We start from the raw sequence: 229,408 nt of genomic DNA on the forward strand, positions 1-229,408 counted from the left end.
ACACCGCGCCAGCGGCTGACCGTGTTGGCAACGGGGCTGGGCATCTTCATGGTGTTCGTGGACGTCAACATCGTCAATGTCGCATTGCCCAGCATCCAAAAGGTGTTTCACACGGGCGAACAAGGTCTGCAGTGGGCGGTCGCCGGGTACAGCCTGGGCATGGCGGCCGTGCTGATGAGTTGCGCCCTGCTGGGCGATCGCTACGGTCGCAGGCGCAGTTTTGTGTTCGGGGTCACGCTCTTCGTCGTGAGCTCTATTGTCTGTGTGCTACCGGTCAGCCTGGCAGTTTTCACGGTCGCACGAGTGATCCAAGGTTTAGGAGCGGCGTTCATCTCAGTGCTCTCGCTGGCCTTGCTAAGCCACTCCTTTCCCAATCCCCGAATGAAAGCACGGGCGATATCCAACTGGATGGCCATAGGCATGGTCGGTGCGGCATCTGCCCCCGCGCTGGGCGGGCTCATGGTCGACGGCCTCGGTTGGCGCAGCGTGTTCCTGGTGAACGTTCCGCTCGGTGCCATCGTGTGGCTGCTGACGCTAGTCGGTGTCGACGAGTCACAGGATCCCGAGCCCACTCAACTCGACTGGGTGGGACAGCTGACGCTTATCCCGGCCGTCGCCCTGATCGCATACACCATCATCGAGGCTCCCCGGTTCGACCGGCAGTCCGCCGGGTTCGTGGCGGCGTTGCTGTTAGCGGCTGGGGTACTGCTGTGGCTGTTTGTTCGACACGAACACCGCGCCGCTTTCCCGTTGGTCGATCTCAAACTGTTCGCCGAGCCGTTGTACCGATCGGTGCTGATCGTCTACTTCGTGGTGATGTCCTGCTTTTTCGGGACTCTGATGGTGATCACCCAGCACTTCCAAAATGTGCGCGACCTATCGCCGCTGCACGCGGGTTTGATGATGTTGCCGGTCCCCGCGGGATTCGGGGTGGCGAGTCTGCTGGCGGGTAGGGCGGTCAACAAATGGGGTCCTCAGCTCCCGGTGCTGACGTGCCTGGCGGCCATGTTCATCGGGTTGGCGATTTTCGCGATCTCGATGGACCACGCGCATCCAGTGGCCCTTGTTGGCCTGACGATCTTTGGCGCGGGAGCCGGCGGCTGCGCCACACCGCTGTTGCATCTTGGAATGACCAAGGTCGATGATGGCCGTGCCGGCATGGCCGCCGGGATGCTCAATCTGCAGCGGTCGCTGGGCGGCATTTTCGGCGTCGCCTTCCTGGGCACCATTGTCGCGGCCTGGTTGGGTGCCGCGCTGCCGAACACCATGGCCGACGAAATTCCCGATCCCATCGCTCGCGCGATCGTTGTCGACGTCATCGTGGACAGCGCGAATCCGCATGCCCACGCGGCATTTATCGGGCCAGGACACCGGATAACTGCGGCGCAGGAGGATGAGATCGTACTGGCCGCCGACGCGGTCTTCGTGAGCGGAATCAAGCTCGCGTTGGGCGGCGCCGCCGTATTGCTGACCGGCGCGTTCGTCCTTGGTTGGACGCGCTTCCCCCGGACCCCCGCCAGCTAAGTGGTCTCGCTCGGTGCGCCCCCACAGTCCCTGCGCCGAGATCGACGTTAGCATCACGCCTTATGGTGATTTTCCGCTCTGGCGTGGATCTCGGCGCATGTCGGGTGGCGACCACCAAGCCACGCCACGGCCGCACCACCCGCCCATGGCTCAGGCGGTTTGCGCGGAGAGCTTCCGGTACTCGAGCACCGTGTCGATGATGCCGTAGTCCTTAGCCTCTTCCGCGGTCAAGATCTTGTCCCGGTCAGTGTCTTTGCGGATCACTCCGGCGTCCTTGCCGGTGTGGCGGGCCAGCGTGGTTTCCATCAGGGTGCGCATCCGCTCGATCTCGGCGGCCTGGATCTCCAGATCGGAGAACTGTCCCTGGATCACGCCCGACAACGACGGCTGATGGATCAACACCCGCGCATTCGGCAGCGCCATGCGCTTGCCCGGTGTTCCGGCGGCCAGCAGCACCGCAGCCGCCGAGGCGGCCTGGCCCAGACACACCGTCTGGATATCGGCCCGCACGTATTGCATGGTGTCGTAGATCGCCATCAGCGAGGTGAACCCACCGCCCGGCGAGTTGATGTACATGGTGATATCGCGGTCGGGATCCAACGACTCCAACACCAGCAACTGTGCCATGATGTCGTTCGCCGACGCGTCGTCGACCTGGACGCCGAGGAAGATGATGCGTTCCTCGAACAGCTTGTTGTATGGATTGGACTCCTTGACCCCGAAGCTGGAGTGCTCGATGAACGACGGCAGGATGTAGCGCGCCTGGGGCTGGCTCTGAGAATTTTGGGAATTCACTGTGCTTCTCCATTGACGTGGGCGCGGGTGATGATGTGATCGACGAAACCGTATTCCAGGGCTTCGGCGGCGGTGAACCAGCGGTCGCGATCGGAATCCGCCTCAATGCGCTCGATCGGCTGGCCGGTGAATTCGGCGTTGAGCCGGAACATTTCTTTCTTGATCACGGCGAACTGCTCGGCCTGGATGGCGATATCGGCCGCGCTGCCGGTCACCCCGCCCAACGGCTGGTGCATCAGGATGCGAGCATGCGGCAGCGCGTAGCGCTTGCCCTTGGTACCTGCCGCCAGCAGGAACTCGCCCATCGAGGCGGCCATGCCCATCGCGTAGGTGGCGATGTCACAGGGCGCCAGCACCATGGTGTCGTAGATCGCCATGCCGGCGCTGATCGATCCACCCGGCGAATTGATGTAGAGGCTGATGTCCTTGCTGGCGTCTTCGGCGGCCAGCAGCAGAATCTGAGCGCATAACCGGTTGGCGATCTCGTCGTTCACCTCCGAGCCCAGGAAGATGATGCGCTCGGAGAGCAAGCGCTCGTAGACCGAATCCGTGAGGCTAAGACCCTGCGAGTTCGAACGCATGTCAGTCACTTGGCTCACAGTGGGGCACCTGCTTTCCTCGAGTTCTTCTATGCTCCGACACTAACCAACCAGGCTGGCTGTTTCGCGGTCACGCACCCCCTGAAACCGGCGCGTTCGCTTACAGCGTCATACGGTCACGTTGTCGCTTCGTCGGACGCCGCCCGCGCGGCACCCTCGTCTGCCGGTTCGGCCTCCTCAGCCTCACCGGCCGACACACGCTTGCCGAAGAACTCACTGGTATCGATCGTGTTTCCGTCACTGTCGGTGACCGTCGCCGCCTCCACTGCGGCCCTGATCGCCAGCTCGCGCCGCACGTCAGCGAACATGGTCGGCAGCTGGTTGCGCTCTTGGAGGTAGCCGAACAGCTGCTGCGGCTCGATGCCGTATTGCCGAGACGTCGTCACCAGTCGTTCGGTCAGATCATCCTGGCCAACTTGGACCTGCAGCTCATCGGCCAGGGCGTCTAGCAACAGCTGCCTCTTGACGTCCTTTTCTGAGGCGGTGCGCGCCTCGGCATCGAACGCCGCGCGTGACGAGCCTTGCTCGACGAGCAACTCATTGAACCGGGCTTCGTCGTGATTAAGACCGCTGAGCGCGCTGTGCAGCACGCTGTCGAATTGGGCCTGCACATACGACTCCGGCAACGGCACGTCGACCTGTTCGAGTAGCGCATCGATGGTGGCGTTTCGAATCTGCTCGGCCTGCTGGGCGCGCTTGGCCTGGCGCACCTGGTCGCTGAGGCTGGCCCGCAATTCGTCGATGCTGTCGAACTCGCTGGCTAACTGCGCGAATTCGTCGTCGGGCTCTGGTAGTTCGCGCTCCTTAACCGACCTGACCGTGACGGTAACCTGAGCTTCCTGCCCGGCGTGCTCGCCGGCTGCCAGCTTGGCGGTGAAGACCCGGGACTCGTCGGCGGACAGACCAACAACCGCGTCGTCGAGACCTGCGATGAGCCGGCCGGAGCCGACCTCGTGGGAGAGTCCCTCAGCGGCTGCGTTCGGTATGTCCTCTCCGTCGACCGTGGCAGACAAGTCGATCGAGACGACGTCGCCGACGGCCACCGGCCGGTCCACCGCGGTCAGGGTGCCGAACCGGGTACGTAACGACTGCAGTTCGGCGTCGACGTCGTCCTCACCGATTTCGATCGGATCCACCGAGACCGTCAGCGCGCTCAGGTCCGGGAGACTGATCTTCGGGCGGATGTCGACCTCGGCGGTGAATTGCAGGTCCTGGCCGTACTCCTTCTTGGTCACCTCGATGTTGGGCCGGCCGAGCGGTTGGACATCCGACTCGGCCACCGCCTGTCCGTACCGGCTGGGCAGCGCATCGTTGACGATTTGATCCAGCATGGCCTCCCGGCCGATGCGGGCTTCGAGTAGTTTGGCCGGCGCCTTCCCGGGCCGGAAGCCGGGCAGCCGCACCTGTTTGGCCAGCTCTTTGTAGGCCCGCTGGAAATCCGGCTCAAGCTCGGCGAATGGCACCTCCACGTTGATACGAACCCGGGTGGGGCTCAACTGCTCGACGGTGCTCTTCACGGGTGTGCTCCTTGGTAGTCGATAACGGCGGTCGGCTGGTCGGGGTGACAGGATTTGAACCTGCGGCCTTCCGCTCCCAAAGCGGATGCGCTACCAAGCTGCGCTACACCCCGCGCTGACCTCGCGATCCTACGGCCCGGCGACACCGGCACCGCAATGACCTCTTGAGACCTCACGGGAAGGTCTCAAAACGACTCCGATTAGATTTGACGTCATTCGCCACGTACAGTCGCGCTCGACTAAATACATGCGGGCGTAGCTCAATGGTAGAGCCCTAGTCTTCCAAACTAGCGACGCGGGTTCGATTCCCGTCGCCCGCTCAGGTCGTGCGTTTGTTCGACAGAAAGGCGCCATGAGCGACCCATGAATCAGCCTGATATCCAGGGCTCATGCGCGTCGGAGTTCGTCAAGGTACGCGACGCGTTCGAGCGCAACTTTGTGCTGCGCAACGAGGTTGGCGCGGCGGTCGCGGTGTGGGTCGACGGGAATCTTGTCGTCAACCTCTGGGGCGGCTCCGCCGACGCCGCGGGAACCCGGCCCTGGTGTCAAGACACGCTGTCCACGGTGCTGTCCGGTACCAAGGCGTTAACGGCGACATGCGTACATCAGCTCGCCGACCGTGGTGAGCTTGACCTTTACGCGCCGGTGGCCCGCTACTGGCCGGAATTCGGACAGGCGGGCAAAGAAGCCATCACCCTGGCGATGGTGATGAGCCACCGCTCCGGCGCGATCGGGCCGCGCGAACGGCTGGCATGGGAGCAGGTCGCCGACTGGGACTTCGTCTGCGAGCAACTGGCCGCCGCCGAACCGTGGTGGGAACCGGGCACCGCGCAGGGCTACCACATGACGACCTTCGGTTTCATCCTCGGCGAGGTGTTCCGCCGCGTCACCGGGCGCACGGTCGGCCAGTATCTGCGCACCGAGATCGCTGAGCCGCTGGGTGCGGACGTCCACATCGGCTTACATCCGGCCGAACAGCACCGTTGCGCCGACCGCGTCGACAAGCCGCACATCCGCCAATTACTGTCCGACGTCCAAGCGCCGGGCTACCCCACCAGCCTGAACGAACATCCCAAGGCGGCGTTGTCGGTGTCGATGGGATTTGCCCCCGACGACGAACTCGGCTCCAACGACCTGCAGCTCTGGCGCCAGCTCGAGTTCCCCGGCACCAACGGACAGGTGTCCGCGCTGGGGCTGGCGACGTTCTACAACGCGCTTGCCCAGGAAAAGCTGCTCAGCCGCGAGCACATGGAGCTGGTCCGGGTCTCCCAGGGCGGCTTCGACACCGACCTGGTGCTCGGCCCGAGGGTCGCCGACCATGGCTGGGGTCTGGGCTACATGCTCAACCAGCGTGGCGTCAACGGACCCAACCCGCGGATTTTCGGCCACGGTGGCCTCGGCGGCTCGTTCGGGTTCGTCGACCTCGAGCACCGGATCGGCTACGCCTACGTGATGAACCGCTTCGACGCCACCAAGGCCAATGCCGACCCGCGCAGCGTCGTCCTGTCCAACGAGGTCTACGCCGCGCTCGGGGTAAACCCCGCTTAGGCGGCTGGCCGCCGACCGGTCACGTCTGACAGGCCGGGCACCAGAAGACATTGCGGCCCTCGAGCAGTGCCGTGCGAATCACTTCCCCACACACCCGACACGGTTGCCCGGCTCGGCGGTACACGTAGGTGCGGGGCCGGTCGGGCAGATATGACGGCAGACCATGGTCATGTTCGGGGCGCACCACGATGATCTTGCCGCGGCGCAGGCCCACCTTCATCAGCGACACCAGGTCGTACCATGCCGCGTCGAATTCCGGCTCGCCGATCCCGCGGCCGTGCCGGTATGGGTCGATCCGGTGCCGAAAAAGCAACTCACTACGGTAGACGTTGCCAACACCGGCGATCACCGTTTGGTCTATCAAGAGCGCGCCAATGGGCCTGCGAGACTTGGTGATCCGAGACCACGCCAACGACGGGTTGGCGTCGCTGCGCAACGGGTCGGGTCCCAGCCTGGCAACCACGTCCGCAACCTCGCCGTCGTCGATCGACTCACACACCGTCGGGCCGCGCAAGTCGGTGCCGAATTCTGCGCCGACCATCCGCATCCGCACCTGCCCCGCGGGTTCGGGCAGCAACCCATCTGGGGGGCGTGCCCATTCGGTGAAGGTGCCGTAGAGCCCGAGATGCACGTGCACCACGGGGCCGCCGACGTAGTGATGGAACAGGTGTTTGCCCCAGGCACTGGCCCGCCGCAACACCCGACCGTTGAGTGCGGAAGCCGAATCGGCGAAGCGGCCCTGGGGGCTGGACACCGAGACCGGCGCACCGGCGAACCGGCGCTGGTGCAGCCGAGCCAGCCGATGCAGCGTATGCCCCTCAGGCACGGGAGTCAGGCCGGAGCGCCGGGCACCGGCGGCGCTTCGTGGGTCCGTTCGTACTCGGAGAGAATGTCGATACGCCGTTGGTGGCGTTGCGCTTTCGACCACGGCGTGGTGACGAAGGCGTCGACTATCGCCAGTGCCTCGGCCACCGTGTGCATGCGTCCGCCGATGCCGATCAATTGGGCGTTGTTGTGCTCGCGAGCCAGCGCTGCGGTCTGCACACTCCAGGCCAGCGCGCAGCGAGCGCCGGGCACCTTGTTGGCGGCGATCTGCTCCCCGTTACCCGATCCGCCCAGCACGATGCCCAGGCTGCCCGGATCGGCGACAGTGCGCGTCGCAGCGGCAATGCAGAATGCCGGGTAGTCGTCGTCGGCGTCGTAGCGCAACGCGCCGCAGTCGATCGGCTCGTGGCCGGTTTGCTTCAGGTGCTCGATGATCCGCTGCTTGAGCTCATATCCGGCGTGGTCAGACCCCAGGTAGATGCGCATGCCGGACATCATGCCGCAGACGGTGCCCGGCGCCGTCGCGGGCGCCCGCCGAGAGTGAATTCGGCGACCGGAAACCGGCGTGTCCTGTAGCGGAATTCACAGTCGGCTCAGTCGAACTGAGGAGGCTCGGTGCGGGTCCGCTTGAGCTCAAAAAAGTGCGGGTAGGACGCGAAGGTAACCGAGGCATCCCAGAGCTTGCCGGCTTCCTCGCCGCGCGGAATCTTCGAGAGCACCGGCCCGAAGAACGCCACACCATTGACATGGATCGTCGGCGTACCGACGTCCTCGCCCACCGCGTCCATCCCGGCGTGGTGGCTTTTGCGCAGGGCGTTGTCGTAAGCGTCGCTGGTAGCGGCCTTGGCCAACTCCGCGGGCAGACCGGCGTCCGCCAGCGACTGGGTGATGACCTCGTCGAGTTCGTGGTTGCCCTGGTTGTGAATCCGGTTGCCCATCGCGGTGTACAGCGGGTCCAGGACTTTCGCCCCATGGGCCTGCTCGGCGGCGATCGCCACCCGTACCGGTCCCCATGCCCTCGCCATGCCTTCGCGGTATTGCTCGGGCAGGTCGTCACGGTTTTCGTTGAGTATTGCCAGGCTCATGACGTGGAAGTTCACCTCGATGTCGCGGACCTTTGCCACCTCGAGGATCCAGCGCGACGTGATCCAGCACCACGGGCACAGCGGATCGAACCAGAAATCGGCGACAGACTTCTGGGGGGCCTTCTCGAGCATGGCGCGGTCCTCTCGTTGGAGTCAGCAGCGGTGAGTACACCGCCCAGCACAACCACGGCCGCCCCGCACCTGTTCCCGCCGACCCGGTTAAGTTGGACGCCGTGGCCCTTCCAAACCTCACGCGGGACCAAGCCGTCGAACGCGCCGCCCTGATAACCGTGGACAGCTACCAGATCATTCTCGATGTGACCGACGGTAACGGCGCTCCCGGCGAACGCACCTTCCGGTCGACCACCACCGTGGTGTTCGACGCACTCCCCGGCGCCGACACGGTCATCGACATCTCCGCCCACACCGTGCGCCGCGCCAGCCTCAACGACCAAGACCTGGACGTCTCGGGATATGACGAGGCGGCCGGGATCCCGTTGCGCGGACTGGCCCAGCGCAACGTCGTCGTCGTCGACGCCGACTGCCACTACTCCAATACCGGCGAGGGCCTGCATCGGTTTGTCGATCCGGTGGACGGCGAGACCTACCTGTACTCGCAATTCGAAACCGCCGACGCCAAGCGCATGTTCGCCTGCTTCGACCAACCCGACCTCAAGGCCACGTTTGACGTGCGGGTGACCGCGCCCGCGCACTGGAAGGTGATCTCCAACGGCGCGCCGCTGGCCGCGGCAAACGGCGTACACACCTTCGCCACTACCCCGCGGATGAGCACCTATCTGGTGGCCTTGATCGCCGGACCATACGCGGCCTGGACGGACACTTACATCGACGACCACGGGGAAATCCCACTCGGCATCTATTGCCGGGCCTCGCTTGCCGAATACATGGACGCCGAGCGGCTGTTCACCCAAACCAAGCAGGGATTCGGCTTCTACCACAAGCACTTTGGCCTGCCATACGCGTTCGGCAAGTACGACCAGCTCTTCGTCCCCGAATTCAACGCCGGCGCAATGGAAAACGCCGGCGCGGTGACCTTCTTGGAGGACTACGTCTTCCGCAGCAAGGTCACCCGGGCATCCTATGAGCGGCGCGCGGAGACCGTGCTGCACGAGATGGCCCACATGTGGTTCGGCGACCTGGTCACCATGACCTGGTGGGACGATCTGTGGCTGAACGAGTCCTTCGCCACCTTCGCCTCGGTGCTGTGCCAAAGCGAGGCCACCGAATTCACCGAGGCTTGGACGACGTTTGCGACCGTGGAGAAGTCTTGGGCGTATCGCCAAGACCAGCTGCCGTCGACGCACCCGATCGCCGCCGACATCCCCGACCTGGCCGCTGTCGAGGTGAACTTCGACGGGATCACCTACGCCAAGGGCGCCTCGGTGCTCAAACAGCTCGTTGCCTACGTCGGGCTGGAGCGCTTTCTGGCCGGCCTGCGTGACTACTTCCGCACGCACGCTTTTGGCAATGCCAGCTTTGACGATCTGCTGGCCGCGTTGGAAAAGGCCTCGGGCCGCGACCTGTCGAATTGGGGCGAGCAGTGGCTGAAGACGACCGGGCTCAACACCCTGCGACCAGATTTCGAGGTTGATGCCGAGGGCAGGTTCACCCGGTTCGCGGTGACACAGAGCGGTGCGGCACCCGGCGCAGGTGAGACCAGGGTGCATCGGTTGGCGGTGGGCATCTACGACGATGATGGTTCCAAGAGTTCCGGCAAGCTGGTCCGGGTGCACCGCGAGGAACTCGATGTCTCCGGTCCGATCACGAACGTCCCTGCGCTGGTTGGCGTTTCGCGCGGGAAACTGATTCTGGTCAACGACGACGACCTGACCTACTGTTCGCTGCGGCTGGACGAGCGGTCGCTACAGACCGCGCTAGACCGCATCGCCGACATCGCCGAGCCGCTGCCGCGCACGCTGGTGTGGTCGGCCGCCTGGGAAATGACCCGTGAAGCCGAACTGCGTGCCCGCGACTTCGTGTCACTGGTGTCCGGCGGCGTGCACGCAGAAACGGAGGTCGGGGTCGCGCAGCGGCTGCTGCTACAGGCGCAGACAGCGTTGGGTTGCTATGCCGAGCCCGGCTGGGCCCGGGAGCGGGGATGGCCGCAGTTCGCCGACCGGCTGCTGGAGTTGGCGCGCGAAGCCGAGCCTGGGTCGGATCATCAGCTGGCCTATATCAACTCGCTGTGTTCGTCGGTGTTGTCCCCCCGGCATGTGCAGACCCTAGGGGCGTTGCTCGAGGGTGAGCCCGCCGCATGTGGATTGGCAGGCTTAGCCGTCGACACCGACCTGCGCTGGCGGATCGTAACCGCGCTGGCCACCGCGGGCGCCATCGACGCCGACGGGCCGGAGACACCGAGAATCGACGCCGAGGTGCAGCGCGACCCGACTGCCGCCGGAAAGCGGCATGCCGCCCAGGCCCGCGCGGCGCGGCCACAGTTCGTCGTCAAGGACGAGGCATTCACCACGGTGGTCGAGGACGACACCCTGGCCAACGCCACTGGCCGCGCGATGATCGCCGGCATTGCCGCACCCGGACAAGGCGAGCTGCTCAAGCCGTTCGCGCGACGCTACTTTCAGGCGATCCCCGGAGTATGGGCACGGCGATCCAGCGAAGTCGCGCAATCGGTGGTGATTGGCCTGTATCCGCACTGGGACATCAGCGAGCAGGGCATCACCGCCGCCGAGGAGTTCCTCAGCGACCCCGAGGTTCCGCCCGCATTGCGCCGGCTGGTGCTCGAGGGCCAGGCCGCGGTGCAGCGATCGTTGCGGGCCCGCAACTTCGACGCTGACGGCTAGCCCTCACCGCGAGGGCGCGTGTCTGTACAACGACACGCCGCATCGGGCGTACATTCGGGCGTGCTCGCCGGGTCAGCCCGGCGCGATCCCCGCGCTGAGCACGCGGATCGCGCTGATCAGCCCATCTACCAGCTCACCCTGCTCGAACGCTGAGGAAGCGGCGGCAACCCCGAGCGGAGCTGCCGACTCGGCACCGCGGCCGCGGACTTGCGAGCCATAGACCACTTCGATGGCGCACTGGTTGGGCGAGACCGCGAGCAGCACAGCATTGTCCGGCGTGGGCACCTTGCCCAAGATCTCGCGGGCCCGCGCGGCGGTGTCACGACCCAAGTCGCCGAGGTAGATGGCGAACCTCACCTGACACGCCCGCGAGCTGTAGGTCAGCGCGTCGTCCAGGGCGACGAGATCTGCGATGGGGAACGGGTAGTGCACGGACAGTTCCCCGGGCTCGGTGACCCCCGAGATCCGTCCGCTGGTGGTCAGCACCCAACCCGGCGGCAGCTCGGCGTGCTCAATCGTCGCAACGTCACCACGTGCCACTGGCCCCACCTCCAACCGTGAACTCCGATGCGTCATGCCCGTGTCCGCCGTGCGCGCTGCCAACGACCTCGTCGGTGGCGGCCCACAGGATGGGCGGGTGTGTCCAAGGCTCCGACAGTTTGTAGGTTGCCGGGTGAGGTCCCTTGCGCGACCAGATCAGCACAGACAGCACAACCACCAGCAACAACGGGATACCGACAAAGAAGAGGTGGATCTCCATAGCACTCACGACGCAAACCGTATCCCACCGGGTTTTCAGGCCGCACCCTCACCGAGGTATCGCGCCCAGGACGGGTCCAGCTCCTTGACCGCCGACAGCAGTCGCCAGTGCGGTCCCGTGGGCGGCAGCGGCGCCCGGCGGAGTGCCCAGCCAAGCTCGGTCAACAGCCTGTCACCCTTGCGGTGGTTACACGGCGAGCAGCACGCAACGCAGTTCTCCCAGGAGTGGGCACCGCCCCGGCTGCGGGGTACCACGTGGTCGACGGTGTCGGCCTTGCCGCCGCAGTAGGCACAACAGAACCGGTCCCGATGCATGAGCGCGGCCCGGGTCATCGGAACCCGGGCACGGTAGGGAACCCGGACATAGGAGCGCAACTGGATCACCGACGGGACCAGGATCGATCTGGTCGCCGAGTGGATGACCGGCCCGGACGGGTCTTCGTGCACCACGTCGGCCTTGCCACAGATCACCATGACAATCGCCCGCCGCATCGACAACGCGGTAAGCGGCTCGTAGGTGGAGTTCAGGAGCAGCACCCGCCGGCGGTTCCAGATCGATGCGCTCTCGTGACGGTTCGGTGGATGGGTCTCGACGCCTGACGCGAGTCGGTGGGAGTGGACACTGTGCAGGCATGAAGCGGGCCCGGTTACGCCTGCCGCGACACCGGAACTGCGGTGGCCGCGGCGCTTCTTGCCGTGCGCCATAGGTCCTCCGCCGAACAGTCCACCATGATTCGCGGCTAATCGCACGCCAAATGCCACGTCCACACCGTGTCGCTCCGGTGAACAAACCGGGGGCTGGCTGGTCGGCCACGACAAATAGACCACAATGGAGGGGATGGATCAGATGCCGAAGTCTTTCTACGACGCGGTCGGCGGCGCCAAAACCTTCGACGCGATCGTGTCGCGTTTCTATGCGCAGGTCGCCGAGGACGAAGTACTGCGGCGGGTGTACCCCGAAGACGACTTAGCCGGCGCCGAGGAACGATTGCGGATGTTCCTCGAGCAGTACTGGGGCGGCCCACGAACCTACTCGGAGCAGCGCGGCCACCCCCGATTGCGGATGCGGCATGCCCCGTTTCGGATCTCGCTCATCGAACGCGACGCCTGGCTGCGGTGCATGCATACGGCTGTGGCCTCCATCGACTCAGAAACGCTCGATGACGAGCACCGTCGAGAGTTGCTGGATTATCTGGAGATGGCCGCTCACTCGCTGGTCAACTCCCCGTTTTGATGGACCAACACCAGCGACCGGATCCAATGGGCCCCGGCTCTCCTCGCGCCAGCGCTCGTCGACCGGAGCCAGATCCGATGGGCGAGCCGTGGTGGTCGCGAGCCGTGTTCTACCAGGTCTATCCCCGATCGTTCGCCGACAGCAACGGCGACGGGGTGGGCGACCTGGACGGGTTGGCGAGCCGGCTTGACCACCTGCAACAGCTCGGTGTCGACGCGATCTGGATCAACCCGGTCACCGTCTCGCCGATGGCAGACCACGGATACGACGTCGCCGATCCCCGCGACATCGACCCACTCTTCGGCGGGATGCCGGCGTTCGAACGGTTGGTCGCTGCGGCACACCGGCAGGGCATCAAAGTCACCATGGACGTGGTGCCCAACCACACCAGTTCGGCGCACCCATGGTTTCAGGCCGCGCTGGCTGACCTCCCGGGTAGCCCGGCGCGGGATCGCTATTTCTTTCGCGACGGGCGGGGCCCCGACGGGTCGCTGCCGTCGAACAACTGGGAGTCGGTGTTCGGCGGGCCGGCCTGGACCCGAGTGCGCGAACCGGACGGCAACCCGGGCCAGTGGTACCTGCACCTTTTCGACACCGAACAGCCGGACCTGAACTGGGACAACCCGGAAATCCTTGACGACTTCGAGAAAACACTGCGCTTCTGGCTGGACCGCGGCGTGGATGGCTTCCGCATCGACGTGGCGCACGGCATGGCCAAGCCCCCGGGCCTGCCGGACTCACCGGACCTGGGCATCGAGGTGCTGCACCACCGCGATGACGACCCGCGCTTCAACCACCCGAATGTGCACGCGATTCACCGCGACATCCGCACGGTGATCGACGAGTACCCCGGAGCGGTAACCGTCGGCGAGGTGTGGGTACACGACAACGCCCGCTGGGCGGAGTATCTGCGGCCCGACGAACTGCATCTCGGCTTCAATTTCCGGCTGGCGCGAACCGAGTTCGACGCCGCCGAGATCCGCGACGCGGTGGCGAACTCCCTGGCCGCCGCGGCGCTGCAGAACGCGACCCCGACCTGGACGCTGGCCAATCACGATGTGGGACGGGAGGTTAGCCGCTACGGCGGCGGCGAGATCGGGCTGCGCCGGGCCAAGGCGATGGCGGTGGTGATGCTCGCCCTGCCGGGCGTGGTCTTCCTCTACAACGGCCAGGAGCTGGGTTTGCCCGACGTGGACCTGCCCGACGAGGTGCTGCAGGATCCGACGTGGGAACGCTCGGGACGCACCGAACGCGGTCGCGATGGCTGCCGGGTGCCGATTCCCTGGTCGGGCAACATTCCCCCGTTCGGGTTCTCGACGTGTCCAGACACCTGGTTGCCGATGCCGCCGGAATGGGCGGCGCTGACCGCCGAAAAACAACGCGCTGATGCCGGCTCGACCTTGTCGTTTTTTCGACTTGCACTCAGATTACGTAGGGAACGAAATGAATTCGACGGCGACGTCGACTGGCTGGCCGCACCCGACGATGCGCTGATATTCCGGCGTCACGGCGGGGGTTTGGTGTGCGCGCTCAACGCCGCTGAGCGTCCGCTGGCGCTGCCGGCAGGTGAACCCATCCTGGCCAGCGCACCGTTGACCGACGCCACGTTGCCACCCAATGCCGCGGCCTGGCTGGTGTAGCGGCATTCCGAGCTATGCCTGCCCGACATATAAGCGCATACGCATCCTAGGCGGGCACCGTCTAGGTATGATGATGCGGATCGCCGTGCGGCTACCCGGGGAAGTCATCACCTTCGTCGATAGCGAGGTCAGCCAAATCCGCATACCCAGCCGGCGCGCCGCAGTGGTGTTGCGTGCCTCGAACGCGAGCGACGCCGCGATTCTTACCGCCACCGAACCCAATCACCACCTCGACGCACTCGCCGGACAGGCCGCAAAGCTAGCACCAACATCGATTGATGCGGCTCATCCAGCTCGCCCAGCTAGACGAGACCCGTGCCTTTACCCGCGAACTGGCCAGGCCTTACCTCGCACCGGGTAACCGTGGCACCCACCTCGAGCAGCGTAGCCAGCGAACTGCTCATGCCCTGGCCGAGCGCTGCCGCTAGCGGTGTGGTCGGCTGGCGCACCACCGCGACCGCCAGTCAGCGATACCATCGGCCGATGTCGGATACTCCGTTCGCCGAGCCCTATCCCGAGCAGCGGCCCCCCTGGGGTGTCCCGCCACCAGGTTGGGACGGATCGTCGCGGCCAGCGCCCTCGACGACTCCTCGATCGCCCGGGCGGTGGTCTCTAGTGGCGGCCCTAGCCCTTGCGGTCGTCTCATTAGGCGTGGGCATCGTCGGATGGTTTCATCGGCAACCGCACGACAAGCCATCACCGGCCCCATCCGCGCCGACGTTCACCAGCCAACAGATTTCCGACGCGAAAGAAAACGTCTGCGCCGCACACCGGATCGTGCGCCAGGCGGCCGTGCTGAATACCAATCAGGCCAACCCGGTACCCGGAGACCCGACCGGCGATTTGGCGGTGGCAGCCAACGCCCGCCTGGCGCTGTATAGCGGCGGCGACTACCTGCTGAGGCGTCTCACCGCCGAGCCAGCGACTCCTGCCGAGTTGCGCGATGCCGTCCGCTCGCTCGCCAACGCTCTACAAGAGCTTGCAGTGAACTATCTCGCTGGAGCTCCCGATTCCGTGGTAACTCCCCTGCGGCTGGCGCTGGAAAGGGACACCAGAGCCGTGGATCCGCTTTGCGTGTGACGGCGATCCGGAAATGAACCATCCTCGCCCATCAGCGCAGCACCAGCGCCGCGTGGCCGCGATGCCGATAAACCGAGCCGAAGCGGGCGTCCAGACGCAACCACGCCGGCGATATCCGGACCCGGATCAGCTCGTCGGCGCTGATCGTTTCTGCGGACTGGGGAAGGAAACCCATTGCGGTCAAAGCGAACACACAGCGCATGGGTAGCCCAACGACGACATCGGCCGAGCTGACCTGGATGACCTCCTGATCGAGCAGCGATACCGGCGGACCAGCCGAACTCCCGTGCTCCTTGGCCAGCCGCGCGCCACGGTGCGCCAGGTCCAACATCACCCGGGCCGGTACGTCGTCGAGATAGGTGAAGCCGGACTCCGGCGGCAACCCACCCCGCCACGCGGAGTCCATCGAGTAACCGGGATCGACATAGCCCGAGGCATCCGTTGTGGCCAGACCGTGCGCGAGTGACCGTGCGGCCACCGACAGATCGTCGGGTCGCACCTTGCCGGCCACCACCCGACTGGCCAGCACGTCGAAGCCCGTTGCTACCCAAGCCGATAGCAATCCGGTAGACCGCGCGCGAATACGGATAACGGCGGCATCGTCGAGCCGAAGCGCGTGATCCACGAACGTGGCCAGATCCGCGCGGTGAGCCGGGTCAGGGAGCCACAACCCACGCTCAACCACCCCGCCTATCCCCGAAACCACCGTTGCAGGTACTCGCGATGGTGTGGCGATAGTCGAACCAACCGCTGTTCCTCGATATGGAACGCGGCCAGCTGCGACTCGGCGATGACCGCAGGCCTCGAGTCTGGCTCCGCGTTGACCGACCGCACCTCGTACCCGAGCGTGAAGTCGACCGCCCGCAGCCGCTTGGTCCAGATCGTCACCTGTAGCGGCGAGTCGGACAACCGCAGTTGACCCTTGTAGGTCACCCGGACATCGGCGATCAGCAGCCCGGTGGACGTGATGTCGGCTCCGAAAGCATCCTTAAGAAACGGGACCCGTGCCTCTTCGAGAATCGTGACCATGGTGGCGTGGTTGACGTGCTGATACATGTCGATGTCAGACCAGCGCACCCCCACCGGCGTGACGAACCCGACGCTCACCCCGAGATTCCTCGCCCGCTTGTCCGTGTCATGCGGCGGATCTGCCGCGCGGCGACCGACAACGTCGCCAGATCCTTCTGGCCGCTGGCACGGATGTCGTCGAGTGTCCGACGTGCCCGCGCCACCCGGGAGGCGCTGAGGTGTTCCCACTCGGCGATCTTTTGCTCGCTACTCTCGCCGGGTTCCCCCACGGCCAGCACGTCGAAACACAACGACCGTAGCGCACCGTAAATATCGTCGCGAATCGCCAAGCGCGCCAACGAATGCCAGCGGTCGTGTCGGGGCAGCTGGGATACCGCGGTCAGCAGGCCATCGGTGCCCAGCCGGTCCATCAGGGCGAAATAGGTGTCAGCGACCTCGGCGGCGTCGATGTCGGCGATGTCGGCGATGTCGATGATGTCGAGCAGGCTGTACCGGTACAGGCCGGTCGAGACACGGTAGGCCAAGTCTTCAGGCACACCCTGCGATGCGAATTCCGCAGCTGTCTTTTCGACGATGGCCTTGTCATCACCACGCAACCACTCCGACATGCGCGGTGTCAGTGCCTTGACCATGGCCGCGAATCGGTTGATCTCGGCGCCGACGGCCAAGGGCTGCGGACGGTAGTTGAGCAGCCAGCGTCCGGCACGGTCGATCAGCCGACGGGTGTCCAGCGTCAACCTGTCTGACAGCGCGATTGGCAGGTTCGCCGCACGGATCCGGCGCCAAATGTGACCGACACCGAAGATGGCATCGGTGGCGACATAGGTGCGCACGGCATCGATCGGCGTGACACCAACGTCTTCGGCGATCCGGAACGCATAGGTGATGCCGGCGGTGTCCACCAGATCGTTGATCAGCATGGTGGTGACGATCTCGCGGCGCAGCTGGTGGGAACGGATCTCCGGGGTGAACCGTTCGCGCAGCGCCGTCGGGAAATAACGAGGCAACCTGGAAGCGAAGACATCCTGATCCGGTAGTTCGGTGGCTAGCACCTCCTCTTTGAGCCCCAGCTTGACGTGCGCCATCAGCGTGGCGAGTTCGGGCGAGGTGAGCCCGATGCCGGCCTCGGAGCGCCGGGCAATCTCCTTCTCCGACGGCAGCGCTTCCAATTCGCGGTTGACCCCGCGCTCAGCCACCAAATACTTGATCTGCATTGCGTGCACCGGCAGCAGGCTGGCCGCGTTGGCGCGACTGGTGCCCATCAAGTCGTTCTGATCTTCGTTGTCGGCGAGCACCAGTTGCGCTACCTCGTCGGTCATTGACTCGAGCAGCTGTGTGCGTTCGTCGGCTTTGACCGTGCCGGCGCTCACCAGCGAGTCGATCAGGATCTTGATGTTGACCTCGTGGTCCGAGCAGTCCACGCCGGCGGAGTTGTCCAGCGCGTCGGTGTTGATCCGGCCGCCGGACAGATCGAATTCGACACGGCCCAACGCCGTCACTCCGAGATTGCCACCTTCGCCAATGACCTTGGCGCGCACTTGATTCGCGTTGACTCGCACCGGATCGTTGGCGCGATCGCCGACATCAGCATCCGACTCTGACTCGGCCTTGATGTAAGTGCCGATGCCGCCGTTGAACAGCAGGTCCACCGGCGCCCGCAGAATCGCCCGAATAAGGTTGGGCGGGGCCATCTCGGCGGCCCCCCCGTCAACTGAGCCGTCGATGCCGAGGACGGCGCGGACCTGCGCGCTGAGCGGGATGGCTTTCTGTTCGCGGCTGTACACCCCGCCGCCCTCGCTGATCAGAGACCTGTCATAGTCGCCCCAGCTGGACCGGGGCAACTCGAACATCCGCCGGCGTTCGGCCCACGACACCGCGGCATCGGGGTTGGGGTCGAGGAAGATGTGGCGGTGGTCGAAGGCGGCGATCAGCCGGATGTGCTTGCTCAGCAACATGCCGTTGCCGAATACGTCGCCGCTCATGTCGCCGATTCCCACGACGGTGAAATCCTGGGTCTGGGTGTCGATCCCGATCTCTCGGAAATGCCGTTTTACGGCCTCCCAGGCCCCCCGGGCGGTGATGCCCATGGCCTTGTGGTCGTAGCCCACCGATCCGCCCGAGGCGAACGCGTCGCCCAGCCAGAACCCATAGGACTTGGCGACATCGTTGGCGATATCGGAAAAGGTGGCAGTACCTTTGTCGGCGGCCACTACCAAGTAGGCGTCGTCGCCGTCACGTCGCACCACCTCGGGCGGGGGGTTGACGCTTGCGGTCGCATGATCGACGTTGTCGGTGACATCGAGCAACCCGGAGATGAACAGCTGATAGCAGGCGACCCCTTCGGCGCGGGTGGCGTCGCGGTCGGCGGCGGGGTCGCCGGTGGGCAGCGGGGGACGCTTGACCACGAACCCGCCCTTGGCCCCGACCGGCACGATGACGGCGTTCTTCACCGCTTGCGCCTTGACCAATCCGAGAATCTCGGTTCGGAAATCGTCACGGCGGTCCGACCAGCGCAACCCGCCACGCGCAACTGGGCCGAACCTCAGATGCACGCCTTCGACGCGGGGCGAATACACAAAAATCTCGTACCGGGGACGCGGCAGCGGAAGTTCGTCGATCAACTGGGCATTGAGTTTCAGCGCCAACACATCACGGCAGCGGGCCGAACCCTGGCGTGTCACAAAGTAATTGGTGCGCAACGTGGCCTGAACCAACGACGCGAAGGCGCGCAGGATCCGGTCTGTGTCCAGGCTCACCAGCGCGTCGATGTCCGCGGCGACAGCGGCAGCGGCCGCTTGGGCATCGCGATTGCTCGCCGACCCCGACGGCACCGGAACGAAAAGCGCTTCGAACAGATCGACCAAAGACCGAACGGTAGCAGGGTGCTCGTTGAGCACCGATTCAATGTAGGACTGGCTGTACGGGAAGCCCGCCTGGCGCAGGTACTTCGCGTAGGCACGGAGCAGCACGACCTGCTGCCAAGTCAGCCCGGCACGCATCACCAGCTCGTTGAATCGGTCGATTTCGACCCGGCCGTGCCAGATCGCGGTCACCGCCTCGGCGAATCGGTGCGCGGTCGCGGCCCGCTCGGCAACCGTCGGGGCCAACGGGATCGTGGGATGCGGCGAGATCTTGAACTGATAGATCCAGACCGGCAGACCGTCCGGCCGGGTGACGGAGAACGGTCGCTCTTCGAGCACCACGACTCCCATGCTTTGCAGCATCGGCAGCAGCTGGCTCAGCGAAGCGGTGCGCCCACCGAGGAACCAGGTCAACTGGGCGACACCCTGCTCGTCGCGTTCGGAAAACACCAGCTTGACCGAATCGTCGGTCAGCTCCGTGATGACCGCAATGTCGCCAATGGCATCGGCCGGGGTGACGGCCTGTTTGTAGGCCTCGGAGAAGGCGGCAGCGTAATGCATAGCGTCGGCCTGTCCGACGGAGCCAGTCGCCGCCGCCGCGCCGATCAAACGGTCGGCCCAGGTTCGCGCGGCTTCGGTCAGCAGACCCTGGATCCGGATCCGGTTCGCTTCGGAAACGTCCACCGGCGGGGCGGCCGCCCCTTCTCCTGCCACACCCACTTCGGGTAGCCGCACCATGAAATGCATGAGTGCCCAAGGTGATTCACTGACCCGAGCGGTGAACTCCAGTCGTGTTCCCCCGAACTCGCGGACAAGGATGTCCTCGAATTGCATGCGCACGGCGGTGGTGTAGCGATCTCGGGGCATGTAGACCAGGCACGACACAAAGTACTGCAACCGATCCGCGCGCAGGAACAACAACGCCTGCCGTTGCGATCCCAGGTCCACCACGGCCCTGGCCATGGTCAGCAGGCGCTGCGCGCTCAGCGTGAACAGCTCCGGTCGCGGGACGGTCTGGATGACGTCGAGCAGCAATTGGCCTGGGTGGCTGGGATCGCTTTCGGCCATCGCCAGCGCCTCGCGAACCCGGCGCGAGATCGTCGGGATCTCCAGCACGTCCGCATTCATGGCCGCGACGCTGAAGAGCCCGACGAAGCGGTGCTCGACCACGCTGCCGTCGACGTATTCGCGGACCGCGATGGCATAGGGATAGGCGCCGTAACGCAGGTAGCTGCCGACCCGCGCTTGGGCCAACACCAGCAGTTTGTCGTCGTCGGTCAGCCGGGGACGCGAACCGGTGCGGCCCCGCAGGACGCCCATACCGCTTGACCCCTCGCCGTAGACCATCCCGTCAGCCACCCGGCACCGTTGGTAGCCCAGCAGCAGGAAGTTCCCGTCACCCAGCCAACGCAACAGTTCCCCGACGTCTTGTCGGTCGGGCGCGGAAAATCGGCCGCCGGCATTGGATTCGACTTCTCCCGCCAGCTCGCTCAGGGTGGCGATCAGCGCTGTGGCGTCGGTGGCCACCCGCTGGACGTCGGCCAGCACCTTGGGCAGCAACCGCTCCACCTCGGCGAGGCCTTTGTGATCGACGGCGGGCGAGAGCGCTACGTGCATCCAGGCCTCACCCAGGTGCGGCGACGTGCCCTCGGCCTTCGGTTCGATGCGCAGCAGCTCTCCCGTGGGGCTGCGGTGCACGTCGAACACCGGGGTCAGAATCGCCGCGTAGGCGATTCCAAGCCGGTGCAGCAGCACCGTAACGGAATCCATCAGCATGCCGCCGTGCTCGGCGACCACCTGCAGCGCCGGACCGAACCCCGCGGGATCGTCCGCCCGATAGACGGCGACACAGCTTTCACCGGCCGCGCGGTGCCGGCCAAGCCGATAATGTGCGCCCAGCATGGCGGGCGTCAGCAGGGAGGCTGGAAGCCAACTGGCCTCGGCGGCCTTGGTGGCTTCCGACGAGTCGTCGCGCGGTCCTCGATAGCTGTCGATGTAGGCCTTCGAGATCCAGTCAGGAATGTCCGCACTCGCGGTGAACGTGGTCCACGCCTCAACATCCTGCTTAGCCCCGGGATCGATCGTCATGCCGATTGCTCCCAACTCACGACGGGTACCGCTCGATTCAATTTTCCCGCTCCTGGGTGCGGCGTTCCGGACGCATCATCACGGGGCGTGGGCGAAGCTAACATTAGCCGCGCGTCAGCTTGCGGTGGGTGACCCTATGCGGTCGAGCGGCGTCGACACCGAGCCGTTCCACCTTGTTCTCCTCGTAGGCGCCGAAGTTGCCCTCGAACCAGAACCACTTCGCCTCGTTGTCGTCGTCACCCTCCCACGCCAGGATGTGCGTGCACGTGCGGTCAAGAAACCAGCGATCGTGCGAAATCACCACGGCGCAGCCGGGGAAGTTCAGCAGAGCATTCTCCAGCGAACCCAGAGTCTCGACATCCAGGTCGTTCGTCGGTTCGTCGAGCAGAATCAGGTTGCCGCCCTGTTTGAGCGTCAACGCAAGGTTGAGCCTGTTGCGCTCCCCGCCGGATAGCACACCGGCCGGTTTTTGCTGGTCCGGTCCCTTAAACCCGAATGCCGACACGTAGGCCCGTGACGGCACTTCGGTTTGACCGACCTGGATATAGTCCAGACCGTCCGAGACAACCTCCCAGACGGTCTTCCGCGGATCGATGCCAGCACGGGCCTGGTCCACGTAACTCAGCTTGACGGTCTCGCCGACCTTGACGCTGCCGCTGTCCGGTGTCTCGAGCCCGACGATGGTTTTGAACAGTGTGGTCTTGCCTACCCCGTTGGGCCCAATGACGCCGACGATGCCATTGCGGGGCAAGCTGAACGACAGGTCCTTGATCAGGGCGCGCCCGTCGTAGCCCTTATCGAGGTGGTCGACCTCAACCACCACGTTGCCTAGGCGGGGCCCGACCGGGATCTGAATCTCCTCGAAGTCGAGCTTGCGGGTCTTCTCCGCCTCGGCTGCCATCTCCTCGTAGCGCTGCAGGCGCGCCTTGCTTTTGGCCTGGCGCGCCTTGGCCCCGGACCGGACCCAAGCCAACTCCTCGGTCAACCGCTTTTGCAGCTTCGCGTCCTTGCGGCCTTGCACCGCGAGCCGCTCGGCTTTTTTCTCCAGATAGGTCGAGTAGTTGCCCTCATAGGGGTAGGCGCGGCCACGATCGAGCTCCAGGATCCATTCCGCGACGTTGTCCAGGAAGTAACGGTCGTGGGTGACCGCCAGGATCGCACCAGGGTAGCTGGCCAGATGCTGTTCGAGCCACTGCACACTTTCCGCGTCTAGGTGGTTGGTCGGCTCGTCGAGCAACAACAGGTCGGGTTTGGACAACAGCAGTTTGCACAGCGCCACCCGGCGACGCTCGCCACCGGATAGGTTGGTTACCGGCTCGTCGGCCGGCGGACAGCGCAGCGCATCCATGGCCTGCTCGAGCTGCGCGTCGAGGTCCCACGCGTCGGCGTGGTCCAGTTCCTCTTGCAGCCGACCCATCTCTTCCATCAGCTCGTCGGTGTAGTCGGTGGCCATCAATTCGGCGACCTCGTTGAAGCGGTCGAGCTTGATCTTGATGTCCCCCATGCCCTCTTCCACATTGCCGCGAACGGTCTTGTCCTCGTTCAGCGGCGGTTCCTGTTGCAGGATGCCCACGGTGGCGCCGGTGGCCAGGAAGGCATCGCCGTTGTTCGGCTTGTCCAAACCGGCCATGATCCGCAAGACGCTCGACTTACCGGCCCCGTTGGGGCCGACGACACCGATCTTGGCGCCCGGATAGAAACTCAACGTCACGTCGTCGAGGATCACCTTATCGCCGTGCGCCTTGCGGACCTTCTTCATCGTGTAGATGAACTCAGCCATGCCGCGGTGTTGCCTTTCTGGTCCTTCGGGTTACCTCGCGAACCATCCTAGGCACCGCCGGGGCAGCATCGAGGCGACCCCTAAGCCGATATGGGCAGGGGGTTGTGGCCAGTGATGGCGTCGTCGACCACGACATCGGAAACCGAGTCGGCTGCCGACGCTGGGGCGTCGGCGGCACCGGCCGCCCCGGTCCCCGTGGCGGCCGGGAGATCACCGGCGCTTGGACCGGTGTAGGCCGGCTTTTCGATGCGCACGATCACGCGCGACAAATCCGGCCCTACCGACATCGCCCGCATCTCCAGCGACGAGCGACGAATGCCGTCCCGGTCCTCATATTCACTGGTGTACACGTGTCCCACCACAATCACCGGTGCGCCCTTGCCCAATGCCGCGCCCACCCCGGTGACCAGCCTTCCCCAGCAATTGACGGTGATAAACAGCGAGTTGCCGGGCTCCCAACCGCCGTCGCTGGTGCGCCGGCGCGAATTGCTGGCCACCCGGAACTTGACGACCTCTTGATCACCGACTTTGCGGCGCTGCAAATCGTTGACGATGTGACCGACCACGGTCAGTGGCGTTTCGAACATTTGCTCATTCCTTTCCTAGTTGCGTTGGCACAGTTGCGTTGGCACCGGGTGATTCCGCGAACTGCCCACGCATATGCCGAGTGCTATTCACCTCGGCCACACCGACATTTGCCGGGATGCGACCGTCGCCGCGCGCAATCCTGTGAATGAAGCGGTAACTGTGGATTAACCAATTAATTGGCTACTTGGCCTGCAAACCTGGGAACCAGACCGAAACCTCGCTCAGTATTCACAAAACGGTCCAATGGGGCAGGGTGACGGCGATAACATCCCAATGACCGTGATTCTTCGAACCATGGCGACGTACGGGCCACGACAACCTGCCATTGAAGGGGCGACGACAATGAAGACAAGGAACCCACGGACGCTGCTAACCTGGCTGCTCGGCGCGATAGTTACTGGGTTGTACGTGGTTTTCGCTACGGGCTGCCAATTGCAAGCGCCCGCGCCTCCCACTCCGGAAATAGGTTGGTCGGGCCCGCAGGCTCTACTGCCGGCGCCGGATGCGGCGCCAACGCACCTCGGCGTCTAGCCGATCGCGGCGGACAAGTCGCCCGGCACCCAGGGCGAGCAGGGCTTCACGACAGCTAGTGAGCTATAGACGACTTCGTGTTAGCGCCGCTGGCGGGGACGTTGGCGCTGAGGGGATCGAGTTCCTCAGCTGCCCGTGGACAAGAACCGCACCCCGCAGCGAGTCGGCATGGACACTCGCGACGCCGCCACGAGTCTGGCGGTGTACGCCCATTGCGCGCGTCACGCGCCCACTGACCCAGTTCACTGGGGTGCCGTTCGCCGTGCTCGCGGCGGCGCTCACGGCGCTGCATCTGACGGCATGGCGCACCGCATTCGGTTTTTCTGAGCGCTGGGAAAATGGCCAGCCGTCTGGCTCATGGCGTCTACGCAACGCCACGCCCCCAACACGTTCTTAGATTCGGTCGCGTCCTTGACGCGCTTTGAACTCGCGGGCGACGAACTGGTTGCGCGCGATCTGCTCGACATAGTCGAAATCCCGCAGAATGTTTCGTAACTCCCGCCGGAAGGCGACCCTACGTTCGGCGAGGTCGGCCGCCGGCGCTATCAGCTCCTGATCGACGGCGACCTGGCGTGCAGTGGCGAACAGCAGCGTCGATACCGGTTCGCTGCTGCGGACCCGGCCCTGTGCCACAAACTGACGGCCGAGGCCGAGCGCCAGCTCCGTCAACTCCTCAGGACCGATGTCAGGCGGAGCATCGCGCAACACGTCGGCAACGATCTCATAGGCTTCGAAGAAGACCCGCAACATCGCGTCCGACATCAGCGGCCGTTTGGCATACAGCATCGCGTCGATCTCATTGCCCCCGACGCCAAGATGATCCTCCCAGTCTTGGTGCCAGGCCATCTCTTGGGCGATGTTGGCCCGAAACGCCGTGGAATCCGCGAAATAGAAGTCGAACTTCAGCAGATCCCGCAACCGCATCGCCTGGGCCCAGAACGCGGCGACGCGGTCACCTTCGGCGTGCTTGGCATGGGCCAGCGCGAGCTCGACGATCGAGGTCTCCAAAAACGCATGGATCACCGAGTTCCGGTAGAACGCCGCGGCGTGCTCGTCGTCAGGCGCTATGTACCATACCGGCTCCCGGCCACTGTCGACCCGAGTGACCGGGTGGCCGTTGGACAACGCGTCCGCCGCCGCACGGACGCCTTCGCGAGAGCGCAGTCGCAATGCGCTTGTCGAAACCGGCGATTGTTTGCGTTCCAGATAGTCCAGTGAGTCCTGCAACGTGTGGTGCAGCTGGTCGAGCGTCAACGCGGTGCCGCGGGTGGTGAGCAGCAGTGCGGACACCAAACCCGTCGCGGTCACCGGCGTCGCCTGCAAAATCCTCCAGGCCACCTCGAACGACATCTTCTGCAACGCAAGCCGTTTCGCGGCCGGATCCTGGGTCAGCTCGCCGTGCGGTGCGCCGAGGTACTGGCGCATCGAGACCGCTTCGGGGAAGCGAACGTAGATCTTGCCGAAGTTGCGTTCCCCCTGCGCCTTGATGAAGTTGTAGAGCCAGCGCAAACCTTCGGGCGTCTTCTCCGCGCCACGCGCGTAGGCGGCGTATTCGGTGATCTCGTGCAGCTGATCGAAGCAAATCGAAACCCCCTGCAGCAGGATGTCGTCACTGCGGCCGTCCAGGTAAGCATCGGCCACGTAGCTCATCAAACCGAGCTTGGGCGGCAACATCTTTCCGGTGCGCGACCGGGTGCCTTCGATGGACCAGCTCAGGTTGAACCGCTTCTCGACCACGTAGCCCACGTACTCCTTGAGCACGTACTTATACAGTGGGTCGTTGCCGATATTGCGCCGGATGAAGATCATCCCCGAGCGCCGCATGAGGGGTCCCATGAGACCGAACGACAGGTTGATGCCGCCGAACATGTGCACCGGCGGTAACCGGTTGTCCTGCATGGCCACCGGTACCACCACGCCGTCGATGTAGGACCGGTGCGAGAACAGCAGGACCGCCGGATGAGCCTCCAGTGCGGCGCGCATCGCCGCGACCTGATACTCGTCGTAGTCGAATTCCGGATCGAAGCCGCGGCTAGCCAGCCTGCCGAGGACGGAAACCAGGTCTACCGACACCTGGCTCCATCCGGTGGAGAGTTCGTCGAGCATCTTCCCGGCATCTTCGACCGTGGCGCCCGGAATCCGGTCCAGGCCGGCACGAAATCGTGCGGACGCCAACATCTCCGGCTTCACCAGCCGGGGAGATTTGTATTGCGGTCCAAGGATCCGATATTCGGCGCGCGCCAGCGCCAACAGCGCTCGGCGGCTGACGAACTGGGCGAAATCGCGCTTGTTCTCTGCCACCGTGGTATCGCGCCACTGCTGGCGCAGTTCGGACACCTTGGCCGACTCGCCGGCCAACACCCGCGCGCGCCTGGGATCGGTACGCAGGATGCGACGCTGCTGACGCTGGCTGGGATGGTAGGGATCCCGACCCGGGAGCAGTGCGGCCACCTTGCCCGCCCGGCTGCGATCGGCGGGAGGCAGCCAGATCACCCGAACCGGCACGATAGAACGGTCCTCGCCAGATTGTGGGCTGGATGCGAAGCCGGGCTCGAGCTGCTCGACCAGTGCCGTCAGCGCCGCCGGCGGAGCGTTGCGCGGTGGCAGCTTCAATATGTCGAACTTCGAGTCCGGATGGCGTGCACGCTGCTGGCCCAGCCAGCCCATGATCAGCTCCATCTCGACCGGCGTCGCCGTGGAAGCCAGCACCAGTGTGTCCTCGGCAGTAAGCACCGCGCTGGCATCGGCCGCCGGTTTGGTCACGACCGTCCTTTGGCGCTAGAGCTTGGCGATGCGGAGGCCTCACCATCCTTGCCAGCGATCTTAGATTCGCTGGGTTTGGCCTTCGGCGATGCCTTCTTTGTAGCCGCCTTCGTCGCGGCCGCGCCTTTATTGGCGGCGCTTTTGGCGGGAGCCTTCTTAGCCGGCACCCTTTTCGCGGTGGCCTTGGCGACCTGAGCCCTGGCTTTTCTGGCGGCCTTCTGCTCGGCGTACAGATCGACCGCGGGCAACCCATCGACCGGCCAGTCCGCCAGCGTGTCCAGATACAGCTGGCGCACCTCGGCGATACGATCCGGCAGGGCGTCCAGGGTCCAGTCATCGACCGGAATCGGCGGAAACACCGCGACGTCGACCGTGCCCGGATTGATCGTGGTGGAGTTGCGCGAGGCGACGATCTCCGCATTGCGGATCACGATCGGCACGATCGGGATCTTCGCGGCCATGGCGATACGGAAGGGCCCCTTCTTGAATGACCCGACTTCGGTGGTATCCAACCGGGTACCTTCGGGAGCGATCACGATCGATAGTCCATTGCGGGCGCGCTCCTCAACCGTGTGCAGTGTCTCCACCGCGGCGACCGGATCATCACGGTCGATGAACACACCGTCCAGCAACTTCCCCAGCGTGCCCATGATCGGGTCGCTCGCCAGTTCCTTCTTGCCCACCCCAACCCAGTTGTCGCGCACCAGCGCACCGGCAATGACCGGGTCAACCTGGTTGCGGTGGTTGAAGATAAAGACGGCGGGCCGCTGGGCGGTCAGATTCTCTTTTCCGATCACATTCAGGTGCACGCCGCTGGTCGCCAGCAGCAGCTGAGAGAAGGTGGAGGTAAAGAAATTCACGCCGCGGCGCCGGCTACCGGTCAGCACACCGATCCCTACCGCGCCGGCCGCGACCGGGACGATGGTGCTCAGACCGGCAAGTGTCCGCAACTGCCGCCGGATGCCCACACCGCCGCGACTGTTGAACTTCAAGATCGGCCAGCCCCGTCGCTTGGCGACCGCGGCCATCTTTCCTTCCGGATTGGTCGGTCGCGGATTGCCCACCAGATACATCAGGGCGACGTCCTCGTCACCGTCGGCATAGAAGTAACTGTCTTTGAGATCGATGTCGTGCTCGGCCGCAAAGCGTTGCACCGCAGTGGCTTTGCCCGGACCCCACAAAATTGGCTTCAGCACACCCCCGGTGAGTATCCCGTCCTCGTTGGTCTCGAACTTGTTGGTGAGCATGTTGTTGATCCCCAGAAAACGTGCGACTGGGCCAACTTGGATGGTCAGCGCCGACGAGCTGAGGACCACGGTGTGGCCGCGGGCCACGTGAGCCCGGACCAGTTCCCGCATTTCCGGGTAGATCCGGGACTCGATCCGCTGGGCGAATAGCCGCTCGCCGATTTCTTCCAGGTCGGTCAAGAGCCGCCCGGCCAACGCCGCGGCGGCCTTTCCGATAAGGTCTTCGAACTCGATTCGCCCGAGCGTGTGATTCAGGCCGGCCTGAACCATACCGAGCAGCTCGCCCACGCCCATATCGCGGCGCCGCAACCTCTCCTGGGTGAGGATGACGGCCGTGAAGCCGGCGACCAGCGTGCCGTCCAGGTCGAAAAACGCACCGACCTTCGGGCCGGCAGGACTGGCCAGAATCTCGGCTACCGAACCGGGTAGGCGCAAATCCGGCGCCGACTTCCGCGTCGCCCGCTCTTCCCCCTGCTCGTCAGCGGCGCTCATGAGCCCGACACCGATCGAGGCACTGAACCGGCTCCTTGAGTATCGAACGACGCCGGCAGCACACGCGGTGCCGGATCACCGGCCAGCGCAAGGATTTCGTCGAAACCCGCCTGCAGGCATTGAGCGAACAACTCGTCGTTTCGCACCGACGCCCTGTCGTAGCGCACCGTGACGGTGCACCACCCGCCCCGGGAAATTAGCACTACCATCATCGCCACACCGGGCAACGGTCCAATACCGTACTGCCGCAGTATCTTCGCGCCGGCAAGGTAGGTATCCCCTGGGTAGACCGGAACATTGCTGGCTTGCACATCGGAACCGATCACCGAACCGGTGATCCCCTCCAGCACGGCCGTCGGCAAGATACTCAGCACCGGTGCAATGGAACCGATGATGTTCATCGCGGGCTCGTCGCGACGCTGGGTCATCTGCGCCCGGATCTTCTTCATCCGGGCCACCGGATCGATAGTGCCCACCGGCGCCGCCAGGTTGACACCGGTGAACTGGTTGCCGCCGGCCGCATCGCCCTCGGCCCGCAGGTTGACCGGCACCGCCATCGGCAGCGTGCTGATCGGCACGCCCAGGGCCTCGTGGTAGCGGCGCAGCGCGCCACACAGACCCGCAAGGTAGGCGTCGTTGATCGACCCGCCGCCGGCCTTTGCGGCCTTGTGCAGGTCGGCGAGCCGGATGTCGATGGCCTCGGTACGGGTGGTCAGGCTGCGCCGGCGCAGTAGGGGTGAGGGTTCAGCAGCTCGGTTCAGCACCCGGATGCCCGACCTGGCGTAGCCCAAGATCCCCGACACGGTGGACACCGGTTCCAGAACAGCCCGCCCGGCCATCGATACCGCCCCGGACAGCGCGTCCAGGACACCGCCGACGACAGCAATTGGCAGGTGGTTGATGCCCCGGCGCATCAGGTCATTGGGGGACAGATCCTCCGGAATGGGTTGCGGCGGCGTCGACCTAGGTGGTGGATCGCGCTCGAGGTCATAGATCTGCGCGAACATCTCCACGCCGCCGACACCGTCGGTGACCGCATGGCTGACGTGCAGCAGCATCGCCGCTCTGCCGTCAGCCATACCCTCCACCAGGGTGGCCGTCCACAGCGGGCGCGATATGTCCAGCGGCGACTGCAGAATCACCTCGGCGAGATCGAGCACTTCGCGCAACGTGGCGGGTCCGGACACACGCACCCGACGCACATGGAAGTCCAGATTGAAGTCCGGATCCACCACCCAGCGCGGGGCCGCGGTCGGCAAGGTCGGCACCACCACCTTCTGCCGCAGCCGCAACACCCGTCGCGAGGCGTTTTCGAATCGGGTCCGGAAGCGATCCCAGTCCGGCGTGCCGTCCAGCAGTTCCAGCGCCATGATCCCCGAACGAGTCCGCGGATTTGCCTCGCCCCGATGCATCAAATAGTCGACCGGCCCAAGCTCGTCGGACAACCTGGGGGACTCGCCGGACTCAGCCATGGCCACGACCCCGCGCGGGTTGGGCAACTCGACGCACAAACTCTGTCACCGCCGATCAGACCTCCTGCTTCAAACCCGCCACCGCCACGCACCACAGTGCCAACACAACGCTAGTCGCGATGACGCGGTGGTGAAAGCCGATGCGGGCCATGATCCACCCGCAGCACCGATGCCGCGGCCACGACCGACGAAACCTCGTGTTGGGCAGCCGAGTTGGAACGGCCAAGCTCAGCTGGCCGGAGGTGACGACAGCGCCAGCGAACCCTTGCGAGCACCCATCCGTCGCCCGTAGATCACACCCAAGAAGTCCGAGACCGCTTCGGCGACCATCCGCGATCGGACCGTGGCGGCGAGGTCGAACGCGTGGTGGGCGTTGGGGAGCTCAGCGTAGGACACCGTCGCGGCACCCGCGTCGCGCAGCGCCGCGCTGAAGGCGCGAGATTGCGCGCTCGGCACCATCGGATCCTTCTCACCGTGCAACACGAAGAACGGCGGAGCCTCGCTGTGGACGTACGAAATCGGCGACGCCGCCTTGAACAGCCCCGGGTTGTCGACGTAGCGGCTACGCATCACGAAGTGCTCCAGGAACGGCATCATCATTTCGTGCATATTCTCGGCGTTGGTGAGGTCGTAGACGCCGTAGTAGGGCGCCGCCGCTTGTACCGCCGTGTCGGCGCTTTCGAAGCCCGGCTGCAGCGCCGGATCATTCGCCGAAAGCGCGGCCAACGCGGCCAGGTGCGCACCGGCGGACCCGCCGGTGATCGTGATGAAATCCGGATCGCCGCCATAGTCGGCGATGTTCTCGCGAACCCACGCAATCGCCCTCTTCACGTCCACAATGTGCGCCGGCCACGTGCACCGTGGGCTCTTGCTGTAGTTGATCGACACACAGATCCAGCCGAGTTCCACCATCCGGCTCATCAACGGGTAAGCCTGAGGGCGTTTGCCGTTGATGGTCCACGCCCCGCCCGGGACCTGGATGAGGACCGGAGCCCGGCGGCCGGGCGCTAAATCGGGACGCCGCCAGATGTCGAGTAGATTCTCGCGGCCGCCGGGCCCGTACGGGATGTCGGAGGTCTGGGCCGCATAGCGGCGATGGGGTCCGGGAATGTGCGGTAGGTTCAGCAGCCCGCTGCGCCGGGCAGCCTCTGACTGTTCGCCGGTCGGATGCCACACTAGGTCACGGAAATCCGGGCCGAAAGCGTCCACGAGCGCCGCGTGCAGGATTTGATCCGCCCGCTGCGCCGCCCAGCTGGTGCCAAACCGGCCGATCGAGCGTGGTGATATGCGGGACAGCGCGTGGCCGGTGACGACGCGGGCCGGAAACTCCGCGGACAACCATCCTGCGACCCAACCGATGGCGCACGGTGATCCACGCAGCAGCAGGGCGCCGGCCCGGCAGGTGTCTCTGGCGTCGGCCGCCAGCTGCGCTCCCTGGCGCAATGCCTCGGCGCCGGCCCGCGAGCACCGCGAAGTCACGCTGGCGATGTGCATAACAAAGCCCACCCCTCGACGTCAGGCACACGCATCGTTGCGGTAAACGGCTGGTTGCCAGCCGGTTTTGTACGTGTGTCGAGGATCACACAATAACCAATAATTGACGTGGCGGTAGACCTTTCGCGCGTGTGGCGTCTGGAAAAATTCCTCGACGGCCACCGTTAGATAAACTGACCTGCGCATCGCCTCCGTAGCTCAGGTGGATAGAGCAAGGGCCTTCTAATCCCTAGGTCGCACGTTCGAGTCGTGCCGGGGGCACTGTGGAAATAGCAGGTCAGCATGGTGGCGTGGATTGACACCGCCTCGTTATGGGTCGACGCCCAGAGTCGCCTTCAAACTCAAACCACGGAGGTGCCCGATGGCCCAATACGACCCGGTCTTGCTCAGCGTCGACAAGCACGTTGCGCTCATCACGGTCAACGACCCGGACCGACGGAACGCCGTCACCGACGAGATGTCGGCGCAGTTGCGTGCGGCGATCCAACGCGCCGAAGGCGACCCCGACGTACACGCCGTAGTCGTGACCGGGGCGGGCAAGGCCTTCTGCGCCGGGGCCGACCTGAGTGCGCTGGGCGCCGGGGTCGGCGATCCAGCCGAGCCGAGATTGTTACGGCTCTACGACGGTTTCATGGCCGTCAGTAGTTGTAATCTGCCCACCATCGCCGCGGTCAACGGCGCGGCTGTGGGCGCCGGACTCAATCTGGCGTTGGCCGCCGATGTGCGCATCGCCGGACCGGCCGCATTGTTCGACGCCCGCTTCCAAAAGCTGGGACTGCATCCAGGTGGCGGCGCAACCTGGATGCTGCAGCGAGCGGTGGGTCCGCAGGTCGCCCGTGCGGCCTTATTGTTCGGCATGTGCTTCGACGCCGAATCCGCTGTGCGGCACGGCTTGGCGCTAATGGTTGCCGACGATCCCGTCGCCGCGGCGCTGGAGCTGGCCGCCGGGCCCGCAGCCGCCCCGCGCGAGGTCGTGCTGGCGAGCAAAGCCACCATGCGCGCCACAGCCAGCCCCGGATCGCTGGACCTTGAGCAACACGAACTCGCCAAACGCTTAGAACTTGGGCCGCAGGCGAAATCGGTCCAGTCGCCCGAGTTCGCCGCTCGCTTGGCTGCCGCTCAACACAGGTAGCGCCTACCAGCCTCGCTGGTTTCCATGGCGTGCCCCAGTCCGAAGCTGCTGCTGCTTGACTCCGCGCGCTGGGCCCGAGCGCGCGCTGTTGTACGGCCCAAACGGCGTGTCGGTGTACAGTCGCGCGCTCGCGGCTTCAGTCCGGCCCCCCGACTCCGGCAGGCCCGACGGCGCCCAGCGCTAGCCCGAAGTTCCCCCTTGTAGGGGCGGGCTGAGTTTCGATCTGTTTCGTGAGCAGGTGTTTCTGTGTTCAACTTCCCTCAACATGTACTCATGTATTATTGAGAATAGCTCGGCGTGTCATCCTCTGATGACGCTATTATCGCGCTGACCGCGTGTTATAAAGTAATCATGTACATTACCCGGGTACCCAACCGGGGATCCCCGCCGGCGGTGCTGTTGCGGGAAAGCTTCCGCGAAAACGGCAAGGTCAAGACGCGTACCCTGGCCAACCTCTCACGCTGGCCCGAGCACAAGCTGGACAGACTGGACCGGGCGCTTAAGGGCTTGCCGCCCGCGGACTGGGATCTAGCCGAGGCCTTCGATATCACCCGCAGCCTGCCGCACGGGCATGTGGCCGCGGTGGCCGGCACCGCCGAGAAGCTGGGCATACCCGAGCTGATCGACCCCACCCCGTCGCGGCGGCGCAACCTGGTGCTGGCCATGCTGATCGGGCAGATCATCGAGCCCGGATCGAAACTGGCGATCGCGCGCGGGCTGCGCGCCCAGACCGCCACCAGCACGCTGGGTGCGGTGCTGGGTGTCTCGGGCGCCGATGAGGACGACCTGTATGACGCGATGGACTGGGCGCTGGAGCGCAAAGACGGCATCGAAAACGCCTTGGCCGCACGGCATCTGACCAACGGCACCCTGGTGCTCTATGACGTATCCTCGGCGGCGTTCGAGGGCCACACCTGCCCGCTGGGAGCGATCGGGCACGCCCGCGACGGGGTCAAAGGCCGGCTGCAGATCGTCTACGGGCTGCTGTGCTCACCCAAGGGAGCGCCGGTGGCCATCGAGGTGTTCAAGGGCAACACCGCCGACCCGAAAACTCTGAAAGCTCAAATCGACAAGCTCAAAACCCGGTTCGGGTTGACCCGCATCGCCCTGGTGGGCGATCGGGGCATGCTCACTTCCGCGCGCATCCGTGACGAGCTGCGTCCGGCGCACCTGGATTGGATCAGCGCGCTGCGCGCCCCGCAGATCAAGATCCTGCTCGAGGACGGGGCGCTGCAGCTGTCGCTGTTCGATGAGCAGAACCTGTTCGAGATCACTCACCCCGACTATCCCGGTGAGCGGCTGGTGTGCTGCCACAACCCCGCCCTGGCCGACGAGCGCGCCCGCAAACGCGCCGAGCTGCTGGCGGCCACCGAAAAGGAGCTGCAGGCCATCGCCGAAGCCACCCGCCGCCAACGCCGGCCGTTACGCGGTACAGACAAGATCGGCCTGCGGGTGGGCAAGGTGCGCAACAAGTTCAAGATGGCCAAGCACTTTGACCTGCACATCACCGATGAGGCCTTCAGCTTCACCCGCAACCAGAACAGTATCGCCGCCGAGGCCGCCCTCGACGGCATCTACGTGCTACGCACCAGCCTGCCCGACAACGCCCTGGGCCGCGACGACGTGGTGGGCCGCTACAAAGACCTCGCCGACGTCGAACGCTTCTTCCGCACCCTCAACAGCGAACTGGACGTACGCCCCATCCGGCATCGGCTGGCCGACCGGGTCCGCGCCCACATGTTCTTGCACATGCTCTCCTACTACATCAGCTGGCACATGAAACAAGCCCTGGCCCCAATCCTGTTCACCGACAACGACAAACCCGCCGCCGCCGCCAAACGCGCCGACCCCGTCGCGCCAGCCCAACGCTCCGACGAAGCGCTGAACAAGGCAGCACGCAAACGCACCGAAGACAACCAACCGGTGCACAGCTTCACCAGCCTGCTCACCGACCTGGCCACCATCTGCGCCAACTACATCCAACCCACAGACGACCTGCCAGCATTCACCAAAACCACCACCCCCACCCCCACACAACGGCGCGCCTTCGACCTACTGGCCGTTTCCCACCGCCACGGCCTGGCGTAGTCAGTACCGAACCACAAATGCCCAGGTCAACGACACAAACCGCGCCGGATCAGGGGGAACTTCGGGCTAGCCGGGCGCGCCGGCCATGCCTTCGGTGCCGGAGACGCCAGGGGACCCGGGGCCGTTGGTGAGGCCCCCCGCGCCTGCCTCACCGCCGCTACCGCCCGCGCCACCGGCACCGCCTGCGCCGCCCGCGCCACCGATACCGTCAGCGCCGCTGACTCCTGCGGCACCGCTGAGGAACCCTCCGGACCCACCCGCACCGCCGGCAATACCGCCAGCGCCACCGTTACCGCCGTTTGCGCCGTTGCCCCCGTTGCCGCCCGTCCCGCCGGCCCCGCCGATGGAGTTCTCATCGCCAAAAGTACTGGCGTTGCCGCCGGAGCCGCCGTTGCCGCCGTCACCGCCAGCCCCGCCGACTCCACCGGCCCCACCGACTCCGCCGCTGCCACCGTTGCCGCCGTTGCCGATCAATATGCCGCTGGCGCCACCCTTGCCACCCACGCCACCGGCTCCGCCCATCCCGCCGACACCAAGCGAGCTGCCGCCGGAGCCACCATCACCACCTACGCCACCGACCGCCCAGACACCAGCGACCGGGTCTTCGTGAAACGTCGCGGTGCCACCACCGCCGCCGTTACCGCCAACCCCACCGGCAACGCCGGCGCCGCCATCCCCGCCGGCCCCGGCGTTGCCGCCGTTGCCGCCGTTGCCGAACAACAACCCGCCGGCGCCGCCGTTGCCGCCCGCGCCGCCGGTCCCGCCGGCGCCGCCGACGCCAAGGCCGCTGCCGCCCTTGCCGCCATCACCACCCTTGCCGCCGACCACATCGGGTTCTGCCTCGGGGTCTGGGCTGTCAAACCTCGCGATGCCAGCGTTGCCGCCGCTTCCCCCGGGCCCCCCCGTGGCGCCGTCACCACCGATACCACCCGCGCCACCGGCGCCACCGTTGCCGCCATCACCGAATAGCAACCCGCCGGCGCCACCATTGCCGCCAGCTCCCCCTGCGCCACCGTCGGCGCCGGAGGCGGCACTGGCAGCCCCGTTACCACCGAAACCGCCGCTACCACCGGTAGAGGTGGCAGTGGCGATGTGTACGAAAGCGCCGCCTCCGGCGCCGCCGCTACCACCCCCACTGCCGGCGGCTACACCGTCGGACCCGTTGCCACCATCACCGCCAAAGGCGCTCGCAATGTCGCCCTGCGCGACTCCGCCGTCGCCGCCGTTGCCGCCGCCGCCACCGGCAGCGGCGGTACCGCCGTCACCACCGGCACCGCCGGTGGCCTTGCCCGAGCCTGCCGTCGCGGTGGCACCGTCGCCGCCGGTGCCACCGGTCGGCGTGCCGGCAGTGCCATGGCCGCCCGTGCCGCCGTCGCCGCCGGTTTGATCACCGATGCCGGACACATCTGCCGGGCTGTCCCCGGTGCTGGCCGCGGGGCCGGGCGTGGGATTGACCCCGTTTGCCCCGGCGAGGCCGGCGCCGCCGGTACCACCGGCGCCGCCATGGCCGAACAGCCCGGCGTTGCCGCCGTTACCGCCCGCACCCCCGATGCCTGCGGCCACGCTGGTGCCGCCGACACCGCCGTTGCCGCCGTTGCCCCACAACCACCCCCCGTTCCCACCGGCACCGCCGGCCGCGCCGGTACCACCGGCCCCGCCGTTGCCGCCGTTGCCGATCAACCCGGCCGCGCCTCCGCTGCCGCCGGTTTGACCGAACCCGCCAGCCGCGCCGTTGCCACCGTTGCCAAACAGCAACCCGCCGGCCGCGCCAGGCTGCCCGGGTGCCGTCCCGTCGGCGCCGTTTCCGATCAACGGGCGCCCCAAAAGCGCCTCGGTGGGCGCATTCACCGCACCCAGCAGACTCCGCTCAACAGCGGCCTCAGTGCTGGCATACCGACCCGCGGCCGCAGTCAACGCCTGCACAAACTGCTCGTGAAACGCTGCCACCTGTACGCTGAGCGCCTGATACTGCCGAGCATGGGCCCCGAACAACCCCGCAATCGCCGCCGACACTTCATCGGCAGCCGCAGCCACCACTTCCGTCGTCGGCATCGCCGCGGCCGCATTAGCCGCGCTCACCTGCGAACCAATACTCGCCAAATCCACCGCCGCAGCCGCCAGCAGCTGCGGCGTCGCAATCACCAACGACACCTCGCACCTCCCGATACCCCACATCGCCGTAGCGCGATCGCCTTATCGGTGGACGGCGCGATGTCTTGCACCCAGGCCAGCAGCAACGTCACGATTCCGACCGGCACTCGGGCGCTCCCGCTGTCCTCGCTGCAGCCGGCAGCTGCCATGCCGATGCCGAGGTGAAGCACGCTCATCTGGTCAGCATCAAGCAACCACGTGCACCAATGCATCGGCGCATGTGCGCAGATTCCTCCAGTTTCTGCAACGCGGGCTCGTGTGATCTACGCATTTCGGCCGATTTCGGCGGCCGGGCTAGTCGCTGGCCACCGGTTCCGGCAGGCGAATTGTCATGGTGTCCCGGTGGTGCCCGATGAACCGGGCGAGCCGGGGGAACCGCCGAGTCCCGGCGCACCGCCGGCGCCGCCCGCCCCGGCGATGGCATTCACCAAAACAGACGCATAGGCGTCGCCGCCATCGCCGCCGTCCCCGCCGTCGATGTTGGGAGCCACGCTGTCGCCGCCATCGCCGCCGTCGCCGCCGCGGGCTACTCCGGTTCCGCTGGTGGACGCGGAACCGCCTAGGCCGCCAATCCCGCCGACGGCGCCGACGGCGCCGTCGCCACCGTGGCCGCCGATGGCAGTACCCGCAGAGGCGATGTTATCGATGAACGCATGGCCGCCTATGCCCCCGGCCCCGCCGCTGCCGCCGATGCCACCCTCCGCACCCGCACCCGCGGTCGCGTTTCCGGTTCCGTGGTTGGTCGCGTTGCCACCCCAGCCGCCGGCCCCGCCGTCCCTGGGGCCACTGCCGCCGGCCGCACCGCTGCCGCCTATGGCGTCTCCAGCTCCGTGGTTGACCGCGTTGCCGCCGAACCCGCCGGGCCCGCCGTCGCCGACGGGACCGGTGCCATCGCCACCCACACCGCCCGTGCCGCCGATCGCATCACCGGTAGCGGTGGGGTTTTCGATGCGGGCGCTGCCGCCATTCCCGCCGGCCCCGCCGGTGGTGGCGCCGGCGCCACCCGCTCCACCGGTTCCGCCGCTGGCGGCAACCGTAGCGGCGCCGTTGTCGATTTCCGCGCCGCCGCCCCTACCGCCGGCGCCACCGACGCCGCTGATGCCGGTGCCGCCGGTGCCGCCGGCACCGGGGGTGACGCTCCCGGTGCCGGTGGTCGACGCATCGCCGCCGGCGCCGCCTTTCCCACCGCTCGCGCCGTCGCCCCCGGCCCCGCCGTTGCCGCCGATAGCGACGCCCGCGGAGGCACTGTTCTGGATGAATGCGCTACCGCCGTTGCCGCCGGACCCGCCGGTGCCGTTGCCGCCGCTGGTGCCGTCCGCACCTGCGGAGCCGGTGGCGTTGCCAGTGCCGAAGTTGAACGCCCAACCGCCCCAGCCGCCGCTTCCGCCGCCCGCCTCGCCGATGCTGCTGCCGGTACCGGGCGCGCCGCCGATAGCGTCTCCGGCTCCCAGGTTGTACGCAGTACCGCCGAAACCGCCGCCCCCACCGCGGCCGCTGCCGCCGTCACCTCCGGCCCCGCCGGTGCCTCCGATTGCATCGACCGTAGCGGCGCTATTACCGATGAACGCGCTACCGCCCGCGCCGCCGGACCCGCCGTTGGTGGCGCCGACGCCGCCATGGCCGCCGGTCCCGCCGACCGGGACAACTGTAGAGGCGCTGTTGAGGATGTCCGCGCCGCCGCCGGCACCGCCGTTGCCGCCGACGCCGGTGCGGCCGGTGCCACCACTGCCGCCGGCACCGGGGTTGACGCTTCCGGTTCCGTGATTGATCGCAGGACCGCCGGGGCCGCCGGCACCGCCGTCGGCGCCGTCGCCCCCCGCCCCGCCGGTCCCGCCGGTAGCGGCATCGGTAGACGCAATGTTCAGAACGAACCCGGCGCCGCCGGCGCCGCCGGTCCCGCCGGTGCCGGTGGCGCTGGCGGCGCCGTCAGCACCTGCACCACCGATGGCGCTGCCGGTTCCGCTGTGATACGCATCGCCACCGTGGCCGCCGTTCCCGCCGCGCCCAGTGCCACCATCGCCGCCGTCACCGCCGGCTCCGCCGATGGCGTCGACCGTAGCTGCGCTGCTCTCGACTTCTGCGATACCGCCGGCACCGCCGGCTCCCCCGTCGACGGCGCCGTTACCGCCGTTGCCACCGGTGCCGCCGATAGCGGCTTGGGTAGCGGCGCTGTTTTTGATTTCCGCGCCGCCGCCGGCACCGCCGTCACCGCCGACGCCGCTGATGCCGGTGCCGCCATCACCGCCGGCACCGGGGACGGCGTTTCCGGTTCCCCTGGTGGAGGCGGAGCCGCCCGGTCCGCCGTTGCCGCCCTCCGCGCCGTTCCCGCCGGTCCCGCCATCTCCACCGGTGGCGGTAGCCGTCGAGGCGCCGTTCTCGATGAACGCGCTGCCGCCGAATCCGCCGGCGCCGCCGGTGCCGGTGGCGCCACCTTCGCCACCATCGCCGCCGGCGCCGCCGGTGACGTTTCCCGTTCCCCTGGTAAGGGCAAAGCCGCCCGGTCCGCCGTTGCCGCCCTCGGCGCCGTTCCCGCCGGTCCCGCCATTTCCACCGGTGGCGGTAGCCGTCGAGGAGCTGTTCTCGATGTCCGCGTCGCCACCCGCGCCGCCGGCCCCGCCGGTGCCGGTGGCGCCACCGTCACCACCATTGCCGCCAGCGCCGCCGGTGACGTTTGCGGCTCCTAGGTTGAACGCATCGCCGCCATTGCCGCCGGACCCGCCGGAGCCGCTGCCGGTACCGGCGCCACCGGACCCACCATTGCCGCCGTTGCCGGCTAGTGCGCCGCCGATGCCGCCATTTCCACCGCGACCACCGGCCGCGCCGCCGGGCGCGGCGTTGCCGCCGGGTCCGCCGTTGCCGCCGTTGCCATATACGCCGCCAGCGCCGCCGCCCCCGCCCTGCCCACCGGGCGTGTCGAAGGGAGCCAAGGGGTCGGCGGCGGCGTTATAGCCGGAGCCACCAGTGCCGCCGTTGCCGCCGTTGCCGGGGATTCTGGTGCCCGCGAGCCCGGCCGCACCGGCGCTGGCGCCAGGACCGCCGGCCTGCCCGCCAGGGCCGCCGACACCCACACCGCCGGGGTCGCCGCCGGCGCCGCCCGTCCCCGCAGCAGTGGCGGCGTCGCCGGGGCCGCCGGTGCCGCCGTTACCGGGTGCCCCGGCGTTGCCACCGGCCCCACCGACCCCGCCATTGCCGTTAACACCGGCCTGGCCGAACAACATCGAGCCGTGACCCCCGACCCCGCCCATACCGCCGTTGCCACCGTGACCGCCGGTCCCGCTGTTGCCACCGTCACCGCCGGTCGCACCGATCGCACCGGCGGCGGCGGCGTCCCAACCGGCGCCGCCGACACCGCCGGCCCCGCCCGCCCCGCCAACACCGCCGTGACCGCCGGCCCCACCGGTGCCGAAGACCAACCCGCCGTTCCCGCCGGGCCCACCGTTGCCGGCGTTACCGCCATTGCCGCCGGGACCGCCGGTGCCACCCGCCAAGCTCGAGGTGCCCGTGGAGCCCGCGGTGCCCGCCACGCCGGCCGCGCCTGTCCCGCCCGTCCCACCGGGCCCACCGTCGCCGAACAACAGCGCGTTTCCGCCCGCACCGCCGACCCCGCCGTTCACGCCGGCCGTACCCACCCCGCCGGCACCGCCGGCTCCGCCGTTGCCCCACAGCCACCCGCCAGTGCCGCCCATCCCGCCGGCCCCGCCACCGACCCCGCCGGTACCGCCGGCGCCGCCGGCGCCGAACAGACCGGCCGCTCCGCCGGTTCCGCCGGGCCGCCCCGGCGCACCCGATCCGCCGTTGCCACCGTTCCCGATCAAGATCCCGCCCGGCCCGCCAGGCTGCCCGGGTGCCGTCCCGTCGGCGCCGTTTCCGATCAACGGGCGCCCCAAAAGCGCCTCGGTGGGCGCATTCACCGCACCCAGCAGACTCCGCTCAGCAGCAGCCTCAGTACCGGCATACCAACCCGCGGCCGCGGTCAACGCCTGCACAAACCGCTCATGAAACACCGCCACCTGCCCACTGAGCGCCTGATACTCCCGAGCATGAGCACCGAACACCCCCGCAATCGCCGCCGACACCTCATCGGCAGCCGCGGCCACCACCTCCGTCGTCGGCAACGCAGCGGCCGCATGAGCCGCGCTCAACTGCGAACCAATACTCGCCAAATCCACCGCCGCAGCCGCCAGCAGCTGCGGCGTCGCAATCACCAACGACACCTCGCACCTCCCGATACCCCACATCGCCGTAGCGTGTCCCCAGCGGCCACGTGACCTTTGGTCGCTAGCTGGCGGCCCTGCCTATGGCCGCGACGGGTCTTGTTGTGATTCGCCCCGGCGGGCGGCTTGCTGCGCGAGTTGTAGACGGGAGGAGAGGCCGAGTTTGGTGTAGACGTGGGTCAGGTGGGAATGCACGGTCCGTGGCGAGATGAATAGGCGGACGCCGATCTCCTTGTTGCTGAGCCCCTCGCCGACCAATAGGGCCACATCAAGCTCCATCGGTGTCAACGCACCCCAGCCACTTGTCGGGCGTTTCCGTGCACCGCGGCCGCGTTGCGCGTAGGCGATTGCCTCATCGATCGATAGCGCACTTCCTTCGGCCCAAGCATCGTCGAACTCGCTGTCGCCCATGGATTTTCGAAGTGTGGCGAGCGACGAGTTGCAGCCTGTCCGGTAGATCACGAAGCGCACCGCTCCCATGCGCCCCCGGGCCGCGTCGGCCGCGCCGAACAGCCGCACCGCTTCCCGGTTGCCACCGGCACCTGTCATCACAGAGGCGAGGCACTCCAGAATGTCGGGGACCCACAAGTACGCCCCAATGGCCACGGCCAAGCTGAGGGCGTCGTGGGCATCACGCTCGGCCCGTTCGCGGTCCCCTTGGGCGATCTCGATGCGGCAACGGATAGTCAGGGCGCGGACGCGGTGCACGCCGCGGGTGATCGACGCCGCGCCGTCGGCCAATCGGTGCGCCGCGTTCAGATCACCCCGTGCACAGGATATTTGAGCGGAATTGGTGGGGTCGTTGATGATCGCTGCCGTGCTGGCCCCAAAGAGTTGTGTTGCCGAGTCGCGGGCGTGTTCGGCGGCCGCGACGTCGCCCGCGGCCAGGGTCGCGACGACCAGCGCAGAACAGGCCGAGCCCACCAGCACCGGGCTGAGTCCAACGGCGCTGTCAATGCTGGCTTGGGCGGCGGCGGTGGCCGCATCGGTGTCGCCGCGGTGCGCCAGCGCGTGCGCCAAGCAGGCCTGGGCTGCACAGCCGCTAACCATGTCGTGCGCAGCATCGGACTCGCCGATCACCTCGCCCGACAGGCCGACCGCTGCCTCGAGGTTGCCCTGCCAGAGATTCGCCGCGGCCAGCGTCCAGCGACACGCACGTGAGACGAATGCATCACCAATCTCGTCGGCGAGCCTTCGTGCTTCCTCGCCCGCCGCGCGGGTCGCGCCCGGGTCGCCCTCGCCGGCGAACCCGACATACGCCTGCCAGGCCAGAATCTCGGCCAACCGCCACTTGTCTCCCACCGCCCGGGCCAGGCCCACCGCCTCGGCCAACCACGGTCGCGCTAGGTCCGCGTTGTAGGCGGCGACACCCCCGCACGCGGTCAGCGCCCGCGCCAACAGCGCCGGATCCTCGATGTCGCGCGCTATCGCCAGCGCCTTCTGGGCATCATCCAGACGGTCGGTGATGCCGGCGACCGCATCTATCAGGGCCCGGTCGGCCAGTGCCCGCGCACACAGCCCAGGGTCGACCCCCTCGGGATGTGCATCGCGGTCGGCCAGGGCGGCGGCGAACCAGGCCAGCCCCTCTTGCAGGCGGCTTCGGGCACGCCACAACGGCTGCAGACATGATGCCAACAGCAACGCGTGGCCGGTATCACCATTCTCGCGGCTGAACGCGAAAGCGGCCCGTAGGTTGTCGATCTCAAGCTCGGCCTGGTTGAGCCGGCGTTCATGGCCGGCCACCGAGGGGGCGTCAAGCCCGGCGGCAACGGCCGCGTAGTGGTCGCGGTGTCGCGCACGCACGGCATCGGCATCGCCGGATTCACGCAGCTTCTCCAACGCATACTGGCGCACCGTCTCTAGCAGGCGGTAGCGCGTTCGGCCGTCGCTGTCGTCGGTCACCACCAGAGACTTGTCCACCAGCAGGCTGAGCAGATCGACCACCTCGTAGCGCTGAACTTCACCGCCGGCGGCTGCCGCTTGGGCACCATCGAGATCAAACCCGCTCGGGAAAACCGCCAGTCGCCGAAACAGCACCTGCTCCGGTCCGGTCAGCAGCGCATGCGACCAGTCGACGGAAGCCCGCATCGTCTGCTGGCGGCGCACCGCAATACGCGATCCACCCGTCAGCAGGCGGAACCGGTCATGCAAGCTGTCGACGATTTCGGTCAGCGTCAGGGCACGTACCCGCGACGCGGCAAGTTCGATCGCCAGCGGCATGCCGTCGAGTCGGTGGCAGATCTCGGTCACCACGGCGAGGTTGTCGGCATTGATGTCGAATTCGGGCCGCGCCTCGCGGGCGCGGTCGGTGAACAACTCGATGGCCTCGCTGTGCCCTAGCGGGGGAACCCGCCAAATCTGCTCGCCGGCCACCGCGATAGGTTCCCGGCTGGTCGCCAATACCCTCAGCGCCGGACATGCCCCGAGCAACGCGACGATCAGGGCCGCGCACCCGTCAACCAAGTGCTCGCAGTTGTCCAGCACCAGAAGCGTGCGCCGGTCGGCGATACGCCTCACGATGGTGTCCACCGTCGAGCGGCCCGGCTCGTCCGGCAACCCCAGAACCCGCGCCGCCGCGACCGGCACCAGCGCTGGGTCGGTGATCGGCGCCAGGTTGACATACCAGACCCCGTCTGGATAGCCGTCGGCAACGGCGCCCGCGACCTGCGTCGCCAGGCGTGTCTTCCCGACCCCGCCGACACCGGTAAGGGTGACCCACCGTTTGACGTCCAGCAGCCCACGGACTTGCGCCACTTCGTCGACACGCCCCACGAGCCGGGTGAGCTGGGCCGGAAGACCGTGCACACCAACGGCTTTCCGGGTTCGCAGCGGCGGGAACTCGTTGTGCAGATCAGGATGACACAGCTGCACCACCCGTTCCGGTCGGGGCAGGTCTTCCAACCGATAGGTGCCCAGGTCGTTCAGCCACGCGTCCGTGGGCAACAAGTCAGCAACCAGATCGCTGGTGGTTCCCGACAACACGGTCTGGCCACCGTGCGCCAGCTCGCGCAGCCGGGCGGTGCGGTTGATCGTCGACCCTACGCAGTTGCCCCCGTCGGGTGACGATACCTCCCCGGTATGCATGCCGATTCGCAGCCGGATCGGCGCCAGCGGCGCCCGCTGCAAGCCCAAGGCGCACGCCACGGCGTCGGATGCGCGGGCAAACGCAACCAAGAAGCTGTCGCCTTCGCCCTGGTCGACCGGGCAAACCCCGTGGTGCTCGCGGACCAGTTCGATCAGCGTTCGGTCCAAATTGGCGATCGCCGTCGCGTCAAGCTGAGACCCCGGCAGGTGGGGCTCGCCCTCGATATCGGCGAGCAGCAACGTCACAGTACCCGTCGGTACAAGCTCGCTCACACCGTCTGCGCTCCAGTCCAAGGGTGCCACGTCGACGCCGGGGTGAATCTCGCTCATGCTAGCCAGCATCGAGCCAGCGTGTAGCGCATTACATCCGCACCTGCGCCTAGATTGCTCGAAATTTCTTGGCCGCCGGTCCGGGTGTTCTACGCGCTTCGGTCGATGCATTCGGCGACCGGCGTGCCATCGCGGCGGACCTACAGTGCCCGTGCTGTCCGCTGGCAATTGTGAGTCCCCCAGTGCTGGCAGCATCGCCCGCAAGAACCGACACGACCGCATCGTGGGCGGTGCTGTCGAAGTCGCCGGCTGACCGATCGGCGGAGTCACCGGCCCGATGGGGTTTCCGAAGGCTAGGGAATGATGACGATGGGGCGGCCGCCTCGGCCGCCTTCGCCGTAACCCCCAACCATGCGGAAAACGAGCCTAGCGTCGCCCGGCCGCGCAGAGCGAGCCATCGCGGTGGCGCCAACGACAGGAAGCGATCCGGATTCTCTGACCGTGGTGGGTGTTCTGGCTACGTGACGTTAACGGAGATGGAGGGGCCGCCTTCGCCGCCTTCACCGCCGGAACCACCGGAGCCAGGGTCGCCCCTCCCGTTGCCGGAGCCACCCGACTCGCCCGACGAGCCGACGCCGCCGGAGGTCAAGCCACCGGCACCGCGTCCGCCGTCACCTCCGCGCCCGCCGTCCCCGCCGTCACCGCCGCCGACGCTGCGAGGCGGAGGGGCGCCGAAGCCGCCGGAGCCGCCGGTCCCGCCGTCGCCTCCGTCACCACCGGGGGCGCCACCGTCTCGCCCGGCCCCACCCAAGCCGCCGTTGCCGCCGTTGCCGCCCGGCCCGCCGTCGCCTGCATCAGCAAAGCTGCCGTTGCCGTCCCCACCGTGACCGCCGTTCCCGCCGTCGCCTCCGTCACCGCCGGGGGCGCCAAAGCCGGCCTTGCCGTGCGCGCCACTTGTGGAACCGAAACCGCCTTGTCCGCCGGGGCGGCCCCACCCGCCGTCGCCGCCGTCACCTCCGTCGCCGCCAGGCTCTCCGTCAAAATCCGCGAGATAGGTAAAGCCGTCACCGCCCAAGCCACCATTACCAGCGTCCCCGCCCGACCCGCCGTCACCGCCGTCCCCGCCAACGCCTCGATTGCCGACCTCGCCGGCGGGTGCCGACCCGCCGGCCCCGCCGTTTCCGCCGGCGCCGCCCCACCCGCCGTAGCCACCGTCGCCGCCGTCGCCGCCGTCGCGGCCCGTCGTTTCGTTAATGTCAAAGCCGTCAACGCCGTTACCGCCGACCCCACCAGCCCCGCCTAGGCCTCCGGCCCCGCCGTCACCACCGTCGCCGGTCTGAGTTCCGCCGGCGCCACCGGCCCCGCCGTCGCCTCCCGCCCCACCGCTGCCGCCGTCGAAGCCGTCGAAGCCCTTTAGGTCGGAGTCGGGCGACCAACCCGCGCCACCGGCCGCGCCGTTGCCTCCCTGGCCGCCGGTTCCGCCGCCGCCGTTCATCCCGGCGTCGCCGCCCGCCCCGCCGTGTCCACCAACCCCGCCCCCGCCGCCGGGGCTGCCGCCCCGACCAGCCCCACCTTGGCCGCCGGCTCCGCCGTTCCCGCCGTCGCCCAGAAATGCTCCGCCGGCGCCACCAGCCCCACCGGCGCCACCAGCCCCACCGTTGCCGCCAGCAACGGTGAGCCCTCCGAGGGCACCGTGCGCGCCGTCGCCACCCTTGCCGCCGTCACCGCCGTCACCGATGTCGCCGGCGTCACCGCCCTTGCCTCCAGCCCCACCGGCCCCGCCATCACCGCCGAGAGCTTCGGCAGCGGTGCCGTCGGCCCCATCACCACCGGCTCCGCCGTCCCCGAATAGCCCGGCGTTGCCGCCGTCACCGCCCTGGCCGCCGTCGCCGCCGGCCGCGGCGGCCTTGGCACCGTTGCCGCCGACGCCGCCGTCGCCGCCGGTCAGTGGCCCGTGTTTGCTGGCGTCCACGCCGTTGGCCGCGGAGGTGCCGTTGCCGCTGTCACCCCCCAGACCGCCGCGACCGCCTGCGCCGGGGTCACCGCCGTTACCGCCCGCTCCGCCGGCGCCGCCGACGGTGATACCAATGCCGCCGTTGCCGCCGGCCCCGCCAACGCCGCCGGCGCCGCCGAGTCCGCCGGCGCCACCGACCCCACCGGTGCCGTGACTGCCGACCGTCCCCGAAGGTGCGGCCCCGCCGACCCCACCGTCCCCGCCATGTCCACCGACCCCGCCGGCACCGCCATCGCCGCCACCACCGCCGGCCCCACCGGTGCCGCCGATACTGTCGATACCGTTGGCGCCCCTGGCCCCGGCCCCACCGCTAGCGCCCACACCGCCGTTGCCGCCGGCCCCGCCGTTGCCGCCGGCACCGCCGTCACCCGACACCGACCCACCGGCGCCACCGGCACCACCGGCACCACCGGCACCGCCGGCCTGCCCCGCGTCGCCCTGACCCCCGTTGCCTCCCGGTTGGCCGAGGGCGAGGGCATCTGAACCAGGCGCGCCCGAATTGGCCCCGTTGGCGCCGGCCGCGCCATCGCCACCATTGCCGCCGGCGCCACCATCGCCGACCCGGCCGGCATTGCCGCCGTCGCCTCCGTTGCCCCCGGCGCCGCCCGCGACGCTGGCTTGCGCACCGTTGCCACCGTTGCCACCGTTGCCGCCGCTGCCGGGCCCGTGGTCGCTGGCGTCCACACCGCTGGCCGCGCGGGTGCCGTTGCCGCTGTCGCCGCCCAAGCCGCCGAGGCCTCCCGCGCCGGGGTCACCGCCGTCACCGCCGTCCCCGCCATCACTGCCATGACCGCCGTCACCGCCGTTGCCGCCGGCTCCGCCGAGCCCGCCGTCACCGCCAACGCCGCCGACACCGTGGCTGCCGACCTGACCCGCGAGTGCGGCCCCGCCGGCTCCGCCATCACCGCCGGGCCCGCCGTCACCGCCAACGCCGCCGTCACCGCCGTCGCCGCCTTTCCCGCCGGCGCCTCCAACGGCCTCAGCGCTGTCGGCGCCGGAGGCGCCCTTGCCGCCGCCGCCACCACTAGCTCCGGCACCACCCGCACCGCCAGCCCCGCCCTTGCCACCGGGTCCACCGTCGCCCGACACCGACCCACCGGCGCCACCGGCTCCGCCGGCACCGCCCGCGCCGCCGGCCTGCCCCGCATCGCCTCGACCGCCGTTGCCGCCACTACCTAACGCCGAACTCCCGGCACCACCGTCACCGCCGGCACCGCCCGTGCCGCCACCGCCAACGCCGCCTTGACCGCCGTTGGCCTCGCTTCCTTCGCCCGGTTGCCCCGAGAGGGTGCCGTCGGCGCCGTCCTCACCTACGTTCGCCCCATTCGCGCCGGCCGCGCCGCTACCACCGTCGCCGCCGGCCCCGCCGTCACCGACCAGGCCGCCGTTACCACCGGCACCGCCCTTGCCGCCGTTCGCGCCAGCCACGGTGGCGTCGGCGCCGTTACCGCCCTTGCCGCCGTTGCCACCACTGTGCACGGTAGCGCCGGTCGCGCCGGTCACACCCTCGGTGGCGCCGGCGCCACCGGCGCCACCCTTCCCACCGGCGCCTGGGTCACCACCATCGCCGCCGGCCCCACCGTCACCATCCTTGAAAGCCATGTCGCCGCGGCCACCGCTGCCCCCGTTACCGGGCGCCCCACCAGCCCCGCCGGCACCACCGTCCCCGCCAACACCCTGGCTGCCCGCCCGACCCGCAGGTGCGTCACCGCCAGCCCCACCGGCCCCACCGTCACCGCCGCGACCGCCGGCTCCGCCATCACCACCGTTGCCGCCGTCAGACACGAGCACAGCATTGAAACCGTGAGCTCCGTTACCACCGGCCCCGCCGGCCCCACCGTTGCCGCCGGCACCGCCGGCCCCGCCATCGCCGGCGTGGGCCCCACCCGCGCCGCCGGCCCCACCGGCCCCGCCGTTACCTCCATCCTCACCGGGGGTACCGGATGAACCCGGGAAGATCGCCGTCATATCGGCATAGCCGGCACCCGCGGCTCCGTCACCGCCATGACCGCCAGCCCCACCGTCACCGACCAACCCGCCGTTGCCACCGGCACCGCCGTTACCGCCATGACCGCCGGCGACCGGTGCGTGGGCGCCATTGCCACCTTTGCCACCGTTGCCGCCGCTGACCGGCCCGTCGTTGCCGGCCGCCAGACCATTGGCCCCCGCGCGAGCACCGGCGCCGCCCGACGCCCCCCCGGCTCCGCCAGCCCCACCCAGGCCCGGGTCGCCACCGTGACCGCCGGCCCCGCCGTCACCGGCGGTCAGCCAACTGCCACCGTTGCCGCCGGCACCGCCGTCACCAGGCGCTCCACCCAGCCCCCCACCCCCGCCAGCCCCGCCGTCTCCGGCCCGGCCGACATGCCCCAATAGTCCAGCCGACCCGCCAGCACCCCCGGCGCCGCCCACGCCGCCGTTTCCGCCGGCACCGCCATTGCCGCCGGCGCCGCCGTCACCGCCGGCCGCCGAGATACCGGCCGGCCCATTTATTCCGGTAGCCCCGGCACCGCCGGCACCGCCGGCCGCACCGGCACCACCGGCCCCGCCGACACCGCCAACGCCACCGGCGCCGCCGTTACCGAGAAGCCACCCTCCCCGACCACCGTTGCCGCCCACCCCACCGGCACCGCCATCGCCCCCGTCCGACCCTGCCAAACCGTCACCGCCGGCACCGTCGTGCACCCCGGCAACACCAGCCGCCCCATCCTGACCGGGCGTAGCACCGTTGGCCCCGGCCGCACCTACACCACCCACGCCGCCAGCGCCCCCATGACCAAACCACCCCGCGTTACCGCCCGCGCCGCCGGCGCCACCACCAGCCCCACCGGCACCACCGGCGCCGCCGTTGCCGAACAGGCCCGCGTTGCCACCCGCCCCGCCGGCGCCACCACCAGCCCCACCCATACCGCCGACGCCGCCCCCACCCGCCAGCCATCCACCCGTTCCGCCGGTACCTCCGGGTGCGCCCGCCCCGCCCGCGCCACCGGCGCCGCCGATCCCAAATAACCCGGCCGCCCCGCCGGCGCCGCCCACCTGCCCGACGGCACCGGCAGCGCCGTTGCCGCCATTGCCGAACAACAATCCACCGGCCCCACCGGGCTGCCCAGGCGCTGTCCCGTGCGCACCATCGCCGATCAGCGGGCGTCCCAGTAGCGTCTGGGTGGGCGCATTCACGGCTCCGAGCACGGCTCGCATCGCCGCGGCGTTGGCGATCTCGGTGGCCGTGTACCACCTCGCGGCCGCGGTCAGCGTGTGCACGAACTGGTCGTGAAACGCCGCGGCCTGCGCACTTAGCGCCTGATACTCCTGAGCGTGCGCGCTGAACAACGCCGCGATGCCCGCCGACACCTCGTCGGCGCCGGCGGCCACCACTTCCGTCGTCGGCATCGCCGCGACCGCACTAGCCGCGCTCACCTGCGAACCAATACGCGCCAGATCAAAAGCCGCAGTTGCCATCATCTCCGGCGTCGCGATCACATATGACATCTCGCACCTACCCAATAGCCCGACCGTCGCCGCGCCGCTCCCGCTGCGACTAGTGACCCCTTGGTCTCTTGAGCCAGCGACCCCAACTACCGCCGCGACAGGCCTTGTTCTGATTTGCCGCGACGACCTCCCAGGTGGGTCGAACCCACTCTGTCGGCCAGCAGCAATGCCACCGAACCCGCCGCCACCGGATTGCCCACGTCGTCTTTGCTGTCTTTGCTGCAGTCCAGAAGTGCCACGTCGGCACCCGGGTGAATCTCGCGCATGCCAGCCAGCATCGAGCCAGCGGGCACCGCAATACATCAGCACGTGTGACTAGATTGCTCCGAATTCTGTCGAACGCGGGTCCGCGTGATCTGCGCGTTTCGGTCGATGCTTTCGGCAGCCCGGCCTCCGATCATTAACGAACCCGAGACGAGGAGAGCGCCATGGTCGACACGAGCGCGCCCGCCAGCCGGCTGGACACCGATCCGCGCCGCGTTCATGTGAGTCTTAGTAAGCACCCCTACCAGATTGGAGTTTTCGGGTCCGGAACAATTGGTCCGAGAGTCTACGAACTGGCCTATCAAGTCGGTGCCGAGATCGCAAAGCAAGGCCACATTCTCATCAGTGGCGGGATGACTGGCACAATGGAAGCCTCCTCACGGGGTGCGTCGGACGCCGACGGCCTTGTCGTCGGCGTCCTGCCGGGCGACAAGTTTACCGATGGCAATGCCTATTCCACGATAAAGATTCTGAGCGGTATGCAGTTTGCTCGTAACTACATAACAGGTTTGAGCTGCCACGGAGCAATTGTCGTCGGCGGCTCGAGCGGCGCCTATGAAGAAGCCCGTCGTGTCTGGGAAGGCCGTGGCCCCGTGGTGGTTCTAGCGAACAGCGGATCGCCAACGGGTGCGTCTGCGCAAATGCTGTCCATGCAGGAAATCTTTGGGGTCGCCTTTCCGGAGGACAAACCCAAGCCCTGGCGAGTCTTTTCGGCGGCAACCCCCGCCGAATCGGTGTCGCTTGTCATTGGCCTGATCCGGAAAGGATATGCCCAACATGAGCCGTAGGATAATTAACGAGTTCGGAGTACAGATCTACGGGGCCACGATAGGTGACACCTGGGCCGGGCTGGTCAGGGCGGTGCTTGACCTTGGGTCTCAGTGTTTTGACGAAGACCGAGAGCGTATAGCGCTGTCCAACGTCCGCATCAAGTCTTCGGTGCAGAATTATCCCGATCTCACTATTGAAGAACATTGCAACAGCGACCAACTAAAGGCCATGCTAGATTTCATGTTCAACACCGATATCATGGAGGATATCGATGTGGTCAAGAGCTTCAGTCGTGGCGCAAAAAGCTACCATCAGCGAATAAAAGAAGGGCGAATGATGGAGTTCGTGATTGAGCGACTGAGTCTAATTCCGGAAAGCAAGAAAGCAGTGGTCGTGTTCCCGACTTACGAGGATTACGCGGCGGTCATGCGTAATCATCGAGACGATTACTTGCCTTGCCTTGTTTCGATACAATTCCGCTTGTTGCCAGACGGCAAAGATTACGTCTTCCACACGACGTTCTATTCGCGGTCCATGGACGCCTGGCAAAAAGGTCACGGCAATCTTTTGTCTATCGCCAAGCTATCGGATTGGGTGCGAGAGAACGTCAGTGCGCGCATTGGGCGCAAGATCATGCTTGGCCCGCTTGATGGCATGATTTGTGATGTTCATATCTACAAGGAGACGTATGCAGAGGCTTGCAAGCGTTTGGCCAACCTCGACCTTAGGCGAACACAATTTGACGCGGTGCGGAATTAGTGAGGACGCTAAGCCTCCCCAGCTGATGCGTTGATGCGCTAGCATCAGGGCTGTGCGAACGACACTTGACCTTGACGACGATGTGATCGCCGCGGCACGTGAACTTGCCTCCAGCCAGCGCCGCTCGCTCGGCTCGGTGATTTCCGAACTCGCACGCCGTGGTCTCATGCCCGGACGCATCGAGGCTGACGACGGGCTGCCGGTGATCCGCGTTCCAGCCGGGACCCCGCCGATCACACCGGAGATGGTCCGTCGCGCGCTCGATGAGGACTGACGCGGGTGGCGCTGCTCGACGTCAACGCATTGGTCGCGCTGGCGTGGGACTCACACATCCACCACGCCCGGATCCGCGAGTGGTTTACCGCCAACGCCACGCTCGGCTGGGCGACTTGCCCGCTCACCGAAGCCGGCTTCGTGCGGGTGTCGACGAACCCAAAAGTACTTCCCAGCGCGATCGGGATCGCAGACGCTCGACGGGTCCTCGTGGCACTACGCGCCGTGGGAGGCCACCGCTTCCTGGCTGACGACGTATCGCTCGTCGATGACGATGTTCCGTTGATCGTCGGTTATCGCCAGGTGACCGACGCCCATCTGCTGACACTCGCCCGCCGGCGCGGCGTCCGCCTGGTCACCTTCGACGCCGGTGTCTTCACCCTCGCCCAACAACGCCCCAAGACGCCAGTGGAGCTGCTGACCATCCTCTAACCAAAGCTGCCAGCCCGCCCGGCTACAGATCCAACAGCGCGGTCTCCGGCGACTCGATCAGATCCCGCAGCTCACACATGAACTGGGCCACCTGAGCACCATCGACAACGCGGTGGTCGAACACACAAGTCAACGTCATCGTCGGCCGTGCGACAACCTCGCCGCCGACGACCACCGGGCGCGGCTTGATCGCCCCCAGACCCAGGATCGCCGCTTCGGGATGGTTGATCACCGGCACGCCGTCGTCGACTCCCAGCGCCCCGAAGTTCGACACCGTGAACGTCGAACCGCGCAGCTCCGCGGGTGTGAGAGTGCCTTCACGTGCGCCGGTGATTAATTCCGCTACGCGGGAGGCAAGTTCGCGGGTGTTCTTGTCCTGGGCGTCGGTCACCACCGGCACCAGCAATCCACGCTCAGTGGCCGCGCCGAACCCCAGATGCACACCGCGATGCACGTGTACTTGCGGGCCTTCGCCCGAGTCGACCCACGTCGAGTTGAGAATTACGTTGTGTTTCAATGCAATAACCAGCAGCCGCAGCGTCAGCGCGAACGGTGTAATCTCGGGCGCCGCCGAAACGAACCGGTCGCGCAGCCGCAGCAGTTCGGCGCAAATTACCTCAACGCTGGCCTTTGCAGTCGGAATCTCCTTGTGGGACAACGTCATTTTTTCGGCCATCCGCGCGTGCACGCCGTGGACCGGCCGCACGTCCGGCCCGGCTCCGACGCCGCCTCGAGCAGCGGCCAGCACATCGGCCCGGGTGATCACACCGCCGGCGCCCGACCCACGCTGCAATGCGGCCAGGTCGACCGCCAACTCTTTGGCCAGCTTGCGCACTACCGGTGCCGCCAGCGGCCGGCTTGTCCGTCTACTGGTTTCGATCGCGGCGTCGGCACCGTAGCCGACCAACGTGGGGACCGCTCCTTCACCGTTAGGCTGCGCAACTGCCGTGGGCCCGGTGTCGATCCGAACTAGCTCCGCGCCCACTTTGAGCACATCGCCTTCGACGCCGCCTAACTCGACGATCCGGCCGGCATACGGGCTGGGGATTTCGACCTCGGCCTTGGCGGTCTCCACCGAACACAGCGTCTGGTTGATCTCCACATCGTCGCCGACGGCGACGCTCCAACACGTCACCGTCACTTCCTGCAGTCCCTCGCCGAGGTCGGGCACCGGGAAAGACCTGATGCTGTCCTCACCGCTCATGGCTGACGCAGCACACGTTCGACGCAGTCCAACAGCCGGTCGGGGCCGGGTAACCACAATTTTTCCAACCGCGCAGGCGGGTAGGGTGTGTCAAAACCGCAGGCACGCAACACCGGAGCCTCCAATTGGTAGAACATCTCTTCCTGGATGCGCGCGGCCAGACCGGCACCATAGCCGAGGCTGCGCGGCCCTTCGTGCATCACCACGCAACGCCCGGTGCGCTGGATCGACGCAGCAATGGTGTCGAAGTCCAGCGGCGCCAACGACCGCAGATCGATAACCTCCAGACTCCAATCATGTTGCTGCTCTGCAGTATCCGCGCTAGACAGGGCGGTGCTCACCAGGTTTCCGTACGTTACCACGGTCACATCGGTGCCGGACCGGCGCACCATCGCGTGCCCGATCGGCGGTTCCGGCCGGCTAGTGTCGACCATCCCGCGGCCGTGGTAGCGGCGTTTGGGCTCCAGATACATCACGGGGTCCGGGCAGGCGATAGCGTGCCGCAGCAGCCAGTAAGCGTCACCGGGTGTCGACGGCACCACCACCTTGAGGCCCGCGGTGTGCACCCAGTAGGACTCCGTGGAGTCCGAATGATGTTCGGCCGCACCGATACCGCCAAACGAGGGGATCCGGACGGTCACCGGCATGTCCACCTCACCGCGGGTGCGAGTCCGGTACTTGGCCAGATGGCTCACCACTTGGTCGAAAGCCGGATAGGAAAAGCCGTCGAACTGGATTTCTGGCACCGGCACAAAGCCACGTAGTGCCAACCCGACGGCTATTCCGATGATCGCGGACTCCGCCAGTGGCGTGTCGAAGCACCGGTCTGCACCGAACGTATCGGCCAGTCCCTCGGTCACCCGAAACACCCCACCCTCGACCGCGACATCCTCGCCAAACACCAATACCCGCTCGTCGGCGGCCATCGCGTCGTACAGGGCGCGGTTGATCGCCTGGACCATGGTCAACGACTGCGTGATGTCGCTCACCGCTACCGCAAGCGTCTCATCCGGCCTGGCCGGACGGTCTGCGATTTGAGTCATGCCCGCCTCCTCAGTCAGTCCGCGCCAGTTCGGCACGCAGCTGTTCGCGCTGCGCCTGCAACCCGGGTGTGATTTCGGCGTACACCGTGGTGAACACCTCATCGACGTCGAAGTCAGGCGCATCAAAGACCGCGTCGCGTAGCTCGGACCGCACGTGTTTTGCCCGAGCCGTCACCTGTTCCTCGAGGCGTTGCGACCACAGGCCCTGATCTTGTAAGTAAGTGCGATAGCGCGGAATCGGGTCCAGCGTCGCCCAGCGGTCCACCTCCTCCTGGCTGCGGTACCGGGTTGGATCATCGGCGGTGGTGTGCGGACCAAGACGGTAAGTGACCGCCTCGATCAGCGTTGGACCGTCGCCGGCCCGAGCCCGAGCGGCAGCTTCGGCCATCACCGCATAGCATGCCAGCACGTCGTTGCCGTCCACCCGGATGCCTGGCATCCCGTAGCCAATCGCCTTGTGCGCGATAGATGGTGCGGCGGTCTGCCTGGATACCGGCATCGAGATTGCCCACTGGTTGTTCTGCACGTAGAACACGCACGGTGTGGTGAACACCGCCGCGAAATTGAGCGCCTCATGTACGTCGCCCTCGCTGGTGGCGCCGTCGCCCAGAAAGGCCACCGTCACGGAGTCCTCGTCCAGGCGTTGCGCGGCCATCGCCGCGCCCACCGCGTGCAAGGTCTGGGTGCCGATGGGAACCGACATCGGTGCACAGCACTTCGTGGTGAATTGCAGCCCGCCGTGCCAGGTTCCACGCCACGCGACCCCAACATGTCCAGGCGGGATGCCACGCACTAGGTAGACGCCCAATTCTCGGTATTGGGGGAACAACCAGTCGGTTTTGCGTAGGCAAGCCGCCGCACCCACCTGCGCGGCTTCCTGCCCGCGACAGGGCGTGTACAACGCCAGCTCCCCCTGGCGCTGCAGATTGACGAATTCGGTATCCAGCTCGCGGGTGACCACCATCATCTCGTAGAGCCAACGCAGCGTTTCCTCAGGAAGGTCACGGTGGTAGCGGCGTTCGGCCGTCGGCGTACCGTCCGGGCCGACGAGTTGCACCGGCTCAAGATCGACAGACATCAACATCCCAGATGGCCTCCGAGAACCCTCCCCCATACCGTCTCCTCAGCTCGCGATCACAACGCGGTTACGCGTCAGAAGATGCCGTGCGTTCCATCCTTAGCGTCGGCGCTGGTGGTGCGGCGCTCACAGCACATCCCGCCTGGGAAACCGCTGCGAGCCGAAGTTGATCGCCAGCCGCACCAAAGCTTCCGCTCGCCGCAACACTGGCGCTTCCTCCATTATGCCCCCAAATGTGAAGAGTCCGGACCGATCGCGAACGCATCGCAACCGTGTCGCGGGGGATCTGCGCCCTCATTCGGAGGTGGCTTCCCCGGCTCGCCGCAACATCGTTTCCGCGTGCGTGAGCACTGGAGAGTCGACCATCTGGCCTTCGAACGCGAACGCCCCACGCTCGCTTCGCGACGCGGCCAAAACCCGCCGAGCCCAGGCCAGCTTCTCGTGGCTGGGTCGATAGGCCTTGCGCACCACCGGGATCTGACTCGGGTGAATGCACACGGTCACGTCAAAGCCCACCGCCGCGGCGTCTCTGGCCTCTTCCTGCAAGCCCTCGACATCGAGGATATCCAGATGTACGGCATCGAGCGCGAGACGGCCGAACGCGGACGCGGCGAGCAGGATGGTCGAGCGGACATGTCGGGCCACGTCACGATAGGCACCGTCGGCCCGCCGGCTCGAGCTACCGCCAAGGGTGGCGATCAAGTCTTCGGCACCCCACATCATTCCCACGGTGGGATCGGCCGCGGCGATTTCGGCGGCGCACACGGCACCGCGCGCGGTCTCCACCAGCGCGATGACATCACGCGGCGCAAGCTCGATGACTTGGGCCGCCGATTCGGCCTTGGGCAGCATCACCGTGGTATAGGCGGTGCCTGCGAGGGCCTCCAGATCGCGGGCCTGATCAGCAGTACCGCCCGCATTGATACGCACCACCGTGCGTTCCGGGTCCAGCGGGGTGTCCCGCAACGCATTGCGCGCGGCAGGCTTCTGCGCCTCGGCCACGCCGTCCTCGAGGTCGAGAATCACCACGTCGGCCGCGGCGGCAGCCTTCGCAAAGCGTTCCGGACGATCGGCAGGGCAGAACAGCCACCCCGGACCGGCGGCACGCAGGTTCATTGCGCCTCCTGAATGGACTGCTTTTGGACCAGCGTCGTGCGCACCGCGCGGGCCACCACCTCACCGTGCTGGTTGCGGGCGATGTGCTCGAGTGTGACGATGCCCTCGCCGGGCCGGCTTTTCGACTCACGTTTACCGGTACAGACGGTCTCTGCATAAAGCGTGTCGCCGTGGAAGACCGGTTTGGGAAACGACACCTCGGAGAAGCCGAGGTTGGCCACGATGGTGCCCAACGTCAACTGCGCAACCGACAGACCGACCATCGTCGAGAGAGTGAACATCGAGTTCACCAGCCGCTCGCCCCGAAAACCCGGCTGCTGCCCAGCCCACGCCGCGTCGAGGTGCAGTGACTGGGTGTTCATCGTCAGCGTGGTGAACAACACGTTGTCGGCCTCGGTGACCGTGCGGCCGGGCCGGTGCAGGTATGTGGTGCCGATCTGGAACTCTTCAAACCACAAGCCTCGTTGAAGAATCCTTCTGCCGACTGTGGATCCTGCGACGCGACACGCCGATACGGCGTCGTCAGATTCACGGTCGCCGGCGTGCTTTGTCACTGCAGTCCCAACGATCGCGCGATAAGCATCAGCTGCACTTCCGTGGTGCCCTCACCAATCTCGAGCACCTTGCTGTCGCGGTAATGACGCGCCACCGGATATTCGTTCATAAAGCCGTATCCGCCGTGTATCTGGGTGGCATCGCGGGAGTTGTCCATCGCCGCCTCCGAGGAGATCATCTTCGCGATCGCCGCCTCCTTCTTGAAGGGCTTGCCCGCCAACATCTTTGCGGCGGCATCATAGTACGCTGTGCGGGCAACATGGGCGCGTGCCTCCATCCGCGCGATCTTGAAGCCGATCGCCTGATAAGCGCCGATCGGCTGGCCAAACGACTGACGCTGGTTGGCGTACTTGACGCTCTCGTCAACACAGCCCTGCGCAGCGCCGGTGGCCAGCGCTGCAATCGCAATCCGGCCCTCGTCCAGGATGGACAAGAAGTTGGCATAGCCGCTCCCCCGGGCTCCCAGCAGGTTCTCCCTCGGGACCCGCGCATCGGCAAATGTCAGTGGGTGGGTGTCCGAGGCGTTCCAGCCGACCTTGTTATAGACCGGTTCCACGGTGAATCCCGGTGTGCCGCTGGGCACGATGATCGTCGAAATCTCTTTCTTGGCATCCGCAGCGGTTCCGGTGGTCCCGGTAACCGCAGTGACGGTGACCAGCGATGTGATGTCGGTGCCCGAGTTGGTGATAAATTGCTTGGAGCCGTTGATGATCCACTCGTCACCTTCGAGACGCGCCGTGGTGCGGGTGCTGCCCGCGTCCGATCCCGCTCCCGGCTCGGTGAGACCAAAACCGGCGAGCGCACGGCCAGACGTCAAGTCGGGCAACCACTTCTGTTTCTGCTCCTCGGTACCGAACCGGTAGATCGGCATCGCACCCAGGCCCACCGCGGCCTCCAGCGTGATCGCTACCGATTGGTCAACCTTGCCCAGCTCCTCAAGTACCAGCGACAGCGCGAAGTAGTCGCCGCCCATGCCGCCGTACTCCTCCGGAAACGGCAGCCCGAACAGGCCCATCTCTCCCATCTTGGCGACAATTTCGTATGGGAAGCTGTGTTCCGCATCGTGTTTGGCCGATACCGGCGCGACCACGGTGCGCGCAAAATCGGCCACCGTATCCCGAAGATCTTGGTATTCCTTGGGTAATATCCCCCCAGAAATCGTTGTAGTCGTTGTGGTCATGATCCTAGTCCTTGATCCTCGCCAGTACCTGTTCGACTTTCACCTGATCGCCAACGGACACCAACACCTGTACCCGTCCCGAAACCGGCGCCTCCAGCGAGTGCTCCATCTTCATCGCTTCCACCACCACCACCACATCACCCGCAGAGATCTGGGAGCCGGACTCGACCTGCACGGCGATCACGCTGCCAGGCATAGGGCTGACGACCTCCGCCGGCCGCGCACCCACGGCGCGGTGAATCTTGTGCTCCTCGGCCTCGCGCAGGTGCCAAGTCCCGCGCTCGTCGGCGATCCACAGGTGCCGGTCAGCCTCTGCCCACCGATAATCCCGGCGCAGCCCGCTTATCGTCACGCTCATCTGTTCTCGGGTGACCTGCACGCTCGCACAATCGATCTCACCATCGCCAACCTGAACCTGCGCCGACTCGGGTGGCCCCCACACCGAAACGGTCTCGCTGCGCAGCGGGGTGCGCATGGCGGTGCGGACCGGTGCCATATGGCCCCCGCCGCGCCATCCGGACGGCGCGGCCCACAGGTCGCCCTGTGCGCGCCGGGCCAGGGCCCACTGGCGGTAGAGGCCGCCGGCAGCTAGCACGTCGTCAGGCGCCGGCCGCGCAGTGAAATCGGCCGATCGCTCGTCCAGTACAGCGGTGTCCAAATCCCCGACCCGCACCCGCTCGTCGGCGAGCAGAAAGCGAAGGAACTCGACATTGGTCTGCACTCCCAGCACCGCAGTCCGCGCCAGCGCCTGGTCCAGCCGATCCAGCGCTTCCTCGCGATCGGCCCCGTGCGCAATCACCTTGGTGAGCAACGGGTCGTAATCACTGCCGACCACCGTGCCGCCTAGCAGTGACGAATCCACCCGCACCCCGGGGCCGGCGGGTTCGAACACCGCCAGCACCCGGCCGCCGGTGGGCAGGAATTCCCGCGCGGGATCCTCCGCATACACCCGAGCCTCGATCGCGTGCCCACGCAGCTCGATGTCGTTTTGGGCGAAGCCCAACTTTTCGCCCGCACCCACCCGCAACTGCCACTCGACCAGGTCCAATCCAGTAATCGCCTCGGTGACCGGGTGTTCCACCTGCAGCCGGGTATTCATCTCCATGAAAAAGAACTCGTCGGGGCGCTGCGCGGAGACGATGAACTCCACCGTGCCGGCGCCGACGTAGTCCACGCAGCGGGCGGTGTTGCAGGCCGCGACCCCGATGCGCTCGCGGGTCTGCGGGTCAAGCAGTGGCGACGGCGCCTCCTCGATAACCTTCTGGTGGCGCCGCTGGAGGCTGCACTCACGCTCACCCAGATGCACCACGTTGCCGTGGGCGTCGGCAAGCACCTGCACTTCGATGTGCCTGGGCCGCAACACAAACCGCTCCAGGAATAGCGTATCGTCCCCGAACGAAGACATGGCTTCGCGCCGGGCACTCACCAGCGCCTCAGGCAGCCGCGCCGGATCTTGCACTAACCGCATCCCTTTGCCGCCGCCGCCGGCCGACGGTTTGATCAGCACCGGATAGCCCACCTCAGCGGCAGCGGTGACCAGCGCGTCGTCCGTCAGCCCGGCGCGCGCCACACCGGGCACCACCGGAACATCGAAAGCGGCGACCGCGTTCTTGGCGGCGATCTTGTCGCCCATCACCTCGATCGCGCGCGCCGGCGGACCCAGGAACACCACCCGGGCGCGTTCACACGCCGCAGCGAAATCGGCATTCTCGGCAAGAAACCCGTAGCCCGGATGGATCGCCTGGGCTCCGGTGCGCGCCGCAGCATCGAGCACCTTGCCGATATCGAGGTAGCTTTCGCGTGCTGGGGCGGGCCCCAGCCGCACCGCAGCGTCCGCCTCCAAGACGTGGCGGGCATCGACGTCGGGGTCGCTGTAGACCGCGACCGACCGGATGCCTAGCCGGCGCAGCGTCCGAATCACCCGAACCGCGATCTCACCGCGGTTGGCCACTAGTACGGTGTCAAACATCGCCTCACATCCGGAAGACGCCGTAGCCAACCTGATCCAGCGGAGCGTGGGCACACAACGAAAGGGCAAGCCCAACAACCGTTCTGGTGTCCGCAGGGTCTATGATACCGTCATCCCACAGCCGGGCAGTTGAATAGTAGGGGTTACCCTGGTCTTCGTACTGCGCTCGGATGGGCGCCTTGAACGCTTCCTCCTCGTCGGGTGACCAGGGTGTGCCGGCCGCGGACAGCTGCTCGCCGCGCACGGTCGCCAACACGGACGCGGCCTGCTCACCGCCCATCACCGAGATCCGCGCGTTCGGCCACATCCACAGGAACCGGGGCGAGTACGCGCGTCCGCACATCGAATAGTTACCCGCACCATAGGATCCGCCGATCACCACGGTCAACTTGGGCACCCGCGCGCAGGCCACCGCGGTGACCATCTTGGCGCCATGCTTGGCGATTCCGCCGGCCTCGTAGTCGCGGCCGACCATGAAGCCGGCGATGTTCTGCAGGAACAGCAGCGGAATCTTGCGTTTGTCGCACAGCTCGATGAAATGCGCTCCCTTGAGCGCGGATTCGCTGAACAACACGCCGTTGTTGGCGACGATCCCGACCGGGTGGCCGTGGACGCGTGCAAACGCAGTCACCAGAGTCTTGCCGTATTTAGCCTTGAACTCGCTGAATTCGCTGCCGTCAACAATCCGCACGACGACCTCATGAACGTCGTAAGGGACCCGGGGATCCGGGGGCACCACATCGTAGAGCTCGGCCTGCGGGTACTTGGGCTCGACCGAACGGCGCACATCCCATTGGGCGGGTTCGCACGGGCCGAAGGTGTCCGCGATCGCGCGCACGATCCGCAGCGCGTCCTCGTCGTCGTCAGCCAGATGGTCGGTGACACCGGACGTGCGCGAGTGCAAGTCGCCACCGCCAAGTTCCTCGGCCGAGACGATCTCGCCGGTGGCCGCCTTCACCAGTGGCGGACCGCCGAGGAAGATCGTGCCCTGCTCACGGACGATGACGGCCTCGTCACTCATCGCCGGCACATAAGCGCCACCCGCCGTGCAGGAGCCGAGAACCGCCGCCACCTGCGGAATGCCCTTGGCGCTCATCGTCGCCTGGTTGTAGAAGATCCGCCCGAAATGCTCGCGGTCGGGAAACACCTCGTCTTGGCGGGGCAGGAAGGCGCCGCCGGAGTCGACCAGATAGATGCACGGCAGCATATTCTGCAGCGCGACCTCCTGGGCGCGCAGGTGCTTCTTGACCGTCATCGGGTAGTAGGTACCGCCCTTGACCGTCGCGTCGTTGGCGACGATCACGCACTGGCGTCCGGATACCCGGCCGATCCCGGTGATGATTCCCGCGCCCGGGGATTCGTCGCCGTACATGCCGCCAGCGGCCAGCGGAGCCAGCTCGAGGAAAGGGCTGCCCGGGTCGAGCAGGCGGTCCACCCGTTCGCGGGGCAACAGCTTGCCGCGGCTGACGTGGCGTTTCCGGGCGCGTTCGTTGCCGCCCAGGGCGGCGGCGGCGAGCTTATTGTTCAATTCCGCCACCAGCCGGCGGTGCTCGTCGGCGAACGAGGGGGCTATTGCTATCGACGGGGTGGTCACTGGGTCGCCAGGTCCCGAAGCACAAGGGGCGGTTGAGTCTTCGCGACTACCTCGTCGACCGACACGCCAGGAGCGGTCTGGACCAGGTGCAGGCCGTCAGCGCAGACATCGATGACCGCGAGTTCAGTGACAATGCGGTCGACGCAGCCCACACCGGTCAACGGCAATGTGCACCGCTCTAGGATCTTGGGGCTACCGTCCTTGGCGGTGTGCTCCATCATCACGATCACCTTGCGAGCGCCGTGTACCAGATCCATCGCGCCGCCCATGCCCTTGACCATCTTGCCGGGGATCATCCAGTTGGCTAGGTCACCGGTGACCGAAACCTGCATCGCGCCAAGCACTGCGACATCAAGGTGGCCGCCGCGGATGATTCCGAACGAAGTCGACGAGCTGAAGAATGCGGCACCCGGCAGCGTGGTGACCGTCTCCTTGCCCGCGTTGATCAAATCGGCATCCACGTCCTCCCGCCGCGGGTAGGGGCCGACGCCGAGGATGCCGTTCTCCGAGTGCAGGACGACATGGACGCCGTCGGGAATGTGGTTGGGAATCAGGGTGGGCATGCCGATGCCAAGGTTGACATACTGACCGTCTTCGAACTCCGCGGCCACCCGTGCGGCCATCTCGTCTCGGCTCCAGCCCGGGGCGCTCATTGCCGCACCGTCTCCCTCTCGATCTTCTTGGCGGGGTTGGGCACATGAACCACCCGGTGCACAAACACGCCCGGGGTGTGTACGGTGGCAGGGTCGATCTCACCCGGCTCGACCAAGTGCTCGACCTCGGCGATCGTGATCCTGCCTGCGGATGCGCACTCCGGGTTGAAGTTGGCCGCGGCGTGGCGGTACATCAGGTTGCCGTGCCGGTCCCCCTGCCAGGCATGCACCAGTGCGAAGTCGGTCCGGATCCCCCGCTCGAGGACATAGGTGACACCATCGAACTCCCGAGTCTCCTTGGCCGGCGACACCACCGCCACCCCGCCCGAGGCGTCGTAGCGCCACGGCAACCCGCCGTCGGCGACCTGGGTACCGACCCCTGCCGGTGTATAGAAGGCCGGTATGCCCATCCCTCCGGCCCGCAACCGCTCGGCCAGCGTGCCCTGCGGGGTCAGTTCCACCTCGAGCTCGCCCGCGAGGAACTGGCGGGCGAACTCCTTGTTCTCCCCCACGTAGGAGGAGACTGTCCGGCGAATTCGCTTGTGTTGCAACAATAGTCCCAGACCAACACCGTCGATTCCGCAGTTGTTCGAGACTGTTTCCAGGTCGGTGACACCGCTATCCACCAACGCTGCGATCAGTGCTTCGGGGATGCCGCAAAGCCCGAATCCACCAACCGCAAGCGACGACCCGTTGGCTATGTCTGCGACCGCCTCCGCGGCGGTGGCCACCACCTTGTCCATACCGCAGAGCCTCCTAGCATTTCAGTTAATTATCATTAACTGAGGTGAGAATACCATTGCCCCCACGGTGCGTCTAGGGATCTCACTGTTGGCCGCGGAGGTATTCGAGCGCCTGTTGTCGCATCTCCACTTTGCGTACTTTGCCGGTGACGGTCATCGGGAACTCGTCGACGATCCACAGGTACCGCGGGATCTTGAATCGCGCGATGCGGCCCATGCAGTACTCGCGCAGCCGCTCGATGGTCAGTTCCGGCGCGTCGTTTCTCAGCTTGACCACCGCCATGAGCTCTTCGCCGTATTTGGCGTCGGGCACCCCGATGACGTGACCGTCGACAATATCGGGATGCGTGTGGAGGAGTTCCTCGATCTCCCGCGGCGAGATGTTCTCGCCGCCCCGGACGACGAGGTCTTTGATCCGGCCGGCGATCCGCACGTACCCGGACGGGTCCATCTCAGCCAGATCTCCGGTGTGCATCCAGCCGTCGGCGTCGATCACCTCCGCAGTCTTCTGCGGGTCATTCCAGTACCCGGCCATCACCGAATAGCCTCGCGTGCAGAACTCGCCGACCACCCCGCGCGGGACCGTCTCGCCCGTGGCCGGATCCACCACCTTGATCTCAAGGTGTGGACCCACCCGACCGACCGTGCCGACCCGTCGATCCACCGAGTCGTCGGCGCGCGTCTGCGTGGAAACCGGTGACGTTTCGGTCATTCCATAGCAGATCGAGACCCCGGGCATATGCATGCGTGAGATCACCTTGCGCATCACCTCGACCGGGCACGCGGCGCCGGCCATAATCCCGGTGCGCAGACTGCCCAGTTCGTAGTCGGTGAAGTCCGGCAGGCCCAGCTCGGCGATGAACATCGTCGGCACGCCGTACAAGCTGGTGCATCGCTCGTCCTGCACCGCGCGCAGCGTGGCCGCAGGGTCAAAGCCCGGCGCCGGGATCACCATGGCCGCCCCGTGACTGGTGGCCGCCAGATTTCCCATTACCATGCCGAAGCAGTGGTAGAAGGGCACCGGGATGCAAATCCGATCTTGTGCGGTGTACCCGAGCAGCTCGCCCACCAGGTAGCCGTTGTTGAGGATATTGCGGTGGCTTAGCGTGACACCCTTCGGGTATGCCGTTGTGCCGGAGGTGTATTGGATGTTTACCGGATCACTGCCGTCTAGCCTCGCCGCGGTCTGCTGCAGCGCAGGCAGATCGGGCTCGGCACCCGCCAGCGCGTCCCAGCGATCGCTTTCCAGCAAAATCACGTCGGCCAGATCGGGGCATCGCGGCCCAACCTCGGCCAGCATCGCGGCATAGTCCGCATCCTTGAAACTCGCTACGGCAATCACCATCGCGACACCGGACTGCCTAAGCGCATACTCCACTTCGCGGACCCGATAGGCGGGGTTTATGGTCACTAGGATCGCGCCGATCTCAGCGGTCGCGTACTGGACGAGCACCCACTCCCACCGGTTCGGTGCCCAGATGCCGACCCGATCGCCCGGGCCGATCCCCGCCCGCACCAGCCCCGTCGCCAGCCGGTGCACGTCAGTCAGCAGTTCGCTGTAATTGAACCGTCGCCGGGCCACCATGTCCACGAGTGCTTCCCGATGTCCGTACCTGGCAGCGGTCGCTGCGAGGTTGGCGCCGATGGTCGACTCGAGCAATGATGGCGCACTCGGACCGCGATCATAGGAAAGCCGATTGGGGTCTACGACTTCCGCGGCTGCCACGGTTCCTCCGCCTGGTGCCTACCGCATGTCTGACTCGCGTTAACATCGAATAGCTCGTGCTACGTTAGTGACGATTAACCGAAGTGTCCAGCATGAGTCGTGTACGGAGACCGTCGTGACAGCGTCCGCCCCGGACGGTCGGCCCGGCCAGCCCGAGGCCACAAATCGTCGCAGTCAGCTGAAGTCCGACCGACGATTCCAACTCTTGGCAGCCGCCGAACGATTGTTTGCCGAACGAGGATTCCTGGCGGTGCGACTGGAGGACATCGGCGCCGCCGCGGGCGTCAGCGGTCCGGCCATCTACCGACACTTCCCCAACAAAGAGTCGCTGCTGGTGGAATTGCTGGTCGGCGTCAGTGCGCGACTTCTTGCCGGCGCACGCGATGTGACGACCCGCAGCGCTAACTTGGCCGCGGCACTGGATGGCCTCATCGAGTTTCACCTTGACTTCGCACTCGGCGAAGCAGACCTCATCCGGATCCAGGACCGGGACCTAGCGCACCTGCCGGCCGTCGCTGAGCGGCAGGTGCGTAAGGCCCAGCGACAGTACGTGGAGGTCTGGGTCGGGGTGCTGCGCGAGCTGAACCCAGGCCTGGCCGAAGCCGACGCCCGGCTGATGGCCCACGCCGTGTTCGGACTGCTGAACTCCACCCCGCATAGCATGAAAGCGGCCGACAGCAAGCCGGCACGGACGGTGCGTGCACGCGCCGTCCTACGGGCGATGACGGTCGCCGCGCTATCGGCCGCGGATCGTTGTCTATAGCTCGCCAGGCTGCGATGTCGCCGGGTACATCAGCGCACCCGCACCCAGCGCGGGTACCCTGCATGCCATGAGGTGGACATGAACGATCCACGTCGCCCCCAGCGGTTTGGTCCCCCTCTATCCGGGTACGGGCCGACCGGACCGCAGGTTCCCCCCAATCCGCCGACCGCCGACCCGGCTTACGCCGACCAGTCGCCGTATGCATCCACGTACGGCGGTTACGTTTCCCCGCCGTGGTCTCCAGGAGGGCCCCCGCCAAGGCCTCCCCAGTGGCCCCCAGGCCCCCACGAGGCCAGTCCGACCCAACAGCTGCCGCAGTACTGGCAATACGACCAGCCCCCACCGGGCGGATTTCCCCCCGACGGGCTGACTCCCCCGCCACCGCAAGGGCCGAGAACGCCGCGCTGGTTGTGGTTCGCCGCCGGCTCAGCCGTGCTGCTCGTCGTCGCGTTGGTCATCGCACTGGTTATCGCCAACGGCTCGGTCAAAAAGCAAACCGCGATCGAGCCGTTACCCCCCATGCCCGGGCCTAGCCCGACACGTCCGACCACGACCACACCGACCCCACCCTCACCCAGCGCCGCACCGGCACCGACAACTACGACCGGTACGCCCAGTGAGACGGTCGCCGGCGCGATGCAAACCGTTGTCTACGACGTCACGGGGGAAGGCCGGGCAATCAGCATCACGTACATGGATAGCGGCAACGTCATACAGACCGAGTTCAACGTCGCCCTGCCGTGGCGGAAAGAGGTCAGCCTGTCAAAGTCGTCCTTGCATCCCGCTAGCGTCACGATCGTCAACATCGGCCACAACGTCACCTGCTCGGTCACCGTGGCCGGGGTTCAGGTACGCCAGCGCACCGGGGCGGGGTTGACCATCTGCGACGCTCCCAGCTAGGAGGATTGCGCCGTCGTCAGCGCACCGCCGTGCCGCGACACCTGTACCCGCAGCATGAGCAGCAGGCCGGTTGTCAACACGAGGCACACGCCGCCGAGCCCAGCACGGACCGTGTGGAACACGTCGACGAAGACCGAAAACAACCACGGCCCCAGAAACGACACCGCCCGGCCGGTCATCGTGTAGAGCCCAAAGGCCACACCCTCCTTGCCGTGCTGCGCCATATGCAGCAGCAGAGCGCGTGCCGACGACTGCGCCGGCCCGATGAACACACACAACAGCAGCCCGCACGCCCAGAACGCCGTTGGGCCCGACAACGTCAGCAACGTGAGCGCCGCGGCGATGATGGCGGCCAGTGATCCGACGATGACCGGTTTGGACCCGATCCGGTGGTCGACGAACCCACCCAGCACGGCCCCCACCGCAGCCACCACGCTTGCGGCCGCACCAAAGATCAGGACATCGGCCTGGGTGAGCCCGTATGCGTTGACGCCAAGTACCGCGCCGAAGGCGAAAATGGCCGCCAGCCCGTCGCGGAATATCGCGCTGGCCACCAGGAAGTAGACCAAGTTGCGGTCGCGCCGCCACTCCGCGCTGATCTCCGTCCACAGCTTGCGGTAGCCGCCCAGCAGGCCGGTCGAAGGATGAGACGCCGCACCGGAATCGGGTAGTCGGTGCGCGACCAACAACAATGGCAGGCCCAGCAACGCCAGCCAGGCCGCCGCCACCAGCATCGCCATTCGCACGTTGAGTCCGTTCGCGACGGGTAGCTGCAGCAGGCCGCGCTGCGAACCGCTACCCGACATGAAACCCAGATAGATCACCAGCAAGAGCGCGACGCTGCCGACATAGCCCGACGCCCAACCGAAGCCGGAGATCCGGCCCGCCGTGCTGGGTGTGGACAGTTGGCGCAGCATCGCGTTGTACGGAACGCTGGACAAATCGCTGGACGCCGCGGTGGCCGCAAGCAAAACCAGCCCGGCCCACAGGTAGCGGGGGTCGTCGCGGATCAGGAACATTGCGCAGGTCAGCGCGACCGCGGTGCCGGTCAGCACAGACAGTGCCACCCGACGGCGGTGCGGAGACTCCACCCACACGCCGACGACGGGCGCCAGCACCCCGATGGTCAACCCGGCGACCGCCCCCGCACGACCCAACCAACTCGCCGGTGAGGTGCCGCCCGGCAGACCCTGACCCACGGCACTGGTCAGGTAGACGGAGAACACAAAGGTTGTCACGATCGCGTTCAGACCGGTGGAACCGCAATCCCACATGGCCCACGCCACCACCCGAAAGTGCAGGAGGGTGCCCGCGCGCGACCCCGGGTTATTCATGTCCGGCACTTTATTGCTTTTGGCAGCGACCCGCTGCGCCCGGCTACGCCGCGCTCGCGATCGCTACGTGTCTACGATTGGCGCATGCCGATACCCGCGCCCAGCCCCGACGCACGTGCCGTTGTCACCGGGGCTTCGCAGAACATCGGCGCGGCGCTGGCCACCGAACTGGCCGCACGCGGGCACCACCTGATCGTCACCGCACGACGCGAGGACGTGTTGACCGAGTTGGCTGCCCGGCTGGCCGACAAGTACCGCGTCACGGTCGACGTGCGACCGGCCGATCTGGCCGATCCGCAAGAACGATCGAAACTGGCCGACGAGCTGGCTGCCCGGCCCATCTCGATCCTGTGCGCCAACGCGGGTACCGCGACATTCGGCCCGATCGCATCGCTCGATCTTGCCGGCGAAAAGACGCAGGTGCAGTTGAATGCCGTGGCGGTGCACGACCTTACGTTGGCGGTGTTGCCGGGCATGATCGAGCGCAAGGCCGGCGGCATATTGATTTCTGGTTCGGCGGCCGGCAATTCACCGATTCCCTACAACGCCACCTATGCCGCGACCAAGGCCTTCGTGAACACCTTCAGCGAATCTCTGCGCGGTGAGCTACGCGGCTCCGGCGTGCACGTCACGGTGCTGGCCCCGGGCCCGGTTCGCACCGAGCTACCGGATGCCTCCGAAGCGTCACTGGTCGAGAAGCTGGTGCCGGACTTCCTCTGGATCTCGACGGAGCACACCGCCCGGGTATCGCTGAATGCCTTGGAGCGCAATAAGATGCGCGTCGTTCCGGGTCTGACGTCAAAGGCGATGTCGGTGGCCAGCCAATACGCTCCGCGCGCCATCGTGGCGCCAATCGTGGGTGCCTTTTACAAAAGGCTTGGGGGCAGCTAGGCATCACTTCCGGCGGCGGCGCCCGGTGCCGAAGATGCTGCGGGTGATCTCGCGTGCGGTGGTGTTGAGGACGCTCTTGACGGTCGGATTCTTGAGTATCTCCTCCCACACCGCGGGGCCCTGCGGCTCCACCGGAGCGGGCATCGGCGGAACTTCAAAATCGTCCGGCCAGGGCAGCGGATCGTACTGCCCCCTTGGGGCTGGGGCCTCCTGGGCCGGGGCCTCTTGCGCCGGCGCGAGTTTGGCGCTCAGTATCTCGTGGGCTGACGGGCGGTCGATGGTCTGGCCATATACGGCCTGCAACGAGCTTGCCTGGGCCGCGGCGCCAATCGCTTCGGCTCCGATCGCGGCCATCAGCGACCGTGGCGCTCGCATCCTGGTCCAGGCGACCGGCGTCGGTGCGCCCTTCTCCGATAGCACGGTGACGACGGCCTCGCCGGTGCCCAGCGACGTCAGCGCGGACTCCAAGTCGTAGACATCGGTTTTCGGGTAGGTGCGCACGGTCTTGCGCAGCGCCTTGTGGTCGTCGGGGGTAAACGCGCGCAGCGCGTGCTGAATTCGGGCTCCCAGCTGGGAGAGGACATCGTTGGGTAGATCCGTGGGCAGCTGGGTGCAGAAGAACACCCCAACACCCTTGGAACGGATCAGCTTCACGGTCTGCTCGACCTGCTCGAGAAAGGCCTTCGAGGCATCGGTGAACAACAGGTGCGCCTCGTCGAAAAAGAACACCAGTCTGGGCTTGTCCAGGTCACCCACCTCGGGCAGGAAGGTAAACAGGTCCGCCAGCACCCACATCAGAAAAGTGGAGAACATCGCCGGGCGCAACGCCTGGCTCCCGAACTCCAGCAACGAGATGATGCCCCGACCCTGGCTGTCGACGCGCAGCAGGTCCTCGGGCCTCAGTTCGGGCTCACCGAAGAATGTGTCGGCACCTTCGGCTTCCAGGTTGACCAAAGCCCGCAGGATGACCCCGGCCGTCGTGGGCGACACCGCCCCAAGGGATTTCAGCTCTGCCTTGCCCTCATCACTGGTCAGATGGGTAATGACCGCCCGCAGATCCTTCAGGTCCAGCAGCGGAAGTCCTCGTTGGTCGGCCCAGTGAAAGATCAGGCCCAGTGTAGATTCCTGGGTAGCGTTGAGCCCCAACACCTTTGCCAGCAGAATCGGGCCGAAGCTGGAGATGGTCGCACGCACCGGAACCCCAACGCCACTGGCACCCAGCGACAGGAACTCCACCGGGAAGGCCGTCGGCACCCAGTCGTCACCGGTGTCTTTCGCACGGGCGGCCGTCTTGTCGGCGGCCTCCCCCGGGCGGGCCAGACCGGACAAATCGCCCTTCACGTCGGCCATCAGCACTGCCACCCCCGCCGCACTGAGCTGTTCGGCGATCAGCTGCAGCGTCTTGGTCTTGCCGGTTCCGGTGGCCCCGGCGACCAGACCGTGCCGGTTGACGGTGGCCAGCGGAATGCGAATCTGCGCGCTCGGGTCGGGTTCGCCGTCGACGACGACGGTGCCCAACTGCAGGGCCTGGCCTTCGACGGTGTAACCCGCCGCGATCCGCTGCGCGGGCCCGCCAGGTCCACCGGCCGCCGATTCGGTGCCCATAGCTGGATCACACTACTTGCCCGGGGGAGACAGCCGCGACGGCTCGCATGCGCCTACGCTGAGCGCTGTGCAAGACGAACTGGTGTGGATCGACTGCGAGATGACCGGGCTCGATCTGGGTTCGGACAAGCTGATCGAGATAGCCGCCCTGGTCACCGATGCCGATCTGAACATTCTCGGCGACGGGGTGGACGTGGTGATGCACGCCGACGACGCCGCGCTGTCGGGCATGATCGACGTGGTCGCCGAGATGCACTCGCGGTCGGGGCTGATCGACGAGGTGAAGGCATCCACGGTCGACCTAGCGACCGCCGAGGCCATGGTGCTCGACTACATCAACGAGCACGTCAAGCAGCCCAAGACCGCCCCACTGGCCGGCAACTCGATCGCCACCGACCGCGCGTTCATCGCCCGCGACATGCCCACGCTGGACTCGTTTCTGCACTACCGAATGATCGACGTCAGCTCGATCAAGGAACTGTGCCGGCGCTGGTATCCGCGGATCTACTTCGGCCAGCCGCCCAAGGGGCTGACGCACCGGGCGCTGGCCGACATCCACGAATCCATCCGCGAACTGCGGTTCTACCGCCGCACCGCGTTCGTGCCCCAGCCCGGCCCTTCTACCAGCGAAATCGCGGCCGTCGTCGCCGAGCTTTCCGACGGGGCGGGCGCGCAGGAAGAAACAGATTCGGCCGAGGCGCCCCAGAGCGGTTAATATCGACGTCGCCGCTCATTAGCCCCCGCGGGGGCGGCCGGCGGCCATGGTGAGTGTAGTTCAGTTGGTAGAGCACCAGGTTGTGATCCTGGGTGTCGCGGGTTCGAGTCCCGTCACTCACCCCAACAGGGCGGCAGGGTGTTTATGGCCCTGGGCCCTTTGCTGTCCCCGCCGAGGGCTTGCACCTGCAACCTTCGTGTCTATGATCTGGTCCCGTGGCGAATTCGACCACTCGCCGCGACTGCACCTGGCCGCCCGCTCCAACACCCGCCGGTCAAACTGCCATCGCACAGCATGTTCCCCGTCGCCAGGGCCTTGGCAGGTGTCGGTTTGCCCGGTCTATTTGCCTGCCGCGCAACTATCGCACCTCCGGCGTGGCTTGTTCGGACTCACTCGGTGTTTCGTGCCATGGTTGATGTGCAGGACGTTTGAGACCCCAACCAGCTAGACCAGGATGAGCGCTTCTGCGTCAGCCGACAAGGTCGTATGCGAGTGCTGCGAGCTCTGTGTTCCTAAACAGCTCGCGTCAGCGATTCGCAACCCATACGGACTCGTCCGTGGGTGGCGCTGTCGCATCTGTAACGAGCACCAAGGCCAGCCGGTCAAGATGGCGCAAGACCACGAAGAGGAGGTCCGCATCCGTTGGGGCGAGACGGTGGACGAACTCCACGCTGCGCTGGACCGCGCCGATGACTACAAGGCAAAGATGCTGGCTGCGTTTAGGTCTCACGATGCCGTGTTAAGAGAGTTCGAAAAGCTCGGCCGCTATCATCAGTCAACCGGGCACGGCTGCCTCTGCGGCAAACGAAACTGTGCAACGCTGTCCATCATCGATAGCAACCAGATATATGGCCACATTGACCGAATGAATCGCCGCGACGAGCTTGGCTAAGCCACAACAGAGAGAAACAAGGTGGACGACATCGCAGCATTCAAGCTCGACAGCCTGCCGGACATAACCTTCACGGTCACGCGGGCCATAAGTTCGGGTGGGGAAAATCCGGCGGGGTTTCTCAATTTCGCGGCGCGCCGAGAGCAACCGGAGATCCTGGGTGGTGGAGGCCGTCCTGGACCGGTGGGCCCGGAAGCGGTCGATACTCCACGTATTCGCGGCGGGAAGGTGCCGTTGTTCGTGTAAGCGTCCCGCAGCGTGGTGGGTTTAGGGGTTGTTGCGGAGTGGCTCCGATGAGGTAGGGGCCGTCGGCGAGATCGTCGGTGTGTACCGCCAAGCACGCACCGAAGGAGATCCCGCCGATGGCCTTGCCACAGTCTGCCCTGTCCGAGTTGCTCGACGCGTTCCGCACTGGTGATGGCGTCGACTTGATCCGTGATGCCGTCCGTCTGGTGTTGCAGGAACTCATCGAGCTCGAAGCCACTGAACGGATCGGCGCTGCCCGTTATGAACGCAGCGACACTCGGGTGACCGATCGCAACGGTGCCCGATCGCGGGTGCTGTCCACGCAGGCCGGTGACGTGGAACTGCGAATCCCTAAGCTGCGCAAGGGCTCTTTCTTCCCGGCGATCCTCGAGCCGCGCCGGCGGATCGATCAGGCCTTGTACGCGGTGGTGATGGAGGCCTACGTGCACGGTATCTCTACCCGTGCGGTCGACGACCTGGTCGAGGCGATGGGTGTGGAGACCGGCATCTCCAAATCCGAGGTGTCGCGGATCTGTGCCGGACTCGACGAGATCGTCGGCGCGTTCCGCACCCGCACGCTCGGGCACATCGAGTTCCCCTACGTCTACCTCGACGCCACCTATCTCAACGTGCGCAACGGTACTGGCCAGGTGGTGTCGATGGCCGTCATCGTTGCCAGCGGCATCGCCGCCGACGGGTCACGCGAGATCCTCGGCCTCGACGTCGGCGACAGCGAGGATGAGACCTTCTGGCGCGGGTTCCTGACCTCGCTCAAGGGGCGCGGCCTCGGTGGTGTCCGGCTGGTGATCAGTGACCAGCACGCCGGGCTGGTGAAGGCGTTGAAGCGCTGTTTCCAGGGCGCTGGGCATCAGCGCTGTCGGGTGCACTTCGCGCGCAATCTGCTCGCCCACGTGCCCAAGGACAAGGCCGACATGGTCGCCAGCATGTTTCGAATGATTTTCTCGGCACCCGACGCCGAGGCGGTGCACGCGACCTGGGAGGAGGTCCGTGATCGCCTCGCCGCGTCGTTTCCCAAGATCGGCCCGCTGATGGACGACGCCAGGGCAGAAGTATTGGCGTTCACCGCATTTCCCAAGGCGCACTGGCAAAAGATCTGGTCGACCAATCCATTGGAGCGCATCAATAAGGAGATCAAGCGACGCTCCCGCGTCGTGGGGATCTTCTGTCAAGGGACATGGGGAACTGCCCAGTGGCGGTCATGAGAACTGCCCGCTGGCGGCCACGAGATCTGCCTGCTGGCGGCCACCAGACGTGGCTGGGGGTTAGGTCAAGGCGTTCACCCCCTTGCCGGCCATGGCTTGGGTAAGTCGGATGCTGTCGCCACTGGTCTGGCAGACGTGGGCGTGGTGCAGGAGCCGGTCGACGGTGGCGGTGGCCAGTGTCTTGGGCATCAACTCGTCGAATCCTGCCGGGTGAAGATTGCTTGATAGTGCGATGGAGCGTTTCTCGTAAGCGGCGTCGACAAGCCGGTAGAGCCCTTCGGCGGCGTCGGTGCCGACCGGCAGCAGGCCGATGTCATCAACCGCGACCAGATCGGCACGCAGGATACGGCTGATGGCTTTGGTGACGGTGTCGTCGGCGCGGTGCCGGCGCACCAGGGCGCCGAGTTGTTCGAGGCTAAACCACGCGACGTGGAGCCCGGTTTCGACGGCTTGTTGGCCGAGGGCTTCGAGCAGGAACGTCTTGCCGGTGCCCGACGGCCCGCAGACCACCAGGTTTTCGCGTCGGTGGATCCATTCCAGGGTGCGCAACGCGGCCTGGGTGGGTGCGGGGATGGACGACAGTGCGGGGTCCCACGCGGCGAAGGTCTTACCGGTGGGAAAACCGGCCCGCGTGCGGCGGATGGCCAGCGCGGAGCGGTCTCGCCCGTTGACCTCTTCGGTCAGAAGCGCTTTGAGCACCTCGGCAGGGTCCCAGCGTTGCGCCTTGGCGGTGGCCAGCAGCTCGGGTGCGGCGTTGCGGATGTAAGGCAGCCGCATCCGCTTGAGCAGCCGCATCAGCTCGTCGTCTAGCGGTGGTGGTGGCGGTGTTGTTGTGCTCATGGCTGGCTCCGGTCCCCGTCGAGCAGCGCGGCGATGCGCTGCGCGATGTGGGTGGCCAACCCTGCGGTCTTGTCGACGCCGCGGTAGCTGCTGAAGAACCGGTCGAAGTCGGCGTGGGTGTGCTCGTCAGCGTCGGCGAGCCAGCTGGCGAGCTCGCCGATCAGCCACGCCCACTGGAACAGTTCTGCGGCGGCCACGCCGACCAGTTGGTCGGGATCGTCGGCGCCGCAGGTGTTGAGCAGGATCGATGTGGTCTTAAAGGAGATGTCGAGGTAGGCCATCGTTAGTTGGCCTCCTGCTCACCGAGCTTCGCCCAGCCACCGGTGCCTTGGGCCAGGCTGTTGTACTCGCCCGCGTGGGCGGGCTGCGAGGCGCTGTGGTGGTCGGGGTCGCCGGCCTGATGGGCCACGATGGCGGCCAGATCGCCGTGGCCGAACCGGCCCGCGGTCGCGGCTTGGCCCAAGGCGCGGTCCACGCTGCCCCGATCGTGCAGTGCGGCCAAATCGACCGCCCCGGCCATCTTGGCCCGAATCCGCGAGCATCCCGCGGCGGCGGCCTCGGTCAACCACAATGCTGCCCCGTCACCGAGAGCCAAAAACTGCGCCTCAGCAACAGTTTTCGCGCGTGGTGTTCGGCCCAGCGGCCCCTTGGGCCGGGGTGGGAAATGCGCGTCATCCACCCGCGGGTTACCCGGCGTGGTGCGCTGGTGGCGGGCGACTTCGACTGGGCCGGCATGGCCGAGGTGCACGACCACTACCTGCTGGTCGTGGGCCCGCACCCACACCGTCTGCCCGCACAAGGTGTGCGGCACCGAATACGACCCGTGCTCAAAGGTGATCATCGCGGTGTTGGGCGGCACCGTGCGGGTCACCCCGAACGCCGCGGTGTAGGGATGGGCGGGTAACGGGTGTAACCGGGCGCGTTCCTCGGCCAGCATCTCCGCCGGGATGCGCCGCGTGACCCGATGCGGGCGATTGTTGACCTGCTGGCAAAACGTCGCGCACGCCGCTTGCAGCTCGGCGAAACTGTGGTATTCCGGTAGCAGGTTGGCCTCACAGGGCACCAGATCGGCCTTGGCGATCTTGACCGCGTTTTCCGAGCCGCCCTTGCTGGCCGGATCGGCCGGCACGCAGGTGGCGATCGTGAGCCCGTAATGGCGGGCGAAGTCCAGCATCTTGGCGTTGCGCACCGGTATCCCCGCGACATGCTCGCTGGTCACGGTCTTCTCGTTATCGGTCAACGCGTAGGTGGGCACCCCACCGAAGACGCGTAGCGTTGTATCGATCGCGGCCATCACCGATGGCAGTGTCTTATCCAAAAGCGCCAGCACCACCCTAAACCGGCACCACGCCAGCCACGCGCAAAACAATTGCGTGCCAACACCTCTCACGCGCGGGCCATCCCCGAAGTCGTACTGAAACCACATCCCCGGCTCGGTGATCCACGGACGGTGCACCCGCCGTCGCCCCGCCCGATACGCTGCCTTGACCTCGGCGACCGCCCGCCGTGTCGTACGCTGCGAACCCGCATACCCCAACGCGACCAGCTTCTCGTGGGCGACATCGCCGCGGACCTTGCCCCGCGAGCGGTCGACCCACTCCTCGAGCTTGTCCAGATACGGATCCACCAGCATCTCCCGCCGCGCCGCGCGCCCGGGCGTCAACTCGCCCCGCTCCCGCGCGGCCACATACTCGGCGACCGTGTGATGCGAGCACCCCGCCAGTTCCGCCGCATCACGCAACGAACCGGTCAAATCGTAGGCTTCCAGAATTTCCATGATCTCCTCGGCAGACTTCACTTCACCCCTCCTCGGGAGCTGAACAACGGTTGGCACCGTTCAGCGCACCCGAGGAGGGGCCCCCGCACCTCGCAGGCACGCGGGACGAACAAATCAACTGGGCAGATCTCGTGACCGCCAGCGGGCAGTTTTCATGACCGCCAGCGGGCACTTATATGGCCATCACTGGGCAGTCTGACGTGGCCGCCGACAATCTTCCCGAATCCTGCAGCCGTGATCCGCCTTGTGGGCGCCGTCCTGGCCGACATGCACGACGAATGGCAGGCCAGCGAGCGCCGCTACCTCTCCGAGGCCTCTATGGCGTTGCTCTACCCCGATAGCGATAATGCTGTGGTCGCCGCAATCAGCGGCGGCCAGTAGGCACCGACGAACTCAACGTCGAAGCCCACCACTCCGCGGGACTCTGCCCCGTTCGTCTTCCGGACGCTACCGGGTTACACCTTCTACGCCAGCCAAATCGAGCCGAGAGTGGGCGACCCGGAAGGGCCGACACTCCTGGCTGGATTCGGCAATATCCCTGAGACTTCGCAGCGGTCGCCGGGATGGATCCGCATCACCTGCAAGGGGCCAGACGACGATGAGGAGCTGGAATCCTTTGGATTCGCCGGGCCAGAGTCCTAACCAGGCGATGAACGAAGGATCGGCGACGGCTACGAACCTGGGTAGGCAAGAATGGCGCACCGAAGCGTCACTCGACGTCGGCCGGCCGGAGAACGCACCACGAAACGAAACACTGTGAGGACCAAGATTCTCCGATCTTCGGGTAGCACCCGAGAGCATGTCGTTAGGCCTGTCGGCATAGGCTCCGGCAAGGTCCTCCAGCCGGGTGATGGGCGTCGCAGAGTACAGACGTGGCTGCAGTCCGCAGGCTGAAGCGGATGAAGTGACAGCCCAGCGGCGCGGCCAGAAGCTCTCAGAAAGTCCATCCCTGCGCCTCGATAAAGCCCATCAGGGTCAGCCAGGGCACGCCAAGAGCGTCGCAGACATCGGGGATGCGCGGCTTTTCGATGTGGCCGGTCGCAGTCTCCTGCGTAACCACCGTGCCGTTGTTCACCATCGCGAGCGCGATGACGAACGGGTCGGCGGCGCTTCGCCTGCCACCCTGCCGGACCATGTTCGGGTGCAACCGCAAGATGTGCCGCGCCGCCTGCTGGATCTGTTCATCCAGAGGACAGAACAAGCCAGTTTGCCCGTCCGCCCACCGCTTCGCGTCATCATCACGCCTGGCGAGTTCGCGCTGAACCTCATCGACCGACCTGATCTGACCGGCGCTGATCGCATCCTCAACCCGGCCCCACAGACTGCGAAACACCGCTGGCCGAAACAGATCACGCCGTCCGTTCAGGATGGCGCTGGTATCGAAGGAATAGAGCACAGCGGTTAGACCACGCTCCGCAGTTCGGCTGACTCAGCCAACTTCGGAATCTGGCTGACCTTGGCGTCGAGGTAGATCGCAGCGGTGTTGCTGTCGATGACGCGGCGGCGGTGGGCGTCGGTCACCGCCCGCACGTAGCCCTTACCGAGGTCTCGGACGGTATTGCGGTACCAGTTGCCGCCCCCAGCCGATCGAGCCCGTTCGGCCTCGTCCTCGTGAGCCGCGATGAACTCGGCGCGGCGCTGTCGGTAGACCTCGACCGGCACGATTCCAAGCGTGCTTAGCCGCCGCAGGAACGCCTCGGCACTCACGCCAAAATGCGCCGCGACCGGCCGCAGCGATTCGTAATCCCACGAAGACGGAGTCTCGCTGCGAACGATGACCTCCGGCCGCGCTCGCACCACGTCGGCAGGCATCAGCACAGCGGCGGCGATCGCGTTGCATCGAGCCTCCAGCGATCGGTCCTGGGTGCTCGGATGAGCATCGGCGATCACGTCGCACAAGCCCTCGGTGTGCAGCACCACGTGCGCGAACTCATGCAGTAGCGAGAACAGGCGCGGGCGGGGGTGGTCGCTTCCGTTGAGCACGATCACCGGCAATTCGTCGAAATACAGACACATGCCGCGCATCTCGCCGATAGCGACCTTGCCGCCACGGGTCGCGAGCACTAGAACGCCGGACGTTTCGATGGCCGACACCCAGGCGTTCAGATGCTCGTAAGGGTCAACCGAGGCCACGGGGATGGGCAACGGGCTGACCTCGATTAAGGCCTTGCGGATGCGCCCGGCGATATCCGCGTCGGCCTCGTCACCGGACAGGGGTAAACGCCAGGCGACTGGTGTCTCCCGGTCCTCGGTGTCGGCTAGTTCTAACGCGAAGTCGCGTTGCGTGTGTGCGCGACGGAACTCCTCGTGCAGCCCCGGCGTCCATTGACCCGACGCGGCACCGTCCAATCGTCGGAAGTCGCGTAAGGTGTCAAACCCCTCGGGTGGCTCGGACAAGAAGAACACGGCCAGCGAGCGCTTGTAGACCTCGGCCGCCTTGCGCAGCTGCGCGATGGTTGGCACAACCTCGCCCACCTCCCAGGCCGCGACGCGGTCATCGGGCAGGCCGAGCTTGCGAGCCGCGGCTGCCTCGGTCAGGCCACACGACTCGCGAGCCCAACGGAGCACCGAGCTCTCCACCGAAGCGGGAATCGACCGCATGGCAATGATGATGCACCACCCCACCCACATTGGATGGCCGATACCCATGCTTGGTTCCCGATTTGTCGATTAACCGCTCCCCCGCAACCTGGCGAGACGGTGCTCGCCGCGTTCGGCGTCTGGGACGGTGTGCCGTGAGACCGGCTGCGGTGTAACGCCTTAGGAAACTAGTGAGCAGGGTGCAACGGGACGGCCGCCCACTCGTCCTGTCCAGCCCAACGGACGTATAGCTGATTTGGAAGGGGATGGCCCCAAGCCGCTATCAATACCATGTTGAGCCCCTCTCCGGGGCGAATCACCGTCTTCTTCGGGACATTTCGAGTGATCGCATCGATTCGCGAGAGGTCAATCTCGACATCTTCTGCGATATCGTCGCCGATGTTGCGCAACACAAAGCGGATTTTGTCTGGGTTCTCGACACGCCACCGGACGTTAGGTGCCTTACCGGACCTGCCGACCGCCGGTCCCACCGCCCACGAGTACGCGAACTTGGCAGTCCCGGTATGCGGCCGACCGGGCTTTCGCTCCCAGGTCTCCGCAAACCTGCGCACCGCTGCCGCATCCCACACCGCGCCTGCACGCAAATCTGCCAACGGAGCGGGAAACCCTGCTGTCGACCTCAATTGGTGCACCCTCTGACGCGAAACCCCCAACTCATCCGCGATCTCAGCCGCAGACATCAACTCGGGCGTTGTAAACGCCTCAGCGCGCAGACGATGCTCTGGCTCGCTAATGATCTGCACAGCAATGGGACTCTCGGCTTGAACTACCGGCATAACCTCGCCAGCCATCTTGGCGAGCGCGTCGAACACACTCCAATCACCGGGCGCATAGACCGTGACGTCAATGCCGTGTCCTGGGACCCGAGATACCAGTGCGTCGAAGCCCTCGAGCTGCGTCTCCCAGGCGTCCATGGTCTCCATCGAAGGGTCAGCATCAAACGTGAAGGTGACGACCCAGTCGGCTGTCACTGTGCGCCTTCCTTCCTGTGCTGTGCCCGCCGTTCCTTCTTGCTCGGCGGTGGCCACGTCAGGCCCGCTTTCTTCAACGCGCCCAATAGGTCTCGCATCCGGCGGTACTCGTTGCTAGGTGTTGCCGGAAACCGAGCAATATAGACGCCCTGGGGGTTGTAGAAGCGGGTGTAGCCGCTGGCGTCATCCTCAACCGTCCGTTGTTGCGATTGCGCCCACTTCGCGATCTTGACGATTGCGCTGTTCACAGCGTCTCCCCAACACTTGCGATGTGTCAAGAGTAATGGCAACGCGACATCGTAAAGGTTTTAGTGCGACTCATTCGAATATTTGAGCGATGTAGCCAGTGAGTGGGCGCTCCGATGATCACGGCTTCGCGCGAGCTCGCCCCGGCTGGCCTCATGATCGCCGACCGACCGGGATTCACCCGGTCTCAGTGGTTCTCCCAGTCGCGAAGGAACACCCGAGTGTCGTCATGGTCCTCGCGGTTGGGCACTGCGGCCATCGGATGTCATCGTCGTACAACGAACCATGCGGTCGTTGCAGGGCGTGTATCAGGCGCTGTTGGTTGTCTGGCGTTCCCCGCGGCGCGCTTACGCCTTGGCGTTACCGGCGCGCCACTGGTCCCACGGAATGTTCCAATCGCCGAGCCCGTCGATCCCCGGCAGGGTGCCACCCACGGTATTGACCACCTCGACGATGTCGCCGCGCTTGACATGGTCGTAGAACCACTGCGCGTTGCTCGGGCTGACGTTCAGGCAGCCATGGCTGGTGTTGGTGTGGCCCTGAGCCCCCACCGACCACGGCGCTGAGTGCACGAAGACACCGCTGTAGGAGATCTGGGTGGCCCAGTCGACATCGGTGCGATATCCGTTGGGCGAGTTGACGGGTACGCCGTAGGTGGACGAGTCCATGATGATGTGCTTGTACCGCGAGCCGACGATGTATATGCCGTTGGCCGTCGGGGTGCTGTCCTTGCCCATCGACGTCGGCATGGACTTGACGACCTCGCCATTCACCCGCACGGTCAGTATCTTGGTGTTGTCGTCGGCGGTCGCGATCACCTCGTCGCCGATGGTGAAGCGAGTCTGCACGTTGTCCTCGCCGAACATTCCCTCGCCCAAGTCGACGCCGTAGGTGTTGACCGCCACATCAACGGCCGTACCTGGCTTCCAGAAATGCTCTGGGCGCCAACGCACTTCACGGTTATTCAGCCAGTAGAACGCGCCCTCCACGGGCGGGTTGGTGGTGATCTTGATGGCCTTCTCGGCCGCGACCCGGTCCGCGATGTTCTCGTCGAATCGGATCGCCACCGGCTCGCCGACACCCACGACCTCCCCATCACCGGGCATGACGTAGGGCATGGTCAGGTGCGCGGGGGAACTGGTCTGGAAGGTCAGCTGGCGGGTCGCCGCGCCACCCAGTCCAAGCGCCGTCGCGTTCAGCGTGTAGCGCCTGTTGTAGCCGAGCTGCTCGGTGGTCGACCAGCGCAGTCCGTCGGGGCTGAGTCGACCGGCCACCGGCCTGCCGTTGTCGTTGACCATGGTGACGGCCGCCAGCACACCGTCGGCGGCGGTCACCGACACCGGTGCATCCACGGTGACACCGACCGCGCCGTCGGTCACCGACGCGGTGAGCTTCGGAACCAGCAGATCGGCGAACGGCGTGCCCTTGTCCGCGATGACCTTGATCGGTGCGGGTCCGCGGCCGCTGCCGCATGCGACGGCACCGATCATCACGGCGGTCATCATCAGCGCGGTTAACCAGGCTCTCCGAACCCTGGTCCTACCCGCCTGAGCTGCAATCCCCACCTTTGGCATGCCTTCCCTCACCTCCCCCACTGCGTCGTGACCGAGCTAGACTCGGCTGTAGTCTAGGTCCTGACTGGCCGCCACGCTGCGATGCTGATACCAAGTTCAGTGTGAGATTTCACGCGAGAGCGCAAGGCCTGTTAATGTGCCTTGGCTAGGTGATCGAGGCGCCGTTAGCTCAGTTGGTAGAGCAGCTGACTCTTAATCAGCGGGTCCGGGGTTCGAAACCCTGACGGCGCACCAAGTCCAACTGCTGGTGCGTCAGCGATTCCTGACCCGGCGGACCACCACAACCACGACGAGGGCGCCAACCCCGGCCAGCGACACCGTCACCGAGGGGCGTGTGACGAACGCGATCACCCGCGCCTTCACGTCGTCTGCGAGGCGGCGAGGATTGGCCCGCTCAGCAAGGGAATCGACGGTTGCCGCCAGCTGGTCGCGGGCGAGGTCGATCTCGTGCTTGATGGTGTCGGGATCACGGTCCGCCACGTGTCAGTCCTCTCAGTCGCCCGCTACCGGCTGATACACCTGCCGGCACTACCCTAGAGCAGTGACCAATACCTCGCGGCTGGCGCTTGGCGACAAAGCCCCTGCCTTCACCCTGCCCGATGCCGACGGCAACAACGTGTCGCTGGCCGACTACCGAGGACGCCGCGTCATCGTGTACTTCTACCCGGCGGCCTCGACACCGGGATGCACCAAGCAGGCTTGTGATTTTCGCGACAATCTGGGCGATTTCACCACTGCCGGCCTCAACGTCGTCGGTATCTCCCCCGACAAGCCGGAGAAGCTCGCTACGTTCCGCGATGCCCAGGGCCTGACGTTTCCGCTGCTGTCTGATCCCGACCGCGAGGTGTTGACGGCCTGGGGTGCCTACGGGGAGAAGCAGATGTATGGCAAGACGGTGCGGGGGGTGATCCGGTCCACCTTCGTCGTCGATGAAGACGGAAAGATCGTCGTCGCGCAGTACAACGTCAAGGCCACCGGCCACGTCGCTAAGCTTCGGCGCGACCTGTCGGTATAGCCGCCAGCTTGGCCAGCAGCAGCGCTTCGGCGGTCGCCGCGCGTTCCAGCACACCCAGATGCAGGCTTTCATTGACACTGTGCGCCTGCGTTCCGGGGTCTTCTACCCCGGTGACAAGGATGGTCGCCTGCGGGAACGCGGCGGCGAACTCGGCGATGAACGGGATCGACCCGCCCATTCCCATATCGATCGGATCGGCACCCCACGCCTGCCGAAACGCCGACCGCGCCGCATCATAGACAGGGCCGCTCGCCTCGATGGCGTAGGGCTGTCCGACCTCGCCGCGCGTGACAGTGACCTGGGCGCCCCAGGGGGCGTGCCGCCGCAGATGGGCCTCCACCGCGTCCAGGTGCGCCGTGGCATCGCCTCCAGGCGCCACCCGAATACTGATCTTGGCCCGGGCCCGCGGGATCAGCGTATTGGACGCTGCCGCAACGGATGTGGTGTCGATGCCGATTACGGTGATCGCCGGCTTCGCCCAGAGCCGCTGCGGCACCGAGCCCGTGCCGATTTCCGATACTCCGTCCAGTAGACCCGACTCAGCGCGTACCCGTCCAGCCGGGTAATCCACACGCGCCGCGGTGCTTTCGTGCATGCCCGCCACGGCCACGTTGCCGTCGTCGTCGTGCAGGCTGGCCAACAGCCGCACTAGCACGGTCAGCGCGTCGGGAACGACGCCGCCCCACAACCCGGAGTGCAGCCCGTGGTCGAGGGTGGCGACCTCGACGACGCAGTCGGCCATTCCGCGTAGCGACACCGTCAAAGCCGGGATGTCGGTGCTCCAATTGTCCGAGTCGGCGATGACGATCACGTCGGCTGCCAGCGCGTCACGGTGGGCGGCGAGCAACCGGCCCAGTGACGGCGACCCGGATTCTTCTTCACCCTCGACAAAGACCGTGACGCCCACCGGCGGTCTGCCGCCGTGTGCCCAGAATGCGGCCACATGCGTGGCGATACCTGCCTTGTCATCGGCGGTGCCCCGCCCGTAGAGCCGCCCGCCACGCTCGGTCGGCTCGAACGGCGGCGACACCCATTGCCCGCGGTCACCCTCGGGCTGGACGTCGTGGTGGGCATAGAGCAGCACCGTCGGCGCCCCCGGCGGCGCCGGGTACCGCGCGATCACCGCCGGCGCACCGCGCTCGCTGACAATCCGCACGTCGTCAAAACCGGCCTGCGACAACAGGTCTGCCACCGCACGCGCGCTGCGGTGAACCTCGTCGCGCCGATCTGGGTCGGCCCACACCGATTCGATGCGGACCAGCTCCTCGAGATCACACCGCACCGACGGCAACACCTCACGGACGCGCTCAACCAGCTCGCGAGCAGACGCAGAGTCGCATGAAAATCCGGATTTCGATGCGATTCTGCGTCTGCTCGCGCTCACGGGGCCTCCAGGATGGCGACCGCGGCCGCGGTATCCCCTTCGTGGGTCAGCGACACATGGATCGTCACGTCGGCCAAATACTCAGCGATGGCCCCGGTCAGCCTGACCCGCGGCCTGCCCCACATATCGGTGACCACCTCGATATCGCGGTGGATGTCCTCCGGCAACACCGGCCGCTGCGCGAACCGCGATCCGGACCAGGCCTTGATCACCGCCTCCTTGGCGGCCCAGCGAGCCGCCAGGTGCCGAGCCGCCGACGAACTCTTGTCCGAGGCGTCCCGGCGCTCACCCGGGGTGAAGGTCTCGGCGAACACCGTTCCGGGCTGGTCGACCTGCTCGGCGAAATCGGGAATGGAGACCAGGTCGATCCCCACACCGACGATGCCCATGGGCGGCCACGTTAATCGATGGCCCAGTCCGGCGACGATGCGGTCCGCGTTGGGGGCACCTCCCGCTTGCGGGGGACGGACCGAGGAGATGCCGGGCAATCAGGCCAAGGAGCACGGCGAGCGTGTATCCATGGCGGCGACACGCCGAACACCGTCGCCCTGAGCGCACGTTCGGCGCCCAACGGCAGGGTCAGCCGATATACGCCTCGCCGTCACCCAGCCGGGCCGCCGGATTCAGCAGCATCGACGCCTCCTGCGGCCGCTCGGGCGCATGGTGGTCGAAGCGACGGTCACCGGGCCGCTGGTACATCGGCGCACCACCGGCAATCGCCGAGGCCAGCCGGCGCTGACCGGCCAGCAGGCGGGCGTCGGCACGCCGCTGGTAGTCCGCGCGCTGTGCGGGATCCAGCGAGGCGATGAACGCCTGCGGATGCACCAACGCGACCAGGCCCGACACATGGCCGAACCCGAGGCTGGTCAGCATGCCGGCCTTGAGTGGGAACTTGCCGCCGAGCCGCAACGTGTCACGCACCCACACGAAATGCGCGGAGCCGGCCAGCTCGTCGTCGACGCAGTCGAGGCTGCGGTTGGGTGGGATCACCCCATCCCGCAATATCTGGCAGAGCCCCATCATCTGGAAGACCGCCGCGCCGCCTTTGGCGTGGCCGGTCAGGCTCTTCTGCGACACCACGAACAGCGGGGCGCCCTCGGAACGGCCCAGGGCGTCGGCGAGCCGTTCATGCAACTCGGTCTCGTTGGGATCGTTGGCCAGCGTCGAGGTGTCGTGCTTGGAGATGACCGCCACGTCGTCGGCGGCCACGCCCAGCTTGGCCAGCGCCCGCGCCAGCGGTGAATCCTTGCCGCCGCGGCCCGCCCCCAGCGCGCCCAGGCCCGGGGCCGGGATCGAGGTGTGCACGCCGTCGCCGAACGACTGCGCGAACGCCACCACCGCCAGCACCGGCAGCCCCATCCGCAGCGCCAGGTCCCCGCGGGCCAACAGGATCGTCCCGCCGCCTTGGGCTTCGACGAAGCCCAGACGGCGGCGGTCGTTGGGCCGGGAAAACTTCGAGTCGTGGATGCCGCGGCCGCGCATCATGGACGTGTCGGCGGTGGCGGCCATGTCACCGAATCCGATGATCCCCTCCAGCGTCAGGTCATCCAGGCCGCCGGCCACCACCAGTTGAGCCTTGCCCAACCGGATCTTGTCGACACCTTCCTCGACCGACACCGCGGCGGTGGCGCACGCGGCCACCGGGTGGATCATCGCACCGTAGCTACCGACGTAGGACTGAACCACGTGCGCGGCAATGATATTCGGCAAGACTTCCTGGAAGATGTCGTTCGGCTTGTTGCGGCCCAACAGATTGCCGTGGTACATCGTCTGCATCGACGTGCCGCCGCCCATGCCGGTGCCCTGGGTGTTGGCCACCAAACTCGGGTGCACGTAACGCATCACCTCGGCCGGGCTGAAACCGGACGACAGGAACGCGTCGACGGTCGCCACCATGTTCCATACCGCCAACCGGTCGATGGAACCGGCCATGTCCGCGCTGATGCCCCACACCGTCGGGTCGAACCCGGTCGGGATCTGGCCGCCGACGACGCGGGACAGCTTGGTCTTTCGCGGCACCCGGATCTCGGTGCCGGCCTTGCGGATGACCTGCCAGTCGGTGGAGTCGGGCACCGGCCGGATGACCGTGTGCTCGGGATCGAACTCGACGAAGGCGCGCGCATCGGCCTCCGAGGACACCACGAACGCGAAGTCCTTCTCCAGGAACACCGACACCAGCAGCGGCGAGGCGTGGTCGGGGTCGATCGCGCCGTCATCAACGAATTCGCGAATGCCGACGCGCTGCACCACGGCGTCGTGGTAGCGCTGCACCAACTCGGATTCGTCGACCATTTCGCCGGATTCGGTGTCGTACCAACCGGGTTGCGGGTCGTCCTCCCAGCGGATCAACCCAGTGGTCCAGGCCAGCTCCAGCACGCCGGCCGCCGACAGCTCGTTTTCGACCTCCATCTCGAACCGGGTGCGTGACGAGCCGTACGGGCCGATTTCGGCGCCGCCGACGATCACCACCAGGTCGGCCGGGTCGACATCGAGGTCGTCCCATTGCGGCGGCGGTGCGGGGGTGAAACCCCGGGGCGGCGACGGCAGCGCGGCGATGGCGCCAGGGGCCTCGGCGTCCTCGTCGACGGCCGCCGCTGCCGACATCTGCTCGCGCGCCTTGGCCGCCAGCTCGGCCATGTCGAGGTTGGCCTCGGCCAGGCCCCCGGTCAGGTCGGCCTTGATCGGCGAACGCGCCGCAGCCACCTTGGATTCCGCATCACACAGGTCGAGCAGCAGCGCCGCCATCTCGTCGGTCGAGTAGGTGGTGACCCCGGCCTCTTCGACGGCGGCCACGATGGCATCGTTGTGGCCCATCAGCCCGGTGCCGCGGGTCCAGCCGATGAGCGCGTGCGCCAGGCTGACCCGTGCCGCCCAGGACGACTCGGCGTGCCAGCGGCTCACCACGGCATCCAGCGCGGACTTGGCTTCGCCGTAGGCGCCGTCGCCGCCGAACATGCCACGGTTGGGCGAGCCGGGCAGCACCACGTGCAGCCGCGACGCGATGTCGCGTTCGGCGCCGATCGTCGACAGGCCGCCGATCAGCCGTTGCACGGCCCACAGCAGCACTTTCATCTCCATCTCGGCGCGCGAACCGGCCTCCGACAGGTCCCCGACCACGCGTGGCGCCGCGAACGGGAACAGCAGCGTCGGGGTCTGCGCGTCTTTGATGTGAATCGACTGCGGCCCAAGGCTTTCGGTCTGTTCGGTGCCGATCCATTCGACCAGGGCGTCGACGTCGGAGTAGGACGCCATGTTCGCCGCGACCAGCCACAGCGCCGCGCCGTAACGGGCGTGGTCGCGATACAGCGTGCGGTAGAACGCCAGCCGCTCCTCGTCGAGCTTGGAGGTGGTCGCGATGACGGTGGCTCCGCCGTCGAGCAGCCGAGCCACCACCGACGCGGCGATCGAACCCTTCGAAGCGCCGGTCACCACGGCAACTTCGCCGCCGTAGCGGCCGGGTTCGGGGTTCTCGGCGCCGGCGGCGATGCGGCCGTACAGCGATGCATGGATCTGCCGGCCCGCGGCCAGCGACTTACCTTGCCACCAGGTAGCCTGGGTCGCCACGACGTGGCCGGCACCCTCGAAGCGCTCCGCCAGGCGCGGCCAGTCGGCGTCGATGTCGCCCTCGTCGGTCAGCCACAGCTTCACCAGGTCCTCGCGGGCGCTGGCCCAGCGGTCGTCGAATACGACGGCCTTCTTGGGGTCGAACACCGGTGCCACCAACCGCGGCCAGTCCGCTCCCAGTTCGGCGGTGACCAAGTCGATCAGCTCGGAATCGGGGGCGGCCGGCAAGGCGTTGACGGGGTCGTCCAGTCCCAGCTGCCCCAGCACCAGGCGGGCCGCGGAGGCCAGCACGCCCTCACGGCCGGTGATTTGGTCGGTGAACTCGCTGAGCGCGGCCGCGTCGATGGTGGCGCCGCCACCACTACCGGCCGACGGCAGCGCTACCGAAACGCCCTGGCGCGCGGCCACCGATGCGACCGCCGCGTCGATGACCTTGTCGACGGAGGCGGCATCGGCCAGCGCGCCCTCGTGCAGGTGGCCCATGGCGCCGCCGCGAACGCTGCTGCCCTCGCGGGTGCCCAGCGCGACCTCGACGGTGACATGCTTGGCCCAGCCCTCACCGAGCTCCCAGGTCTTCTTCACCCGCTCGGCGATGGCGCCGGGCCGCTTGCCCGACGGCCCGAGGACGGTGCGAAGCTGGTCGTTGATGGCGTCGGAAAGCACTGGGCCGTAAGGCTTGTAGGTGCGCGCCAGTTTGGTCACCTGTGAGCGCAGACCGGCCAGGTCCGATTCGGCGGCGCCGTCAATGGCACCGAGGTTCAGCTCGGAGCCCAGGTCCACCAGCAGCTGGTTGCGCCGCGACGACGCACCGTCGGTGATGGACTCGATGGAGTCGAGTTCTTCGATCTGGTCGATGCGCATCTTGGCCGAGAGCGCGATCAGCGCCAGCGTGGCATCGGCGGCGTCGAAAACCAGATCGTCGGGACGCGGGCCCGCCGACGAAGCGGCCGGCGCGACGGGGGCGGCTTCCGAGACGACGTCCGGCGCGGGCGATTCCGCGACCGGCTCGTCTTCCTCCGGCTCCGGCTCCGGGTCGGTGTCGGTGGCGAACAGCACCGCGGCATCACGCTCGGCGTTGAGCACTTCCACTGTGCTGTGGGCGTATTCGGGCAGTTTGAGGGTGTTGGTGGCAAGACCCGCCACCGTCGGTGAGCTCTTCACACCGATCTCGACGAATCGCTCCACACCCAGCCCGCCGGCGGCCTCCTCGATGAACAGCAGATCCTGCGTCTCGATCCAGCGCACCGGGCTGGCGAATTGCCATGCCAGCAGCTCGATGAACACCGTGCGCGCCATCTCGCGCGGACGCTCGCGAAGCCAGGTGTCGTAGTCGGCGAGGATTTCGTCGAGCGGCTCGGCGGGCACCAAATCCCGGATTTCCTGGATGAAGTCGCGGTCCAGGGTGAACAACCGCGGCACCAGGTTGGGAATGTAGCGCCCGATGATCAGGTCGGGGTCCGCGTCGCGCGGCATGACCCGGTCCAGCGAGCGCCGGAATTCGGCCACCCCGACCCGCAGCACTCGCGAGTGGAACGGAACATCGATGCCGGGCACCAAAATGAACGACCGTCGGCCGCCGGTGAGCTCGCGGCGCCGCTCCACCTCGGCCTCGAGCGCCTCGAGGCCGCGTACCGTGCCCGCGATCGCGTATTGCGAGCCACGCAGGTTGAAATTCACGATCTCCAGGAATTCACCGGTGCTCTCCGCGATCCCGGCGACGAACGCGGGCACGTCGGCGTCGTCGAGGTCGATCTGGGACGGCCGGATGGCCGCCAGCCGATAGTTGGAGCGGCCGAGCTCGTCGCGCGGAACGATGTCGTGCATCTTCGACCCGCGGTGAAACACCATCTCCAGCAAGGCTTCCAGTTGGTAGATGCCGGTCACGCAGGCCAGCGCGGTGTACTCGCCGACCGAGTGACCGCACGCGATGGCGCCTTCGACGAAGGCTCCCTGTTCACGCATCTCGGCGACCTGCGCGGCCGCCACCGTCGCCATCGCGACCTGGGTGAACTGCGTCAGGTAGAGCACCCCGTCGGGGTGGTGGTAGTGCACACCGCTGGCGATGATGCTGGTCGGGTTGTCGCGGACCACGTGCAGTACCGAGAAGCCCAGGGTGTCGCGGGTGAACTTGTCCGCGGTGTCCCACACCTTGCGGGCCGCCTTGGAGCGAGCGCGCACCTCCATGCCCATGCCCTTGTGTTGGATGCCCTGGCCGGGGAATGCGTAGACCGTCTTGGGTGCGGCCAGTCGCGCGGAGGCCGACATCACTAGATCCGACCCGACGCGCGCGGCCACGTCCACAATCTCTGCGCCCTGGTCGATTCCGACGCGCTCGACGCGGAAGTCCACCTCGTCGCCGGGGCGCACCATGCCCAAAAACCGCGCGGTCCAGCCGACCAGCCGGGCCGGTGGCCGGGCCTGCCCGTCGGTGGCGGTCACCGCGTGTTGCGCCGCGGCCGACAGCCACATGCCGTGCACGATCGGCGACTCCAGGCCGGCAAGCAGCGCGGCGGCCCGGTCGGTGTGAATGGGGTTGTGGTCGCCGGACACCACCGCGAACGGGCGCATGTCGACCGGCGCGGTGATCGTGACGTCGCGGCGGCGACGGCGCGGGGTGTCGGTGGCGTTCGCCGACACCGCGCCACCGGCTCGCGCCGGGTCGGCGAGCTCGGCGGAACCGGTGCGACCCAGGATCGCGAATCGCTCCTCGAGAGTGGCGATCACGGCGCCATCGGCGCCGGTAACGACGACCGAGACCGGCACGACGCGGCCCATGTCCGTATCGGTTGCGTTGGCAGCCGTTGCGGTGACGGTCAATTGGGCCGGGACCGTGGGCAGCTGACCGACCACGCGGGCGGCGTGGTCCAGATGCACCAGGCTCAGCAGGCCTTCCACCACCGGCTCACCAGTGTCGGTGACCGCCGATCCGATGGCCGCGAAAACCGCTGGCCAACAAGGGCCGACGAGCGCGTCGGGCACGGTGGTGAGGCTGGGTGCCAGCGGCTCACCGAACGTGGCGGTGACGCCGGTGTGGTCGGCAACACGCTCGGGGTGCCAGTCCACCGTCAAAGTGGCCGTCCCGTTGGCCACCGCAGGCAAGAACTCCGGGCTGTCGACACCGGCGGCAATCGCCAGCACCGTGCGCATGGCGCTGGTGGCGTCCTCGGTGGCGATCACCGGGGTGCCGCCATCGACGGTGTTGGCCGGCAACGTGAATCGGATGTCGACCCAGGTGCCCGAGACGGGCACGCTCAAGACGACGTCGTCGCCGTGCGTCTGCAGCCGGGCGCCGGTGGATGAGTGTGTGGCGCGCGGGTTTTCGGGTCCATCGTGCACCTGCCATTCGGCCGGGTCGGCGATCCGATGCACCGGGTTAGTCACGGTGCGACCGGCCCAGCGCACATCGGGTGCGTCGAGGACGACAGCCAACGGTCCGACCACGTCGGCGCGGCCCAGCCGGCGCGACGCGACATCCTTCGGCTCGACACCGGCGCCGAGCACTTCATCGATTGCGGCTTGCTCGAAACGGTCCAGCAACTCACCGACGGGTTCATCCATCCGGGTGATGCCGGCTACCGACGCGGTGCCCGGAATGATGCACACCGCATCGGCGTCGTAGCGGGCGTCGTGGGCCTGCCACAGCGAGTCGCTGCGCCACCAGCGCCGCACGTCCTGGTCGATCACCGGCACGAAGTTGACCGGCTTGCCCAACGTCTTGCACAACGTCACGAAAAAGGGCACATCCGCGGGATGCAACTGCACGGTCTCGGCGTCGGGGTAGCGCGCCAGCAGGGCGGCGATCGCCTGCTGCGGATTGTCCAGCAGGCCAGCATCGGTGAATAGCGTCTCGATCGGGCCGAAATCCTGTGGGTGCAACCGGGCTTCGGCACGCTGCAGCATCTGCTCGAAGCGGTCCCGCCAGGTGTCGGCCAGCCACGGGCTGCCCACCGAGGCGGTGTCGGCGGTCGAGTTGCCTTCCCCGATGGCCAGTTCGACGTAGCGCCGCAGCCACTGCAGGTAGGTCATGTCGGCGACGTCGCCGAAGTAGGGCTTGGCGGTCTTGGCCATCGCCGCGATGATCTCGTCGCGACGCTCCGCGACCGCCTCCGCGTCACCGGCCACCTCGTCGAGCAGCCGCCCGCACCGGGATGCGCTGTTGTCGATCTCGTGGATGTCGGCACCGAGCTGACTGCGGCTGGAGGCCATGCCGCCCTGCGCTTTTCCGGCGCTGATCCATTGGTCGGTGCCCTGAGTGTCGACGAGCATCCGCTTGACCGATGGCGACGTGGTGGATTCCTTGGTGGCCATCGCCGCGGTGCCGACCAGGATGCCGTCGACCGGCATCAATGGGAAGCCGTAGGCCTGCGCCCAGCGCCCGGACAAATATTCCGCAGCCCTTTTCGGGGTGCCAATGCCGCCGCCGACGCACACCGTGATGTTGGCGCGTGAGCGCAACTCCGAGTAGGTAGCCAGCAGCAGGTCGTCGAGATCCTCCCAGGAATGGTGCCCGCCGGCGCGCCCGCCCTCGACGTGCATGATCACCGGCTTGGTGGGCACCTCGGTGGCGATGCGAATCACCGAGCGGATCTGCTCGATGGTCCCGGGTTTGAACACGACGTGACTGATGCCGATGTCGCCCAGTTCGTCGATCAGCTCGACGGCCTCGTCGAGGTCTGGGATGCCGGCGCTGATCACCACGCCGTCGATCGCGGCGCCGGACTGGCGGGCCTTCTGCACCAACCGCTTGCCGCCCACCTGAAGCTTCCACAGGTAGGGATCGAGGAACAGCGCGTTGAACTGATAGGTGCGGCCCGGCTCGAGCAGACCGGCCATTTGTTCGATGCGATTACCGAAGATCTCTTCGGTGACCTGCCCGCCGCCGGCCAGCTCGGCCCAGTGCCCGGCGTTGGCCGCCGCGGCGACGATCTTGGCGTCCACGGTGGTCGGGGTCATGCCCGCGAGCAGGATCGGCGAGCGGCCGGTCAGCCGGGTGAACTTCGTCGAGAGCTTGACCCTGCCGTCGGGGAGGCGAACCACGGTCGGTGCGTAACTCGACCAGGCCCGGGCAACCTCGGGGGTGGCGCCGACGGTGAACAGGTTGCGCTGGCCACCGCGGGTGGCTGCGGGCACGATGCCGATGCCCAGGCCGCGGATCACCGGTGCGGTCAGCCGGGTCAGGATGTCGCCCGGCCCCAGGTCGAGGATCCAGCGGGCGCCGGCCGCGTGGACACGGGTGATCTCGTCGACCCAGTCGACCTTTCTGATCAAGATGGCATCGGCCAGCTCCCGAGCCAAGGCGACATCGAGGCCCGCCTTCTCGGCCCAGCCCGCGACGATGTCGATCCCGTCGGATAGCCGCGGGGTGTGAAAGCCCACCTCCACCTGCACCGGCTCGAAGACCGGCGAGAAGACGTCGCCGCCGCGGACCTTGTTCTTGCGGTCGGCTTCTTCCTTCTCGGAGATCTGGCGGCAATAAAGCTCGAAACGCGACAGCTGCTCGGGGGTACCGGTGATGACGACGGCACGCCGGCCGTTGCGGATGGACAACACCGGTGGCAGCACCGTGCGCACGTCCTGGGCGAACTCGTCGAGCAACCGGCCGATGCGCTCGGGGTCGGCGTTGGTGACCGATACCATCGGCGGGCGATCGCCCAGGACGGAAATTCCGCGCCGGCGGGCCACCAGCGTTCCGGCGGCACCGATCAACTGGGCCAAGGCAAACAGCTCGACGTCGCGTGCCCCACCAGCCTTGAGGGCTTCCACCGCCAGCACACCTTGCGAATGCCCCGCCATGGCGACCGGCGGGGTGGCCACGAGGTCCATGCCTTGACGGGCCAGCGCCCGGGTGGCCGCGATCTGGGTAAGCAACACGCCGGGCACCGACACGGCGGCCGACGTCAGGTGCTTGTCGGACGGAACCGGGTCCTCGGCCGCCAGTGCGCGTACCCATTGCAGCGGCTCGAAACCGATCGGGCGCACCACAATCAGCTCGTCAGTGACCGGATCGAGCAACAGCTCTGCCTCACCGACCAACGTCGCCAACTCGGTTTCTATCCCGGTGGCCGACACCAGCTCTTCGAGGGTTTCCAGCCAGGCGCTGCCTTGGCCGCCGAACGCGACAGCGTAGGGCTCACCAGCCATGAGGCGATCGACCAGAGCGTGGGTGGTATGCGGGCTGTCCCCGCCGCGATCAGCGGACACCCGGTCGTGCTCGTGGATCGTCACGGTCTATGTCTCCCTATGTGCATCGGTACGTGTCAGTTCGTACAGCGGCCCAGGCTGCCGTGCGGGGCATCCCCGACTCCGCACCGACTCCCAGCCGAAATCCTCTGACCGGTGTGTTGTCGGTGGGCCGGCCCGTGGGTCGAGCAGCGCGACGGGCTGCATCGGCCTTATAAGAGTCTCATAAGGATCGGTCCACCTTGTTTACACAGATCGGTTACTGGCGAGTTCTACGTACGGGTAACCGTGTCGTGGGTAACGCCGGGTTCGACGGCCGGCGCGTATGTGTTGACCAAACGTCCTGCGTGCAGGTGGTTACGGTGGAGTAGCTATAACTGCGCTGATCAAGGCAGTTTTGTTATCAAATCGTTATGCTGGGAATTCGCTCTACGCCGGGCGCGTGCCGACGCGCCGACCCAAAGGCCGCGCCATTGGCGGCGTTGGCCCGGGGTTGGCAATGCCGTGCAGCGGGCGAACGAGTGTTTGCTGTAGTGGAGCTGGGGCCGGGCTCGGGGGCGGCAGGCTAAGCCCACTGCCCGAATTGGGGCTTCAGGATTTGGTTGACGTCCACCCCGACCCCACCAACCTTGCGCTTATCGATCTCCACCTGGTGCAGATGCGCGGCCGGGTGGGTGTATCCCTTGGGCGAGCCCCAGTTGTGCTGCCAGAAGTACGAGCCCAAGCCATCGTTGACGGCCCAGTCGATGGTTTTGGAGTTGGCGTACACGCCGGTCCGCTGGTGTCCGATCACCGACTCCCAGGACCGCAGATATGGCACGATCTGGTTCTTGTACTGCTCATATGATGGGTTGTCGTCGATCGAGGCGTAGATCGGGGCGCTCGTCGGGCCGCCGGCAGCGGCATGCAGCTCCGACCCCCGTCTGGCGTGCTGCACGCCGGCGCTGGCACCGCCCAGCCAGTCGGCAGTGCTCCCCTTGCCGTACTGATAACAGGACACGATCTTGAGCCCATTGCCGCTCAGGTCACGGGCCTCGCTGAGCTGGATCGGCTTGCCAAGCATCCAGGCGCCGCCAGGCCGCCGATCGGACACGTACCGGATTGCCCCCACCGCGCCGGCAGCCCTGATCTGGCTGGCGGGGATGACACCGGCGGCGTAGTCCAACAGGGTGCCCAGCGAACCGGCCGATGCCGGCGCGGCGCGCAACGACGACGCAACGACGCCAAGACCCAGCACGCCCGGAGTCGCCGCCGCGAATTTGAGCACATCACGCCGAGAGACCGACATATGCCACAGGGTACGACAAAAACAACAACTGTCACACTGGTTTCAGTGGTCACGGATGCATCACACTGGCAGAACACATGCATGCGGCCATACCGACACCGGTGCGATCTCGGGCAGGCCGCCTCTCCCTGCGACCACTACTACGGTGTGATCGCCTACGCTCCCAACGGCGCAATGGGCAAAATCGTCGCGCCACCGCACTCGAGGCCAGGCGGATATCGACGCATAAGAACTTTGCGGCGTCTTAGCTGCAAAGTGCTCAGCAACTTCACCAACTACCACGGGGGAGTCCGACGATCGCGCCCGCTGGCAGAACCTGGACGTGCAACCAGTTGAGTAGTTCCCACACTGCGCGCCGAGCGTGGGCTGGCTGCGCCGAATGTGCACTGGTGGCGGCGACACGCCCGGGCGACGCCGCCGTGGTTGCACGTTCGGCGTAGGCAGCCCCGTGCGCTTGCCGGGCAGGTGTCCTCAAAGGTCCAACTAGACACACATATCAGACACTAGTATGTACATATGACCGTAAAGAGGACCACGATTGAGCTGGACGAAGATCTTGTGCGGGCAGCCCAGGCCGTCACCGGGGAAACATTGCGAGCGACGGTCGAGCGCGCGCTGCAGCAGCTGGTGGCCGCGGCTGCCGAGCAGGCCGCCGCGCGCCGGCGGCGGATCGTCGACCATCTCGCGCACGCCGGCACTCACGTGGACGCAGACGTGCTGCTGTCCGAGCAGGCGTGGCGATGACCACCTGGATTCTGGACAAGAGTGCCCACGTGCGACTCGTGGCCGGCGCCACACCGCCAGCCGGCATCGACCTCACCGACCTCGCCATCTGCGATATCGGCGAACTCGAATGGCTGTATTCAGCACGGTCAGCTACCGACTACGACAGCCAACAAACGTCACTGCGCGCCTATCAAATCCTTCGCGCACCCAGCGACATCTTTGACCGAGTTCGCCACCTTCAGCGCGACCTAGCCCACCACCGTGGGATGTGGCATCGAACACCGCTTCCGGACCTATTCATCGCCGAAACCGCTATCCATCACCGGGCCGGCGTCTTGCACCACGACCGTGACTACAAACGAATTGCCGCCGTAAGGCCTGGGTTTCAAGCATGCGAACTCTCTCGCGGGCGCTAGCTTCGCCCGAATCCGTGAGCGGAGGCGATAATCCTTACAGGCCATCAAAAAAGTCCTCGTCGAGCCGTACCAGTTCGACGGTCTGCACCGCCTGGACACCGACTCGATACCGCACGAGCAGCTCGGCCAGCCGAGCGCCGTCGATGAGTTCGATCCGGGCGTTGATCCGCTCAGCTTGCTCGCGGGCACCGCGGGAAAACGATGACGTGGTGATGTAGACGCCCCGGTCGCCCTGCTTGCCCAGGAGGGCGCCGGCGAACTCGTGAATCTTCGGCCGGCCGATCGTTTGGTCGACGGCGTATCGCTTCGCCTGCACGTAGATGCGGTCCAGCCCGAGCGGGTCCTGGCTGATGATTCCGTCGATGCCAGCGTCACCGGAGGCACTCGTCCGTTCCACCGCGCCGGCTCGACCGTAACCCATCGCCTCCAAAAGTCCGATAACCAGATCTTCAAACCCGGTGGGCGACAACGTGAGTGCCTTCTTCAGGATCTCCCCCTCGACGGCTGCCCGGTTCTCCGCAAGCGCAGCGTCGATGAGATCCTCTGGTGAGACCTGCACATCGTCCCCGGACGGTCGCTTGGCGGCCGCGTCGACTGGCTGCTTGGCTTTGGTTCGCTCACGAAAAGCGATGTACGACGGGAACTCCCGCAGCACAGCGATGTCGACGCGCTCGGGATGAGCCTTCAGGACTTGACGGCCCGTGCCCGTGATCTGAACCTGGCCCCGCGCCGGACGGTCGAGCAATCCGGCCTGCGACATGTGAGTGAGAGACCAGTGCACCCTGTCGTACATGGTCCTTTGCCGACCGCTGGGCAACATCTGCGCCCGCTCGTCGTCGGACAGACCGAACTCGTCGGACATCGCCGCGATGACGTCCTTGGCCGACTTCGCTTGTCCATCGGCAAGATACGCGAGAATCGGCCGCATCAACGTCTGGGCATCAGGGATCGTCATGGGGAGCCATTATCCAGCTGGCCTGTCAGCCCTCCGAACCGGCCAAGTTGGGTAAGTCCATCCGGGGCTCCGTGTTCTGACAGGCCCGCTGCAGGCGTCGCATCTTCCTCATCTGCCCCACGTGTACCCGGTCCCGCCGACCTAAAAGGTCGGCATATCCCTGCCATGCCGGGACGCGTGAGGTGGGTGAGACACAAGGGAACGTGCACCTCGCGCACCGGGTCGCCAGCAGCCGCGACACGCCGTCGTCCAGTGCCACACCGAATGCGGTGTCGGGCTCGGCGTCAAACGCTGCCGATCGGCCTTGCCTCGTCAGGCCGCCGACAGCACCGCCCTGGGCTCACGGTCCGCGGCTCCGCCGGGATCCGACCGGCGGCGGCTCAACCCCCTCGATCGTCTTGAGCCGGTCGACAGACCGATCGAAAGACGGCCACCGGATCGTCCCGGCAGGGGCGAGGAAGTCCGGCGTCCGAGCAAGCACCGCGCGATTGCCCTCAACGCGGAAGACAACCCGATCACCCGATTTCAGGCCGAGCGCGTCGCGCACCGCTTTCGGAACCGTCACCTGCCCCTTCGACGTGACGATGGGTTCGTCGGAGTGCCTGCTTCACCGTTGCCGTACGCCGCCCGTACCCTCACACTCTGTGGAGCTGCTCGTCGCCGCCAACCCCGCTGAAGACTCGCGCCTGCCCTACCTGATCCGGCTGCCGGTGGGCGCGGGACTGGTCTTCGCCACCTCAGACGTGTGGCCGCGCACCAAGGCGCTGTATTGCCATCGCCTCGACATCGCCGACTGGCCCGCCGACCCCGTCGTCGTCGACCGGGTCGAGCTACGCAGCTGCAGCCGCCGGGGCGCGGCCATCGACGTCGTCGCCGCCCGCGCGCGGGAGAACCGATCGCAACTGGTGCACACCATGGCGCGCGGCCGCCAGGTGGTGTTCTGGCAGAGCCCCAAAACGCGCAAACAGTCGCGGCCGGGCGTGCGCACCCCCACCGCCCGCGCCGCCGGCATCCCCGAGCTGCACATCGTCGTCGACGCCCACGAACGCTACCCCTACACCTTTGCCGACAAACCCGCGAAGACGACGCGGGAAGCCCTGCCCTGCGGCGACTACGGCCTGAAAGTGGCCGGCCAACTCGTGGCGGCCGTCGAGCGTAAAGCGTTGGCGGACCTTACTTCTGGCGTGCTGAACGGCAACCTGAAATACCAACTGACCGAACTGGCCGCGCTGCCACGGGCCGCCGTGGTGGTCGAGGACCGCTACTCGGAGATCTTCGCGCACTCCTTCGCCCGCCCGGCGGCGATCGCCGATGGGCTGGCCGAATTGCAGATCGGCTTTCCCAACGTGCCGATCGTGTTCTGCCAAACCCGCAAGCTCGCCCAGGAATACACCTACCGCTATCTAGCCGCCGCCCTCACCTGGTTCGTCGACGATGCCGACGCCACCACGGTTTTCGAGCCGGCTGCCGCCGAGCCCGAGCCCAGCAGCGCCGAGCTGCGCGCGTGGGCCAAAAGCGTCGGCCTGCCGGTGTCCGACCGGGGGCGCCTGCGCCCGCAGATCCTGCAGGCCTGGCGAGCCGCCCATCCCCGGTGACTACAACACCTCGACGAGGCCTGCGGATGCTGAATCGGCCAGTGCGGCATCGAATGTGACCAACCGGCCCCCGTAGCGCGCGGCCAAGGCGATGAGATGGCAGTCGGTGACCCGACGGTGGTTGGACACCGCATCGCGATCGCCGGCGCTCCCAACGATCAGTGGCACATCGTCAGGCCAAAACGTGTGCCCGGCAAGAGAAGTCATCGCCGCCAACTGAGCGATCGCGATAGCCGGCGTGGTCGACACCTGCATCACACTGCGATTGCTTGAAATTCGGACATACCCTGCCTCGGTGATCGGCGTGGTGGCCCACCCATTCGAGGAGAACTGCGTGAACCATCGCTGCGCGGCCGCATGGTGAACGTGATTCGGCCAGCCCAGCGCGATCAGCACATTGACATCGAGCAGTGCCGTCACACGTCGTCCTCGAGCGCGCGGACGACATCCTCGGAAGTCACCGTCGGCGCATCCGGCGGAACATCAAAAACCGGAAATCCGTCAACCTCGACAATCCCAACCGGACGGAGCGACCTACGCGCCAACTCAGAAATTACCGCGCCGACTGACTTGCCCTCCGACCGCGCGATGCTACGAGCATCTTCTAGAACATCATCATCAATCTGCAACGTGGTGCGCATAGCATCATGTTACGGGGCTTGGGCCAGCTTTCACGCGTCTTCGGCGACCCCCTGCAGCACACTGTCGCCGTTGACGGTGCCATTCAAAGCCGAAGCGTCCCGCGGTACCTCGAAGGCCGGCAGCGCGGCACCTACCGTGGCGACGGCGTTGCGCGCGGCCTCCATCCGGGCCAATGCCGCCTGGGTGAACACCGACAACCCCAGGTCGGGGTTGTATCCGTGGATCTCTTTGACGTCGAGCTGGGCAAGAAAGTAGATGATCTCCTTGGAAACCAGTTGACCCGGCACCAGTACCGGGAAGCCGGGCGGGTAGGGCACCACGAACGTGGTGGATACCAGAGTCTTGCCCTCGGCCAGCCGGCGCCCGGCCAAGCCGATCTGCACGTACTCACGGTCGGCCTCTTCGTAGCCGGCGTAGAAAGCCGACCGCATGTCACCGAAAGAGCTGGCGTCGTCGGGGCGGAAGGCAAGGTCGAACTCGCTGAAATCTGGTAGATGCGGCAGATCCTGCGTGATCTCCTCGACGTGGCGTCGGTGTAGAGCAAGGTCGGCCCCGCTGGCCGCCTTCTGGCTGCGGTCCAGATCGATCGCCACCCGACGCAACACATCGAGCAGATAGTGCACGCTCGACCAGGTGACGCCGATCGTGAAGATCAGCAACACGCTGTTGATAGACGTTTTGTTGATCTGGATGCCGAATCGCTCCATCAGGATCTTCTCGCGGAAGTCGTACCCGTTCATCCCGGTCGCCCCGATAAACAGGGTGAGCCGCGTCGGATCGAGCACGAATTGATCGGACCGCCAGGCTTCGTTCCAATCGGCCAGAGCCCCCTGCCTGACCTGACGGTACGAGCTGACCGTCGAGGACCGAAAGGCATCGGGAACCAGGTCGGACTCGTCAAGGATGCGGAACCACTTGCTGATCAGCCGGTCTTTGCGGACGCGATGGCGGAACACCAGCGCCATGTTGTAAACATGGCGGACCAGCTCGAACCCTTCGATGTCAACCTGTCGGCGCGCCAAGTCCAACGAGGCGAGAAGTTGCTGGTTGGGCGAGGTCGAGGTGTGGGTCAAGAATGCCTCACCGAACGCGTCCCGGGTGAGCGCTTTGAAATCCTGGTCGCGCACGTGGATCATCGATGCCTGCCGTAGCGCGGACAGCGACTTGTGAGTCGAATGCGTCGCATACACTCGGACCCGAGCGCGGTTGGGGTCTGGCAACAGCCGGTGATCAACCCACTCGGAGCGGTCCACTCCGTCCATCGACGCACACCAATTCCGGTATTCCTCAGCGTATTCCGCAGTGGACAACATCTGCTCGAGTCGCTCGGCAGCAATCATCGCGGTCCGCTGGCGGGCCCAGGGCACCGCCGTCGCAAACGCATACCACGCCTCGTCCCACAAAAAGCAGATGTCCGGTTTGATCGCTAGCACCTCCTCCATCACCCGGCGCGGGTTGTACACCACGCCGTCAAACGTGCAGTTGGTGAGCAACAGCATGCGCACCCGGTGCAGCTGTCCGGCGGCCTCGAGGTCCAGCAGCGCCTGCTTGATGGTGCGCAACGGCACGGCACCATAAATCGCGTACTGCGGCAGCGGATATGCGTCGAGGTACATCGGGTACGCGCCGGCAAGTACCAGGCCGTAGTGGTGCGACTTGTGGCAATTGCGGTCGATGAGCACGATGTCGCCGGGGCGGGTCAGGGCCTGCACGACGATCTTGTTGGCGGTCGATGTTCCGTTGGTGACGAAGTAGGTCTGGTTGGCGTTCCAGGTCACCGCGGCTTTGTCCATCGCCGTCTTGATGTTGCCATGCGGGTCCAGCAGCGAGTCCAGTCCACCAGAGGTTGTCGAGGTCTCGGCCATGAAGATGTTGCGGCCGTAGAACTCGCCCATGTCGTGCAGTGACTTGGAGTTGAAGATGCTGGCGCCGCGCGCGACGGGAAGGGCATGAAATTGACCGACCGGCGCCGCCGCATAGGCCCGCAGCGCATCGAAAAACGGTGTGGCATAACGGTTTCGTAAACCCGCGAGCACCGTGCTGTGCAGGTCGGTGACGTCGTTGAGCCGGTAGAAGGTGCGGTCGTAGACGTCGGGCTCGTCCTGGGTCTCGGCGGCGATCGACTCGTCGGTGAGCAGATAGAGGTCGATGTGGGGCCGCAACTCACGGATCCACTCGGCGCATTCCACCCAGTCGTGGGTCTCGTTTGCCACCGCTTCGTCGCCATCGGTGCCCAGCAGCGTGGTCATCAGCGGCACCCGGTCGCGGGACCGCAGCGGCAGGTCGTGACGGATGATCGCCGCCTGAATCTCGCCATTCAGCGCCACCGCGGTGATGGCATCTTCGATGCTGGCCACCACGAGCAACTCGAACTGCACCTCGTCGGCCGGATTGCGCAACTGCCGCAGGCACTCGGCCAAGCTGTCCGGAGCCGTCGCCGGGGAGTCGTCGGCGAGCAGCACGGTGTAGAACTGCTGCTGTTTGGCCTGCGCTACCAGCTCCTGCTCCGCCAGTGACGCGGAGGTGTCGAACAGCGCTGTGCGGTCGCCGTATTCGGACAGCAGTCGTACGGCCAACGACACTTCCTCGGTAAGCCGCACCGTGGAATGACTATCCAGATGAGCGCGGAAAGTCGCCAGATTCTGTGCCCCCGGATACAGCCAGTACCGCTCATAGGCGCCGATGCGGTCCATCAGCCGCTTCGCCCGAGCCACGTCGTGTGTGGTGTCGAGCCCGGCGAGGTCGACCTCCGCCAGGTGACGACACGCGTCATCGAGCAGGTTCCAGGTGTCCAGGCGGGTGTAGGACGGGTTGGCCACCGCGGCCAGCGCGGAGACATGCAGCCGTCGCGGGCGGACGCTGTTTGGGTTCATGTCGTCACCTGTTCTCTGGTGCGGGTAGCGCCGTAGAGTGCAACCAGGCAATTATCGCGCGCAGGACCGGGTCAGTCAGCTAAGTCGTCGCTGTCCGCGATCCGCCGATTAGCCCGATTCCCGGAGTTGTCCACCCAGCGCAGCACCGGCAGCTGCGAAAGCTCCCGGCGGCGTGCCGGCAGATCGGTGACGTCACCCAGCGAGCGCACCACGGCCTGCGTCAGGCCCATGATGGCGGCCATCACCGGTAGCAGCGGCTGCAACGGCTTTGCCGCCGTGCGAACAGTGCTGATGCGGCGTGCCAAGATCAGGCGTTCGATCGCGTGATACAGCCAGGCGCCGACACCCAGCGCGTAGATCGACATTGCCGAGGCGACAATGGTCAGCCCGTAGGCGGCGCACACCACGGCACCGAGCACCACCGTCGCAGCCAGGACGGCCGCGACCACGACGCGCAGCTCGAGCCGGGTCATCACGCCCCCCCACGCACCGCTTGAGCGGCCGCACGCAGCTGCGGGGTCACCAGCATGACCTGGCCCAGCACCCCGTTGACAAAGCCCGGCGAGTCGTCGGTCGACAGCTCCTTGGCCAGCTGGACGGCCTCGTCGACGACCACCGGCTCCGGCACATCCGCCGCGTGGAGCAGCTCCCATACCGAGACGCGCAGAATGGCGCGATCCACGGCGGGCAACCGGTCCAGCGTCCAGCCCCGCAGATGCGCGGTGATCAGGTCGTCGATGTGGGCGGCGTGTTCACTGACCCCTCGAGCCACCGCGGCCGTGTACGGATGTAGCCGGGCAATGTCGGGCTTCGCTTCGGCCAGCGCGGCACGGGTGTCGACCACCTCGGCCGCGCTGATGCCGCGGACCTCGGCCTCGAACAGCAGGTCCACCGCGCGCTTACGGGCCTGATGTCGTCCGCGAACCGGCTTTCTGTCCGACATCGTCAGGCGTTGACCCGGCCCAGGTAGCTACCGTCGCGCGAATCCACCTTTAGTTTGTCTCCGGTATTGATGAACAGCGGCACGTTGATCTGGGCTCCGGTCTGAAGGGTGGCCGGCTTGGTGCCCGCGCTGGACCGGTCGCCCTGCAAGCCGGGCTCGGTGTGAGTGACCTCGAGCTCGACGGTCACCGGCAGCTCGATGTATAGCGGCACGCCGTTGTGGAACGCCACCTGCACCGGCATGCCCTCCAGCAGGAACCGTGCCGCGTCCCCGACCAGGGCCTCCGGCAGCGGGTGCTGCTCGTAGTCTTGGCTGTCCATGAACACGAAGTCCGAGCCGTCGCGGTAAAGGTAGGTGGTATCGCGCCGGTCGACGGTGGCGGTGTCCACCTTCACCCCCGCGTTGAACGTCTTGTCGACGACCTTGCCCGAGAGCACGTTCTTCAACTTGGTGCGCACGAACGCCGGACCCTTGCCCGGTTTGACGTGCTGGAACTCGGTGATTGTCCACAGCTGGCCGTCGATTACCAGGACCAGCCCGTTCTTGAAGTCAGCAGTGGTCGCCACGTGGGTCTCCTACAGAATGGCCAGTTCTTTGGGGAACCGGGTCAACAATTCCGGGGTCTGCCCGGCGGTTTCAGGCATTTTCGGCGTCCCGCCAGCCACTACCAATGTGTCCTCGATGCGGACACCGCCGCGGCCGGGTAAATAGACACCGGGCTCCACGGTCACCACGGAGCCCGCCAGTAGTGTACCGGCGGATGTGGCCCCGATGCCCGGCGCTTCATGTATCTGCAGGCCAACACCGTGTCCCAGTCCGTGACCGAAGTGCTCGCCGTAGCCGGCGTCGGCGATCAGCTGGCGCGCTGCAGCGTCCACCCCCCGCAGCTCGGCACCCGGCAGCAACGCCTGCCGACCGGCCTGTTGCGCCTCGGCCACCAGCTGATAGATCTCTAGCTGCCAGTCGGCGGCCTTGCCCAACACGAAGGTGCGGGTCATATCGGAGTGGTACCCGGCGACCAGGGCGCCGAAGTCGATCTTCACGAAATCGCCGACCTGCAGCACCGCGTCGGTCGGCCGGTGGTGCGGGATCGCCGAATTGGCCCCGGCAGCCACGATCGTCTCGAATGACACCGCGTCAGCGCCATGATCGAGCATCAGGGCCTCCAGCTCGCGGCTCACCTGCCGTTCGGTTCGGCCCGGCCGCAGGCCGCCGCGGGCCACCAAGTCGGTCAGCGCGGCATCGGCTGCTTCGCAGGCTAGTCGCAGCAGCGCCAGCTCGCCGGCGTCTTTAACCTCGCGCAGTGACTCCACAGTTCCGGATGCCCGCACCAACTCGGTGTTCTTGCCCTCCAGCGCGCCCGCCAAGGCGTCCAGGCCGTCCACCGTGACCACGTGGCTCTCGAAGCCCAGCTTTCCCACGCCGGCCTCGCCGGCCCGGCCGGCCAGGTAGCGCCCGACCGCGCGCTCGATAGCCACTTCGAGGTCGGGCGCTTGCGAGGCGGCCTGAGTGCGGTACCGGCCGTCGGTGGCCAACACGGCATCGCGCTCATCGGCGAACACCAGCAATGCGCCGTTGGACCCGCTGAAGCCTGATAGATATCGCACGTTTATCAGGTCGCTGATCAGCATCGCATCCAACCCGGAGGCAGCGATTTGTGCTTTCAGCTTGTCTCGACGCTGGGAATGTGTCACGACCCTTGACGGTACTCGCTACGCTGAATGCCCATGACTAACTGGATGCTGCGCGGGTTGGCGTTCGCCGCCGCGATGGTGGTTCTCCGCCTGTTCCAGGGGGCATTGATCAACGCGTGGCAGATGCTGTCCGGGCTGATCAGCCTGGTGCTACTGCTGCTCTTCGCGATCGGAGGGGTGGTGTGGGGTGTGATGGACGGGCGCGCCGACGCCAAGGCGAGCCCTGACCCCGACCGCCGCCAAGACCTGGCCATGACCTGGCTGTTGGCCGGCCTGGTAGCCGGCGCGCTCAGCGGCGCGGTGGCCTGGCTCATTTCGCTGTTCTACAAAGCGATCTACACCGGGGGCCCAATCAACGAGCTGACCACGTTCGCGGCCTTCACCGCGCTCATCGTCTTTCTGGTCGGGATCGTCGGGGTAGCCGTGGGCCGGTGGCTGGTGGACCGGCAGCTGGCGAAGGCACCGGTGCGACACCACGGGCTTGCCGCTGAACACGAGCGGGCCGCCGACACCGATGTATTCTCCGCCGTTCGCGCCGACGACAGTCCGACCGGGGAGATGCAGGTCGCGCAGCCTGAGGCACAAACCGCGGCCGTCGCCACGGTCGAACGTGAGGCACCCACCGAGGTGATCCGCACCACCGAAAGCGATACACCCACCGAGGTTATCCGCACCGACACCGAGGCGGACCAGACCAAGCCCGGCGACGAGCCCAAGAAGGATTAACCCTCACGTCCCGACATGCTCAGCTAGGTACCGCAGGGCCAGCAGGTAGCCCTGGATGCCGAGCCCGACGATCACCCCGGTCGCGATGGGGCTGAGGTAGGAGTGGCGGCGGAACTCCTCACGCGCATGCACGTTGGAGATATGCACCTCGATCAGCGGAGCGCTCAGCTCCACGCAGGCATCGCGCAGTGCCACCGACGTGTGCGTCAGACCGCCGGCGTTGAGGATCACGGGTTCGGCCGCATCGGCGGCCTGATGAATCCAGTCCAGCAGCTGGGCTTCGCTATCACTTTGCCGCACAACGGCTTTGAGTCCGAGCTCGGCGGCCTCACGCTCGATCAGAGCGACCAGCTCGTCGTGGGTGGTGCCGCCATAGACGGCGGGCTCGCGCCGGCCCAACCGGCCCAGGTTGGGGCCGTTGATCACGTTCACGATCAGTTCGCTCATGGGGCGCAAACTCCGGCGTAGGCGGTTACCAGCAGACCGGGGTCCGGTCCCACCATTCGGCCCGGCTTGGCCAATCCGTCGAGCACCACGAACCGCAACACACCCGCCCGAGTCTTCTTGTCGCCGGCCATGATTTCCAGCAGCTGGGGCAGCGCGTCCGGGTCGTAGCTGACCGGCAGTCCCAACGAGGACAGGATGGTGCGGTGGCGCTGCGCGGTCGCGTCGTCGAGCCGCCCGGCAAGCCTGGCCAGCTCGGCCGCGAACACCAGCCCCACCGACACGGCGGCGCCGTGGCGCCACCGGTAGCGTTCCCGGCGCTCGATCGCGTGGCCTAATGTGTGGCCGTAGTTGAGGATTTCGCGCAGCTCGGATTCCTTTTCGTCGGCGGCGACCACCTCGGCCTTGACGGTGATCGCGCGCCGGATCAGCTCGGGCAGCACGTCGCCGGCCGGGTCGAGTGCGGCCTGCGGGTCAGCTTCGATGAGATCCAGGATCACCGGGTCGGCGATGAAGCCGGCCTTGACCACTTCGGCCATGCCGCAGATCATTTCGTCGCGTGGCAAGGTTTGCAGCGTCGCCAGGTCCACCAGGACCGCCAACGGCTGATGAAACGCCCCGACCAGGTTCTTGCCGGCGTCGGTGTTGATGCCGGTCTTGCCGCCGACGGCCGCATCGACCATGCCCAGCAGTGTGGTGGGCAGGTGCACAATCGAGACGCCGCGCAGCCAGGTGGCGGCCGCGAACCCGGCGACGTCGGTGGCGGCCCCGCCGCCGAGGCTGACCAGGGCGTCTTTGCGGCCGATTCCGATGCGGCCCAACACCTCCCAGATGAATCCCACGACGGGCAGGTCCTTGCCGGCCTCGGCGTCGGGGATCTCGATGCGGTGCGCGTCGACGCCCTTGCCGGCCAAGCGCTTTCGGATCTCTTCCGCGGTCTCGGCTAGTCCGGGCTGATGCACGACGGCGACCTTGTGCCGGTCGGCCAGCAGGTTTTCCAGCTCGTCGAGCAGGCCGGTACCGATGACCACCGGGTATGGCGGATCGACGGCCACCTGCACGGTCACGGGTGCGCTGATATCGGTCATGTGGCCGCCTCGCTGGGGCTGGGAACCTGCAGCCGCGACAGGATGTAGCGGACCACCGCCCCGGGGTTGCGGCGATTGGTGTCCACTCGCATGGTCGCGACGCGCCGGTACAGCGGTGCCCGCTTGGCCATCAGCGCGCGGTATTTCTCGGCGCGGTCGGGGCCGGCCAGCAGTGGGCGCACGGTGTTGCCGCCGGTGCGGCGCACGCCCTCGGCGGCGCTGATCTCCAGGTAGACGACGGTGTGGCCGGCCAGCGCCGCGCGCACACCGGGGCTGGTCACCGCGCCGCCGCCGAGCGACAGCACACCGTCGTGGTCGGCCAGTGCCGCGCGCACCACGTCCTCCTCGATACGTCGGAACTCCTGCTCCCCGTCGGTGGCGAAGATGTCGGCGATGCTGCGTCCGGTCCGCTGCTCGATCGCGACGTCGGTGTCGAGCAGGCTGACCCCGAGCGCCTTGGCCAGCCGGCGCCCGATGGTGGACTTGCCGGAGCCCGGCAGGCCGACGAGTACCGCTTTGGGTGCCATCTGTTAACCGGAGACCCGCGCGGCCGGTGCTTCGCGGTCGACGACCGTGCGCTGGTAGGCGGCGATGTTACGCTGGGTTTCGGCCAGCGAATCCCCGCCGAATTTTTCCAGCGCCGCCCGGGCCAGCACCAACGCCACCATGGTCTCCACCACGACCCCGGCGGCCGGCACCGCGCACACATCCGAGCGTTGATGGATGGCGACGGCCTCATCGCCGGTCGCCAGGTCGACGGTGGCCAGCGCGCGCGGCACGGTGGAGATCGGCTTCATCGCCGCGCGCACCCGCAGCGGCTGGCCGTTGGTCATGCCGCCTTCGAGCCCACCCGCACGGTTGGTGGAGCGGACGACGCCGTCGGGCCCGGGATACATCTCGTCGTGGGCCTGGCTGCCGCGGCGGCGCGCGGTCTGGAAGCCGTCGCCGATCTCCACCCCTTTGATCGCCTGAATGCTCATCACGGCGGCGGCCAGTTGGCTGTCGAGCCGATGGTCGCCGCTGGTGAACGATCCCAGCCCGACCGGCAGGCCCAGCGCCACCGCCTCCACCACACCGCCGAGGGTGTCGCCGTCCTTCTTGGCCGCTTCGATCTCGGCGATCATCGCGGCTTCGGCGGCCTTGTCGTAGGCGCGTACCGGGCTGGCGTCGATGGTGGGTAGGTCCTCGGCCCGCGGCGGTGGACCGTCGTAGGGTGCCGACGCGCCGATGGAGACCACGTGGGAGAGCACCTCGACGCCCAGCGCCTGCCTCAGGAATGCCCGCGCGACCGTTCCGGCAGCGACCCGGGCGGCGGTCTCGCGGGCGCTGGCCCGCTCCAGCACCGGCCGCGCGTCGTCGAAACCGTATTTGAGCATGCCCGCATAGTCGGCATGGCCCGGCCGCGGCCGAGTGAGCGGGGCGTTGCGTGCGACGTCGGCCAGCTCGGCGGGGTCGACCGGGTCGGCGGCCATCACGGTCTCCCACTTGGGCCATTCGGTGTTGCCGATCTCGATGGCGATGGGCCCGCCCAGGGTGCTGCCGTGGCGTATCCCGGACAGCACGGTCACCGCGTCGCGCTCGAACGTCATCCGCGCACCGCGGCCGTAGCCCAGCCGGCGTCGGGCCAGCTGGTCGGCGATGTCGGCCGAGGTGACGTGCACGCCGGCGACCATGCCTTCGACCACGGCCACCAAGGCGCGGCCGTGTGACTCCCCCGCGGTGATCCAGCGCAACACCTGACCATCTTCCCATGCGTAGGTTTGAACTCCGCACGTCAACGCACCCACTCCGTGCGATCGCGGTGATGTGCGGCTCCCCGGATGCCCCGTTAGCATCCCTGGCGTGGATGTGGCTGAGGGCACCCAGGCCCGGCTGCGGGTCACAGCCGATGGGTTGCAGGCGCTGGCCGGGCGGTGTGCGACCCTGGCCGACGAATTGTCAGCCGCGGTCGAGCCGTCGGGGGCGGTGTTGTCGTGGCAGGCCAACGCGGTCGCGGTGAACGCCGCGCATGCCCGCGCGGGTGCGGCCGCCGCGGCTGTGAGCGCCCGAATGCGGGCCACCGCCACCGCGCTGGGGCAGGCCGCCCGCCGGTACGCGGGCCAGGACACCGCAGCGGCGGCCGCCCTGGGGGCGGTACGCCCGTGGGGGACCCGCTGATGGCTGCGTCGGGGCTGCCGCCGCTGTCGGCGGTGGAGTCGGCGAGCTTTGCGCATCTCAGCGAGGCCGCCGCCTACTGGCGGCGGCTGGCCACGCGGTGGGAGCGCGCCTTCACCGAGGTGCGCGATTCGATGCGCCGACCCGGCGGCACCGACTGGGAGGGCCAGGCCGCGGCCCGCGCCCACTACCGGTCGGCCGTCGACGTGGTGACGATCGGTCGCGCGGTGGACCGGCTGCATGACGCCGCCGCCATCGCCGGCCGCGGGGAAGACCAGCTGGAGGCCAACCGGCGGGCGGTGCTGGACGCTGTCAGCGACGCCCGCCGGGACGGGTTTGCCGTCGGTGAGGATTACACGGTCACCGACCGTTCCACGGGTGGCTCACGCCAGCAGCGGGCGGCGCGTCTGGGCCAAGCCCAGGGGCACGCCGACTTTATCCGGCATCGGGTGGGCGCGCTGCTGGCCACCGACCGCGAAATCGCGACCCGGGTCAGCGCCGCCACCCAAGGCCTCGATGAGCTGGCGTTCGAAGAGGTGCCCGGGGTCGACACCCCGGCCGAGGATGGGGTGCAGGCGGTGGATTTCCGCCAGGCCCCGCCACCGGCAGCTCCCGGGGGCATGTCCTCCGGCGACATCGACGCGATCGACGCGGCCAATCGCGCCCTGCTGCAAGACATGCTGGCGGAATACAGCCGGCTGCCCGACGGGCAGGTGAAAACCGACCGGCTGGCCGACATCGCGGGCATCCAAGAGGCGCTGAGGGTGCCCGACTCGCATTTGATCTATGTGGCCAAGCCGGACGACCCCGCCGACATGATCCCGGCGGTCACCGCGGTCGGCGATCCGTTCACCGCGGATCACGTGTCGGTGACGGTCCCCGGGGTGTCGGGAACCACCCGTCAGACCATCGCCACCATGACCCAAGAAGCCGGCGACTTGCGCCGGGAAGCGCAATATGTCGCCCGCAAAGTAGGCGAGAGCACGAATGTGGCGACGATTGCGTGGGTGGGGTATCAGCCGCCGCCGGTGCTCGCGTCGTGGGACACGGTCGATGATGATCTCGCGCAGGCCGGCGCTCCCAAGTTGGAGGCGTTTTTGCGGGATCTGCAGGCGGGATCGCACAATCCGGGTCACACGACGGCGTTGTTCGGGCATTCCTACGGGTCGTTGCTGTCGGGGATCGCGTTGAAGGATGGCGCCAGTTCACTGGTCGACAATGCGGTGCTGTATGGCTCGCCGGGGTTTGACGCGACCTCACCGGCCAAGCTGGGCATGAACGACCACAACTTCTTCGTGATGACCACACCCGATGACCCCATCCGGTATCCGGCGCGCCTGGCACCCCTGCACGGGTGGGGATCAGACCCCAACGAGATCATCGCCGGATCCCCGGACCGCTACCGCTTCACCCATCTGCAGACCGACGCGGGATCCACTCCGCTGGGTGATCACAAGACCGCCGCCAGCGGGCACTCGCAATACGGCCAAGACCCGCTGCAACGGATGACCGGCTACAACCTGGCGACCATCCTGCTCAACCGGCCCGATCTGGCGGTGCGCGAAAGCCCACAGCAGTGATCGCACCACAACCGATTTCCCGAACGCTCCCGCGGTGGCAGCGCATCGTCGCGCTGACCATGATCGGCATATCAACCGCCCTGATAGGTGGCTGCACCATGGATCACAACCCTGACACATCACGGCGCCTGACCGGCGAGCAGAAGATCCAGCTCATCGACAGCATGCGCAACAAGGGCTCCTACGAGGCCGCCCGGGAGCGCCTAACCGCCACCGCCCGGATCATCGCCGACCGCGTCAGTGCGGCCATCCCGGGCCAAACCTGGAAATTCGACGACGATCCCAACATACAACAGTCTGACCGAAACGGAGCACTGTGCGACAAGCTCACCGCGGATATCGCGCGGCGGCCGATCGCCAACAGCGTAATGTTCGGCGCCACGTTCTCGGCCGAGGACTTCAAGATTGCCGCCAATATCGTGCGGGAGGAAGCCGCCAAGTACGGTGCGACCACCGAGTCGTCGCTGTTTAACGAATCGGCCAAACGCGACTACGACGTGCAGGGCAACGGCTACGAATTCAACCTGGGCCAAATCAAATTCGCCACACTTAACATCACCGGCGATTGTTTTCTGTTGCAGAAGGTGCTCGACCTGCCGCCCGGACAACTCCCCCCGGAACCACCCATCTGGCCGACGACCTCGACGCCACATTGATCGCACCACAACCGGTTCCCCGAACGCTCCCGCGGTGGCAGCGCATCGTCACGCTGACCATGATCGGGTTATCTACCGCGCTGATAGGTGGCTGCACAATGGATCAAAGCCCTGACACATCACGGCGCCTGACCGACGAGCAGAAGATCCAGCTCATCGACAGCATGCGCAACAAAGGCTCCTACGAGGCCGCCCGGGAACGCCTCACCGCCACCGCCCGGATCATCGCCGACCGCGTCAGTGCGGCCATCCCGGGCCAAACCTGGAAATTCACCGAAGATCCCGCCGGGCGAAAGGCCGATCGGGAAGGTTTGTCGTGCAAGGAACTCACCGGCGATATCGCCCGGCGGCCGATCGCCGACGCAGTTATCTTTGGTACTGCGTTCTCGGCGGAGGACTTCAAGGTTGTCACCAATATCGTGCGGGAGGAAGCCGCCAAGTACGGTGCGACCACCGAGTCGTCGCTATTTAACGAATCGGCCAAGCGCGACTACGACGTGCAGGGCAACGGCTACGAATTCCGACTCCTGCAAATCAAATTCGCCACACTTAACATCACCGGCGATTGTTTTCTGTTGCAGAAGGTGCTCGACCTGCCGGCCGGACAACTCCCCCCGGAACCACCCATCTGGCCAACGACCTCGACGCCACATTGATCGCACCACAACCGATTCCCCGAACGCTCCCACGGTGGCAGCGCATCGTCGCGCTGACCATGATCGGCATATCAACCGCCCTGATAGGTGGCTGCACAATGGGCCAAAACCCCGACAAATCACCGCACCTGACCGGCGAGCAGAAGATCCAGCTCATCGACAGCATGCGCCACAAAGGCTCCTACGAGGCCGCCCGGGAACGCCTCACCGCCACCGCCCAGATCATCGCCGACCGCGTCAGTGCGGCCATCCCGGGCCAAACCTGGAAATTCAACGACGACTCCTACGGCCAAGACTTCTATAGAAATGGATCGTTGTGTAAGGAACTCAGTGCCGATATCGCCCGGCGGCCGATGGCCAAACCGGTTGACTTCGGTAGCACATTCTCGGCGGAAGACTTCAAGATTGCCGCCAATATCGTGCGAGAGGAAGCCGCCAAGTACGGTGCGACCACCGAGTCGTCGCTGTTTAACGAATCGGCCAAACGCGACTACGACGTGCAGGGCAACGGCTACGAATTCAACCTGGGCCAAATCAAATTCGCCACACTTAACATCACCGGCGACTGTTTTCTGTTGCAGAAGGTGCTCGACCTGCCGGCCGGACAACTCCCCCCCGAACCACCCATTTGGCCGACGACCTCGACGCCAACCCCGTGAGCACCACCATCGTTGCTGGCGTGATCCAGGGTCACCTGCCGGTGATCCTGCCCACGCGCAGGCGGGCTCGCGATCTCGGGCACACGACGGCGTTATTTCGGGCGCAAACGCTCCAATGCATATATCTCAGTATCGAATACCTATATGTTTGCTCCATGTCTCGGCGTACAACGATCGACATCGATGACATACTGCTGGCCCGCGCGCAAGCGGCGCTCGGTACCACCGGGCTGAAGGACAGGGTCGATGCCGCTTTGCGAGCCGCGGTGCGCTAGTCGGCGCGCACTCGGCTCGCCGCGCGAATCGCCTCGGGTGCCGGCATCGATCGGTCCGAGGCGCTGCTTGCCCAGACGCGTCCCGCGCGGTGATGGTGTTCTGCGTCGACACCAGCGCGTGGCATCACGCGGCGCGGCCGGAAGTTGCGCGCCGATGGTTGGCGGCCTTGTCCGCGGACCAGATCGGCATCTGCGACCACGTGCGGTTGGAGATCCTGTACTCGGCGAACTCCGCTACCGACTACGACGCGCTCGCCGACGAACTCGACGGCTTGGCCCGTATACCAGTCGGTGCCGAAACCTTTACGCGCGCATGCCAAGTCCAGCGTGAGCTTGCCCACGTCGCCGGTCTGCATCACCGCAGCGTGAAGATCGCCGATCTTGTCATCGCCGCGGCGGCCGAACTTTCAGGCACCATCGTGTGGCATTACGACGAGAACTATGACCGGGTCGCCGCCATCACCGGCCAACCTACGGAGTGGATCGTGCCGCGCGGGACCCTTTAACCGCTGATAGGCGCCATCACTGGATGTATGGTGATGTCATGCGGACTCAGGTGACCCTGGGCGCAGAGGAGCTTGAGCTGCTCGATCGTGCCGCCAAGGCGAGTGGCGCATCGCGGTCGGAACTCATCCGACGCGCAATTCACCGTGCCTACGGGACTGGATCCAAGCAGGAACGGCTCGCCGCGCTCGACCACAGCCGTGGCTCGTGGCGAGGACGGGACTTCACCGGCACCGAGTATGTCGACGCCATTCGGGGCGACCTCAACGAACGACTTGCTCGGCTCGGTCTGGCGTGAAGCTGATCGACACCACCATCGCGGTCGACCACCTTCGCGGCGAACCCGCGGCAGCCGTGCTGCTCGCCGAACTGATAAACAACGGTGAGGAGATCGCGGCCAGCGAGCTGGTCCGATTCGAACTCCTCGCCGGTGTGCGGGAAAGCGAACTCGCGGCGCTCGAGGCCTTCTTCTCGGCAGTGGTGTGGACCCTGGTGACCGAGGACATTGCCCGGATCGGCGGACGACTCGCCCGTCGATACCGGTCCAGCCACCGCGGTATCGACGACGTGGACTACCTGATCGCTGCGACCGCCATTGTGGTCGACGCCGACCTGCTCACCACCAATGTGCGCCACTTCCCGATGTTCCCGGATCTGCAGCCGCCGTACTGAGCACTCCCTGGGGCATCAGCCTTGGTCGGCGATGAGTTGTTCGATGAGCTCGACGATGCGCTGTTGGCCGGCGGCGGCCCCGTCCAGCTTGCCTCGCATCTCGGTGAATCCGTCGTCGACTCGACTAAAACGTTCTTCTACGTGACTGAAACGTTCGGTCATCTCTTCCCGCAGGGCGGTGAAATCTTCTCGCAGGGCGTTGAAGCTACCGATTGTGGCTCGCCGGAAGTCGCGGAACTCGCCAACGAACTCCGTGACATCGCGATCGGCCGCGCCGGCTAGCACGCGAGCGGCGGCGGCATCCTGTTCGCTGGCCCGCACGCGGTCAGCCAGCTCACGCACTTGGGATTCCAGCGCGGTGACCCGTTGTTCGAGGTTCTCGGGCAGCACGAGCGAATCCTACCGCGATTCAACGCAACGCAGCCCTGTCCCGGGCGGACACCGGCATTGGGTGCACGTCGGATAAGCAGGGCTGAGCGGGGCTCGGCTCTACTCGGGTCTTACCTCGACAAATCCGGCCGCGCTGAAGTCACCATCGAAGGCATACGCATTTTGGATGCCTTTCTTTCGCATCACCACGAAGCTCGTCGCGTCGACGAACGAGTACTCTCGCTCGTCGTGACGTACAAGCCATTCCCACGCCTGCTCTTCCAGGTCGGCTGTTACGTGCTCGACGCGAACGACGGTGCTCAAGCGGATTGCAGCGGCGGCAACCGCCGCGCGGTGACCGCAGCGCCGGTTGAGCAGCGTCCAGGTCTCGCCCAGGACATGGTTGGAGGTCATCACTACGGGCGGTTTGCTGGCCCACAACCTCTGCGCGGTGCCGTGCCGAGCGTCGCCGGCGTTGCCAAGTGCAGCCCAGAAGGACGTGTCGACGAAGATCATTCGTGCTTTCCGTAAACCACGTCGTCGATGGACGCGGACAAGTCGGCTTCCCCCACGAACGATCCGACGAAGGCATCGACCGGATCTGGGCCCGGCTGCCGGAGGTGCTCAGCGACGTACTCCCGGATCAGCGCCGCCTTCGACGTCCGCCGCCGTCGCGCTTCAACAGCAAGCGCTCGGTCAACGTCTTCGTCGATGTAGATCTGCAGCCTTTTCACATGGCAAATATACGCCACTAGCATAATGCTGTATACATCGGTAGCTGAGAATCGGATGCTTGCCGCTGGCTGCCGAGTTTGTTGAACTCGCCGCCGTGGTGACCTGGATGAAGTGTGCCCGCCGAAACTGCCGCCGCCCGACTAGGCGACTGGCCAAAGCGATGACAGTGCTGACTTCTGTACAGGGGCGAAGCGAGTGTCCGCCCCTTTACGCGCGTCGTAATCAGCCGCTGAGTTCGCCATGGTTCCCATGCAAGATCGCTCACGTTCGAGCCCGGCGCGCGGTGACCGACATGAAACTCCCGTTACGAGCAAGCATGCGGCAACGCCGCCTCGACGGCGACGGTCCAAGCTGTCCTCTGAACGAATCAGGTTGCGCTAAGCCAAGATTCGTTGTCAAACGACCTCTGGTCTACACTGATATCGCGCCAACCTCAGCCCAGCAGCGCCAACCCCACCGCCCCCAGGCTGGCCACACACATCGATGGCCCATGCGGCAGGCTGCGCACGCCCCATGGCGTCACCATCACGCCGCACACCGCGGTCAGCAGCGGCGCGGCCAGCGCCGCCAGAAACCACACCTCGACCCCGAAGCAGCCGGTCAGCCCGCCCAGGCCGATCGCCAGCTTGACGTCACCGGCGCCCATCGCGGCGGGCAAAGCCAGGTGCACCAGCAGGTACACCCCGGCCAAGGCGGCCGCCCCGGCCAGCGCCGGCACACCGCGGCCGGCAAGGCCCGCGAAGAGCAGGATCACCCCCGCCCCGGGCAGGGTGAGCCAGTTGGGTAGCCGGCGCTGCCGGACGTCGCAAACGCACAACACTCCCATCCAGGCCAACACCGCCGCCGCCAGCATGCTGGGGCACGCTAGTCCAACGCGGCCATCGCGCAAGTCATCGCTTCGCGGGGGGCGGGTAGCCCGGTGAACTGCTCCACCTGCGCGAACGCCTGATGCAGCAACATCTGCAGCCCGCTGATCACCCGCCCGCCCGCCGATCCGACCGCGGCGGCCAGCGGTGTGGGCCACGGATCGTAGATGGCGTCCAACAGCACCGGGATCGCGGCCAAGGTGCCGGCATACCGCGCGGCCACCTCCGCTGGAACGGTGCTGACCAGCACTTCCGCGGCGGCCACCGCATCGGCCAAACCACCGCTGTCGAACGCGCAGAACCGGGTCACCACGCCGACCCGTGTGCCCAGGTCCACCAGCCGGGCCGCCTTGTCCGAGTTGCGCGCCACCACGGTGATGTCGGTGACCCCGAGTTCGGCCAGCCCCACCACGGCCGCCGGTGCAGTCCCCCCGGACCCCAGCACCAGCGCGTGTCCCGCAGCCGCCCCCAACGCCCCGGCCACCCCGTCGATGTCGGTGTTGTCGGCCCGCCAGCCATGCGGCGTCCGAACCAGGGTGTTGGCCGAACCGACAAGGTCCGCGCGTGCGGTGCGCTCGTCGGCGAACCGCAGGGCGGCGAACTTGCCCGGCATGGTCACCGAAACACCGACCCACTCCGGTCCGAAACCACCGACCACGACGGGCAACTCGGCCGCACCGCATTCGATGCGCTCATAGGTCCAGTCGTGCAGCCCCAGCGCGCGGTAGGCGGCTAGGTGCAGCTGCGGGGAGCGGGAATGCGCGATCGGCGAACCAAGCACGCCGGCTTTTTTGGGACCTTCGCTCATCGCGCGCTGTCGAGGACACCATTGTGTTTGGCCAGCTCGATGTTCGCCAGATGCTGCTGATAGTCCCTGGTGAACAGCGTCGTGCCCTGGGAATCGATGGTGACGAAGTACAGCCAGTCGCCAGGTACTGGATGCTCGGCGGCGCGCAGCGCGTCGACGCCGGGCGAACAGATCGCGGTGGCCGGCAGCCCCTGGGCCATGTAGGTGTTCCACGGTGTGCGCTGGGCACGGTCGGTGTCGCTGGTGGCCACCTCACGGCGATCCAGCGGATAGTTCACGGTCGAGTCGAACTCCAACGTGCGGTGTTCGTGCAGCCGGTTGTAGATGACCCGGGCCACCTTCGGGAAATCCTGGGTGTTGGCTTCCTGCTGCACCAGCGAGGCCACCACGAGAATGTCATAGGGCGACAGGCCCAGCGACTTTGCGGTGTCTACCAACCCGGATTTCATGTACTCCACGGCGCCGGCGCTGATCAAGGTCGCCAAGATGGTTTCAGCCGATGCCGACGGGTCGATGTTGAAGGTCCCCGGTGCGATCAGCCCCTCGATCCGGCGATGGTCAGTGCCCAGCTCCATCACCGGCCCAACCGCCCAGCGCGGCACTGACAGCATCGTCGGCGTGCTCCTGCTCGCCGCCGCGCGGAGGTCGGCCACCGAGACGCAGCGTTGGGTACCGTCGAGATCCACACAGGTGGCACGGGAGATCAGCGCGAATATGCCAGGATTCACCACGTTGGTCTTCATGTCGGTGGTGTCGTCGAGCTGACGCCCTTCCGGTATGACCAACTTCCCCACCCGGTTGTGCGGATCGGTAAGCCGCGCGACAGCGGAAGCCGCCGAAATCTCGGTTCGCATCCGATAGAACCCGGGTTGGATCGAGGAAATCGCGGTGTTGCCGTGCGCGGCATCGACGAATGCTCGGACGGTGGCCACTACACCGTGTTTGAGCAGCGTCTCCCCGACCGCCGTGGTCGAGTCACCGGACCTGATCTGAATCACGATGTCTCGCTTGCCGGGACCGGTGTAGTCGTTACCGGAGCCCAACATGGTCTGCCACAACTTGGCGCCGACGACGACGGCCGCCACCACCACCACGACGAGCAGGCTCAGGGCAAATCCGCCGGCGACGCGCCGTCGCCGGCGGATTTGTTGGGCGTGTCGGCGCTGAGCGCGGCTGACTCGGGTCCTGCGGTGCCGGTTCGGTCTTACCGACACCGGCTGGGCGCGGTGGCGGTGGCCACCGTCAGGCATCGGAGCCTTCTTGAGTCCCGGCCATCGCTGCGAGACGTTCATCCAGCCAGCTCTGCAGTATTGCCACTGCGGCCGCTTGGTCGATCACCGCACGCTGCTCGGAGGCCCGCACCCCCGCCTGCCGCAAAGATCGTTGAGCACTGACCGTGGTGAGCCGCTCGTCGGCTAGCCGCACCGGCGTAGGAGAAACACGGCGTGCCAGCGCCTCGGCCAGTTCGATTGCGTCTTGGGCCGAGCGGCCGATGCGGTCGGCCAGCGTGCGCGGGAGCCCGACGATCACCTCGACCGCCTCCAACTCGGCGGCCAGCGCAGCCAGCCTGCGCAGGTGCTTGCCGGAACGATCGCGGCGCACCGTTTCCACCGGGGTGGCCAAGATCGCGTCCGGGTCGCTGCAAGCCACGCCGATACGCGCGGCGCCCACGTCGATACCGAGGCGTCGTCCCCGTCCAGGGTCGTGCGCTGGATCGCCGGGCCGGTCGGGCGGGCGGTGCTGTGCTGGGACCACTCAACCGACCCGCGCTATCACGGCGATCTCGGAGCGGACCGCGTCGAGCGCGGCGTCGATACCGGTCGGATTCTTTCCCGAGCCCTGCGCCAGGTCCGCCTTACCGCCACCGCGGCCTTCGACCGCCACCGCAAGTTGTTTGACCAGGTCGTTGGCACGGATTCCGAGGTCCTGGGCAGCGGGATTGGCCGCGACCGCATACGGCACAGTTTGGCTTTCGCCCTCGGCAATCAGCGCCACCACCGCCGGCTCGCTACCCAGCTTGCCGCGGATGTCGCCGATCAACGACCGCAGGTCTGCCGCGGTCATCCCGCCGGACATTCGCTGCGCCACCAAACGGACGTTACCGATCCGCTGAGCCCCGGCGGCGGCATTGGTGGCGGCTGCCCGGGCGCTGGCCATCCGGACACGTTCGAGTTCCTTCTCGGCGGCCCGCAGGCGCTCCACTAGATTGGCCACCCGGGCCGGTACCTCTTCGGACGGCACCTTCAGTGACGAGGCCAACCCGGCCATCAACGCACGCTCCTTGGCCAGGTGACGAAACGAATCCAACCCCACGTAGGCCTCCACCCGGCGCACCCCGGAGCCGATCGACGACTCGCCCAGGATCGTCACGGGACCGATCTGCGCCGTGTTGCTCACATGGGTGCCGCCACATAGCTCCAGCGAGAACGGTCCACCCATCTCCACCACCCGCACTTCGTCGGGGTAGCTCTCGCCGAACAGCGCGATGGCACCCATCGCCTTGGCCTTGTCGAGCTGTTCGGTGAACGTGCGCACCTCGAAGTCCGCTTGCACGGCCTCGTTGGTGACCTCTTCGACCTGGGTGCGCTGGTCGTCGGTCAACGGACCCTGCCAGTTAAAGTCGAAGCGCAAATATCCCGGCCGGTTCAGCGATCCCGCCTGAACCGCGTTGGGCCCCAGCACTTGTCGCAGCGCGGCATGCACCATGTGGGTGCCCGAGTGGCCCTGCGTGGCACCCCGGCGCCACCCGGGATCCACCGCCGCGATTACGGTGTCACCCTCGACGAATTCCCCGGATTCCACGTTGACTCGGTGCACCCAAAGCGTTTTGGCGATCTTCTGCACGTCGGTAACCGCGGCCCGGGCAGCTTCGCTGGAACCGGTTCCGCTGATGGTGCCCTCATCGGCGATCTGCCCACCCGATTCGGCGTAGAGCGGGGTGCGATCTAAGACAAGTTCGACACGCTGCCCTTCCCCGGCTCCGCCGGCTACACCGTGCGCCACCACCGGAACCCGCTTACCGTCGACGAAGATGCCCAGAATCCGCGCCTGGGAACGCAACTCGTCGAATCCGGTGAACTCGGTGGCGCCGGCGTCAACCAGCTCGCGGTAGGCGCTCAGGTCAGCATGCGCGTGTTTGCGCGCGGCGGCGTCGGCCTTGGCACGGCGGCGCTGCTCGGCCATCAGCTCACGGAACCCGATTTCGTCTACCTGCAGACCGGTTTCGGCCGCCATCTCCAGCGTGAGCTCGATCGGGAACCCGTAGGTGTCATGCAACGTGAAAGCGTCCGATCCGGACAGCACGGTGGCTCCGGATTTCTTGGTGGAGCTAGCCACCTCCTCGAACAGCCTGGAACCCGACGCCAGCGTGCGGTTGAACGCCGTCTCCTCGGCGACCGCGATCCGGCTGATCCGCTCGAAGTCGGCGACGAGTTCGGGATATGACGGGCCCATCGCGTTGCGCACCGTGGCCATCAGGTCGCCAACGATCGCAGCGTCGATGCCCAGCAGCTTGGCGGAGCGGATCACCCGACGCAGCAGCCGGCGCAGCACATAACCGCGACCGTCGTTGCCGGGGCTGACGCCGTCACCGATCAGGATCGCGGCGGTGCGGCTGTGGTCTGCGATGATGCGGTACCGCACGTCGTCTTCGTGGTTGCCGACGTCGTAGGCACGCGCGGCGACCCTGGCCACGGTATCGATGACCGGCCTGAGCAGGTCGGTCTCGTAGACGTTGTGCACGTCTTGCAGCACCAGCGCGATCCGCTCGACGCCCATGCCGGTGTCGATGTTCTTGCGGGGCAGCGGCCCGAGGATCTGGTAGTCCTCCTTGGTGGTTCCCTCTCCGCGCTCGTTCTGCATGAACACCAGGTTCCAGACCTCGAGGTAGCGGTCTTCGCTGACGATGGGACCGCCTGCGGGACCGAATTCGGGTCCGCGGTCGTAATAGATCTCCGATGACGGCCCGCACGGTCCGGGAATGCCCATCGACCAGTAGTTGTCGGCCATGCCGCGGCGCTGGATTCGCTCCGCCGGCAGCCCGGCAACCTCCTGCCATAGCCGGACAGCTTCGTCGTCGTCGAAATAGACTGTCGTCCAGATTCTTTCCGGGTCCAGGCCGTAGCCGCCGGCGGCGAGGCTGTTGGTCAGCAGTGCCCAGGCCAGTTCAATGGCCCCGCGTTTGAAATAGTCGCCGAAGCTGAAATTGCCGGCCATCTGAAAAAACGTGTTGTGCCGGGTGGTTATGCCCACCTCGTCGATATCGGGGGTACGGATGCACTTCTGGATGCTGGTGGCCGTCGGGTACGGCGGCGTGCGCTGTCCCAAGAAGAAAGGCACGAACTGGACCATCCCGGCGTTGACGAACAACAGGTTGGGGTCGTCGAGGATCACCGAGGCGCTGGGCACCTCGGTGTGGCCCGCCTTCACGAAATGATCGAGGAACCGCTTCCTGATCTCGTGTGTCTGCACTCTACGTTCTTCCTTGATCCGTGGTTAAGTCCATTACCAGCCTATTCGCCGGATTATGAGAAGGCTGTCCGACGGCCCAATTCGGCCCGCTCAGCCTTCCACAAAGCTCAATCGCACCGACCGCCGCGGATTGTCCTGGTTGAGGTCGACCAGAACGATGCTTTGCCAGGTGCCCAGCAGGGGCTGGCCCCCCGAGACCGGCACCGTCACCGACGGCGCAACAAAAGCCGGTAACAAGTGGTCGGCGCCGTGACCGTAGGACCCGTGCGCGTGCCGGTAGCGGTCGTCGCGCGGCAACAACCGCACCAGCGTGTCCACCAGATCCTCGTCGGAACCGGCGCCGGTCTCGATAATCGCAACGCCGGCCGTAGCGTGCGGGACGAACACGTTGCACAGGCCATCATCATGGGCGGTGCAGAAGGCGCGCACGGCGTCGGTGAGATCGACAATGCGGCGACGCGCGGTGTCCACATCCAGCACATCGGTATCCACCCGTCCCAGCCTACGGTGGGGGCGCGCCAACCTGCCAATCCATTGACGTCGGATTGCCCATTGCCCCGGCCGGCCCGTCGGAGGAAGGTAATGATTGACCGGTGGCGCCACCGGGGCGCTGCCCCGAACAATGAAAGAGGGGTGGATCGTGTACGCGCGCTCTACCACTATTCAGGCGCAATCCGAGTGCATCGACACCGGAATTGCGCACGTTCGCGATGTGGTTATGCCCGCACTGCAGGGGATGGATGGGTGCATCGGCGTATCCCTTTTGGTCGACCGGCAATCCGGCAGGTGCATCGCCACCAGTGCCTGGGAGACCGCGGAAGCCATGCATGCAAGCCGGGAACAGGTAACGCCGATCCGCGATCGGTGCGCGGAGATGTTCGGCGGCACGCCGGCCGTCGAGGAGTGGGAGATCGCGGCGATGCATCGCGACCACCGCTCGGCCGAGGGGGCGTGTGTGCGGGCGACCTGGGTCAAGGTGCCGGCGGACCAAGTAGATCAAGGCATCGAGTACTACAAGTCGTCCGTCCTGCCCCAAATCGAAGGCCTCGACGGATTCTGCAGCGCCAGCCTGTTGGTCGACCGCACCTCCGGGCGCGCGGTGTCTTCCGCGACCTTCGACAGCTTTGACGCCATGGAGCGCAACCGGGACCAGTCGAATGCGCTCAAGGCCACATCGCTGCGTGAGGCGGGCGGCGAGGAACTCGATGAATGCGAGTTCGAGCTGGCGCTAGCGCACCTACGGGTACCCGAGCTGGTCTGATCAACCCGCCGGCGGCAGTACCGGCCCGAGCCCGACGCTGGGCCGGCACTGCTGTCGTGCGTCGAGCGGCGCTCGCGGTAGGCATTGCCAGGCTCAGCCGGTTGGAGGAAGGTATTTGGTGGGACCGGTGGCGCCACCGGGGCGCTGCCCCGACACGGGAGGGGGTCGATCGTGTACGCACGCTCAACCACCATTGAGGCGCAACCTCTGTCGGTCGACATTGGAATCGCGCATGTTCGTGACGTCGTCATGCCCGCTTTGCAGGAGATCGACGGGTGTGTCGGGGTGTCGCTGTTGGTCGACCGGCAATCCGGCCGGTGCATCGCCACCAGCGCCTGGGAGACCTTGGAGGCGATGCGCTCCAGCGTCGAGCGGGTGGCACCCATCCGCGACCGCGCCGCGCTGATGTTCGCCGGTAGTGCCCGGGTCGAGGAATGGGACATCGCCCTGTTGCACCGCGACCACCCGTCGCATGAGGGGGCATGCGTGCGCGCCACCTGGCTCAAAGTGGTGCCAGACCAGCTCGGTCGGTCCCTGGAGTTCTACCGCACGTCCGTACTTCCCGAGCTGGAGAGTCTGGACGGGTTCTGCAGCGCCAGCCTGATGGTCGACCACCCCGCTTGCCGGCGTGCGGTGTCGTGCTCGACGTTCGACAGCATGGACGCGATGGCCCGCAACCGCGACCGGGCGAGCGAGCTGCGCAGCAGGCGCGTCCGGGAATTGGGAGCCGAGGTCCTCGACGTCGCCGAATTCGAACTGGCGATCGCACATCTACGGGTACCCGAGCTGGTCTGAGCGGACCTGCTTCCCGCAGAGCGCAGCGGTCACCCCCGTTTCTTGCGGATGATTGCCCGCAGGCGGTCCAGGCGGCCGGCGATCTCGCGTTCGCCGCCGCGACCAGTGGGCCGGTAGTAGTCCACGTCCACCAACTCGTCGGGCGGGTATTGCTGGGCCACAACGCCATCCGGGTCGTCATGGGAATATTTGTAGCCCTGTGCATTGCCCAGCGCCGCCGCCCCGGAGTAATGCCCGTCACGCAGATGAGCCGGCACCAGACCGGCCTTGCCGGCCTTGATGTCGTTCATCGCCGCGGCCAACGCCGTGGTGACGGCGTTTGACTTCGGTGCGGTGGCCAGGTGGATGGTGGCGTGCGCCAGCGTCAGCTGGGCTTCGGGCATGCCGATCAGCGCCACCGTCTGTGCGGCGGCGACCGCCACCTGCAGCGCGCTCGGGTCGGCCATGCCGATGTCCTCGCTGGCCAGAATCATCAGCCGGCGGGCGATGAACCGCGGGTCCTCCCCGGCGACCAGCATGCGGGCCAAATAGTGCAGCGCGGCATCGACGTCGGAACCGCGCACCGATTTGATGAAGGCGCTGACGACGTCGTAGTGCTGGTCGCCGTCACGGTCGTAGCGCACCGCGGCTTTGTCCACCGACCGCTCGATGGTTTGCACGCTGACCAGCTCGCCGGCCGCCTGGGCTGCCTCGGCCGCTACTTCCAGCGCGGTCAGGGCGCGCCGGGCGTCGCCGGCCGCGAGTTGCACCAGCAGGTCGACGGCCTCAGGCGCTACCGCGACTGCCCTGCCCAGGCCGCGGGGGTCATCGATCGCGCGTTGTACTACCGCGCGGGTGTCCTCGGCCGTCAGCGGCCGCAGCTGCAGGATCAGCGACCGCGACAGCAGCGGTGCCACCACCGAAAACGACGGGTTCTCGGTGGTCGCCGCCACCAACAGCACCACCCGGTGTTCCACCGCCGACAGCAGGGCGTCTTGTTGGGTCTTGGAAAATCGGTGCACCTCGTCGATGAACAGCACGGTCTGCTCGCCGTGAAGCAGCGCTTTTCGCGAATTCTCGATGACCGCCCGCACTTCCTTGACGCCGGCCGACAATGCCGACAGGGCCTCGAACCGGCGGCCGGTGGCCTGCGAGATCAACGCCGCCAGCGTTGTCTTGCCGCTGCCCGGGGGACCGTAGAGGATCACCGACGCCACCCCCGAGCCCTCGACCAGCCGGCGCAACGGCGAACCGGGCGCCAGCAAGTGGTCCTGGCCGACCACTTCGTCCAGCGACGCCGGACGCATCCGCACCGCCAGCGGTGCCCCGGCCGAAGCGCCCAGGTCATGGCCGGACGTCATCGGTACGCCGGGCACGTCAAACAGACCGTCGGACACGGCTTCAGGCATACCACGCCCACCTGACGACGCGAACGTTCGCCGAAGACGCCACACGAATAATCCGCGCGCCTTCGGCAAATATTTGCTAAGTTCCGGTTTGCTTAGCGTCGCGCGGGTACCGATAAAAGCGAACTACGAAGCGATTGGGACAGCGATGAGCCAGCCGCCAGAACATCCAGGCAATCCGGCCGACCCCCAGGGCGGCAATCAGGGCGCTGGAAGCTACCCGCCGCCCGGCTACGGAGCGCCTCCCCCGCCACCAGGCTACGGCCCACCCCCGGGGACCTACCTGCCTCCCGGCTACAACGCACCCCCGCCGCCCCCCGGCTATGGCCCACCGCCGGGCCCGCCGCCTCCCGGTTACCCGACGCATCTGCAATCGTCGGGTTTTAGCGTGGGCGACGCGATCAGTTGGTCATGGAATAGGTTCACGCAGAACGCCGTAACGCTCGTCGTCCCGGTGCTCGCCTACGCTGTGGCGTTGGCCGCGGTCATCGGCGCGACGGCCGGGCTCGTTGTCGCCCTATCGGACCGTGCTACTACCGCATACACCAACACCTCCGGCGTCTCTAGCGAATCCGTGGACATCACGATGACCCCGGCCGCGGGCATAGTCATGTTCCTCGGCTACATCGCTCTATTCGCCCTGGTGCTCTACATGCACGCCGGAATTCTGACCGGCTGCCTTGACATTGCCGACGGAAAGCCGGTGACCATCGCGACGTTCTTTAGGCCGCGCAATCTGGGCCTGGTGCTGGTCACCGGACTGCTGATCGTCGCCCTCACCTTCATTGGTGGCCTGCTCTGTGTCATTCCCGGCCTGATCTTTGGCTTCGTCGCCCAGTTCGCCGTCGCTTTTGCCGTCGACCGTTCCACTTCGCCGATCGACTCGGTAAAGGCCAGCATCGAGACGGTCGGGTCCAACATCGGTGGCAGTGTGCTGTCGTGGCTCGCTCAGCTCACGGCGGTGCTCGTCGGCGAACTGCTGTGCTTTGTCGGCATGCTGATCGGCATTCCGGTCGCCGCGCTCATCCACGTCTACACCTACCGGAAGCTGTCGGGTGGCCAAGTCGTTGAGGCAGTCCGGCCAGCGCCCCCGGTCGGCTGGCCGCCCGGCCCCCAGCTCGCATAGTCGGCACCCGCCGACGTGGGCTGGCCGTCTTGGCCCGCTGGATTTGTCACGCGCTCACCCGAATTGGCATCCGGGGCCTGGAACGCGTTAGGGCAGTGGCTTTCCCACAGGTTGACGTAAATGACCTCCAAGATAGGTATCGAACCAAGGTTGCGGCCGATGTGTACGTAGTTCGAGAGTTCGCTGATCTGATCACTCGCGTGGTCGATGCAGTCGACGGAACCGGCAGCCGCCACCCAAGGGTGCGCAGGTGGTTAGCAAATCGCCGACGAACACGACGCCACCGCGTCATGCGCCATCGCCGACCCCGCCTTGGTGGCTGAGAGCCGCTCGCCGGCGTTAAGCTGCCCAACATCATGGGCATTCAACGCGCCGTTCTCCTCATTGCCGACATCGGCGGATACACAAATTACATGCACTGGAACCGCAAGCACCTGGCCCACGCGCAGTGGACGGTGGCACAGTTGCTGGAGTCCGTCATCGACGCTGCCAAGGGCATGAAGTTGGCGAAGCTGGAGGGCGACGCCGCGTTTTTTTGGGCACCAGGGGGCAACACCAGTGTCCTGGTATGCGACCGGCCCCCGCAGATGCGCCAGAGGTTCCGCACGCGGCGCGAGCAGATCAAAAAAGACCATCCCTGCGACTGTAAGAGTTGCGAGCAGCGGGACAACCTGTCGATCAAATTCGTCGCCCATGAGGGCGAAGTGGCCGAACAAAAGGTGAAGCGCAACGTCGAACTCGCTGGCGTTGATGTCATCCTGGTGCACCGCATGCTGAAAAATGAGGTGCCAGTGTCGGAATATCTATTCATGACCGACGTCGTAGCGCAGTGCCTCGACGAGTCGGTGCGAAAACTAGCGACGCCGCTGACACATGACTTCGAGGGCATCGGAGAAACGTCGACACACTACATCGACCTCGCCACGTCCGACATGCCGCCGGCGGTGCCAGACCACAGCTTCTTCGGCCTGCTGTGGGCGGATGTGAAGTTCGAATGGCACGCGTTACCGTACCTGTTAGGTTTCAAGAAGGCCTGTGCAGGTTTCCGCAGCCTGGGCCGCGGCGCCACCGAAGAGCCCGCCGAAATGGGCTAATCGGGTTCGCTTGGCTCGATCGCCGATGATCTCGACCGCCACGACCGACCCCCTCACCTCGGTCGAACCTCGGCGAACCAACGCGGCAACGCCAGCCCATGATCATTTGATTGGGTCCACGGAAGCAGGTAGCTTCCGTCGCATGCTTTTTGCGGCTTTGCGTGATGTCCAATGGCGAAAACGACGCCTTGTCATCGCAATCGTCAGCACCGGCCTAGTTTTCGCGATGACGCTCGTTCTGACCGGACTTGTGAACGGGTTTCGGGTCGAGGCCGAGCGAACCGTCGATTCCATGGGTGTCGACGCATTCGTGGTCAAGGCCGGCGCGGCAGGACCGTTCCTGGGTTCGACACCATTCGCCCAAATCGACCTGCCCCAGGTTGCTCGTGCGCCTGGCGTCTTGGCTGCCGCCCCACTAGCGACTGCGCCGTCGACGATCCGGCAGGGCACGTCAGCGCGAAACGTCACCGCGTTCGGGGCACCAGAGCACGGACCCGGCATGCCGCGGGTCTCGGACGGTCGGGCGCCATCGACGCCGGACGAGGTCGCGGTGTCGAGCACGCTGGGCCGAAACCTCGGCGACGATCTGCAAGTGGGTGCGCGCACTTTGCGGATCGTCGGCATCGTGCCCGAGTCAACCGCGCTGGCAAAGATTCCCAACATCTTCCTGACCACCGAAGGCCTACAGCAGTTGGCATACAACGGACAGCCGACAATCAGTTCGATCGGGATCGACGGGATGCCCCGACAGCTCCCGGACGGCTATCAGACCGTCAATCGAGCGGATGCTGTCAGCGATCTGATGCGCCCGTTGAAGGTCGCGGTGGATGCGATCACGGTTGTGGCGGTCTTGCTGTGGATCGTTGCGGCGTTGATCGTCGGCTCGGTGGTCTACCTCTCTGCGTTGGAGCGGCTGCGTGACTTTGCGGTGTTCAAGGCGATCGGCGTGCCGACGCGCTCGATTCTGGCCGGGCTGGCGCTGCAGGCGGTCGTCGTCGCGCTGCTCGCGGCGGTGGTTGGCGGCATCCTTTCGCTGCTGTTGGCGCCGTTGTTCCCGATGACTGTCGTGGTACCCCTGAGTGCCTTCGTGGCGCTACCGGCGATCGCGACTGTGATCGGTCTGCTGGCCAGCGTCGCAGGACTGCGGCGCGTGGTGGCGATCGATCCGGCACTAGCGTTCGGAGGTCCCTAGCCATGGGCGGCCTAACCATTTCCGACCTGGTCGTCGAGTATTCCAGCGGCGGGTACGCCGTGCGGCCGATCGACGGGTTAAGCCTCGACGTGGCGCCGGGGTCGCTGGTGATCTTGCTTGGGCCCAGCGGCTGCGGGAAGACGACCCTCTTGTCCTGCCTCGGCGGCATCCTGCGCCCGAAGTCCGGCTCAATCAAGTTTGACGATGTCGACATCACGACGCTGGAGGGCGCCGCGCTGGCGAAGTATCGGCGTGACAAGGTAGGGATCGTCTTCCAGGCGTTCAACCTGGTCTCGAGCCTTACCGCCCTGGAGAACGTGATGGTCCCGCTGCGCGCGGCCGGCGTGTCACGAGCGGCCGCGCGTAAGCGTGCCGAGGACCTGCTGACCCGAGTCAATCTCGGCGAACGAATGAAACACCGCCCGGGTGACATGAGCGGCGGCCAGCAGCAACGCGTCGCGGTCGCCCGCGCGATCGCGCTGGACCCGCAATTGATCCTTGCCGACGAACCGACCGCGCACCTGGACTTCATCCAGGTGGAGGAGGTGCTGCGGCTGATCCGCTCGCTAGCGCAGGGCGACCGTGTGGTGGTGGTCGCGACCCACGACAGCCGGATGCTGCCGCTGGCCGATCGCGTCCTTGAGCTGATGCCGGCGCAGGTGTCGCCGAATCAGCCACCCGAAACGGTGCACGTGAAAGCCGGCGAGGTGCTGTTCGAGCAGTCCACAATGGGCGATCTGATCTACGTGGTGTCCGAGGGCGAGTTCGAGATTGTGCGCGAATTGGCCGACGGCGGTGAGGAATTGGTCAAAACCGCCGCGCCTGGGGACTACTTCGGTGAAATCGGCGTGCTGTTTCACCTGCCACGCTCGGCAACGGTACGGGCTCGCAGCGACGCGACAGCCGTCGGTTATACGGCGCAGGCGTTTCGGGAGCGGCTGGGTGTGACGCGGGTGGCCGACCTGATTGAGCACCGCGAGCTTGCCAGCGAATAGTTCGGCACCAAGTCGCGATCCCTGAGGGTTGCGATGGGCGCGGCGCCGCCGCTGAATCGACCGCCCCCCACTGAGCCGCCGTGGAATACTCGATGAATCCTGCGGGCGTGTCCGCACTGCGTGTGGCTATGGAGTTGGGGAACATGTTGCTTGGGATAAGAACGTGAATGAGGGACCGCTCTTCACAATGTCAGGCACTGCCGTGAGAAGTCCGCTACTCGATCGGGTGTATGTGAGCAGTCCTGGCATGGGCCGAGATGCCAAGAGCCGCATCTCATGACCACCGCGCGACGACGGCCCAAGCGGCGTGGTACCGATGCGCGAACCGCGCTGCGCAACGTTCCGATACTCGCCGATATCGACGACGAACAGCTCGAACGACTCGCAACCACCGTAGAACGCCGCCACGTGCCCGCTAACCAGTGGCTCTTTCATGCCGGAGAACCAGCGGACTCCATCTATATCGTCGACTCGGGGCGGTTCGTCGCTGTTGCCCCAGAGGGACACGTATTTGCTGAGATGGCATCCGGCGACTCGATCGGAGACCTGGGGGTGATCGCCGGGGCTGCCCGCTCAGCGGGAGTGCGAGCTCTGCGAGACGGCGTGGTGTGGAGGATCGCCGCGGAGACGTTTACCGACATGCTCGAGGCAACCCCGCTACTGCAATCGGCGATGCTGCGAGCGATGGCGAGAATGCTACGCCAGTCACGACCCGCCAAGACGGCTCGGCGTCCGCGGGTCATCGGCGTGGTATCGACCGGGGACACCGCCGCGGCCCCGATGGTCGACGCGATCGCTACTTCACTGGACTCGCACGGTCGAACTGCCGTGATTGCGCCGCCCGTCGAAACCACCTCCGCCGTTCAGGAGTACGACGAGCTCGTCGAGGCGTTCAGCGAAACCCTCGATCGCGCGGAGCGAAGCAACGATTGGGTCTTGGTGGTCGCCGACCGAGGCGCCGGCGACCTGTGGCGGCACTACGTTAGCGCGCAAAGCGACCGACTCGTGGTCCTGGTGGATCAACGGTATCCGCCGGATGCGGTCGATTCGCTTGCTACCCAACGGCCAGTGCACCTGATCACATGTCTGGCAGAACCGGATCCAAGTTGGTGGGATCGGTTGGCGCCGGTTTCGCATCATCCGGCCAACTCCGACGGCTTCGGTGCCCTTGCTCGCAGAATCGCCGGCCGATCGCTCGGCCTGGTGATGGCCGGTGGCGGAGCCCGGGGACTGGCGCATTTCGGTGTTTACCAAGAGCTCACCGAAGCCGGCGTCGTCATCGATCGGTTTGGCGGAACAAGTTCGGGTGCAATCGCTTCCGCAGCGTTCGCGCTGGGGATGGACGCCGGGGATGCGATCGCCGCGGCGCGAGAGTTCATCGCAGGAAGCGACCCACTCGGCGACTACACGATCCCAATATCCGCCCTCACGCGAGGTGGACGCGTCGATCGTCTGGTGCAGGGATTCTTCGGCAACACGTTGATCGAACATCTGCCCAGAGGGTTCTTCTCCGTCTCCGCCGACATGATCACCGGCGATCAGATCATCCATCGGCGGGGATCCGTCTCGGGCGCCGTGCGCGCATCGATCTCGATCCCCGGTCTCATCCCGCCAGTGCACAATGGCGAGCAGCTGCTCGTCGACGGTGGGCTGTTGAACAATCTGCCGGCCAACGTGATGTGCGCCGATACCGATGGCGAAGTCATCTGCGTCGACCTCCGCCGAACGTTCGTGCCGTCGAAGGGCTTTGGCCTGCTGCCGCCAATCGTTACGCCGCCCGGGCTCCTCCGGCGGCTTTTGACCGGCACGGATAACGCGCTACCACCGCTGCAAGAGACGTTGCTGCGCGCCTTCGACCTTGCCGCCTCCACCGCAAACCTGCGTGAGCTTCCTCGCGTTGCGGCCATCATCGAGCCCGACGTGTCGAAGATCGGAGTGTTGAACTTCAAGCAGATTGATGCCGCCCTAGAGGCTGGGCGGATGGCAGCCCGTGCGGCTTTGCAAGCACAGCCGGACCTGGTGCGCTGAACCCGACCAAGTGCCGCTACGGCCCACTCAGGTGTCCGGCACCGGGCGTACGCGCTGCGCCGGGCGGTCCGGTGTGATCTCATCAGCAGCTATGAGCATCAAAGTTGCGCTGGAGCACCGCACCAGCTACACCTTTGACCGGCTGGTGCGGGTGTATCCGCACATCGTGCGGCTACGGCCGGCGCCGCACTCCCGCACCTCCATCGAGGCCTACTCGCTGCGCATCGAGCCCGCCGACCACTTCATCAACTGGCAGCAGGACGCGCTGGGCAACTTTCTGGCGCGGCTGGTCTTTCCGAATCCCATGCGCCAACTGCGTATTACCGTCGGGCTTATCGCCGACCTCAAGGTGATCAACCCCTTCGACTTCTTTATCGAGGACTGGGCCGAGATATGGCCCTGCGCAGGGATGGCCTACCCCAAGGCGCTCGCCGATGACCTGAGGCCGTACTTGCGGCCGGTCGACGAAGACGGCGACGGTTCGGGCCCCGGCGAGCTCACGCAGGCCTGGGTGCGCAACTTCACGGTGCCCGATGGCACCCGCACCATCGACTTCTTGGTCGCACTCAACCGCGCGATCAACGCCGACGTCGGCTACTGCGTGCGCATGGAGCCCGGAGTTCAGACACCGGATTTCACGCTGCGCACCGGCGTCGGCTCGTGCCGGGACTCGGCGTGGCTGCTGGTCTCGATCCTGCGTCAGTTCGGGCTGGCCGCCCGGTTCGTGTCCGGCTACCTGGTTCAGCTGGCATCCGACATCGAAGCGCTCGACGGGCCGTCGGGGCCCGCCGCCGACTTCACCGACCTGCACGCGTGGGCCGAGGCATACATCCCGGGTGCCGGCTGGATCGGGCTGGACCCGACGTCGGGGCTGTTGGCCGGCGAGGGCCACATTCCGCTGGCGGCTACGCCCCACCCCGCCAGCGCGGCACCCATCAGCGGCGGCACCGACGTGTGCGACACCGTGCTGGAGTTCTCCAACACCGTCACCCGCGTACACGAAGACCCACGTGTCACGTTGCCCTACACCGACGAGTCCTGGAAGACCATCTGTGAGGTGGGCCAGCGCGTCGATGAGCGGCTGGCCGCCGCCGACGTCCGGCTGACCGTCGGCGGCGAACCGACGTTCGTGTCGGTGGATAACCAGGTCGCCGAAGAGTGGCGGACGGCGGCCGACGGCCCACACAAACGCGAACGGGCATCCGACCTGGCCGCCCGCTTGAAGGCGGTGTGGGCCCCGCAGGGACTCATCCACCGCGGTCAGGGCAGGTGGTATCCCGGAGAGCCGTTGCCGCGCTGGCAGATTGCGCTGTATTGGCGCACCGACGGGCGGCCGCTGTGGACCAACGACGCGCTGTTGGCCGACCCCTGGGGCGCCCCGCCCGCCGACCCCGTCGACGACGACGCGGCCTACCGGGTGCTCGCCGGGATCGCCGACGGCTTGGGGCTGCCGATCTCGCAGGTGCGGCCCGCCTACGAAGACCCGTTGAGCCGGCTGGCTGCGGCCGTGCGAATGCCAGCCGGCGACCCGGTGGAATCCGGTGACGACCTCGGCTGCGACACCAACCCCGACACCCCCACCGGCCGCGCCGCGCTGCTGGCGCGCCTCGATGAGGCCATCACCTCTCCGGCTGCGTACGTGCTGCCGCTGCACCGCCGCGACGACGGGCAAGGCTGGGCCAGCGCGAACTGGCGGCTGCGCCGCGGTCGCATCGTGTTGCTCGCAGGGGATTCGCCGGCGGGCCTGCGGCTGCCGCTGGATTCGATCAGCTGGCGCCCACCCCGGGCATCGTTTGACGCCGACCCGGTAGCTGTGCGATCCACATTGCCGGCGGAGCCCCACACCGACCGGGCCGTAGTGGAGGATCCCGAGACGGCTCCGACCACCGCGTTGGTCGCCGAGGTCCGGGGTGGGCTGGTGCACATCTTCTTGCCGCCCACCGACGCGCTCGAGCACTTCATCGACCTTGTCGCCCGAGTCGAGGCCGCGGCGACGACGGCCAACTGCCCGGTGGTGATCGAGGGCTACGGCCCACCCCCGGACCCGCGGCTGACGTCCACCACAATCACCCCCGACCCCGGCGTCATCGAGGTCAACATCGCGCCCACCGCCTCTTTTGCAGAACAACGGCAACAGCTGGAAACCCTGTATCAACAAGCGCGCCTGGCCCGACTCACCACCGAAGCGTTCGACGTCGACGGCACGCACGGCGGCACCGGCGGCGGCAACCACATCACGCTTGGCGGCGTCACACCCGCGGACTCACCGCTGCTGCGCCGGCCCGACCTGCTGGTTTCACTGCTGACCTACTGGCAGCGACACCCGTCGTTGTCCTACTTGTTCGCCGGGCGTTTCGTCGGCACCACGTCACAGGCGCCCCGGGTTGACGAGGGCCGCGCCGAGGCGCTCTACGAACTCGAGATCGCGTTCGCCGAGATCCTCCGGCTGTCGCCGTCGTCCGGGGGCGGCCGGCCCCAACCGTGGGTGACCGACCGCGCGCTGCGGCACCTGCTCACCGACATCACCGGCAACACCCATCGCGCCGAATTCTGCATCGACAAGCTCTACAGCCCCGACAGCGCCCGGGGCAGGCTCGGCCTGCTGGAGCTCCGCGGGTTCGAGATGCCGCCGCACCTGCACATGGCGATGGTGCAGTCGCTGCTGGTGCGCTCGCTGGTGGCGTGGTTCTGGGACCAACCGCTGCGCGCCCCGCTGATCCGCCACGGCGCCAACTTGCACGGTCGATATCTATTGCCGCACTTCTTGATCCATGACATCGCCGACGTCGCAGCCGACCTGCGCGCGCACGGCATCGCGTTCGAGACTAGCTGGCTGGACCCGTTCACCGAGTTCCGCTTCCCGCGCATCGGCACCGCCGTATTCGACGGCATTGAGATCGAGCTGCGCGGGGCCATCGAGCCATGGCACACCCTTGGCGAGGAGGCCACCGCGGCAGGCACCGCGCGCTATGTCGACTCGTCGGTCGAGCGCATCCAGGTCCGCATCATCGGCGCCGACCGGCACCGCTACGTGGTGACCTGTAACGGCTACCCGATGCCGTTGCTGGCTACCGACAACCCCGACATCCACGTGGGTGGTGTGCGGTTCAAAGCGTGGCAGCCGCCCAGCGCGCTACACCCGACCATCACGGTCGACGGCCCGTTGCGGTTCGAGCTCATCGACATCGCCACCGCTACCTCGTGCGGCGGCTGTACCTACCATGTCGCCCATCCGGGCGGCCGCGCCTACGACGAGCCCCCGGTCAACGCCGTGGAGGCGGAGGCCCGCCGCGCCCGGCGCTTCGAGGCGACCGGCTTCACCCCGGGCAAGCTCGACCTGTCCGACATCCGGGAGAAACAGGCCAGGATATCCACCGATATCGGCGCGCCGGGCATCCTCGACCTACGACGCGTGCGTACCGTGCAACAGTAATGGCACCCTCAGCTTCTGCCGCTACCAACGGCTACGACGTCGACCGCCTGCTGGCCGGATACCGCACCGCGCGTGCCCAGGAAACACTGTTCGACCTGCGGGACGGCCCGGGAGCCGGCTATGACGAATTCGTCGACGACGACGGCAACGTGCGACCGACCTGGACCGAGCTCGCCGACGCGGTCGCCGAACGTGGCAAGGCGGGGCTGGACCGGCTGCGCTCGGTGGTGCACAGCCTGATCGACCACGACGGCATCACCTACACCGCAATCGATGCACACCGGGACGCGCTGACCGGCGACCATGATCTGGAACCGGGGCCGTGGCGCCTGGACCCGCTGCCGCTGGTGATTTCCGCGGCCGATTGGGAAGTACTGGAGGCCGGCTTGGTGCAGCGATCGCGCTTGCTTGATGCCATCCTCGCGGACTTGTACGGGCCCCGCAGCATGCTCACCGAGGGTGTCCTGCCGCCAGAGATGCTGTTCGCTCATCCCGGCTACGTGCGTGCCGCTAACGGGATCCAGATGCCTGGGCGCCACCAACTTTTCATGCACGCCTGTGATCTCAGCCGGTTGCCCGACGGGACTTTTCAGGTCAACGCCGACTGGACGCAGGCGCCCTCGGGCTCCGGCTATGCGATGGCCGATCGACGTGTCGTCGCGCACGCCGTTCCCGATCTGTACGAGGAACTGGCGCCGCGACCCACCACACCGTTCGCCCAGGCGCTCCGGCTGGCACTGATTGACGCGGCACCCGATGTCGCCCAAGACCCCGTCGTGGTGGTGCTCAGCCCGGGCATCTATTCAGAAACCGCTTTCGACCAGGCGTATCTCGCAACGCTGCTGGGTTTCCCGCTAGTGGAAAGCGCGGACCTGGTGGTGCGCGACGGCAAGCTGTGGATGCGTTCGCTGGGCACGCTGAAACGCGTTGACGTCGTTCTTCGCCGCGTCGATGCCCACTACGCGGATCCACTGGATCTACGCGCCGATTCCAGGCTCGGTGTCGTCGGTTTGGTGGAAGCGCAGCACCGCGGAACAGTGACCGTCGTCAACACGCTGGGCAGCGGCATCCTGGAGAACCCCGGCCTGTTGCGCTTCCTGCCGCAGCTATCCGAGCGCCTGCTCGACGAAAGCCCGCTGCTGCACACCGCTCCGGTCTACTGGGGCGGCATCGCCAGCGAACGCTCACACCTACTGGCCAATGTCTCGTCGCTGCTGATCAAAAGCACTGTCAGCGGGGAAACTCTTGTCGGACCGACACTTTCGTCTGCACAACTGGCCGATCTGGCAGTGCGTATCGAGGCGATGCCGTGGCAGTGGGTGGGCCAGGAGCTGCCGCAGTTCTCGTCGGCGCCCACCAACCATGCCGGGGTGTTGTCGTCCGCCGGGGTAGGCATGCGACTGTTCACCGTTGCCCAGCGTAGTGGTTACGCGCCGATGATCGGCGGCCTCGGCTATGTACTGGCGCCCGGTCCTGCCGCATATACGCTGAAAACCGTTGCAGCAAAAGATATCTGGGTGCGCCCAACGGAGCGTGCGCATGCCGAGGTGATAACGGTGCCGGTGTTGGCGCCGCCGGCCAAAACCGGAGCGGGCACCTGGGCGGTCAGCTCTCCGCGCGTGCTGTCCGATCTGTTCTGGATGGGCCGCTACGGCGAGCGCGCGGAGAACATGGCCCGGCTGCTGATCGTCACCCGCGAGCGCTACCACGTTTTCCGGCACCAGCAGGACACCGATGAAAGCGAGTGCGTGCCGGTGCTGATGGCCGCGCTGGGCAAGATCACCGGATATGACACCGCAACTGGCGCCGGCAGCGCTTACGACCGGGCCGACATGATCGCGGTCGCCCCGTCGACACTGTGGTCTTTGACCGTGGATCCGGACCGGCCGGGTTCCCTTGTTCAGTCGGTGGAGGGGCTGGCACTTGCCGCCAGGGCGGTGCGCGACCAGCTGTCCAACGACACCTGGATGGTGCTGGCCAATGTGGAACGCGCGGTGGAGCACAAGTCCGACCCGCCGCAGTCGCTGGCAGAGGCGGACGCCGTGCTCGCGTCGGCTCAGGCGGAGACGCTAGCCGGCATGCTGACGTTGTCCGGGGTGGCCGGCGAGTCGATGGTGCACGACGTGGGCTGGACGATGATGGACATCGGCAAGCGTATCGAACGCGGCCTGTGGCTGACCGCGTTGCTACAAGCCACGTTGAGCACCGTGCGCCACCCCGCCGCCGAGCAAGCCATCATCGAGGCAACCCTGGTGGCGTGTGAATCGTCGGTTATCTATCGGCGCCGCACCGTAGGCAAGTTCAGTGTCGCCGCTGTGACCGAGCTGATGTTGTTCGACGCCCAGAACCCGCGCTCGCTGGTGTATCAGCTGGAACGGCTGCGCGCCGACCTGAAAGACCTGCCTGGCTCGTCGGGATCGTCTCGTCCGGAACGGATGGTGGACGAGATGAACACCCGCCTGCGCCGCTCACACCCAGAAGAGTTGGAAGAGGTCTCCGCCGACGGGCTGCGCGCCGAGTTGGCGGAACTGCTGGCCGGGATACATGCCTCGCTGCGTGACGTGGCCGACGTCCTCACCGCCACTCAGTTGGCGTTGCCCGGCGGCATGCAACCGCTGTGGGGTCCAGACCAACGGCGGGTGATGCCGGCCTAAACGGTGCGACGGCTGTGAGCCGGCTCGAAATCCGGGGCCACCTCGTCGACGACGGTGTGGATGAACCGCATCTTCTCCAGCACAGCGGCCGGCAGCACAAAGGGGTATAGGTCGTCGTGGCCCATCGAGCGATTGACCATGTTCAGCGACCACGACAGCGGCAGCCACTTGTCGATGATGGTATTAAAAGCGCTGGGGCCCAACGCCGGCCGGTCGAAGGTTGCCGACGCCGGTGCCAGGCCGCACCAGGCCGCGGTGTCCAGGGCGTCGCGGATATGCAGGTAATGAGCGAACGTCTCGGCCCAATCCTCACTCGCGTGCATGGTCGCATACGACGAGACAAAGCTGTCCTGCCAACCTTCCGGCGGGCCGCCACGGTAATGCCGATCCAACGCCTGGGAGTAGTCAGCGTCCGGGTCTCCGAACAACTCGTTGAACCGGGACAGATAGTCGCTTGACGAGGCGATGAGTCGATAGAAGTAGTAGTGCCCGATCTCGTGGCGGAAGTGCCCAAGCAGGGTCCGATACGGCTCGTCCATCTCGACCCGCAGCTGCTCCCGATGCACATCGTCGCCTTCGGCGAGATCCAGTGTGATGACTCCGTTCTGGTGTCCGGTGGTCACGTTCTCGTGCGCGCTGGACAATAGCCGGAAGGCCAACCCATGGTCAGGATCCTGGTCGCGGCCGACGATCGGCAGCTTCAGCTCGTGTAGCTCGGCGATCAGCCGTCGCTTGGCACCTTCGGCTCGGGCGAACTCCGCCAGCCCGGCGGTGTTGGTATCGCTGGGCCGCTCGATGGTCAGCACACAAGAACTGCAAAGTCCGCCGAGCTGATCACTGGGCACCAGCCAATTGCATTGCGCGAGGTGGAGATTGGCGCAGAGTTGGACATCGGCGTCGTCGGCGATGACCAGCAGCGCCATCCGCCCAAGAGAAAACCCCAGCGCGCTGCCGCACGACAGGCAGGCGGAGTTCTCGAATGCCAGGCGCTGCCCGCAATTTGGACAGTGGAAGTCACGCATGCAGCGCATCACCTTCGAAGGGCACGACATCGACAGAAACGTCGATCACACTGTTCTCGGAGTTGGTGTAGATGATGCCGCGTAGCGGCGGCACGTCTGCGTAGTCGCGGCCGCGGCCCACGACGATGTAGCGCTGGTCGACCAACTGGTCATTGGTGGGATCCAGCCCCAGCCACTCGAACCGCCCGGGCTGCTGCGGAGTCCACACCGAGGCCCAGGCATGCGTCGCGTCGATGCCGATCATCCGATCCTTTCCGGGCGGCGGGTCGGTGGCCAGGTAGCCCGACACATAACAGGCCGCCAAACCGTTGGCCCGTAGGCAGGCGATCGCCAGCCTGGCGAAATCTTGGCATACCCCTTCGCGGGCCAGCAGCACCTCGTTGACTCCTGTGGAAATCGTCGTGGAACCCGAGCGGTAGGTGAAGTCGGTGTAGATCCGCGACGCGAGATCGCGCAATACCTCGACCAGGGGGCGTTTGGGCAGGAAGCTAGGAGCCGCGTACTCACGCACCGCATCGGTGATCTCCGGCGGGTTCAAGTCCAGGGTGAACTCGGTGGCTAGCGATCCGGGCAGCCCGGCGGGCCGGGCCGCCTCCCACGGTTGCAGCGCCGGCCCGCTGGTGTAAAGCCCGGGCGGCGGCGGGGACACGTCGACGATGGAATCGCTGGTGATCGTCAAGGTGCGGTGCGGTTCGGTGACGTGGAAATAGGAGCTGATGTTGCCGTACCCGTCGCGACTGGTGGACCGGTCGGCGGGGGCCGGGTCGATGGTCAGCCGGTGTGCGACACAACGCTGCCGCAGCGAATTCCGCGGCGTGAGAAACCCGCGGCCATAGGAGCTGGTCACCACGTCGGAGTAGCGGTATTCGGTGCGGTGTGTTACTCGATAGCGGTGAGTGCCCGACAACGGCAACGACAACGAGCTATCTGCTGACAAAAAGCTACCTCCTGGCTGATCACATCACACGCCGGCGGCTCGTCCGGCGCGATCGTCGCGCAATGTGGCGCCAAGCGCACCATAGCCGGAGCACAATTAAAGCGTGGCTACCTGGGACGACGTCGCCCGTATCGTGGGTGGGCTGCCGCTGACCGCGGAGCAGGCACCGCACGACTGGCGGGTTGGCCGCAAGCTGCTGGCCTGGGAACGGCCGCTGCGCAAGTCCGACCGCGAAGCCCTGACCAGGGCCGGATCGGAGCCACCGTCCGGCGACATCGTCGGTGTCCGAGTGTCGGACGAGGGGGTGAAGTTCGCCTTGATTGCCGACGAGCCGGGCGTGTACTTCACCACCCCGCATTTCGACGGCTATCCAGCGGTGCTGGTCAGGCTGGCCGAGATCGAGGTTCGCGACCTCGAGGAGTTGATCACCGAGGCCTGGCTGATGCAGGCGCCGAAGCAGCTGGTGCAGGCGTTTCTCGCCAATTCAGGCTGACATGCCCGACGGGCCCGGGCGTTCGATTACCCGTTGTAGATCGGTGACACACGCTTGGACGATATCGGCGCGCACCACTTCGTTGCTGCCACAAGCAGCCGATTGCAGTGTCGACGCGGTTGCGCGGGCGGCGGCCGCGTGCTCGTTCGCTGCCGTCGGATCCGCGTCGGCCAGGCCGGTTCCCGCGGCGAGGTCGGTGAGCACGGCGTGCACGGGCGTTGGCAGCTCATCGCCACCAGGCCCGGCAATGGTGCGAGCCAGATGCAACACCGAACTGACCAGCAGGGCCAGGTAGACGGCCTGTTGATCGAGATCGCGGACAGTGCTGCGCACCCCCCATCGGCGGGGCGCTCGCCGCGCCACCATGGCAGCGCTGGCGCGCACCTCGATGAGCCCGTTCAGCTGCTGATGCAGTCGATCAGCGGCTGCCATCGGCCAGTCGGGCGGGGCGCTGGTGGGATCGCTCACCGTGTTCGCCAGCTCGGCGAGGATGTCGCGCACAGCGGCCAACACGTCGGCGCGCGCACTGCACAGCATGACCACCGGGTCGGGCGGGAAGAGCAGAATGCTGAACACGATAGCCAGCCCACCACCGACCAGCGCGTCGAAGAGGCGTTCGAAAACCACACTGCCGTTGGACGCGAAGACCAAGACCAGCACCGCGGAGACGGCGGCCTGGTTGATGAACATTAAGCCTTGCGCGACCAACCCGCGTGCGCACAGCACCGCGACCGACAACGCGATGAACACCACCACACCCATGGCGATCGGTCCGGAACCAAGCAGAGCATGCACGCCAGCACCCAGCACGATCCCCAGCGCCACCCCGACGATCATCTGTTGGGCACGTCGTGCGCGCAGCACGTTGGTCGCCGACATGCACACCACAGCCGAAATCGGCGCGAAGAACGCCTGCGGATGGTTGAACACGTCATGGGTGAGATACCACGCGAGGCCGGCGACGACCGATGTCTGGGTGATCGGCCACAGCACGGTGCGCAACCGTTGGGCGACCGCACGGCCGCCGCAGGCCGTCCTGACTAGCAGCGAAGCGCTCATGAACGCCTATTTATTCAAACTCGGGTGCGACGTCGTAACCGCAAAGATCTGGTCATGCCTGCTCGACCCGCTTGGGCTGGGCATCTATTCCGGACTCCTTACGTTGCTGAGCGGTAATGGGCGCCGGCGCGTCGGTGAGCGGATCGACGCCGCCGCCGGTCTTCGGGAACGCGATCACCTCACGGATCGAGTCCATCCCGGCCAGCAGCGCGGTGGTCCGGTCCCACCCGAACGCGATTCCGCCGTGCGGCGGTGCGCCAAACATGAACGCCTCCAACAGGAATCCGAACTTTTCCTCCGCCTCGGCCTTGTCCAGGCCCATCACCGCGAACACCCGTTCCTGGATATCACGGCGGTGGATACGCACCGAGCCGCCACCGATCTCGTGGCCGTTGCAGACGATGTCGTACGCGTCGGCCAGCACGCTGCCGGTATCGGATTCGATGCGGTCCTCCCATTCCGGTTTCGGCGCGGTGAAGGCATGGTGCACCGCGGTCCAGGCCCCCGAGCCGACCGCGACCTCACCGGCGGCGGTCGCTTCGTCGGCCGGCTCGAACAGCGGCGGGTCAACGACCCAGACGAATGCCCACGCATCGGGGTCAATCAGGCCCAGCCGGTTGGCGATCTCGACGCGGGCCGCGCCCAGCAGTGCCCGCGACGATTTGACCGGACCGGCCGAGAAGAAGATGCAATCGCCGGGTTTGGCCCCGACATGGTCGGCCAGTCCGGTGCGCTCGGCCTCGGTCAGGTTTTTGGCCACCGGACCGCCCAGCGTGCCGTCTTCGGCGACCAGCACGTAGGCCAGTCCGCGGTGGCCGCGCTGCTTGGCCCAGTCCTGCCAGCCGTCCAGCGTGCGCCGCGGCTGCGACGCCCCGCCAGGCATCACCACCGCGCCCACATACGGTGCCTGGAAGACACGAAATGTGGTGTCGGAGAAGAAATCCGTGCATTCGACGAGCTCCAGCCCGAACCGCAGGTCGGGTTTGTCCGTACCGAATCGGCGCATCGCTTCGGCATAGCCGATCCGCGGGATGGGCGTCGGAATCCGGTAGCCTATCAGCGCCCACAGCTCGGTCAGAACTTCCTCGGAGATCGCGATGATGTCCTCGGCGTCCACGAAGCTCATCTCCATATCGAGCTGGGTGAATTCGGGCTGGCGGTCGGCGCGGAAGTCCTCGTCGCGGTAGCAGCGGGCGATCTGGTAGTAGCGTTCCATCCCCGCCACCATCAGCAGCTGCTTGAACAGCTGCGGGCTCTGCGGTAGGGCGTAAAACGAACCGGGGTGCAGTCGGGCCGGCACCAGGAAGTCGCGCGCTCCCTCCGGGGTCGAGCGGGTGATCGTCGGCGTCTCGATCTCGACAAAGTCGTGACGCGCCAGCACCGCGCGCGCAGCGGCATTCACCCGGGAACGCAGTCGAATCGCCGCAGCGGGGTCGTCGCGGCGCAGATCGAGGTAGCGGTACTTCAGTCGCAACTCCTCACCCGCCGGTTCGTCCAGCTGAAACGGCAGCGGCGCACATTCGCCCAGCACGGTCAACGACGTGGCGTTGACCTCGATCTCGCCGGTGGCGATCTCCGGGTTGGCGTTGCCTTCCGGGCGGATCTCGACGACGCCGGCCACCGATACGCAGAATTCCGCACGCAGCCGGTGAGCCTGCGCCAGCACCTCAGTGTCCTGGGGGTCGCGGAACACCACCTGTGCGATGCCCGAAGCGTCCCGCAGATCGATGAAGATCACGCCGCCGTGGTCGCGGCGGCGAGCCACCCAGCCGGCCAATGTCACCTGCTGCCCGGCGTCGCCTTCCCGTAGCAAACCCGCGGCGTGGCTGCGCAGCACAAACACTCCCCTTCAACCGGATTAACCGACTGCTCAGTCTAGAGGTGCCCGCGGCGCACATCGGTCACGCAGGGTAATTTCGGCTCATCTCAACAAACATTGCAACAGGCATTGCCCTAGTCGGACCCGGTGCCGTCGGAACGACGGTCGCCGCGCTGTTGCACAAGGCCGGGTATTCGCCGCTGTTGTGCGGCCACACTCCGCGCGCCGGGATCGAGCTCCGGCGAGACGGCGCAGACCCCATCGTGGTGCCCGGTCCGGTGCACACCAGTCCTCGGGAGGTTGCCGGCCCGGTCGATGTGCTGATCCTGGCGGTCAAGGCCACTCAGAACGACGCCGCACGTCCCTGGCTGACCCGCCTGTGCGACGAGCGCACCGTGGTGGCCGTGCTGCAAAACGGTGTCGAACAGGTCGAGCAGGTCCAGCCGCATTGTCCGTCCTCGGCCGTGGTTCCCGCGATCGTGTGGTGTTCGGCCGAGACCCAGCCGCAAGGGTGGGTGCGCTTGCGCGGTGAAGCCGCACTGGTCGTTCCCACCGGGCCCGCGGCCGAGCAGTTCGCCGGGCTGCTGCGCGGTGCCGGCGCCACGGTGGACTGCGACCCCGACTTCACCACGGCGGCCTGGCGCAAACTACTGGTCAACGCGCTGGCGGGATTTATGGTGCTGTCCGGACGGCGGTCGGCAATGTTCCGCCGCGACGACGTCGCGGCATTGTCGCGCCGCTATGTCGCCGAATGCCTGGCGGTGGCGCGCGCTGAGGGTGCCCGACTCGATGACGACGTCGTCGACGAAGTGGTCCGCCTCGTCCGGTCGGCCCCGCAGGACATGGGCACCTCGATGCTGGCCGACCGGGCAGCCCACCGGCCACTGGAATGGGATTTGCGCAATGGGGTGATCGTCCGCAAGGCCCGCGCCCACGGCCTGGCCACCCCGATCAGCGACGTGCTGGTGCCGCTGCTGGCGGCTGCCAGCGACGGTCCCGGATAGCAATGTAGCTAATGTCTAGGTCATGTACCCCTGCGAGCGGGTAGGCCTGAGCTTCACCGAGACCGCGCCCTACCTCTTCCGCAACACCGTCGACCTGGCCATCACGCCCGAGCAACTCTTCGAAGTGCTCGCCGACCCGCAGGCCTGGCCACGCTGGGCAACGGTGATCACAAAGGTGACCTGGACCAGTCCCGAACCGTTCGGCGCCGGCACCACCCGCATCGTCGAGATGCGCGGGGGTATCGTCGGCGACGAAGAGTTCCTTTCGTGGGAGCCTTTCACCCGCATGGCATTTCGGTTCAACGAATGCTCCACCAGAGCCGTCGGCGCGTTCGCCGAAGACTATCGGGTGCAGGCCATCCCCGGTGGTTGCCGGCTGACCTGGACCATGGCGCAGAAACTCGCCGGCCCGGCGCGGCCGGCGCTGTTCGTCTTCCGGCCCCTGCTGAACCTGGCGCTGCGCCGGTTTCTAAGGAATCTGCGCAGGTATACCGACGCTCGGTTCGCCGCTGCGCAGCAGAGTTAGGCTGGATCGGCCGATTTCGGGAGCGTGCGATGACCTTCAACGAGGGTGTGCAAATCGATACCAGCACCACGTCGACCTCGGGTAGCGGTGGCGGGCGGCGCTTGGCCATCGGGGGCGGCCTCGGTGGGCTACTGGTGGTGGTGGTCGCAATGCTGCTCGGCGTCGATCCCGGTGGCGTGCTGAGCCAACAACCTCTCGACACCCGCGACCACGTAGCACCCGGTTTCGACCTGAGCCAGTGCAGAACCGGGGCCGATGCCAACAGGTTCGTGCAGTGCCGGGTGGTGGCCACCGGTAACTCCGTGGACGCGGTATGGAAACCGCTGTTGCCCGGCTACACCCGCCCACACATGCGGCTGTTCAGCGGCCAGGTAGGCACCGGATGCGGACCGGCCAGCAGCGAGGTCGGGCCGTTCTACTGCCCAGTGGACAAAACGGCCTACTTCGACACCGACTTCTTCCAGGTGCTGGTCACCCAATTCGGTTCCAGTGGCGGCCCATTCGCGGAAGAGTATGTGGTGGCCCATGAATACGGCCATCACGTGCAGAACCTGCTGGGGGTGCTCGGCCGCGCTCAGCAGGGTGCGCAAGGTGCTGCGGGCAGTGGCGTGCGCACGGAGTTGCAGGCGGACTGCTACGCCGGGGTGTGGGCATACTACGCGTCCACCGTCAAGCAGGAGAGCACCGGTGTGCCTTACCTGGAGCCGTTGAGCGACAAGGACATCCAAGACGCCCTCGCGGCCGCGGCAGCGGTGGGCGACGACCGTATCCAACAGCAGACGACCGGACGCACCAACCCCGAGACCTGGACGCATGGCTCGGCCGCGCAACGGCAGAAGTGGTTCACTGTCGGATACCAGACTGGCGACCCCAACATCTGCGACACCTTTTCCGCCGCGGACCTGGGGTAGGCGAATTACCAGGGACGAGTCGAGCACTGCACGCCGCTGCCGCCGTCCTGCGACACCACCACCTGGCCGTCTACAACAATCTCGCAGTGGAACTCCGGATTGACCCGCAGGCCGCCGCTGGCGGTGACGATCGCCCACTGGCTCGGGTTTGCCAGCGTGGCGGTATAGACCAGCGGCTGACCGCCAGCGATCGGAGTGTGCAAGGTAATCATGTACTTCGATGAATCGGCATTGAAAGCCGCCATGCTGGGCGGATCGGCGCTCATGTACCGAATGTTGGCCATCAGGTCGCTGGTGGTCGTGACGGTGTAGGTCACCTGATGCCCGACCGGATCCGCGCGGGCAATCGCCGGGATGACCCCGCTGAGCGCGGCTCCGGCAAACGTCACCAGCGCGACGGCGCTTGGCACTGTGCGCACGGACGTCATATCTAAAACGCTACCGGATGCGTTACCGACGCCGGCCGGCACTGCATGCGATGACCGTCGCCCGCCATCCGGGCAAGCCGAATTGCGTGAGCCGCACCGCCATTAGCAGCCGAAAGCTGTCGTTGGCCTCGGGCTTCGCGCTCTGGAGGCGATCGCTGGTGTGAGCGTCTACGCAGTTCAGAAAGCCTTTCCGAGCAACGCGCCGAGGTAACTTCAGATTTCGGCAGCCGGTTTACCCGCAGGTAAACCAGGGCGGGTATGAAACGTGAGTGGGCGCCGATCTGAAGCAGCCGCAGGATGCCGATTCACCCCCGAAAGGGGTTAGCCGCCGTAGGTTCCTGACGACGGGCGCGGCAGCGGTTGTTGGGACAGGTGTCGGCGCGGGCGGGACCGCGCTGCTGTCGTCACACCCCCGGGGTCCTGCCGTCTGGTATCAACGTGGTCGGAGCGGCGCGCCTCCGGTGGGTGGTCTGCACCTGCAGTTCGGCCGGAATGCCAGCACCGAAATGGTGGTGTCCTGGCATACCACGGACACCGTCGGCAATCCGCGAGTCATGCTGGGCACGCCAACCTCTGGCTTCGGCAGCGTCGTGGTGGCCGAGACCCGGTCGTACCGGGATGCGAAGTCCAATACCGAGGTGCGCGTCAACCACGCTCACCTGACCAACCTGACACCCGATACCGACTACGTCTACGCCGCGGTGCACGACGGTACAACTCCGGAGCTCGGGACCGCACGGACCGCACCGTCCGGTCGAAAACCGCTACGCTTCACCAGCTTCGGTGATCAGTCCACTCCCGCGTTGGGCAGACTGGCCGACGGGAGGTACGTCAGCGACAACATCGGATCCCCCTTCGCCGGTGACATCACGATTGCGATCGAGCGTATTGCCCCGTTGTTCAACCTGATCAACGGTGACCTGTGTTACGCCAACCTGGCACAAGACCGAATTCGCACCTGGTCGGACTGGTTTGACAACAACACCCGCTCGGCGCGCTACCGGCCGTGGATGCCGGCAGCGGGCAATCACGAGAACGAAGTCGGTAACGGGCCAATCGGTTATGACGCCTATCAGACTTACTTTGCGGTACCCGACTCGGGATCCAGCCCGCAACTGCGCGGGCTATGGTACTCGTTCACCGCCGGCTCGGTGCGGGTGATCAGCCTGCACAACGATGATGTGTGCTACCAGGACGGCGGCAACTCCTACGTACGCGGCTATTCGGGCGGCGAACAACGGCGCTGGCTGCAAGCCGAACTCGCCAACGCTCGGCGCGACTCGGAAATCGACTGGGTGGTCGTCTGCATGCATCAGACCGCGATCTCCACCGCCGACGACAACAACGGTGCCGACCTCGGAATCCGGCAGGAATGGCTACCGCTGTTCGACCAGTACCAGGTCGACCTGGTGGTGTGCGGCCACGAACACCACTACGAGCGGTCACATCCGCTGCGCGGGGCCCTGGGCACCGATACCCGAACACCGATACCCGTCGACACCCGCAGCGACCTCATCGACTCAACCCGGGGAACCGTGCACCTGGTAATCGGTGGGGGCGGCACGTCGAAGCCGACCAACGCGCTGCTCTTCCCGCAGCCTCGGTGCCAGGTGATAACCGGCGTCGGGGATTTTGATCCCGCGATCCGGCGTAAGCCGTCCATATTCGTGCTCGAGGATGCGCCGTGGTCGGCGTTCCGCGACCGCGATAATCCTTACGGCTTCGTGGCCTTCGACGTCGACCCGGGTCAACCCGGCGGCACTACCTCGATCAAGGCGACGTATTACGCGGTGACTGGGCCGTTCGGGGGACTCACCGTCATCGACCAATTCACCTTGACCAAGCCGCGCGGCGGATAGCTCAGAACAGGGTCGCCTGAACGGGTACCAGTGCCGCTTCGGTCTCCGGCGGCGCCGGGCGATGATCACCCGCCAACCGATACTTTGCGATCAGCGGTGCCACCCGTTCCCGCAGCATCTCGCGGTAGCTCGGCGGTAGATATGGCCCGCGCCGGTACAGTTCGCGGTACCGGCTGACCAGTTCGGGATGCGCGCGGGCCAGCCAGCACATGAACCAGCCGCGCGTCGAACCCCGCAGATGCAGGCCAAAGACCGTTACACCGGTGGCGCCTGCGGCCGCGATCTGGCCCAACAGTTGGTCAAGGTGCTCGCCGGAGTCGGTGAGTTGTGGCAGCACCGGCGCGACCATCACGTGACAGTCCAAGCCGGCGGCGCGAATTGCGGTAATGAGCGCCAGCCGCGCCTGCGGTGTTGGCGTACCCGACTCGACATCCCGGTGCAGCTCCGGGTCGCCAACGGCCAGCGACACCGCCACCGACACCGGCACTTGTTGGGCGGCCTCGGCGATCAACGGCAAGTCCCGTCGCAGCAGGGTGCCCTTGGTCAGGATCGACAGCGGCGTACCGGATGCCGCCAGCGCGCCGATGATGCCCGGCATCAGGGCGTAGCGGCCCTCCGCGCGCTGGTAGGGGTCGGTGTTGGTGCCCAACGCGACGGTCTCGCGCCGCCAGGACGGCCGGCGCAACTCGTGACGCAGCACAGCGGCGACGTTGGTCTTGACCACCACCTGGGTGTCGAAGTCGGTGCCCGGATTGAAGTCCAGGTACTCGTGGGTGGGGCGGGCGAAACAATAGCGACAAGCATGCGAGCAGCCGCGGTAGCCGTTGACGGTGTAGCGAAACGGCAACGCGGCCGCGTTGGGCACCTTGTTCAGCGCTGATTTGCACAACACCTCGTGGAAGGTGATGCCGTCGAATTGTGGCGCGCGAACGCTGCGGACCAGGCCGATCCGCTGCAACCCCGGCAGCGCCCCGTCGTCAACGGGCATCCCGTTCACCGCGACGGCTTGCCGGGCCCAACGCATACCATTATTCGAACAACCGTTCTATACTTTGTCAACGCTGGCCGCTACCGAGCGCCGCACAGGATGTGATATGCCATCTCTGCCCGCACAGACAGGAGCCAGGCCTTATGACAGCATTCGGCGTCGAGCCCTACGGGCAGCCGAAGTACCTAGAAATCGCCGGGAAGCGCATGGCGTATATCGACGAAGGCAAGGGTGACGCCATCGTCTTTCAGCACGGCAACCCCACGTCGTCTTACTTGTGGCGCAACATCATGCCGCACTTGGAAGGGCTGGGCCGGCTGGTGGCCTGCGATCTGATTGGGATGGGCGCGTCGGACAAGCTCAGCCCATCGGGACCCGACCGCTATAGCTATGGCGAGCAACGAGACTTTTTGTTCGCGCTCTGGGATGCGCTCGACCTCGGCGACCACGTGGTACTGGTGCTGCACGACTGGGGCTCGGCGCTCGGCTTCGACTGGGCTAACCAGCATCGCGACCGAGTGCAGGGGATCGCGTTCATGGAAGCGATCGTCACCCCGATGACGTGGGCGGACTGGCCGCCGGCCGTGCGGGGTGTGTTCCAGGGTTTCCGATCGCCTCAAGGCGAGCCAATGGCGTTGGAGCACAACATCTTTGTCGAACGGGTGCTGCCCGGGGCGATCCTGCGACAGCTCAGCGACGAGGAAATGAACCACTATCGGCGGCCATTCGTGAACGGCGGCGAGGACCGTCGCCCCACGTTGTCGTGGCCACGAAACCTTCCAATCGACGGTGAGCCCGCCGAGGTCGTCGCGTTGGTCAACGAGTACCGGAGCTGGCTCGAGGAAACCGACATGCCGAAACTGTTCATCAACGCCGAGCCCGGCGCGATCATCACCGGCCGCATCCGTGACTATGTCCGGAGCTGGCCCAACCAGACCGAAATCACAGTGCCCGGCGTGCATTTCGTTCAGGAGGACAGCCCAGAGGAAATCGGTGCGGCCATAGCACAGTTCGTCCGGCGGCTCCGGTCGGCGGCCGGCGTCTGACCGCAACCGGGCCTCATGCTAGGCCACCGGCGACTGACGGACTTCCCGCGCGAGCCGCTCCAAAAGCCTCAGCCGCTCGGGGTGGTCGGCTCGTCAAACGACAGCCCTATCAGCCGAGACACCACGTTGTGCAGCGCGTCAAACACCTCCAGGATCTCTTCTCGGCTACTCGAAACCCATGTTTGAAGCATATGACGCCCACCGACAAGAATGGCCGCCTTGAGGCCCTGCGGCCACGGTGGCGCAAGTGATTTCGGTGACTCCGGCTGGAAGCGGCGACTACCCAGCCAGCCGCGAAATTACTTCGGCCACAACCGAATCCATCGAGACCGAAACTTGCTCACCCGTCGTCAAGTCCTTCACTGCGACCGTCCCGGCCTCGATGTCGCGGTCGCCCGCTACCAACGCAACACGGGCGCCGGAACGAGCGGCCGCGCGCATCGCGCCTTTGAGCCCGCGATCACCATAGGCAAGGTCAACCCGCACCCCGGCCGCGCGCAGTCGTCCAGCCAGCACCGCCAGCCTGAGCTTGGCCGCCTCGCCAAGCGGCACGCCGAACACGTCGCACCGGGCGCTGTCCCCCGCCGTCTTGCCCTCGGCCCGCAGCGCCAGCACGGTCCGGTCCACGCCCAGCCCGAACCCGATGCCCGACAAGTCCTGCCCGCCAAGCTGGTGCATCAGGCCGTCGTAGCGCCCCCCGCCGCCGATCCCCGATTGCGCACCAAGCCCGTCATGGACGAACTCGAAGGCGGTCTTGGTGTAGTAGTCCAGGCCGCGCACCATGCGCGGGTTGATGACATAGGGCACTCCAAGCGCGTCCAGATGGGCGAGCACGGTGTCGAAATGCTGCTTGGCGACATCAGACAGATGATCCAGCAACACCGGCGCCGACGCCGTCATCGCACGCAATTCGGGTCGCTTGTCGTCGAGCACCCGCAGCGGATTGATCCCTGCGCGCCTGCGGGTGTCCTCGTCGAGATCGAGTCCAAACAAGAACTCCTGCAACAGTTCCCGGTACTGCGGACGGCAACTCTCGTCTCCCAGGGAGGTGATTTCCAGCCGGAACCCGTCGAGACCCAACGAGCGGAACCCGGCGTCGGCAATGGCGATCACCTCGGCGTCCAACGCCGGGTCGTCGACGCCGATCGCCTCCACCCCGACTTGCTGTAACTGGCGATACCGGCCGGCCTGCGGACGCTCGTAGCGGAAAAACGGGCCCGCATAACACAACTTCACCGGCAGCGCGCCGCGATCCAGCCCGTGTTCGATCACCGCACGCACCACCCCGGCGGTGCCCTCGGGCCGCAGCGTCACCGAGCGGTCGCCACGGTCGGCGAACGTATACATCTCCTTGGACACCACGTCGGTGGATTCACCCACGCCCCGGGCGAACAGGGCGGTGTCCTCGAAGATGGGCAGCTCGATGTGGCTATAGCCGGCTTGACGGGCCGCCGCGAGCAGCCCGTCGCGCACCGCGACGAACTGCGCCGAGTCGGGCGGGACGTAGTCCGGTACCCCCTTGGGGGCCGAAAATGACGAGAATTCCGTCACCGGCTCAAGCCCTCAAGGAACGGATTGAAGCGCCGCTCGGCCCCAATGGTGGTGGAGTTGCCGTGCCCGGGCAGCACCACCGTGCTGTCGTCGAGCACCAGGAGTTTGTCGACGATGGAGCGCAACAGGTCGCGGCCGCTGCCGCCGGCCAAGTCGGTGCGGCCTATCGCACGCTCGAACAGGGTGTCACCGGTGAACACGATGTCCTTGTCGTTGTTGGTCGCCTGCAGGACCCGGAAGACCACCGACCCGCGGGTGTGACCCGGTGTGTGATCGATGTTGACCGAGATGCCGCCGAGGTCGATCTTGTCGCCGTCTCGGTCCAGCTCCACAACCTGTTTAGGCTCACGAAAGAACGCACCCGCAACCAGCTGCGCTATCCGCGGGCCCAGGCCGTAGATGGGGTCGGTCAGCATGAACCGGTCGGCGGGATGCACATAGGTGGGGCAGCCGAAGGTGTCTGAGACCTTCTGGGCGGACCAGATGTGATCGATGTGTCCGTGGGTGAGCAGCACCGCGGCAGGGGTCAGCCGGTTCTTGTCGAGGATGCGACGCAGCGTGCCCATCGCACCCTGGCCCGGATCGACGATGACGGCGTCGGTTCCGGGCCGCTCGGCCAGCACATAACAGTTGCACGCCAGCAACCCCGCAGGAAATCCGGTGATCAACACGGTTCCCAGTTTCCCATCCCCGGCGTCCGGGGACGAGGCGGGCCGCGAACATGGGCCACTTGACACCGGTCGCGGCGCCCCGATTAGCCTGTGCTTTCGTGCCGACCAATGCTCAGCGACGTGCCACCGCCAAACGCAAACTCGAACGACAACTAGAGCGCCGCGCCAAGCAAGCCAAACGCCGTCGCATCTTGACTATCGTCGGTGGCTCACTCGCAGCGGTGGCCGTGATCGTCGCGGTAGTCGTCACGGTGGTGGTCAACAAGGACGACCACCAGAGCACCACGTCAGCAACCCCCACCGACTCGGCCTCGACCAGCCCCCCGCAGGCCGCGACCGCTCCCCCGCTGCCGCCGTTCAAGCCGTCGGCCAACCTCGGCGCCAACTGCCAGTACCCGCCGTCGCCGGACAAGGCCGTCAAACCGGTCAAGTTGCCCCGGACCGGCAAGGTACCCACCGACCCGGCCCAGGTCAGCGTGAGCATGGTGACCAACCAGGGCAACATCGGTCTAATGCTGGCCAACAACGAATCGCCGTGTACGGTCAATAGTTTCGTCAGCCTCGCGCAGCAGGGTTTCTTCAAGGGCACCACTTGTCACCGGCTGACCACCTCACCAATGTTGGCGGTTCTGCAATGCGGCGACCCTAAGGGCGACGGCACGGGCGGTCCGGGCTACCAGTTCGCCAACGAATACCCCACCGACCAATACTCGGCGAACGACCCCAAGTTGAACGAGCCCGTCATCTATCCGCGCGGGACACTGGCCATGGCCAACGCCGGCCCTAATACCAACAGCAGCCAGTTCTTCATGGTCTACCGGGACTCAAAGCTGCCACCCCAATACACCGTGTTCGGCACGATCCAGGCCGACGGACTGACCACCCTGGACAAGATCGCCAAGGCCGGCGTCGCCGGTGGCGGCGAAGATGGCAAGCCCGCCACCGAAGTCACCATCACGTCGGTGCTGCTGGATTAGCCCGACGCTCGCCGAGCAGACACAGAATCGCACGAAATCAGCCCGCCCAATGCGATTCTGCGTCTGCTCGGCGGAGAAAAGCGCGCTACGCGGCCGAGGTCACCCGGTAGACGTCGTAGACACCTTCGACGTTGCGGACGGCGTTGAGCAGGTGCCCGAGGTGCTTGGGGTCACCCATCTCGAAGGTGAATCGACTGATCGCCACCCGGTCCCCCGAAGTGGTGACCGACGCGGACAGGATATTGACCTTCTCGTCGGCCAGTGCGCGCGTCACATCCGACAGCAGCCGGTGCCGGTCGAGTGCCTCGACCTGGATTGCCACCAGAAACACCGACGACGGCGACGGCGCCCATAGCACCTCGATGATGCGCTCGGCCTGCTGCTGCAGCGATGCGGCGTTGGTGCAGTCGGTGCGGTGCACACTGACCCCGCCGCCACGGGTGACGAACCCCATAATCACATCGCCCGGAACCGGCGTGCAGCACTTGGCCAGCTTGGTCAGCACGCCCGGGGCGCCGGGGACGGAGACCCCGACATCGTCGGTGCTGCGTGGGCGCCGCGGCATGGTCGCCGGCGTGGACCGCTCGGCGAGTTCCTCTTCCGCCTGGTCGATACCGCCGAGCTCGGCCAACAACCGCTGCACGACGTGTTTCGCCGACACGTGCCCCTCACCGATGGCGGTATAGAGTGCTGACACGTCCGCGTAGTGCAGCTCGCGGGCCACCGCCGCCATGGACTCACCATTGACCAAGCGCTGCAACGGAAGTCCACCGCGGCGCACCTCGCGGGCCATCGCATCCTTACCGGTCTCCAACGCCTCCTCACGCCGCTCCTTGGCGAACCACTGGCGGATCTTCGTCTTTGCGCGCGGCGACACCACGAACTGCTGCCAGTCCCGCGACGGCCCGGCGTTCGGCGCCTTGGACGTGAAAACCTCGACAACTTCTCCGTTTTCCAGCTTGCGTTCCAGCGCTACCAACCGGCCGTTCACTCGGGCGCCGATGCAGCGGTGGCCCACCTCTGTGTGCACCGCGTAAGCGAAGTCCACCGGCGTCGAACCGGTTGGCAGCGTGATCACGTCGCCCTTGGGGGTAAACACGAAAATCTCTTGCACCGCAAGGTCGTAGCGCAATGATTCCAAGAACTCACCGGGGTCGGCCGCCTCACGTTGCCAGTCGAGCAGCTGACGCATCCAGGCCATGTCGTCGATCTCCGCGGCGGCATGCGGATGAAGAACACCGTTGCGGCCCTTGGCTTCTTTGTAGCGCCAATGCGCGGCGATGCCGTATTCGGCGGTGCGGTGCATGTCGCGGGTACGGATCTGCACTTCCAGCGGCTTGCCCTCAGGCCCGACCACAGTGGTGTGCAGTGACTGGTACACACCGTATCTGGGCTGGGCGATGTAGTCCTTGAACCGACCCGCCATCGGCTGCCATAGCGAATGCACTACGCCGACAGCCGCGTAGCAGTCCCGGATTTCGTCGCACAGGATGCGCACACCGACCAGGTCGTGGATGTCGTCGAAGTCGCGGCCCTTAACGATCATCTTCTGGTAGATCGACCAATAGTGCTTGGGGCGGCCCTCCACCGTCGCCTTAATCTTCGACGCGGTCAGCGTGTTGACGATTTCGGCACGCACCTTGGCCAGGTAGGTGTCCCGGGACGGCGCGCGACCGGCGACCAGCCGGACGATCTCCTCGTACTTCTTGGGATGCAGGATCGCGAAGGACAGGTCCTCCAACTCCCACTTGACGCTGGCCATGCCCAGCCGATGCGCCAGGGGTGCAATGACTTCCAACGTCTCACGGGCCTTGCGGGCCTGCTTCTCCGGCGGCAAGAAGCGCATGGTGCGCATGTTGTGTAACCGGTCAGCCACCTTTATCACCAGCACCCGCGGATCGCGGGCCATCGCGGTGATCATCTTGCGAATAGTCTCGCCTTCGGCGGCGCTGCCCAACACCACCCGATCCAGCTTGGTCACCCCGTCGACGAGATGGCCCACCTCTTCGCCGAATTCCTCGGTCAACGCCTCCAGGGTGTAACCGGTGTCCTCGACGGTGTCGTGCAGCAGCGCGGCCACCAAAGTGGTGGTGTCCATGCCCAACTCGGCCAGAATGTTGGCAACGGCCAACGGGTGGGTGATGTAGGGATCACCGGACTGCCGCAACTGGCTGGCATGCCTTTGGTCAGCGACCTCGTAGGCTCGCTGCAAGATCGACAGGTCGGCCTTGGGATAGATCTCCCGGTGCACCGCCACCAACGGCTCGAGCACCGGATTGGTGGTGCTGCGCTGGGCGGTCATCCGCCGGGCCAATCGGGCCCGCACCCGACGCGACGCGCTGATGCTGGTCTTAAGAGTCTCGACCGGCGACTCGGGCGTCTCGAGAGCGGGCTCGAGAGCCGCAGAAGCCTCCGTGGGCGGTGCAACCGCTTGCGCCGTGAGCTGGTCCTCGGCCACGTTCGTCACCTCCGACCTAGAGGATATCCCTCACAGGCGGCTCAGGCTGTGCACCGGCAGCGGTGCGAGCGCCGCGCGACCGCTCAACCCCGCAAGTTCCACCACTACGGCCGCCCCGGCCACGTTGGCGCCACCGCGCTCAAGCAGGCGTCGCGTCGCGCCGATGGTGCCGCCGGTTGCTAACACGTCGTCAATGATCACGACACGGCGGCCCGCAACCTCGATGCCCTCAGCGAGAATCTCCAGAGTGGCGGCGCCGTACTCCCTGTAGTACTCCTCGCTGAGCACCGGCTGGGGCAGCTTGCCGCCCTTGCGAACGGCCAGCACACCGACTTCGAGCCGGGTGGCGACCGCGGCTGCCACCAGAAACCCGCGGGCGTCGACGCCGGCCACCAGGTCAGCTCCGGACGCCCGATCGGCCAGCGCTTCGGTTACCGCGGCCAATCCTCTTCGGTCGGCGAATAGCGGGGTGAGGTCCTTGAACTCGACGCCAGGAACCGGAAAGTCGGCCACATCCCGGGTCAGCGACGCAACCACGTCGGCCACAGATGTGGCTGAGCTCCGGCGGGACTCACCGAGCGCCAATACCCGCCCGCCGTCGACCCAACGCCGCCGGCGGCGCTTCCCCCGTGCCTTTAAGGAGAGCCCCGTCGCGATCACGTTCAACACGTAGTCACCAGCCCATGTACCGCCATGGCACACATCCTCTCCCAGACAGCCCGGAGCACCTGCGACACTACGCTCCGATAGGTCCGCTTCTCGTCGTGGAATTCTGTCAATTACCTGCAGATGGCACTGGCCATCGTCACCGCGCCAGCGCCCAGCGATCCATGTTCCACCCTGCCCCCCATCGCGTCGGATTCCTGCTCACCGCATACATTTTCGTCGACATCAACAACGTGCGCTGCTGCCGGTACAACGGCAAGGTTGGCATCTCATCCCAGAGCACCGGCGCGGCCTCGGCAAGCAACCTGACCCGCTCGGCGGGGTCGGCCGACACCGCGAGCGCGCTGATGATGCCGTCGATCTGAGCGTTTGCGTACCCCGATAGATTGTTTCCGTTGCCGCTGTGCAAGTCATAGGCATCCATCGCAGACGATCCGCTCGATCCGCTGCCGGTGGCCCCACCGGTGCTCGCCAACAATACGTCAATCTTTCCGTCCCGCAGCGCTTGCGGTCCGGGTGTGTCCACCGTCACATCCGAAACGGTGATCCCGGCCGGGGCGCAGGCGTCGGCAATGGTTCCGATGGTGGCCGCCAACCGAGCGTTGGGCCTGCCGTAGCCGATCCGCACGGTCAGCGGCGTACCACCCAGCGCGTCGCGAGCGGCGGCGGGGTCCACCCGGCCGAACTGACGTGCTTCGGCGGCGCCGTCGGCATCGGTGAGGGCATCGTCGGTCGCCGGGGACAGCCGCGAGTTGGCAATCGGAACCCCGGCATCCCGAGCGATCGCGTCCCGGGGTACACACAACGCGAGCGCGCGGCGGGTGCGGCTTTGCGCGAGTGAACCTTGTGGTGCGAAGATCAGCTGCTCGATCCCGGCCGACGGGTAGTCGGTGCGCTGGTAGCTGTCGGGGGTTACCAGGGATCCCGATGAACCGGCCGCGACGTCGACCACGTCGACGCTGCGGTTGTTGACCCGGTCTTGGATATCGGCTCCCTGCGGCCAGACGGTGATCCGCTTCGTGATCGCCTTGGTGCCCCACCAACGATCATTGGCGACGAGCACCACGGCGCCATCGTCCAGGACGGATTCGATCTTGTACGGTCCCGACGAGGGGAAGCGGCTGCGGACTTCGTCGTGGCTGCGGCCCGGCTTGAGGTCCCACGTGGAATTCCACAGTCGCGCAATCTGTTCCACCGCTGACACGTTGTTGCTTAGCAACGCCGCGGTAACATCGATGTGCAGCTGGTCGGCGATCACGTGCGACGGCATCAGCGACGTCGCGGTGAACAGCTGGGAGTGGTCAACGACACTGCGATCCGGGATGAACGACACCCGGGCCTTTTTCTGCCCCGCCGTGCACTCGATGTTGGCGATGTCGACATAGCCGGCCTGCGTAGCAGCGTCGAAGCCGGGAAAACGGCCGGATTGGGCCGCCCAGGCCAATACCAGGTCGTCACAGGTCACCGGCCTGCCGTCGGAATAGACGGCGTCGTCGGAGATCTGGTAGTCGAGGATCAACGGCGACCCCTCCACCACCGAGACCGTTCCGAAGTCGCGGTCAGCCACCACTTGGCCGTCGGGGCCGTGATAGCCAAACCCGGTGAGAGTCCGGGCGAATGCCTGCGCCCCGGCCGACGCGGCACCGATGACGGTATTGGTGTTGTAGGTGACCAGCGCGCCGTCGACCACGTAGTCGATCTGAGCCGCGGCGCTGCCCGAACACGCGGTCAGCGTGGTTGCGGCGACCAACGTCGCGGTACCAACGACTCGCAGGCCGGCGATGCGCGTATGACGCCGACGGCGGGGGGCCACCGCGCCTACCGCCGACCGGCGTTCCGCTTGCCGGTCGGACGCCTGGTACCGACGGGACGCACTGGGCGCGCCCCCGGCGCCGGCTTGCTGGAGCCCTGGGCCGCCCGCGGGGCGGATTGGCTGCTGGCCTGCGTGATCCCCACCAGCGACTGTTCATCAGCGGCTGCCGGCTGCTCGCCGCCATCCGTGCTGGCGTCCTCTGATCCCGCCGGCGAGCCGGAGTTACGCCGTTTGAGCACCCGACGGGTGTGGTTGCGCACCAACTCCGTGCGCTCACAGAGGGTAACCAACAGCGGCGTGGCGAAGAAGATTGACGAGTAGGTGCCGATGATGATGCCGATCAGCTGCACCAGCGCCAGGTCTTTGAGGGTGCCGACGCCCAGCAGCCAGACCGCCACCACCATCAGCGCCAACACCGGCAACACGCCGATCAGGCTGGTGTTGATCGACCGCATGAACGTCTGGTTGATCGCCAGGTTGGCCTGCTCGGCGAAGGTGCGCCGGGTGGTGTGCTGGAAGCCATGGGTGTTCTCCTCGACCTTGTCGAACACGATGACGGTGTCATAGAGCGAGAACCCGAGAATGGTCAGCAGGCCGATGACCGTGGCCGGGGTGACTTCGAAACCCACCAGGGAATACACGCCGGCGGTGACGGTCAGGTCGAAGAGCATGGCCGTTATCGCCGAGATGGTCATGTAGCGCTCGTAGCGCACGGTAATGTAGAGGGCGACCAGCACCAGAAACACCACCAGCGCGATCACCGCCTTCTTGGTGATCTGACCGCCCCAGGTCTCCGACACCGCCGAGTCGCTGATGGCCTGCTTGCTGGGCTGACCGTCGGTTCCCTTGGGCCCGAAGGCCTCGAATAGGGCGTCCCGCAGCTTGGCCGTCTGGTCGCTGGTCAGCGTCTCCGAACGAATCTGCACCGTCGCCGAAGCACCGGCCCCGACGATCACCACCGACTGGGGCTCACTGCCGAGGGCCCGGTAGTAGACGTCTTCGACCTGCGCGACTTGGGTGCTGCCACGCGGGAACGACACCGTGGTACCGCCTTTGAAATCGATGCCGAAGGTGAACCCACGAAAGACGATGCTGGCGATGGCCACCGCGACGATCGCACCGCTCACGCCAAACCACAACCGGCGGCGTCCCACTACCTCAAACGCCCCGGTGCCGGTGTACAGGCGCGAAAGGAAGCTATGGTGCCCCAGCTTCGAGGCGGTGTCTGTGGTGCTGTCGCCGTCGGTCCGCGCCACAGCACTCTCGGTGGCCTCGGTGAGTTCGACCGCCGACGTGGCTTCGTCGTCGCGGCCGGTCTTTGCTTTCGACGCCATCGGCTATCCCCGGCCCGTCCGAGCCATGGCCCGGCGTTCGCGTGCGACCTGCTGCACCGCTCCCAGGCCGTTGTATGCCGGCTTGGCCAGCAGCGACGATTTGGACGCCAGATACACCAACGGCCACGTCACCAAGAACACCACGACGAGGTCCAGGATCGTGGTGAGGCCCAGGGTGAACGCGAACCCCTTCACCTGACCGATCGCCAGAAAGTACAGCACGGCAGCGGCCAGGAAAGTGACGGCGTTGCCCGACACGATCGTCTTGCGGGCGCGCGCCCAACCGCGCGGCACTGCCGACCGGAACGAACGGCCTTCGCGGATCTCGTCTTTGATGCGTTCGAAGAACACCACGAACGAGTCGGCGGTGGTCCCGATACCGATGATCAGGCCCGCAATACCAGCCAGATCTAGGGTGTAGTTGATATATCGGCCCAAGAGCACCAGGATCGCAAAAACCATTGAGCCAGAAGCCACTAGCGACAAGGCCGTGAGCAGTCCCAGCACTCGGTAGTAGAGCAGCGAATACACCAGCACCAACAGCAGGCCGATCGCACCCGCGATCATGCCCGCGCGCAGCGATGACAACCCCAAGGTCGCCGAAACCGTTTGGGCTTCCGACGGTTCGAAGGACAGCGGCAGCGACCCGTACTTGAGGACGTTGGCGAGCTGGCGTGCGGTCGCCGCGGTGAATGGCGGATCCCCACCGCTGATCTGGGTTCGGCCGCCGGGGATCGCTTCCTGGATCTGCGGTGCACTGACAACCTGCGAGTCCAGGGTGAACGCCGTCTGGGTGCCGATATGGGCGGCGGTGTAGTCGGCCCAGATGTTGGCCGCCGGACCCTTGAACTGCAGGTCGACGACGTAGCCGATGCCGCGCTGGTCCATACCCGAGGTGGCGTTTTGGATCTGGTCGCCGCTGATGATCGACGGCGCCAGCAGGTACGCGGTCTTGTGGTCGGTCGAGCAGGTCACCAACGGCAGTTTCGGGTCGTCGTTGCCGGCCAAAATGTCGTCGCTCTCGCAGCGGGTCGCCTGGAATTGCAGTGCAACCATCTGCATGTATTGGTTGGTGCTCTGCCGCAGCTTCTTCTCCTGGGCGATGCGCTCGGCGAGATCCTTGCGCGGATCCGTGGCCGGCGCCTCAGCGGGCGGCGCCGGCGGCGGGCTGGCCGGTGAGGTCGGGTTGGGCGATGGCGCCGGGTCCTGCGGATAGGGCCGCGGTTGGGCCCCAGGTTGCGGTGAAGCCGGCGCCCCCGATTGGGCTGGCGGCGGTGCGGCGGGTTGACCGGGCGGCTGCGGTTCGGCGCTGGGTGCCGGCTGCGGTTCTTCGGCTGCGGGCTGCGCCGGCATCGAGTTGAGCACCGGCCGGATGTACAGCCGAGCGGTCTGTCCGAGGTTGCGTGCCTCGCTGCCGTCGTTGCCGGGCACCGTGATGACCAGGTTGTCACCGTCGACGACCACCTCCGACCCGGACACTCCCAGCCCGTTGACCCGCGCGCTGATGATTTGCTGCGCCTGTGCCAGCGCTTCCCGGCTCGGGGCCGAGCCGTCCGGTGTGCGCGCGGTCAGCGTGACCCTGGTGCCGCCCTGCAGGTCAATGCCGAGTTTGGGGGCGGTGTGCTTGTCCCCGGTGAAAAACACCAGCAAATAGATGCCGATCAGCATCACCAGGAACACCGACAGGTAACGGGCAGGGTGCACCGGCGCCGAAGACGATGCCACGTTCCTTGTATCTCCTCGAGAATCAGTTTTCTACCCCCGACAGAGCCTACGTGTCGCGCCGGGGCGCGTCGCGCAAGCGGCTCGTCGGTTCCGGTCGGCCGGTTGCCGGTCAGGAATCGTTGGTCACCCGGCGCTCGCCGGCCACGTCGTCAACATCCTTGTCAAGGTCCTCGTTGAGCTCCTCGTCGATGTCGTCGTCCGGCAGAATTCGGTCACGAATCGCCAACTTCATCCACGTGGTGACCACCCCGGGCGCGATCTCGAGGTCGATGGTGTCGTCGGCAATGGCGACGATGGTGGCTTCCAGCCCAGAAGTCGTGTGTACCCGCTCCCCGGGCTGCAACGAGTCGTGCAGATCGATGGTGGCTTGCATGGCCCGTCGCTGGCGGCGCGACGCGAAGTACATGAACCCACCCATGATGAGCAGGAACGGCAAGAACAAAACGAAACTCTCCATCAACCCGTCTTTCGTATTGGTATTGCGATCACGGTGCCAGGCCTACCCGCGGGCCGCGCACCTGGTAACAGTCCAGTGTGCCCGTCCAGTCTGGCAGGCCGGAAACATCGGTCAGCAGATAGGCTTTACCAGCGATGTGAACCGGCGAGCCGGGTGAGGAGGATCTGTGGCCAGCCTGCAGCAGAGTCGGCGCCTGGTCACCGAAATCCCCGGTCCCGCATCGCAGGCACTGACTCACCGCCGGGCGGCGGCGGTGTCCAGCGGTGTTGGGGTCACCCTGCCGGTGTTCGTAGCCCGCGCCGGCGGCGGCATCGTGGAAGACGTGGACGGTAACCGGCTCATCGACCTGGGTTCGGGCATCGCAGTGACGACGATCGGCAACTCGTCGCCACGCGTGGTGGATGCGGTGCGCACGCAGGTGGCCGAATTTACCCACACCTGCTTCATGGTGACGCCATACGAGGGGTACGTGGCCGTCGCCGAGCAACTCAACCGGATTACCCCAGGTTCGGGCCCCAAGCGCTCGGTGTTGTTCAATTCCGGCGCCGAGGCAGTCGAGAACGCCGTCAAGATCGCACGCTCCTACACCGGCAAGCCCGCGGTGGTGGCGTTCGACCACGCCTACCACGGTCGCACCAACCTAACGATGGCGCTGACCGCCAAGTCGATGCCCTACAAGAGCGGCTTCGGTCCGTTCGCGCCGGAGATCTACCGAGCGCCATTGTCTTACCCCTATCGGGACGGCCTCCTCGATAAGCAACTGGCTACCAATGGTGAGCTAGCCGCGGCCCGAGCCATCGGCGTCATCGACAAGCAGGTAGGCGCGAACAACCTGGCCGCCCTCGTCATCGAACCGATCCAGGGCGAAGGCGGTTTCATCGTTCCGGCCGAAGGGTTCCTACCTGCCCTCCTCGATTGGTGCCGCAAGAACCATGTGGTGTTCATCGCCGACGAGGTGCAAACCGGCTTTGCCCGTACCGGGGCGATGTTCGCCTGCGAGCACGAGGGCCCCGACGGTCTAGAGCCCGACCTGATCTGCACGGCCAAAGGCATCGCCGATGGATTGCCGCTGTCGGCGGTCACCGGCCGCGCCGAGATCATGAACGCCCCGCACGTGGGCGGCCTGGGCGGCACGTTCGGCGGCAACCCGGTGGCCTGTGCGGCCGCGCTGGCCACCATCGCAACCATCGAAAGCGACGGGCTGATCGAGCGGGCCCGCCAGATCGAACGCCTGGTGACCGACCGGTTGACGACGCTGCAGGCCGTCGACGACCGGATCGGCGACGTGCGTGGTCGCGGCGCCATGATCGCCGTAGAGCTGGTCAAATCCGGAACCACCGAGCCCGACGCCGGGCTGACCGAGCGGCTGGCGACCGCGGCCCACGCCGCCGGCGTCATCATTTTGACCTGCGGCATGTTCGGCAACATCATCCGGCTACTGCCGCCGCTGACCATCGGCGACGAGCTGCTGAGTGAGGGGCTGGACATCGTGTGCGCGATCTTGGCCGACCTCTGACGGCCTGCCGGCCCCGACTGCGTCATCCCGTGCCGCATCTCACAGCCGATCAGCAGCAGGCTTGCATTGTGTAATATATTTACTTTAGCTAACGTTCTAATGGTCGGGCGCAGCGCCGCGCCGTCGATTTCCCACCCTTTCCGGCACGCCGAGGTGACCGCATGTCGATCAACGATCAGCGACTGACACGCCGCGTCGAGGACCTATACGCCAGCGACGCCCAGTTCGCCGCCGCCAGTCCCAACGAGGCGATCACCCAGGCGATCGACCAGCCCGGGGTCGCGCTTCCACAGCTCATCCGTATGGTCATGGAGGGCTACGCCGATCGGCCGGCACTCGGCCAGCGTGCGCTCCGCTTCGTCACCGACCCCGACAGCGGCCGCACCATGGTCGAGCTACTGCCGCGGTTCGAGACCATCACCTACCGCGAACTGTGGGCCCGCGCCGGCACATTGGCCACCGCGTTGAGCGCTGAGCCCGCGATCCGGCCGGGCGACCGGGTTTGCGTGCTGGGCTTCAACAGCGTCGACTACACAACCATCGACATCGCGCTGATCCGGTTGGGCGCCGTGTCGGTTCCACTGCAGACCAGTGCGCCGGTCACCGGGTTGCGCCCGATCGTCACCGAGACCGAGCCGACGATGATCGCCACCAGCATCGACAATCTTGGCGACGCCGTCGAAGTGCTGGCCGGTCACGCCCCGGCCCGGCTGGTCGTATTCGATTACCACGGCAAGGTTGACACCCACCGCGAGGCCGTCGAAGCCGCCCGAGCTCGGTTGGCCGGCTCGGTGACCATCGACACACTTGCCGAACTGATCGAACGCGGCAGGGCGCTGCCGGCCACACCCATTGCCGACAGCGCCGACGACGCGCTGGCGCTGCTGATTTACACCTCGGGTAGTACCGGCGCACCCAAAGGCGCCATGTATCGCGAGAGCCAGGTGATGAGCTTCTGGCGCAAGTCGAGTGGCTGGTTCGAGCCGAGCGGTTACCCCTCGATCACGCTGAACTTCATGCCGATGAGCCACGTCGGGGGCCGTCAGGTGCTCTACGGGACGCTTTCCAACGGCGGTACCGCCTACTTCGTCGCCAAGAGCGACCTGTCGACGCTGTTCGAGGACCTCGCCCTGGTGCGGCCCACAGAATTGTGCTTCGTGCCGCGCATCTGGGACATGGTGTTCGCAGAGTTCCACAGCGAGGTCGACCGCCGCTTGGTGGACGGCGCCGATCGAGCGGCGCTGGAAGCGCAGGTGAAGGCCGAGCTGCGGGAGAACGTGCTCGGCGGACGGTTTGTCATGGCGCTGACCGGTTCCGCGCCGATCTCCGCTGAGATGACGGCGTGGGTCGAGTCCCTGCTGGCCGACGTGCATTTGGTGGAGGGTTACGGCTCCACCGAGGCCGGGATGGTCCTGCACGACGGCATGGTGCGGCGCCCCGCGGTGATCGACTACAAGCTGGTCGACGTGCCCGAGCTGGGCTACTTCGGCACCGATCAGCCCTACCCCCGGGGCGAGCTGCTGGTCAAGACGCAAACCATGTTCCCCGGCTACTACCAGCGCCCGGATGTCACCGCCGAGGTGTTCGACCCCGACGGCTTCTACCGGACCGGGGACATCATGGCCAAAGTAGGCCCCGACCAGTTCGTCTACCTCGACCGCCGCAACAACGTGCTAAAGCTCTCCCAGGGCGAGTTCATCGCCGTGTCGAAGCTCGAGGCGGTGTTCGGCGACAGCCCGCTGGTCCGACAGATCTTCATCTACGGCAACAGTGCCCGGGCCTACCCGCTGGCGGTGGTTGTCCCGTCCGGGGACGCGCTTTCTCGCCATGGCATCGAGAATCTCAAGCCCGTGATCAGCGAGTCCCTGCAGGAGGTAGCGAGGGCGGCCGGCCTGCAATCCTACGAGATTCCACGCGACTTCATCATCGAAACCACGCCGTTCACCCTGGAGAACGGCCTGCTCACCGGCATCCGCAAGCTGGCACGCCCGCAGTTGAAGAAGTTCTATGGCGAACGTCTCGAGCGGCTCTATACCGAGCTGGCCGATAGCCAATCCAACGAGCTGCGCGAGCTGCGGCAAAGCGGTCCCGATGCGCCGGTGCTTCCGACGCTGTGCCGTGCCGCGGCTGCGTTGCTGGGCTCTACCGCTGCGGATGTGCGGCCGGACGCGCACTTCGCCGACCTGGGTGGTGACTCGCTCTCGGCGCTGTCGTTGGCCAACCTGCTGCACGAGATCTTCGGCGTCGACGTGCCGGTGGGTGTCATTGTCAGCCCGGCAAGCGACCTGCGGGCCCTGGCCGACCACATCGAAGCAGCGCGCACCGGCGTCAGGCGACCCAGCTTCGCCTCGATACACGGTCGCTCCGCGACGGAAGTGCACGCCAGCGACCTCACGCTGGACAAGTTCATCGACGCTGCCACCCTGGCCGCAGCCCCGAACCTGCCGGCACCGAGCGCCCAAGTGCGCACCGTACTGCTGACCGGCGCCACCGGCTTTTTGGGTCGCTACCTGGCGCTGGAATGGCTCGACCGCATGGACCTGGTCAACGGCAAGCTGATCTGCCTGGTCCGCGCCAGATCCGACGAGGAAGCACGAGCCCGGCTGGACGCGACGTTCGATAGCGGCGACCCGTATTTGGTGCGGCACTACCGCGAATTGGGCGCCGGCCGCCTCGAGGTGCTCGCCGGCGACAAGGGCGAGGCCGACCTGGGCCTGGACCGGGTCACCTGGCAGCGGCTAGCCGACACGGTGGACCTGATCGTGGACCCCGCGGCCCTGGTCAACCACGTGCTGCCGTATAGCCAGCTGTTCGGCCCAAACGCGGCGGGCACCGCCGAGTTGCTTCGGCTGGCGCTGACCGGCAAGCGCAAGCCATACATCTACACCTCGACGATCGCCGTGGGCGAGCAGATCCCGCCGGAGGCGTTCACCGAGGACGCCGACATCCGGGCCATCAGCCCGACCCGCAGGATCGACGACAGCTACGCCAACGGCTACGCGAACAGCAAGTGGGCCGGCGAGGTGCTGCTGCGCGAAGCTCACGAGCAGTGCGGCCTGCCGGTGACGGTCTTCCGCTGCGACATGATCCTGGCCGACACCAGCTATGCCGGTCAGCTCAACCTGCCGGACATGTTCACCCGGCTGATGCTGAGCCTGGCCGCTACCGGCATCGCACCCGGTTCGTTCTATGAGCTGGATGCGCACGGCAATCGGCAACGCGCCCACTATGACGGCTTGCCGGTCGAATTCGTCGCAGAAGCCATTTGCACCCTTGGGACACATAGCCCGGACCGTTTTGTCACCTACCACGTGATGAACCCCTACGACGACGGCATCGGGCTGGACGAGTTCGTCGACTGGCTCAACTCCCCAACTAGCGGGTCCGGTTGCACGATCCAGCGGATCGCCGACTACGGCGAGTGGCTGCAGCGGTTCGAGACTTCGCTGCGTGCCTTGCCGGATCGCCAGCGCCACGCCTCGCTGCTGCCCTTGCTGCACAACTACCGAGAGCCTGCAAAGCCGATATGCGGGTCAATCGCGCCCACCGACCAGTTCCGCGCTGCCGTCCAAGAAGCGAAAATCGGTCCGGACAAAGACATTCCGCACCTCACGGCGGCGATCATCGCGAAGTACATCAGCAACCTGCGACTGCTCGGGCTGCTGTGATCGGGCCTGGCCGCCGCGGCGCCGGGTAACCAAGCAGCCCGTTACGCCCAGTTCGCCTATGAGAAGGCAGTAAGAAGCGCGAAAAATGGCAGACCCCGACGGAGGCCCTCTGAAAGAGTCTTGATCATCAGGGCGCGTGACATGTGTCACATGACGGGTTGGGAGGGTGGCTGATGTCGTTTGTCACGGCAGCTCCAGAGATGCTGGCGACGGCGGCGCAGAATGTCGCGAATATCGGCACATCGCTGAGTGCGGCAAACGCGACGGCAGCGGCGTCCACGACCTCGGTGCTGGCGGCCGGAGCCGACGAGGTATCGCAGGCTATCGCAAGGCTGTTCAGTGATTACGCCACGCACTATCAGTCGCTGAACGCTCAAGCCGCGGCATTTCATCACAGCTTCGTGCAAACGTTGAACGCCGCCGGTGGCGCCTATTCGAGCGCCGAGGCGGCCAACGCTTCGGCGCAGGCGTTGGAACAGAATCTGTTGGCCGTGATCAATGCGCCCGCCCAGGCGTTGTTCGGGCGTCCCCTGATCGGCAATGGCGCGAATGGAACGGCGGCCAGCCCCAACGGCGGTGATGGTGGGATTTTGTACGGCAACGGCGGCAACGGCTTCTCCCAAACGACCGCCGGGGTGGCCGGCGGCGCCGGTGGTTCCGCGGGCCTGATCGGCAACGGCGGCAATGGTGGCGCCGGTGGGGCCGGTGCTGCCGGCGGGGCCGGCGGCGCCGGCGGATGGCTGCTCGGCAACGGTGGCGCCGGCGGTCCCGGCGGCCCAACGGACGTTCCTGCCGGCACAGGTGGAGCCGGCGGGGCCGGCGGCGACGCCCCATTGATCGGCTGGGGCGGCAACGGCGGGCCCGGCGGTTTCGCTGCTTTTGGAAACGGTGGGGCCGGCGGCAACGGCGGCGCCAGCGGTTCGCTCTTTGGCGTCGGCGGCGCCGGCGGCGTCGGCGGATCGAGCGAAGACGTCGGCGGCACCGGCGGGGCCGGCGGCGCTGGCCGCGGTCTATTCCTTGGCCTGGGCGGTGATGGCGGCGCCGGCGGCACCAGCAACAACAACGGCGGTGACGGTGGCGCCGGCGGCACCGCGGGAGGTCGATTGTTCAGCCTGGGCGGTGACGGTGGCAACGGTGGTGCCGGTACCGCAATCGGATCCAACGCCGGTGACGGTGGCGCCGGCGGTGACAGCAGCGCCCTGATCGGCTACGCCCAGGGCGGCTCCGGCGGCCTCGGCGGCTTCGGCGAAAGTACCGGCGGCGACGGCGGCCTGGGCGGCGCCGGCGCTGTGCTCATCGGCACGGGCGTCGGCGGTTTCGGCGGCCTCGGTGGCGGCTCCAACGGCACCGGGGGCGCGGGCGGCGCGGGCGGCACGGGCGCCACGCTGATCGGCCTGGGCGCCGGCGGCGGCGGCGGCATCGGCGGGTTCGCCGTCAACGTGGGCAACGGCGTCGGCGGTCTGGGCGGCCAGGGCGGCCAGGGCGCCGCGCTGATCGGCCTGGGCGCCGGCGGTGCCGGCGGTGCCGGCGGCGCCACAGTCGTTGGACTTGGTGGCAATGGCGGTGACGGCGGTGACGGTGGCGGCCTGTTTAGTATCGGCGTCGGCGGGGACGGCGGCAACGCCGGCAACGGCGCCATGCCTGCCAATGGCGGCAACGGCGGCAACGCCGGGGTCATTGCCAACGGCTCCTTTGCCCCGTCGTTCGTCGGCTTCGGCGGCAACGGCGGCAACGGCGTCAATGGCGGCACCGGCGGCACCGGCGGCAGCGGCGGGATCCTTTTTGGCGCCAACGGCGCGAACGGACCGTCGTAGCGGGTCCTCCAGCGCACTACTCGAACAACCCCGGTTGACTCGCTCCGACCGGTGGCGTCATGCCCAGGTGCGTCCAGGCCAGGGCGGTGGCCACCCGGCCGCGCGGGGTGCGCGCGACCATACCCGCGCGCACCAGAAATGGTTCGCACACCTCCTCGACCGTGGCGGCCTCCTCCCCGACCGCCACCGCCAGCGTCGACACACCCACCGGACCACCGCCGAAGCTGCGGGTCAGCGCCGAGAGCACCGCTCGGTCCAGCCGGTCCAGACCCAGCTCGTCGACGTCGTAGACCTCCAGTGCGGCCTTGGCGACGTCGCGGGTGATGACGCCGTCGGCGCGCACCTCGGCGAAGTCACGCACCCGGCGCAACAACCGGTTGGCGATCCGCGGCGTTCCCCGAGAACGGCGGGCGATTTCGGCGCCGGCGTCGGCGCCCAGCTCGATACCCAGAATTCCGGCGGAGCGGGCCAGCACCCGCTCCAGCTCGGCGGGCTCGTAGAAATCCATGTGCGCGGTGAAGCCGAACCGGTCGCGCAGCGGGCCGGTCAACGCGCCCGACCGGGTAGTCGCCCCGACCAGGGTGAACGGCGCGACCTCCAGCGGAATCGACGTGGCCCCAGGACCTTTGCCGACCACCACATCGACGCGGAAGTCTTCCATCGCCAGATACAGCATCTCCTCGGCGGGCCGGGCGATGCGGTGGATCTCGTCGATAAACAACACGTCGTGCTCGACCAGGTTGGACAGCATCGCCGCCAGGTCACCGGCGCGTTCCAACGCCGGCCCCGACGTCACCCGCAGCGAGGACCCCAGCTCGGCGGCGATGATCATCGCCAACGACGTCTTGCCCAAGCCCGGCGGACCGGACAGCAGAATGTGATCCGGTGTGCCGCCGCGGTTTTTGGCTCCCTCGATGACCAGCTGCAGCTGTTCGCGGACCCGGGGCTGGCCGATGAATTCGCGTAACGAGCGCGGCCGCAGGCTGACGTCGATGTCGCCCTCTCCGACGGTGAGTGCGGGCGAAACGTCGCGGTCGGACCGCTCGGTCATCGGGCCTTCCCCAGCAACGACAAGGCAGACCGCAGCGCGCTGGATGTCGTCGCGTCATGGTTGGCGGCCAGCACCGTATCGGTGGCCTCCTCGGCCTGTTTGGCCGCAAAGCCCAGGCCGACCAGAGCCTCGACCACGGGACTGCGCACCGCGTGGCCGTTGGTCGAGAGTGCGCCGCCGGTGGCTGCCACCCCAACCTTGTCGCGTAGTTCCAACACCATGCGTTCGGCGCCCCGCTTGCCGATCCCAGGCACCCGGGTCAGGGCGGCGACGTTGCCGTCGGCCAGCACCTGCCGTAGCGCCGGAGCGTCGTGCACGGCCAGTGCCGCCATCGCCAGCCGGGGCCCAACGCCGGAGACCGACAGCAGCGTCAGGAATAGGTCGCGGGTTTCCCCGTCGGGAAACCCGTACAGCGTCATCGAGTCCTCGCGCACAATCATCGCGGTGATCAGCCGGGCCTCGGTGCCTTGCCGCAACGTCGCCAGCGTCGCCGGTGTCGCGTTCACTCGGTAGCCCACACCGGCGGCCTCGATCACCACATGGTCAAGCGCCACCTCGAGCACCTCACCGCGGACCGAGGCGATCATCGGGCGGCCTTCAGCTTGGCTAGGTACGCATGACGCTGCTGCGCTGCTCGTGCTTCCGCCCTCGACGTGGCCTCAGCCATCCGGGCGATCGTCGGCGCCCGCCAACAGTGACAGATCGCCAGCGCCAAAGCGTCGGCCGCGTCGGCCGGTGTCGGTTTAGCTTGCAGCGCAAGGATTTTGGTGACCATCGCGGTGACCTGAGCCTTGTCTGCGGAACCGTTGCCAGTGACCGCCGCCTTGACCTCGCTGGGGGTATGGAAATGCACGTCGACACCACGTTTGGCCGCCGCCAGGGCGATCACGCCGCCGGCCTGCGCGGTGCCCATCACCGTGGTCACGTTGAGCTGAGAGAACACCCGTTCGATAGCCACCACCTCCGGATGATGGGTGTCCAGCCAGTGCTCGACGGCATCGCTGATGGCCAACAGGCGCTGCGCCAAGGCCGCATCCGACGGTGTGCGCACCACGTCGACATCCAGCGCGGTGAGCTGCCGACCACGCCCACTCTCGATAAGCGACAGCCCGCATCGGGTCAACCCGGGATCGACACCCATCACCCGCACCGCACGCTCCCTCAGCCATTTCCGAACAATCGTTCGATACGCTAGCGGATCGTCCCGACATCCCGCGCAGGACACGCCTATGGAACGTGCGATGGTAAATTTCCTACCATGCGAACAACCATCGATGTCGCAGGACGTCTGGTGATTCCCAAGCGGATTCGCGAGCGCCTTGGCTTGCGCGGGAACGACCAGGTGGAGATCACCGAGCGCGATGGGCGCATCGAGATTGAGCCGGCCCCGACCGGTGTCGAACTCGTTCGGGAAGGCTCGGTTCTCGTCGCACGGCCAGAACGTCCCCTGCCCCCGTTGACCGACGAAATCGTTCGGGAAACGCTCGATCGCACACGGCGGTGATCGCACCAGACACCAGCGTGCTGGTTGCCGGATTCGCGACCTGGCACGAAGGGCACGAGGCCGCCGTGCGCGCGCTCAACCGTGGCGTCCATCTGATCGCGCACGCGGCTGTGGAAACCTATTCGGTCTTGACCCGGCTACCACCGCCGCATCGTATTGCCCCTGTTGCCGTCCACGCCTACTTGGCGGACATCACCTCCAGCAACTACCTGGCACTGGATGCCCGCTCATATCGCGGCTTGATCGACCACCTCGCCGAGCACGATGTCACCGGTGGCGCAACCTACGATGCCCTGGTCGGCTTCACGGCGAAAGCTGCCGGCGCAAAGCTGCTGACTCGCGACCTGCGCGCGGTCGAAACGTACGAGCGATTGCGGGTCGAGGTTGAGCTGGTGACCTGAGAAACCGTTGCCGTTGAGTGTGTTTGAGTTGCACGCTCACCGACACCCGGATGGTGCACCAGTGAGCTGGGGTGACCGCGGCCGAGACCTGCCGGGTTCCCGGCCGGACAACTCGCCCGTTGTGACCCCCGGTCCCGCGAAAGCTGTTACGTTAAACGGCGCCATCGATATGCGACCGATCGACCAACCGCGGCGCAGCGGTACGAGAGGGTATGCGTGGGAAATCTGCTGGTCGTGATTGCCGTGGCGCTGTTCATCGCCGCCATCGTCGTTCTCGTCGTGGCCATCCGGCGGCCCAAAACACCAGCCACGCCGGGCGGGCGCCGGGATCCGCTGGCCTTCGACGCAATGCCGCAATTCGGCCCCCGCCAACTCGGACCCGGCGCAATTGTCAGCCACGGTGGCATCGACTATGTGGTCCGCGGATCAGTCACCTTTCGCGAGGGTCCCTTCGTGTGGTGGGAACACTTGCTGGAAGGCGGCGACACGCCAACCTGGCTGAGCGTGCAAGAGGACGACGGGCGTCTCGAGCTTGCGATGTGGGTGAAACGCACCGATCTGGGCTTGCAGCCCGGTGGCCAGCACGTGATCGACGGCGTGACGTTTCAGGAGACCGAGCGCGGTCACGCCGGATATACCACCGAGGGCACGACGGGCCTGCCGGCCGGCGGTGAGATGGACTACGTCGACTGCGCCAGTGCCGGTCAGGGGGCCGACGAGTCCATGCTGCTGTCATTCGAGCGCTGGGCACCGGACATGGGATGGGAGATAGCGACCGGCAAGTCCGTACTGGCCGGCGAGCTCACCGTCTACCCCGCGCCCCCTGTCTCGGCATAGGGCCGAATCGGTGCCACTTCATCAGCTCGCCATAGCGCCGGTGGACGTATCAGGGGCATTGCTTGGACTCGTGCTGAACGCACCCGCGCCGCGGCCACTGGCCACCCACCGACTGGCCCACACCGACGGCAGCGCACTGCAGCTCGGCGTCCTCGGCGCGTCGCATGTCGTCACCGTCGAGGGACGCTTCTGCGAGGAAGTCTCCTGCGTGGCCCGCAGCCGGGGCGGCGATCTGCCCGAGTCCACCCACGCACCCGGCTACCACCTCCAATCCCATACCGAGACGCACGACGAGGCGGCGTTTCGGCGACTCGCGCGCCACCTGCGTGAACGCTGCACGCGGGCAACCGGGTGGCTGGGCGGTGTGTTTCCCGGTGATGACGCCGCGCTGACCGCACTCGCCGCCGAACCCGATGGAACCGGGTGGCGTTGGCGGACTTGGCATCTGTACCCGAGCGCGTCCGGCGGGACGGTGGTCCACACGACGAGCCGATGGCGTCCATGAGCCGCAACCGCCTGTTCCTGGTTGCCGGCATCTTGGCGGTTGCCGCCGCCGTGTCCTTGATCTCTGGAATCACGCTGCTGAACAGGGACGTTGGCTCGTATATCGCCTCGCACTATCGCCAAGAATCCCGTGACGTGAACGGAACGCGATACCTGTGCACCGGATCGCCCAAACAGGTGGCCACCACGCTCGTCAAGTACCAGACCCCGGCGGCGCGCGCGTCGCATACCGACACCGAGTACCTGCGTTACCGCAACAACATCGTGACGGTCGGACCCGACGGCACCTATCCGTGCATCATCCGCGTCGAAAACCTCAGCGCCGGATATAACCACGGCGCATATGTCTTCCTGGGCCCTGGATTCACCCCTGGGTCCCCGTCGGGCGGTTCGGGGGGCAGCCCGGGCGGTCCTGGCGGCAGCAAGTAAGGCGATGACGCAAAGGAGAGAGTCATGTATCAGGCCGGAGTCGATTTCGGGACCATCAGCCTTACCCCGATCCTGCATGGGGTGGTGGCCACCGTCTTGTACTTCCTAGTGGGCGCCGCCGTGCTAGTCGCAGGCTTTCTGATGGTCAACCTGTTGACCCCGGGCGATCTGCGTCGCCTAGTGTTCATCGACCGCCGCCCCAACGCCGTGGTTCTGGCCGCCACAATGTATGTGGCGCTGGCCATCGTCATCATCGCCGCCATCTACGCCAGCTCCAATCAGCTGGCCCAGGGCCTGATCGGCGTGGCGGTGTACGGAATCGTCGGTGTCGCGCTGCAGGGGGTGGCACTGGTGATCCTCGAGATCGCGGTGCCGGGGCGATTCCGTGAGCACATCGACGCACCTGCGCTGCATCCGGCGGTGTTCGCTACCGCCGTCATGCTGCTGGCGGTAGCGGGGGTAATCGCCGCCGCGTTGTCATGACGTCCACCCGGCAGGCGGGCGAAGCCACCGAAGCTTCGGTACGGTGGCGGGCCGTGCTGCTGGCCGCGGTCGCGGCGTGCGCGGCCTGCGGTCTCGTTTACGAGCTCGCGCTGCTGACACTGGCGGCGAGCCTGAACGGCGGCGGGATCGTGGCCACCTCCCTGATCGTCGCGGGCTACATAGCCGCGCTGGGAGCAGGCGCCTTGCTGATCAAGCCGCTACTTGCACACGCGGCCATCGCGTTCATCGCCGTGGAGGCGGTGCTGGGCATCATCGGCGGATTGTCCGCGGCGGCGCTGTATGCGGCGTTCGCGTTCCTGGACGAGCTCGACGGGTCGACGCTGGTTCTTGCGGTGGGCACCGCCCTGATCGGCGGGCTGGTCGGCGCCGAGGTGCCGCTGCTGATGACGCTGTTGCAGCGCGGCCGCGTGGCAGGGGCCGCCGATGCCGGACGCACCCTGGCCAACCTCAACGCGGCCGACTATCTGGGCGCGTTGGTCGGCGGGCTGGCCTGGCCATTCCTGCTGCTGCCGCAGTTAGGGATGATCCGCGGTGCGGCGGTCACCGGCATCGTCAATCTGGCGGCCGCCGGGGTTGTGTCGATCTTCCTGCTGCGCCACGTCGTGTCCGGCCGGCAACTGGTGACCGCCTTATGCGCGCTCGCCGCGGCGCTCGGGCTGATCGCCACACTGCTGGTGCATTCCCACGACATTGAGACCACCGGCCGCCAACAGCTCTACGCCGACCCGATCATCGCCTACCGACACAGCGCCTACCAGGAAATCGTGGTCACCCGCCGCGGCGATGACCTGCGCCTCTACCTGGACGGAGGTTTGCAGTTCTGCACCCGCGACGAATACCGCTACACCGAAAGCCTGGTCTACCCGGCAGTCTCCGATGGCGCGCGTTCGGTGCTGGTGCTCGGTGGCGGCGACGGACTGGCAGCCCGCGAACTGCTGCGCCAACCCGGCATCGAGCAGATCGTGCAGGTGGAACTCGACCCCGCGGTCATCGAACTGGCGCGCACCACCCTGCGCGACGTCAACGCCGGTTCGCTGGACAACCCGCGCGTACACGTCGTGATCGACGACGCCATGAGCTGGCTACGCGGCGCCGCGGTCCCCCCGGCTGGCTTCGACGCAGTGATCGTCGACCTTCCCGACCCCGATACTCCCGTGCTGGGTCGGCTGTATTCCACCGAGTTCTACGCACTCGCCGCCCGCGCGCTCGCGCCCGGCGGGCTCATGGTCGTGCAGGCAGGCAGCCCGTATTCGACCCCGACTGCGTTCTGGCGCATCATCTCCACGATCCGGTCCGCCGGGTATGCCGTCACGCCCTACCACGTGCACGTGCCCACCTTCGGCGACTGGGGATTCGCCCTGGCACGCCTTACAGACATCGCGCCCACCCCCGCTGTGCCGAGCACTGCCCCTGCACTGCGCTTCCTGGACCAACAGGTGCTCGAGGCCGCGACCGTGTTTTCCGGCGACATCCGGCCCCGCACGTTGGACCCGTCGACCCTGGACAATCCGCACATTGTTGAGGACATGCGGCACGGCTGGGACTAGCGCACCCATCTAGGGCGGCCAGGGTTTGCACAACGCAGCACGGGTTCCGAACGGAACCGGGGCCCGCTCGTAGCCCGGCCATAAAAGCATAAAAACAGTATGCTGGGTAAATGAAGACCACGCTCGACCTGCCTGATGAACTGATGCGCGCTATCAAGGTCCGCGCGGCGCAGCAGGGCCGCAAGATGAAAGATGTCGTGACCGAACTGCTCAGATCCGGTCTGTCCCAGACGCACAGCGGGGCTCCAATCCCAACGCCGCGGCGCGTGCAGCTTCCCCTGGTGCATTGCAGTGGCGCGACTACCCGCGAACAAGAAATGACGCCGGAGCGTGTTGCCGCGGCCTTGCTCGACCAGGAGGCCCAGTGGTGGTCCGGACACGACGATGCTGCTCTGTGACACCAACATCTGGCTGGCGTTGGCGCTTTCCGGACACGTGCACCACAGGGCCTCGCGCGCATGGCTAGACACCATCAACGCGCCCGGAGTCATCCACTTTTGCCGCGCAACCCAACAGTCGCTCCTTCGGCTGTTGACGAATCGGACGGTGCTGGGCGCGTACGGCAGCCCACCACTGACCAACCGCGAAGCGTGGGCGGCCTATGCCGCGTTCCTGGATGACGACCGCATCGTGCTGGCCGGCGCCGAACCCGATGGTTTGGAGGCCCAGTGGAGAGCCTTCGCCGTTCGCCAGTCGCCGGCGCCCAAGGTTTGGATGGATGCCTACCTAGCTGCTTTCGCACTTACCGGTGGATTCGAGTTGGTGACGACTGACACCGCCTTCACCCAGTACGGCGGAATCGAGCTGCGGCTCCTGGCCAAGTGACAGCGCAAGCCCCGCGGTGCTCACTCGTCGTCGAGGGCGGCCAGCACCTCGTCGGACACGTCGACGTTGGTCCACACGTTCTGCACGTCGTCACTGTCTTCTAGCGCGTCGACGAGCTTGAACACTTTCCGTGCGCCGTCCAGGTCCACGGGCACGCTGACCGAGGGTTGAAAGCTGGCCTCGGCCGATTCGTAATCGATGCCGGCATCTTGCAAAGCGCTACGAACCGCGACCAGTTCCGCGGGCTCGGAGATGACCTCGAAACTGTCGCCCAGGTCGTTGACGTCCTCGGCACCGGCTTCCAGAACAGCCGCCAGCACATCGTCTTCGGTCAAGCCGTTCTTTTCCAGGGTCACCACGCCTTTGCGGGAGAACAGGTAGGACACCGACCCCGGATCGGCCATGGTGCCACCATTGCGCGTCATCGCCACCCGCACCTCGCTGGCGGCGCGATTGCGGTTGTCGGTCAGACACTCGATCAGCACCGCCACCCCGTTGGGCGCGTAGCCCTCGTACATGATGGTCTGCCAGTCGGCGCCGCCGGCCTCCTCGCCGGCGCCGCGCTTGCGGGCCCGTTCGATGTTCTCGTTGGGAACCGAGCTCTTCTTCGCCTTCTGAATCGCGTCGTAGAGCGTGGGGTTGCCGGCCGGATCACCGCCACCGACACGCGCCGCCACCTCGATGTTCTTGATCAGCCGGGCGAACATCTTGCCGCGGCGGGCGTCGACGACGGCCTTCTTGTGCTTGGTGGTGGCCCACTTGGAATGGCCGCTCATCGCAGTGATTTACCTCTTCTGTTGCTCGTTCGCCAGACGAGTCTACGTGGGGGTTGTGGGCGGCGAGCCAACCGGCACGAGCAGACACAAAAGCTCCAAATTTCGGCCTGAAACGGGTGCTTTTGCGACTGCTCACGCCGCGGAGGTGACGATGTCGACGAACAACTGATGAATGCGGCGATCGCCGGTCATCTCCGGATGAAACGCGGTGGCAAGCACCGCACCCTGGCGCACCGCGACGATGTGCCCCGCCGCGCGGGCCAGCACCTGCACACCGTCACCGACTCGCTCAACCCATGGCGCCCGGATGAACACCGCGCGCACCGGATCGTCTAGACCAGCGAACTCGATATCGCCTTCAAACGAGTCAACCTGACGTCCAAAAGCATTGCGCCGCACCGTCATATTCATCGCACGCAGGGGCAGCGCCTGGCGGCCTGCCGCACCGGCGTCCAGGATCTCGCTGGCCAACAGAATCATGCCCGCGCACGAACCATAGGCCGGAAGCCCATCGGCGAGCCGGGCCCGCAGCGGTCCCAGCAGGTCGAGGTCGAGCAGCAGGTGGCTCATCGTGGTGGATTCCCCGCCCGGGATGACCAGCGCGTCCACCGCGTCAAGTTCGTCGCGGCGCCGCACCGTCATTGGCTCGGCCCCGCATTCGCGCAGCGCAGCCAGGTGCTCCCGGGTGTCGCCCTGCAGCGCCAGCACCCCGACCCGTGGAACGCTCACAGCCCGCTCACTGCCCCACCGACCGGTGACCGCGCCGGTGGCGGGTCAGCCCCTCCTGCATGACCGCCGCGACCATCTCCCCGGACCGTGTGAAAATCTCGCCCCGAGTCAGCGCACGACCGCCGCTGGCCGACGGCGACGACTGGTCGTACAGCAACCACTCGTCGGCGCGGAAGGGTCGCATGAACCACATCGCATGGTCCAGCGATGCCACCTGCAGCTGGTCGCGCACATCGAGGTGGTTGACTTGTGCCGATCCCAGCAGCGTGAGGTCGCTCATGTAGGCGAGTGCACAGATGTGCAACACCGGGTCGTCGGGCAACGGGTCACGGTGGCGAAGCCACACCTGCTGCTGGGAAGCCTTGCCCGGCAAAAGCCGCAGGCGCTCCCGGGGCACGATGCACACGTCCCACTCGTCGAACTGCCGGAACCCAGCATCATCGAAAACCTTGATCGAGTTCAACCCCGGCAGGCCGTCGGGCGGCGGCGCCGCTGGCATAACGTCTTGGTGGGTAATGCCCTCCTGTTCGGTCTGGAACGACGCCGCCATGCTGAATATGGTTTCCCCGTGCTGGACTGCGTTGACCCGCCTGGTGCAGAACGATCCACCGTCGCGGATGCGTTCGACCAGAAAAACCGTGCGCTCCTTGGCATCTCCAGGCCGAAGAAAATAGCCGTGCAGCGAGTGCACCATGTACCGCGGGTCGACGGTGCGCACCGCCGACACCAGCGACTGGCCGGCTACATGACCACCGAAAGTGCGTTGCAGGAAGCCCGATTCGGGGCTGAACACGCTTCCTCGGTAGATGTTGACCTCAAGTTGCTCAAGATCAAGGATCTCTTCGATCGACACGCGATGACCGTCTGCTCGTCGCGGGTTCTCACCAGCCGCGCTGGGCGAGCCGATGACCGACAGCGATCTCGTCCACGTTGATGCCCACCATCGCCTCGCCCAGCCCGCGCGACACCTTGGCCAGCACATCGGGATCGTCGAAGAACGTGGTGGCCTTGACGATCGCGGCGGCGCGGTGCTCAGGGGCGCCGGACTTGAAAATACCGGAACCCACGAAGACGCCCTCGGCGCCAAGCTGCATCATCATCGCCGCGTCGGCGGGCGTGGCGATACCCCCGGCGGTGAACAGTGTGACCGGCAACTTGCCCGCCCGAGCTACCTCGGCAACGAGTTCATAGGGCGCTTGCAATTCTTTTGCCGCGACAAACAATTCGTCCTCCGACATCGACGTCAACCGGCGGATCTCACCACCGATGGCCCGCATGTGTGTGGTCGCGTTGGAGACGTCTCCGGTCCCGGCCTCGCCCTTGGACCGGATCATGGCCGCTCCCTCGCTGATGCGCCTCAACGCCTCACCGAGATTGGTCGCCCCACACACGAAAGGCACCGTGAAGTTCCACTTGTCGATGTGGTGGGCGTAGTCAGCGGGCGTCAGCACCTCGGACTCGTCGATGTAGTCGACGCCCAACGTCTGCAGGATCTGCGCCTCGACAAAGTGGCCGATGCGCACTTTAGCCATCACCGGGATGGTGACTGCGGCGATGATGCCCTCGATCATGTCGGGGTCACTCATCCGCGACACCCCGCCCTGGGCGCGGATATCGGCGGGCACCCTTTCCAACGCCATTACCGCAACCGCACCGGCGCCCTCTGCGATGCGGGCCTGCTCCGGGGTGACAACGTCCATGATGACGCCGCCCTTGAGCATCTCGGCCATGCCGCGCTTGACCCGCGCCGTACCGGTCGCTGGGTTACCTGCAGGATCCATGGTGCCTCCTCTTGTCCCCACTACGATACGACCGCTACCGCGCCGGTCTGCTAGCCACTCAGGGGCGTGGCCAGGACGCCGATTGGTAAATTACGAATCCCTCAGCCGTGCAGCACCGGAGGCCGGAATGGACGATGACGCCCAAATGGTCGCGATCGATAAAGACCAATTGGCAAGGATGCGTGGCGAATACGGCCCGGAGAAGGATGGCTGCGGAGATCTGGACTTCGACTGGCTCGACGACGGCTGGCTCACGCTGCTGCGGCGCTGGTTGAACGATGCACAACGCGCCGGAGTGAGTGAACCGAACGCGATGGTGCTCGCCACCGTTGCCGACGGAAAACCGGTGACCCGCTCGGTACTTTGCAAAATCCTGGACGAGTCCGGTGTCGCGTTCTTTACCAGCTACACCTCCGCCAAAGGCGAGCAGCTCGCCGTGACACCATACGCATCGGCAACCTTTCCCTGGTACCAGCTAGGTCGCCAGGCACACGTACAGGGCCCAGTCAGCAAGGTCAGCACCGAGGAGATATTCACGTATTGGTCCATGCGCCCCCGGGGCGCGCAGCTGGGTGCGTGGGCCTCGCAGCAGTCGCGCCCGGTCGGTTCTCGCGCCCAGCTCGATAACCAGCTCGCCGAGGTGACGCGTCGCTTCGCCGACCAGGACCAGATCCCGGTGCCCCCAGGATGGGGCGGCTACCGCATCGCTCCGGAAATCGTGGAATTCTGGCAGGGCCGGGAGAACCGCATGCACAACCGAATCCGCGTCGCCAATGGCCGGCTGGAACGGTTGCAACCCTGATCGTCGAGTCTGGCCACCTCGCGGGCGAAGTTTGACGGAACCTCGCAGATCTTGCCGGACATGCCATAGAGTCTTTGACCGGAATGCCCGCTGACCCGTGACGACGCGGTCACCGGGGATACCCGCCGCGGTGGTGGCCAACCGATAACGGCCAACCGAGAAAGTACACAGCGATGAATTTCGCCGTTTTGCCGCCGGAGGTGAATTCGGCGCGCATATTCGCCGGTGCGGGCCTGGGCCCAATGCTGGCGGCGGCGTCGGCCTGGGACGGGTTGGCCGAGGAGTTGCATGCCGCGGCGGGCTCGTTCGCGTCGGTGACCACCGGGTTGGCGGGCGACGCGTGGCATGGTCCGGCGTCGCTGGCGATGACCCGCGCGGCCAGCCCGTATGTGGGGTGGTTGAACACGGCGGCGGGTCAGGCCGCGCAGGCGGCCGGCCACGCGCGGCTAGCGGCGAGCGCGTTCGAGGCGGCGCTGGCGGCCACCGTGTCTCCAGCGATGGTCGCGGCCAACCGGACACGGCTGGCGTCGCTGGTGGCAGCCAACTTGCTGGGCCAGAACGCCCCGGCGATCGCGGCCGCGGAGGCTGAATACGAGCAGATATGGGCCCAGGACGTGGCCGCGATGTTCGGCTATCACTCCGCCGCGTCGGCGGTGGCCACGCAGCTGGCGCCTATTCAAGAGGGTTTGCAGCAGCAGCTGCAAAACGTGCTGGCCCAGTTGGCTAGCGGGAACCTGGGCAGCGGAAATGTGGGCGTCGGCAACATCGGCAACGACAACATTGGCAACGCAAACATCGGCTTCGGAAATCGAGGCGACGCCAACATCGGCATCGGGAATATCGGCGACAGAAACCTCGGCATTGGGAACACCGGCAATTGGAATATCGGCATCGGCATCACCGGCAACGGACAAATCGGCTTCGGCAAGCCTGCCAACCCCGACGTCTTGGTGGTGGGCAACGGCGGCCCGGGAGTAACCGCGTTGGTCATGGGCGGCACCGACAGCCTACTGCCGCTGCCCAACATCCCCTTACTCGAGTACGCTGCGCGGTTCATCACCCCCGTGCATCCCGGATACACCGCTACGTTCCTGGAAACGCCATCGCAGTTTTTCCCATTCACCGGGCTGAATAGCCTGACCTATGACGTCTCCGTGGCCCAGGGCGTAACGAATCTGCACACCGCGATCATGGCGCAACTCGCGGCGGGAAACGAAGTCGTCGTCTTCGGCACCTCCCAAAGCGCCACGATAGCCACCTTCGAAATGCGCTACCTGCAATCCCTGCCAGCACACCTGCGTCCGGGTCTCGACGAATTGTCCTTTACGTTGACCGGCAATCCCAACCGGCCCGACGGTGGCATTCTTACGCGTTTTGGCTTCTCCATACCGCAGTTGGGTTTCACATTGTCCGGCGCGACGCCCGCCGACGCCTACCCCACCGTCGATTACGCGTTCCAGTACGACGGCGTCAACGACTTCCCCAAATACCCGCTGAATGTCTTCGCGACCGCCAACGCGATCGCGGGCATCCTTTTCCTGCACTCCGGGTTGATTGCGTTGCCGCCCGATCTTGCCTCGGGCGTGGTTCAACCGGTGTCCTCACCGGACGTCCTGACCACCTACATCCTGCTGCCCAGCCAAGATCTGCCGCTGCTGGTCCCGCTGCGTGCTATCCCCCTGCTGGGAAACCCGCTTGCCGACCTCATCCAGCCGGACTTGCGGGTGCTCGTCGAGTTGGGTTATGACCGCACCGCCCACCAGGACGTGCCCAGCCCGTTCGGACTGTTTCCGGACGTCGATTGGGCCGAGGTGGCCGCGGACCTGCAGCAAGGCGCCGTGCAAGGCGTCAACGACGCCCTGTCCGGACTGGGGCTGCCGCCGCCGTGGCAGCCGGCGCTACCCCGACTTTTCTAAGCGGTCCACAAACCGTGCACGTCAGCGGATGGGCTGAGGAACGCCGGCATCGCGCGCGGCTCCGTTGTCCAGCGCGACGTCCACCAGCCGGTTGGCTGCCGGCAACAGCTCGCCTAGTTGCAACGGGTACACCCGCTCGCCCGCCGCCACCAGCTCCGCGATGTCGTTCGCGTCACACCAGCGGGCATCGCGAATATAGCGGCGTTCCAACTCGGTTCGCCCCTGCACAGCAGGCTCGAACCGACGCGTCCGGTGCACCAGGTAGAACTCCTCGCTGTCGATCAGCGACCCGTTGAACTCGAAGACCTCGTCGCGTCGCCAGATAGGTCCGATCATGTCGGCCGGGGCCACCCGCAGACCGGTTTCTTCGGCCAGCTCCCGGGCGGCGGCCTGGGCCAGCCGCTCACCCGGTCGCACTTGGCCCCCGACGGTGAACCACCACTTCGGCGCCGCGCCGTCCCGAAACGCCGGGTTCGCCGGATCCGATCCGCACAGCAACAACACGGCACCGCTGTCATCCAATAGCACCACCCGCGCCGAGGTGCGGCGACCGGACGCACCCTGATCGCCGTGCACCAATGCGTGGGGTCGCTCGACGATCTCGAAATAGGTTGGCAGCACAGCGGTTCCACCAAGCCGCAGCAATCGCACCAGCCGTCGTTCCCCCAGAGCGAGGGTGTCGCGAACGGCGTCGTTGTGGAAGCGGCGGGCCAGCAGGACGCGGGCTTCCGCGTCGGCTAACTCGGCGATCAGGGCCGCGGGCAGCGACGCGGGGTTGACCATCGCCAACGCGGCCGAAAGCTCGTTCTCCGCATTCTCGCGCGCATGCCGGGGCGCGCCCTCCGCGGCGTCGGCTAAGGCGGCCAGCCGACTGCCCTGGGGGGCACCGCCGTACGCGTCGATCGCCACCGCACGTGCCACCACCGCTCGTCGCGCGAGCGCGCTGTCCAGCGACTGCCACGACAAGTCATAGCGCACGTTCAACCGGTTCAACCGGTTGGCCGTCTGATATCCCCAGGCGCCGAACGCAACCAGCACAACGAGCAGCACTGCGCCGGCCAGGACCAGCCACGTCATCAGCTGGCCACCTGAACCTTGGCGCCCGACCCGGCGACCGTCTCGTACACTCGCATGATCTGGCTGGCCACCACCGACCAGTCATACCGGCGGACGGCCGCGTTGCCGGCCGCCACATAGCGCTCCCGCAGGACATCGTTCTCCAGCACCGCAATCAGTCCATCGGCCAACGCGGCGGCCTGCAAGTCTGGCGGGTCCACCGGCACCAGGTGCCCGACCTCACCGTCGCGCAGCACACGCCGGAAGGCGTCGAGGTCGCTGGCCACCACCGCAGTGCCGGCGGCCATCGCTTCGACCAGCACAATGCCGAAACTCTCACCGCCGGTGTTGGGCGCACAGTAGACGTCGGCGCTGCGCATCGCCGAAGCTTTTCCGGCGTCGTCCACCTGACCCAGAAAGCGCAGGTGCGCCGCCAAACGGCCCGCCTGGCCGCGCAACTGGTCGGCGTCGCCGTGGCCGACGATCAGTAGCTGGACATCCGGAAACCGCTGCACCACCTTCGGCAGCGCGTCGAGCAAAACGGCCATGCCCTTGCGGGGCTCGTCGTAGCGACCCAGGAACAACACCGTTTTACCCTGGCGCGGGTACCCGTCCAGCCGCGCTGCCGAGGCGAAGGAATCAACGTCCACCCCATTGGGGATCTCCACCGCATCGGATCCCAACGCCTCCATCTGCCAGCGCCGGGCTAGGTCGGACACCGCGATCCGGCCGACGATCTTCTCGTGCATGGGCCGCAGAATGCCCTGGAACACCGTCAGCGTCAGCGACTTGGTGGTCGAGGTGTGAAATGTCGCCACAATCGGGCCCTCGGCAATGTTCAGGGCCAGCATCGACAGGCTCGGCGCATTCGGCTCGTGTAGATGCAGTACGTCGAAATCACCATGCGCAAGCCACTTTTTGACCTTGCGGTGGGTCGCCGGACCGAACCGCAGCCGGGCCACCGAGCCGTTGTAGGGAATCGGAACCGCCCTACCACCGGAGACAAAGTAATCAGGCAGTGCGGCATGCGGGGAGGCCGGCGCGAGCACACTGACCAAGTGGCCGCGGGTGCGCATCACCTCGGCAAGCTGTAGCACATGCGACTGCACCCCGCCCGGGACGTCGAACGAGTACGGACAAATCATGCCGATCCGCATCAGGCTTTCCTCATCTGGACCTCAGTTGCGCCCGCCGCGATTCGGATAAGTCGGCCAGCCACTGGGGCTGCAGCATGTGCCAATCCGCGGGATGGGCGGCAATGTTCTGCGCGAAGCGGTCGGCCAGCGCCTGTGTGATGGCAGCGACGTCACCGCTGGTGCAATCCAGCGCCGGATACACCTGGAAACCCCAGCCGCGGCCCTCGAACCAGCAATGTGTGGGCAGCAATGCCGCACCGGTCTCGACCGCCAGCTTCGCCGGCCCCACCGGCATCCGGGTGGGCTCGCCGAAGAAGTCGACCTCAACACCGGTGCGGGTGAGATCGCGCTCGGCCATCAGGCAGACCACTCGGTTGTTCCTCAGCCGCTCACAGAGCACCTCGAACGGCGGCCGTTCGCCGCCGGACAGCGGCAGCACCTCAAATCCCAGGCTTTCGCGGTAGTCGATAAAGCGCTGGTACAGCGATTCGGGTTTTAGGCGCTCGGCGACGGTGGTGAAGGTGCCGTGCCGCTGCACCAGCCACATCCCGGCCATATCCCAGTTGCCGCTGTGCGGCAACGCCAGCACGGCACCGCGGCCCGCGGCCAGCGCCGCGTCCAGGTGATCCAGTCCACCGATCACGCGGTCGAGCTGGCGGGCCAGCTTGCGGTGGTTCATCGTCGGCAGCCGGAACACCTCACGCCAGTAGCGCCCGTAGGACTCCAGCGAGGCGCGCATCAGCGGGTCCGGCACCGCGGCTGGCGGCACACCCAGGACGCGGGCCAGGTTCTTGCGCAGCTGCTCGGGCCCGCCGTGGCGGGCAAAGTAGCGCGCTCCGGTGTCGAATGCGTTGCGTACGGCGAACTCTGGCAGCGCCCGTACGGCCATCCAGCCGGCCGCATACGCCCAGTCGGTCGCGGTGCGCGTCACGGAACTGCGCGGATCTTTGGGCAGCTTCAAGCCCTTAAGGCCGGCAATCACCGGTCGCCCTTTCCAGGAATCGCCATCCGATCGATGGCTCCGGGTGAAGTCCAGACCGTGTGCAACCGCTGCACGCAGGTGATCACGCTGGCGACGGCCAGCAGCCACATCCCCACCGACAACGCCGGCGGCCAGGGCACAAACGGGAAGTCCGACACCCCGGCGCCGGTCAGCACGATGATCAACCGTTCCGGCCGTTCGATGAAGCCGCCGTCGCCGCGCAGCCCGCTGGCCTCCGCCCGGGCCTTGATGTAAGAGATCACCTGCGAGGTGACCAGACAGATCAAGGTCGCGATCACCAGCGGTCGGTCGCGCATGTGAAACGCTATCCACCACAGCAGACCGCAGAACACCGCGCCGTCACTGATGCGGTCACAGGTGGCGTCCAGCACCGCGCCGAAGCGAGTGCCGCCCCCGCGCTCCCGGGCCATCGCCCCGTCCAGCATGTCGAACAACACGAAGAACCACACCACACACGCACCCGCGAACAGCTTGCCCGTCGGGAACAGCGTCAGCGCTCCCGCCACCGACGCGGTGGTGCCCAGGATGGTGACGACGTCCGGCGTGAGGCCGACCCGCAGCAGTCCCCTGGCGATCGGAGTGGTAATCCGGGCGAACGCCGCCCGGGACAGGAAGGGCAGCTTGCTCATGGTTGCCGAGCCCACTCGGTGGCAAGCAGCCGACGGGTGTCGCGCAGCAGCTGCGGAATCACCTTGGAGCCCCCGATGATGGTGATGAAATTCGCATCGCCACCCCACCGTGGCACCACATGCACGTGCAGGTGCTCGGCCAGCGACCCGCCCGCCGATGTCCCTAGGTTCAGGCCGACATTGAAGCCGTGCGGACGCGACACGTTCTTGATCACGCGAATCGCCTTCTGGGTGAACGCCATCAACTCGGCGCTCTCCAAATCGGTGAGATCCTCGAGTTCGGATACCCGACGATAGGGCACCACCATCAAGTGCCCAGGGTTGTACGGGTACAGGTTGAGCACGGCGTAGACCAGCTTGCCACGAGCGACCACCAGACCCTCTTCGTCGGACAGCTGCGGGATCTCGGTGAACGGCTGCGCAGGGCTGGCCGAGGAATTGGGGTCACGCTTCACTGGCGCTTCGGCCAGGTAGTTCATCCGGTAGGGGGTCCATAACCGCTGCAGCTGGTCGCGCTGGCCGACACCCCGATCGAAGATGGTGTGGTCCTCGGTGGCCCGATCCGTGCGGTCCTCGTCACTCACGACCGGCCACTTTCACCAGTTCTGATGTGGGAACCGCATTTTCGCGGTCAGCGATCCAGGCGACAATGGCCGCCACCGCATCGTCACGGGCCACACCGTTGATTTGGGTGCGGTCACCGAACCGGAAACTCACCGCGCCGGCGGCGACGTCACGATCACCCGCCAACACCATGAACGGCACCTTGTGGTTGGTGTGGTGCACGATCTTCTTGGCCATCCGATCGTCGCTGGCGTCCACCTCGGCCCGCACCCCGTGCGACTTCAGTTGCGTGGCAACCTCTTCCAGATAGGCGACGTGCTCATCGGCGACCGGGATGCCGACCACCTGCACGGGCGCCAACCAGGCCGGGAACGCCCCCGCGTAGTGCTCGGTGAGAATGCCGAAGAACCGCTCGATCGACCCGAATAGCGCGCGGTGAATCATCACCGGGCGCTGGCGGGTTCCGTCGGCGGCGGTGTACTCCAGGCCGAAACGTTCCGGAAAGTTGAAGTCCAGCTGGATGGTCGACATCTGCCAGGTGCGGCCCAGCGCGTCTTTGACCTGCACTGAAATCTTGGGCCCGTAGAACGCCGCGCCGCCCGGATCGGGCACCAGCTCCAGCCCGGATTCGGCGCCCACCTCGGCCAGCACGGTGGTGGCTTCCTCCCAGACCTCCTCGGCGCCGACGAACTTCTCCGGGTCCTTGGTGGACAGTTCGAGGTAGAAGTCGGTGAGGCCGTAGTCGGCGAGCAGGTCGAGCACAAACCGCAGCAGCGACCGCAGCTCGTCGCGCATCTGGTCGCGGGTGCAGAAGATGTGCGCGTCGTCCATGGTCAGCCCACGCACCCGGGTCAACCCGTGCACCACACCGGACTTCTCGTAGCGATACACCGTGCCGAACTCGAAGAGCCGCAACGGCAGTTCCCGATAGGATCGCCCGCGCGCGCGGAAGATCAGGCAGTGCATCGGGCAGTTCATCGGCTTGAGGTAGTAGTCCTGGCCGGGTTTGCGCAGCGAGCCGTCGGCGTTGTACTCCGCGTCGATGTGCATCGGGGGGAACATGCCGTCGGCGTACCAGTCCAGATGTCCCGAGGTGTGGAACAACTGGGCCTTGGTGATGTGCGGGCTGTTGACGAACTGGTAGCCCGCCTCGGTGTGCTTGCGCCGCGAGTAGTCCTCCAGTTCGCGACGCACGATGCCGCCCTTGGGGTGGAAAACCGCTAGGCCGGAACCGATTTCGTCGGGGAAGCTGAACAGGTCCAGCTCGACACCCAGCTTGCGGTGGTCGCGGCGCTGCGCCTCTTCGATGAACTCCAGGTGCCTGTCGAGCGCCTCCTGGGATTCCCACGCGGTGCCGTAGATCCGTTGCAGGCTGGCGTTTTTCTGATCGCCCCGCCAGTAGGCGGCCGAGCTGCGGGTGAGCTTGAACGCCGGGATGTGTTTGGTGGTCGGGATGTGCGGTCCGCGGCACAGGTCGCCCCAGACGCGCTCGCGGGTGCGGGGGTTGAGGTTGTCGTAGGCGGTGAGCTCGTCACCGCCGACCTCCATGATCTCGGCGTCACCCGATTTGTCGTCGACGAGTTCCAGCTTGTAGGGCTCGTTGGCCAGCTCGGCGCGGGCCTGTTCGGTGGATTCGTAGACCCGCCGGTCGAACAGCTGGCCTTCCTTGACGATCTGGCGCATCCGCTTTTCCAGCGCCGCCAAGTCCTCGGGCGTGAACGGCTCGGGCACGTCGAAGTCGTAGTAGAAGCCGTCGGTGATGGGTGGTCCGATGCCGAGCTTGGCCTGCGGAAACAGCTCTTGGACGGCTTGGGCCAACACGTGCGCGGTCGAATGGCGGATCACGCTGCGACCGTCGTCGGTGTTGGCGGCCACCGGCGTGATATCGGTGTCGACGTCGGGCACCCAGCTCAGGTCGCGCAGGTTGCCGTCGGCGTCGCGCACGACGACGATCGCATCGGGTGTACCGCGCCGCGGTAAACCCGCTTCGCCGACGGCGGTGGCCGCGGTGGTCCCGGCAGGAACCCGAATTCGGGCTTGCGACGGGTCGCCGCCATCGACTCCCGGGGCGGGTTGTGCGGGGGCGCTCATCGGGTCGGTCTCCAAGGCTTGGACGTGTCGAAACGATCGCGACCATGCTATCGGGGCGCACGTCGACGACCGTAAGCCGAGTGACCGGATGGGTTTTCGATCACCGGTCTGGGCGATCGGTACCGGGCAGGTGACCGGGTGCTCTACGGCGGCTCGATGAGCCCAAAGGATGTTGACGACCTGGCTACCCAGCAGGACGTCGACGACGGACAGTCGATAGAGCGTCGCTGGACGGGGAGCGGTCCGCGACGCTGGCGGCGGTCGCCGCCGACGGGCCGCTACCGTAGCAACTCGCAAATCCAGGTCTGGATTTCCGGCGCCGGCCGGCTCCGTTAGCCGTCGGCTCCGTTGGTGCCGGCCAGGCCGGGTGGCCCCAACAGTGATGCACCGCCGCTGCCGCCGGGCCCGCCGAAGCCTGGAGCGCCATTGAAGAGGCTCCCGGCGCCGCCGTTCCCGCCGTTCCCGCCGTTTCCGCCGTTTCCACCGTTGCCGATCAGTCCGACGCTGCCGCCGTTCCCGCCTTTCCCGCCGTCACCGCCGGACCCGCCAGCAGTGCCGGCGCTCGCTCCGTTCCCGCCGGCCCCGGCGCTCCCACCGGCCCCCGCGTTGCCGATGAGGGCATTGCCGCCGTTTCCACCGCTGCCGCCGCTACCGCCGGTGAGGCCGAATGACGTGCCGAAGTCGCCCTTCGCGTCGGCACCGGCGGCGCCGCTGCCACCGGCCCCGGCCCAGCCGATGCCCCTGGCGTCGCCACCATTGCCGCCGCTACCGCCATTCCCTCCGAAGGCCGTAACAGACCCGGGCGACCCGGCGGCACCGCCGTTTCCGCCGGCCCCGCCGTTACCGTAGAGTAGCCCGCCGGCGCCGCCGTTACCGCCTTGCCCGCCAAACCCAACGCCCCCGAAATCGGCGGACACATCACCACCGGCTCCGCCGGCTCCGCCATTGCCGCCGTTGCCGATCAGTCCGGTGGTTCCGGCGTGACCACCGTTACCCCCGAATCCGGACGCTGGACCGTTCTGAGAAATGCCTGCCCCGTTTCCGGCGGCCCCGCCGTCCCCGCTGTTGCCGATCAGTAGGCCGCCGTTCCCGCCGTTCCCGCCGTTGCCGCCGCTAGCCCCCGCGGAGGGCTCGCCGCCGCCGGTGCCCCCGGCCCCGCCGGTCCCGCCGGCGCCGATCAGCCCGGCGTTGCCGCCGTTCCCACCATGCCCGCCGATAGCGAGGTTGGTGCCGGCCCCACCGATCCCGCCGTTCCCGCCGGCCCCGCCGTTGCCGAACAGCCATCCACCGGCGCCGCCGGCTCCGCCGTTCGCGCCGGCCTCAAAGGGTAGGCCCTGGCCGCCAGCTCCGCCGGCCCCACCGTTGCCGATCAACCCGGCCGCCCCGCCGGCGCCGCCGGCCTGCCCGGGTGCCCCCGACCCGCCGTTGCCGCCGTTGCCCCACAGCCACCCGCCGTTACCGCCGGCTTGCCCGGTCCCGTCGATCCCGTTCGCGCCGTCGCCGATCAATGGGCGCCCGGTCAGCGACTGAACGGGTGCGTTGATCGCATCGAGCACGTTCTGCAGCGGTGTTGCGCTGGCCGCTTTTGGCGACCGCGTAGGTGCTGCCAGCTTGGCTTAAGGCCAGCACGAACCGTTGCTGATAGGCCGCGACCTGCGCGCTGATCGCTTGATAGTGCTGGCCGTGGCTGCCGAACAGCGCCGCGATCGCCGTTGACACCTCGTCGTGGGCGGCGGCCAACACCTGGGTGGTCGCCGCCGCCGCGGTGTTGGCGGTGTTGATCGCCGAGCCGATCCGCGCCGCATCGGCCGCGGCTGTGGACACTAACTGTGGGGCCACGTTGACAAACGACATCGAAATCCTCCTGACCGCCACGATGTTGAGATGCGGGCGGCCCACCGCCTGTTACCCCTGCGGTGGGTAACCGTTTATTCGGACGATCCCTGCCGTTCCACGCCTGGGCGCAGGCACAAACCGCACCAACATTTGGTGGAACGTGGTGCACACTGCACCTGGGGTTCTGCCCTCATCGTGTGGCAGCAGGCGAAACCCGCGCGGACGAGAACTCTTCCGCCAAGCAGCACAAATCGCCCTACACCCCAGTGAATCTCCGGACGCCACTACGACAGCGCGCAACGGTCGCCTCATCGACTGTGTGCACGCGCGCTTCGCGATGCGCTGCCGTGGCAAGCTGGCCAGGTGGACCTCAATGCGCTGGCCGATCTGCCGCTGACCTATCCGGAGGTGGGCGCGACAGCGACCGGACGACTGCCCGCGGGCTACAACCACCTTGACGTGTCGACGCAGATCGGCACCGGCCGCCAGCGTTTTGAGCAGGCCGCCGACGCCGTCATGCATTGGGGCATGCAGCGCAACGCCGGCCTGCGGGTGCGGGCCAGCTCCGAAACCGCCGTCGTGTCCGCGGTGGTGTTGGTGGGAATCGCTTTCCTGCGTGCGCCGTGCCGAGTGGTGTATGTCATCGACGAACCCGACGTGCGCGGATTCGGTTACGGCACTTTGCCGGGCCATCCGGTGTCCGGCGAGGAACGGTTCGCGGTTCGCTGCGACCCGATGACCTCCGTGGTGTTTGCCGAGGTGTTGTCGTTCTCCCGTCCGGCGACCTGGGCGAGCAAAGCCGCCGGGCCGCTGGGCGCGGTGACCCAGCGCTTCATCGCCCAGCGCTACCTGCGCGCGGTGTGAGGCGCCGGCGCCCTGGTTAAGGCCGCCCGATGCCTCCGCTGTGCACGCCCTGCGCCAGCCGGGCGAGCGCGATGGCGCCAACCAGCAAACCGAAGTCGCGCAGCGCGATGTCGTAGAAACCGGGTCCGGTGACCAGGTTGAGAATGATCCCGGCCAGCCAGGCCGCGACTACCCAGGCGCCGATGCGCGGTGCGACCGCAACCAATACGCCGGCCACAATCTCGATTGCCCCGACCAAGTACATGCATTGGTCGGCGGTGCCGGGCACGAGATCGTTGATCCAGCCGGCCAGATACATGTTCCAGTGCTGCGGATGGGTCAGCAGATTGAAGAACTTGTCCAGCCCGAACAGGATGGGCGCGACCGTGAACAGCGTGCGAAGCAATACGTATGCAGAGTATGCCGGATCCTTCAGCTGGTCTGCGAGAGCAGGGCTGGTCGTTGGTCTGATGCTCATAGCTGCCTCCCGACTTCTAACAGACAACAATTTGAACGTTAGATCCTATAGACTGTAGCGTCAAGTGTTTTGTCTGTTAGAGATGGCTTGCTGAAGTGGACGGCCGAGCTTCCTTCGAACGCGACGTCGCCGGGATCGGGGCACTCGTGGATCCGGTGCGTCGCCAGCTCTACCAATTCGTGTGCTCACAATCGATGCCGGTGAGCCGAGACCAGGCGGCCGACGCCGTCGGCATCCCGCGCCACCAGGCGAAATTCCATTTGGACCGGCTCACTGCCGAAGGCCTGCTGGATACCGAGTACGCGCGCCTGACCGGCCGGTCCGGCCCCGGCGCCGGGCGGACCGCCAAGCTGTATCGCCGGGCCGGCCGCGACATCGCCCTCAGCCTTCCACAGCGGGAGTACGAGCTTGCTGGGCGGCTGATGGCCGCAGCCATCGTGCTGTCGGCCACCACCGGGGAGCCGACCGTGGAAGTGCTCAACCGAATCGCCCATGACTACGGCCAAGCCATGGGCGCCGCCGCCACCACCCGGCCGCCCGCAGACCCCGCGGCGGCGCTGGAGCTGACGCTGGATGTGCTGCGCAAGTACGGTTATGAACCCCGCCGCCCGGCTGGCCCTGGCGACGATGAGGTCGAGCTGGTGAACTGCCCGTTCCACGCACTGGCCCGGGAGCAGACCGAGCTGGCCTGCAATATGAACCACGCCTTGATCACAGGCGTGGCCGACGCGCTGGCACCGCACAGCCCGGCCGTTCGGTTGGCACCCGGACCGGCCCGGTGTTGTGTAGTACTCAAGCGATGTTCGGCTCACGACCCCGAGTGAGCATCGGGCAGGGATTTCAGCACGGTCAGCATGATCACCGAATCCTCGACGGCGTGCAGCGCATGCCGTGTCGGCGGAATCGCGACGTAGTCGCCGGCCCTGCCGTTCCACGCGTCCTCACCGGCGGTAAGGCACACATGGCCCTGCAGCACTTGCAGCGTCGCCTCGCCCGGGCTGTCATGCTCGGACAGGTCGTGGCCGGCAAGCAATGCCAGCACCGTCTGCCGAAGCTCGTGGGTGTGACCACCGTGGATGGTGTGGGCAGCCCGTCCGCTGTGTGTCTGTTGCGCCTCGGCCAGCTTTTCGGCGGCCAGGCTGGTCAGCGAAATGGATTCCATCGGCGCGTCCTTTCAGCCGTTCAGTAGCAGTATCCCCGCGACGAGCAACGCAACCACCTTGACTATCTCCAAACCGACATAGATGTGGTGACCGCGGGAGCGGGGAGCCTGCAGCCCGGCCAATACCTGATTGGACCGTCGAGTCAATCGAGGACGCACCGCAATCAACTGGACGGCCAACGCAGCCAACGCGACCGAAAACGCCGCGGCGATCCGCGCCGGCGTCGAGCCGACCACCACGATCGCGAGGATGACAAGGGCGAAACCGACCTCAACGGTATTGAGCGCACGGAAGACCAACCGGCCGATGCCGAGCCCGATCTGCAGCGTCACTCCTGCCGCCCGGAACTTCAGCGGAGCTTCCAGAAACGAGATCGCCACCACCATTCCCAGCCAGACGAACGCGACGGCGACCTCGATCGCCGGTCCGGCGCTCACCGAATGGCTCCTTCCAGCGGCGTGAAGTGGGCCAGGCACAGGTCGGGTTCGACGAACGCGTCGAGCCGGTCGACGGTGACTGGCGCCCCCCATGTTTGCAAGGCTCCCCGCATGATCCCTAAGTGGACGGGGCAGACGACACCGGCTTGAGTTTCGGCGAGTTCCAGAAACGGACAGTGCCGCAGACCGACCTGTTGCCTGCCGTTGGATGCCCGGCGCTCGGGAGCGAAGCCAAGGTCGTCAAGCACCGCGACCAAGTGGTCGATCGTCTCCTCGGTGTCGGCACCGGCCGGCGGCGCTTCGAGCTGGCGCCCCCACGCCCGGCCCGCGGACAACGCCATGGCCCGCGAATCCCGTTCGGCGGCAAGGCCACTGGCGAGGATCTCGGCAAGCAGCCGGTAACGCCGCGTCCCAGTGCTATCCGTCCGCCGGACCGCCCGAAACATCAGCGGCGGGCGCCCCGGTCGGCCGCGGCCGGGCTCGACCCGCTCCACCTGGCCATCAGCGACCAGGTTATCGAGGTGGAAGCGGACGGTGTTGGGATGCACGCCCAACTTGCCGGCGATCGCGGCGATGCTCATCGGAACCCGCGACGCACACAATGCCCGCAGCACCGCACGACGGCGCCCCACCGGCTCTTGCAGTGACCTGATGATGACACTCACCCCCAAAAGGCTCGTCGGCTGCGCCTGAGCAATGCAGTAAGTTTACACAAACGGACTTGTAAAAACCTGCGGAGGTGGGGTCTATGGCCAACAAACGTGGCAATGCCGGGCAGCCTCTGCCCTTGTCGGATCGAGACGACGACCACATGCAGGGGCACTGGCTGCTGGCCCGGCTGGGCAAGCGGGTGCTGCGTCCCGGCGGCGTCGAACTCACCCGGACACTGCTGGCCCGCGCCGAGGTGACCGACGCCGACGTGCTCGAGCTGGCACCGGGCCTGGGCCGCACCGCAGCCGAAATCTTGGCCCGCAACCCGCGGTCGTACGTGGGGGCGGAGAGCGATCCCAACGCGGCCAACCTGGTCCGACACGTTCTCGCCGGCCGCGGCGACGTCCGGGTCACCGACGCGGCCGATACCGGATTATCCGACGCCAGCGCCGATGTCGTCATCGGCGAGGCGATGCTGACCATGCAAGGCAACGCGGCTAAACACACGATCGTCGCCGAGGCGGCGCGGGTGCTGAGGCCGGGTGGCCGCTACGCGATTCACGAACTAGCGCTGGTGCCGGACGACGTCGCAGAGCAGGTCCGCACCGACCTGCGGCAGTCGCTGGCCCGCGCGCTCAAGGTCAATGCGCGTCCGCTGACCGTTGCGGAATGGTCGCACCTCTTAGCGGGCCATGGACTGGTCGTCGAACACGTTGTCACCGCTTCCATGGCGTTGTTACAACCGCGACGGGTGATCGCTGATGAAGGCCTCCTGGGTGCGCTGCGGTTCGCCGGAAACCTGCTCATCCATCGTGCCGCGCGTCGGCGAGTCCTGTTGATGCGCCACACATTCCGCAGGCATCGTGAACGCTTGACAGCCGTCGCCATTGTCGCGCACAAACCGCACGTCGATTCGTGATCCATTGAGGACCTAAGCCCGTTGGGCTAGTGACAAACGCCTCCTGAGCAAAACCCTCCTCCCCCGTTACCGTCGTGCGGTAGGGACAAGCCACATCGGCCGAGCGGGCGATCAGCCAACGACAGGAGGACCGCGATGTCATCGGGCAATTCATCTCTGGGAATTATCGTCGGGATCGACGATTCACCGGCCGCACAGGTTGCGGTGCGGTGGGCAGCTCGGGATGCGGAGTTGCGAAAAATCCCTCTGACGCTCGTGCACGCGGTGTCGCCGGAAGTAGCCACCTGGCTGGAGGTGCCACTGCCGCCGGGCGTGCTGCGATGGCAGCAGGATCACGGGCGCCGCCTGATCGACGACGCACTCAAGGTGGTTGAACAGGCTTCGCTGCGCGCTGGTCCCCCCACGGTCCACAGTGAAATCGTTCCGGCGGCAGCCGTTCCCACATTGGTCGACATGTCCAAAGACGCAGTGCTGATGGTCGTGGGTTGTCTCGGAAGTGGGCGGTGGCCGGGCCGGCTGCTCGGTTCGGTCAGTTCCGGCCTGCTCCGCCACGCGCACTGTCCGGTCGTGATCATCCACGACGAAGATTCGGTGATGCCGCATCCCCAGCAAGCGCCGGTGCTAGTTGGCGTTGACGGCTCGTCGGCCTCCGAGCTGGCGACCGCAATCGCATTCGACGAAGCGTCGCGGCGAAACGTGGACCTGGTGGCGCTGCACGCATGGAGCGACGTTGATGTGTCGGAGTGGCCCGGAATCGATTGGCCGGCAACTCAGTCGATGGCCGAGCAGGTGCTGGCCGAGCGGTTGGCGGGTTGGCAGGAGCGGTATCCCAACGTAGCCATAACCCGCGTGGTGGTGCGCGATCAGCCGGCCCGCCAGCTCGTCCAACGCTCCGAGGAAGCCCAGCTGGTCGTGGTCGGCAGCCGGGGCCGCGGCGGCTACGCCGGAATGCTGGTGGGGTCGGTAGGCGAAACCGTTGCTCAGCTGGCGCGGACGCCGGTCATCGTGGCACGCGAGTCGCTGACTTAGGTTCAGCGGCGAACGACAAGCACCGAACACTCGGCGTGACGGAACACCGGATGTCCGGATGGCCCGACCAGCCGCGCTAGCTGACCGGCCTCACCACCGCCGATCACTGCCAGCTGTACGCGCTCGTCGTGGTCGGCCAGGAACCGGGCAATACCCGTGTGAGTGGTGATCGGGTAGACGCGCACATCGGGATGACGGTGGTGCCAATCCTGCACGCGACGTTCGAATTCGCCGTCCGGAATCTCCCGGAGCTCCTCCGGTCGCCCGCCGAGTGCCAGTATGGGCGCTTGCCGCAACTTCGCTTCCCGGGCAGCGTATTCCAGCACGGCCTCGTTATCCGGTGCGTCGGTCATGCGCACCACGATCCAGTTGATGTCGGACGCTGGCTGGTCCACTTTTGAGCGCATGACGGCGACCGGGCAATGCGCCTTTTCGGCCAGCTCGGTTGCCGTCGAACCCAAGATCGAGCTGGCGTAGCGCCCGATTCCCACGGAGCCGACACAGATCATCTCGGCGCCGCGCGATGCCTCCACAAGCACCGGGCCGGCTGGCCCGCGGGGGATGTCGGTTTCGATCTTGACGAGCTTGCCCGCGGCCTCAACAGCGGACTGCGCTTCCCGAAGCGATCTTTCAGCATGCGCAAGGTCGCGGTCGTAGTCGTCCGGGGACGGATGTGTCGGCTTGATCACTGAGACCAGTCGCAGCGGCACCGCTCGGCTGATGGCCTCGTCAACCCCCCACAATGCGGCCGTAATCGCCGCGTGCGAACCATCGATACCAACAATGATTGGTTTCATCGTCGGCTCTCCTCTCCCAGACATTTCCCGATGCTCGATCACCCCGCATCGGAAAACCTGTCCGCATCTTGGGGACTCGTGGTAAAGGTCGGTTCCGGCTGGGCCAACCGGTAGACGTCAATCAGCCGCGCGACATCGCTGGGAGTGACGATGCCGACCACCGCGCTCCCTTCGGTGACCAGCGCACGGCTGCGCGGGCCGAGCGGTGCCATCCGCTCTAGGAGCGCGGTCAGCGGCTCTTGTGGTCGGGCGGTCGGCAAGCTGTGCAGCGGCAGCGCAATGTCACCTACGCTGGTAGTGCTGCGCCGGCTGGGCGCAACATCGCGCAGCTGGCGCAATGCCACCAGGCCCGTGATCGATCCGTCCCGATCGGCAACCGGATATGCCGAGTGCCGTTCACCAAGCACGTAACGCTGGATGAAATCCTCGACATTGATCCATCCGGGAGCCGTATGCGGTTGGGCGGTCATCGCATCGGCCACACGCACCCCGGCAAACAGCTGCTGGGTCGAAATCCGGGTCTCCTCCTCGCGAGCGGCAGCGAAGATAAACCAGCCAATGAAGGCTAACCAGACCCCACCGACGAGGCCACCAGCCACAAACTCGGCCAATCCCAACGCGATCAAGACCAGCGCAACCACCCGTCCGGCCCGCGCCGCACCGATCCCGGCGCGCACACTATCGCCGTGGCGGCGCCACAGATAGGCCCGGACCAACCGCCCACCGTCCAACGGCGCGCCAGGCAGCAGATTGAACAGCCCCAGCAGCAGGTTGACAGTAGCCAACCACCAAGCAACGCTGATCACGATGGCCGGGGTCCGCACGCCGGCGAGCGTGATGGCCAACGCACCGAATGTCGCCGACAGCGCCAGGCTGGTAGCCGGACCCGCGAACGCGATCCGGAAAGCGGCTTTGGGCGTCTTTGCCTCGCCGCCAAGCGCGGTCACCCCGCCGAACAGCCACAACGTCACGCTCTCAACGGATACCCCGGCGCGACGAGCGACGACGGCGTGCGCGAGCTCATGAGCCAACAGCGACGCCAGCAACATGACCGCGCCACCTGCGCCGAGAAGCCAATAGACCACGGCCGGGTAGCCTCCGACGGTACCCGGCAACATGGTCGCCAGACTCCAGGTGAACAACCACAGGATCACCAACACGCTCCAGTGGACGTTCACCGCAAACCCGGCGATCCGCCCAAGCGGGATCGCATCACGCATTGGGTACCTCCGATGCTGGCGGATAAAGCCTTTCGTGCCGGCGGATGATCCGAGGTCGCTAGCTGGCGAGGGCCATGGGCGAGCAGATTGCCTTGACGAACTGCACAATGGCGTGCTCGGGCAGGTGTCGGGCGATGTCGGCTTCGGTGACGATTCCGACCAAGCGGTGCTCTGAGATGACCGGAACACGGCGGACCTGATGTTCTTCCATGACGTTGAGCATCTCCTGGATGCTTGCGTTCGCATCGACGTAGTAGATGCTGTCCCGGGCCAACTCGCCAGCCGTGGCGGTATTCGGGTCTAGGCCCGCAGCCAGGCCTTTGATCACAATGTCGCGGTCGGTGAGCATGCCGTGCAGCCGGTCGTCGTCCCCGCAGATCGGCAACGCGCCGATGTCGTGCTCACGCATGTATTGAGCGGCAGCGGTTAGCGTCTCGTGTTCGCCAACACAGGTCACACCTGCGTTCATGATGTCGCGTGCGGTGGTCATCGGGATCCTCCTCGCGTCGGGGTGCTATTGCTGATCTGCTGCCGAAGGTACGACCACGCCGTAGCGAACACTAGGGTCGTTTGACCCGTGGGCCGCGGGTCGATGGACCCGTACTGGCGCGCGTTGAGGCAGCTGGCTTGCCTGGCTTGTCCTCGCCGTAGGCCACCTCAAAGTCGAAGGCTGTCAATTGATTTCACCAGCCGGATATAGCGCTATGGGCGGCCGCAGGACCGATAGTGATGCCGATCGGCCCCGATCGGGTAAGCGTCCCGCAGCGTGGTGGGTTTAGGGGTTGTTGCGGAGTGGCTCCGATGAGGTAGGGGCCGTCGGCGAGATCGTCGGTGTGTACCGCCAAGCACGCACCGAAGGAGATCCCGCCGATGGCCTTGCCACAGTCTGCCCTGTCCGAGTTGCTCGACGCGTTCCGCACTGGTGATGGCGTCGACTTGATCCGTGATGCCGTCCGTCTGGTGTTGCAGGAACTCATCGAGCTCGAAGCCACTGAACGGATCGGCGCTGCCCGTTATGAACGCAGCGACACTCGGGTGACCGATCGCAACGGTGCCCGATCGCGGGTGCTGTCCACGCAGGCCGGTGACGTGGAACTGCGAATCCCTAAGCTGCGCAAGGGCTCTTTCTTCCCGGCGATCCTCGAGCCGCGCCGGCGGATCGATCAGGCCTTGTACGCGGTGGTGATGGAGGCCTACGTGCACGGTATCTCTACCCGTGCGGTCGACGACCTGGTCGAGGCGATGGGTGTGGAGACCGGCATCTCCAAATCCGAGGTGTCGCGGATCTGTGCCGGACTCGACGAGATCGTCGGCGCGTTCCGCACCCGCACGCTCGGGCACATCGAGTTCCCCTACGTCTACCTCGACGCCACCTATCTCAACGTGCGCAACGGTACTGGCCAGGTGGTGTCGATGGCCGTCATCGTTGCCAGCGGCATCGCCGCCGACGGGTCACGCGAGATCCTCGGCCTCGACGTCGGCGACAGCGAGGATGAGACCTTCTGGCGCGGGTTCCTGACCTCGCTCAAGGGGCGCGGCCTCGGTGGTGTCCGGCTGGTGATCAGTGACCAGCACGCCGGGCTGGTGAAGGCGTTGAAGCGCTGTTTCCAGGGCGCTGGGCATCAGCGCTGTCGGGTGCACTTCGCGCGCAATCTGCTCGCCCACGTGCCCAAGGACAAGGCCGACATGGTCGCCAGCATGTTTCGAATGATTTTCTCGGCACCCGACGCCGAGGCGGTGCACGCGACCTGGGAGGAGGTCCGTGATCGCCTCGCCGCGTCGTTTCCCAAGATCGGCCCGCTGATGGACGACGCCAGGGCAGAAGTATTGGCGTTCACCGCATTTCCCAAGGCGCACTGGCAAAAGATCTGGTCGACCAATCCATTGGAGCGCATCAATAAGGAGATCAAGCGACGCTCCCGCGTCGTGGGGATCTTCCCGAATCCTGCAGCCGTGATCCGCCTTGTGGGCGCCGTCCTGGCCGACATGCACGACGAATGGCAGGCCAGCGAGCGCCGCTACCTCTCCGAGGCCTCTATGGCGTTGCTCTACCCCGATAGCGATAATGCTGTGGTCGCCGCAATCAGCGGCGGCCAGTAGGCACCGACGAACTCAACGTCGAAGCCCACCACTCCGCGGGACTCTGCCCCGATCGGGGTAACCGGCAATGGAACAACTGACAACCATGAAGGCTCGTTTCGACGGAAGCTGAAGACGCCGACAGGCACCTGAGCCTCGCGACGGGGCCAATCCGTTGGCTTTGCGACCGTGGTCGTAGGTCCTGGCGGAGCCGGGTTGCCACATCCGTCACAAGCTGACACGCCGAACGTGCAACCAGGGCGGCATCGCCTGGGTGTGTCTCCGCCACCAGTGCACATTCGGCGCAGCCAGCCCACGCTCGGCGCGGAGTTAGGCGGAACGGTCGCGCTGTGTCCGTGGCGCGTCCAACAGGCCCGACTGCTCCAGCGCAGCCTGGACAAACCGTCGTACCGGCCGCGACTGGAAGAAGCCAGTGTGACCGCCTGGATACCACACGATTTCGGGTTTGCCCCAGTGCTCCCAGAGGCGAGTCACCTGTTCGCGTGGATGCACGAGTCGGTCGGCAATGCCCGCGTAGATAAAGCGGCCCGGCATGGGCACCAGCGGCGTAAGTGAGAGCGGCGAGATCATTCGGCCGATCGGTTCGGCCATCTTGACGGTGTGGCGGCGGGGGTCTTCGTGCCGAAGACCGCAGTGGCGGCCCAACAACTCGATCAGATCAGCCACTGGGACACCGAGAATCGCGCAGGCGAGACCTTCTTCGAGGCTGGCGACCAATGACGCGATGTAGCCGCCCAGCGAGAGACCGTTCAACCCGATCAGCGACTCCTCCTCCTGCGATCGTATCCAGGACAACAGCCGCCGGATATCCCACACCGCTTGAGCCGTCCCATGCACATCGTCGAGAACATCTTCTCCGGGAAAAACGGCGCCCTTCGGCAGACCTTGCCCGCGGGGACCATGCATCGGAAGAACCGGCATGACAATGTTTAGGCCGAGTTCGTCATGCAGCTTCCAGGCGCGGAACACCGCGAGATCCAACGGGGCCCTGCCCATCTCGGTGCCGTGTACACAAACCAGCCAGGGACGCGGCTCTGGGTGCCGCAGTAACAGGGCGTACTCGCGATTGTTCGCAGTGTATGAGAGCCACCGTTGGCTGCCCGGTTCACCCGGATGCGGCGTAAACCCACTGTCGAAGAAGATGCGATAAAAGGAGCGTCTGCGGTCCTTGACCTTTCGGACCGCGACCTCGGTGAGCGGTGGGGGCTGGGCAAAAAATCCGCTAGGCTTCTCCAGCCATCCGCGATTCCCATAGAACTCCAGTCCAGCGGCCACTTCTTGGCTGATGCGCTCGAACACTCGATGATTGCTGACCGGACGTCGTGCCTTGAGGCCCAGCAGGACGATTTCGTCTCGAAAGGCTTGCGCCGCTAAGGCAATAGTGGGCCGCGCGATCGGCAGTTTATCGGGCTGTTGACCCAGATAGTCGCGCCACGATTGAGCGACGTACAGACCGGTGTGCATGAACGGTCCCATGGCGCCGCTCAAGACCGGTGGACTCAGGCGAAAAGCCGAGCGTTCGTGGGTGCCGTCGCTCACAGAACTTGCCATGGCAGCAAAGCTAACCGCGTGCGGAACGACACGTTAGGGACTTACGTCCCGCCGGAAGTCACCTGTGTGGTGGTGGCCACTGTCGAGACCGGCGGCCCGTTGTGGTGGCCCAAGTGCCCTGAGGTGATCAGGTGCCGCAGCCCGGCCAGCACGCCGTCTGAGTTTCACGGGGCTTGGTCGCGGCCGATGGCGTCCTCGTCGTGGGGTCGATGACCGAGGTGGACGCGGCGCGACCGGGCACATCGACGGTCCCCGGGGCTTTGTGGGCCAGTGAAGTGACGAAAGACCCCAGTGGACACGGACTTCGGCATGTCCACGCAACGACCGAGGCACTCCGGTATTCGGGCTGTTGGCCCCTACGCATGGGCCGGCCGATGTGGTCGGATCGGCAGGTGGGGGGTGCACCAGGAGGCGATGATGAATCTAGCGATATGGCACCCGCGCAAGGTGCAAGCCGCCACCATCTATCAGGTGACCGATCGCTTGCACGACGGGCGCACAGCACGGGTGCCTGGTGACGAGATCACTAGCACCGTGTCCGGCTGGTTGTCGGAGTTGGGCGCCCAAAGCCCGTTGGCCGATGAGCTTGCGCGTGCGGTGCGGATCGGCGACTGGCCCGCTGCGTACGCAATCGGTGAGCACCTGTCCGTTGAGATTGCCGTTGCGGTCTAAGCACCACCTAACGGTGTCGTCCCGAAGGGACGATTGCCGATCCGGTGGATGACTTTGGTCCCTATGCCTTCCCGCTGGACCGCACAACGATCGAAGGTGCCACGACGCATAGAAGACATGGCCATGCCACACCCTGATAGCATTGCAGCAAGCTACATGTACTGCTCTACCAGGATCCTTATGGGCAACAGTGGGTTTGAGTCATGAAACCCGTGGGCACATACCCTTCCGCGTCGTACTGGTCAGTCTCGACAGCGAAGAGATCACCGGTTGATCCACCAAGCATGCATTGGCGGGCATCTGCATAAACGGTGACGTATCAGCACAAAACAGCGGAGAGAACAACATGCGATCAGAACGTCTCCGGTGGCTGGTAGCCGCAGAAGGTCCGTTCGCCTCGGTGTATTTCGACGACTCGCACGACACTCTTGATGCCGTCGAGCGCCGGGAAGCGACGTGGCGCGATGTCCGGAAGCATCTCGAAAGCCGCGACGCGAAGCAGGAGCTCATCGACAGCCTCGAAGAGGCGGTGCGGGATTCTCGACCGGCCGTCGGCCAGCGTGGCCGCGCGCTGATCGCGACCCGCGAGCAAGTACTGGTCAACGAGCATCTGATCGGCCCACCACCGGCTACGGTGATTCGGCTGTCGGATTATCCGTACGTCGTGCCATTGATAGACCTTGAGATGCGGCGACCGACGTATGTATTTGCCGCGGTTGATCACACCGGCGCCGACGTCAAGCTGTATCAGGGGGCCACCATCAGTTCCACGAAAATCGATGGGGTCGGCTACCCGGTGCACAAGCCGGTCACCGCCGGCTGGAACGGCTACGGCGACTTCCAGCACACCACCGAAGAAGCCATCCGAATGAACTGCCGCGCGGTCGCCGACCATCTCACCCGACTGGTAGACGCTGCCGACCCCGAGGTGGTGTTCGTGTCCGGCGAGGTGCGGTCACGCACAGACCTGCTTTCCACATTGCCGCAGCGGGTGGCGGTCCGGGTGTCGCAGCTGCATGCCGGACCGCGCAAAAGCGCCTTAGACGAGGAAGAGATCTGGGACCTGACATCCGCGGAGTTCACCCGGCGGCGGTACGCCGAAATCACCAATGTCGCACAACAATTTGAGGCGGAGATCGGACGCGGATCGGGGCTGGCAGCCCAAGGGTTGGCGGAGGTGTGTGCGGCTCTGCGTGACGGCGACGTCGACACGCTGATCGTCGGAGAGCTAGGCGAGGCCACCGTGGTCACCGGTAAAGCGCGTACTACGGTCGCGCGGGATGCCGACATGTTGTCCGAACTCGGCGAACCGGTAGATCGCGTGGCAAGGGCCGATGAGGCGTTGCCATTCGCCGCGATCGCGGTAGGTGCCGCATTGGTCCGTGACGACAACCGGATCGCGCCACTAGATGGGGTGGGCGCATTGCTGCGTTATGCCGCCACCAACCGACTCGGCAGCCATAGATCCTAGGATGCTGCATCGCGACGATCACATCAATCCGCCGCGGCCCCGCGGGTTGGATGTTCCTTGCGCCCGCCTACGAGCGACAAATCCCCTGCGCGCCTTGGCGCGTTGCGTTCAGGCGGGCAAACCGGGCACCAGTTCAGGGCATCGGTCCGTGCCGCATACGGCGGACTTGCGAATCGAAGCCTGGGCACCGACCCGTGACGGCTGTATCCGGCAGGCGGTGCTGGGTACCGTCGAGAGCTTCCTCGACCTGGAATCCGCGCACGCGGTCCATACCCGGCTGCGCCGGCTGACCGCGGATCACGACGACGATCTACTGGTCGCGGTGCTCGAGGAGGTCATTTATTTGCTGGACACCGTCGGTGAAACGCCTGTCGATCTCAGGCTGCGCGACGTTGACGGGGGTGTCGACGTCACATTCGCAACGACCGATGCGAGTACGCTAGTTCAGGTGGGTGCCGTGCCGAAGGCGGTGTCACTCAACGAACTTCGGTTCTCGCAGGGTCGCCACGGCTGGCGATGTGCGGTAACGCTCGATGTGTGAATTGAGACCTGATTCATGAAAATCGTCGAGGAGACCCCATACCGGTTCCGGATCGAACAAGAGGGCGCGATGCGGGTGCCCGGGATCGTGTTCGCGTCCAGGTCGTTGCTGCCTCGTGACGAAGGCGACATGGCCCTGATGCAAGTGGTCAACGTGGCTACGCTGCCGGGGATTGTCCGGGCCTCGTATGCGATGCCCGATGTGCACTGGGGATATGGTTTCCCAATCGGCGGCGTGGCCGCAACCGACGTCGACAATGATGGAGTCGTTTCCCCAGGCGGTGTCGGCTTCGATATTTCGTGCGGCGTAAGACTCTTGGTCGGCGAAGGGCTGGACCGCGAGGAGCTGCAACCACGGTTGCCGGCGGTCATGGACCGGCTTGATCGCGCGATACCGCGCGGAGTGGGCACGGCGGGTGTGTGGCGACTACCCGACCGGAACACGCTGCAGGAGGTGCTCACCGGTGGTGCCCGGTTTGCGGTGGAACAGGGGCATGGCGTCGCGCTAGACCTCGAGCGGTGCGAAGACGGCGGTGTGATGACAGGAGCGGACGCGGCCAAAATCAGTGACCGGGCCCTCCAACGCGGGCTTGGGCAGATCGGCAGCCTTGGCTCGGGCAACCACTTCCTGGAAGTCCAGGCCGTGGACCGCGTCTACGATCCGGTTGCGGCCGCGCCGATGGGTCTGGCGGAAGGAACCGTCTGCGTGATGATCCACACCGGCTCACGGGGCCTGGGCCATCAGATCTGCACGGATCACGTCCGCCAGATGGAACAAGCCATGGGCCGATACGGAATCGCGGTGCCCGATCGCCAATTGGCTTGTGTGCCGGTGCACTCCCCCGATGGGCAGGCCTATCTCGCCGCGATGGCGGCGGCGGCCAACTACGGACGCGCCAACCGCCAACTGCTGACCGAGGCGACGCGTCGTGTGTTCGCTGATGCAACCGGAACACCTCTGGACCTGCTCTACGACGTGTCGCACAACCTGGCCAAGATCGAGTCGCATCCGATCGACGGTCAGCTGCGCTCGGTGTGCGTGCACCGCAAGGGCGCCACCCGCTCGCTGCCGCCGCACCATCACGAGCTGCCGGCCGAACTGGCAGCGGTCGGCCAACCCGTGCTGATACCCGGGACGATGGGTACGGCGTCATATGTGCTTGCCGGGGTCACCGGCAACCCGGCGTTCTTTTCCACCGCGCATGGTGCTGGGCGGGTACTGAGCCGTCACCAGGCCGCCCGCCACACCAGCGGTGAAGCGATACGCGCCAGCCTCGCAAAACGTGGCATCATCGTCCGCGGTACCTCTCGTAGGGGTATCGCCGAGGAAAAGCCGGAGGCCTACAAAGACGTCGACGAGGTCATCGAAGCCAGCCATCAGAGTGGCCTCGCGCGCAAAGTGGCTCGCCTTGTTCCCTTGGGCTGTGTCAAAGGATGAATCAACGGCGAACATTCCAGCCGTCGCGACCGCCTTCTTCAGTGGTGCAGACCCGTGACCGGCTGATGGGTACTGGCTTCGATATCCGACGACGTCAAAGCGAATAGCTGATTCGCCAAATCCGACAAGGCCCGGGCGATCGCAAGTTCGTCGCCGATCTGGGCCACCGGCTCATCGGCCGGATCGAGTCGCGCCAAACCAACACCCACCATCTGCCTGCCTGCCCAGGACAGCCGCGCCTTCGCCCGGGTGCGCTCGTCGTGTTCCTCAATCAGCACATCAATTTGGCAGGTTTTTCCAACGTGCTCGTTGTCTGTCATCGCGGCCTCCCTGTCGGATTTGCGCTTACGCCCGCCGATCTGCCCCGCTAGCTGAACGCGGTATCTATCCAATCACCACAATCGGTCGTGGAGTAGGCCAGAATTCTTTTCGCCCGAACCCGGGCCCGCCTAGCGCTGACAACCGCTAGATGGCCTTCAGGAGGTCTGCTTTGCCCTTGGTACGGAGTGTGTACAGAGGTGAGCCGCGCAACTGCTCAATGCGAGCTGCCATCTTGTCACCGAGCTCCTCGAGCTCGGCATCGGTGATGTGCACCGGTGTAGGAGCGGGGATCATGTCGCGTTCCTCTACGTCGGCGTGCGCCTCCAACACGGTCCGGAACACGTTCCACTCTTCTTCATACCCGGGCGCGCGCTGCGGAGTGCGCAGCAGCGTCGCGAGCTGATCAACCACCTGACGGTGCTCGGCGTGGGTACCCGTGATTGGTTTGCCGGCCGCGGAAAGGGCAGGATAGTACAGGTCATCCTCGATGCGGAAGTGAATGTCCAGCTCGATGAGCATCTCGTCGAAAAGGACATGGCGCTCTTCGCTATTCACCGGCGCCTCGCCGACTTTGCGGCCCAGTCCTTTAAGCACGGTGTGGTGGCGCTTTAATACGTCGTAGGCATTCACTTCGTTGCTCTATTCCGTATTCGGGATCAACGAGACAACCGTAACCTCGCGCCGCGGCCCATTAATGTGAGGTAGCTGTGAATCAGCACAAAGAAGCCTGTGCGGTAGCGCGACGCTCGGCGTACCGGCACGAGTCCGACGGCCCGCATGTCCATGCGGCCGCCGGCACCAGCGCCGAGGCCCCCGCAGGATACCGGGATCTGCAGCTCCTCGTGCGGAAACAGTTGCCGCAGTTCGGGTTCGGGCAGTTCGGCGAGCGTGATGTTCGCGCCTAACGGCAACAACTATCCGTTGGCGCCCTGGGTGCCGGGCGGGCCCATATTGCCCTGGATGCCGGAGCTGCCACCCGGTGACCCACCCGCGCCGCCGGCGCCCCCGTTGCCGCCCAGCGCGAAATCGCCGCCCTGACCGCCGGTCGCGCCGGTCCCGCCGTTGCCGCCGTTGCCGCCCTGGCCGCCGAGGCCACCTTGCCCACCCGTGCCGCCTGCGCCGGTGCCGCCGGCAGCTCCTGCCCACCCGATCAGCCCGCCGGCTCCGCCGCTGCCGCCGGTGGTCCCGCCGGCGCCGCCGGTACCGCCAGTGCCACCAGCGCCCCCCACGCCGCCTGTACCGCCGCCACCGCCAATTGTCGCTCCCCCGCCGGTGGTGGTACCCGCGCCGCCGGCGCCACCGTTGCCGCCGGCACCACCGATGCCGCCGATGCCACCGGTGCCGCCGACACCGCCGGCACCCCCGCCACCACCAAGCCCGATGAGCGACCCAGCCGCCCCGCCGTTGCCGCCGACACCGCCGCTGCCACCCATGCCGCCGGTACCGCCGACACCGCCGAGGCCCCCCAGACCGCCGGTGCCGCCTTCCGCGGTACCCGCACCGTCGGTGAGACCCTCTCCGCCCGCGCCGCCGACACCGCCCGCGAAGCCGGCGGCGCCACCACCACCGGTGCCGCCCGTCCCGCCGGCCCCACCGGCGCCGCCGTTGCCGATTAACATCCCGCCACGTCCACCGTTTCCACCGGCACCACCGGTGCCGCCGTTACCGCCCGCCGCGCCTAGTGCCCCGTTACCGTCACCGCCGATTCCGCCGTCACCGCCGAAAGCGTCACCTACACCCGTGTTGTGCCCCTGCCCCCCCTTGCCGCCAGCACCACCCACGCCACCGTCGACCCCTCCGGTGGCACCGTCACCCCCCTCACCCCCGGTAGCCACGCCGCCGGCGCTGCCGTCGGTCTCACCTATGCCGCCAGCGCCGCCAGCGCCGCCGGCACCGCCATCGGTACCTGCAGTACCCCCGGCTCCACCCTTACCGCCGGTGCCGTCGTTGCCGTCGAGCGACTCCCCCAGCCCGCCCTGCCCGCCGACGCCGCCAGCCTCGCCGACGCCACCGGCGGGGCCGGGACCCCCGTTCCCGCCAGTTTGATTCCCGTTGCCGCTGTTGTCGGTACCGTTCGCACCGGTGTTGGGGTTCGCAATCGAGCCGGGGTTGACCCCGTTTGTCCCGGCCAGACCGGTGCCACCCTGGCCGCCGGCACCACCGGACCCGAACCAGTTGGCATTACCGCCGTTGCCGCCCGCGCCGGGCATCCCGCCCAGGACACCCGCCACGGCCGGCCCACCCTGTCCGCCGGCACCGCCATCGCCCAACAACATCCCGCCGGCACCGCCATTACCACCGGCCGCCCCGGCCCCACCCAGACCCCCAACACCGCCATTGCCGATCAATAGCGGACCCGCACCGCCGTCACCACCGGGCGCACCGTCCCCACCAACGCCGCCACCGCCCCCGGTGCCGAAGTAGCTGGCCGCCCCTCCGACGCCGCCGGCGGCGCCAAGGCCACCGGCCCCGCCGAATCCACCATTGCCGAACACGCCGCCGACGCCACCGCTCCCGCCCACGCCGCCGGTGGTGCCCACCCCCGCCGCGGCCCCGCCAGCACCGCCGAAGCCCCCGCTGCCGATCAACCCCGTCGCCCCACCGACACCGCCAGTACCGCCGACCAAAGTGGCCCCTGCAGCCCCACCAGCCCCACCGGTCCCGCCATTACCCAGCAACCACCCACCGCGACCACCGACACCCCCGGCAGCACCGGACCCGACCAGCCCGTCCCCACCTTTACCGCCAGTCCCGCCGTTACCGATCAACCCCGCATCCCCGCCAGCACCACCTGGCTGACCCGGCGCACCCGATCCGCCATTCCCGCCGTTGCCAAGCAACAGCCCGCCCGGCCCACCGGGAGCCCCCGTCCCGTCGGCCCCGTTAGCGCCATTGCCGATCAACGGGCGCCCCAACAACGCCTGGGCGGGGGCATTTACCACGCCCAACAAATCCTGCAACGGCGCAGCACTGGTGGCCTCGGCAACTACATATGAGCGCGCGCCGTTCGTAAGGGACTGCACGAACTGGGCGTGAAACGCCGACAGCTGCGCACCAAAAGCCTGATAGCTCTGCGCGTACGACCCGAACAAGGCCGCAACCGCCGCCGAAACCTCATCCGCGGCAGCCGCCACCACCCCCGTGGTCGGCAATGCCGCCGCCGCATTCGCCGCGTTGATCGTCGACCCGATGTTGGCCAGATCCCAAGCCGCCATCGTCAATGCTTCCGGCACCGCAATCACAAATGACATCTGCGACCTCCTGGACCGGACAACCCGCATGGTCGCCGCGGATCATCGAGCACTCGGCAGCAACAAATCCTATCCCGCCTCGCAGACGGCGGAGGCCATTTGGCCGCCGGCGCGTACTCTTCGCTACGACCGCCAGAGCCCTTGGTTAGCGACCGGATTCGACCGCCGCATGGGCCAAACTGTTACCGGTGTGGGTGTGCAGAACTGCGCAGTTAGCAAACGCCGATGCAGCGCGGTGGACCACAGCAGCCGCACACCGTACCGGCGCTGAGTGATAAACCCGACCCGGGCCCGGCGGATGCGATATCGTCTTGCGGCTATGGCGGGTATGCCAGAGGGCAAACTCATCCTCCTCAACGGCGGATCCAGCGCGGGAAAGACGTCGCTCGCCTTGGCGTTTCAGGATCTTGCCGCCGAGTGTTGGATGCACATTGGGATAGATCTGTTCTGGTTTGCGCTGCCGCCAGAGCAGCTTGACCTTGCGCGGGTGCGGCCCGAGTACTACACATGGGACAGCGCGGTCGAGGCCGACGGGCTGGAGTGGTTCACCGTGCACCCGGGCCCCATCTTGGACCTGGCCATGCATTCCCGCTACCGCGCCATCAGGGCATACCTGGACAACGGAATGAACGTCATCGCCGACGACGTGATCTGGACACGTGAGTGGCTGGTAGACGCTCTGCGGGTTTTTGAGGGCTGCCGAGTCTGGATGGTCGGGGTCCACGTATCCGACGAGGAGGGTGCCCGCCGGGAATTAGAACGCGGCGATCGCCACCCCGGGTGGAACCGCGGCAGTGCGCGCGCTGCCCACGCCGACGCCGAGTACGACTTCGAGCTGGATACCACCGCGACCCCGGTCCACGAGCTGGCCAGGGAGCTGCATGAGAGCTATCAAGCCTGCCCGTACCCCATGGCTTTCAACCGGTTACGCAAACGCTTCCTATCTTGAAATGGAGCCAAAAGTCGTGCGCAACTGGAACTTTCACTCCTGGCAAACGCTGGGGCGACCCGTCACCGCGCGCTTGGGTTCGGGTCGAATCGTCGGCCGCGCGGGTCGTGCGGAACATTGCACCCGACGCGGCGGAATCGGAGTTGAGAAGTACATGGCGGGACGCACCCGGCACCGGTCAGGCATTCTTTACCCATGGATGTGGAGGCCCTGCTGCAGTCGATCCCGCCGCTCATGGTCTACCTGGTGGTCGGCGCGGTGGTAGGGATCGAGAGCCTGGGCATCCCCCTTCCCGGCGAGATCGTGCTGGTCAGTGCCGCGGTGTTGTCGTCGCACCCCGAGCTGGCCGTCAACCCGATCGGCGTCGGCGGCGCTGCGGTGATCGGCGCCGTGGTCGGCGATTCGATCGGCTACTCGATCGGCCGCCGCTTCGGCTTACCGCTATTCGACCGGCTGGGCCGGAGGTTCCCAAAACACTTCGGCCCCGGTCATGTCGCGCTTGCTGAACGGTTGTTCAACCGATGGGGAGTCCGAGCCGTGTTCCTCGGTCGCTTCATCGCGCTGCTGCGGATATTCGCCGGACCGCTCGCTGGCGCCCTGAAGATGCCCTACCCGCGCTTCCTGGCCGCCAACGTCACAGGCGGCATCTGCTGGGCCGGCGGCACCACTGCACTGGTCTACTTCGCCGGGATGGCCGCCCAGCACTGGTTGGAACGGTTCTCCTGGATCGCGCTGGTCATCGCGGTCATCGCCGGCATTACGGCCGCGATCTTGCTGCGCGAACGCACTTCGCGTGCGATCGCCGAACTCGAGGCCGAGCACTGCCGCAAAGCCGGTACCACCGCGGCGTGACCGACCGGCTTGAATCCGGTACCCACGCTCACAGGAGCTGCAATCTAGACAGATCTCCAGTCATGTCATAAAAATGAGATCTGAAATTACTTGACAAGCTTGTCTTCGGACAGTGCGGGGCATCCGCCGCGGTGGCTGTACGCCGTCGATTAGGAGCGCATCATGGGCCTGATCACTACAGAACCACGCTCTAGTCCCCACCCGCTCAGCCCACGGCTCGTCCACGAGCTAGGCGACCCACACAGCACGCTGCGGGCAACCACTGACGGCAGCGGGGCAGCGTTGTTGATCCACGCGGGCGGCGAGATCGATGGCCGCAACGAGCATCTCTGGCGTCAATTGGTCACCGAGGCCGCCGCCGGCGTCACGGCGCCCGGACCGCTCATCGTCGACGTCACCGGGCTCGATTTCATGGGCTGCTGCGCTTTCGCCGCACTGGCCGACGAGGCACAACGATGTCGGTGCCGCGGCATCGACCTGCGTCTGGTGAGCCACCAGCCGATCGTCGCCCGGATCGCCGAAGCGGGTGGGCTGAGCCGAGTGCTGCCCATCTACCCGACCGTCGATACTGCGCTCGGCAAGGGCACGGCCGGTCCAGCCCGTTGCTGATCCCGGCCGTAAGAGCACCGAGCCGACCGCCGGTGGCCCCACCGCTAGGGCCGATCGCACCGCCGCGCGACGATGTTCGCGTCAGGCGCGCATGCGGTATCGCTTGCCTTGCAAGGTAATCCACTTCGGACATCCACGATGCAGGTCGCGATCAAGTCGGGCGCGCCGCAGCAGTCAGTGGCCGCGAGGGGCGTACATGATCACGGCTACCCCGGCCATGCAGCCAAGGGCACCGATGACATCCCACCGGTCGGGCCGGAACCCGTCCAGGGCCATGCCCCAGGCGAGCGAACCGGCGACAAACACACCACCGTAGGCGGCCAAGACCCGACCGAAATGGGCGTCCGGCTGCAATGTGGCGAAGAACCCATAGACCCCAAGCGCAATAACTCCGAGTCCCGCCCAAAGCCAACCCCGTTGCTCGCGGACGCCCTGCCATACCAGCCACGCGCCACCGATCTCCGCAACCGCCGCCAGGACGAATAGCAGGATTGACCGCACCACCATGGTTGCGAGCCTACGAGATCCGCTGCCCTGCCGCCCCCCAACCAATCGCGCACCCCAAATGCTTCCCGTCACCCGCGCTCAGCCAGACACCGGTGTTGGCTACAACTATGGTTCCCGGATCAGGCGCAGCAGTTCGGGTTGAGCACGGTACACAGCGCTTGCAGGGCTTCAGGATGTACCCGATGGAAGACGTGCATGCCCCGGCGATCGGAAATGACCAGGCCGGCCTTGCGCAGCTGGGCCAAGTGGTGGCTGACGGTGCCATCGCTGAGGCTGAGCGCCGCCGCTAGTTGGCCGCTGACCTGCTCGCCGGCCGGCGAGCTGAACAGGTAGGACATGATCTTGACTCGTGCCGGGTCTGCCAGGGCCTTCAGCCGCAGCGCCACCGCCAAGGCGTCGCCGTCGCTCATCGGCCCCGCCGCCACCGGGGCGCAGCACACGGGAGCGGAGATGTCAATCACGGGCAGCGACTTGGGCATAGGCCCACCCTGCCAGATACCTTGACATATATCAAAGAGATGTTGCACACTGGGTTCGGCGCTATTTTGATATAAGTCAAACAACTGGGAGGTGTCTACCAATGTCCCGCGTTCAGCTAGCCCTCAACGTCGACGACCTGGAGGCCGCAATCACGTTCTACTCCAGGCTGTTCAACGCCGAGCCCGCCAAACGCAAGCCCGGATACGCCAACTTCGCGATCGCCGATCCGCCGCTTAAGTTGGTGCTGCTGGAGAACCCCGGCACCGGCGGTACCCTCAACCATCTCGGTGTGGAAGTCGGCTCGAGCAACACCGTGCATGCCGAAATCGCCCGGTTGACCGAAGCCGGACTGGTCACCGAGAAGGAGATCGGCACCACGTGTTGCTTTGCCACCCAGGACAAGGTGTGGGTGACCGGCCCGGGTGGGGAACGCTGGGAGGTTTATACCGTGCTGGCCGACTCCGAGACCTTCGGCAGCGGTCCTCGGCACAACGACACCAGCGACGGCGAAGCAAGCATGTGCTGCGACGGCCAAGTCGCCGTTGGCGCAAGCGGCTAACTGTAGGCCTGACCCCGGGGTGCGTCTCCAAGCCGCGGAGCCCACCCCAGGCCACTCAATGCCCCCTAACCCGCGTAGCGCCGTTCACCGCGTGGCCGCTTGCGGACCTGATTCGATATTTGTCAATATTGATGTATGTCGAATCTGCATCCGTTACCAGAGGTGGCGAGCTGCGTAGTCGCGCCGCTGGTGCGCGAACCGCTGAATCCTCCGGCCGCGGCCGAAATGGCGGCCCGGTTCAAAGCCCTGGCCGATCCGGTGCGATTGCAGCTGCTGAGCTCGGTTGCCAGTCGCGCCGGCGGCGAGGCCTGCGTCTGCGACATTTCCGCGGGAGTCGAGGTGAGCCAGCCCACGATTTCGCATCATCTCAAGGTGCTGCGCGACGCGGGTTTGCTGACCTCGCGGCGTCGGGCCTCGTGGGTGTACTACGCCGTGGTCCCCGAGGCGCTGACCGTGTTGTCGAACCTGCTCAGCGTGCATGCCGATGCCGCACCCGCCCTGGGGGCACCGGCATGACGGAGACGGTCACCCGCACCGCGGCCCCGGCGGTGGTGGGCAAACTCTCGACGCTGGACCGCTTCTTGCCGGTGTGGATCGGGTCGGCAATGGCCGCCGGGCTACTACTGGGCCGGTGGATTCCCGGCCTGCACACCGCCCTAGAAGGGGTTCAGCTCGACGGGATTTCGCTGCCGATCGCGCTAGGCCTGCTGATCATGATGTATCCGGTGCTGGCCAAGGTGCGCTACGACCGCCTCGACACCGTCACCGGTGACCGCAAGCTGCTACTCGGCTCGCTGCTGCTGAACTGGGTACTGGGCCCGGCGTTGATGTTCGCGCTGGCTTGGCTGCTACTGGCGGATCTGCCCGAGTACCGCACCGGGCTGATCATCGTGGGCCTGGCTCGCTGCATCGCCATGGTGATCATCTGGAACGACCTGGCCTGCGGGGATCGCGAAGCCGCCGCCGTGCTCGTCGCGTTGAACTCGATCTTTCAGGTGGCCATGTTCGCCGCGCTCGGCTGGTTCTACCTGTCGGTGCTACCGGGTTGGCTGGGCCTCGAGCAGACCACCATCGCCACATCCCCGTGGCAGATCGCCAAGTCGGTGCTGATCTTCCTCGGCATCCCGCTGCTGGCCGGCTACCTGTCGCGGCGGATCGGCGAAAAGACCAAGGGCCGCAACTGGTATGAATCCCGCTTCCTGCCCAAGGTGGGACCGTGGGCGCTCTACGGTTTGCTGTTCACGATCGTGATTCTCTTTGCGCTGCAAGGAGATCAGATCACCGGCCGACCGCTGGACGTCGCACGCATTGCGCTGCCGCTGCTGGCCTACTTCGCCATCATGTGGGTAGGCGGCTACCTACTGGGGGCGGCGCTGCGGCTAGGGTATCGGCGCACCACCACGCTGGCGTTCACCGCCGCGAGCAACAACTTCGAGCTGGCCATCGCGGTGGCCATCGCCACCTACGGCGCCACCTCCGGGCAAGCCCTGGCCGGAGTCGTCGGGCCCCTGATCGAGGTACCCGTCCTGGTGGGGTTGGTCTATGTGTCCCTGGCGCTGCGCAACCGCCTCGCCGGTCCCAACGCGACCCACGATGCCGACAAACCCAGCGTCCTATTCGTCTGTGTGCACAACGCCGGACGTTCCCAGATGGCCGCCGGGCTATTGACCCACTTGGCCGGTGACCGCATCGAAGTCCGTTCGGCCGGAACCGAGCCCGCCGGTCAGGTCAATCCGACGGCTGTGGCCGCGATGGCCGAAATGGGCATCGATATCACCGCCAATGCCCCCACATTGCTCACCGGCGGGCAGGTCCAGTCCAGCGACGTCGTCATCACGATGGGCTGCGGCGATGCCTGCCCTTACTTCCCGGGTGTCTCCTACCGCAACTGGAAACTACCCGATCCCGCCGGCCAGCCCCTCGACGTTGTGCGCATGATCCGCGACGACATCGCAGACCGCGTCCAAGCCCTGATCGCCGAGCTGCTGGCCACCGCCAAGACCAGATAGCGTGTGCCACGCTCGGTGCTGCGCCGATACGTGAGATCCCGGCTGGGATCGGATTTTCCGCGTGTACGGCGGCTAGGCACCAGCGGATCGCATTTGTACTGGTTAGAGACTTGCCGAGTGGCCGCATTAGCCTGTGTGGAGCGCTTGGTCAAAAAGCTCGGCCCTGTTCGGCCCTATGGGTTCCTGTTGATCTGCCCTGTTCGTAGTCTCGACAAAGCGGCTGCCCGAGATCGCGTGCGACGATATCGGGAGCGGCTGCGGCAACGAGGTCTGCGGCCGATACAGATCTGGGTTCCCGATGTGAACGCACCCGAATTTGTCGGCGAAGCACACCGTCCGTCGGCGCTCGTCGCGGCCCGCGAATACGAGGACGACGATCAAGCCTTCGTCGATGCGGTATCGGTCGACTGGGACGACGCCACCTGACGTGCGGCGCGGCGACATCCACACCGCGGCGGCGCGTGGTGCCTACACCGGCAAGCCACGCCGGTCGCGGTCATCCAGAATGACCGGTTCGATTCGACGGCCTCGGTTACCGTTGTGCCGTTTACCACGCGTGATGTCCAGGCATCCCTGATGCGAATCCCGGCCCCAGCGTCCAACACCACCGGGCTGACCGAGACCAGTCGCCTGACGGTCGACAAGGTGACAACATCCCCCGCACCAGCCTGACGCGGCAGGTTGGTCGGTTATCGGCCAAAAACATGGTCAGGCTCGACCGTGCATTGCTGGTTTTCCTGGCCGGCTGACAATTGCGCCACCTGGTCATCAGAACTGATCGGGCGGGGAAACGAAACGGGGCTCCCAGCGGAGGTCATGAGTTGGCGCGCCGGTTTCGCCGCGATCTCTCCGAACTTGACCGCTAAACCTCGGGGCAGAAGTCATGAACAAGCCCGTTAGGAGGCGTTTGAGGCCGTAAATGTTGATGAGGGCGGGGAAAAGTGTCGTCATGGCCGTCGCGCTGAATTCACCACGCCCCCACGACGGAGCTCGTGGGCACCCAGCATTCACTGCTTACCACTACGATCTCGCTCACGAGGTTCGAGCAGCCACTGTCGCCTGCCGCCAACGAATAATGCTCCCTGACCTAGTGGTCCCGGCTGGGATCGAACCAGCGACCTTCCGCGTGTGAAGCGGACGCTCTCCCACTGAGCCACGGGACCGGCGCCGAGGAGACGAACGAGGTCGAAGATTAGCACGTGCAAGACATCGTCAGCAGCAGTCTACGTGCGCTTCACATAGGGGCTGCGATAGCCTAGAGCCGCAACGTACCAAGAGATTTGTGTGGGCCCGCTCACCTCGACTATCGTCGTGCTTCGCACCGGGCGACGATCTCGTTCGTTGCGCGCGGATGTAGCGCAGTTGGTAGCGCATCACCTTGCCAAGGTGAGGGTCGCGGGTTCGAATCCCGTCATCCGCTCGAAGGTGCTAGTGGCATCAAATCCCAGCGGTGGAGTGGCCGAGTGGTGAGGCAACGGCCTGCAAAGCCGTGCACACGGGTTCGATTCCCGTCTCCACCTCCAGGTTCAACCCCCAGCGCGATTAGCTCAGCGGGAGAGCGCTTCCCTGACACGGAAGAGGTCACTGGTTCAATCCCAGTATCGCGCACCACGATTGACCTGCGGTTTCATCCACAAAATCTGGGCTGCGTGAACTAAATGTGAACTGACTCGGTGCAACCACCGAAAGGTTCCTCTCATGCCCACACCCCGCGAGCCCCTGTTCTGTGCCCACGCCGACACCGACGGTGACCCCACCAGATGCGCCTGCCGCCCGCTGGCTAGCCTGGCCTGTTGCTGCAAGCGCCTGGTCGACGCCCGCTATCACGCTGTTGTCGCGTCCACCGAACTCACCGGGGCACGCCGCACCCGCGCAACCGAGCTGACGGAGCTGATCACCACCGCGCTCGCCTTCTGCGAACGGCTGCAAACGGTCGTTGAGGTACGACCCAATGCTCAATGTAGTCCCTGAGGCCGGCGATCGTGAGAGTTCGGCTGCGCCGGTCGCGTTGGCGGGCCCGGTTTCATCGGTGATCGATGAGATCGTGCGCGAGGGTGCTCAGCAGACGCTGGCCGCGGCGGTGCGGGCGGAGGTGGCCGCCTATCGCGCCCAGTTCGCTGATGAGCGCGACGAGAACGGGCATCGGCTGGTGGTGCGCAATGGCTATCACGAGCCGCGTGAGGTGACCACGGCCGCGGGCGCGATCGAGGTGCACGCCCCGCGGGTCAACGACCGCCGGGTTGACTCAGAAACCGGTGAGCGGCTGCGGTTTTGTTCGGCGATCCTGCCGCCGTGGGTGCGCAAGACCCCGCGGGTGGAGCAGGTGCTGCCGCTGTTGTACCTGCACGGTCTGTCGTCGCAGGATTTCGGGCCGGCGCTGGGGCAGTTTCTGGGCTCGGCCAAGGGGCTGTCGGCGGCGACCATCACCAAGCTGACCCAGACCTGGCAGGCCGAGCAGAAGGCGTTTTCGGCACGCGACCTCTCGGGTGTGGACTATGTGTATGTCTGGGCTGATGGCATCCACGTCAATGTGCGCCTGGAGGAGTCCAAGCTGTGCCTGTTGGTGCTGATGGGGGTGCGCGCCGACGGGCGCAAGAAGCTGATCGCGCTCACCGACGGCTACCGCGAGGCGACTGAGTCGTGGGCCGATCTGCTACGCGATGCCAAGCGGCGCGGCATGCGCGCGCCGGTACTGGCGATCGGGGACGGCGCGCTGGGGTTCTGGGGCGCGCTGCGCGAGGTGTTCCCGCAGACCAAAGAACAGCGATGCTGGTTTCATAAGATCTCGAATGTTCTTGCCGCGCTGCCGAAATCAGCGCACCCCGGGGCGAAGAAAGCCCTCGCCGAGATCTGGAACGCCGAGGACAAACGCCACGCGCTGAACGCGGTCAAGGCATTCGAGTCAGCCTACGGCGCGAAGTACACCAAGGCGTTCGCCAAGACCACCGACGACCTCGGGCTGCTGCTGGCCTTCTATGACTTCCCGGCCGAGCATTGGGTGCATTTGCGCACCACTAACCCCATCGAAAGCACCTTCTCGACAGTGCGTAATCGGAGCAAGATCACCAAAGGGCCGGGCTCGCGCACGGCGGGAATCGCCATGGCCTACAAGCTGATCGAGGCCGCCCAGTCACGCTGGCGCGCGGTCAACGCACCACACCTGATCGCCCTCGTCCGTGCGGGTGCCAAATTCGAGAACGGCAAACTCGTCCAACGACCCGACGAAGCGGTCGTTGACAAGACCCAGGAGGAGGCCGCCTAAAGAATCTTGATCCACAGGTATTGACTATTGCTCCGGCCCGCCCCAGTTCAAGCCAGACCAATTTCGGGACGCCACGGCACACGAAAGCAGGCCGTCAATCCACGGTTGACACAATGCATAACGTCAACCTACTGTTGACGTCATGCCGGAGCCCACACCCACCGCCTACCCCGTCCGCCTCGACGAGCTCATCGACGCCATCAAACGGGTGCACAGCGACGTGTTGGACCAACTCAGCGACGCCGTCCTGGCCGCCGAGCATCTCGGCGAAATCGCCGATCACTTGATCGGCCACTTCGTCGATCAGGCCCGCCGCTCGGGCGCCTCCTGGTCCGATATCGGCAAGAGCATGGGCGTCACCAAACAGGCCGCGCAAAAGCGGTTCGTCCCCCGAGCCGAAGCCACCACACTGGATTCAAACCAGGGCTTCAGGCGTTTCACGCCACGGGCCCGCAACGCCGTGGTCGCGGCCCAAAACGCCGCGCACGGAGCCGCCAGCAGCGAGATCACCCCCGATCACCTGTTGTTGGGAGTGCTCACTGACCCGGCCGCACTGGCCACGGTGTTGCTTCAGCAGCAGGAGATCGACATCGCAACCCTGCGTACGGCGGTCACGCTTCCCCCGGCAGTCACCGAGCCGCCTCAGCCGATCCCGTTCAGCGGCCCGGCGCGCAAGGTCCTCGAGCTCACCTTCCGCGAGGCGCTTCGGCTGGGCCACAACTACATCGGGACCGAACACCTGCTGCTGGCACTGCTAGAACTCGAGGACGGGGACGGGCCGTTGCATCGATCCGGCGTCGACAAGAGCCGCGCCGAGGCCGACCTGATCACCACGCTCGCATCGCTCACCGGCGCCAACGCTGCCGGCGCAACCGATGCCGGCTGAGGCGAGCGACCCCTCCCCTTCGCGGCGCCGCGTGTGCAATCATGCGAAGGTCCCCCACCGGGAGCCGAGGAGGCACAGATGCGCCGCTGGCTGATCGTCCTCGCTACGCTGCTCGTCGCCGCCGCGGGCGTTGCGGCCGCCAACGACGTGCCCCGTGCGTGGGCCGGCGACGCGCCGATCGGCCACATCGGCGACACGCTGCGTGTGGACACCGGCACCTACGTCGCCGACGTCACCGTCAGCAGCGTCGTACCGGTCGATCCGCCGCCGGGATTTGGCTATACCCGCAGCGGCGTCCCGGTCAAAAGCTTCCCCGACAGCTCAGTGACCCGCGCCGACGTGACGGTCCGCGCGGTCCGGGTGCCCAACTCCTTCATCTTGGCCACCAATTTCAGCTTCACCGGAGTAACGCCGTTTGCCGACGCGTACAAGCCGCGGCCGTGCGACGCATCCGATTGGCTCGACGCCGCGTTGGGCAACGCGCCACAGGGCTCGATCGTTCGCGGCGGGGTGTACTGGGACGCCTACCGCGACCCGGTGTCGGTTGTCGTGCTGCTGGACAAGAAAACCGGCCAGCACCTCGCACAGTGGAACCTTTGACCTGCACCTCGAGATCGCCACGGCCGACGTGACCGACGCCGACGAGTTGGCCGCCGTCGCCGCACGCACCTTCCCGCTGGCGTGCCCACCAGCGGTCGCCCCGGAGCACATCGCGTCGTTCGTCGACGCCAACCTGTCGTCGGCCCGGTTCGCCGAGTATCTGACCGATCCGCGGCGCGCCATCCTCACCGCCCGCCATGACGGCCGAATTGTCGGTTACGCCATGCTCATTCGCGGTGACGACCGGGACGTGGAGCTGTCCAAGCTGTACCTGCTGCCGGGTTATCATGGCACCGGAGCCGCTGCGGCATTGATGCACAAGGTGCTGGCTACCGCCGCCGACTGGGGCGCGCTCCGGGTGTGGCTGGGTGTCAACCAGAAAAACCAACGCGCACAACGCTTCTACGCGAAGACTGGTTTCAAGATCAACGGCACCAGGACGTTTCGACTGGGAGCCCACCACGAGAATGACTACGTCATGGTTCGCGAGCTTGTATGACCCCCGCCGTCAGGGCCAGCAGGCGAGATGTGGCCCGCAGGTACTTCTTTCGGTATCCACCGGCCAGCATTTCCTCGCTGAAGATGGTGTCCAGCTTAGCGCCGGACGCCACCACCGGAATGCCGGCGTCATAGAGCCGATCAACGAGCGCCACCAACCGCAGCGCAACGTTCTGGTCGTCGATGCCGTGCACGCCGGTCAGAAACACCGCGGTCACACCTTCGATCAGGGTCAGATATCGCGACGGATGCATGGTGGCCAGGTGCGCGCACAGCGCGTCGAAGTCGTCAAGGGTCGCCCCCTCAACACGTGCGGCACGCGCGGCCACCTCCTCGTCGGACAGCGGCGCCGGTGCCGGCGGCAGATCACGGTGTCGGTAGTCCGGACCCTCGATCCTCACCGTGGTGAAAATGCTTGCCAGGGTGTTGATCTCGCGTAGAAAGTCCTGGGCGGCGAAGCGGCCCTCGCCGAGCTGTTCGGGCAGTGTGTTGGAGGTGGCGGCCACCGAAACCCCCCGCTCTACCAGAGCCGAAAGCAGCCGGGAGATCAGCGTGGTGTTGCCCGGATCGTCCAGCTCGAACTCGTCGATACATAAAGCGGTGTAATTGGCCAACAGATCGATACAGTCGGCGAAGCCGAACACACCGGCCAGCTGGGTCAGCTCACCGAACGTCGCGAATGCCTTTGGACATGTCGGCGCGTCCGGGCCGGTTCCAGGCAGCTGGTAGAAGGCAGAGGCCAGCAGGTGCGTCTTTCCTACCCCGAACCCACCGTCCAGGTACAGCCCCACACCGGGCAACACGTCGCGCTTGCCGAACCATTTCTTGCGGCCTGCACGCCGCTCGACGGCCTGCCGGCAAAAGTCCTGGCACGCCACGACGGCGGCCGCCTGGGTGGGTTCAACCGGGTCAGGTCGATACGTCGCGAAGCTCACCTCGGCGAACGTCGGAGGCGGCCGCAGTTGGGCGATCAGCCGCACCGGAGACACGGTCGGATGCCTGTCCACCAGGTGGTCCACCGAACCGCAAGCTTCGGAGGCAGACCCGTGCATGGTGGCACTGTAGCGACGTGCTGCAATCAAGGTCATGCCCGACTCTGGTCAGCTCGGAGCCGCTGACACCCCGCTAAGGCTGCTCAGCTCGGTGCATTACCTCACCGACGGCGAACTCCCCCAGCTTTACGACTATCCGGATGACGGCACCTGGTTGCGGGCGAACTTCATCAGCAGCTTGGACGGCGGCGCTACCGTCGATGGCACCAGCGGGGCGATGGCCGGGCCCGGCGACCGATTCGTCTTCAACCTGTTGCGTGAACTTGCCGACGTCATCGTGGTCGGCGTGGGCACCGTGCGCATTGAGGGCTACTCCGGCGTCCGGATGGGTGTCGTCCAGCGCCAGCACCGGCAGGCCCGAGGCCAAAGCGAAGTTCCGCAACTGGCAATCGTCACCAGGTCCGGTCGCCTTGACCGTGACATGGCGGTATTCACCCGGACCGAGATGGCACCGTTGGTGCTCACCACCACGGCGGTCGCCGATGACACGCGCCAGCGGCTCGCGGGCCTCGCCGAGGTGATCGCGTGCTCCGGCGACGATCCGGGCACGGTCGATGAGGCAGTGCTCGTGTCCCAGCTCGCGGCTCGCGGTCTGCGCCGGATCCTTACCGAAGGCGGGCCGACGTTGCTCGGGACATTCGTCGAGCGTGACGTGCTCGACGAGCTGTGTCTGACGATCGCCCCCTACGTCGTCGGCGGCTTGGCGCGCCGCATAGTGACGGGACCCGGGCAGGTGCTGACCCGGATGCGCTGTGCCCATGTCCTCACCGACGACTCCGGCTACCTGTACACCCGCTACGTCAAGACCTGAACAGCTGGACGTGAATGCCCGCCTCTCACCGACCCACTACGCGGCCCGCATCGTCGCCGGGTGAATGGCTACTGTGGTCGGCATGAGTCGGCACATGACGTCAGCCGCGATGTTGGTCGCGCTGACCTGCTCGGCGACAGTGCTGGCCGCATGCGTCCCGGCGTTCGGCGCCGACCCGCGGTTCGCGACCTACTCGGGCGCAGGACCGCAAGGCGCAGCCACCACGACACCACCGCCGGCTGGCCCACCACCGCTCGCCGCACCCAAGAACGACTTGTCGTGGCACGACTGCACGTCACGGGTGTACTCGAATGCTGGGATTCCAGCAGCGCCCGGCGTCAAGCTGGAATGCGCAAGCTATGACACCGACCTCGACCCGCTCGTCGGCGGGTCCACAGCGGTAAGCATCGGCGTAGTGCGCGCGCGCTCCAACCAGACCCCGAGCGACGCAGGACCCCTGGTGTTCACCACCGGCTCCGACCTACCCTCGTCGACGCAGTTGCCGGTCTGGCTGGCACACGCGGGCATCGATGTGCTCCGCAGCCACCCCATTGTCGCCGTCGACCGCCGCGGCATGGGCATGTCGAGCCCAATCGACTGCCGCGATCACTTTGACCGCGACGAGATGCGTGATCAGGCGCAATTCCAGGCTGGCGACGATCCGGTGGCCAACCTTTCCGACATCTCCAACACCGCCACCACCGACTGCACCGACGCCATCGCGCCAGGCGAGTCCGCCTACGACAACACCCACGCCGCCTCGGATATCGAGCGCTTACGCAAACTCTGGGACGTCCCTGCCCTCGCCTTCGTCGGCATTGGCAACGGCACCCAAGTGGCGCTGGCCTACGCAGCATCGCGTCCCGACAACGTCGCCAGACTGATCCTCGACTCCCCAATCGCGTTGGGGGTCTCTGCCGAAGCCGCCGCCGAGCAACAGGTCCAGGGCCAACAGGCGGCGCTGGACGCATTCGCTGCGCAATGTGTCGCGGTGAACTGCGCGCTGGGCTCCGATCCGAAAGGCGCGGTCAGCGCGCTGCTGTCGGCCGCCCGGTCCGGTGATGGGCCCGGCGGCGCGTCGGTGGCGGCTGTCGCCAACGCCGTCGCCACCGCGTTGGGCTTCCCCGACAGTGGCCGGGTCGATAGCACCACGAAATTGGCCGACGCGCTGGCCGCGGCCCGCTCCGGGGACATGAACTTGCTGTCCGCCCTGATCAACCGCGCCGATACCACCCGGGATACGGACGGTCAGTTCATCAGCTCGTGCAGCGATGCGGTCAACCGCCCGACACCGGACCGGGTGCGCGAGCTGGTGGTGGCTTGGGGGAAGCTCTACCCGCAGTTCGGCGCCGTCGCGGCGCTCAACCTGGTGAAATGCGTGCACTGGCCCAGCAGTTCGCCGCCGCAGCCACCGAAAGACCTCAAGGTCGACGTGCTGTTGCTCGGTGTGCAAAACGACCCGATCGTGGGCAACGAAGGGGTCGCCGCGACCGCCGCCACGGCCATCAACGCCAACGCCGCCAGCAAGCGGGTGATGTGGCAAGGTATTGGCCACGGCGCCAGCATCTACTCGTCCTGCGCGGTGCCGCCACTCGTCGCCTACCTGGACACTGGCAAGCTGCCTGACACCGACACCTATTGCCCCGCCTGATATTCGGGGCGGGCGGGACGCGGTGTACGGTGCGCTGGTGACGGCAGCTGACTCCATCCGAACCGGCCTAGGCGCATCCTTGTTGGCCGGATTCCGTCCGCGCACCGGCGCCCCGAGCACCGCGACGATCCTGCGGTCGGCGCTCTGGCCGGCCGCCGTCCTGTCGGTGCTGCACCGCAGCATCGTATTGACGACCAACGGCAACATCACCGACGATTTCAAGCCGGTCTACCGCGCGGTGCTGAACTTCCGGCGCGGATGGGACATCTATAACGAGCACTTCGACTACGTCGACCCGCACTACCTGTATCCCCCCGGTGGCACCCTGCTGATGGCGCCGTTCGGCTACCTGCCCTTCGCCCCGTCGCGCTATCTGTTTATCTCGATCAACACCGCGGCCATCCTGGTCGCCGCCTACCTGCTGCTGCGGATGTTCAACTTCACGCTGACCTCGGTGGCCGCACCCGCCCTGATTCTGGCCATGTTTGCTACCGAGACCGTGACCAACACGCTGGTGTTCACCAACATCAACGGCTGCATCCTGCTGTTGGAGGTGCTCTTTCTGAGATGGCTGTTGGACGGCCGAGCCAGTCGTCAGTGGTGCGGCGGCCTGGCGATCGGGCTGACCCTGGTTCTCAAACCCCTGCTCGGTCCGCTGTTGTTGCTGCCGCTGCTGAACCGCCAGTGGCGGGCTCTGGTGGCCGCCGTCGTCGTTCCCGTCGTCGTCAACGTGGCCGCGCTGCCGCTGGTCAGTGACCCGATGAGCTTCTTCACCCGCACGCTGCCCTACATCTTGGGCACCCGGGACTACTTCAACAGCTCGATCTTGGGCAACGGCGTCTACTTCGGGCTGCCCACCTGGCTGATCCTGTTCCTGCGGATCCTGTTCACCGCGATCACCTTCGGCGCATTGTGGCTGTTGTACCGCTACTACCGCACCGGTGACCCGCTGTTTTGGTTCACCACCTCGTCGGGTGTGCTGCTGCTGTGGTCGTGGCTGGTGATGTCGCTGGCCCAGGGCTACTACTCGATGATGCTGTTCCCGTTCCTGATGACCGTTGTGCTGCCCAACTCGGTGATCCGCAACTGGCCGGCGTGGCTGGGAGTCTACGGCTTCATGACGTTGGATCGCTGGCTGCTGTTCAACTGGATGAGATGGGGCCGCGCGCTGGAATACCTCAAGATCACCTACGGTTGGTCGTTGCTGTTGATCGTGACGTTTACCGTGCTCTATTTCCGCTATCTGGACGCCAAGGCGGACAACCGGCTGGACGGCGGTATCGATCCAGCCTGGCTGACGCCCGAGCGGGAGGGCCAGCGGTGATCGCAAGCGCGGCGAGCCGGGCGCAGCGGGTCACCGCCATCGGGACTAGCGTGGACCCATGACGCGCCCAAAGCTAGAACTGTCCGACGACGAGTGGCGTCAGAAGCTCACCCCGCAGGAATTCCATGTGCTACGTCGCGCCGGGACCGAGCGGCCCTTCACCGGTGAATACACCGACACCACAACAGCGGGCATCTACCAGTGCCGGGCCTGTGGTGCCGAATTGTTCCGCAGCACTGAGAAATTCGAGTCGCATTGCGGCTGGCCGTCGTTCTTCGACCCGAAAAGCTCCGATGCGGTGACCCTGCGCCCTGACCACTCGTTGGGGATGACGCGTACCGAGGTGCTGTGCGCGAACTGCGACAGCCACCTGGGCCACGTGTTCGCCGGCGAGGGGTATCCCACGCCAACCGACAAGCGCTATTGCATCAACTCCATTTCGCTGCGCCTGGTCCCCGGTAGCGTGTAGCGCCGAGATTGACGTTTTGCAGACGCCCTCTCGCACTTTCACTGCAAAACGTCAGTCTCGGTGAAAGTCAGTCCACCCGGGTGGCGTGCACTTCCCAGAACGGGGCATGTACGCGGCCGCCCACCAGCCACGGCTTAATCGCCCGGAACCGCTCCAGCACGCACCGCACTTGATCGGCCATATCGGGATTGCGCGCGGCCATCAGCTCTAGGGCCTCGACGCTCAAGTTGACCTGGTAGGTGGTCGTCCCCAGGTAGGTGATCTCCCAACCGCCGACCGGAAGCACCTGGCGAAAATCGTCCTCGGACAACGACCGCGGCATGCTGAACCCGTTGACGTTGTGCTCGCCGAATTCGAACATGTACAGCCGTGCACCCGGCTTGCTGGCCCGGCGCAGCGCCCGCACATAGCACCTTTGCAGCTCGGGCGCGGTGCTGAAGGTGTGGTAGAAGGCGCAATCGACGACGGTGTCGAACCGGCCGTCCAGCCCGTCGAGCGTGGTGGCGTCGCCGACCTGGAAGTTCACCGACACCCCCGCCTTACGCGCGTTGTCCCGAGCCCGCTCGATGGCCGCGACCGACCCGTCGATCCCGGTGGCCGCATATCCCTTGGCGGCGTAGTAGATCGCGTGGTGCCCGGGCCCGGTGCCCGGGTCGAGCACCTCACCTCGGATCGCGCCCAACGCAACCAGCTGTTGAACCACCGGCTGGGGACCCCCGATGTCCCATGGCGTGGCGGCCGGCAACCCGTGGGCGACCCGATCATCGCGATACATCTCCTCGAACCGGGTGGGATCGGCAGGATCGAACTGGGCCGTCATGGCAGCGAGTGCACCAACTGCTCCACCGGCACTCGCGGGCCGGTGAAAAACGGTGTCTCCGCGCGGGTATGGCGGCGCGCGTCGGTGGCGCGCAGCTCACGCATTAGGTCGACGATGCGGTCCAGCTCGGGCGCCTCGAACGCCAGGATCCATTCGTAGTCGCCCAGCGCGAACGCCGGCACCGTGTTGGCCCGGACGTCCTTGTATCCGCGGGCGGCCATGCCGTGTTCGGCGAGCATGCGGCGACGTTCCTCGTCGGGCAGCAAGTACCACTCGTAAGACCGCACAAACGGATAGACGCAGATGTAGGCGCCGGGCTCCTCGCCGGCCAGAAACGCCGGGATATGACTTTTGTTGAACTCCGCCGGCCGGTGCAGGCCCACACCGCTCCACACCGGCGTGCATGCCCGCCCCAGCGTGGTGGTGCGCCGGAAGTCGGCGTAGGTGGCCTGCAGGGCCTCGACATTTTCGGCGTGGGTCCAGACCATGAAATCGGCGTCGGCCCGCAGGCCCGCGACGTCGTAGAGGCCGCGCACCACAACCCCGCGCTCTTCCTGCTGTTTGAAAAACGTGGACGCGTCGTCGATGATCGCGTCACGCTGGTCACCGAGCGCACCGGGACTCACCGAGAACACTGAGAACATCAGGTAGCGCAGCGTCGCATTCAACGCGTCATAGTCAAGACGGGCCATGGCATCTATCGTGCCACCTGCGCATCTAAGGCCTCGATGACGCTGGTGACGGCCCGGCCCGCCGCGCCGACGCAGGCCGGCACGCCGATCCCGTCGAGGTAGCTGCCCGCAACGGCCAGCGTCGGTGGCAGGCCGGCGCGCAGCTCGGCGACCACATCGGCATGGCCGGGACCGTACTGCGGCATCGCCTCGATCCAGCGCCGGACCCGAACGTCGACCGGGTCGACGGCCACACCGAACACCGTGACCAAGTCGTCCGCTGCCCAGGCCAGGAGTTGGTCGTCGGAGGCCGTCAGGGCCAGTTCGTCGCCGAACCGACCGAACGACAGCCGCAACAGCGCGACGTCGCCGCGCTGACCCCATTTGCGCGACGACAATGTGATCGCCTTGGCATGCGGTGACTCGTCGCCGGCCACCAGCACGCCGGAACAGTGCGGAAACGCGGTGCCGCCGGGCACCGCCAGCGCCACCACCGCCGACGACGCGCTCACGATCTGCCGGGCGGCGGCATGTGTGCGCGGCGCGATGCCATCGACGAGGCGCGCCAACCGCGGCGCCGGAACCGCCAGGATGACGGCGTCGGCCTGCCAGCGGCCGCCGGTTTCGTCGCGCAGCACCCAGCCGCGTTCGAGCTGGACCACCCTGGCCCGCACCCAGTGCACCCGGCTGCGCCGGACGAGCCCGTCGAGCAGCACCTGATACCCGCCGTCCAGCGCGCCGAACACCGGCCCGCCGCTTCCCGGCGGCAGCGCCTGCCGGACCGCGTCGGTCACACTGGTCGCCCCGCGATCCAGGGCCGCGGCCACGCTCGGGGCGGCCGCGCGCAGCCCGATCGTCGCCGCCGAGCCCGCGTATACCCCGCTTAACAGCGGGTCCACCGACCGGGCCACGACTTGGTCGCCGAACCGGTCAGCCACCAAGTCGGCCACCGCGGGATCGCTGCCCACCTGCCAGGTGAACGGACGAGCGGCTTCGGCGTCGATCCGCGCCAGGGTTGCGTCGTCGACCAGCCCCGCCATGGAGCCCGCCGACGACGGGATCCCGACGACCGTCTGCGGCGGCAGCGGGTGCAAGCGCTGCTGGCTGTAGATGAGCGGCCGCGCGCCGGTGCTGGCGAGTTGGCGGTCCGACAGGCCCAGCTCGGCCAAAAGCGCCGGCATCTCGGGCCTACGCAGCACGAACGCCTCCGCGCCGAGGTCCATTGGCTGTCCGCCGATATGCTCGGTGCGCAATACCCCGCCGAGCCTATCGGCCGGTTCGAACAAGGTGATGGTCGCGTCATCGCCGACAGCCTGCCGCAGCCGGTACGCCGAGGTCAATCCCGAAATCCCGCCTCCTACAACACAATACGAGCGGGGAGTCATAGCGAGTGTACGAGCGAGACCAGGTCGGCCAGCACCGCGGGATCGCTTTCTGGCAGCACCCCGTGGCCGAGGTTGAAGATATGGCCGGCCGCACCGGCGTCGACGGCGCGGCGTCCGTCGTCGACAACGGCACGTGCGGCACGTTCCACCGCCGGCCAGCCCGCCAGGACCACCGCCGGATCGAGGTTGCCCTGCAACGCCGTGCCGGGCACCACCCGGGCGGCGGCGTCGGTCAGCGGGGTCCGCCAGTCCACGCCGACGACGGCCCCTCGGCCTGGCCGCTCCCCGGCTGTCACGGCCTCCGACATCGCGCCCAGCAATTCGGCGGTCCCAACCCCGAAGTGCGTCATCGGCACGCCATGCTCGCCCAGCGCAGCGAACACCCGGGCGCTGTGCGGCAACACGTACTGGCGGTAGTCGATC

Annotated in this window: 209 protein-coding genes, 9 tRNA genes and 8 pseudogenes (2 of these 226 only partly in view); 100 read left to right on the forward strand and 126 right to left on the reverse strand. The window is 66.4% G+C overall.

Annotated elements, in window-relative coordinates:
• Window positions 1–1,524, forward strand: partial view of a multidrug efflux pump JefA gene (gene jefA / locus MCAN_RS13100; RefSeq protein ID WP_003412642.1) — the 3' portion only. It extends 3 nt beyond the left edge of the window; 1,524 of the gene's 1,527 nt are visible here — the last part of the coding sequence; its start codon lies off the left edge, out of view; it ends in the stop codon at window positions 1,522–1,524.
• 150 nt (window positions 1,525–1,674) lie between these two features.
• On the opposite strand, the gene clpP2 is transcribed toward jefA, so the two are convergent.
• The 4 genes from clpP2 to MCAN_RS13120 all read right to left on the reverse strand — a co-directional run bounded on the left by clpP2 (window position 1,675) and on the right by MCAN_RS13120 (window position 4,548).
• Window positions 1,675–2,319 (reverse strand): ATP-dependent CLP protease proteolytic subunit ClpP2, encoded by a 645-nt coding sequence (gene clpP2 / locus MCAN_RS13105; RefSeq protein ID WP_014001281.1) that lies wholly within the window; start codon window positions 2,317–2,319, stop codon window positions 1,675–1,677.
• Window positions 2,316–2,918 carry an ATP-dependent CLP protease proteolytic subunit ClpP1 gene (clpP1, locus tag MCAN_RS13110; RefSeq protein ID WP_003412650.1) on the reverse strand — a complete coding sequence of 201 codons (603 nt, stop codon included), beginning with the start codon at window positions 2,916–2,918 and terminating at the stop codon, window positions 2,316–2,318. The genes clpP2 and clpP1 overlap by 4 nt, the downstream gene beginning before the upstream one ends.
• A 116-nt stretch (window positions 2,919–3,034) precedes the next feature.
• Window positions 3,035–4,435 carry a trigger factor gene (gene tig / locus MCAN_RS13115; protein ID WP_003412652.1) on the reverse strand — a complete coding sequence of 467 codons (1,401 nt, stop codon included), beginning with the start codon at window positions 4,433–4,435 and terminating at the stop codon, window positions 3,035–3,037.
• A 36-nt stretch (window positions 4,436–4,471) separates the two neighbouring features.
• Window positions 4,472–4,548, reverse strand: a tRNA-Pro gene (locus MCAN_RS13120).
• Window positions 4,549–4,684: 136 nt separating this feature from the next.
• Between MCAN_RS13120 and MCAN_RS13125 the strand changes: the two genes are divergently transcribed.
• Both MCAN_RS13125 and MCAN_RS13130 read left to right on the forward strand, forming a co-directional pair.
• Window positions 4,685–4,755: transfer RNA gene (locus tag MCAN_RS13125), tRNA-Gly, on the forward strand.
• Window positions 4,756–4,798: 43 nt separating this feature from the next.
• Window positions 4,799–5,983 carry a serine hydrolase domain-containing protein gene (locus MCAN_RS13130; protein ID WP_014001282.1) on the forward strand — a complete coding sequence of 395 codons (1,185 nt, stop codon included), beginning with the start codon at window positions 4,799–4,801 and terminating at the stop codon, window positions 5,981–5,983.
• A 19-nt stretch (window positions 5,984–6,002) separates the two neighbouring features.
• On the opposite strand, the gene MCAN_RS13135 is transcribed toward MCAN_RS13130, so the two are convergent.
• From MCAN_RS13135 to MCAN_RS13145, 3 genes are all read right to left on the reverse strand, one after another.
• Window positions 6,003–6,809 (reverse strand): Fpg/Nei family DNA glycosylase, encoded by an 807-nt coding sequence (locus tag MCAN_RS13135; RefSeq protein WP_014001283.1) that lies wholly within the window; start codon window positions 6,807–6,809, stop codon window positions 6,003–6,005.
• 5 nt (window positions 6,810–6,814) lie between these two features.
• Window positions 6,815–7,294, reverse strand: a complete 480-nt coding sequence (locus tag MCAN_RS13140) for a ribose-5-phosphate isomerase (protein WP_041180282.1) — start codon at window positions 7,292–7,294, stop codon at window positions 6,815–6,817.
• A gap of 107 nt (window positions 7,295–7,401) precedes the next feature.
• On the reverse strand, window positions 7,402–8,025 hold the full coding sequence (locus tag MCAN_RS13145; protein WP_003412664.1) for an Rv2466c family mycothiol-dependent reductase: 624 nt from the start codon (window positions 8,023–8,025) through the stop codon (window positions 7,402–7,404).
• Window positions 8,026–8,126: 101 nt separating this feature from the next.
• On the opposite strand from MCAN_RS13145, the gene pepN reads away from it, so the two are divergent.
• The gene (pepN, locus tag MCAN_RS13150) at window positions 8,127–10,712 is read left to right on the forward strand and encodes an aminopeptidase N (RefSeq protein ID WP_003412666.1); all 2,586 of its coding nucleotides are present in this window, start codon (window positions 8,127–8,129) and stop codon (window positions 10,710–10,712) included.
• Window positions 10,713–10,784: 72 nt separating this feature from the next.
• Here the strand turns inward: pepN and MCAN_RS13155 are convergent, their stop codons facing one another.
• Genes MCAN_RS13155 through MCAN_RS13165 form a run of 3 tightly spaced genes read right to left on the reverse strand, consistent with a single transcriptional unit; the run spans window position 10,785 to window position 12,176 of the window.
• Window positions 10,785–11,252, reverse strand: a complete 468-nt coding sequence (locus tag MCAN_RS13155) for a DUF5130 domain-containing protein (RefSeq protein WP_003904843.1) — start codon at window positions 11,250–11,252, stop codon at window positions 10,785–10,787.
• Window positions 11,239–11,472 (reverse strand): aa3-type cytochrome oxidase subunit CtaJ, encoded by a 234-nt coding sequence (gene ctaJ, locus MCAN_RS13160; protein ID WP_003412671.1) that lies wholly within the window; start codon window positions 11,470–11,472, stop codon window positions 11,239–11,241. The genes MCAN_RS13155 and ctaJ overlap by 14 nt, the downstream gene beginning before the upstream one ends.
• Window positions 11,473–11,507: 35 nt before the next feature.
• Complete coding sequence (locus tag MCAN_RS13165; RefSeq protein ID WP_003899334.1) at window positions 11,508–12,176, reverse strand: HNH endonuclease; 669 nt, start codon at window positions 12,174–12,176, stop codon at window positions 11,508–11,510.
• 142 nt (window positions 12,177–12,318) lie between these two features.
• Here MCAN_RS13165 and glbO point away from each other — a divergent pair, with 142 nt between their 5' ends.
• The 4 genes from glbO (at window position 12,319) to MCAN_RS13185 (ending at window position 15,425) form a co-directional block, all read left to right on the forward strand.
• The gene (gene glbO, locus MCAN_RS13170; protein WP_003412688.1) at window positions 12,319–12,705 is read left to right on the forward strand and encodes a group 2 truncated hemoglobin GlbO; all 387 of its coding nucleotides are present in this window, start codon (window positions 12,319–12,321) and stop codon (window positions 12,703–12,705) included.
• Window positions 12,705–14,345 (forward strand): glycoside hydrolase family 13 protein, encoded by a 1,641-nt coding sequence (locus MCAN_RS13175; RefSeq protein WP_014001285.1) that lies wholly within the window; start codon window positions 12,705–12,707, stop codon window positions 14,343–14,345. Before glbO ends, MCAN_RS13175 begins: the two co-directional genes overlap by 1 nt.
• Window positions 14,346–14,412: 67 nt before the next feature.
• The gene (locus tag MCAN_RS13180; protein ID WP_003899337.1) at window positions 14,413–14,706 is read left to right on the forward strand and encodes a hypothetical protein; all 294 of its coding nucleotides are present in this window, start codon (window positions 14,413–14,415) and stop codon (window positions 14,704–14,706) included.
• Window positions 14,707–14,708: 2 nt separating this feature from the next.
• On the forward strand, window positions 14,709–15,425 hold the full coding sequence (locus MCAN_RS13185; RefSeq protein WP_003412695.1) for a hypothetical protein: 717 nt from the start codon (window positions 14,709–14,711) through the stop codon (window positions 15,423–15,425).
• A gap of 31 nt (window positions 15,426–15,456) precedes the next feature.
• Here the strand turns inward: MCAN_RS13185 and MCAN_RS13190 are convergent, their stop codons facing one another.
• The 10 genes and pseudogenes from MCAN_RS13190 to lipQ form a co-directional block, all read right to left on the reverse strand.
• Window positions 15,457–16,110: a hypothetical protein gene (locus MCAN_RS13190; RefSeq protein WP_003412698.1), complete on the reverse strand. Its 654-nt coding sequence runs from the start codon at window positions 16,108–16,110 to the stop codon at window positions 15,457–15,459.
• Between the two features lie 5 nt (window positions 16,111–16,115).
• Entirely contained in the window at window positions 16,116–16,532 is a 417-nt protein-coding gene (locus tag MCAN_RS13195) for an acyl-CoA thioesterase (RefSeq protein ID WP_003412703.1), read from the reverse strand.
• Window positions 16,529–21,403: an NAD-glutamate dehydrogenase gene (locus MCAN_RS13200; protein WP_014001286.1), complete on the reverse strand. Its 4,875-nt coding sequence runs from the start codon at window positions 21,401–21,403 to the stop codon at window positions 16,529–16,531. The genes MCAN_RS13195 and MCAN_RS13200 overlap by 4 nt, the downstream gene beginning before the upstream one ends.
• Before the next feature lie 103 nt (window positions 21,404–21,506).
• Window positions 21,507–23,183, reverse strand: coding sequence for an energy-dependent translational throttle protein EttA (ettA, locus tag MCAN_RS13205; RefSeq protein ID WP_003412708.1), 1,677 nt, complete (start codon window positions 23,181–23,183; stop codon window positions 21,507–21,509).
• Between the two features lie 80 nt (window positions 23,184–23,263).
• Window positions 23,264–23,770: a single-stranded DNA-binding protein gene (locus MCAN_RS13210; RefSeq protein WP_041180122.1), complete on the reverse strand. Its 507-nt coding sequence runs from the start codon at window positions 23,768–23,770 to the stop codon at window positions 23,264–23,266.
• A 587-nt stretch (window positions 23,771–24,357) separates the two neighbouring features.
• A pseudogene (locus MCAN_RS23650) lies at window positions 24,358–24,680 on the reverse strand (hypothetical protein).
• 15 nt (window positions 24,681–24,695) lie between these two features.
• On the reverse strand, window positions 24,696–27,065 hold the full coding sequence (locus MCAN_RS13220) for a glycerol-3-phosphate 1-O-acyltransferase (protein WP_014001289.1): 2,370 nt from the start codon (window positions 27,063–27,065) through the stop codon (window positions 24,696–24,698).
• Window positions 27,062–28,804, reverse strand: a complete 1,743-nt coding sequence (locus tag MCAN_RS13225; RefSeq protein ID WP_003412713.1) for an HAD-IB family hydrolase/lysophospholipid acyltransferase family protein — start codon at window positions 28,802–28,804, stop codon at window positions 27,062–27,064. Before MCAN_RS13225 ends, MCAN_RS13220 begins: the two co-directional genes overlap by 4 nt.
• Window positions 28,801–30,276: a WS/DGAT/MGAT family O-acyltransferase gene (locus tag MCAN_RS13230; protein WP_014001290.1), complete on the reverse strand. Its 1,476-nt coding sequence runs from the start codon at window positions 30,274–30,276 to the stop codon at window positions 28,801–28,803. Before MCAN_RS13230 ends, MCAN_RS13225 begins: the two co-directional genes overlap by 4 nt.
• 228 nt (window positions 30,277–30,504) lie before the next feature.
• Window positions 30,505–31,770: an esterase LipQ gene (lipQ, locus tag MCAN_RS13235; RefSeq protein WP_003412725.1), complete on the reverse strand. Its 1,266-nt coding sequence runs from the start codon at window positions 31,768–31,770 to the stop codon at window positions 30,505–30,507.
• Window positions 31,771–31,957: 187 nt separating this feature from the next.
• Here lipQ and MCAN_RS13240 point away from each other — a divergent pair.
• From MCAN_RS13240 to MCAN_RS13250, 3 genes are all read left to right on the forward strand, one after another.
• Window positions 31,958–32,031, forward strand: a tRNA-Arg gene (locus MCAN_RS13240).
• Window positions 32,032–32,131: 100 nt separating this feature from the next.
• On the forward strand, window positions 32,132–32,902 hold the full coding sequence (locus MCAN_RS13245; RefSeq protein ID WP_014001291.1) for an enoyl-CoA hydratase: 771 nt from the start codon (window positions 32,132–32,134) through the stop codon (window positions 32,900–32,902).
• A gap of 351 nt (window positions 32,903–33,253) precedes the next feature.
• A complete protein-coding gene (locus tag MCAN_RS13250; RefSeq protein ID WP_014001584.1) occupies window positions 33,254–34,990 on the forward strand; it encodes an IS1634-like element ISMyca1 family transposase in 1,737 nt (578 codons plus the stop codon).
• A gap of 66 nt (window positions 34,991–35,056) precedes the next feature.
• On the opposite strand, the gene MCAN_RS13255 is transcribed toward MCAN_RS13250, so the two are convergent.
• From MCAN_RS13255 to MCAN_RS13285, 7 genes are all read right to left on the reverse strand, one after another.
• Complete coding sequence (locus MCAN_RS13255; RefSeq protein ID WP_014001293.1) at window positions 35,057–37,141, reverse strand: PE family protein; 2,085 nt, start codon at window positions 37,139–37,141, stop codon at window positions 35,057–35,059.
• Window positions 37,129–37,317 carry a hypothetical protein gene (locus tag MCAN_RS13260; protein WP_041180123.1) on the reverse strand — a complete coding sequence of 63 codons (189 nt, stop codon included), beginning with the start codon at window positions 37,315–37,317 and terminating at the stop codon, window positions 37,129–37,131. Before MCAN_RS13260 ends, MCAN_RS13255 begins: the two co-directional genes overlap by 13 nt.
• Before the next feature lie 153 nt (window positions 37,318–37,470).
• A complete protein-coding gene (locus tag MCAN_RS23150) occupies window positions 37,471–41,355 on the reverse strand; it encodes a PE family protein (RefSeq protein WP_015288313.1) in 3,885 nt (1,294 codons plus the stop codon).
• Between the two features lie 81 nt (window positions 41,356–41,436).
• Window positions 41,437–44,781, reverse strand: a complete 3,345-nt coding sequence (locus MCAN_RS13270) for a LuxR family transcriptional regulator (protein WP_014001295.1) — start codon at window positions 44,779–44,781, stop codon at window positions 41,437–41,439.
• 37 nt (window positions 44,782–44,818) lie between these two features.
• Window positions 44,819–45,118: a hypothetical protein gene (locus MCAN_RS13275; protein ID WP_014001296.1), complete on the reverse strand. Its 300-nt coding sequence runs from the start codon at window positions 45,116–45,118 to the stop codon at window positions 44,819–44,821.
• 108 nt (window positions 45,119–45,226) lie between these two features.
• On the reverse strand, window positions 45,227–50,209 hold the full coding sequence (locus tag MCAN_RS13280; RefSeq protein WP_014001297.1) for a PE family protein: 4,983 nt from the start codon (window positions 50,207–50,209) through the stop codon (window positions 45,227–45,229).
• An 86-nt stretch (window positions 50,210–50,295) separates the two neighbouring features.
• On the reverse strand, window positions 50,296–50,502 hold the full coding sequence (locus tag MCAN_RS13285) for a hypothetical protein (protein ID WP_080602906.1): 207 nt from the start codon (window positions 50,500–50,502) through the stop codon (window positions 50,296–50,298).
• Between the two features lie 135 nt (window positions 50,503–50,637).
• On the opposite strand from MCAN_RS13285, the gene MCAN_RS13290 reads away from it, so the two are divergent.
• From MCAN_RS13290 to MCAN_RS13305, 4 genes are read left to right on the forward strand one after another with little or no spacing between them, the layout of a single operon-like run.
• Window positions 50,638–51,261 carry a TIGR00725 family protein gene (locus tag MCAN_RS13290; protein ID WP_014001298.1) on the forward strand — a complete coding sequence of 208 codons (624 nt, stop codon included), beginning with the start codon at window positions 50,638–50,640 and terminating at the stop codon, window positions 51,259–51,261.
• Window positions 51,251–52,003 (forward strand): thymidylate synthase family protein, encoded by a 753-nt coding sequence (locus MCAN_RS13295; RefSeq protein ID WP_014001299.1) that lies wholly within the window; start codon window positions 51,251–51,253, stop codon window positions 52,001–52,003. Before MCAN_RS13290 ends, MCAN_RS13295 begins: the two co-directional genes overlap by 11 nt.
• Before the next feature lie 52 nt (window positions 52,004–52,055).
• On the forward strand, window positions 52,056–52,277 hold the full coding sequence (locus MCAN_RS13300) for an antitoxin (protein ID WP_014001300.1): 222 nt from the start codon (window positions 52,056–52,058) through the stop codon (window positions 52,275–52,277).
• A 5-nt stretch (window positions 52,278–52,282) separates the two neighbouring features.
• On the forward strand, window positions 52,283–52,708 hold the full coding sequence (locus MCAN_RS13305) for a type II toxin-antitoxin system VapC family toxin (RefSeq protein ID WP_003412752.1): 426 nt from the start codon (window positions 52,283–52,285) through the stop codon (window positions 52,706–52,708).
• A gap of 22 nt (window positions 52,709–52,730) precedes the next feature.
• On the opposite strand, the gene MCAN_RS13310 is transcribed toward MCAN_RS13305, so the two are convergent.
• The 11 genes from MCAN_RS13310 to MCAN_RS13360 all read right to left on the reverse strand — a co-directional run bounded on the left by MCAN_RS13310 (window position 52,731) and on the right by MCAN_RS13360 (window position 65,569).
• Window positions 52,731–53,912, reverse strand: coding sequence for a dihydrolipoamide acetyltransferase family protein (locus tag MCAN_RS13310; RefSeq protein ID WP_014001301.1), 1,182 nt, complete (start codon window positions 53,910–53,912; stop codon window positions 52,731–52,733).
• The gene (gene bkdB / locus MCAN_RS13315) at window positions 53,909–54,955 is read right to left on the reverse strand and encodes a 3-methyl-2-oxobutanoate dehydrogenase subunit beta (protein WP_003412757.1); all 1,047 of its coding nucleotides are present in this window, start codon (window positions 54,953–54,955) and stop codon (window positions 53,909–53,911) included. The genes MCAN_RS13310 and bkdB overlap by 4 nt, the downstream gene beginning before the upstream one ends.
• 10 nt (window positions 54,956–54,965) lie before the next feature.
• A complete protein-coding gene (pdhA, locus tag MCAN_RS13320; RefSeq protein ID WP_003412761.1) occupies window positions 54,966–56,069 on the reverse strand; it encodes a pyruvate dehydrogenase (acetyl-transferring) E1 component subunit alpha in 1,104 nt (367 codons plus the stop codon).
• Window positions 56,070–56,327: 258 nt separating this feature from the next.
• On the reverse strand, window positions 56,328–57,149 hold the full coding sequence (citE, locus tag MCAN_RS13325) for a citrate (pro-3S)-lyase subunit beta (protein WP_003412766.1): 822 nt from the start codon (window positions 57,147–57,149) through the stop codon (window positions 56,328–56,330).
• Window positions 57,146–57,703 carry a MaoC family dehydratase gene (locus tag MCAN_RS13330; protein WP_014001302.1) on the reverse strand — a complete coding sequence of 186 codons (558 nt, stop codon included), beginning with the start codon at window positions 57,701–57,703 and terminating at the stop codon, window positions 57,146–57,148. Before MCAN_RS13330 ends, citE begins: the two co-directional genes overlap by 4 nt.
• A complete protein-coding gene (locus MCAN_RS13335; RefSeq protein ID WP_003412771.1) occupies window positions 57,700–58,884 on the reverse strand; it encodes an acyl-CoA dehydrogenase family protein in 1,185 nt (394 codons plus the stop codon). The genes MCAN_RS13330 and MCAN_RS13335 overlap by 4 nt, the downstream gene beginning before the upstream one ends.
• A 4-nt stretch (window positions 58,885–58,888) precedes the next feature.
• Entirely contained in the window at window positions 58,889–60,853 is a 1,965-nt protein-coding gene (locus MCAN_RS13340) for an acetyl/propionyl/methylcrotonyl-CoA carboxylase subunit alpha (protein WP_003899356.1), read from the reverse strand.
• A gap of 4 nt (window positions 60,854–60,857) precedes the next feature.
• Window positions 60,858–62,447, reverse strand: a complete 1,590-nt coding sequence (locus MCAN_RS13345) for an acetyl-/propionyl-CoA carboxylase subunit beta (RefSeq protein WP_003412778.1) — start codon at window positions 62,445–62,447, stop codon at window positions 60,858–60,860.
• The gene (locus MCAN_RS13350; protein WP_003412782.1) at window positions 62,444–63,100 is read right to left on the reverse strand and encodes a succinyl-CoA--3-ketoacid CoA transferase subunit B; all 657 of its coding nucleotides are present in this window, start codon (window positions 63,098–63,100) and stop codon (window positions 62,444–62,446) included. Before MCAN_RS13350 ends, MCAN_RS13345 begins: the two co-directional genes overlap by 4 nt.
• Window positions 63,097–63,843, reverse strand: coding sequence for a succinyl-CoA--3-ketoacid CoA transferase subunit A (locus MCAN_RS13355; protein ID WP_003412786.1), 747 nt, complete (start codon window positions 63,841–63,843; stop codon window positions 63,097–63,099). The genes MCAN_RS13350 and MCAN_RS13355 overlap by 4 nt, the downstream gene beginning before the upstream one ends.
• An 82-nt stretch (window positions 63,844–63,925) precedes the next feature.
• On the reverse strand, window positions 63,926–65,569 hold the full coding sequence (locus tag MCAN_RS13360; protein ID WP_003899357.1) for an AMP-binding protein: 1,644 nt from the start codon (window positions 65,567–65,569) through the stop codon (window positions 63,926–63,928).
• Window positions 65,570–65,684: 115 nt separating this feature from the next.
• On the opposite strand from MCAN_RS13360, the gene MCAN_RS13365 reads away from it, so the two are divergent.
• Entirely contained in the window at window positions 65,685–66,332 is a 648-nt protein-coding gene (locus tag MCAN_RS13365; RefSeq protein WP_003412790.1) for an SACE_7040 family transcriptional regulator, read from the forward strand.
• A gap of 78 nt (window positions 66,333–66,410) precedes the next feature.
• Window positions 66,411–67,232, forward strand: coding sequence for an MmpS family transport accessory protein (locus MCAN_RS13370; protein ID WP_003412795.1), 822 nt, complete (start codon window positions 66,411–66,413; stop codon window positions 67,230–67,232).
• Here MCAN_RS13370 and MCAN_RS13375 read toward each other — a convergent pair.
• Window positions 67,229–68,566 (reverse strand): MFS transporter, encoded by a 1,338-nt coding sequence (locus MCAN_RS13375; RefSeq protein WP_003412798.1) that lies wholly within the window; start codon window positions 68,564–68,566, stop codon window positions 67,229–67,231. The genes MCAN_RS13370 and MCAN_RS13375 overlap by 4 nt on opposite strands.
• An 84-nt stretch (window positions 68,567–68,650) precedes the next feature.
• Here MCAN_RS13375 and cmrA point away from each other — a divergent pair, with 84 nt between their 5' ends.
• Window positions 68,651–69,457, forward strand: a complete 807-nt coding sequence (cmrA, locus tag MCAN_RS13380; RefSeq protein ID WP_003412799.1) for a mycolate reductase — start codon at window positions 68,651–68,653, stop codon at window positions 69,455–69,457.
• Window positions 69,458–69,460: 3 nt separating this feature from the next.
• On the opposite strand, the gene MCAN_RS13385 is transcribed toward cmrA, so the two are convergent.
• Entirely contained in the window at window positions 69,461–71,062 is a 1,602-nt protein-coding gene (locus MCAN_RS13385; RefSeq protein WP_014001303.1) for a helicase HerA-like domain-containing protein, read from the reverse strand.
• A 67-nt stretch (window positions 71,063–71,129) separates the two neighbouring features.
• On the opposite strand from MCAN_RS13385, the gene orn reads away from it, so the two are divergent.
• The 5 genes and pseudogenes from orn to MCAN_RS13410 all read left to right on the forward strand — a co-directional run.
• On the forward strand, window positions 71,130–71,777 hold the full coding sequence (gene orn / locus MCAN_RS13390) for an oligoribonuclease (protein ID WP_003899361.1): 648 nt from the start codon (window positions 71,130–71,132) through the stop codon (window positions 71,775–71,777).
• 49 nt (window positions 71,778–71,826) lie between these two features.
• Window positions 71,827–71,902: transfer RNA gene (locus tag MCAN_RS13395), tRNA-His, on the forward strand.
• Between the two features lie 482 nt (window positions 71,903–72,384).
• The gene (locus MCAN_RS23155) at window positions 72,385–72,669 is read left to right on the forward strand and encodes a hypothetical protein (RefSeq protein ID WP_230864479.1); all 285 of its coding nucleotides are present in this window, start codon (window positions 72,385–72,387) and stop codon (window positions 72,667–72,669) included.
• Window positions 72,670–72,690: 21 nt separating this feature from the next.
• Window positions 72,691–72,903: pseudogene (locus MCAN_RS13405) on the forward strand (hypothetical protein); the annotation flags it as partial.
• Window positions 72,904–73,031: 128 nt separating this feature from the next.
• Window positions 73,032–74,099 (forward strand): annotated as a pseudogene (locus tag MCAN_RS13410) (IS256-like element IS1553 family transposase); the annotation flags it as partial.
• Window positions 74,100–74,198: 99 nt separating this feature from the next.
• On the opposite strand, the gene istB reads toward MCAN_RS13410, so the two are convergent.
• From istB to istA, 3 genes are read right to left on the reverse strand one after another with little or no spacing between them, the layout of a single operon-like run.
• Complete coding sequence (gene istB / locus MCAN_RS13415) at window positions 74,199–74,978, reverse strand: IS21-like element helper ATPase IstB (protein WP_014000068.1); 780 nt, start codon at window positions 74,976–74,978, stop codon at window positions 74,199–74,201.
• A complete protein-coding gene (locus MCAN_RS13420) occupies window positions 74,975–75,259 on the reverse strand; it encodes a hypothetical protein (RefSeq protein ID WP_014001192.1) in 285 nt (94 codons plus the stop codon). Before MCAN_RS13420 ends, istB begins: the two co-directional genes overlap by 4 nt.
• 2 nt (window positions 75,260–75,261) lie before the next feature.
• Complete coding sequence (istA, locus tag MCAN_RS13425; protein ID WP_014000067.1) at window positions 75,262–76,776, reverse strand: IS21 family transposase; 1,515 nt, start codon at window positions 76,774–76,776, stop codon at window positions 75,262–75,264.
• Window positions 76,777–76,968: 192 nt separating this feature from the next.
• Between istA and MCAN_RS22480 the strand changes: the two are divergent.
• A pseudogene (locus tag MCAN_RS22480) lies at window positions 76,969–77,136 on the forward strand (transposase); the annotation flags it as partial.
• Between the two features lie 42 nt (window positions 77,137–77,178).
• Window positions 77,179–77,397 (forward strand): annotated as a pseudogene (locus MCAN_RS13430) (hypothetical protein); the annotation flags it as partial.
• Between the two features lie 292 nt (window positions 77,398–77,689).
• Here the strand turns inward: MCAN_RS13430 and MCAN_RS13435 are convergent.
• From MCAN_RS13435 to ldtMt2, 5 genes are all read right to left on the reverse strand, one after another.
• The gene (locus MCAN_RS13435; RefSeq protein WP_014001307.1) at window positions 77,690–78,151 is read right to left on the reverse strand and encodes a DUF4411 family protein; all 462 of its coding nucleotides are present in this window, start codon (window positions 78,149–78,151) and stop codon (window positions 77,690–77,692) included.
• A 5-nt stretch (window positions 78,152–78,156) separates the two neighbouring features.
• Window positions 78,157–79,404, reverse strand: a complete 1,248-nt coding sequence (locus tag MCAN_RS13440; protein WP_014001308.1) for an XRE family transcriptional regulator — start codon at window positions 79,402–79,404, stop codon at window positions 78,157–78,159.
• Between the two features lie 119 nt (window positions 79,405–79,523).
• Window positions 79,524–80,327, reverse strand: coding sequence for a helix-turn-helix transcriptional regulator (locus tag MCAN_RS13445; RefSeq protein ID WP_014001309.1), 804 nt, complete (start codon window positions 80,325–80,327; stop codon window positions 79,524–79,526).
• Window positions 80,324–80,575, reverse strand: coding sequence for a hypothetical protein (locus MCAN_RS13450; RefSeq protein ID WP_014001310.1), 252 nt, complete (start codon window positions 80,573–80,575; stop codon window positions 80,324–80,326). The genes MCAN_RS13445 and MCAN_RS13450 overlap by 4 nt, the downstream gene beginning before the upstream one ends.
• A 345-nt stretch (window positions 80,576–80,920) precedes the next feature.
• Entirely contained in the window at window positions 80,921–82,147 is a 1,227-nt protein-coding gene (ldtMt2, locus tag MCAN_RS13455; RefSeq protein ID WP_014001311.1) for a L,D-transpeptidase LdtMt2, read from the reverse strand.
• A gap of 158 nt (window positions 82,148–82,305) precedes the next feature.
• On the opposite strand from ldtMt2, the gene MCAN_RS13460 reads away from it, so the two are divergent.
• Window positions 82,306–82,381, forward strand: a tRNA-Lys gene (locus tag MCAN_RS13460).
• 18 nt (window positions 82,382–82,399) lie between these two features.
• On the opposite strand, the gene MCAN_RS13465 is transcribed toward MCAN_RS13460, so the two are convergent.
• Entirely contained in the window at window positions 82,400–82,627 is a 228-nt protein-coding gene (locus MCAN_RS13465; protein WP_015288318.1) for a DUF3618 domain-containing protein, read from the reverse strand.
• 61 nt (window positions 82,628–82,688) lie between these two features.
• On the opposite strand from MCAN_RS13465, the gene bcp reads away from it, so the two are divergent.
• Entirely contained in the window at window positions 82,689–83,162 is a 474-nt protein-coding gene (gene bcp / locus MCAN_RS13470) for a thioredoxin-dependent thiol peroxidase (RefSeq protein ID WP_014001312.1), read from the forward strand.
• Here bcp and MCAN_RS13475 read toward each other — a convergent pair.
• The 4 genes from MCAN_RS13475 to MCAN_RS13490 all read right to left on the reverse strand — a co-directional run bounded on the left by MCAN_RS13475 (window position 83,134) and on the right by MCAN_RS13490 (window position 95,578).
• Window positions 83,134–84,546, reverse strand: a complete 1,413-nt coding sequence (locus tag MCAN_RS13475; RefSeq protein WP_003412946.1) for a dipeptidase — start codon at window positions 84,544–84,546, stop codon at window positions 83,134–83,136. The genes bcp and MCAN_RS13475 overlap by 29 nt on opposite strands.
• Window positions 84,543–84,935 (reverse strand): holo-ACP synthase AcpS, encoded by a 393-nt coding sequence (acpS, locus tag MCAN_RS13480; protein ID WP_003412952.1) that lies wholly within the window; start codon window positions 84,933–84,935, stop codon window positions 84,543–84,545. The genes MCAN_RS13475 and acpS overlap by 4 nt, the downstream gene beginning before the upstream one ends.
• A 190-nt stretch (window positions 84,936–85,125) precedes the next feature.
• Window positions 85,126–94,335, reverse strand: a complete 9,210-nt coding sequence (gene fas, locus MCAN_RS13485; RefSeq protein ID WP_014001313.1) for a fatty acid synthase — start codon at window positions 94,333–94,335, stop codon at window positions 85,126–85,128.
• A gap of 520 nt (window positions 94,336–94,855) precedes the next feature.
• Window positions 94,856–95,578 (reverse strand): DUF1906 domain-containing protein, encoded by a 723-nt coding sequence (locus MCAN_RS13490; RefSeq protein WP_003412957.1) that lies wholly within the window; start codon window positions 95,576–95,578, stop codon window positions 94,856–94,858.
• A gap of 516 nt (window positions 95,579–96,094) precedes the next feature.
• On the opposite strand from MCAN_RS13490, the gene MCAN_RS13495 reads away from it, so the two are divergent.
• Together MCAN_RS13495 and MCAN_RS13500 are read left to right on the forward strand one after the other, a co-directional pair.
• Window positions 96,095–96,322, forward strand: a complete 228-nt coding sequence (locus tag MCAN_RS13495; RefSeq protein ID WP_003412960.1) for a type II toxin-antitoxin system VapB family antitoxin — start codon at window positions 96,095–96,097, stop codon at window positions 96,320–96,322.
• On the forward strand, window positions 96,319–96,720 hold the full coding sequence (locus MCAN_RS13500; protein WP_014001314.1) for a PIN domain-containing protein: 402 nt from the start codon (window positions 96,319–96,321) through the stop codon (window positions 96,718–96,720). The genes MCAN_RS13495 and MCAN_RS13500 overlap by 4 nt, the downstream gene beginning before the upstream one ends.
• Before the next feature lie 34 nt (window positions 96,721–96,754).
• Here MCAN_RS13500 and MCAN_RS13505 read toward each other — a convergent pair whose 3' ends face one another.
• A complete protein-coding gene (locus tag MCAN_RS13505; protein WP_014001315.1) occupies window positions 96,755–97,675 on the reverse strand; it encodes a restriction endonuclease in 921 nt (306 codons plus the stop codon).
• Window positions 97,676–98,015: 340 nt separating this feature from the next.
• Complete coding sequence (locus MCAN_RS22485) at window positions 98,016–98,261, reverse strand: AbrB/MazE/SpoVT family DNA-binding domain-containing protein (RefSeq protein ID WP_145974196.1); 246 nt, start codon at window positions 98,259–98,261, stop codon at window positions 98,016–98,018.
• Window positions 98,262–98,319: 58 nt separating this feature from the next.
• Between MCAN_RS22485 and MCAN_RS13510 the strand changes: the two genes are divergently transcribed.
• A complete protein-coding gene (locus MCAN_RS13510; RefSeq protein ID WP_015288319.1) occupies window positions 98,320–99,270 on the forward strand; it encodes an ERCC4 domain-containing protein in 951 nt (316 codons plus the stop codon).
• On the opposite strand, the gene MCAN_RS13515 is transcribed toward MCAN_RS13510, so the two are convergent.
• From MCAN_RS13515 to MCAN_RS13545, 7 genes are all read right to left on the reverse strand, one after another.
• Window positions 99,271–99,690 (reverse strand): type II toxin-antitoxin system VapC family toxin, encoded by a 420-nt coding sequence (locus tag MCAN_RS13515; RefSeq protein ID WP_003412970.1) that lies wholly within the window; start codon window positions 99,688–99,690, stop codon window positions 99,271–99,273.
• Entirely contained in the window at window positions 99,687–99,911 is a 225-nt protein-coding gene (locus tag MCAN_RS13520) for an antitoxin VapB39 (protein WP_003412975.1), read from the reverse strand. The genes MCAN_RS13515 and MCAN_RS13520 overlap by 4 nt, the downstream gene beginning before the upstream one ends.
• A gap of 30 nt (window positions 99,912–99,941) precedes the next feature.
• Window positions 99,942–102,785 carry an aminotransferase class I/II-fold pyridoxal phosphate-dependent enzyme gene (locus MCAN_RS13525; RefSeq protein WP_003899363.1) on the reverse strand — a complete coding sequence of 948 codons (2,844 nt, stop codon included), beginning with the start codon at window positions 102,783–102,785 and terminating at the stop codon, window positions 99,942–99,944.
• Between the two features lie 71 nt (window positions 102,786–102,856).
• A complete protein-coding gene (locus MCAN_RS13530) occupies window positions 102,857–103,258 on the reverse strand; it encodes a hypothetical protein (RefSeq protein ID WP_003412981.1) in 402 nt (133 codons plus the stop codon).
• On the reverse strand, window positions 103,258–103,728 hold the full coding sequence (gene nusB / locus MCAN_RS13535; protein WP_003412985.1) for a transcription antitermination factor NusB: 471 nt from the start codon (window positions 103,726–103,728) through the stop codon (window positions 103,258–103,260). The genes MCAN_RS13530 and nusB overlap by 1 nt, the downstream gene beginning before the upstream one ends.
• 2 nt (window positions 103,729–103,730) lie before the next feature.
• Window positions 103,731–104,294 carry an elongation factor P gene (gene efp / locus MCAN_RS13540; RefSeq protein WP_003412989.1) on the reverse strand — a complete coding sequence of 188 codons (564 nt, stop codon included), beginning with the start codon at window positions 104,292–104,294 and terminating at the stop codon, window positions 103,731–103,733.
• A gap of 9 nt (window positions 104,295–104,303) precedes the next feature.
• Window positions 104,304–105,422, reverse strand: coding sequence for a M24 family metallopeptidase (locus MCAN_RS13545; protein ID WP_014001317.1), 1,119 nt, complete (start codon window positions 105,420–105,422; stop codon window positions 104,304–104,306).
• Window positions 105,423–105,455: 33 nt separating this feature from the next.
• Here MCAN_RS13545 and MCAN_RS13550 point away from each other — a divergent pair, with 33 nt between their 5' ends.
• Window positions 105,456–106,148, forward strand: a complete 693-nt coding sequence (locus MCAN_RS13550; protein WP_003412998.1) for a B-4DMT family transporter — start codon at window positions 105,456–105,458, stop codon at window positions 106,146–106,148.
• A 3-nt stretch (window positions 106,149–106,151) separates the two neighbouring features.
• On the opposite strand, the gene aroQ is transcribed toward MCAN_RS13550, so the two are convergent.
• From aroQ to aroC, 4 genes are read right to left on the reverse strand one after another with little or no spacing between them, the layout of a single operon-like run.
• Window positions 106,152–106,595 carry a type II 3-dehydroquinate dehydratase gene (gene aroQ / locus MCAN_RS13555; protein ID WP_014001318.1) on the reverse strand — a complete coding sequence of 148 codons (444 nt, stop codon included), beginning with the start codon at window positions 106,593–106,595 and terminating at the stop codon, window positions 106,152–106,154.
• Window positions 106,592–107,680: a 3-dehydroquinate synthase gene (gene aroB / locus MCAN_RS13560; protein ID WP_014001319.1), complete on the reverse strand. Its 1,089-nt coding sequence runs from the start codon at window positions 107,678–107,680 to the stop codon at window positions 106,592–106,594. The genes aroQ and aroB overlap by 4 nt, the downstream gene beginning before the upstream one ends.
• The gene (gene aroK, locus MCAN_RS13565; protein WP_014001320.1) at window positions 107,677–108,207 is read right to left on the reverse strand and encodes a shikimate kinase AroK; all 531 of its coding nucleotides are present in this window, start codon (window positions 108,205–108,207) and stop codon (window positions 107,677–107,679) included. The genes aroB and aroK overlap by 4 nt, the downstream gene beginning before the upstream one ends.
• Window positions 108,208–108,210: 3 nt before the next feature.
• On the reverse strand, window positions 108,211–109,416 hold the full coding sequence (gene aroC / locus MCAN_RS13570) for a chorismate synthase (RefSeq protein ID WP_014001321.1): 1,206 nt from the start codon (window positions 109,414–109,416) through the stop codon (window positions 108,211–108,213).
• Window positions 109,417–109,522: 106 nt separating this feature from the next.
• Between aroC and MCAN_RS13575 the strand changes: the two genes are divergently transcribed.
• The 9 genes and pseudogenes from MCAN_RS13575 (at window position 109,523) to MCAN_RS13615 (ending at window position 114,836) form a co-directional block, all read left to right on the forward strand.
• Entirely contained in the window at window positions 109,523–109,837 is a 315-nt protein-coding gene (locus MCAN_RS13575; protein ID WP_015288321.1) for a hypothetical protein, read from the forward strand.
• A 296-nt stretch (window positions 109,838–110,133) separates the two neighbouring features.
• Window positions 110,134–111,284 (forward strand): annotated as a pseudogene (locus MCAN_RS13580) (alpha/beta hydrolase family protein).
• 126 nt (window positions 111,285–111,410) lie between these two features.
• Complete coding sequence (locus MCAN_RS13585; protein WP_014001324.1) at window positions 111,411–112,070, forward strand: LppA family lipoprotein; 660 nt, start codon at window positions 111,411–111,413, stop codon at window positions 112,068–112,070.
• Window positions 112,067–112,726, forward strand: a complete 660-nt coding sequence (locus MCAN_RS13590; protein ID WP_014001325.1) for an LppA family lipoprotein — start codon at window positions 112,067–112,069, stop codon at window positions 112,724–112,726. Before MCAN_RS13585 ends, MCAN_RS13590 begins: the two co-directional genes overlap by 4 nt.
• Window positions 112,723–113,385, forward strand: coding sequence for an LppA family lipoprotein (locus MCAN_RS13595; RefSeq protein WP_014001326.1), 663 nt, complete (start codon window positions 112,723–112,725; stop codon window positions 113,383–113,385). Before MCAN_RS13590 ends, MCAN_RS13595 begins: the two co-directional genes overlap by 4 nt.
• The gene (locus MCAN_RS13600) at window positions 113,382–113,660 is read left to right on the forward strand and encodes a type II toxin-antitoxin system VapB family antitoxin (RefSeq protein WP_003901422.1); all 279 of its coding nucleotides are present in this window, start codon (window positions 113,382–113,384) and stop codon (window positions 113,658–113,660) included. Before MCAN_RS13595 ends, MCAN_RS13600 begins: the two co-directional genes overlap by 4 nt.
• A 92-nt stretch (window positions 113,661–113,752) precedes the next feature.
• On the forward strand, window positions 113,753–114,166 hold the full coding sequence (locus tag MCAN_RS13605) for a PIN domain nuclease (RefSeq protein WP_003413164.1): 414 nt from the start codon (window positions 113,753–113,755) through the stop codon (window positions 114,164–114,166).
• A gap of 38 nt (window positions 114,167–114,204) precedes the next feature.
• Window positions 114,205–114,462, forward strand: coding sequence for a ribbon-helix-helix domain-containing protein (locus MCAN_RS13610; protein WP_014001327.1), 258 nt, complete (start codon window positions 114,205–114,207; stop codon window positions 114,460–114,462).
• Window positions 114,459–114,836 (forward strand): type II toxin-antitoxin system VapC family toxin, encoded by a 378-nt coding sequence (locus MCAN_RS13615; RefSeq protein WP_003413174.1) that lies wholly within the window; start codon window positions 114,459–114,461, stop codon window positions 114,834–114,836. The genes MCAN_RS13610 and MCAN_RS13615 overlap by 4 nt, the downstream gene beginning before the upstream one ends.
• 15 nt (window positions 114,837–114,851) lie before the next feature.
• On the opposite strand, the gene MCAN_RS13620 is transcribed toward MCAN_RS13615, so the two are convergent.
• From MCAN_RS13620 to MCAN_RS13660, 9 genes are all read right to left on the reverse strand, one after another.
• A complete protein-coding gene (locus tag MCAN_RS13620; protein ID WP_003413177.1) occupies window positions 114,852–115,226 on the reverse strand; it encodes a hypothetical protein in 375 nt (124 codons plus the stop codon).
• 99 nt (window positions 115,227–115,325) lie between these two features.
• On the reverse strand, window positions 115,326–115,721 hold the full coding sequence (gene vapC20, locus MCAN_RS13625; protein ID WP_014001328.1) for a type II toxin-antitoxin system toxin 23S rRNA-specific endonuclease VapC20: 396 nt from the start codon (window positions 115,719–115,721) through the stop codon (window positions 115,326–115,328).
• A complete protein-coding gene (gene vapB20, locus MCAN_RS13630; RefSeq protein WP_014001329.1) occupies window positions 115,718–115,963 on the reverse strand; it encodes a type II toxin-antitoxin system antitoxin VapB20 in 246 nt (81 codons plus the stop codon). Before vapB20 ends, vapC20 begins: the two co-directional genes overlap by 4 nt.
• A 410-nt stretch (window positions 115,964–116,373) precedes the next feature.
• Window positions 116,374–116,793 carry an A24 family peptidase gene (locus MCAN_RS13635; RefSeq protein ID WP_014001330.1) on the reverse strand — a complete coding sequence of 140 codons (420 nt, stop codon included), beginning with the start codon at window positions 116,791–116,793 and terminating at the stop codon, window positions 116,374–116,376.
• Between the two features lie 11 nt (window positions 116,794–116,804).
• Complete coding sequence (locus tag MCAN_RS13640) at window positions 116,805–117,614, reverse strand: shikimate dehydrogenase (protein ID WP_014001331.1); 810 nt, start codon at window positions 117,612–117,614, stop codon at window positions 116,805–116,807.
• Window positions 117,611–118,864: an endolytic transglycosylase MltG gene (locus MCAN_RS13645; protein ID WP_014001332.1), complete on the reverse strand. Its 1,254-nt coding sequence runs from the start codon at window positions 118,862–118,864 to the stop codon at window positions 117,611–117,613. Before MCAN_RS13645 ends, MCAN_RS13640 begins: the two co-directional genes overlap by 4 nt.
• A complete protein-coding gene (gene ruvX, locus MCAN_RS13650; protein ID WP_003413197.1) occupies window positions 118,857–119,369 on the reverse strand; it encodes a Holliday junction resolvase RuvX in 513 nt (170 codons plus the stop codon). Before ruvX ends, MCAN_RS13645 begins: the two co-directional genes overlap by 8 nt.
• Window positions 119,370–122,084, reverse strand: coding sequence for an alanine--tRNA ligase (gene alaS, locus MCAN_RS13655; protein ID WP_003902305.1), 2,715 nt, complete (start codon window positions 122,082–122,084; stop codon window positions 119,370–119,372).
• A 90-nt stretch (window positions 122,085–122,174) separates the two neighbouring features.
• Entirely contained in the window at window positions 122,175–122,564 is a 390-nt protein-coding gene (locus MCAN_RS13660; RefSeq protein WP_003413208.1) for a secondary thiamine-phosphate synthase enzyme YjbQ, read from the reverse strand.
• Window positions 122,565–122,724: 160 nt separating this feature from the next.
• Here MCAN_RS13660 and MCAN_RS13665 point away from each other — a divergent pair, with 160 nt between their 5' ends.
• A complete protein-coding gene (locus MCAN_RS13665; protein WP_003918465.1) occupies window positions 122,725–123,345 on the forward strand; it encodes an antibiotic biosynthesis monooxygenase in 621 nt (206 codons plus the stop codon).
• Window positions 123,346–123,516: 171 nt separating this feature from the next.
• On the forward strand, window positions 123,517–124,140 hold the full coding sequence (locus MCAN_RS13670) for a hypothetical protein (RefSeq protein ID WP_041180124.1): 624 nt from the start codon (window positions 123,517–123,519) through the stop codon (window positions 124,138–124,140).
• Between the two features lie 29 nt (window positions 124,141–124,169).
• Here MCAN_RS13670 and MCAN_RS13675 read toward each other — a convergent pair whose 3' ends face one another.
• On the reverse strand, window positions 124,170–125,528 hold the full coding sequence (locus MCAN_RS13675) for a replication-associated recombination protein A (protein WP_003413216.1): 1,359 nt from the start codon (window positions 125,526–125,528) through the stop codon (window positions 124,170–124,172).
• A 145-nt stretch (window positions 125,529–125,673) separates the two neighbouring features.
• On the opposite strand from MCAN_RS13675, the gene MCAN_RS13680 reads away from it, so the two are divergent.
• The 7 genes from MCAN_RS13680 to MCAN_RS13710 all read left to right on the forward strand — a co-directional run bounded on the left by MCAN_RS13680 (window position 125,674) and on the right by MCAN_RS13710 (window position 138,047).
• Window positions 125,674–126,651, forward strand: a complete 978-nt coding sequence (locus MCAN_RS13680; RefSeq protein WP_003899377.1) for a DUF2189 domain-containing protein — start codon at window positions 125,674–125,676, stop codon at window positions 126,649–126,651.
• A gap of 356 nt (window positions 126,652–127,007) precedes the next feature.
• The gene (locus MCAN_RS13685) at window positions 127,008–127,745 is read left to right on the forward strand and encodes a DUF2652 domain-containing protein (protein ID WP_003413224.1); all 738 of its coding nucleotides are present in this window, start codon (window positions 127,008–127,010) and stop codon (window positions 127,743–127,745) included.
• Between the two features lie 142 nt (window positions 127,746–127,887).
• Window positions 127,888–128,937 (forward strand): ABC transporter permease, encoded by a 1,050-nt coding sequence (locus tag MCAN_RS13690; protein WP_003413230.1) that lies wholly within the window; start codon window positions 127,888–127,890, stop codon window positions 128,935–128,937.
• A gap of 2 nt (window positions 128,938–128,939) precedes the next feature.
• Window positions 128,940–129,932: an ABC transporter ATP-binding protein gene (locus MCAN_RS13695; protein WP_014001334.1), complete on the forward strand. Its 993-nt coding sequence runs from the start codon at window positions 128,940–128,942 to the stop codon at window positions 129,930–129,932.
• Window positions 129,933–130,208: 276 nt separating this feature from the next.
• A complete protein-coding gene (locus MCAN_RS13700; protein ID WP_014001335.1) occupies window positions 130,209–131,960 on the forward strand; it encodes a patatin-like phospholipase family protein in 1,752 nt (583 codons plus the stop codon).
• 91 nt (window positions 131,961–132,051) lie between these two features.
• Entirely contained in the window at window positions 132,052–135,393 is a 3,342-nt protein-coding gene (locus MCAN_RS13705; protein WP_015288326.1) for a transglutaminase family protein, read from the forward strand.
• Window positions 135,393–138,047: a circularly permuted type 2 ATP-grasp protein gene (locus tag MCAN_RS13710; protein ID WP_003413330.1), complete on the forward strand. Its 2,655-nt coding sequence runs from the start codon at window positions 135,393–135,395 to the stop codon at window positions 138,045–138,047. Before MCAN_RS13705 ends, MCAN_RS13710 begins: the two co-directional genes overlap by 1 nt.
• Here the strand turns inward: MCAN_RS13710 and MCAN_RS13715 are convergent.
• Together MCAN_RS13715 and MCAN_RS13720 are read right to left on the reverse strand one after the other, a co-directional pair.
• Window positions 138,044–139,069, reverse strand: a complete 1,026-nt coding sequence (locus MCAN_RS13715) for a zinc-binding metallopeptidase family protein (protein WP_003413332.1) — start codon at window positions 139,067–139,069, stop codon at window positions 138,044–138,046. The two genes, MCAN_RS13710 and MCAN_RS13715, sit on opposite strands and share 4 nt — an antisense overlap.
• Complete coding sequence (locus MCAN_RS13720; RefSeq protein WP_003413334.1) at window positions 139,062–140,006, reverse strand: transglutaminase family protein; 945 nt, start codon at window positions 140,004–140,006, stop codon at window positions 139,062–139,064. Before MCAN_RS13720 ends, MCAN_RS13715 begins: the two co-directional genes overlap by 8 nt.
• Before the next feature lie 103 nt (window positions 140,007–140,109).
• Between MCAN_RS13720 and MCAN_RS13725 the strand changes: the two genes are divergently transcribed.
• Window positions 140,110–140,499, forward strand: a complete 390-nt coding sequence (locus MCAN_RS13725) for an MmcQ/YjbR family DNA-binding protein (RefSeq protein ID WP_003413336.1) — start codon at window positions 140,110–140,112, stop codon at window positions 140,497–140,499.
• On the opposite strand, the gene MCAN_RS13730 is transcribed toward MCAN_RS13725, so the two are convergent.
• The gene (locus tag MCAN_RS13730; RefSeq protein ID WP_014001337.1) at window positions 140,491–141,558 is read right to left on the reverse strand and encodes an FUSC family protein; all 1,068 of its coding nucleotides are present in this window, start codon (window positions 141,556–141,558) and stop codon (window positions 140,491–140,493) included. The genes MCAN_RS13725 and MCAN_RS13730 overlap by 9 nt on opposite strands.
• Window positions 141,559–141,610: 52 nt before the next feature.
• The gene (aspS, locus tag MCAN_RS13735; protein WP_014001338.1) at window positions 141,611–143,401 is read right to left on the reverse strand and encodes an aspartate--tRNA ligase; all 1,791 of its coding nucleotides are present in this window, start codon (window positions 143,399–143,401) and stop codon (window positions 141,611–141,613) included.
• A 92-nt stretch (window positions 143,402–143,493) separates the two neighbouring features.
• On the opposite strand from aspS, the gene MCAN_RS13740 reads away from it, so the two are divergent.
• Genes MCAN_RS13740 through ypfJ form a run of 3 tightly spaced genes read left to right on the forward strand, consistent with a single transcriptional unit; the run spans window position 143,494 to window position 145,818 of the window.
• On the forward strand, window positions 143,494–144,381 hold the full coding sequence (locus MCAN_RS13740; RefSeq protein ID WP_015385292.1) for an oxidoreductase: 888 nt from the start codon (window positions 143,494–143,496) through the stop codon (window positions 144,379–144,381).
• A 22-nt stretch (window positions 144,382–144,403) separates the two neighbouring features.
• Complete coding sequence (locus MCAN_RS13745; protein WP_014001339.1) at window positions 144,404–144,907, forward strand: SRPBCC family protein; 504 nt, start codon at window positions 144,404–144,406, stop codon at window positions 144,905–144,907.
• Window positions 144,908–144,936: 29 nt separating this feature from the next.
• Entirely contained in the window at window positions 144,937–145,818 is an 882-nt protein-coding gene (ypfJ, locus tag MCAN_RS13750; protein ID WP_003899384.1) for a KPN_02809 family neutral zinc metallopeptidase, read from the forward strand.
• Window positions 145,819–145,823: 5 nt separating this feature from the next.
• Here the strand turns inward: ypfJ and MCAN_RS13755 are convergent, their stop codons facing one another.
• On the reverse strand, window positions 145,824–146,288 hold the full coding sequence (locus MCAN_RS13755) for a membrane protein (RefSeq protein ID WP_003413352.1): 465 nt from the start codon (window positions 146,286–146,288) through the stop codon (window positions 145,824–145,826).
• 227 nt (window positions 146,289–146,515) lie between these two features.
• On the opposite strand from MCAN_RS13755, the gene MCAN_RS13760 reads away from it, so the two are divergent.
• Entirely contained in the window at window positions 146,516–148,105 is a 1,590-nt protein-coding gene (locus tag MCAN_RS13760) for a purple acid phosphatase family protein (RefSeq protein WP_003413355.1), read from the forward strand.
• Window position 148,106: 1 nt separating this feature from the next.
• Here the strand turns inward: MCAN_RS13760 and MCAN_RS13765 are convergent, their stop codons facing one another.
• Window positions 148,107–149,129, reverse strand: coding sequence for an Rv2578c family radical SAM protein (locus tag MCAN_RS13765; protein ID WP_003413359.1), 1,023 nt, complete (start codon window positions 149,127–149,129; stop codon window positions 148,107–148,109).
• Between the two features lie 107 nt (window positions 149,130–149,236).
• Between MCAN_RS13765 and MCAN_RS13770 the strand changes: the two genes are divergently transcribed.
• Window positions 149,237–150,139 (forward strand): haloalkane dehalogenase, encoded by a 903-nt coding sequence (locus tag MCAN_RS13770; RefSeq protein WP_003413363.1) that lies wholly within the window; start codon window positions 149,237–149,239, stop codon window positions 150,137–150,139.
• Between the two features lie 279 nt (window positions 150,140–150,418).
• Here MCAN_RS13770 and hisS read toward each other — a convergent pair whose 3' ends face one another.
• Together hisS and MCAN_RS13780 are read right to left on the reverse strand one after the other, a co-directional pair.
• Complete coding sequence (gene hisS, locus MCAN_RS13775; RefSeq protein ID WP_003413365.1) at window positions 150,419–151,690, reverse strand: histidine--tRNA ligase; 1,272 nt, start codon at window positions 151,688–151,690, stop codon at window positions 150,419–150,421.
• Window positions 151,687–152,361, reverse strand: coding sequence for an MBL fold metallo-hydrolase (locus tag MCAN_RS13780; RefSeq protein ID WP_003413366.1), 675 nt, complete (start codon window positions 152,359–152,361; stop codon window positions 151,687–151,689). Before MCAN_RS13780 ends, hisS begins: the two co-directional genes overlap by 4 nt.
• 98 nt (window positions 152,362–152,459) lie before the next feature.
• Between MCAN_RS13780 and ppiB the strand changes: the two genes are divergently transcribed.
• Window positions 152,460–153,338, forward strand: a complete 879-nt coding sequence (gene ppiB, locus MCAN_RS13785) for a peptidylprolyl isomerase PpiB (protein ID WP_003917032.1) — start codon at window positions 152,460–152,462, stop codon at window positions 153,336–153,338.
• Window positions 153,339–153,423: 85 nt separating this feature from the next.
• On the opposite strand, the gene MCAN_RS13790 is transcribed toward ppiB, so the two are convergent.
• The 6 genes from MCAN_RS13790 to yajC all read right to left on the reverse strand — a co-directional run bounded on the left by MCAN_RS13790 (window position 153,424) and on the right by yajC (window position 161,791).
• Window positions 153,424–155,796, reverse strand: coding sequence for a RelA/SpoT family protein (locus MCAN_RS13790; RefSeq protein ID WP_003413368.1), 2,373 nt, complete (start codon window positions 155,794–155,796; stop codon window positions 153,424–153,426).
• A 30-nt stretch (window positions 155,797–155,826) separates the two neighbouring features.
• Window positions 155,827–156,498, reverse strand: a complete 672-nt coding sequence (locus MCAN_RS13795) for an adenine phosphoribosyltransferase (RefSeq protein ID WP_014001340.1) — start codon at window positions 156,496–156,498, stop codon at window positions 155,827–155,829.
• A 103-nt stretch (window positions 156,499–156,601) separates the two neighbouring features.
• On the reverse strand, window positions 156,602–158,275 hold the full coding sequence (locus MCAN_RS13800; RefSeq protein WP_014001341.1) for an ABC transporter substrate-binding protein: 1,674 nt from the start codon (window positions 158,273–158,275) through the stop codon (window positions 156,602–156,604).
• Window positions 158,276–158,280: 5 nt separating this feature from the next.
• Window positions 158,281–159,609, reverse strand: a complete 1,329-nt coding sequence (secF, locus tag MCAN_RS13805) for a protein translocase subunit SecF (protein WP_014001342.1) — start codon at window positions 159,607–159,609, stop codon at window positions 158,281–158,283.
• Between the two features lie 3 nt (window positions 159,610–159,612).
• Entirely contained in the window at window positions 159,613–161,334 is a 1,722-nt protein-coding gene (gene secD, locus MCAN_RS13810; protein ID WP_003413385.1) for a protein translocase subunit SecD, read from the reverse strand.
• A gap of 109 nt (window positions 161,335–161,443) precedes the next feature.
• On the reverse strand, window positions 161,444–161,791 hold the full coding sequence (gene yajC, locus MCAN_RS13815) for a preprotein translocase subunit YajC (RefSeq protein ID WP_003413391.1): 348 nt from the start codon (window positions 161,789–161,791) through the stop codon (window positions 161,444–161,446).
• Window positions 161,792–161,957: 166 nt separating this feature from the next.
• Here yajC and gabT point away from each other — a divergent pair, with 166 nt between their 5' ends.
• The 3 genes from gabT (at window position 161,958) to MCAN_RS13830 (ending at window position 168,789) form a co-directional block, all read left to right on the forward strand.
• Window positions 161,958–163,307 (forward strand): 4-aminobutyrate--2-oxoglutarate transaminase, encoded by a 1,350-nt coding sequence (gabT, locus tag MCAN_RS13820; RefSeq protein ID WP_003413395.1) that lies wholly within the window; start codon window positions 161,958–161,960, stop codon window positions 163,305–163,307.
• A 161-nt stretch (window positions 163,308–163,468) separates the two neighbouring features.
• Window positions 163,469–166,975, forward strand: coding sequence for a carboxylic acid reductase (gene car / locus MCAN_RS13825; protein WP_014001343.1), 3,507 nt, complete (start codon window positions 163,469–163,471; stop codon window positions 166,973–166,975).
• A 173-nt stretch (window positions 166,976–167,148) separates the two neighbouring features.
• On the forward strand, window positions 167,149–168,789 hold the full coding sequence (locus tag MCAN_RS13830) for a PE family protein (RefSeq protein WP_014001344.1): 1,641 nt from the start codon (window positions 167,149–167,151) through the stop codon (window positions 168,787–168,789).
• Between the two features lie 16 nt (window positions 168,790–168,805).
• Here the strand turns inward: MCAN_RS13830 and ruvB are convergent, their stop codons facing one another.
• From ruvB to ruvC, 3 genes are read right to left on the reverse strand one after another with little or no spacing between them, the layout of a single operon-like run.
• Window positions 168,806–169,840, reverse strand: coding sequence for a Holliday junction branch migration DNA helicase RuvB (gene ruvB / locus MCAN_RS13835; RefSeq protein WP_003413416.1), 1,035 nt, complete (start codon window positions 169,838–169,840; stop codon window positions 168,806–168,808).
• Window positions 169,837–170,427, reverse strand: coding sequence for a Holliday junction branch migration protein RuvA (gene ruvA, locus MCAN_RS13840; RefSeq protein WP_003413421.1), 591 nt, complete (start codon window positions 170,425–170,427; stop codon window positions 169,837–169,839). The genes ruvB and ruvA overlap by 4 nt, the downstream gene beginning before the upstream one ends.
• Window positions 170,424–170,990 (reverse strand): crossover junction endodeoxyribonuclease RuvC, encoded by a 567-nt coding sequence (gene ruvC, locus MCAN_RS13845; RefSeq protein WP_003413426.1) that lies wholly within the window; start codon window positions 170,988–170,990, stop codon window positions 170,424–170,426. Before ruvC ends, ruvA begins: the two co-directional genes overlap by 4 nt.
• 108 nt (window positions 170,991–171,098) lie before the next feature.
• On the opposite strand from ruvC, the gene MCAN_RS13850 reads away from it, so the two are divergent.
• The 9 genes from MCAN_RS13850 to MCAN_RS13890 all read left to right on the forward strand — a co-directional run bounded on the left by MCAN_RS13850 (window position 171,099) and on the right by MCAN_RS13890 (window position 176,391).
• Entirely contained in the window at window positions 171,099–171,344 is a 246-nt protein-coding gene (locus tag MCAN_RS13850) for an AbrB/MazE/SpoVT family DNA-binding domain-containing protein (protein WP_003413429.1), read from the forward strand.
• Window positions 171,341–171,745: a type II toxin-antitoxin system VapC family toxin gene (locus MCAN_RS13855; protein ID WP_014001345.1), complete on the forward strand. Its 405-nt coding sequence runs from the start codon at window positions 171,341–171,343 to the stop codon at window positions 171,743–171,745. The genes MCAN_RS13850 and MCAN_RS13855 overlap by 4 nt, the downstream gene beginning before the upstream one ends.
• A gap of 216 nt (window positions 171,746–171,961) precedes the next feature.
• Window positions 171,962–172,582 carry a DUF4178 domain-containing protein gene (locus MCAN_RS13860; RefSeq protein ID WP_003413441.1) on the forward strand — a complete coding sequence of 207 codons (621 nt, stop codon included), beginning with the start codon at window positions 171,962–171,964 and terminating at the stop codon, window positions 172,580–172,582.
• 10 nt (window positions 172,583–172,592) lie between these two features.
• On the forward strand, window positions 172,593–173,087 hold the full coding sequence (locus tag MCAN_RS13865; RefSeq protein WP_003413444.1) for a DUF2617 family protein: 495 nt from the start codon (window positions 172,593–172,595) through the stop codon (window positions 173,085–173,087).
• Window positions 173,084–173,515, forward strand: a complete 432-nt coding sequence (locus tag MCAN_RS13870) for a DUF4247 domain-containing protein (RefSeq protein ID WP_003413445.1) — start codon at window positions 173,084–173,086, stop codon at window positions 173,513–173,515. Before MCAN_RS13865 ends, MCAN_RS13870 begins: the two co-directional genes overlap by 4 nt.
• A 24-nt stretch (window positions 173,516–173,539) precedes the next feature.
• Window positions 173,540–173,998 carry a DUF350 domain-containing protein gene (locus MCAN_RS13875; RefSeq protein ID WP_041179710.1) on the forward strand — a complete coding sequence of 153 codons (459 nt, stop codon included), beginning with the start codon at window positions 173,540–173,542 and terminating at the stop codon, window positions 173,996–173,998.
• The gene (locus tag MCAN_RS13880; RefSeq protein WP_014001347.1) at window positions 173,995–175,566 is read left to right on the forward strand and encodes a polyamine aminopropyltransferase; all 1,572 of its coding nucleotides are present in this window, start codon (window positions 173,995–173,997) and stop codon (window positions 175,564–175,566) included. Before MCAN_RS13875 ends, MCAN_RS13880 begins: the two co-directional genes overlap by 4 nt.
• 110 nt (window positions 175,567–175,676) lie before the next feature.
• Window positions 175,677–175,964 (forward strand): antitoxin, encoded by a 288-nt coding sequence (locus tag MCAN_RS13885; protein ID WP_014001348.1) that lies wholly within the window; start codon window positions 175,677–175,679, stop codon window positions 175,962–175,964.
• Window positions 175,951–176,391, forward strand: coding sequence for a type II toxin-antitoxin system VapC family toxin (locus MCAN_RS13890; RefSeq protein ID WP_003413460.1), 441 nt, complete (start codon window positions 175,951–175,953; stop codon window positions 176,389–176,391). The genes MCAN_RS13885 and MCAN_RS13890 overlap by 14 nt, the downstream gene beginning before the upstream one ends.
• Window positions 176,392–176,411: 20 nt before the next feature.
• Here the strand turns inward: MCAN_RS13890 and MCAN_RS13895 are convergent, their stop codons facing one another.
• From MCAN_RS13895 to pdxS, 4 genes are all read right to left on the reverse strand, one after another.
• The gene (locus MCAN_RS13895) at window positions 176,412–177,167 is read right to left on the reverse strand and encodes a YebC/PmpR family DNA-binding transcriptional regulator (RefSeq protein ID WP_003413464.1); all 756 of its coding nucleotides are present in this window, start codon (window positions 177,165–177,167) and stop codon (window positions 176,412–176,414) included.
• A 132-nt stretch (window positions 177,168–177,299) separates the two neighbouring features.
• Entirely contained in the window at window positions 177,300–177,896 is a 597-nt protein-coding gene (pdxT, locus tag MCAN_RS13900) for a pyridoxal 5'-phosphate synthase glutaminase subunit PdxT (protein WP_014001349.1), read from the reverse strand.
• A 7-nt stretch (window positions 177,897–177,903) separates the two neighbouring features.
• On the reverse strand, window positions 177,904–178,749 hold the full coding sequence (gene tesB, locus MCAN_RS13905; RefSeq protein ID WP_003413466.1) for an acyl-CoA thioesterase II: 846 nt from the start codon (window positions 178,747–178,749) through the stop codon (window positions 177,904–177,906).
• Between the two features lie 28 nt (window positions 178,750–178,777).
• The gene (gene pdxS / locus MCAN_RS13910) at window positions 178,778–179,677 is read right to left on the reverse strand and encodes a pyridoxal 5'-phosphate synthase lyase subunit PdxS (RefSeq protein WP_003413468.1); all 900 of its coding nucleotides are present in this window, start codon (window positions 179,675–179,677) and stop codon (window positions 178,778–178,780) included.
• A 127-nt stretch (window positions 179,678–179,804) separates the two neighbouring features.
• Between pdxS and pdxH the strand changes: the two genes are divergently transcribed.
• Together pdxH and MCAN_RS13920 are read left to right on the forward strand one after the other, a co-directional pair.
• On the forward strand, window positions 179,805–180,479 hold the full coding sequence (gene pdxH / locus MCAN_RS13915; protein ID WP_003413471.1) for a pyridoxamine 5'-phosphate oxidase: 675 nt from the start codon (window positions 179,805–179,807) through the stop codon (window positions 180,477–180,479).
• 173 nt (window positions 180,480–180,652) lie between these two features.
• Complete coding sequence (locus MCAN_RS13920) at window positions 180,653–182,395, forward strand: PE-PPE domain-containing protein (RefSeq protein ID WP_014001350.1); 1,743 nt, start codon at window positions 180,653–180,655, stop codon at window positions 182,393–182,395.
• A 21-nt stretch (window positions 182,396–182,416) separates the two neighbouring features.
• Here the strand turns inward: MCAN_RS13920 and MCAN_RS13925 are convergent, their stop codons facing one another.
• From MCAN_RS13925 to thrS, 6 genes are read right to left on the reverse strand one after another with little or no spacing between them, the layout of a single operon-like run.
• On the reverse strand, window positions 182,417–183,472 hold the full coding sequence (locus tag MCAN_RS13925; RefSeq protein WP_014001351.1) for an NUDIX hydrolase: 1,056 nt from the start codon (window positions 183,470–183,472) through the stop codon (window positions 182,417–182,419).
• Window positions 183,472–184,608, reverse strand: a complete 1,137-nt coding sequence (gene pimA / locus MCAN_RS13930) for a phosphatidyl-myo-inositol alpha-mannosyltransferase (RefSeq protein ID WP_003413478.1) — start codon at window positions 184,606–184,608, stop codon at window positions 183,472–183,474. Before pimA ends, MCAN_RS13925 begins: the two co-directional genes overlap by 1 nt.
• Before the next feature lie 10 nt (window positions 184,609–184,618).
• Entirely contained in the window at window positions 184,619–185,569 is a 951-nt protein-coding gene (locus MCAN_RS13935) for a phosphatidylinositol mannoside acyltransferase (protein ID WP_014001352.1), read from the reverse strand.
• Window positions 185,566–186,219: a phosphatidylinositol phosphate synthase gene (pgsA1, locus tag MCAN_RS13940; protein WP_014001353.1), complete on the reverse strand. Its 654-nt coding sequence runs from the start codon at window positions 186,217–186,219 to the stop codon at window positions 185,566–185,568. The genes MCAN_RS13935 and pgsA1 overlap by 4 nt, the downstream gene beginning before the upstream one ends.
• Entirely contained in the window at window positions 186,216–186,803 is a 588-nt protein-coding gene (locus MCAN_RS13945; protein ID WP_003413484.1) for an ATP adenylyltransferase, read from the reverse strand. The genes pgsA1 and MCAN_RS13945 overlap by 4 nt, the downstream gene beginning before the upstream one ends.
• Window positions 186,796–188,874 (reverse strand): threonine--tRNA ligase, encoded by a 2,079-nt coding sequence (gene thrS, locus MCAN_RS13950; RefSeq protein WP_014001354.1) that lies wholly within the window; start codon window positions 188,872–188,874, stop codon window positions 186,796–186,798. Before thrS ends, MCAN_RS13945 begins: the two co-directional genes overlap by 8 nt.
• A gap of 108 nt (window positions 188,875–188,982) precedes the next feature.
• On the opposite strand from thrS, the gene MCAN_RS13955 reads away from it, so the two are divergent.
• Complete coding sequence (locus MCAN_RS13955; RefSeq protein ID WP_014001355.1) at window positions 188,983–189,210, forward strand: hypothetical protein; 228 nt, start codon at window positions 188,983–188,985, stop codon at window positions 189,208–189,210.
• Here MCAN_RS13955 and MCAN_RS13960 read toward each other — a convergent pair.
• A pseudogene (locus MCAN_RS13960) lies at window positions 189,207–190,728 on the reverse strand (PE family protein). The gene MCAN_RS13955 and the pseudogene MCAN_RS13960 overlap by 4 nt on opposite strands.
• Window positions 190,729–191,073: 345 nt before the next feature.
• Here MCAN_RS13960 and MCAN_RS13970 point away from each other — a divergent pair.
• Window positions 191,074–191,574, forward strand: coding sequence for a DUF1990 domain-containing protein (locus MCAN_RS13970; protein WP_003413569.1), 501 nt, complete (start codon window positions 191,074–191,076; stop codon window positions 191,572–191,574).
• Between the two features lie 16 nt (window positions 191,575–191,590).
• Here MCAN_RS13970 and MCAN_RS13975 read toward each other — a convergent pair whose 3' ends face one another.
• Window positions 191,591–192,031, reverse strand: a complete 441-nt coding sequence (locus MCAN_RS13975) for an Rv2617c family stress response/phage resistance protein (protein WP_003413574.1) — start codon at window positions 192,029–192,031, stop codon at window positions 191,591–191,593.
• A gap of 95 nt (window positions 192,032–192,126) precedes the next feature.
• Here MCAN_RS13975 and MCAN_RS13980 point away from each other — a divergent pair, with 95 nt between their 5' ends.
• Window positions 192,127–192,855, forward strand: coding sequence for a helix-turn-helix transcriptional regulator (locus MCAN_RS13980; RefSeq protein ID WP_003902320.1), 729 nt, complete (start codon window positions 192,127–192,129; stop codon window positions 192,853–192,855).
• Here the strand turns inward: MCAN_RS13980 and MCAN_RS13985 are convergent.
• The 3 genes from MCAN_RS13985 to MCAN_RS13995 are packed head-to-tail and all read right to left on the reverse strand — an operon-like array spanning window position 192,840 to window position 194,302.
• Window positions 192,840–193,193 (reverse strand): cupin domain-containing protein, encoded by a 354-nt coding sequence (locus MCAN_RS13985; protein WP_003413583.1) that lies wholly within the window; start codon window positions 193,191–193,193, stop codon window positions 192,840–192,842. The genes MCAN_RS13980 and MCAN_RS13985 overlap by 16 nt on opposite strands.
• 12 nt (window positions 193,194–193,205) lie before the next feature.
• Window positions 193,206–193,631, reverse strand: a complete 426-nt coding sequence (locus MCAN_RS13990) for a hypothetical protein (protein ID WP_003413586.1) — start codon at window positions 193,629–193,631, stop codon at window positions 193,206–193,208.
• Entirely contained in the window at window positions 193,628–194,302 is a 675-nt protein-coding gene (locus MCAN_RS13995; protein ID WP_003413588.1) for a helix-turn-helix transcriptional regulator, read from the reverse strand. Before MCAN_RS13995 ends, MCAN_RS13990 begins: the two co-directional genes overlap by 4 nt.
• A 77-nt stretch (window positions 194,303–194,379) precedes the next feature.
• Here MCAN_RS13995 and MCAN_RS14000 point away from each other — a divergent pair, with 77 nt between their 5' ends.
• Complete coding sequence (locus tag MCAN_RS14000) at window positions 194,380–195,201, forward strand: class I SAM-dependent methyltransferase (RefSeq protein ID WP_003413589.1); 822 nt, start codon at window positions 194,380–194,382, stop codon at window positions 195,199–195,201.
• 135 nt (window positions 195,202–195,336) lie between these two features.
• Complete coding sequence (locus tag MCAN_RS14005; protein WP_014001358.1) at window positions 195,337–196,230, forward strand: universal stress protein TB31.7; 894 nt, start codon at window positions 195,337–195,339, stop codon at window positions 196,228–196,230.
• A gap of 2 nt (window positions 196,231–196,232) precedes the next feature.
• Here the strand turns inward: MCAN_RS14005 and MCAN_RS14010 are convergent, their stop codons facing one another.
• The 3 genes from MCAN_RS14010 to hrp1 are packed head-to-tail and all read right to left on the reverse strand — an operon-like array spanning window position 196,233 to window position 198,737.
• Complete coding sequence (locus tag MCAN_RS14010) at window positions 196,233–197,027, reverse strand: universal stress protein (protein WP_041180125.1); 795 nt, start codon at window positions 197,025–197,027, stop codon at window positions 196,233–196,235.
• A gap of 38 nt (window positions 197,028–197,065) precedes the next feature.
• Window positions 197,066–198,247 (reverse strand): site-2 protease family protein, encoded by a 1,182-nt coding sequence (locus MCAN_RS14015; RefSeq protein ID WP_014001360.1) that lies wholly within the window; start codon window positions 198,245–198,247, stop codon window positions 197,066–197,068.
• 58 nt (window positions 198,248–198,305) lie between these two features.
• Window positions 198,306–198,737 carry a hypoxic response protein Hrp1 gene (hrp1, locus tag MCAN_RS14020; protein ID WP_003413598.1) on the reverse strand — a complete coding sequence of 144 codons (432 nt, stop codon included), beginning with the start codon at window positions 198,735–198,737 and terminating at the stop codon, window positions 198,306–198,308.
• A gap of 380 nt (window positions 198,738–199,117) precedes the next feature.
• On the opposite strand from hrp1, the gene MCAN_RS14025 reads away from it, so the two are divergent.
• A complete protein-coding gene (locus tag MCAN_RS14025) occupies window positions 199,118–200,347 on the forward strand; it encodes an IS256-like element IS1553 family transposase (RefSeq protein WP_014000877.1) in 1,230 nt (409 codons plus the stop codon).
• Between the two features lie 309 nt (window positions 200,348–200,656).
• Here the strand turns inward: MCAN_RS14025 and MCAN_RS14030 are convergent, their stop codons facing one another.
• Window positions 200,657–201,898, reverse strand: a complete 1,242-nt coding sequence (locus MCAN_RS14030; RefSeq protein WP_014001362.1) for an alpha/beta hydrolase family protein — start codon at window positions 201,896–201,898, stop codon at window positions 200,657–200,659.
• Window positions 201,899–202,312: 414 nt separating this feature from the next.
• On the opposite strand from MCAN_RS14030, the gene MCAN_RS14035 reads away from it, so the two are divergent.
• The 4 genes from MCAN_RS14035 to rtcB all read left to right on the forward strand — a co-directional run bounded on the left by MCAN_RS14035 (window position 202,313) and on the right by rtcB (window position 206,019).
• Window positions 202,313–202,570 (forward strand): hypothetical protein, encoded by a 258-nt coding sequence (locus tag MCAN_RS14035; RefSeq protein ID WP_085982000.1) that lies wholly within the window; start codon window positions 202,313–202,315, stop codon window positions 202,568–202,570.
• 346 nt (window positions 202,571–202,916) lie between these two features.
• Entirely contained in the window at window positions 202,917–204,041 is a 1,125-nt protein-coding gene (locus tag MCAN_RS14040; RefSeq protein WP_014001364.1) for an Rv2629 family ribosome hibernation factor, read from the forward strand.
• Between the two features lies 1 nt (window position 204,042).
• Window positions 204,043–204,582 carry an archease gene (locus MCAN_RS14045; protein WP_014001365.1) on the forward strand — a complete coding sequence of 180 codons (540 nt, stop codon included), beginning with the start codon at window positions 204,043–204,045 and terminating at the stop codon, window positions 204,580–204,582.
• Between the two features lie 15 nt (window positions 204,583–204,597).
• Complete coding sequence (gene rtcB, locus MCAN_RS14050) at window positions 204,598–206,019, forward strand: RNA-splicing ligase RtcB (RefSeq protein ID WP_181518776.1); 1,422 nt, start codon at window positions 204,598–204,600, stop codon at window positions 206,017–206,019.
• 38 nt (window positions 206,020–206,057) lie between these two features.
• On the opposite strand, the gene MCAN_RS14055 is transcribed toward rtcB, so the two are convergent.
• The 4 genes from MCAN_RS14055 to MCAN_RS14070 form a co-directional block, all read right to left on the reverse strand.
• The gene (locus MCAN_RS14055; protein ID WP_014001367.1) at window positions 206,058–206,339 is read right to left on the reverse strand and encodes a DUF1876 domain-containing protein; all 282 of its coding nucleotides are present in this window, start codon (window positions 206,337–206,339) and stop codon (window positions 206,058–206,060) included.
• A gap of 145 nt (window positions 206,340–206,484) precedes the next feature.
• Entirely contained in the window at window positions 206,485–206,970 is a 486-nt protein-coding gene (locus MCAN_RS14060) for a non-heme di-iron catalase (protein WP_003413625.1), read from the reverse strand.
• A gap of 26 nt (window positions 206,971–206,996) precedes the next feature.
• Complete coding sequence (locus MCAN_RS23655) at window positions 206,997–207,251, reverse strand: hypothetical protein (protein WP_230872209.1); 255 nt, start codon at window positions 207,249–207,251, stop codon at window positions 206,997–206,999.
• Between the two features lie 3 nt (window positions 207,252–207,254).
• Window positions 207,255–209,591 (reverse strand): PE family protein, encoded by a 2,337-nt coding sequence (locus MCAN_RS14070; RefSeq protein ID WP_014001368.1) that lies wholly within the window; start codon window positions 209,589–209,591, stop codon window positions 207,255–207,257.
• Window positions 209,592–209,619: 28 nt separating this feature from the next.
• Between MCAN_RS14070 and MCAN_RS14075 the strand changes: the two genes are divergently transcribed.
• The 4 genes from MCAN_RS14075 (at window position 209,620) to MCAN_RS14090 (ending at window position 212,001) form a co-directional block, all read left to right on the forward strand.
• Window positions 209,620–209,862 (forward strand): hypothetical protein, encoded by a 243-nt coding sequence (locus MCAN_RS14075; RefSeq protein WP_014001369.1) that lies wholly within the window; start codon window positions 209,620–209,622, stop codon window positions 209,860–209,862.
• Window positions 209,863–210,540 (forward strand): chloramphenicol phosphotransferase CPT family protein, encoded by a 678-nt coding sequence (locus tag MCAN_RS14080; RefSeq protein ID WP_003899406.1) that lies wholly within the window; start codon window positions 209,863–209,865, stop codon window positions 210,538–210,540.
• A 195-nt stretch (window positions 210,541–210,735) separates the two neighbouring features.
• Window positions 210,736–211,392 (forward strand): DedA family protein, encoded by a 657-nt coding sequence (locus MCAN_RS14085; protein ID WP_003413654.1) that lies wholly within the window; start codon window positions 210,736–210,738, stop codon window positions 211,390–211,392.
• 162 nt (window positions 211,393–211,554) lie between these two features.
• On the forward strand, window positions 211,555–212,001 hold the full coding sequence (locus MCAN_RS14090) for an anti-sigma factor antagonist (protein WP_003413657.1): 447 nt from the start codon (window positions 211,555–211,557) through the stop codon (window positions 211,999–212,001).
• A 174-nt stretch (window positions 212,002–212,175) separates the two neighbouring features.
• On the opposite strand, the gene MCAN_RS14095 is transcribed toward MCAN_RS14090, so the two are convergent.
• Window positions 212,176–212,508: a YnfA family protein gene (locus tag MCAN_RS14095; protein WP_003413663.1), complete on the reverse strand. Its 333-nt coding sequence runs from the start codon at window positions 212,506–212,508 to the stop codon at window positions 212,176–212,178.
• A 119-nt stretch (window positions 212,509–212,627) separates the two neighbouring features.
• Window positions 212,628–212,987, reverse strand: a complete 360-nt coding sequence (locus tag MCAN_RS14100; protein WP_003413665.1) for an Rv2640c family ArsR-like transcriptional regulator — start codon at window positions 212,985–212,987, stop codon at window positions 212,628–212,630.
• Between the two features lie 101 nt (window positions 212,988–213,088).
• On the opposite strand from MCAN_RS14100, the gene cadI reads away from it, so the two are divergent.
• From cadI to MCAN_RS23980, 5 genes are all read left to right on the forward strand, one after another.
• On the forward strand, window positions 213,089–213,547 hold the full coding sequence (gene cadI, locus MCAN_RS14105; RefSeq protein ID WP_003413675.1) for a cadmium-induced metalloenzyme CadI: 459 nt from the start codon (window positions 213,089–213,091) through the stop codon (window positions 213,545–213,547).
• Between the two features lie 135 nt (window positions 213,548–213,682).
• Window positions 213,683–214,063, forward strand: a complete 381-nt coding sequence (locus tag MCAN_RS14110; RefSeq protein WP_003899407.1) for an ArsR/SmtB family transcription factor — start codon at window positions 213,683–213,685, stop codon at window positions 214,061–214,063.
• Entirely contained in the window at window positions 214,060–215,556 is a 1,497-nt protein-coding gene (arsB, locus tag MCAN_RS14115; RefSeq protein ID WP_014001370.1) for an ACR3 family arsenite efflux transporter, read from the forward strand. Before MCAN_RS14110 ends, arsB begins: the two co-directional genes overlap by 4 nt.
• Before the next feature lie 234 nt (window positions 215,557–215,790).
• Window positions 215,791–215,982: an antitoxin MazE family protein gene (locus MCAN_RS14120; RefSeq protein ID WP_003912823.1), complete on the forward strand. Its 192-nt coding sequence runs from the start codon at window positions 215,791–215,793 to the stop codon at window positions 215,980–215,982.
• 114 nt (window positions 215,983–216,096) lie between these two features.
• Window positions 216,097–216,228: a hypothetical protein gene (locus MCAN_RS23980; protein WP_003413709.1), complete on the forward strand. Its 132-nt coding sequence runs from the start codon at window positions 216,097–216,099 to the stop codon at window positions 216,226–216,228.
• Between the two features lie 419 nt (window positions 216,229–216,647).
• On the opposite strand, the gene MCAN_RS14125 is transcribed toward MCAN_RS23980, so the two are convergent.
• Window positions 216,648–216,719 (reverse strand) — tRNA-Val (locus tag MCAN_RS14125).
• A gap of 184 nt (window positions 216,720–216,903) precedes the next feature.
• On the opposite strand from MCAN_RS14125, the gene MCAN_RS14130 reads away from it, so the two are divergent.
• From MCAN_RS14130 to MCAN_RS14140, 3 genes are all read left to right on the forward strand, one after another.
• Window positions 216,904–216,976: transfer RNA gene (locus MCAN_RS14130), tRNA-Gly, on the forward strand.
• 29 nt (window positions 216,977–217,005) lie between these two features.
• A tRNA-Cys gene (locus MCAN_RS14135) sits at window positions 217,006–217,079 on the forward strand.
• A gap of 13 nt (window positions 217,080–217,092) precedes the next feature.
• A tRNA-Val gene (locus tag MCAN_RS14140) sits at window positions 217,093–217,167 on the forward strand.
• Here MCAN_RS14140 and MCAN_RS21730 read toward each other — a convergent pair.
• On the reverse strand, window positions 217,138–217,383 hold the full coding sequence (locus MCAN_RS21730; protein ID WP_014001372.1) for a hypothetical protein: 246 nt from the start codon (window positions 217,381–217,383) through the stop codon (window positions 217,138–217,140). The two genes, MCAN_RS14140 and MCAN_RS21730, sit on opposite strands and share 30 nt — an antisense overlap.
• A pseudogene (locus MCAN_RS23660) lies at window positions 217,380–217,496 on the reverse strand (hypothetical protein); the annotation flags it as partial. The pseudogene MCAN_RS23660 and the gene MCAN_RS21730, both read right to left, overlap by 4 nt.
• An 11-nt stretch (window positions 217,497–217,507) precedes the next feature.
• Here MCAN_RS23660 and MCAN_RS14150 point away from each other — a divergent pair.
• From MCAN_RS14150 to MCAN_RS14165, 4 genes are all read left to right on the forward strand, one after another.
• Window positions 217,508–218,818, forward strand: a complete 1,311-nt coding sequence (locus MCAN_RS14150) for an IS256 family transposase (protein WP_014001373.1) — start codon at window positions 217,508–217,510, stop codon at window positions 218,816–218,818.
• Between the two features lie 142 nt (window positions 218,819–218,960).
• A complete protein-coding gene (locus MCAN_RS14155) occupies window positions 218,961–219,704 on the forward strand; it encodes a Clp protease N-terminal domain-containing protein (protein WP_014001374.1) in 744 nt (247 codons plus the stop codon).
• Window positions 219,705–219,782: 78 nt separating this feature from the next.
• Window positions 219,783–220,304, forward strand: a complete 522-nt coding sequence (locus tag MCAN_RS14160) for a hypothetical protein (protein ID WP_003413846.1) — start codon at window positions 219,783–219,785, stop codon at window positions 220,302–220,304.
• Between the two features lie 28 nt (window positions 220,305–220,332).
• Entirely contained in the window at window positions 220,333–220,803 is a 471-nt protein-coding gene (locus tag MCAN_RS14165; protein WP_003413852.1) for an N-acetyltransferase, read from the forward strand.
• Here MCAN_RS14165 and zapE read toward each other — a convergent pair.
• Entirely contained in the window at window positions 220,781–221,890 is a 1,110-nt protein-coding gene (gene zapE, locus MCAN_RS14170; RefSeq protein ID WP_014001375.1) for a cell division protein ZapE, read from the reverse strand. The genes MCAN_RS14165 and zapE overlap by 23 nt on opposite strands.
• Here zapE and ribD point away from each other — a divergent pair.
• The 4 genes from ribD (at window position 221,889) to msrB (ending at window position 226,109) form a co-directional block, all read left to right on the forward strand.
• On the forward strand, window positions 221,889–222,665 hold the full coding sequence (gene ribD / locus MCAN_RS14175; protein WP_003413854.1) for a bifunctional diaminohydroxyphosphoribosylaminopyrimidine deaminase/5-amino-6-(5-phosphoribosylamino)uracil reductase: 777 nt from the start codon (window positions 221,889–221,891) through the stop codon (window positions 222,663–222,665). The genes zapE and ribD overlap by 2 nt on opposite strands.
• Window positions 222,666–222,729: 64 nt before the next feature.
• Window positions 222,730–224,316 carry an alpha/beta hydrolase gene (locus MCAN_RS14180; RefSeq protein WP_014001376.1) on the forward strand — a complete coding sequence of 529 codons (1,587 nt, stop codon included), beginning with the start codon at window positions 222,730–222,732 and terminating at the stop codon, window positions 224,314–224,316.
• A 22-nt stretch (window positions 224,317–224,338) separates the two neighbouring features.
• Complete coding sequence (gene aftC / locus MCAN_RS14185; protein ID WP_003413860.1) at window positions 224,339–225,640, forward strand: arabinofuranan 3-O-arabinosyltransferase; 1,302 nt, start codon at window positions 224,339–224,341, stop codon at window positions 225,638–225,640.
• Between the two features lie 58 nt (window positions 225,641–225,698).
• The gene (msrB, locus tag MCAN_RS14190) at window positions 225,699–226,109 is read left to right on the forward strand and encodes a peptide-methionine (R)-S-oxide reductase MsrB (RefSeq protein WP_003413865.1); all 411 of its coding nucleotides are present in this window, start codon (window positions 225,699–225,701) and stop codon (window positions 226,107–226,109) included.
• Between the two features lie 67 nt (window positions 226,110–226,176).
• On the opposite strand, the gene MCAN_RS14195 is transcribed toward msrB, so the two are convergent.
• The 4 genes in view from MCAN_RS14195 to hemE are tightly spaced (at most 5 nt apart) and all read right to left on the reverse strand, a layout consistent with a single transcriptional unit that may run on beyond the window.
• The gene (locus MCAN_RS14195; RefSeq protein WP_003413866.1) at window positions 226,177–226,929 is read right to left on the reverse strand and encodes a class I SAM-dependent methyltransferase; all 753 of its coding nucleotides are present in this window, start codon (window positions 226,927–226,929) and stop codon (window positions 226,177–226,179) included.
• On the reverse strand, window positions 226,926–227,621 hold the full coding sequence (hemQ, locus tag MCAN_RS14200; RefSeq protein WP_014001377.1) for a hydrogen peroxide-dependent heme synthase: 696 nt from the start codon (window positions 227,619–227,621) through the stop codon (window positions 226,926–226,928). Before hemQ ends, MCAN_RS14195 begins: the two co-directional genes overlap by 4 nt.
• 5 nt (window positions 227,622–227,626) lie before the next feature.
• Complete coding sequence (locus MCAN_RS14205) at window positions 227,627–228,985, reverse strand: protoporphyrinogen oxidase (RefSeq protein WP_014001378.1); 1,359 nt, start codon at window positions 228,983–228,985, stop codon at window positions 227,627–227,629.
• On the reverse strand, window positions 228,982–229,408 hold the final stretch of the coding sequence (gene hemE, locus MCAN_RS14210) for a uroporphyrinogen decarboxylase (protein WP_003413873.1). The gene runs 647 nt beyond the window's last position; 427 of the gene's 1,074 nt are visible here — the last part of the coding sequence; its start codon lies off the right edge, out of view — the gene reads right to left on this strand; the stop codon is at window positions 228,982–228,984. The genes MCAN_RS14205 and hemE overlap by 4 nt, the downstream gene beginning before the upstream one ends.

It is taken from the genome of Mycobacterium canetti CIPT 140010059 (assembly GCF_000253375.1).
Lineage (GTDB): Bacteria > Actinomycetota > Actinomycetes > Mycobacteriales > Mycobacteriaceae > Mycobacterium > Mycobacterium tuberculosis.

Excerpts from the sequence above, each read along its gene's own strand:
- MCAN_RS13130 (WP_014001282.1), top strand. The coding sequence starts at position 4,799 with ATGAATCAGCCTGATATCCAGGGCTCATGCGCGTCGGAGTTCGTCAAG.
- MCAN_RS13140 (WP_041180282.1), bottom strand. The coding sequence starts at position 7,294 with ATGCGCATCTACCTGGGGTCTGACCACGCCGGATATGAGCTCAAGCAG.
- MCAN_RS13145 (WP_003412664.1), bottom strand. The coding sequence starts at position 8,025 with ATGCTCGAGAAGGCCCCCCAGAAGTCTGTCGCCGATTTCTGGTTCGAT.
- ctaJ (WP_003412671.1), bottom strand. The coding sequence starts at position 11,472 with ATGGAGATCCACCTCTTCTTTGTCGGTATCCCGTTGTTGCTGGTGGTT.
- MCAN_RS13165 (WP_003899334.1), bottom strand. The coding sequence starts at position 12,176 with ATGGCGCACGGCAAGAAGCGCCGCGGCCACCGCAGTTCCGGTGTCGCG.
- glbO (WP_003412688.1), top strand. The coding sequence starts at position 12,319 with ATGCCGAAGTCTTTCTACGACGCGGTCGGCGGCGCCAAAACCTTCGAC.
- MCAN_RS13175 (WP_014001285.1), top strand. The coding sequence starts at position 12,705 with ATGGACCAACACCAGCGACCGGATCCAATGGGCCCCGGCTCTCCTCGC.
- MCAN_RS13180 (WP_003899337.1), top strand. The coding sequence starts at position 14,413 with ATGATGATGCGGATCGCCGTGCGGCTACCCGGGGAAGTCATCACCTTC.
- MCAN_RS13200 (WP_014001286.1), bottom strand. The coding sequence starts at position 21,403 with ATGACGATCGATCCCGGGGCTAAGCAGGATGTTGAGGCGTGGACCACG.
- ettA (WP_003412708.1), bottom strand. The coding sequence starts at position 23,183 with ATGGCTGAGTTCATCTACACGATGAAGAAGGTCCGCAAGGCGCACGGC.
- MCAN_RS13210 (WP_041180122.1), bottom strand. The coding sequence starts at position 23,770 with ATGTTCGAAACGCCACTGACCGTGGTCGGTCACATCGTCAACGATTTG.
- MCAN_RS13225 (WP_003412713.1), bottom strand. The coding sequence starts at position 28,804 with ATGAGCGCCGCTGACGAGCAGGGGGAAGAGCGGGCGACGCGGAAGTCG.
- MCAN_RS13230 (WP_014001290.1), bottom strand. The coding sequence starts at position 30,276 with ATGGCTGAGTCCGGCGAGTCCCCCAGGTTGTCCGACGAGCTTGGGCCG.
- lipQ (WP_003412725.1), bottom strand. The coding sequence starts at position 31,770 with ATGCACATCGCCAGCGTGACTTCGCGGTGCTCGCGGGCCGGCGCCGAG.
- MCAN_RS13245 (WP_014001291.1), top strand. The coding sequence starts at position 32,132 with ATGGCCCAATACGACCCGGTCTTGCTCAGCGTCGACAAGCACGTTGCG.
- MCAN_RS13250 (WP_014001584.1), top strand. The coding sequence starts at position 33,254 with ATGTACATTACCCGGGTACCCAACCGGGGATCCCCGCCGGCGGTGCTG.
- MCAN_RS13260 (WP_041180123.1), bottom strand. The coding sequence starts at position 37,317 with ATGAGCGTGCTTCACCTCGGCATCGGCATGGCAGCTGCCGGCTGCAGC.
- MCAN_RS13270 (WP_014001295.1), bottom strand. The coding sequence starts at position 44,781 with ATGCTGGCTAGCATGAGCGAGATTCACCCCGGCGTCGACGTGGCACCC.
- MCAN_RS13280 (WP_014001297.1), bottom strand. The coding sequence starts at position 50,209 with ATGTCATATGTGATCGCGACGCCGGAGATGATGGCAACTGCGGCTTTT.
- MCAN_RS13290 (WP_014001298.1), top strand. The coding sequence starts at position 50,638 with ATGGTCGACACGAGCGCGCCCGCCAGCCGGCTGGACACCGATCCGCGC.
- MCAN_RS13295 (WP_014001299.1), top strand. The coding sequence starts at position 51,251 with ATGAGCCGTAGGATAATTAACGAGTTCGGAGTACAGATCTACGGGGCC.
- MCAN_RS13310 (WP_014001301.1), bottom strand. The coding sequence starts at position 53,912 with ATGAGCGGTGAGGACAGCATCAGGTCTTTCCCGGTGCCCGACCTCGGC.
- bkdB (WP_003412757.1), bottom strand. The coding sequence starts at position 54,955 with ATGACTCAAATCGCAGACCGTCCGGCCAGGCCGGATGAGACGCTTGCG.
- pdhA (WP_003412761.1), bottom strand. The coding sequence starts at position 56,069 with ATGGGGGAGGGTTCTCGGAGGCCATCTGGGATGTTGATGTCTGTCGAT.
- citE (WP_003412766.1), bottom strand. The coding sequence starts at position 57,149 with ATGAACCTGCGTGCCGCCGGTCCGGGGTGGCTGTTCTGCCCTGCCGAT.
- MCAN_RS13335 (WP_003412771.1), bottom strand. The coding sequence starts at position 58,884 with ATGACCACAACGACTACAACGATTTCTGGGGGGATATTACCCAAGGAA.
- MCAN_RS13340 (WP_003899356.1), bottom strand. The coding sequence starts at position 60,853 with ATGTTTGACACCGTACTAGTGGCCAACCGCGGTGAGATCGCGGTTCGG.
- MCAN_RS13350 (WP_003412782.1), bottom strand. The coding sequence starts at position 63,100 with ATGAGCGCCCCGGGCTGGAGCCGAGACGAGATGGCCGCACGGGTGGCC.
- MCAN_RS13355 (WP_003412786.1), bottom strand. The coding sequence starts at position 63,843 with ATGGACAAGGTGGTGGCCACCGCCGCGGAGGCGGTCGCAGACATAGCC.
- MCAN_RS13370 (WP_003412795.1), top strand. The coding sequence starts at position 66,411 with ATGAACGATCCACGTCGCCCCCAGCGGTTTGGTCCCCCTCTATCCGGG.
- MCAN_RS13375 (WP_003412798.1), bottom strand. The coding sequence starts at position 68,566 with ATGAATAACCCGGGGTCGCGCGCGGGCACCCTCCTGCACTTTCGGGTG.
- cmrA (WP_003412799.1), top strand. The coding sequence starts at position 68,651 with ATGCCGATACCCGCGCCCAGCCCCGACGCACGTGCCGTTGTCACCGGG.
- MCAN_RS13385 (WP_014001303.1), bottom strand. The coding sequence starts at position 71,062 with ATGGGCACCGAATCGGCGGCCGGTGGACCTGGCGGGCCCGCGCAGCGG.
- MCAN_RS23155 (WP_230864479.1), top strand. The coding sequence starts at position 72,385 with ATGGCGCAAGACCACGAAGAGGAGGTCCGCATCCGTTGGGGCGAGACG.
- istB (WP_014000068.1), bottom strand. The coding sequence starts at position 74,978 with ATGAGCACAACAACACCGCCACCACCACCGCTAGACGACGAGCTGATG.
- MCAN_RS13420 (WP_014001192.1), bottom strand. The coding sequence starts at position 75,259 with ATGGCCTACCTCGACATCTCCTTTAAGACCACATCGATCCTGCTCAAC.
- MCAN_RS13440 (WP_014001308.1), bottom strand. The coding sequence starts at position 79,404 with ATGGGTATCGGCCATCCAATGTGGGTGGGGTGGTGCATCATCATTGCC.
- ldtMt2 (WP_014001311.1), bottom strand. The coding sequence starts at position 82,147 with ATGCCAAAGGTGGGGATTGCAGCTCAGGCGGGTAGGACCAGGGTTCGG.
- acpS (WP_003412952.1), bottom strand. The coding sequence starts at position 84,935 with ATGGGCATCGTCGGTGTGGGGATCGACCTGGTCTCCATTCCCGATTTC.
- MCAN_RS13490 (WP_003412957.1), bottom strand. The coding sequence starts at position 95,578 with ATGTCGGTCTCTCGGCGTGATGTGCTCAAATTCGCGGCGGCGACTCCG.
- MCAN_RS13495 (WP_003412960.1), top strand. The coding sequence starts at position 96,095 with ATGACCGTAAAGAGGACCACGATTGAGCTGGACGAAGATCTTGTGCGG.
- MCAN_RS13500 (WP_014001314.1), top strand. The coding sequence starts at position 96,319 with ATGACCACCTGGATTCTGGACAAGAGTGCCCACGTGCGACTCGTGGCC.
- MCAN_RS13505 (WP_014001315.1), bottom strand. The coding sequence starts at position 97,675 with ATGACGATCCCTGATGCCCAGACGTTGATGCGGCCGATTCTCGCGTAT.
- MCAN_RS13520 (WP_003412975.1), bottom strand. The coding sequence starts at position 99,911 with ATGCGCACCACGTTGCAGATTGATGATGATGTTCTAGAAGATGCTCGT.
- MCAN_RS13525 (WP_003899363.1), bottom strand. The coding sequence starts at position 102,785 with ATGAACCCAAACAGCGTCCGCCCGCGACGGCTGCATGTCTCCGCGCTG.
- MCAN_RS13530 (WP_003412981.1), bottom strand. The coding sequence starts at position 103,258 with ATGACCCGGCTCGAGCTGCGCGTCGTGGTCGCGGCCGTCCTGGCTGCG.
- nusB (WP_003412985.1), bottom strand. The coding sequence starts at position 103,728 with ATGTCGGACAGAAAGCCGGTTCGCGGACGACATCAGGCCCGTAAGCGC.
- MCAN_RS13550 (WP_003412998.1), top strand. The coding sequence starts at position 105,456 with ATGACTAACTGGATGCTGCGCGGGTTGGCGTTCGCCGCCGCGATGGTG.
- aroQ (WP_014001318.1), bottom strand. The coding sequence starts at position 106,595 with ATGAGCGAACTGATCGTGAACGTGATCAACGGCCCCAACCTGGGCCGG.
- aroB (WP_014001319.1), bottom strand. The coding sequence starts at position 107,680 with ATGACCGATATCAGCGCACCCGTGACCGTGCAGGTGGCCGTCGATCCG.
- aroK (WP_014001320.1), bottom strand. The coding sequence starts at position 108,207 with ATGGCACCCAAAGCGGTACTCGTCGGCCTGCCGGGCTCCGGCAAGTCC.
- MCAN_RS13605 (WP_003413164.1), top strand. The coding sequence starts at position 113,753 with ATGGTGTTCTGCGTCGACACCAGCGCGTGGCATCACGCGGCGCGGCCG.
- MCAN_RS13610 (WP_014001327.1), top strand. The coding sequence starts at position 114,205 with ATGCGGACTCAGGTGACCCTGGGCGCAGAGGAGCTTGAGCTGCTCGAT.
- vapC20 (WP_014001328.1), bottom strand. The coding sequence starts at position 115,721 with ATGATCTTCGTCGACACGTCCTTCTGGGCTGCACTTGGCAACGCCGGC.
- vapB20 (WP_014001329.1), bottom strand. The coding sequence starts at position 115,963 with ATGCTAGTGGCGTATATTTGCCATGTGAAAAGGCTGCAGATCTACATC.
- MCAN_RS13635 (WP_014001330.1), bottom strand. The coding sequence starts at position 116,793 with ATGCTGGCGGCGGCGGTGTTGGCCTGGATGGGAGTGTTGTGCGTTTGC.
- MCAN_RS13640 (WP_014001331.1), bottom strand. The coding sequence starts at position 117,614 with ATGAGCGAAGGTCCCAAAAAAGCCGGCGTGCTTGGTTCGCCGATCGCG.
- MCAN_RS13645 (WP_014001332.1), bottom strand. The coding sequence starts at position 118,864 with ATGCCTGACGGTGGCCACCGCCACCGCGCCCAGCCGGTGTCGGTAAGA.
- MCAN_RS13675 (WP_003413216.1), bottom strand. The coding sequence starts at position 125,528 with ATGCCTGAAGCCGTGTCCGACGGTCTGTTTGACGTGCCCGGCGTACCG.
- MCAN_RS13680 (WP_003899377.1), top strand. The coding sequence starts at position 125,674 with ATGAGCCAGCCGCCAGAACATCCAGGCAATCCGGCCGACCCCCAGGGC.
- MCAN_RS13685 (WP_003413224.1), top strand. The coding sequence starts at position 127,008 with ATGGGCATTCAACGCGCCGTTCTCCTCATTGCCGACATCGGCGGATAC.
- MCAN_RS13690 (WP_003413230.1), top strand. The coding sequence starts at position 127,888 with ATGCTTTTTGCGGCTTTGCGTGATGTCCAATGGCGAAAACGACGCCTT.
- MCAN_RS13695 (WP_014001334.1), top strand. The coding sequence starts at position 128,940 with ATGGGCGGCCTAACCATTTCCGACCTGGTCGTCGAGTATTCCAGCGGC.
- MCAN_RS13700 (WP_014001335.1), top strand. The coding sequence starts at position 130,209 with ATGACCACCGCGCGACGACGGCCCAAGCGGCGTGGTACCGATGCGCGA.
- MCAN_RS13705 (WP_015288326.1), top strand. The coding sequence starts at position 132,052 with ATGAGCATCAAAGTTGCGCTGGAGCACCGCACCAGCTACACCTTTGAC.
- MCAN_RS13710 (WP_003413330.1), top strand. The coding sequence starts at position 135,393 with ATGGCACCCTCAGCTTCTGCCGCTACCAACGGCTACGACGTCGACCGC.
- MCAN_RS13715 (WP_003413332.1), bottom strand. The coding sequence starts at position 139,069 with ATGCGTGACTTCCACTGTCCAAATTGCGGGCAGCGCCTGGCATTCGAG.
- MCAN_RS13730 (WP_014001337.1), bottom strand. The coding sequence starts at position 141,558 with ATGAGCGCTTCGCTGCTAGTCAGGACGGCCTGCGGCGGCCGTGCGGTC.
- MCAN_RS13745 (WP_014001339.1), top strand. The coding sequence starts at position 144,404 with ATGTACCCCTGCGAGCGGGTAGGCCTGAGCTTCACCGAGACCGCGCCC.
- ypfJ (WP_003899384.1), top strand. The coding sequence starts at position 144,937 with ATGACCTTCAACGAGGGTGTGCAAATCGATACCAGCACCACGTCGACC.
- MCAN_RS13765 (WP_003413359.1), bottom strand. The coding sequence starts at position 149,129 with ATGCGTTGGGCCCGGCAAGCCGTCGCGGTGAACGGGATGCCCGTTGAC.
- MCAN_RS13770 (WP_003413363.1), top strand. The coding sequence starts at position 149,237 with ATGACAGCATTCGGCGTCGAGCCCTACGGGCAGCCGAAGTACCTAGAA.
- secF (WP_014001342.1), bottom strand. The coding sequence starts at position 159,609 with ATGGCGTCGAAAGCAAAGACCGGCCGCGACGACGAAGCCACGTCGGCG.
- yajC (WP_003413391.1), bottom strand. The coding sequence starts at position 161,791 with ATGGAGAGTTTCGTTTTGTTCTTGCCGTTCCTGCTCATCATGGGTGGG.
- car (WP_014001343.1), top strand. The coding sequence starts at position 163,469 with ATGTCGATCAACGATCAGCGACTGACACGCCGCGTCGAGGACCTATAC.
- MCAN_RS13830 (WP_014001344.1), top strand. The coding sequence starts at position 167,149 with ATGTCGTTTGTCACGGCAGCTCCAGAGATGCTGGCGACGGCGGCGCAG.
- ruvB (WP_003413416.1), bottom strand. The coding sequence starts at position 169,840 with ATGACCGAGCGGTCCGACCGCGACGTTTCGCCCGCACTCACCGTCGGA.
- ruvA (WP_003413421.1), bottom strand. The coding sequence starts at position 170,427 with ATGATCGCCTCGGTCCGCGGTGAGGTGCTCGAGGTGGCGCTTGACCAT.
- MCAN_RS13850 (WP_003413429.1), top strand. The coding sequence starts at position 171,099 with ATGCGAACAACCATCGATGTCGCAGGACGTCTGGTGATTCCCAAGCGG.
- MCAN_RS13870 (WP_003413445.1), top strand. The coding sequence starts at position 173,084 with ATGAGCCGCAACCGCCTGTTCCTGGTTGCCGGCATCTTGGCGGTTGCC.
- MCAN_RS13875 (WP_041179710.1), top strand. The coding sequence starts at position 173,540 with ATGTATCAGGCCGGAGTCGATTTCGGGACCATCAGCCTTACCCCGATC.
- MCAN_RS13880 (WP_014001347.1), top strand. The coding sequence starts at position 173,995 with ATGACGTCCACCCGGCAGGCGGGCGAAGCCACCGAAGCTTCGGTACGG.
- MCAN_RS13885 (WP_014001348.1), top strand. The coding sequence starts at position 175,677 with ATGAAGACCACGCTCGACCTGCCTGATGAACTGATGCGCGCTATCAAG.
- MCAN_RS13890 (WP_003413460.1), top strand. The coding sequence starts at position 175,951 with ATGCTGCTCTGTGACACCAACATCTGGCTGGCGTTGGCGCTTTCCGGA.
- MCAN_RS13895 (WP_003413464.1), bottom strand. The coding sequence starts at position 177,167 with ATGAGCGGCCATTCCAAGTGGGCCACCACCAAGCACAAGAAGGCCGTC.
- pdxS (WP_003413468.1), bottom strand. The coding sequence starts at position 179,677 with ATGGATCCTGCAGGTAACCCAGCGACCGGTACGGCGCGGGTCAAGCGC.
- pdxH (WP_003413471.1), top strand. The coding sequence starts at position 179,805 with ATGGACGATGACGCCCAAATGGTCGCGATCGATAAAGACCAATTGGCA.
- MCAN_RS13920 (WP_014001350.1), top strand. The coding sequence starts at position 180,653 with ATGAATTTCGCCGTTTTGCCGCCGGAGGTGAATTCGGCGCGCATATTC.
- MCAN_RS13925 (WP_014001351.1), bottom strand. The coding sequence starts at position 183,472 with ATGACGTGGCTGGTCCTGGCCGGCGCAGTGCTGCTCGTTGTGCTGGTT.
- pimA (WP_003413478.1), bottom strand. The coding sequence starts at position 184,608 with ATGCGGATCGGCATGATTTGTCCGTACTCGTTCGACGTCCCGGGCGGG.
- pgsA1 (WP_014001353.1), bottom strand. The coding sequence starts at position 186,219 with ATGAGCAAGCTGCCCTTCCTGTCCCGGGCGGCGTTCGCCCGGATTACC.
- thrS (WP_014001354.1), bottom strand. The coding sequence starts at position 188,874 with ATGAGCGCCCCCGCACAACCCGCCCCGGGAGTCGATGGCGGCGACCCG.
- MCAN_RS13975 (WP_003413574.1), bottom strand. The coding sequence starts at position 192,031 with ATGAGCATCAGACCAACGACCAGCCCTGCTCTCGCAGACCAGCTGAAG.
- MCAN_RS13985 (WP_003413583.1), bottom strand. The coding sequence starts at position 193,193 with ATGGAATCCATTTCGCTGACCAGCCTGGCCGCCGAAAAGCTGGCCGAG.
- MCAN_RS14000 (WP_003413589.1), top strand. The coding sequence starts at position 194,380 with ATGGCCAACAAACGTGGCAATGCCGGGCAGCCTCTGCCCTTGTCGGAT.
- MCAN_RS14005 (WP_014001358.1), top strand. The coding sequence starts at position 195,337 with ATGTCATCGGGCAATTCATCTCTGGGAATTATCGTCGGGATCGACGAT.
- MCAN_RS14010 (WP_041180125.1), bottom strand. The coding sequence starts at position 197,027 with ATGAAACCAATCATTGTTGGTATCGATGGTTCGCACGCGGCGATTACG.
- MCAN_RS14015 (WP_014001360.1), bottom strand. The coding sequence starts at position 198,247 with ATGCGTGATGCGATCCCGCTTGGGCGGATCGCCGGGTTTGCGGTGAAC.
- hrp1 (WP_003413598.1), bottom strand. The coding sequence starts at position 198,737 with ATGACCACCGCACGCGACATCATGAACGCAGGTGTGACCTGTGTTGGC.
- MCAN_RS14025 (WP_014000877.1), top strand. The coding sequence starts at position 199,118 with ATGGCCTTGCCACAGTCTGCCCTGTCCGAGTTGCTCGACGCGTTCCGC.
- MCAN_RS14030 (WP_014001362.1), bottom strand. The coding sequence starts at position 201,898 with ATGGCAAGTTCTGTGAGCGACGGCACCCACGAACGCTCGGCTTTTCGC.
- MCAN_RS14035 (WP_085982000.1), top strand. The coding sequence starts at position 202,313 with ATGATGAATCTAGCGATATGGCACCCGCGCAAGGTGCAAGCCGCCACC.
- MCAN_RS14040 (WP_014001364.1), top strand. The coding sequence starts at position 202,917 with ATGCGATCAGAACGTCTCCGGTGGCTGGTAGCCGCAGAAGGTCCGTTC.
- MCAN_RS14045 (WP_014001365.1), top strand. The coding sequence starts at position 204,043 with ATGCTGCATCGCGACGATCACATCAATCCGCCGCGGCCCCGCGGGTTG.
- rtcB (WP_181518776.1), top strand. The coding sequence starts at position 204,598 with ATGAAAATCGTCGAGGAGACCCCATACCGGTTCCGGATCGAACAAGAG.
- MCAN_RS14055 (WP_014001367.1), bottom strand. The coding sequence starts at position 206,339 with ATGACAGACAACGAGCACGTTGGAAAAACCTGCCAAATTGATGTGCTG.
- MCAN_RS14070 (WP_014001368.1), bottom strand. The coding sequence starts at position 209,591 with ATGTCATTTGTGATTGCGGTGCCGGAAGCATTGACGATGGCGGCTTGG.
- MCAN_RS14075 (WP_014001369.1), top strand. The coding sequence starts at position 209,620 with ATGGTCGCCGCGGATCATCGAGCACTCGGCAGCAACAAATCCTATCCC.
- MCAN_RS14085 (WP_003413654.1), top strand. The coding sequence starts at position 210,736 with ATGGATGTGGAGGCCCTGCTGCAGTCGATCCCGCCGCTCATGGTCTAC.
- MCAN_RS14090 (WP_003413657.1), top strand. The coding sequence starts at position 211,555 with ATGGGCCTGATCACTACAGAACCACGCTCTAGTCCCCACCCGCTCAGC.
- MCAN_RS14095 (WP_003413663.1), bottom strand. The coding sequence starts at position 212,508 with ATGGTGGTGCGGTCAATCCTGCTATTCGTCCTGGCGGCGGTTGCGGAG.
- MCAN_RS14100 (WP_003413665.1), bottom strand. The coding sequence starts at position 212,987 with ATGCCCAAGTCGCTGCCCGTGATTGACATCTCCGCTCCCGTGTGCTGC.
- cadI (WP_003413675.1), top strand. The coding sequence starts at position 213,089 with ATGTCCCGCGTTCAGCTAGCCCTCAACGTCGACGACCTGGAGGCCGCA.
- MCAN_RS14110 (WP_003899407.1), top strand. The coding sequence starts at position 213,683 with ATGTCGAATCTGCATCCGTTACCAGAGGTGGCGAGCTGCGTAGTCGCG.
- arsB (WP_014001370.1), top strand. The coding sequence starts at position 214,060 with ATGACGGAGACGGTCACCCGCACCGCGGCCCCGGCGGTGGTGGGCAAA.
- MCAN_RS14150 (WP_014001373.1), top strand. The coding sequence starts at position 217,508 with ATGCTCAATGTAGTCCCTGAGGCCGGCGATCGTGAGAGTTCGGCTGCG.
- MCAN_RS14155 (WP_014001374.1), top strand. The coding sequence starts at position 218,961 with ATGCCGGAGCCCACACCCACCGCCTACCCCGTCCGCCTCGACGAGCTC.
- MCAN_RS14160 (WP_003413846.1), top strand. The coding sequence starts at position 219,783 with ATGCGCCGCTGGCTGATCGTCCTCGCTACGCTGCTCGTCGCCGCCGCG.
- ribD (WP_003413854.1), top strand. The coding sequence starts at position 221,889 with ATGCCCGACTCTGGTCAGCTCGGAGCCGCTGACACCCCGCTAAGGCTG.
- zapE (WP_014001375.1), bottom strand. The coding sequence starts at position 221,890 with ATGACCTTGATTGCAGCACGTCGCTACAGTGCCACCATGCACGGGTCT.
- MCAN_RS14180 (WP_014001376.1), top strand. The coding sequence starts at position 222,730 with ATGGCTACTGTGGTCGGCATGAGTCGGCACATGACGTCAGCCGCGATG.
- msrB (WP_003413865.1), top strand. The coding sequence starts at position 225,699 with ATGACGCGCCCAAAGCTAGAACTGTCCGACGACGAGTGGCGTCAGAAG.
- MCAN_RS14195 (WP_003413866.1), bottom strand. The coding sequence starts at position 226,929 with ATGACGGCCCAGTTCGATCCTGCCGATCCCACCCGGTTCGAGGAGATG.
- hemQ (WP_014001377.1), bottom strand. The coding sequence starts at position 227,621 with ATGGCCCGTCTTGACTATGACGCGTTGAATGCGACGCTGCGCTACCTG.
- MCAN_RS14205 (WP_014001378.1), bottom strand. The coding sequence starts at position 228,985 with ATGACTCCCCGCTCGTATTGTGTTGTAGGAGGCGGGATTTCGGGATTG.